General features: G+C 65.7%; 150 protein-coding genes, 2 tRNA genes and 4 pseudogenes (1 of these 156 cut by a window edge). 78 read left to right on the top strand and 78 right to left on the bottom strand.

Annotation, left to right across the window (positions count from 1 at the left end):
- Positions 1–1,068 carry the 3' portion of an LCP family protein gene (locus DBP14_RS35630; protein WP_129312380.1) on the top strand. 471 nt of this gene lie to the left of the window's left edge, so 1,068 of the gene's 1,539 nt are visible here — the last part of the coding sequence; the start codon falls outside the window, past its left edge; it ends in the stop codon at positions 1,066–1,068.
- A 9-nt stretch (positions 1,069–1,077) separates the two neighbouring features.
- On the opposite strand, the gene DBP14_RS36315 is transcribed toward DBP14_RS35630, so the two are convergent.
- Positions 1,078–2,271 carry a Dyp-type peroxidase gene (locus DBP14_RS36315; protein WP_277752760.1) on the bottom strand — a complete coding sequence of 398 codons (1,194 nt, stop codon included), beginning with the start codon at positions 2,269–2,271 and terminating at the stop codon, positions 1,078–1,080.
- A gap of 109 nt (positions 2,272–2,380) precedes the next feature.
- On the opposite strand from DBP14_RS36315, the gene DBP14_RS35620 reads away from it, so the two are divergent.
- Complete coding sequence (locus DBP14_RS35620) at positions 2,381–3,733, top strand: right-handed parallel beta-helix repeat-containing protein (protein ID WP_241741395.1); 1,353 nt, start codon at positions 2,381–2,383, stop codon at positions 3,731–3,733.
- A gap of 119 nt (positions 3,734–3,852) precedes the next feature.
- On the opposite strand, the gene DBP14_RS35615 is transcribed toward DBP14_RS35620, so the two are convergent.
- The 4 genes from DBP14_RS35615 to DBP14_RS35595 all read right to left on the bottom strand — a co-directional run bounded on the left by DBP14_RS35615 (position 3,853) and on the right by DBP14_RS35595 (position 9,397).
- Positions 3,853–4,644, bottom strand: coding sequence for a hypothetical protein (locus DBP14_RS35615; protein ID WP_129312377.1), 792 nt, complete (start codon positions 4,642–4,644; stop codon positions 3,853–3,855).
- A 303-nt stretch (positions 4,645–4,947) separates the two neighbouring features.
- Positions 4,948–5,361 (bottom strand): SsgA family sporulation/cell division regulator, encoded by a 414-nt coding sequence (locus tag DBP14_RS35610; protein WP_129312376.1) that lies wholly within the window; start codon positions 5,359–5,361, stop codon positions 4,948–4,950.
- Between the two features lie 2,023 nt (positions 5,362–7,384).
- Positions 7,385–8,608, bottom strand: coding sequence for a UDP-N-acetylglucosamine 2-epimerase (non-hydrolyzing) (wecB, locus tag DBP14_RS35600; RefSeq protein WP_129312374.1), 1,224 nt, complete (start codon positions 8,606–8,608; stop codon positions 7,385–7,387).
- Positions 8,609–8,677: 69 nt separating this feature from the next.
- Positions 8,678–9,397: a sigma-70 family RNA polymerase sigma factor gene (locus DBP14_RS35595; RefSeq protein WP_164992580.1), complete on the bottom strand. Its 720-nt coding sequence runs from the start codon at positions 9,395–9,397 to the stop codon at positions 8,678–8,680.
- 849 nt (positions 9,398–10,246) lie between these two features.
- Between DBP14_RS35595 and DBP14_RS35590 the strand changes: the two genes are divergently transcribed.
- Positions 10,247–11,230 (top strand): aldo/keto reductase, encoded by a 984-nt coding sequence (locus DBP14_RS35590; RefSeq protein WP_129312372.1) that lies wholly within the window; start codon positions 10,247–10,249, stop codon positions 11,228–11,230.
- A 166-nt stretch (positions 11,231–11,396) separates the two neighbouring features.
- Positions 11,397–11,855, top strand: coding sequence for an NUDIX hydrolase (locus DBP14_RS35585; RefSeq protein WP_241741393.1), 459 nt, complete (start codon positions 11,397–11,399; stop codon positions 11,853–11,855).
- 454 nt (positions 11,856–12,309) lie between these two features.
- Here DBP14_RS35585 and DBP14_RS35580 read toward each other — a convergent pair whose 3' ends face one another.
- Positions 12,310–12,873, bottom strand: a complete 564-nt coding sequence (locus DBP14_RS35580; protein WP_129312370.1) for a DUF11 domain-containing protein — start codon at positions 12,871–12,873, stop codon at positions 12,310–12,312.
- Positions 12,874–15,776: 2,903 nt separating this feature from the next.
- Between DBP14_RS35580 and DBP14_RS35565 the strand changes: the two genes are divergently transcribed.
- From DBP14_RS35565 to DBP14_RS35550, 4 genes are read left to right on the top strand one after another with little or no spacing between them, the layout of a single operon-like run.
- Positions 15,777–16,256 (top strand): archaeosortase/exosortase family protein, encoded by a 480-nt coding sequence (locus tag DBP14_RS35565; RefSeq protein ID WP_164992578.1) that lies wholly within the window; start codon positions 15,777–15,779, stop codon positions 16,254–16,256.
- A complete protein-coding gene (locus tag DBP14_RS35560) occupies positions 16,253–17,635 on the top strand; it encodes a glycosyltransferase family 2 protein (protein WP_241741392.1) in 1,383 nt (460 codons plus the stop codon). The genes DBP14_RS35565 and DBP14_RS35560 overlap by 4 nt, the downstream gene beginning before the upstream one ends.
- Before the next feature lie 35 nt (positions 17,636–17,670).
- Positions 17,671–18,513, top strand: a complete 843-nt coding sequence (locus DBP14_RS35555; protein WP_129312366.1) for a septum formation family protein — start codon at positions 17,671–17,673, stop codon at positions 18,511–18,513.
- Positions 18,510–20,099 (top strand): hypothetical protein, encoded by a 1,590-nt coding sequence (locus tag DBP14_RS35550; RefSeq protein WP_129312365.1) that lies wholly within the window; start codon positions 18,510–18,512, stop codon positions 20,097–20,099. Before DBP14_RS35555 ends, DBP14_RS35550 begins: the two co-directional genes overlap by 4 nt.
- A gap of 68 nt (positions 20,100–20,167) precedes the next feature.
- Here the strand turns inward: DBP14_RS35550 and DBP14_RS36310 are convergent, their stop codons facing one another.
- Positions 20,168–20,344, bottom strand: coding sequence for a hypothetical protein (locus DBP14_RS36310; RefSeq protein ID WP_164992577.1), 177 nt, complete (start codon positions 20,342–20,344; stop codon positions 20,168–20,170).
- Positions 20,345–20,669: 325 nt separating this feature from the next.
- Here DBP14_RS36310 and DBP14_RS35545 point away from each other — a divergent pair, with 325 nt between their 5' ends.
- A complete protein-coding gene (locus DBP14_RS35545) occupies positions 20,670–22,007 on the top strand; it encodes a hypothetical protein (protein ID WP_129312364.1) in 1,338 nt (445 codons plus the stop codon).
- A gap of 568 nt (positions 22,008–22,575) precedes the next feature.
- A complete protein-coding gene (locus DBP14_RS35540) occupies positions 22,576–22,899 on the top strand; it encodes a hypothetical protein (RefSeq protein WP_129312363.1) in 324 nt (107 codons plus the stop codon).
- Between the two features lie 45 nt (positions 22,900–22,944).
- Here DBP14_RS35540 and DBP14_RS35535 read toward each other — a convergent pair whose 3' ends face one another.
- Complete coding sequence (locus DBP14_RS35535) at positions 22,945–24,087, bottom strand: glycosyltransferase (RefSeq protein ID WP_129312362.1); 1,143 nt, start codon at positions 24,085–24,087, stop codon at positions 22,945–22,947.
- A gap of 94 nt (positions 24,088–24,181) precedes the next feature.
- Here DBP14_RS35535 and DBP14_RS35530 point away from each other — a divergent pair, with 94 nt between their 5' ends.
- Entirely contained in the window at positions 24,182–25,693 is a 1,512-nt protein-coding gene (locus tag DBP14_RS35530) for an O-antigen polysaccharide polymerase Wzy family protein (RefSeq protein WP_241741390.1), read from the top strand.
- Positions 25,694–26,475: 782 nt separating this feature from the next.
- Positions 26,476–27,495 carry a helix-turn-helix domain-containing protein gene (locus tag DBP14_RS35525; protein ID WP_129312361.1) on the top strand — a complete coding sequence of 340 codons (1,020 nt, stop codon included), beginning with the start codon at positions 26,476–26,478 and terminating at the stop codon, positions 27,493–27,495.
- A gap of 184 nt (positions 27,496–27,679) precedes the next feature.
- Here DBP14_RS35525 and DBP14_RS35520 read toward each other — a convergent pair whose 3' ends face one another.
- The 12 genes from DBP14_RS35520 to DBP14_RS35465 all read right to left on the bottom strand — a co-directional run bounded on the left by DBP14_RS35520 (position 27,680) and on the right by DBP14_RS35465 (position 49,254).
- Positions 27,680–30,703, bottom strand: a complete 3,024-nt coding sequence (locus DBP14_RS35520) for a hypothetical protein (RefSeq protein WP_129312360.1) — start codon at positions 30,701–30,703, stop codon at positions 27,680–27,682.
- 439 nt (positions 30,704–31,142) lie between these two features.
- Positions 31,143–32,027, bottom strand: a complete 885-nt coding sequence (locus DBP14_RS35515; RefSeq protein WP_129312359.1) for a TIGR03621 family F420-dependent LLM class oxidoreductase — start codon at positions 32,025–32,027, stop codon at positions 31,143–31,145.
- 2 nt (positions 32,028–32,029) lie between these two features.
- Positions 32,030–35,026: a condensation domain-containing protein gene (locus tag DBP14_RS35510; RefSeq protein ID WP_129312358.1), complete on the bottom strand. Its 2,997-nt coding sequence runs from the start codon at positions 35,024–35,026 to the stop codon at positions 32,030–32,032.
- 6 nt (positions 35,027–35,032) lie between these two features.
- Positions 35,033–36,658: an amino acid adenylation domain-containing protein gene (locus tag DBP14_RS35505; RefSeq protein ID WP_129312357.1), complete on the bottom strand. Its 1,626-nt coding sequence runs from the start codon at positions 36,656–36,658 to the stop codon at positions 35,033–35,035.
- The gene (locus DBP14_RS35500) at positions 36,658–36,849 is read right to left on the bottom strand and encodes an MbtH family protein (protein WP_129312356.1); all 192 of its coding nucleotides are present in this window, start codon (positions 36,847–36,849) and stop codon (positions 36,658–36,660) included. The genes DBP14_RS35505 and DBP14_RS35500 overlap by 1 nt, the downstream gene beginning before the upstream one ends.
- Before the next feature lie 50 nt (positions 36,850–36,899).
- Entirely contained in the window at positions 36,900–37,670 is a 771-nt protein-coding gene (locus DBP14_RS35495; protein WP_129312355.1) for an alpha/beta fold hydrolase, read from the bottom strand.
- Positions 37,667–40,822, bottom strand: coding sequence for a non-ribosomal peptide synthetase (locus DBP14_RS35490; RefSeq protein WP_129312354.1), 3,156 nt, complete (start codon positions 40,820–40,822; stop codon positions 37,667–37,669). The genes DBP14_RS35495 and DBP14_RS35490 overlap by 4 nt, the downstream gene beginning before the upstream one ends.
- Entirely contained in the window at positions 40,819–43,254 is a 2,436-nt protein-coding gene (locus DBP14_RS35485; RefSeq protein ID WP_129312353.1) for a beta-ketoacyl synthase N-terminal-like domain-containing protein, read from the bottom strand. The genes DBP14_RS35490 and DBP14_RS35485 overlap by 4 nt, the downstream gene beginning before the upstream one ends.
- Entirely contained in the window at positions 43,251–46,511 is a 3,261-nt protein-coding gene (locus DBP14_RS35480; RefSeq protein ID WP_129312352.1) for a non-ribosomal peptide synthetase, read from the bottom strand. Before DBP14_RS35480 ends, DBP14_RS35485 begins: the two co-directional genes overlap by 4 nt.
- Positions 46,508–46,801 carry a phosphopantetheine-binding protein gene (locus DBP14_RS35475; protein ID WP_129312351.1) on the bottom strand — a complete coding sequence of 98 codons (294 nt, stop codon included), beginning with the start codon at positions 46,799–46,801 and terminating at the stop codon, positions 46,508–46,510. The genes DBP14_RS35480 and DBP14_RS35475 overlap by 4 nt, the downstream gene beginning before the upstream one ends.
- 383 nt (positions 46,802–47,184) lie before the next feature.
- Entirely contained in the window at positions 47,185–48,267 is a 1,083-nt protein-coding gene (locus DBP14_RS35470) for a C40 family peptidase (RefSeq protein ID WP_129312350.1), read from the bottom strand.
- Between the two features lie 72 nt (positions 48,268–48,339).
- Positions 48,340–49,254, bottom strand: coding sequence for a SidA/IucD/PvdA family monooxygenase (locus DBP14_RS35465; protein WP_164992576.1), 915 nt, complete (start codon positions 49,252–49,254; stop codon positions 48,340–48,342).
- A gap of 301 nt (positions 49,255–49,555) precedes the next feature.
- On the opposite strand from DBP14_RS35465, the gene DBP14_RS35460 reads away from it, so the two are divergent.
- The 4 genes from DBP14_RS35460 to DBP14_RS35445 all read left to right on the top strand — a co-directional run bounded on the left by DBP14_RS35460 (position 49,556) and on the right by DBP14_RS35445 (position 61,789).
- A tRNA-Leu gene (locus tag DBP14_RS35460) sits at positions 49,556–49,633 on the top strand.
- 100 nt (positions 49,634–49,733) lie between these two features.
- Positions 49,734–52,598, top strand: coding sequence for an AAA family ATPase (locus DBP14_RS35455; protein WP_129312348.1), 2,865 nt, complete (start codon positions 49,734–49,736; stop codon positions 52,596–52,598).
- Between the two features lie 723 nt (positions 52,599–53,321).
- Positions 53,322–60,596, top strand: a complete 7,275-nt coding sequence (locus DBP14_RS35450) for a non-ribosomal peptide synthetase (protein WP_241741388.1) — start codon at positions 53,322–53,324, stop codon at positions 60,594–60,596.
- The gene (locus DBP14_RS35445; RefSeq protein WP_129312347.1) at positions 60,593–61,789 is read left to right on the top strand and encodes an FAD-dependent monooxygenase; all 1,197 of its coding nucleotides are present in this window, start codon (positions 60,593–60,595) and stop codon (positions 61,787–61,789) included. The genes DBP14_RS35450 and DBP14_RS35445 overlap by 4 nt, the downstream gene beginning before the upstream one ends.
- Positions 61,790–61,814: 25 nt before the next feature.
- Here DBP14_RS35445 and DBP14_RS35440 read toward each other — a convergent pair whose 3' ends face one another.
- The 6 genes from DBP14_RS35440 to DBP14_RS35415 all read right to left on the bottom strand — a co-directional run bounded on the left by DBP14_RS35440 (position 61,815) and on the right by DBP14_RS35415 (position 67,787).
- On the bottom strand, positions 61,815–62,510 hold the full coding sequence (locus tag DBP14_RS35440) for a L,D-transpeptidase family protein (protein ID WP_129312346.1): 696 nt from the start codon (positions 62,508–62,510) through the stop codon (positions 61,815–61,817).
- A 117-nt stretch (positions 62,511–62,627) separates the two neighbouring features.
- Entirely contained in the window at positions 62,628–64,019 is a 1,392-nt protein-coding gene (locus DBP14_RS35435; protein WP_129312345.1) for a hypothetical protein, read from the bottom strand.
- 506 nt (positions 64,020–64,525) lie between these two features.
- Entirely contained in the window at positions 64,526–64,855 is a 330-nt protein-coding gene (locus tag DBP14_RS35430) for a hypothetical protein (RefSeq protein ID WP_129312344.1), read from the bottom strand.
- A 241-nt stretch (positions 64,856–65,096) separates the two neighbouring features.
- Positions 65,097–65,498 carry a hypothetical protein gene (locus DBP14_RS35425; protein ID WP_129312343.1) on the bottom strand — a complete coding sequence of 134 codons (402 nt, stop codon included), beginning with the start codon at positions 65,496–65,498 and terminating at the stop codon, positions 65,097–65,099.
- Positions 65,499–65,530: 32 nt separating this feature from the next.
- Positions 65,531–66,448 carry a hypothetical protein gene (locus DBP14_RS35420; protein ID WP_129312342.1) on the bottom strand — a complete coding sequence of 306 codons (918 nt, stop codon included), beginning with the start codon at positions 66,446–66,448 and terminating at the stop codon, positions 65,531–65,533.
- A 121-nt stretch (positions 66,449–66,569) separates the two neighbouring features.
- A complete protein-coding gene (locus tag DBP14_RS35415) occupies positions 66,570–67,787 on the bottom strand; it encodes a hypothetical protein (protein WP_129312341.1) in 1,218 nt (405 codons plus the stop codon).
- A gap of 657 nt (positions 67,788–68,444) precedes the next feature.
- Between DBP14_RS35415 and DBP14_RS35410 the strand changes: the two genes are divergently transcribed.
- Positions 68,445–68,705: a hypothetical protein gene (locus DBP14_RS35410; protein ID WP_129312340.1), complete on the top strand. Its 261-nt coding sequence runs from the start codon at positions 68,445–68,447 to the stop codon at positions 68,703–68,705.
- Between the two features lie 370 nt (positions 68,706–69,075).
- Here the strand turns inward: DBP14_RS35410 and DBP14_RS35405 are convergent, their stop codons facing one another.
- From DBP14_RS35405 to DBP14_RS35385, 5 genes are all read right to left on the bottom strand, one after another.
- Positions 69,076–69,903, bottom strand: coding sequence for an SGNH hydrolase domain-containing protein (locus DBP14_RS35405; protein ID WP_164992575.1), 828 nt, complete (start codon positions 69,901–69,903; stop codon positions 69,076–69,078).
- Positions 69,904–69,932: 29 nt separating this feature from the next.
- Positions 69,933–70,238, bottom strand: a complete 306-nt coding sequence (locus DBP14_RS35400) for a hypothetical protein (RefSeq protein WP_129312338.1) — start codon at positions 70,236–70,238, stop codon at positions 69,933–69,935.
- Between the two features lie 455 nt (positions 70,239–70,693).
- Positions 70,694–71,077 (bottom strand): Asp23/Gls24 family envelope stress response protein, encoded by a 384-nt coding sequence (locus DBP14_RS35395; RefSeq protein WP_241741386.1) that lies wholly within the window; start codon positions 71,075–71,077, stop codon positions 70,694–70,696.
- The gene (locus DBP14_RS35390) at positions 71,074–71,709 is read right to left on the bottom strand and encodes an Asp23/Gls24 family envelope stress response protein (protein ID WP_129312336.1); all 636 of its coding nucleotides are present in this window, start codon (positions 71,707–71,709) and stop codon (positions 71,074–71,076) included. The genes DBP14_RS35395 and DBP14_RS35390 overlap by 4 nt, the downstream gene beginning before the upstream one ends.
- A complete protein-coding gene (locus DBP14_RS35385; protein WP_129312335.1) occupies positions 71,700–72,284 on the bottom strand; it encodes a sigma-70 family RNA polymerase sigma factor in 585 nt (194 codons plus the stop codon). The genes DBP14_RS35390 and DBP14_RS35385 overlap by 10 nt, the downstream gene beginning before the upstream one ends.
- Before the next feature lie 192 nt (positions 72,285–72,476).
- Between DBP14_RS35385 and DBP14_RS35380 the strand changes: the two genes are divergently transcribed.
- The 6 genes from DBP14_RS35380 (at position 72,477) to DBP14_RS35355 (ending at position 76,789) form a co-directional block, all read left to right on the top strand.
- A complete protein-coding gene (locus tag DBP14_RS35380) occupies positions 72,477–72,971 on the top strand; it encodes an Asp23/Gls24 family envelope stress response protein (RefSeq protein WP_129312334.1) in 495 nt (164 codons plus the stop codon).
- 98 nt (positions 72,972–73,069) lie between these two features.
- Complete coding sequence (locus DBP14_RS37185) at positions 73,070–73,291, top strand: hypothetical protein (protein WP_241741384.1); 222 nt, start codon at positions 73,070–73,072, stop codon at positions 73,289–73,291.
- Positions 73,288–74,271: a DUF6286 domain-containing protein gene (locus tag DBP14_RS35370; protein ID WP_129312333.1), complete on the top strand. Its 984-nt coding sequence runs from the start codon at positions 73,288–73,290 to the stop codon at positions 74,269–74,271. Before DBP14_RS37185 ends, DBP14_RS35370 begins: the two co-directional genes overlap by 4 nt.
- 41 nt (positions 74,272–74,312) lie before the next feature.
- Positions 74,313–74,849 carry a hypothetical protein gene (locus DBP14_RS35365; RefSeq protein WP_129312332.1) on the top strand — a complete coding sequence of 179 codons (537 nt, stop codon included), beginning with the start codon at positions 74,313–74,315 and terminating at the stop codon, positions 74,847–74,849.
- Positions 74,850–75,288: 439 nt separating this feature from the next.
- Positions 75,289–76,020, top strand: coding sequence for a DUF2637 domain-containing protein (locus DBP14_RS35360; RefSeq protein ID WP_129312331.1), 732 nt, complete (start codon positions 75,289–75,291; stop codon positions 76,018–76,020).
- A 256-nt stretch (positions 76,021–76,276) separates the two neighbouring features.
- Positions 76,277–76,789: an SsgA family sporulation/cell division regulator gene (locus DBP14_RS35355; protein WP_241741382.1), complete on the top strand. Its 513-nt coding sequence runs from the start codon at positions 76,277–76,279 to the stop codon at positions 76,787–76,789.
- A gap of 508 nt (positions 76,790–77,297) precedes the next feature.
- Here DBP14_RS35355 and DBP14_RS35350 read toward each other — a convergent pair.
- The gene (locus DBP14_RS35350) at positions 77,298–77,513 is read right to left on the bottom strand and encodes a hypothetical protein (RefSeq protein ID WP_129312330.1); all 216 of its coding nucleotides are present in this window, start codon (positions 77,511–77,513) and stop codon (positions 77,298–77,300) included.
- 659 nt (positions 77,514–78,172) lie between these two features.
- Here DBP14_RS35350 and DBP14_RS35345 point away from each other — a divergent pair.
- Positions 78,173–78,964 carry a sigma-70 family RNA polymerase sigma factor gene (locus tag DBP14_RS35345; protein WP_164992574.1) on the top strand — a complete coding sequence of 264 codons (792 nt, stop codon included), beginning with the start codon at positions 78,173–78,175 and terminating at the stop codon, positions 78,962–78,964.
- A 17-nt stretch (positions 78,965–78,981) separates the two neighbouring features.
- Positions 78,982–79,395: a hypothetical protein gene (locus DBP14_RS35340; protein ID WP_129312328.1), complete on the top strand. Its 414-nt coding sequence runs from the start codon at positions 78,982–78,984 to the stop codon at positions 79,393–79,395.
- 73 nt (positions 79,396–79,468) lie between these two features.
- Here DBP14_RS35340 and DBP14_RS35335 read toward each other — a convergent pair whose 3' ends face one another.
- The 3 genes from DBP14_RS35335 to DBP14_RS35325 form a co-directional block, all read right to left on the bottom strand.
- Complete coding sequence (locus tag DBP14_RS35335) at positions 79,469–79,870, bottom strand: DUF6009 family protein (protein WP_129312327.1); 402 nt, start codon at positions 79,868–79,870, stop codon at positions 79,469–79,471.
- Positions 79,867–81,207 carry a phage/plasmid primase, P4 family gene (locus tag DBP14_RS35330; RefSeq protein WP_164992590.1) on the bottom strand — a complete coding sequence of 447 codons (1,341 nt, stop codon included), beginning with the start codon at positions 81,205–81,207 and terminating at the stop codon, positions 79,867–79,869. Before DBP14_RS35330 ends, DBP14_RS35335 begins: the two co-directional genes overlap by 4 nt.
- A 179-nt stretch (positions 81,208–81,386) precedes the next feature.
- Positions 81,387–82,502: a bifunctional DNA primase/polymerase gene (locus DBP14_RS35325; protein ID WP_129312325.1), complete on the bottom strand. Its 1,116-nt coding sequence runs from the start codon at positions 82,500–82,502 to the stop codon at positions 81,387–81,389.
- A gap of 1,089 nt (positions 82,503–83,591) precedes the next feature.
- On the opposite strand from DBP14_RS35325, the gene DBP14_RS35320 reads away from it, so the two are divergent.
- The 4 genes from DBP14_RS35320 to DBP14_RS35305 all read left to right on the top strand — a co-directional run bounded on the left by DBP14_RS35320 (position 83,592) and on the right by DBP14_RS35305 (position 88,762).
- Positions 83,592–84,128 carry a hypothetical protein gene (locus tag DBP14_RS35320; RefSeq protein WP_129312324.1) on the top strand — a complete coding sequence of 179 codons (537 nt, stop codon included), beginning with the start codon at positions 83,592–83,594 and terminating at the stop codon, positions 84,126–84,128.
- 719 nt (positions 84,129–84,847) lie between these two features.
- Entirely contained in the window at positions 84,848–85,327 is a 480-nt protein-coding gene (locus DBP14_RS35315) for an ATP-binding protein (protein ID WP_129312323.1), read from the top strand.
- A 233-nt stretch (positions 85,328–85,560) separates the two neighbouring features.
- Positions 85,561–86,844, top strand: coding sequence for a DUF11 domain-containing protein (locus DBP14_RS35310; RefSeq protein WP_129312322.1), 1,284 nt, complete (start codon positions 85,561–85,563; stop codon positions 86,842–86,844).
- Between the two features lie 1,102 nt (positions 86,845–87,946).
- Complete coding sequence (locus tag DBP14_RS35305; protein ID WP_129312321.1) at positions 87,947–88,762, top strand: DUF6292 family protein; 816 nt, start codon at positions 87,947–87,949, stop codon at positions 88,760–88,762.
- Positions 88,763–89,173: 411 nt separating this feature from the next.
- Here DBP14_RS35305 and DBP14_RS35300 read toward each other — a convergent pair whose 3' ends face one another.
- The 10 genes from DBP14_RS35300 to DBP14_RS35255 form a co-directional block, all read right to left on the bottom strand.
- Positions 89,174–90,565 carry a hypothetical protein gene (locus DBP14_RS35300; protein ID WP_129312320.1) on the bottom strand — a complete coding sequence of 464 codons (1,392 nt, stop codon included), beginning with the start codon at positions 90,563–90,565 and terminating at the stop codon, positions 89,174–89,176.
- An 862-nt stretch (positions 90,566–91,427) separates the two neighbouring features.
- Positions 91,428–93,446, bottom strand: coding sequence for a hypothetical protein (locus DBP14_RS35295; RefSeq protein ID WP_129312319.1), 2,019 nt, complete (start codon positions 93,444–93,446; stop codon positions 91,428–91,430).
- Positions 93,443–93,853 (bottom strand): hypothetical protein, encoded by a 411-nt coding sequence (locus DBP14_RS35290; protein WP_129312318.1) that lies wholly within the window; start codon positions 93,851–93,853, stop codon positions 93,443–93,445. The genes DBP14_RS35295 and DBP14_RS35290 overlap by 4 nt, the downstream gene beginning before the upstream one ends.
- Positions 93,854–94,038: 185 nt before the next feature.
- Entirely contained in the window at positions 94,039–94,275 is a 237-nt protein-coding gene (locus DBP14_RS35285; protein ID WP_129312317.1) for a hypothetical protein, read from the bottom strand.
- A 709-nt stretch (positions 94,276–94,984) separates the two neighbouring features.
- Positions 94,985–95,066 (bottom strand) — tRNA-Leu (locus DBP14_RS35280).
- A gap of 421 nt (positions 95,067–95,487) precedes the next feature.
- On the bottom strand, positions 95,488–95,871 hold the full coding sequence (locus tag DBP14_RS35275; protein WP_129312316.1) for a DUF6009 family protein: 384 nt from the start codon (positions 95,869–95,871) through the stop codon (positions 95,488–95,490).
- Positions 95,872–96,067: 196 nt separating this feature from the next.
- Positions 96,068–97,597 carry a phage/plasmid primase, P4 family gene (locus DBP14_RS35270; RefSeq protein WP_129312315.1) on the bottom strand — a complete coding sequence of 510 codons (1,530 nt, stop codon included), beginning with the start codon at positions 97,595–97,597 and terminating at the stop codon, positions 96,068–96,070.
- Entirely contained in the window at positions 97,594–98,619 is a 1,026-nt protein-coding gene (locus DBP14_RS35265; RefSeq protein WP_129312314.1) for a bifunctional DNA primase/polymerase, read from the bottom strand. The genes DBP14_RS35270 and DBP14_RS35265 overlap by 4 nt, the downstream gene beginning before the upstream one ends.
- Before the next feature lie 731 nt (positions 98,620–99,350).
- On the bottom strand, positions 99,351–99,923 hold the full coding sequence (locus DBP14_RS35260) for a hypothetical protein (protein WP_129312313.1): 573 nt from the start codon (positions 99,921–99,923) through the stop codon (positions 99,351–99,353).
- A 335-nt stretch (positions 99,924–100,258) separates the two neighbouring features.
- Positions 100,259–101,344 carry a ParA family protein gene (locus DBP14_RS35255; protein ID WP_129312312.1) on the bottom strand — a complete coding sequence of 362 codons (1,086 nt, stop codon included), beginning with the start codon at positions 101,342–101,344 and terminating at the stop codon, positions 100,259–100,261.
- Between the two features lie 1,645 nt (positions 101,345–102,989).
- Here DBP14_RS35255 and DBP14_RS35245 point away from each other — a divergent pair.
- Both DBP14_RS35245 and DBP14_RS35240 read left to right on the top strand, forming a co-directional pair.
- The gene (locus DBP14_RS35245; RefSeq protein WP_129312310.1) at positions 102,990–103,856 is read left to right on the top strand and encodes a hypothetical protein; all 867 of its coding nucleotides are present in this window, start codon (positions 102,990–102,992) and stop codon (positions 103,854–103,856) included.
- 283 nt (positions 103,857–104,139) lie between these two features.
- The gene (locus DBP14_RS35240; RefSeq protein ID WP_129312309.1) at positions 104,140–104,856 is read left to right on the top strand and encodes a CDP-alcohol phosphatidyltransferase family protein; all 717 of its coding nucleotides are present in this window, start codon (positions 104,140–104,142) and stop codon (positions 104,854–104,856) included.
- On the opposite strand, the gene DBP14_RS35235 is transcribed toward DBP14_RS35240, so the two are convergent.
- Entirely contained in the window at positions 104,816–105,268 is a 453-nt protein-coding gene (locus DBP14_RS35235; RefSeq protein WP_129312308.1) for an adenylyltransferase/cytidyltransferase family protein, read from the bottom strand. The genes DBP14_RS35240 and DBP14_RS35235 overlap by 41 nt on opposite strands.
- 210 nt (positions 105,269–105,478) lie before the next feature.
- Here DBP14_RS35235 and DBP14_RS35230 point away from each other — a divergent pair, with 210 nt between their 5' ends.
- From DBP14_RS35230 to DBP14_RS35215, 4 genes are all read left to right on the top strand, one after another.
- On the top strand, positions 105,479–106,717 hold the full coding sequence (locus DBP14_RS35230) for a glycosyltransferase family 4 protein (RefSeq protein ID WP_241741381.1): 1,239 nt from the start codon (positions 105,479–105,481) through the stop codon (positions 106,715–106,717).
- The gene (locus DBP14_RS35225; RefSeq protein WP_129312306.1) at positions 106,714–108,495 is read left to right on the top strand and encodes a lipopolysaccharide biosynthesis protein; all 1,782 of its coding nucleotides are present in this window, start codon (positions 106,714–106,716) and stop codon (positions 108,493–108,495) included. Before DBP14_RS35230 ends, DBP14_RS35225 begins: the two co-directional genes overlap by 4 nt.
- 53 nt (positions 108,496–108,548) lie before the next feature.
- Positions 108,549–109,760, top strand: a complete 1,212-nt coding sequence (locus DBP14_RS35220) for a hypothetical protein (protein ID WP_129312430.1) — start codon at positions 108,549–108,551, stop codon at positions 109,758–109,760.
- A 319-nt stretch (positions 109,761–110,079) separates the two neighbouring features.
- Entirely contained in the window at positions 110,080–112,629 is a 2,550-nt protein-coding gene (locus tag DBP14_RS35215; protein WP_164992573.1) for an SdrD B-like domain-containing protein, read from the top strand.
- 126 nt (positions 112,630–112,755) lie between these two features.
- Here the strand turns inward: DBP14_RS35215 and DBP14_RS35210 are convergent, their stop codons facing one another.
- From DBP14_RS35210 to DBP14_RS35190, 5 genes are all read right to left on the bottom strand, one after another.
- A complete protein-coding gene (locus DBP14_RS35210) occupies positions 112,756–113,988 on the bottom strand; it encodes a ParB/RepB/Spo0J family partition protein (protein WP_129312304.1) in 1,233 nt (410 codons plus the stop codon).
- Positions 113,985–115,250 (bottom strand): ParA family protein, encoded by a 1,266-nt coding sequence (locus DBP14_RS35205; RefSeq protein WP_129312303.1) that lies wholly within the window; start codon positions 115,248–115,250, stop codon positions 113,985–113,987. Before DBP14_RS35205 ends, DBP14_RS35210 begins: the two co-directional genes overlap by 4 nt.
- 281 nt (positions 115,251–115,531) lie before the next feature.
- The gene (locus DBP14_RS35200) at positions 115,532–116,257 is read right to left on the bottom strand and encodes a hypothetical protein (RefSeq protein WP_241741410.1); all 726 of its coding nucleotides are present in this window, start codon (positions 116,255–116,257) and stop codon (positions 115,532–115,534) included.
- 327 nt (positions 116,258–116,584) lie between these two features.
- Positions 116,585–118,708 (bottom strand): LamG-like jellyroll fold domain-containing protein, encoded by a 2,124-nt coding sequence (locus DBP14_RS35195; RefSeq protein WP_347239687.1) that lies wholly within the window; start codon positions 118,706–118,708, stop codon positions 116,585–116,587.
- Positions 118,709–119,001: 293 nt separating this feature from the next.
- A complete protein-coding gene (locus DBP14_RS35190) occupies positions 119,002–119,913 on the bottom strand; it encodes a DivIVA domain-containing protein (RefSeq protein WP_129312302.1) in 912 nt (303 codons plus the stop codon).
- A 1,517-nt stretch (positions 119,914–121,430) separates the two neighbouring features.
- Here DBP14_RS35190 and DBP14_RS35180 point away from each other — a divergent pair.
- Both DBP14_RS35180 and DBP14_RS35175 read left to right on the top strand, forming a co-directional pair.
- Positions 121,431–121,757: an antibiotic biosynthesis monooxygenase gene (locus DBP14_RS35180; RefSeq protein WP_129312300.1), complete on the top strand. Its 327-nt coding sequence runs from the start codon at positions 121,431–121,433 to the stop codon at positions 121,755–121,757.
- Positions 121,754–123,016, top strand: a complete 1,263-nt coding sequence (locus DBP14_RS35175) for a helix-turn-helix transcriptional regulator (protein ID WP_129312299.1) — start codon at positions 121,754–121,756, stop codon at positions 123,014–123,016. The genes DBP14_RS35180 and DBP14_RS35175 overlap by 4 nt, the downstream gene beginning before the upstream one ends.
- Here the strand turns inward: DBP14_RS35175 and DBP14_RS35170 are convergent.
- Positions 123,013–123,504, bottom strand: a complete 492-nt coding sequence (locus DBP14_RS35170) for a hypothetical protein (protein WP_241741380.1) — start codon at positions 123,502–123,504, stop codon at positions 123,013–123,015. The two genes, DBP14_RS35175 and DBP14_RS35170, sit on opposite strands and share 4 nt — an antisense overlap.
- Positions 123,505–123,665: 161 nt before the next feature.
- Positions 123,666–124,118, bottom strand: coding sequence for a hypothetical protein (locus DBP14_RS35165; RefSeq protein ID WP_129312298.1), 453 nt, complete (start codon positions 124,116–124,118; stop codon positions 123,666–123,668).
- A 2,128-nt stretch (positions 124,119–126,246) separates the two neighbouring features.
- On the opposite strand from DBP14_RS35165, the gene DBP14_RS35160 reads away from it, so the two are divergent.
- Genes DBP14_RS35160 through DBP14_RS35145 form a run of 4 tightly spaced genes read left to right on the top strand, consistent with a single transcriptional unit; the run spans position 126,247 to position 129,919 of the window.
- Positions 126,247–127,017, top strand: coding sequence for an enoyl-CoA hydratase-related protein (locus DBP14_RS35160; RefSeq protein ID WP_241741379.1), 771 nt, complete (start codon positions 126,247–126,249; stop codon positions 127,015–127,017).
- On the top strand, positions 127,007–128,035 hold the full coding sequence (locus tag DBP14_RS36515; protein WP_206739501.1) for a carboxymuconolactone decarboxylase family protein: 1,029 nt from the start codon (positions 127,007–127,009) through the stop codon (positions 128,033–128,035). Before DBP14_RS35160 ends, DBP14_RS36515 begins: the two co-directional genes overlap by 11 nt.
- A gap of 44 nt (positions 128,036–128,079) precedes the next feature.
- Positions 128,080–128,742, top strand: coding sequence for a transferase hexapeptide repeat family protein (locus DBP14_RS35150; RefSeq protein ID WP_129312296.1), 663 nt, complete (start codon positions 128,080–128,082; stop codon positions 128,740–128,742).
- Positions 128,714–129,919: a chorismate mutase gene (locus DBP14_RS35145; RefSeq protein WP_129312295.1), complete on the top strand. Its 1,206-nt coding sequence runs from the start codon at positions 128,714–128,716 to the stop codon at positions 129,917–129,919. The genes DBP14_RS35150 and DBP14_RS35145 overlap by 29 nt, the downstream gene beginning before the upstream one ends.
- Before the next feature lie 557 nt (positions 129,920–130,476).
- Here the strand turns inward: DBP14_RS35145 and DBP14_RS35140 are convergent.
- Positions 130,477–131,550 carry a hypothetical protein gene (locus DBP14_RS35140; protein ID WP_241741378.1) on the bottom strand — a complete coding sequence of 358 codons (1,074 nt, stop codon included), beginning with the start codon at positions 131,548–131,550 and terminating at the stop codon, positions 130,477–130,479.
- Between the two features lie 1,249 nt (positions 131,551–132,799).
- Here DBP14_RS35140 and DBP14_RS35135 point away from each other — a divergent pair.
- From DBP14_RS35135 to DBP14_RS35120, 4 genes are all read left to right on the top strand, one after another.
- Entirely contained in the window at positions 132,800–135,352 is a 2,553-nt protein-coding gene (locus DBP14_RS35135) for an SdrD B-like domain-containing protein (protein WP_129312294.1), read from the top strand.
- Between the two features lie 211 nt (positions 135,353–135,563).
- Complete coding sequence (locus tag DBP14_RS35130; RefSeq protein WP_164992572.1) at positions 135,564–137,534, top strand: alginate lyase family protein; 1,971 nt, start codon at positions 135,564–135,566, stop codon at positions 137,532–137,534.
- Between the two features lie 381 nt (positions 137,535–137,915).
- Positions 137,916–140,648: an SdrD B-like domain-containing protein gene (locus DBP14_RS35125; RefSeq protein WP_129312292.1), complete on the top strand. Its 2,733-nt coding sequence runs from the start codon at positions 137,916–137,918 to the stop codon at positions 140,646–140,648.
- Between the two features lie 444 nt (positions 140,649–141,092).
- On the top strand, positions 141,093–142,400 hold the full coding sequence (locus tag DBP14_RS35120; RefSeq protein WP_129312291.1) for an SGNH/GDSL hydrolase family protein: 1,308 nt from the start codon (positions 141,093–141,095) through the stop codon (positions 142,398–142,400).
- A 184-nt stretch (positions 142,401–142,584) separates the two neighbouring features.
- Here DBP14_RS35120 and DBP14_RS35115 read toward each other — a convergent pair whose 3' ends face one another.
- On the bottom strand, positions 142,585–143,550 hold the full coding sequence (locus tag DBP14_RS35115) for a CAP domain-containing protein (RefSeq protein ID WP_164992571.1): 966 nt from the start codon (positions 143,548–143,550) through the stop codon (positions 142,585–142,587).
- Positions 143,551–144,054: 504 nt separating this feature from the next.
- On the opposite strand from DBP14_RS35115, the gene DBP14_RS35110 reads away from it, so the two are divergent.
- Positions 144,055–145,323, top strand: coding sequence for a hypothetical protein (locus DBP14_RS35110; RefSeq protein ID WP_129312289.1), 1,269 nt, complete (start codon positions 144,055–144,057; stop codon positions 145,321–145,323).
- A gap of 46 nt (positions 145,324–145,369) precedes the next feature.
- Here the strand turns inward: DBP14_RS35110 and DBP14_RS37180 are convergent.
- A pseudogene (locus DBP14_RS37180) lies at positions 145,370–145,703 on the bottom strand (toxin Doc).
- A gap of 333 nt (positions 145,704–146,036) precedes the next feature.
- Between DBP14_RS37180 and DBP14_RS35100 the strand changes: the two are divergent.
- On the top strand, positions 146,037–146,606 hold the full coding sequence (locus DBP14_RS35100; protein WP_241741409.1) for a hypothetical protein: 570 nt from the start codon (positions 146,037–146,039) through the stop codon (positions 146,604–146,606).
- A gap of 45 nt (positions 146,607–146,651) precedes the next feature.
- Here DBP14_RS35100 and DBP14_RS35095 read toward each other — a convergent pair whose 3' ends face one another.
- From DBP14_RS35095 to DBP14_RS35070, 6 genes are read right to left on the bottom strand one after another with little or no spacing between them, the layout of a single operon-like run.
- Complete coding sequence (locus DBP14_RS35095; RefSeq protein WP_129312288.1) at positions 146,652–147,365, bottom strand: formyltransferase family protein; 714 nt, start codon at positions 147,363–147,365, stop codon at positions 146,652–146,654.
- Between the two features lie 2 nt (positions 147,366–147,367).
- Positions 147,368–150,496, bottom strand: a complete 3,129-nt coding sequence (locus tag DBP14_RS35090; protein WP_129312287.1) for an amino acid adenylation domain-containing protein — start codon at positions 150,494–150,496, stop codon at positions 147,368–147,370.
- Positions 150,497–150,501: 5 nt separating this feature from the next.
- The gene (locus DBP14_RS35085; protein WP_129312286.1) at positions 150,502–151,545 is read right to left on the bottom strand and encodes an NAD-dependent epimerase/dehydratase family protein; all 1,044 of its coding nucleotides are present in this window, start codon (positions 151,543–151,545) and stop codon (positions 150,502–150,504) included.
- Positions 151,542–153,521, bottom strand: coding sequence for a fatty acid CoA ligase family protein (locus DBP14_RS35080; RefSeq protein WP_206739499.1), 1,980 nt, complete (start codon positions 153,519–153,521; stop codon positions 151,542–151,544). Before DBP14_RS35080 ends, DBP14_RS35085 begins: the two co-directional genes overlap by 4 nt.
- Positions 153,521–154,465, bottom strand: a complete 945-nt coding sequence (locus DBP14_RS35075) for a hypothetical protein (RefSeq protein WP_129312285.1) — start codon at positions 154,463–154,465, stop codon at positions 153,521–153,523. Before DBP14_RS35075 ends, DBP14_RS35080 begins: the two co-directional genes overlap by 1 nt.
- The gene (locus DBP14_RS35070; protein ID WP_164992570.1) at positions 154,462–155,526 is read right to left on the bottom strand and encodes a 3-oxoacyl-[acyl-carrier-protein] synthase III C-terminal domain-containing protein; all 1,065 of its coding nucleotides are present in this window, start codon (positions 155,524–155,526) and stop codon (positions 154,462–154,464) included. The genes DBP14_RS35075 and DBP14_RS35070 overlap by 4 nt, the downstream gene beginning before the upstream one ends.
- A gap of 892 nt (positions 155,527–156,418) precedes the next feature.
- On the opposite strand from DBP14_RS35070, the gene DBP14_RS35065 reads away from it, so the two are divergent.
- Together DBP14_RS35065 and DBP14_RS35060 are read left to right on the top strand one after the other, a co-directional pair.
- Positions 156,419–159,226: a sialate O-acetylesterase gene (locus tag DBP14_RS35065; RefSeq protein WP_164992569.1), complete on the top strand. Its 2,808-nt coding sequence runs from the start codon at positions 156,419–156,421 to the stop codon at positions 159,224–159,226.
- A 1,064-nt stretch (positions 159,227–160,290) separates the two neighbouring features.
- Positions 160,291–161,238, top strand: a complete 948-nt coding sequence (locus DBP14_RS35060; RefSeq protein ID WP_129312283.1) for a hypothetical protein — start codon at positions 160,291–160,293, stop codon at positions 161,236–161,238.
- 7 nt (positions 161,239–161,245) lie between these two features.
- Here DBP14_RS35060 and DBP14_RS35055 read toward each other — a convergent pair whose 3' ends face one another.
- From DBP14_RS35055 to DBP14_RS35030, 6 genes are all read right to left on the bottom strand, one after another.
- Positions 161,246–161,485 carry a hypothetical protein gene (locus DBP14_RS35055; protein WP_129312282.1) on the bottom strand — a complete coding sequence of 80 codons (240 nt, stop codon included), beginning with the start codon at positions 161,483–161,485 and terminating at the stop codon, positions 161,246–161,248.
- Between the two features lie 539 nt (positions 161,486–162,024).
- Positions 162,025–162,432: a hypothetical protein gene (locus tag DBP14_RS35050; protein ID WP_129312281.1), complete on the bottom strand. Its 408-nt coding sequence runs from the start codon at positions 162,430–162,432 to the stop codon at positions 162,025–162,027.
- A gap of 653 nt (positions 162,433–163,085) precedes the next feature.
- The gene (locus DBP14_RS35045; protein ID WP_129312280.1) at positions 163,086–163,298 is read right to left on the bottom strand and encodes a hypothetical protein; all 213 of its coding nucleotides are present in this window, start codon (positions 163,296–163,298) and stop codon (positions 163,086–163,088) included.
- 308 nt (positions 163,299–163,606) lie between these two features.
- Positions 163,607–164,182 (bottom strand): transcriptional regulator, encoded by a 576-nt coding sequence (locus DBP14_RS35040; protein WP_129312279.1) that lies wholly within the window; start codon positions 164,180–164,182, stop codon positions 163,607–163,609.
- Positions 164,183–164,244: 62 nt separating this feature from the next.
- A complete protein-coding gene (locus DBP14_RS35035; RefSeq protein ID WP_129312278.1) occupies positions 164,245–165,807 on the bottom strand; it encodes a helix-turn-helix transcriptional regulator in 1,563 nt (520 codons plus the stop codon).
- Positions 165,804–166,112, bottom strand: coding sequence for a helix-turn-helix transcriptional regulator (locus tag DBP14_RS35030; protein ID WP_164992568.1), 309 nt, complete (start codon positions 166,110–166,112; stop codon positions 165,804–165,806). Before DBP14_RS35030 ends, DBP14_RS35035 begins: the two co-directional genes overlap by 4 nt.
- Before the next feature lie 1,176 nt (positions 166,113–167,288).
- Here DBP14_RS35030 and DBP14_RS35025 point away from each other — a divergent pair.
- The gene (locus DBP14_RS35025; protein WP_129312423.1) at positions 167,289–167,495 is read left to right on the top strand and encodes a chaplin; all 207 of its coding nucleotides are present in this window, start codon (positions 167,289–167,291) and stop codon (positions 167,493–167,495) included.
- 295 nt (positions 167,496–167,790) lie between these two features.
- On the opposite strand, the gene DBP14_RS35020 is transcribed toward DBP14_RS35025, so the two are convergent.
- Positions 167,791–169,242 carry a DUF5722 domain-containing protein gene (locus DBP14_RS35020; RefSeq protein WP_206739498.1) on the bottom strand — a complete coding sequence of 484 codons (1,452 nt, stop codon included), beginning with the start codon at positions 169,240–169,242 and terminating at the stop codon, positions 167,791–167,793.
- A gap of 806 nt (positions 169,243–170,048) precedes the next feature.
- On the opposite strand from DBP14_RS35020, the gene DBP14_RS35015 reads away from it, so the two are divergent.
- Positions 170,049–171,119 (top strand): cytochrome P450, encoded by a 1,071-nt coding sequence (locus DBP14_RS35015; RefSeq protein WP_164992567.1) that lies wholly within the window; start codon positions 170,049–170,051, stop codon positions 171,117–171,119.
- Between the two features lie 662 nt (positions 171,120–171,781).
- Positions 171,782–175,078, top strand: coding sequence for a cell envelope integrity protein TolA (locus DBP14_RS36505; RefSeq protein ID WP_206739497.1), 3,297 nt, complete (start codon positions 171,782–171,784; stop codon positions 175,076–175,078).
- Positions 175,079–175,536: 458 nt separating this feature from the next.
- Here DBP14_RS36505 and DBP14_RS35005 read toward each other — a convergent pair whose 3' ends face one another.
- Both DBP14_RS35005 and DBP14_RS35000 read right to left on the bottom strand, forming a co-directional pair.
- On the bottom strand, positions 175,537–176,364 hold the full coding sequence (locus tag DBP14_RS35005; protein ID WP_164992566.1) for a reprolysin-like metallopeptidase: 828 nt from the start codon (positions 176,362–176,364) through the stop codon (positions 175,537–175,539).
- Positions 176,365–176,601: 237 nt separating this feature from the next.
- Positions 176,602–179,310: a SpoIIE family protein phosphatase/ATP-binding protein gene (locus tag DBP14_RS35000; RefSeq protein WP_241741377.1), complete on the bottom strand. Its 2,709-nt coding sequence runs from the start codon at positions 179,308–179,310 to the stop codon at positions 176,602–176,604.
- 410 nt (positions 179,311–179,720) lie between these two features.
- On the opposite strand from DBP14_RS35000, the gene DBP14_RS34995 reads away from it, so the two are divergent.
- Positions 179,721–180,314, top strand: coding sequence for a DUF11 domain-containing protein (locus tag DBP14_RS34995; protein ID WP_129312273.1), 594 nt, complete (start codon positions 179,721–179,723; stop codon positions 180,312–180,314).
- A 281-nt stretch (positions 180,315–180,595) separates the two neighbouring features.
- Here DBP14_RS34995 and DBP14_RS34990 read toward each other — a convergent pair whose 3' ends face one another.
- Positions 180,596–181,009 (bottom strand): hypothetical protein, encoded by a 414-nt coding sequence (locus DBP14_RS34990; RefSeq protein ID WP_129312272.1) that lies wholly within the window; start codon positions 181,007–181,009, stop codon positions 180,596–180,598.
- A gap of 823 nt (positions 181,010–181,832) precedes the next feature.
- On the opposite strand from DBP14_RS34990, the gene DBP14_RS34985 reads away from it, so the two are divergent.
- Positions 181,833–184,496, top strand: coding sequence for an SdrD B-like domain-containing protein (locus DBP14_RS34985; RefSeq protein WP_164992565.1), 2,664 nt, complete (start codon positions 181,833–181,835; stop codon positions 184,494–184,496).
- Between the two features lie 154 nt (positions 184,497–184,650).
- Here DBP14_RS34985 and DBP14_RS34980 read toward each other — a convergent pair whose 3' ends face one another.
- A complete protein-coding gene (locus tag DBP14_RS34980) occupies positions 184,651–186,438 on the bottom strand; it encodes a hypothetical protein (RefSeq protein ID WP_129312270.1) in 1,788 nt (595 codons plus the stop codon).
- Positions 186,439–187,358: 920 nt separating this feature from the next.
- On the opposite strand from DBP14_RS34980, the gene DBP14_RS34975 reads away from it, so the two are divergent.
- The 18 genes and pseudogenes from DBP14_RS34975 to DBP14_RS34885 all read left to right on the top strand — a co-directional run bounded on the left by DBP14_RS34975 (position 187,359) and on the right by DBP14_RS34885 (position 215,977).
- On the top strand, positions 187,359–189,950 hold the full coding sequence (locus DBP14_RS34975) for an SdrD B-like domain-containing protein (RefSeq protein WP_129312269.1): 2,592 nt from the start codon (positions 187,359–187,361) through the stop codon (positions 189,948–189,950).
- Between the two features lie 492 nt (positions 189,951–190,442).
- A pseudogene (locus DBP14_RS37175) lies at positions 190,443–190,648 on the top strand (IS5/IS1182 family transposase); the annotation flags it as partial.
- A gap of 766 nt (positions 190,649–191,414) precedes the next feature.
- Positions 191,415–192,200, top strand: a complete 786-nt coding sequence (locus tag DBP14_RS37170) for a hypothetical protein (RefSeq protein WP_241741376.1) — start codon at positions 191,415–191,417, stop codon at positions 192,198–192,200.
- An 861-nt stretch (positions 192,201–193,061) separates the two neighbouring features.
- Entirely contained in the window at positions 193,062–194,174 is a 1,113-nt protein-coding gene (locus DBP14_RS34960) for a beta-ketoacyl-ACP synthase III (protein WP_241741375.1), read from the top strand.
- Between the two features lie 119 nt (positions 194,175–194,293).
- Positions 194,294–195,364: a ketoacyl-ACP synthase III gene (locus tag DBP14_RS34955; protein WP_129312266.1), complete on the top strand. Its 1,071-nt coding sequence runs from the start codon at positions 194,294–194,296 to the stop codon at positions 195,362–195,364.
- A gap of 90 nt (positions 195,365–195,454) precedes the next feature.
- Complete coding sequence (locus DBP14_RS34950; RefSeq protein WP_241741374.1) at positions 195,455–195,721, top strand: acyl carrier protein; 267 nt, start codon at positions 195,455–195,457, stop codon at positions 195,719–195,721.
- Positions 195,718–196,701 carry an acyltransferase domain-containing protein gene (locus DBP14_RS34945; RefSeq protein ID WP_129312265.1) on the top strand — a complete coding sequence of 328 codons (984 nt, stop codon included), beginning with the start codon at positions 195,718–195,720 and terminating at the stop codon, positions 196,699–196,701. The genes DBP14_RS34950 and DBP14_RS34945 overlap by 4 nt, the downstream gene beginning before the upstream one ends.
- Entirely contained in the window at positions 196,698–197,768 is a 1,071-nt protein-coding gene (locus DBP14_RS34940; RefSeq protein WP_129312264.1) for a zinc-binding dehydrogenase, read from the top strand. Before DBP14_RS34945 ends, DBP14_RS34940 begins: the two co-directional genes overlap by 4 nt.
- Complete coding sequence (locus DBP14_RS34935; RefSeq protein WP_129312263.1) at positions 197,765–198,769, top strand: 3-oxoacyl-ACP synthase; 1,005 nt, start codon at positions 197,765–197,767, stop codon at positions 198,767–198,769. The genes DBP14_RS34940 and DBP14_RS34935 overlap by 4 nt, the downstream gene beginning before the upstream one ends.
- Before the next feature lie 279 nt (positions 198,770–199,048).
- Positions 199,049–200,383, top strand: a complete 1,335-nt coding sequence (gene ccrA / locus DBP14_RS34930; protein WP_129312419.1) for a crotonyl-CoA carboxylase/reductase — start codon at positions 199,049–199,051, stop codon at positions 200,381–200,383.
- 1,125 nt (positions 200,384–201,508) lie between these two features.
- Positions 201,509–203,800, top strand: coding sequence for a LuxR C-terminal-related transcriptional regulator (locus tag DBP14_RS34920; RefSeq protein ID WP_241741373.1), 2,292 nt, complete (start codon positions 201,509–201,511; stop codon positions 203,798–203,800).
- 461 nt (positions 203,801–204,261) lie between these two features.
- Positions 204,262–206,949, top strand: coding sequence for a hypothetical protein (locus DBP14_RS36305; protein WP_164992564.1), 2,688 nt, complete (start codon positions 204,262–204,264; stop codon positions 206,947–206,949).
- A 1,054-nt stretch (positions 206,950–208,003) separates the two neighbouring features.
- Entirely contained in the window at positions 208,004–209,209 is a 1,206-nt protein-coding gene (locus DBP14_RS34910) for a right-handed parallel beta-helix repeat-containing protein (RefSeq protein WP_206739496.1), read from the top strand.
- A 140-nt stretch (positions 209,210–209,349) separates the two neighbouring features.
- Entirely contained in the window at positions 209,350–210,666 is a 1,317-nt protein-coding gene (locus DBP14_RS34905; RefSeq protein ID WP_129312260.1) for a glycosyl hydrolase family 28-related protein, read from the top strand.
- Between the two features lie 81 nt (positions 210,667–210,747).
- On the top strand, positions 210,748–211,428 hold the full coding sequence (locus DBP14_RS34900; RefSeq protein ID WP_129312259.1) for a response regulator transcription factor: 681 nt from the start codon (positions 210,748–210,750) through the stop codon (positions 211,426–211,428).
- Entirely contained in the window at positions 211,425–212,786 is a 1,362-nt protein-coding gene (locus DBP14_RS34895; protein ID WP_129312258.1) for a histidine kinase, read from the top strand. Before DBP14_RS34900 ends, DBP14_RS34895 begins: the two co-directional genes overlap by 4 nt.
- 358 nt (positions 212,787–213,144) lie before the next feature.
- Positions 213,145–214,590 carry a cell envelope integrity protein TolA gene (locus DBP14_RS36500; protein ID WP_206739495.1) on the top strand — a complete coding sequence of 482 codons (1,446 nt, stop codon included), beginning with the start codon at positions 213,145–213,147 and terminating at the stop codon, positions 214,588–214,590.
- Positions 214,591–214,996: 406 nt separating this feature from the next.
- Complete coding sequence (locus tag DBP14_RS34885) at positions 214,997–215,977, top strand: cystatin domain-containing protein (RefSeq protein WP_164992563.1); 981 nt, start codon at positions 214,997–214,999, stop codon at positions 215,975–215,977.
- 43 nt (positions 215,978–216,020) lie between these two features.
- On the opposite strand, the gene DBP14_RS34880 is transcribed toward DBP14_RS34885, so the two are convergent.
- The 3 genes from DBP14_RS34880 to DBP14_RS34870 form a co-directional block, all read right to left on the bottom strand.
- On the bottom strand, positions 216,021–216,452 hold the full coding sequence (locus tag DBP14_RS34880) for a DUF4259 domain-containing protein (RefSeq protein WP_129312256.1): 432 nt from the start codon (positions 216,450–216,452) through the stop codon (positions 216,021–216,023).
- Between the two features lie 531 nt (positions 216,453–216,983).
- Positions 216,984–219,002, bottom strand: coding sequence for a DUF5722 domain-containing protein (locus DBP14_RS34875; protein ID WP_206739494.1), 2,019 nt, complete (start codon positions 219,000–219,002; stop codon positions 216,984–216,986).
- A 74-nt stretch (positions 219,003–219,076) separates the two neighbouring features.
- Positions 219,077–220,324, bottom strand: a complete 1,248-nt coding sequence (locus DBP14_RS34870) for a hypothetical protein (protein ID WP_129312255.1) — start codon at positions 220,322–220,324, stop codon at positions 219,077–219,079.
- 416 nt (positions 220,325–220,740) lie between these two features.
- Here DBP14_RS34870 and DBP14_RS34865 point away from each other — a divergent pair, with 416 nt between their 5' ends.
- On the top strand, positions 220,741–221,910 hold the full coding sequence (locus DBP14_RS34865; protein ID WP_129312254.1) for a hypothetical protein: 1,170 nt from the start codon (positions 220,741–220,743) through the stop codon (positions 221,908–221,910).
- A 301-nt stretch (positions 221,911–222,211) separates the two neighbouring features.
- On the opposite strand, the gene DBP14_RS34860 is transcribed toward DBP14_RS34865, so the two are convergent.
- Entirely contained in the window at positions 222,212–224,038 is a 1,827-nt protein-coding gene (locus DBP14_RS34860) for a DUF5722 domain-containing protein (RefSeq protein WP_129312253.1), read from the bottom strand.
- Positions 224,039–224,860: 822 nt separating this feature from the next.
- On the opposite strand from DBP14_RS34860, the gene DBP14_RS34855 reads away from it, so the two are divergent.
- Positions 224,861–225,484, top strand: a complete 624-nt coding sequence (locus DBP14_RS34855; protein WP_164992562.1) for a hypothetical protein — start codon at positions 224,861–224,863, stop codon at positions 225,482–225,484.
- A 40-nt stretch (positions 225,485–225,524) separates the two neighbouring features.
- Here the strand turns inward: DBP14_RS34855 and DBP14_RS37165 are convergent.
- Positions 225,525–225,686 (bottom strand): annotated as a pseudogene (locus DBP14_RS37165) (transcriptional regulator); the annotation flags it as partial.
- An 880-nt stretch (positions 225,687–226,566) separates the two neighbouring features.
- Between DBP14_RS37165 and DBP14_RS36300 the strand changes: the two are divergent.
- The 4 genes and pseudogenes from DBP14_RS36300 to DBP14_RS34835 form a co-directional block, all read left to right on the top strand.
- Positions 226,567–229,290: a cell envelope integrity protein TolA gene (locus DBP14_RS36300; protein ID WP_164992561.1), complete on the top strand. Its 2,724-nt coding sequence runs from the start codon at positions 226,567–226,569 to the stop codon at positions 229,288–229,290.
- 195 nt (positions 229,291–229,485) lie between these two features.
- Positions 229,486–229,797 carry a DUF1778 domain-containing protein gene (locus DBP14_RS34845; RefSeq protein WP_129312250.1) on the top strand — a complete coding sequence of 104 codons (312 nt, stop codon included), beginning with the start codon at positions 229,486–229,488 and terminating at the stop codon, positions 229,795–229,797.
- Positions 229,794–230,180, top strand: a complete 387-nt coding sequence (locus DBP14_RS34840) for a fic family toxin-antitoxin system, toxin component (RefSeq protein WP_129312249.1) — start codon at positions 229,794–229,796, stop codon at positions 230,178–230,180. The genes DBP14_RS34845 and DBP14_RS34840 overlap by 4 nt, the downstream gene beginning before the upstream one ends.
- A gap of 42 nt (positions 230,181–230,222) precedes the next feature.
- Positions 230,223–230,513, top strand: a pseudogene (locus tag DBP14_RS34835) (transposase); the annotation flags it as partial.
- Positions 230,514–230,686 lie beyond the last annotated feature (173 nt).

Below are 230,686 nucleotides of genomic sequence, written 5' to 3'. Positions count from 1 at the left end.
TCCCGCGCCAACGCCATGTTCAACTCGGCTTTCTCCGTCGGGCAGACGAGGGACGGCAACCCTGCCTGCACCCAGAACACGGTGGAGCAACTGACCGGACTCCGCGTCGACCACACCGTGGTCGTCGACTTCAAGGGCTTCGCGGCGCTGACGGACGCGGTGGGAGGCGTGCAGGTGTGTCTGCCGAAGAACATCTACGAGCGTGATCTCGACCCCAATCGGCCGGACCGGGGCACGTTGCTGTTCACCAAGGGCGAGCAGACCGTTTCCGGGGAGAAGGCGCTGAGTTACGTGCGGATCCGGCACGGCATCGGCGATGGCTCCGATCTTGGCCGCATCAAACGCCAGCAGGCGTTCGTCTCCAGCCTCATGCAAAAGATCGAGCAGCAGGGTCTGACCCCGGCCAGACTGCTGCCGCTCGCGGACGCTGCGGTGAAATCCATGACCGTCGACCCAGGGCTGGGAAGTGCGAACAAGCTCATCTCGTTCGTCATGTCGCTGAAGGACATTGGCCTGCACGACATCAAGTTCGTCACTCTGCCCTGGCGCTATGAGGGCGCGCGCGTGGCCATCGTCCAGCCGGACGCCGAACAGCTGTGGGCCGCGCTCAAGGCCGACCGCATCCTCGACGACTCGGATTCCGGCAACGGCACGAGCACGGCTCCAGGCCTCGCACGCGACTGGCCGAGCCCCGCGGACGCAGCCACCGGAGATGGCATCGAGGTCTCCGTCTACAACGGCACCACTGTCTCCGGACTGGCGCACCGCGCCGCCACGACCCTCACCGAACAGGGCTTCACCGTCACCGACATCACGAACGCGGGCAGCCAGGACCATGCCACCACCCTGATCCAGTACGGTCCGGGTCTGCGTGCTGAGGCGGGCACGGTGGCCAGGCTCTTCCCCGACGCCCAGCTCCGATCAGCCGACGCCCCAAGCATCAACGTGATTCTGGGTCGCTCCTACGGCGCATCCCCCTCGCCCACGGCGCTCTCACTGCCCACCTCGGTGGCCAACGACGCCCGGTCCGCGGATGACGACCTGTGCTCTCAGCTGTCATACGGCTGAGACACGGTGTCACCCGGCGTCATGGCTTCCAGGGCGCCCGGTCCTCCGGGCGGGCGACTGCCCGGAGGACCGGCCGGGTAGCACGTAGCCGACGGCAGAGGCCCGGTGCTCGATGAACCGGCTCAACGCGTCCGAGCGGTCAAGGCGTTCCTGCACGCGTGTGAAGAGTGCGGGGTCCTGCATGTAGGCGAGAAAGAGCAACCCCTGGTCACGGGGTCCGTCATAGTACGAATACCCGCGCCGCAGCATGCGGGCGCCGCCGTCGAGCCGGGGGTTGGCCACACGCACATGGGCGTCGGCAGGGATGATGTAGCGGCCCTCCGGGGTCTTCGCGTACAGATCCACCTGATCATGTTCACGATGCGCCCCGAGTGGTGCGCCGCTGCCGAGCCGGCGTCCCATGACCGCTTCCTGCTGGGCGGGCGGAAGGGCGGAAAAGGCGTGGAGATCCATGCTGATGCGCCGATACACCAGGTAGGTGCTGCCGTCGGAATTCCAGACCCAGCGCTCGGCCTCGGCTCCGGAAGGATTCTCCGTGCCGTCCTTGAAGCCGAAAAGGTTGCGAGGCGTCTGCCCTCGGACATGCGGGGGCAGGAACCCCCTCTCCGCCCACCGACGCGCGAGCGTACCGGCGGACAGCGCGGTGAGCCGCTGCGAGAGCTTCCGCAGGTCGTCCGGAACGTCGCCGCACAGCTGCACCAGGACATCGCCGCCCCCTCGGTCGGGGTCGAGCCGGTCGCCGGGGAACGACGGGATCTCCCGGAGCCCCGCAGGGGGTGTCAGGCCGAGCTTGCGGTAGAGGGCAGGGCCCAGTGCCACCGTGCGGGTGGTGGCGACGGGGCCGTGGAAGGCTGCCCATCGGTCCAGGACCCTGCGCACGGCGACGGCCCCGGCAGAGCCGCGCTGATGCGGTGCCAGGTCGTAGGCATGGAGGAGGACGTGCAAGGGCTGGGGATCACTGATACCCCGCTGCCGGGGCGGCGCTGTACGTCCGCTGGGGCTCTTGGCGGCATCGTCTCCCGTCGCGGCCGACCGTTCCCGGGGGTGTACTCCCGCGGCGCAGCCGGCTGTGAGAAAAGCGAACGCGGCGCTCGCCGTCAGCAGAGTACGACGGGCTGGGGGAGGAGAATCGGAGGGCGTGCTGATCACCGGCACTCCAGTATGTCGCGCGGTACATGCGAGGTCGCCGACAGCCCCTTCCATGGGCACATGAGCGCATGAGGCAGGCGCGCAAGGGGGCACGAGCCGGCAAGAGGGCAAAGGAAAGCGATCATGAGCTGCTGCGGCGGGCCTCACGCTACACCTGGGTGCCATGCGATTCCTCGACACGAAACACCGTGTGCCTCGCGCCGGCGCTGCTTCGCCGGGTCTCCTGATGCTCGTCCTCGGGTTTCTCATCACCCTGCTCGGCGTGACAGCGTGCGCCTCGCTCCTGTCGGAAGACCGAATGAAAGCCGACGGTCCGCCCGCGGTCCTGCGGGTCCCCAGCCAGTTCCGGTCCATTCAGAAGGCAGTGGATTCCGCTCGATCGGGCGACATGGTACTGGTCTCTCCGGGTGTCTATCGAGAAAGCGTCACCATCAGCAAACCCAGGATCGTGTTGAGGGGAACGGATCGTTCAAAGGTGGTGATCGACGGCGAGTTCAAGCGCACCAACGGAATCACCGTCACGGGAGCGGCCTCCGTCGTCGAGAACCTGACCGTCCGCAACCACCTCGCCAATGGGCTGCTGTTCACGGGCGTCACCGACAAGGCGCTGCAGGGCGCCGGTGCCGGCGGCGCGGACTACAACCCCCTGGACACCATCAAGTACCCCGCGCTGCGGGGCTTTCGCGCCTCGTACGTGACGGCGTACAACAACGCTCTCTACGGCATCTACGCCTTCGACGCCCGTGACGGAGTGATCGAGCGCTCCTACGGTTCGGGGCAGGCTGACTCGGGCATCTACGTCGGTCAATGCGATCCCTGCAACACGGTCGTGCGGCACAATCTGACCGAGCACAACGCGGTGGGTGTCGAGGTCACGAATGCCTCGAAGGGCCTGTACCTGCTCGGCAACACCATCCGCCGCAATCGGGTGGGGCTGACGGTGCTCTCCAACAACCTGGAGGCGCTGGGTCCTCAGCACAATGCCGTCTTCGTGGGCAATACGATCAGCGAGAACAACGACGATCAGAGTCCCGAGCAGGCTGACGGGGGTTTCGGCATCGGAGTGGGTATCGGCGGCGGTACGCACAACCGCTTCGAACGCAACCGGGTCGAGGGCAACGACGTGAGCGGATTCGTCCTGCAGGACGTCCAGGGATATCCGGCCGTCGGCAACCAGATCAAGGGCAATGCCTTGGACAAAAACCGTCTCGGCCTGGTCTCCATGACGAAGCGCACCGAATACAACTGCTATAGCGGCAACGGCCACGCGCCCACCAGCCCCGACCGGCTGCCCCACGTCCTGACAACCTGTCCAGGACGAGACATCGCCATGGCCACTCCCGGTCGTCTGCCCGCCATCGACCGGGTTCCGCCCGGTGTCTCCTTTCGCGACATTCCGGCGCCGCCCGCTCAGCCCGGCATGACCAACGCCATGCGTGCCCCCGCCCGTCCGGCGCTCCACTTGCCGGGCAAGGTGGACCTGACGGCGTACCGTTTGCCGAAGCCGCGCCGCTGAAGGACCTGGGGAGGGTGGTTTCCTGACTGCCATTCCTTCCCGTCCCCCTCATCGGCCATCAGCCGGCGGGGAGGAGTGGTTTCCTGGCTCCCATTCCTCCCCGCCCCCCTCATCGGCCATCAGCCGGCGGGGTGTGACCGTTCCTGCCAGGGCTTGGCCGGCACCTTCGCATGGGGCTCATGCCCGAGGAAGTCGACGGTGATCGGCCGTTGCATCCCCGCGTCCTTGATCTCCATGCGGCCCAGGTTGCCGTCCTCGTCAACCCAATACGTCAGCGGGGAAGTCGAAGGAAGGCGCCGCCGCGGCGCGCTGGTCTTGCCGGCGGGCTGCGGCCGTGGCCGCGGTCCCGAGAAACGCGTGTACGACTTGCCGCGCAACGTGCTCTCCCCCAGCCGCCGGGCGCCGAACTGGGCCAGCAGTTGGGCGTTGTCGGGCCGGTCCTGCCCCAGCGCCACCACCACATGCAGCGCGGTGTCCAGGGGGTACGCCGCATAGGCCCGTGGTGACCAGCCCCGGTTCCGGACCTTCTCGGCGGCTCGTACGATCTGTGAAGCCTTCGACGACGGGGATGTTCCACCCGACCCGAGGGCGATGGCCAGACCGCTGCTGTCCCAGGCGACCAGCCCCTTTTCCTGCTTCTGCGCCGTCACCCCGGCCACAAAGGTCCCGATGGCGCGGTGGGTTCGATAGTCGATCAGCCCGCGAACCGAGTAGGAGTCCGTACCATCGTCGATCTTCACGGTGACTGTCTCCGGACTGGCCTCAAAGGCGTTGAACCGCACCAGGGCCAGCCGCTGGGCCTCGGCGGCGGTGAGGGGCCGTGAAGGGACGTGGTCACCTTCACCGCCGGTGCCAGTACCGGTGCCGGCCAGCGCCAGTGCGGAGCAGGACAGCCCGACGCCGAGGGCCATGGCCGAGATTCTCAGGCGTGAACCTCGCGTCAGCCGCTGTAAGGGGCGGGCAGGGAACGGGAAGCGCATAGGTGACCTTTCGCGGGAGACAGGAACTGACAGAGGCGGCCACGGCTGTCCGGCCGTGAGCTGTCTATGACAGATACGCCGTCCCAAATCAACGATCCCGCGCCGATGGAGACGATGATGTTCGGCATCGGGCTGGGAAACGCTGGATCGGCGTCCCCACCGAATGCCACAAAGCCTCCGTCACCGGCCACCGCATTCATGACGATGCGGCCCCGCCTCACCGGCTCGCTCCGCTCACGCTCCTCCGACAAGCGTGGAGAGGCAATGGTCGATGGCCGGAGCGATCTCTTCCTGCCCGGCCGCGACGGCAGCGTACGTACGAAGCAGGAAACCGCGCAGAACTTGCGTGTCGAACTGGACCAACGCCATGCCACCCCGTCCGTAGAACTCAATCATCGTCCAGAGCCGACCACACGGCCAGACCCGGACGTCTCCCTCTCCGACCGGATGCGTCAGGCCCTCCCACAGCAGGCCCCGGGAGTATGTCCAGGTGATGTCCACCCCCTCAAGGCAGATCTCTGCGGAAAAGGCCATGTGGATGGCCAACGGGTCCCCGGAGGTGTAGCGCAGCACCGCGGGTGCGGGTAACTGCTGTTCCTCCGAGGTGATCAGACGGGCGTGAAGCGGCTGCTCGAGAGTGATGTCCATGGTCGTTCTCCGCTGTGTGGCCGGGCCGGCCCAATGGCCGACGTGCTCCAACGCCCACAAAAAAGCACTCCCCCCTTACCGGAGGCCCGAAACTGATTGACGTCACGGGTGACACCAGCTGCAACTCGCCCATGGGCCCTGGAAACAGGATGCCCTGCCGTCGACGCCGGCCCAAGCACTGACGCCCGAGGTATTTACCGACTTACCGAAGAAAGTCCCATCCGCCGGCGAACGTGGCGCCGGGGAAGTGCCGCGCAACTCCCATGAGCCCCGCCGCTCCCTGTCGTCCCATCTGCCCCTTGACCACGGTCTTTGAGCACCTGGCAGTCGTCACGGTGCGTCGAGGTGTTCATCTCCCACGCTCATCCGCGCCCGTGTCGGTAAACGTCAAGAGTGAATTCTGCGAACGCTGAGGATCCATCGGTTTCTTCAGCCCTTGTCTGTCGTTTACAGTCCGCAGGCCATCATGCGAGACCTCATACCCCCTCGCTCGTCCTTCTGCGCCTCCTTTGACGCCGGACCACACGCGTCGGGCACGGCCTGTCCATCGGTATGGGGTCCTGACTCATGTGCGGGACCGAGGCCGTTTCGCCTTCTTCGAGTAGGAAGACAACGAGAGTGAGACAAACACTGCGCAGGCGCGTGGTCATGGCCGCCGCCGCGACAAGCGTTCTGGTGTGCGGCTCCGAGGCGTACGCCGCCTCCGAAGTGCAAGGGATTACCCTGGACTTGCCCGATGTGCTGTCGGGCAACACGCTGGAGCTGCCGTCGGACCTGCCGGTGAACGTCTGCGACAACGCGGTCGCGGTCCACCAGGCTGCTTCCCCCAGGGGTTGCGCGCACAGGTCCACCAGTTCGGCCCCGGCCGGTGAGAAACCCAGTACTGACGGCGCCACCACACACCGGACCGAGGAGCACGTCCCGGTCGCCTCGCCGCATCGCACACCGGTCGCGTCCACGCCGGCGGAGCCGCCCAGTCAACGCCCCACGACCACGACGGGATCAGGCCCTGACACTCCGGCCGCGCCGACACCCACTGTGCCGTCGAGTCGCACTGCGGCCCCGGCGACGGCACCGCGACCCGCGCGGAGCGGCTCCTCCCTGCCGCCGTCGCCTCGCACGCCCGCCAGTTCCACCGCTCCCCTCGCCTCGTTGCCTTTGGCGCCCGCCCTTTCCGAGGTGAAGATCCCCTCTACACCTCTTGTGGCGGCAGACTCGCCGGCGGCGGGAACTCCCCAAGGACCGACATCCTCCGCCCTGCTCACGCACACACTGCCCGCGGTACAACTGCCGTCGGCGCCCCTGCCTCCGCCCCTCTCAGCGTCCACACCCGATGCCCGGGGCTCACAGGCCGCACCGCGGATGGCACCCCCCAAAAGGGCAACGCACCCACTATCCCCGGCGACCGTCCTTCCGTCGGCCGTGGACGTGGAGCCGGTGGGCCACATCGCCACCCCGATCACCCCGTCCTTCCCACCGCCGCCCGACCACAGCACCACGCCCGCGTCATCCCAGCCGACGTATCCCGGCCCCAAGACGCCAGCGGCCACCCCTCCCGCACCGATGTCCCCGCTCGCGTCGGTACAAGCCAGTGCACCCGAACCGGTGCGGCAGAGTCACTTCGCCTCACCGGTCGCGACGGTCTCAGTAACCGCGCCTCGCACCTACGCGAGGCAGACGTCGCATCAGGTCACCGCCGCGCCGACCGCGCCATTGACGCCAGGTCACGCCCCCGCCGCTCAGGCCGTCGTGGCTCCCATCCTCCCCGCGACACCGATCGCCCCCGTGGCGTCACACCGCAGGCCGTCGGCCCAGGCGCCGGCCACTCCCCCGACCCATACCGTCGGCATGGCAAGCACGGGGACGGAAATCCTGGTCTCTGGCTCCGCCATCACCGCCGCCCTGTTGACCGGCGGAGTCATTCTCTACCGACGCGGCAGATCTGCGGCCCGTAGGTGACGGAGTGAGGGCAGCGGCCACCGGAGTCAGCCGATCGGTATTCGGTGGCCGCCGCCAGCGGCTCCTACTGTGTGAGGGAGCCCCTCTGAACCGGGGACCGGTGCTGAGTCCTTGCTGCGGCGCCGGCATGAGCGACAAAGGGTTCAGGGGTGTACGAGAATTCACCGAATCGGCCGCCGAGCGGAAGAGCCTCACCCGCAGCCATTGCCAAGGCAATTTCCGTGATCCGTTCACTGGCTTTTCCATCGCCGAACGGACAGGGGCGGTTGAGCAGAACACGTGTCAGTTCAGTCTTCGCCAGAATCCTGGCGATCTCTTCCGAGATCTCATGCCGATAGCGCACCCGAACAGCAAATCCGGATGCAATCGCTTCGGGTCGCTCAGTATTCTTCCGTACGACGATCAATGGCTTCTTGATGATCGTGCACTCCTCCTGAATTCCACCCGAGTCGGAAATCAACAAGCGTGCATGGCTCGCCATTGCCAGAAACGTCGAGTAATCAAGCGGAGGGACGCATCGAACACGCGAGAGTCGATCGGTCATACCAAAGGCGCGGGCACTTCCAACGGTCCTGGGATGAATAGGGAACACGACCGGCAAGGGCGCGTCGGACAGCGCATCGAGGATTTCTGCGAGACGCTCCGGGTCATCGGTGTTCTCCGGCCGGTGGACCGTTGCCAAAATGTATTCATCCTCGCGAACCTCGTACCTGCCGAGAATTTCACGCGATTCCTCGGGACCGGGCAGAGACTCACACGTGGCTTCAACGATCGTATTTCCCGTGACACGAACCGTATACAACGGAATTCCCTCAGAAACCAGGTTCGCGGCGTTCCAGGACGTGGGCGCACAGTGCACATCTGCCAGAACTGAAACAAGTCGCCTGTTAATCTCCTCCGGCATGGTGCGGTCGTTGGAACGAAGCCCCGCCTCCACATGAAGAACCGGAATCCCGCAAAAATTGGCAGCTTGTGCGCCGGCCAGGGTTGAATTCGTGTCTCCTTGTACGATCACCACTCGAGGTCTGGTGCGCCGAAAATGATCTGCGAGCTGATAAGTGGCGCTCGAGACCTGGACGCTGCGGTGTGATCCGCTGATCCCACTGAGCAATAAATCCGGCGCCGGCAACTTGAACGTACGAAAGAAACTCTCGGAGAGCTCGTCGTCATAGTGCTGCCCCGTGTAAAGGATAGAGGCACGGGGCCCTAAGCTCCGGATCACTCCTGCCAGTTTGATGATTTCTGGACGCGTGCCCAGGACCACGGCGACATCGCTTTCTTCGTTCATCAATGATCAGCTCCACTATTGCTTGGGACAGTTGACGGTTGACGTGACCCACTACGCCTGCAGCACAGTTCAGGCACGGAACAGTTGGTTCAACTCGTTGATCTCCTTGTAGAGATTTCCACATGTATTGCAGTCCTTGACATGTTCCATCACCTCCTCCGTTGCGCATCCGCCGAGTCGCCCGCGCGAGAAAGCGGCAAGCCGGGTCACGTAATATGAACATTGAGTGGCATGGCGCTTCTGATCCAGATGAACGGTTAAATACGCCTGCCGTAACCCTTCTTTTGCCCGGTAGGCCAGGGCCGCGACACTGTTTGCACTGACGCCCATCATGTTCGCAATAGCAGCAGGCTGCTGTGATTGCACAATGGTGCACCACAAAACCGTTTTCCAACGCTCGGACAGCGACGAGAGTGCCTCTATCACCAGCCCGTGCTCATAATTCTTGAGGGCCTCAATGCCAGCGGAATCCGCACACTCCACTTCATAGAGGCTGACGTCGGGCACATATACCTGCCGGCCTGTGCTTCTCCCCCACTCCGCTACCACGTTGCGCAAAACTTTCAAAAGATAACTTCGAAAAGAACTGGACGGGCCTCCGCCTGCCCTCAGGGCTTGCAGTACACGCGAAAAAGCTTCGGCGACGAAATCCTGCACAGTGTGGGCATCATCCGCATACATCGATGCTAATCGGGTTGCAGCATTCCGGTGGCGCATGAAAAGTACACCAAAAGCTTCGGTGTCACCTTCACGCACTGATTGAGCCAATTCCTGATCGCTGGACTCCATGGTTTGCGGATCGGCAGCAGTACGGCCGGAACGTCCAACCTGCGTCGTACTGTGTCTAGCTGAATATGACATGACGGCTCCTGAATGAGAACTCGCCGCGAGCGAAACTGATGGCCGGCCTCGGCCGCATGGGATACAGGCGCGCAATACGCGATGAATCTCAAGATCTCAGACACCGCAGAGAGTAAGACGAGAGTCTGAGCCGCCAGAACCGCTGTCGCCGACTATCCTTCGTAGTCTTCTATGCGCAATATTCCAGCCGCTGTACCAGGCCACGTCTGGCGACCGAGGCTCGAAAGTGACTCTTAAAGGAGGTCTGGAGAGGCTGAACGAATCCGTCCCAGTCACGGGTCATATGGAAGGCGCGCCCATACTCCCGTTCCGGAGCAACGCACCAGCCACTGCTGGAAGAGCCATGAATTTTAAGCTCTCTCGGACGACGGCTACAAGCACCGCACAAACCGGTAAGGAAGGGGCCTCCGATCCAGGACATCAATGTATTGGCTCCCGTGATCTCAGCAGCGGATTGCCACCCCTTTATAGGTCCTCCACCTCTTCTTGACGTCACTCCACGCCGGGCGTACGGCGGAAGATGCCACCTCATGGAGCACCGATGACGGCCTCATGCTCCGACAACCCTCCTGTCGGATGAGGATGTGGCACTCGATCTGGAACCCGTGCTGCGCACTGTCGCTACGCCGCGGCGCCAACTCGTTTGGTTCGTGCAACGTCATGCATCGGCGCTGAGCCCCTCTCTTCGATATGAAAGGCATCCCATCGCGGGACTCGCCGCCTTCCATACCTTGGCCAGTGCCCGAAGCTCACCGGTGAAACGAACGGACTGCGCACATGCAGGGGGAACTCTTGGCTCATGAATCCACTGCGTCCAGTACGCCGCGCATGCTCTATCGCCGTTGCGGCTACAGCGGTCTTCATGTCTCGGCCATCTCTCTGTGCCTTGCTCTCAACGCCGGTCATAGGCGCCACCCCAGCCTCCGGAAGACCATGCGGCGCCGGGCTTTCGAGCGGGGCGTCACTCATTTCGACCTACCGGCGACCTGGGTCGGACGTGGAGCAGTGCCCAGCAGGCGAATGGGTGATGCGCTGGCCGGCTTGCGCCACCGTCGCGATGATGTCGTCCTGGCCGCGCATGCCGGATTCAGAAGTCGCCAGGGACAGTCGCTCGGTTTCGGGTCCCGCAAGCAACTGCTGTCAACGCTGGACTCTGTGCTGCGCGGACTCTCGCTGGAGTATGTCGACATCCTCTATTCGGATCGCTTCGACCCGGGAACCCCCCTCGAGGAAACCATGAGTGCCCTGGTTTCGGCAGTGCATCAAGGCAAGGCTTTCTACATCGGGCTGGCAGGGTACGCGCCGACTATGGCACGGCGAGCCGTCGAGATGCTGTATGAACTGGGCTGTCCTCCCGTCGTATGCCAGGGTTCGTTTTCATTACTCAATCCATGGGCAGAAGAAGCTCTCCTGGATGTGCTGGATTCCCATCAAGTCAGCTTTGTCGCCGACAACCCTCTGGCCAATGGTCTACTCAACACAGAAATGGTTCTGGACTTCGGCCGCAGCCGCGATTCGTTGGTGTGGCCCATGAGGGAGAACACGGATTTCGGCCTGTTGAAGGCAACTGCGGCGGGCCGGGGCCAGACTCTCTCCCAGTTGGCTCTCAGCTGGGTGCTGCGGGACCGCCGCGTCTCATCGGCCATCATCAATCCCGAATCCCCCGCCCAGCTGGATGAATTGTGTGCCGCGGTTGATCAAACATCCTTCACCGAGGCGGAACTCGAAGCGATCACTGCGGCCATCGGCTCCGCTCGGTAGGGAATTCTTCCGCTTGCCATTCAGTCGCGGACATCCAGTCACGCCGGTTTCCTATTATCCGAATTATCGTCAATTTTAGCTCAACTCGCTGCCGTACCGGGCGGTACAGCGTTGAAGGACTACGATGACCCACGCACGACCTGCCTACTCCGTGAGTGTCAGGGGGGTGACCCTGAGTCTTGATCTTCGCGTACTTCTTCTACTGAATGAACGCGACGAGTGGGAGCTTCCTGGAGGGCGCCTTGAACTGGGTGAAACGCCTGAGCAGTGTGTTGTGCGCGAAATCGCCGAAGAATCAGGATGGCAGACCATGGCCGGCCCCCTGCTGGACGTCTGGTCCTCTGAAGTGCGGCCTGGCCGGAGTGTTCTGACTGTCACGTATGGATGCCCCCTGCTGACACCACTTGCCGAACCCGTCCTGAGCGAGGAACACCAGCAGTTTGGGCTGTTCAGCCCGCATGAACTGCACCGACTACGATTGCCCGAGGGATATAAGAAATCGATCGCCGCATGGCTCAAGGCTCCGCCGGGAACTCGCTTCGGCGGCGGGCAGGTGATCTCTGTGTGGGGTCGTACCGCCTCTCAGTACGAAGGGAGGCAAATCTCCCCGGCAATACTACATTGATTCACGGATGAACCCGGATGCTTTTCTTTCTCCCAGGAAGAGACGGTCACCCACATGAAATATCTCCTTATGGCTATCCTGGTCTCCTGGTCTTTCTTCCTGGCTGTATTCTGCGCCTATTTCAGTCTCGTCTATGTCGTTGCCACGGCACGCGGTAAAGGGAGACTGGAAAAGCATCGGGGCATGCAGAATCCGCGGCCTTCGCCAAGGTCGCCCCGACAGACCGCATGCCCCTACACCGTGACTGTGCCCCGGCAACGGGACAGAACTTCGTGTGGTGGGCCGTGATTCGATGAACGTTCCTGCCGCTCCTCTCAGATGACCGCTCCAGGGCCGCTTCGCGGGGCACGCACCATGCGCACGTGTCGAACCGGGGAGCGGCCAGCAAGAGCCGCTGACCCCGTGACCCCGGATGTCCGGTGCCCCGCTGAAGCGCCTGACTGGGGCGTTGCTGTTACGCCGTCGTACGCCGGCGGCGACGGAGAGCCACACCACCGGCGCCGGCCATGGCAGCGGCTGCCGCTCCGATGGCCGGATCCATGACGGGTACCGCCAGGATGTTCGTGTTGAGCGAAGAAACGTTGTTGTCAGTGTTCGGGTCGGGTTCAACGCCGTCTACGGTGACGGTGTTCGTCATCCGGAAGCCCTGGGGGCCGGCGGTGCCCGTCACGTAGACAATGGCGCTGGAATTCGCTGCGAGGCTGCCGCCCTGGCACATGATGGTGCCGCCGTTCGATCCACAACTGGCATCGGAGCTGGAGACGCTCGCGTTCAGTAGCCCTGTCGGAATCTGGTCGGTGAGCGTCCAACCGGTGGACGCGTCGGGACCATAGTTGGTGACGACGATCTCGTATCTGACGGCATCTCCCGCGTTTTCCAACGCCGGGCCGGCTTTGGCGACGGACAGGTCGACACCTCCCGCGGCCGCGACGGCTTGCGGACCCAGCAGCCCCAACGCGCCCGCCGCACCGCCCACCGTGAGCATGATGCCAAGCATCCGCCTTGAGTGCTTCTTCATATGTCTTACTCACCTATCGGGTTGAAGGGGGCCCTTCCCTGCTTACGCGGAAGGGGTTTGCGTATAAGATCCCCGCGCTTCCGCGCCATGACGGCCGGCCATCCAGACAGGTGACCGCTCTTGGTGTGTGCTCGACACCAGGCGGCTCCGGCTCTTCCCGACCCCCTTGGCGTCTCGGGCGTCCTTCGCCTCCCTCGCCCTGAGCCGGCAACGGCCCGTGACCGTCGGCGAGCACCCACGAGAGTGCGCCGATCTGCTTACGTACACGGCGCCACGGCCGCGCATATCAGCGGGCGATCACCCAATGTGATATTCGTGAGGCGGTTGTCCCGGATTCCCTCTCTTGATCAAGTACAAGAGAGGCCGATGGCTGCCTTTCTCATCCGGTGAAAGGCAGTCCGGCTTCTCGGAGGTCAAATCGATGAGCAGCATGTCCTCGACTTGCGTCCGCCCGGAAACGCACAGAAGAATCCTTTCGCATACGGAAGAGCGGGCCCGAGTCCTTCACGTCGTCGACCCTCTCGACGACAACATCTCGTGTGCACTGAGCGAATACCTCGCGGCGACTCCGCAACTGGAGCACTGGCTACTGGTCGGATGGGAATCCTGTACTCCATTAAGGCTTTCGTCGGGCTCACACCCGGCTGAAATCATGTCCTTACCCAGCGGCCATCGGTCCCGCTTGCACGCCATTGTCGACTGTTACAACACCGTCAATCCCACATGGGTTCACGCGCACTCCTTCAGTGCCGGAGCATATGTCCGACTGGCGCTCAGTATTCCCACCGATCGCATCATTTACAGCCCACACTCCTATGCGTTCGAGCGTCGGGACCTCGCCAAGATGGCACGACTCCTCAATGTCGCGTGGGAATACGTCATGGCCCCGCGATCCAGCGCGGTCGCCGTATGCAATCCTCGTGAGGCGCACCTTGCGGCTCGCCTGCATCGCACGGGAAAGATTGTCCGGGTTCCGCACCTGCCCCGCAGTGACGCACGCAAGCCGCCGGAACTTCCATCTCATTCGTCCACAGGGCCCACAGCGGTAGCCATGGGTCCGTTGAACCCGCAGCGGGATCCGAGTTTCTTCGAGGCCGTGGTAACCGCGGCCGAGTCAGATATCTCGTGGATCTGGATCGGTGACGGCGAACCTCGTTACAAACGTCTCCTTGAAAAGGCGGGAGTTTGCGTGACGGGACGACTCCCCCGGAGCAACAGGCTCCGGCTACTGCGAACGGCTGATGTCTATGTGCATACCGCGGCATGGGAGGGCAGTTACGACACGCTGATGCAGGCTGCGGCGGCAGGCCTCCCTATCGCGGCACGTGCGATCCCCGCGCTCAAAGCCCTCCGGCTTCCCGGTCTGGCACCGACTCCACGGGCTCTGGCCGCTACGGTCCAGCGCATCCTCGCGTCTCCCGAAGACCGCCGCCTCCATTCCGAGAGCTCCAGTCGTGTGCTCCGTGCCTACACCTGCGAGACACAGGCGGCGAGGCTGCGTGAGCTCTATGCCTCGGGATGACGAAGAATTGAAAGGTGCCCCTCACCTGGAAGGGAAGGCGGGCAAGGGGCACCTGGCCAGTAGGCTGCATACGCATCAGAGACGATGTCGTTTCATCTGAGCCATGCATGCGAAAAACGGTGCCTTCGGCACGTTCTCAGGCCACGGTGAAATGGACGGTTCTCACCTGTGATCAATAGAGGAGTACCCTAGCAGATCTTCCCGGACGTCCACTCGGCGCAAAACCGTGATGGTCGCGCATGAAGAGCCGAGACACGACCGATCACCATCCAATATTACTGACGCTATTTCGTGGATTATTCCGAAGGGGCGATAGATGCTGTCCAAAGTAGGCTCATTCCTCGGAGCAGTAGGCCTCCTGAGCTCATCAATGATGCCTGCTTCCGGGAATCGGGAATTTCATGACGCGACGACCACTGCTTTTTTGAAGGAAACCCTGCATGCAGTGAACACGGTGCGGATCAGACATCACTCTGCTCCGGTGAGACTCGATGACGATCTCACCAGATATGCGAAGTCGAGGGTCCGGTCAGTCTCCAAGGGGCACCGGTTGAGCAAGGGACATCGGGGTTTGCGCACGCGGACGGGCGAAGTCCTCTACTGGGGCAGCGGTGCTAGCAAGCATTCCGGCGCTACTGATGCGCGGTATGCTGTCGCCCAGTGGTATTCCGAAGGCGCACACTACAATTTCGATTCACCTGGTTTCAGCCCCTGGACCGGTCACTTCACGCAATTGGTGTGGAAGAAGAGCAGACGCATCGGGGCCGCACGGGCAGTGGGCGGAAGACCCGGCCACTACGAGACATACATCGCGGTCGAATTCGAAAATCCAGGCAACATTGCAGGAAAGTTCAGACAGAACGTCTTTCCCCCTTCGGGTCACAGTCACTGGCCGTTCCACCACTGACGTCGGACTCGCTGTCCTGCGGCCGCTGCCCCGCATACCCCCTGCTGCCGACGACCGGGAACACCGGAACAACGGGAACACCGCAGATGAAACGGGCGGCCAGAGCGCGGCCACGCTCCCAGCCTGCGCCGATTGTCCAGGAACACGGCCTCTGGCCGGGCTGCGTCCAGTCCGGTCAGCGGCCGCCGTGGAGCCGCACATCGCATAACGGCACCGAATTCGTGCTCATGACGTCATCATTCGTCCCGGTGCACCTCCTTTCGTGCGAGAGGCGTCCGGGCAGCGGACGTCGCTGCGCAGAAAGGCCTGAGAGTGCACCCGAATCCGACATCTCGTCGCCCCGGGCCGCTGATGAGCGCGCACCCTGCAGACGGTCAGCCACCGGAGCCGACCCTCGGTCTCGGAATCCCAGGACCATCTCAGCCGCCCTACCTCCGGTTCGCGCTCGCGGCCGCTCTGTTCCTCACCGCCGGCTTGCTCTTCGGATTCAACGAGTGGTTCCGCTCGGCCGAAGCCGCAGCGGGCGTGCACGTCATCGGGTTGGTCACCACGGGAACCACCCTCCTGGACTGGGACGAGGCCGTGACCTTCTTCGGTCTCGGCACTCCGCACGCGATGGGACTACGGATCACGGCGGGATGCAGTTCGGCGATGCTGATCATTCCGCTTCTCCTGGTGGGCGCCGGCTTCATGCTCAGCCGCCGCTCCACCGTCCCGCGCATTCTCGCGGGGACAGGCATCGGGGCCATCCTGCTCGTCATCACGAACCAGGTGCGGATCGGTCTGATCGCATCGTTCTCCCAGAAGTGGGGATCGGAGGGCTTCGGCTGGGCGCACACCGTGGTCGGCTCCCTCCTCAGTCTGGTGGGTGTTGCCGCTTCCGTGACCGCCCTGCTCCTGGTCGCGATGCGACGGCGCAAGCCGAGTGGCCGGCTGGAGGGAGCGCCGCTGTGAACCAGTTCCAGGAGAGCGCCTTCGTCGGCCTGTCGATGGCACTCGCACTCGTCATCAGCGGGAGCTTCACCGTCTACGTGATCTTGCTGGTCATCTCATATCTGCGTGCCACACCGCAGCCATCGGGCGATGCGAGGGACTTCCTGTGGCACTTCTTCATCCCGTGCAGGGACGAGGAGAGCGTCATCGGTGAGACGCTCGACTATCTGCGGGAGCATTTCCCCGATGTGCACCTGTGGGTCATCGACGACGACTCCGAGGACGAGACCGCGGCCATCGTCCAGGAGCACGCCGCGCGTTCGCGCCACGTGCACCTGGTGCCACGCCGCCGGCCGTATGCCCGGACAGGCAAGAGCCATGCGCTGAACGCCGCCTACCAGAGGCTCGACGACTGGCTGCCTGAGGATGTGGACCGCACCACCGTCGTGGTGGCCATCTTTGACGCGGATGCGCGGCCGTCGACCAACGTGCTGGATGTGTGCGCGGGGCCGCGTCTGTTCGGTGACGCGAAGACGGGCGCGGTGCAGATCGAGGTCCGCATGGTCAACCGGAACATCCGCAAGCCGCTGCCGAACGGGACGCAGCTGCAGAACTGGTTCGGCCGCACCCTCGTCCGGCTGCAGGACATCGAGTTCCGGGCCGCGATCTCCGCGATCCAGATGTCCCGTCGGACCACCAAGAGCGTCTGCATGGGGGGCAACGGCCAGCTGAGCCGGATGAGTGCGCTGGACCAGCTGGCCCGGCAGGACCGTGAACCCTGGCGCGGCTCGCTGCTGGAGGACTTCGAGCTCGGCCTGCACATCATGCTGGCGGGCTACCGCACCGGATACGCCACCGAGGCCTGGGTGGACCAGGAGGCGTTGTACAGCCTCCCCCGCTTCATGACGCAGCGGACCCGCTGGTGCCAGGGAACTATGCAGTGCATGCGCTATCTGCCCAAGGCCTGGCGCTCGCCGCACCTGTCCAACGCGGGGGTCATCGAGATCTCGTACTACCTGATCCAGCCGTGGCTCTGGCTGGTGGGAACGGTGATCTATCCACTGCCCATCCTCATCTTCCTGAACAACCTGGTTCTGTATCCCGACCCGACGGTGACATTCCTGCAGACCGGCGGTGCCGTCGAGTTCTCGCTCTACCTTGTCTTCGGCATCGCCCAGTTCGCGGTCTGGGGCGTTCTCTACCACCAGCGCTGTGAACCCTCGCTGGCGCTGCACCGGTGCATCGGCTGGGGCGTCGCCTACGCCGTGATGATCTATCTCTTCTATGTCGTCGCCTGGCGTGCGTTCGGACGGTTGGTGATCGGGCGTGCCGGCTGGGCCAAGACCCGCCGCAACGACGAGGCTCTCGTCCTCGGTCAGCCGGTCGCCAGCGAAGCCTGACACGCCCTCGACCACATCCCCTTCCGAGACGGCACATGATGATGCATAAGCGCAAATACCCTGTTCTGCTGGGTGCTGCCGGGCTCACACTGCTGACCGGCTGCACGGCCCCCCACTCGGCGCCGGCCGCCGTGCCGACCGTCATGCAGGTCGTAGGGACCTGCCACACCTTTCGCACGCAGCAGGAGATGGTGCAGCCCAGCGATATCGCGCCACCGGTTCCGTGCGGCCGGCCGCACCGGACCGAGACCTACCGGGTGCTGTCCTTCGAGGGCGCGATCGCCGCGCACGGGAAGCGGCCCGACCCGGAACAGATGGCGGCATACGCGCAGGAACGCTGCGACGACGCCAAGGTGATCAAGCAGTATCTGGGAGCCGGGCCGCGCGACACCGTCGCGTTCACAGTCTGGCCGCGCGTCCCGACCCGGGCGGAATGGGCCATGGGCGTGCGCACCCTTCGCTGCGACCTGGTGCCCCCGGTCAGGGAAGCCAAGAACGGGCCCCTTGTGTCCTTTCCCGCGCGCGATGTGATGAAGAAGCCCCAGTCTTCGGCCGTCCGCCAATGCGAACGCGGCAGCACCGTCGTGACCTGCGATCACCCGCATGACCGCGAGGAGGTGGCCGTATGGCTCAACCTCGATGGCGCATTACGTTTCGAGGAAGCCGAGACAACGGCGACCAAGCAGTGCGGGCCCTTCGTGGAGGAGTTCCTCCGGACGAAGCTGAGCCGTGTACCGACTCTCACGGTCAAGGCCAGGACGCCGAGCAGTGACGAATGGGCGAAGGGTGTCAGGACGGTGAAGTGCGGTGTCGGTCCGGCCAATCCGGCAGCGACCATCGTCGGCACCCTCAGCGGGAGTGCGAAGGGACGGGTATGACCACCACGACGTACGACGCGCGCGCGGCCCTGGAAAGAGCCTCCGCACGCCTTCGATCATCAGTCCGTGAGCCCAGCCGTCGCGGGGTGAGAACAGCGGCCATCGTCGCCGGGTTCGTCTGGACGGTCGTGATGCTGCTGCGCTTGCTGCTGGGCGGGGTGGTCGGGATGGGGGACGACGGAGACGGCACCCGGCTGCTCTGCGAGTTCGGCGTGGTGAGCAACCATCCCTGGAGCGCTGAGCCTTCGGCCCACGTCTATCCGACCTATGTGTCCCATACCTGGTACGGGGAGACGTGCGGTGCGCTTTTCTCAGGCGAACCGTATTACTCCTCACAGCAACTCGTCGTGGGTCTCGCCAAGGCCCTGACACCCGTGCTGGGTCTGCCCGGCGCACTGGATCTGCGAGCGATCGGGCTGCTGCTCGCGCTGGCCTTCGGCGCCATCATCGCCCTGCTGGTCGTGCTCTTGCCGGGGCCCCTGTGGTTGCGGCTCGTGGTAACCGGCTGCTTCGGCCTGGTCATGTGCGATTCGGCCTTCGCGGACTTCTTCATCTCGCCCTACAGTGAGGCGGCCGGATTTATCGGCCTTCTGCTCCTGTGCCCGTCGCTCCTCCTGCTGTGGCGGCGCACGACCGCGTCGGTCGGCGGCATCGTTCTGACCACGGCCGCCGCGCTCTTCACCATGACGGCCAAGCCCCAGCTGCTGTCGCTGCTGCCCGTGACACTGCTGGCACTGCTGTGGCGTCCCAGTGTGCGGCAGAAGGGTGAGAGGCATTCCGTCTCCCCCGGCGCAAGCCGCCAGCAACGGTTCACGCGGTGGTTGGCCGTGCGCTGGCCCGCCCTGATCGCTTGTGTCCTGGTGTGCGGAGTCGCCGGTGGGTTCGCCGCGGCGCAGTCCAAACGTCTCAATCAACTCGTCTGGTACGACGCCGTGTTCACAGAGATGCTGCCGAACAGCATGGATCCGCTGGCGGACCTTCAGGCCCTGGGTGCCGACCAGCGGCTCATCTCCGCCATGAACACCACGATGATTTCGGGGCGGTCCGCGGCCAGGACTCCGTTCTGGGACGATTACAAGCAGCACGTCTCGCCTGCCAGAATCGAGCTGCACTACCTGGAGAACCCCAGCCGGGTGGTCGCCATGGGGTCGCGCGGTGTCCAGGGGATGAGCCGGCTGACTCTGCACCATCTCGGCTCGTATCCGGCGAACTCCGGGCATCCGCAGTACGCGAAAGAGCGGCGGATCGCGGTGGTCACCGACATCTTCGAATGGCTCCGGGATGTGCCGGCCCTCATTCCCCTGCTCTGGCTCGTCACGATCGCGCTGGGTGCCGTACTCGCCAGCCGGCCCTGGGCTCGGCAACCGGCACGGGCATTGGGACGGATGACGGTGTGCGTGGTCATCGCCTTGGTGCTGCAGTTCTGGACTGTGGTCATGACCGGGGGAGCGTCCGACCTCCACAAGCACCTGGTCTTCACGGACTTCCTCACGGCACTGTGTCTGCCGTTGGCGGCGCTCTGTTTCGTTCTGCTGTTCCGGAGGGCGTACGCGGCAGCGCCCGAGCAGGTACAGAACAACGGTTGAGACGAGTGGTGCCGGGCGACGGCTGAAAGCAGTCCCCGGCACCCTCGTTCAGTCCCCGGCACTCTCGTTCACCGGCGCCTGCTCCGGTGGTGCTTCAGCGACGAGGAGCGAAGCAGCAGGGCCCCGACCACGACCAGTCCCAGGGCCAGCAGGATGGCGATCCCCATCCGTCCCACGCCGGTCCCGGCAAGCGCGCCCCCTCCCCCCACGATGGGGCCGATGCCTCCGCCGATACCTCCGTACATGACTGACTCTCCCTCCTGACGCCACACGGTCCACGGTCCGCCCGTGACGAGCGGGAGCCCGTCGGCGCGATGCCGTTCACAAGACAGACGTTCAGCAGGTGCGGACATGACGCGCCTATGGGGCAGTTGTGCGACCAGGGGAAAACATTGAAATCGCGATGCCCCTGTGTGCATGGGCAGATGGACGGTCCGACAGAGTGACGTTCCCCCGCCACCGCATGGTCATCGAGTCATACCCGGCCGTCCCCGCCCTCTAGGCAGAACAGCTAGGAAAGCGCGCTATGAGCGGCTCGCTGCTAAACGCTGTCTGAGCGGAGGCATTGCCATGTCTGACATCAGTTCGTCCTCTGATGAGCGACAAGATTCGCAGAGTGCACGAGGCCGCGGCCGCCGGGTTCGGAAAGTCATCTTGATCGGCACAATTGTGGCCTGCACTGCTGGAGCCATCACCACCTCGGTATCGTCATTCTCTCCGCCCAAGACGAGTGCTGCTTACCCTCCCGGGTTCGGCACGCCGCACAGCACGCCATCCGCAGCCCCGCCGGAAATGGCAACGCCAGTTCCCCCTACGGTTCCTGGAAAGAAGCCCCACAACAAGGAAAAGAAACCCAAGAAGAAGCCCGATGATGCTGTTTTGGCCGCGTACTCCGCAAGCATCGCCGAGGGAGACATTCCCGCGCTGGCACTTGCGGCCTACCATCGTGCGGCTCAAGAGCAGGCGTTCCGGACGCCGGGCTGCCACCTTCCGTGGACACTGCTCGCTGCCATCGGGAAGGTGGAGTCCAATCACGCACGGGGCGGCGCCCTCACGGAGGATGGGTTCACGGCGTCACCCATCCTGGGGCCTGTGCTGAATGGAGGTTCTTTTGCCTCCCTGCACGATTCCGACCAGGGCAAGCTCGACGGCGACTCCACGTGGGACCGCGCGGTGGGACCCATGCAGTTCATTCCTCCCACCTGGAAACGCTGGGGCACCACCACCCGGTCGGCCCCCGCTGCCGATCCGAGCAACATCTTCGACGCCAGTACCTCGGCGGCCGCCTATCTGTGTGCCGGCAACCGTGACCTCAGCGACCCGCTCCAGTTGAAGCAGGCCATCCTCAGCTACAACCCCTCTCAGAAGTACCTTCAGGATGTCCTGGCGTGGGACTCGGCCTATGCCTCAGGTGATCCAGCGACGGGCGTCCTGTCCGCCGTGGACAACGGACCGCTCGTTCCGGCCGATTCACTAGGTGATCCGTCAACGCCACCTGCTTCACCGGCCGAAGCCGACAACTCCGATGCCCACAAGGGCGCGCACAAGCCGGGAGGCAAGACCTCGCACGCGGACGGCGACCAGCGCAAGACGCCGCGCAAGGCAACACCCCATGTCGCCGCGAGGATGGAGACCGCCTCTCCGCAGCGGCCGGACAAGGCCCACGATCTCTTCCCCTTGGTGCCGCCCGCCCACGACCCGACGCCGTCTCCCGAACCCAAGGTGCTGCGGCCTTCGCTGCTGGGGGGCGGCCTGCCCACGCCCTTTGCGCCGTCCGCCTCCCCTGAGGCCTCGCCACGTGGCGTCGTCGGGCAGACCACGGACCAACTCACCGGTCTGGTGCGCGGTGTGGGAAGCGCCCCCTCGGCGCTACTGCTCCCGGGCAGCACCCTCGCCGACGACGCCTGACGAATGGCCGTATGACCGCAATGGACGACTGACCCCCTGTGCTGCCGGCCGGGCCACATGCTGACTCGTGGACCGACCGGCAGGGGGTCAGGCCGTCAGCCTGAACTGATCACCGGATTCCGTATAATGGATGAGCCGTGAATGAGTGTCACCCACGCGTCCACGGCTGCCCCGTCTGCCTTCCGTAATCCCCCGTCGGGGCAGGCGGGGCTTTGCGCTGCGGCGAACCCCACTTAGCCCGCCACTGCCCATGGCCGTCGGCACCGGCCCCGTCCCCAGTGTGTCTGGCGTCGCGTCAACGAACACCGACTTGTCGACTACGGAAAGACGTCGGTCGAGATGTATTGAGCCGCAGGGCACCAGGCCGGCCCGTTGATACCGCCCAAAGGGTGGGACTCGAATGAGCGCAAAACTGAAGTGAATTCTGCTGGCCCTTCAGTCGTTTCCCGCTCCGATCGAGTGAGTCTTACGCCTGTCCGTTACTCACTCGCGGCGTATCAGTTAGCCGAGAAGGACAGCAAGGACGACCCGTACCCGGCACGCCAGCCGCCCGGCGGCCGGAGGACTCATGGGCGAGCACACCGGGACCGCGCCTTTTATCACCTTCAGAGGAGAAGATGTGGGATCCTCCGTCAGCTTTGAGGAGCTCGACCGGCTGTTCGGGGAGGAATTGCCTGCACGAACCGTGCTGTCCACCCTGATGTCACCGGGCGGTGATCACGGCGTATATCCGACGCTCATCAGGAGGGACACGAGTACCACGGTGGCGTTCGCGTGCCAGTACCACCAGGACCCGGTGAGCCCGTCCTTGCTGTCGATCCTGGGCCTCGCTTCGAGTTCGCCCGGATACACCATGATCTGCATGCCGGCCACGGTCGTGACACATTCATGAATCCGGAGGCATCCCCGGCTGTATCCGAACTGGATCCGCCCTGAGCTACCGGACGACCCCGTCGTAGACATCGAGCAAGGTGTCGACGACCGCCTCGATGGAGAACTTGTCGCGGACGAGCCGGAAGGCCGCTTCGGACGCCTCCGCGTTGGCTGAGGGATCCAGCAGTTCGAGGATGGCTTCACCGACGGCTTCGCCGTTGTCCGTGTCCGGGCGGCTGTCCGTCAGCCGTCCGGCACGGGCCGCCGCGACATCCGGAGACAGCCCGCCGGTCCGGGTCACGACGACTGGCAGGCCTACTGACATGGCTTCCAGGATCGACACGGCGAACGGTTCGACGACGGAGGGCAGGACGTAGACGTCCGACTGCCGCAACTGCTCCAGCACCTCGGTGTGACCCAGCGCCCCCACGTACTCCACCGAGTCCTGAACTCCCAGATCCCGCGCGAGGTCGAGCATCGGTCCCGCGAGTGCTCCCGTGTCGGGCCCGGCCAGCACGAAGCGTGCCTCGGGGTACTCCTTCAGCACGGTGGGGATGGCTCTGATGAAGTCTTGGGGGCGCTTGCGCTGCTGCACCCGGGCCAGATAAAGCACGGTTGGCGGACGCTCGCCGCGCGGGGGGCGCCGCTCGTTCAGCGTCACGCCGTTGACCAGGCGATGCGCGTTTTTCAGAGGGGTGCCCGGGATGACTGCTTGGACCCCGTCCCGCTCCGCATCGGTCAGATACAGCAGGCCGTCGGCCTCGCGCAGCACGCGTCGCAGCCCCAGCAAGTCGACCAGGCGGGCGACCCGCTGGTCGGTCGGGTCGATCATGCCGTGCGTCTGGAGCACGACCGGCCGACCACACCTGAGCGCCATGAGCGCGAACGGCAGTGTGATCAGGTCCCGCATGAGATGGACGTGGACGACGTCGGCCGCCTCCACCAGCCGTCGGGCGCGGGCGAGCAGCGCGAGCGATGTGATGCCGCTGACCTCGAACCGCGGCAGTACGTGCCGCGCCTGGAACATGAAGGACGGCACTCCCTCAATGGCCGAGGGGAGCGGTCCGGTGAATCCGTCGCCCAGCGTGGCGATCCGCGCGTCCACTCCGCGGGCTCTGAGGCCCTTCGAGAGATTGAGGGCCACACGGGTGGGCCCCCCGAAGTCATTGGTCGGCGTGTGTAACGTCACGACGTGCAGAACTCGCACAGTCAGTCTCCTCCCCCTGAGATGCTCCCCAGCACTCTCAGTGAATCCAGGCTCTCCCTACACTGCCCCAGGTTAGGGGAAGCGAGGGAGGACCATGACAGCCGACTTAGCGGGGGAGCCGCCGACTGGATCCGCGGCCGACGAGCCGACCGTCCCGGCGGTGGAGGCCGGGTCCGTTTCGCCACGGGCAGTGCTTTCGCGGGCCTTGGCGGTCCCGCTGGCACTGGGTCTGGTGTTCGTTCTGCCGGTGATGGTGGCCGTACAGCCGGGCCCCGGTGTGCATGACGTGGCGTACTGGCTGCAGCTCACGCTCACCTGCTATGCGGGGGCGCGACTGGTCGCGATGATCCTTACGGCGCGGCGCCGTCTGATCCAGGGGTCGTTCTGGCTGTTCGCCTATGTGGCTATGGGTGTCGCTCCGCTGGCACAGGCGGTTCTGGGCCAGACGCCTACGCCGGTGGTCGGGCCGCGTTCGGACCTGGTGCTCGCGGAGTCGCTGACGCTGTGTGGCTGTGTGGCTTTCGATGTGGGTGTTCAGCTGGCCCGCCACCGCCCGCCGGTATTCCGCAGTGCCCGCGGACCACGGCGTACCGCCTCAGTCAACCGTCGCCGGCTGTATGTGCTGGTGGCCTTCGCGTATCTCGCGAGCGCGCTGTTCGTCGTGAAGCTGGGCGGCCCCGCGGTCTTCTTCAGCAGCCGGCAGGAGATCAGCGAGGGGATCCAGGCAAGCACCGGGGGCGGTGGCCACTCCCAGATCGGCTCGGCGTTTCTCCGCGGCTTCGGGACCGTGCCCGCGCTGCTGGCGTTCCTGTTCCTGACCCGCTGGCTGGTCGCCTCCCGCCATGCACGGCGCCGCCTGCCGGTGATCGCCATGTGGGCCGGGCTGCTCGTGGTGAACGCGGTGGTCAACAACCCGGTTTCCAATCCGCGCTACTGGTTCCTGACCGTGATGTTCTCCGTCCTCTTCACCGCCTTTCCCAGAAGCCCGGTAACGTACCGGGCGGCGCTCGCCACCGGGGTCGTGGCCGCCCTTCTGCTGTTTCCGTTCATGGACCGCTTCCGCTATGACGAGGGGGGGCGGCGGCCAGTGGAGTCGGCTTCTGTCCTGGACCCGCTGGTGCGCAAGGACTATGACCAGGTCGGCATGTTCGCCAACACCATCACCTTCGCCGACTCGGGTGAGGGCCACACCTACGGCGGCCAGCTCATGGCGTCGGTGCTGTTCTTCGTCCCGCGCTCGATGTGGCAGGACAAGCCGCTCGATTCCGGCGTGCGGGTCGGTCAGTGGATGGGCATGAACAACACCAACCTGTCCTCGCCTCTGTGGGCCGAGCTCTGGCTGGACTTCGGGCCGGCGGGCATGACAGGGGGATTCTTCGCCCTGGGCTATGTCTGTGCCCGCGCCGACCGCCGCTACGGCCATCGCACGGTCGACCATCCCCAGCCGGGTCACACCCTGGCCATCGTCATCCCCCTGATCAGCGGCTACGCCTTCATCCTGCTGCGTGGCCCGCTGCTCCAGGCCTCGGGCCGCGTGGGCATCGCACTTGTGTGTCTCGCCCTGGTCACCACCTTCCGCCCGGACGAGCGAAAACTGCTCGGGTAGGCCAAGGGGAGGTCGGAAGGGGGTTCACGGACTTGATGAACCGAGGGCGGACGAGGTGACCAGAGGGGCACGCTCGCTGAGTTCCTGCCCAGTCGTAGCGTCCGCCGGCGGAGACCCGGCAACGGACGACGAACCGTACGGGAACCAATGCACCAGCCGCACCGCACGACGGACAGCGAGTACTCGTATCAGACGAAGGCGGCGGCCGGCCCGCGGTGCGGTACCCGCTGCACGCGGGCCACGGCGAGCGCGCAGGCTGGCGGGCATGATCACATCCTTTTTCTGGGCGCCGCGGGCCCCTTCCTGGCGCTATGTCACGTCCCGTACGTGCGCAGAGCAGGCGGGGCAGCTGGGGCCCGCCGGGCCGCGACCCCCTGTCCGTCCACGAGCGCCCTCGCGGGGGCGTTCTCATCGCGGACCGCGTGAACGACGGTGCCGGCGGGTTGGGAGCTGTGCCGGTCGGGTTGTCCTCGGGTAGTCCGGCCATTGGGGCGGTAGGACAGTGGCCTCCCGGCTCACCCAGGCTCCTCCTGGGTGGATCAGCTCTCTACAGACTTTGACACGACTCACGCCCTTTTGTTACGGCCAAATTGTCGGATCTTCAGTAAAAACGTCAGCCAGTCTCCACGGTCGAGATCCCCGCAGCCCTGCCGTTCGGCCACCATGTCCAGCGCCCGCCGCTCACACACGGGTGAACGCCTCCTCATATCTGGGCATCGAACCGACCGAGGCCCGTAGCCTCTGGGCGGAAACCGCTTCCCCGGCCGAGAGGACGGCCCGCGATGAGCACCCTGGTCTTCGAGAGCGACGATCTGAGTGAGACCGAGGAATTCCTCAGTCATGCCTACGGCAGGATGCGCATCAGCAGCTCCACGCCTGGGCCCAGCCACGCGACGATCCGCCGCGAAGCGACGCCCTGCGTGACGGTCGACGAGTGCGACCTGAGCTTCGACATGACCTACTCCACCAACCCGCTGCACAGGATCTGCCTGTGCCTGGTCCATGAGGGCACCGTCCGCAGCCATTCCATCGGGGACAGCATTGAGGCCTTGGGCCCCGGAGACGTGGCCTCACTGGCCTCGCCGGAGTTGCCTTCCTACGGACGGATCTGCTCCGCCCGCTACAACATCACCATGCTGGAGCCGGATCTGCTCTCCCAAGTGGCCACCAGAGCTAACAGTCGAGAGCCCCAGCCGGTCCGGCTGACCGGGCACCTGCCGCACTCCGCGGCGGCAGCCCGCCAGTTGCGGAGCACCATCCATTACCTGCGCGACCACGTTCTGGCCGAGCCCGCTGTCGCGAACCAGCCCCTGATCATCTCCACCGCGACCCAACTGCTGGCCGCGAGCGTCCTCTCCGCCTTCCCCAACACGGCGCGCACCGACCCCAGCGCATCCGATCGCAACGACGCGCACCCACGTACGCTGCGCCGGGCTCTCACCTATATGGACGACCATGTCGGCGAACCCATCACCCTTGCCGACATCGCCGGTGCCGCCCACGTCACCATCCGCTCTCTGCAATACGCCTTTCGCCGGCACCTCGACACGACTCCGCTCGCGCACCTCCGCCGGATGCGCCTCGCGTGCGCCCACCACGACCTATTGGCAGCCTCCCCTTCCAGCGGCACCACAGTCACCGACATCGCCATGCGATGGGGCTTTTTCCACGTCGGCCGCTTCGCCGCCTTGTACCGGGAAACGTACGGCTGCCCGCCGCGTCAGGACCTCCGGACATCCACGGCAGTCCGAACGTCACGCTCTCAGTCGGACGACGTACCGAAGCCAGTCGCGTTGATCTGACCGCCCCGCGCCGTGCAAGCGCCACAGCGCGGAGGCGGAGGTACACCGCAAGGTCCGTGGGGGCGCGCCCGGTTCGGTTCTCCTCCCACGGCCCCCTCGTGGACCGTGGTGACGGGGCGTTCTGTTCAGCACCCGGGAGACCGCCGCCAGCCCCGCGGTGGTCGGCGGTCTCCCAGACGAACGGCTACCGCCGCTCCTCCCGACCATGCTCCTCAGCCCGACGCTCGGCTTCCTCACGAGCCTTGCGGTCAGCCTCCTCGCGAGCCCGCCGGTCGGCTTCCTCCTTGGCCTTGCGGTCGGCTTCCTCACGAGCCTTACGGTCGGCTTCCTCCTTGGCCTTGCGGTCGGCTTCCTCACGAGCCTTACGGTCGGCTTCCTCCTTGGCCTTGCGGTCGGCTTCCTCACGAGCCTTACGGTCGGCTTCCTCCTTGGCCTTACGGTCGGCTTCCTCACGAGCCTTACGGTCCGCTTCCTCCTTGGCCTTACGGTCGGCTTCCTCACGAGCCTTACGGTCCGCTTCCTCCTTGGCCTTACGGTCGGCTTCCTCACGAGCCTTACGGTCCGCTTCCTCCTTGGCCTTACGGTCCGCCTCTTCCTTGGCCTTACGGTCCGCTTCCTCCTTGGCCTTACGGTCCGCTTCCTCCTTGGCCTTGCGGTCCGCTTCCTCCTTGGCCTTACGGTCAGCCTCTTCCTTGGCCTTGCGGTCAGCCTCTTCCTTGGCCTTACGGTCCGCTTCCTCCTTGGCCTTACGGTCCGCTTCCTCCTTGGCCTTGCGGTCAGCCTCTTCCTTGGCCTTGCGGTCAGCCTCTTCCTTGGCCTTGCGGTCAGCCTCTTCCTTGGCCTTGCGGTCCGCTTCCTCCTTGGCCTTACGGTCCGCTTCCTCCTTGGCCTTACGGTCCGCTTCCTCCTTGGCCTTACGGTCCGCTTCCTCCTTGGCCTTACGGTCCGCCTCCTCCTTCGCCTTGGCGTCAGCCTCCTCCTTCGCCTTGGCGTCAGCCTCCTCCTTCGCCTTGGCGTCAGCCTCCTCCTTCGCCTTGGCGTCAGCCTCCTCCTTCGCCTTGGCGTCAGCCTCCTCCTTCGCCTTGGCGTCAGCCTCCTCCTTCGCCTTGGCGTCAGCCTCCTCCTTCGCCTTGGCGTCAGCCTCCTCCTTCGCCTTGGCGTCAGCCTCCTCCTTCGCCTTGGCGTCAGCCTCCTCCTTCGCCTTGGCGTCAGCCTCCTCCTTCGCCTTGGCGTCAGCCTCCTCCTTCGCCTTGGCGTCAGCCTCCTCCTTCGCCTTGGCGTCAGCCTCCTCCTTCGCCTTGGCGTCAGCCTCCTCCTTGGCCTTGGCGTCAGCCTCAGACGCCTGCTTCTCCCCAGCCCCAGGCTTCGAATCGGTCAGCGGATCGTCCTTCGCAGGCTGCCCCTTGGAACCCAGCGCATCAAGCGCATCCTGCCGTGTCATACCCGGGTTGTTCTTCACAAGATCGGCAATCTTCTGCTCCAACGCAGGATCAATTCCCTCTTGGGCATTGCCGGCCGCCCCGTCGACATTATCGGTATTCTTCCGGTAGACCTCCAGGGCCTTGAAGGCAGTCTCCTTGCTTACCCCTGGGTTGTCCTTCATGATTTGGGCGACCTGCTCAGCATCGGCCGAGCTCATCTCTTTTTCGACTGCCGAGACGTCACCGGTCTCGTCCGGTACTGCCTCTCGCGCCGGCCTGTCCTTGCCCTTCAGGGAATCCACAGCCTCCTCTGTGGTCAGCTCTTGCTTTTCCCTCTTAAGGTCGGCGACAGCGCCCGTTTCCTGTACGCTCTTCATAAGCTGGATCGGCGTCTGATGCACGCTATTTGCCTGACCTCTGATCCATTGGAGCCCTTCCCCTCGCCCCATTCCCCATTTCTCAAGAACATTCAGCGTCTTGTTCATTTCGAAATTCAGCTGCTTTGGAGAAAGGCCAGCACTCTTCGCTTGGCTATTAATCCAGCCATAAGCTTCATTTTGCTCCATCCCGCCCTGTTTCGTAAGGAGCGTCATCAGCTCGTTCATCCCCTGCTGCGCTTGCAGCTTACGATCGACGTAGCTCGATAGATCGGGAATACCTTCCAGGTACTTGTTCGCGTCACCCTGGGAGATGCCACGCTCGCTCATCACGATTCTCGTCACCAGGTCAACCTTGGCAGGATCAACGTTGGCACCTCCAACGGCCTCGCCGTTCTCTTTGCCTGCGGCCGGTGAATCCTGAACGTGCCAAGTATGTTGGCCAGCCCACAGATTCGGTTCACGCAGGGTGCCGTAAACGGACCGGACAATGTCGTTAGGTCTGGCGATCCATGAGTTGTCGGGGGCCGTGGTGAACTCCGTCGCCTTCTTGCCGTCTGCTGTCATGGCAACAACATCGACGGTATCGAACCCGAGCAGGCCGGCCAGGGCGCTAGGCGGACTGCCAGGCAGGACGACGGGACCACCCCCCACCATGATGATCCGGAACGGCGGTATGCCCCAGGTATCTCCGAAGCTCTGTGACCGGATGTTCTTGACATCGCCGTTCTTCACAGGATCACCGGCAGCGGTTTTGAATTTTTCACGGAAAGCCGGGTCGGCCATCAGGTCGTTGACGTCAATCGAGCCGTTAATTGCACGATCGCCGAGATCCTTCAGCTTACTAATGAGACCGCCATCTTGAACCATAGACACTGCGGCCCCCACTCCCTCGGGGCCTTCCTGGGCGGAATCCTTCAGCAGCTTGCGCTGCTTAGGCGTGAGACTCGACCACGCGTTCTTCAGCTCCTCGAACGTCTTCGGGCTTTGTTGCCTGATCGAATCCAGGGCCTCATACGCCTTCTTTGCATTCATTCCAGTCTTAACGAGGCCCTTGAGCCCGACCGCAGTGTCGTAGGCATCGATCGCTGTGTCGGCAAGGAGATATCCCAGGCGTAGCTTCGACGTGACATATAGGCCCTGGCCCGTCTGGTTGGTAATATTTATATTCTGATTCGCCCCGAAATGAGAGTCATTGGTCCACTGATCCCAGACCTTGCCAAAGAATTCACTCAAGGGGTCGCTGTATGTCTTCTTAACGGTTACCGGCGGCACGGTTTCTGCTGCGATGGCCGGGCCTGCGGCAGTCGCGCCGATTCCTAATGCAACCCCTAGGGAAAGGGTGATGGCGGCGTACCGGTTCGCCACCGTGATCGCATTCTTACGCACCTTCTTGTGGCGTCCAGACAAGGCATCCTCCTGGGGTGATTAAAGAGAATTGGCGACCCGTCAGACACTGAGAAGTCACCTGAGTGATCAACGGGCGGACTCAGCGCCCGCTTGCCGGGAGCTGCCCGCCGTCCTTGAGACACGTCAGCCTTCGACTTGTTACGCAACACCTCGAAAAGGGCTTCTCGACGCCTTCGCGGTTCTGCGGAACGCCTGTCGCCGGACGGCGCCGCCGCGCTCCGCCGCGACGGTGCGAGCCGATGCCCTGTCATGCCGGTTCCATGCCGGTTTCAGGGCCCCGCCAGAAGGTGCGGGAGGCTCCGCTGCACCAGGGTGCGTAGCCAAAAAGGCTCCCACGCCGAAGAGTTGAGACACTGGGTGTCTCTCTCCACAGCGCGGGAGCCTTGTTCGTGCCGCCGCCGGGGTTACATCGAGGGGTAGGCGGCCGGGTGTGAGTTTCTCACTGTCCTGCGAGGAGCTTGATCACGGATGCGAAGCCGGCCATCGCCGGTTCGTGCACGCAGATCGAGGAGATGCCGTATCGCTCGCGGCGGGCGAGGAGCGTAGCCGCGATATCCTCCGCGGGTCCGAGGAGCACCGTGGGGAGTTCCTCGAAGCCCGGCATCCCGTCGAGGTGCGGGGCGCGTCGGCGCAGCATGTCGATCGCCCGGTCCCGGTCCGGCGCCACGATGACGACGTGGGCCATGATGTTGCGTTCCATGGACGCCGCCCGGTCTCCCGCGGCCGCCTCGAAGAAGGCGACCCGCTCGGCCATGATGTCCGCGCCGGCAAGATTGGCGGTGCCTCCGGTGGCTCCCGCGAATGCGACGACGTCAGCGTGGGCGGCGGCCAGCCGCAGCATCTTGTCACCGTGTCCGCCGATGATCAACGGGGGCGGTTCGATCGCCCGTGACCAGCCGATGAGGCGCGGATCGTCGAGGATCCGGCGAAGTTCGGTCACGGTCTCGCTCAGCCGGCGCACGCGTGCTCCCGCACCGGTCCACGGGATGCCGGCCGCCTCGAACTCGTCCTTCGCGTATCCGGCGCCGATGCCCAGTTCCAGTCGGCCACCGGTGACCAACTGCGTCGTGAGCGCGTCGCGTGCGAGGAGCACCGGATTGTGGAACGCGGCATTGAGGACGTACGTGGCCAGGCGCGGCCGCTCGGTGACGGCCGCGGCCGCGACCAGCGCCGGGAACGGGGCCAGCACACCGAGGTGATCGGGCACGGCGATCAGGTCGTATCCCAGTGCCTCGGCTCGCCGGCACTTGTCCAGCCAGGCCTGGCGTGTGGAGGCGGCGGTGAGGCTGACGCCGAAGCGGAACGGACGAGGGCTGGTGGCCATGGTCACGCGGTCACCTCGATCCGGGGTTCACGCAGGACACGTGACGACCCTTTGGGGTCGGCGGAGAATTGGTCGGACAGCAGCGAGGTCACCTGCATGGCCAGGCCGGCGGCCGCCGCTCGCTCGACCTGGTCTCCTCGGTAGGCCAGGCTCGCGCGCAGGGTCCCGTCGGCGCTGACGGTGGTTGTGACCGTCACGGGCACCTTGCTGTCGGCGTCGATACGGCCGCCGATCGTGAGCGGCGTCAGCCGCGCCTCGCCCAGGTCCAGTGACCAGCCGGACTGGTCGACGCTGTTGACGAGGACGTCCAGATAGGGCGTCCGGCCCGGCAGGCGGGGTGGCCGCATCTGGCGCACGACGTTCTCGAACGGCACGTCCTGGTGCGTCATCGCCGCGACGGTCTCGTCCCGCACCTGCCGCAGCAGTTCCGCGACCGTGGTCAGCGGGGTGCAGTGGGTCCGGAGCAGGACGGTGTTCATGCTCGGGCCGATCAGGTCGCGGAAGGCCGGCGGGCGGGTGATCGCGACGGGGAAGCCGAGGGTCACGTCCTGGAGGCCGGTCTGCCGGTGCAGGGCTCCCGCGACCGCGCAGGCGGTGATCATGAAATCGGAGACCTGGTGCTCCGCGCGGACCGGTGCCAGGCGCGTCGTCAGGTCGGCCGGCAGGGGCAGGGTGAACTGGCCGTGTGGCTCGGGCTGTTGGGGCGCGCGGAGCTTCAGCGTGCTGGGTGCCCCGTCGAGGCGCCGGCGCCAGAATTCCAGGCCTTCTGTCCGGTGCTCCGCCCAGCGGGCGATCAGGTCACCGTATTGGCGCCGCAGAGCGGGCAGGGCGGACGCGGTGCCGGTCACCGCCCGGTAGCACTTGCGCAGCTCGCGCAGAAGCACGGGGACGGAGCCGCCGTCGAGCACGAGGTGGTGGACGCAGAGGGAGAGTGTTGTCCTGCCGCCCCGGCCCTTGTGGAGGGCGGCCCGCAGCAATCGGCCGCGGGTGAGCGAGAAGGTGTGGGCGGCGGCCTCGCCCCACGCGGCGACGGCGCGGTCGGATTCGGTGTCGTCGGCGTCCTGGACGTCGATCTCGTCCAGGTCGGGCGTCCACGGCGGCATCACCACGAGGTGGGGTCTGCCGTCCTGCTCGACGAAGGCGGTGCGCAGCAGCTCGTGCCGGGCGACGAGGCGGGTGAGCGCGGCACGGAGCGCCGGAATGTCCACGGGGCCGTCCACCGCCCAGGACAGGGGGATGTGATAGCGGGCGTGGTCCGGATCCATACGCTGGGCCAGCCAGATGCCCTCTTGGAACGGAGACGCGGGGACCGGGCCGGTGCGGTGTGCGGGCGCGGCGGTCTTCTCGCCGCGCTCGGACAGGCGACGCTGGACGATGGCCGCGAGGTCGCCCAGTCGCGGGTGGCCGAACAGGTCGGCCAGTGCGAGATCGGCGTTCAGCCGGCGCGCGATCCGGTCGATGAGCGTCGCGGCCAGCAGGGAGTGGCCGCCCAGTTCGAAGAAGGAGTCGGCCGCGGCCACGGACGGCAGGCCCAGCACGTCCCGCCACACGTCCGCGACGGCGCTGAGGATTTCCGGGTCCACGTCGGGTTCGGCTTCTGGCGTCGCCTCGGACGGCATCGGGATCTCCGTGTGTGCCGACGGCGGCTCGCTGAGCGCCAAGGACGGGGACAGGCAGGCGGTGCCGTCCGCCACGGTGCCGTCGGGGCGCTCGACCATGTCGCGCAGCACGGTGAGGTAGTCCTCGGACAGACGTCGCAGCATCTCGTCGCCGAAGCGGTTGTTCGGGTCCTTCCAGACCATCGAGCTGCCGGTGGTGTCCTCGCGCAGCATGACGGTCAGCGCGTAGTCGGCGACGTCGAGTACGTCGATCAGCTCCAGCCGGCAGGTGCCGTCCGGACCGGGGAGTTCGATGTCACGCACGTCAAGGCGGTCGTCGATGGTCGGGTTCCAGTACTGGAACACCGTCTCGTGGGTGCGCTTGTGTGCTTCGGGACCCGTCAGCGACGCGGCGCGGAGCAGCGCTGGCAGCGGAAGCGCATGGTGCGCCAGCACCTGACGTGCATGGTCGCGGAAGTGACCCAGGTACGCGCGGTAGGTATGCGATCCCTTCGGCCGTGGCCTGAACGGCAGCACGTTCACGAAGTATCCGACGCGGTCTTTCAGCGCCGGGTCCGTGCGTCCGTGGTGCGGCGCGGCGACGACGGGATCGTCGTGGCCCATGTGGTGACGCAGCATCAGGAAGAACGCGGCGAACATCACGGTGAAGTACGACGTCCCGGTCTCGCGAGCCAAGTCGCGGACGCGTGCCTCCGTCTCCGGGTCGATGCCGAATTTCCATAACCGGAATTCATCGGGGGCCGTCTGGCGGCACGGCAAGGTCTGGTGGCCGATCGGTTCCGCGAGCAGGCCCTGCCAGAAGGCGCGGTGGTCGGCACCCTCAGGTCCGTCGGACAGTTCGCGGCCCCGGCGTGCCATGGTCCGCAGAGGCGTCAGACTGTCCGCGGCGTCGAGTTCCTCGCCCGCGTAGGCTCGTCGCAGGTCGAGCAGGAAGGGCACTACGGAGGTGCCGTCGAAGACGATGTGGTGCACGGCGATCAGGAGCACCGTGTAGTCCGGGCCGCGCAGTACCTCGACGCGGGCGAGCGGCCCGTGGTCCAGGTCGAACGGCACGCTATGGGCGGTGTCGAGCACGGCCTGCTCCACACGACCGGTCACGGCACGCTCGGTGACCGGAATCGGTGGCGCGTCACGCCAGGTCAGCCGGGCGCCCGCGGTACTGGCGACCACGCGGCCACGGAGCGTCGGATGCCGGGTGCCGAGCGCGGCGACGGTCTGCCGCAGGCGCGCTGTGGCCAGTTCCCCGGTCACCCTGAACGCGAACGGCAGGACATGCGTCGGCGCGGTCGGGGCGACCTGCCAGCCGACCCACATGGCCTCCTGGTTGACCGTCAGCGGAACGCTGTCCGGCGTCGGCTCGTTCAGCGGTGTTTCAGCCATCGCCGCTCACGCTCCGCTCAGTTGCTCGGCGACCGCGCGCCGGTCGGTCTTCCCGGAGGCGTTCAGCGGGAGCGTCGGCAGGTGGACGAAGCGCGCGGGCACCATGAACGAGGGCAGCCGCGTCCTGGCCCGGGCGGCGAGGCGCCTGGTGACTTCCGCCGGCTGGATGCCCTGGGCCGCCGTATAGCAGGCCACGAGGATGCGCTCGCCGATGCGGCTGTCAGCCGGTACGACCACGAGTTCGCCGACGCCCTCGGTCGCCCGGAGCACAGTCTCGACCTCGCCCGCCTCGATCCGGTAGCCGTTGATCTTGACTTGGTCGTCGGCTCGGCCGGCGAATTCCAGGGTGCCGTCGGGATGGCGTATCGCCAGGTCGCCGCTGCGGTAGTAGCGGCGTGTCAGGCCGTCCTGGTCGTCCATGTCCGGGTAGCGCCGTGCGGTCAGTTCGGGCTGTCCGAGATACCCGATCGCCAGTTGGTCGCCCGCGAGGCACAGCTCGCCGGTCTCACCGGGTGCGGCGCGCCTGCCGTCCTCCGTCACGAGGAGGGCCGTGGTGCCGGGGAGCGGACGGCCGATCGTCCGGGAGGGGTCCGGCGTGCCGTGTTCGCGGGTGAGGTCGTCCTCCGTCAGGTGGTGGAACGTCGAGAACACCGTGGCCTCGGTGACGCCGTACATGTTGACGAAGGCTGTGGTCCGTCCGTTCACGGCTCGCCAGTCACGTACCGCCTGGAGGTCCAGCGTCTCGCCGCCGAAGATCACGTAGCGGAGTTCCGGGGCCGCTTCGGGGTCCGCGAGGGCCGCCCGGGACAAGTAGCGGAAGACGGAGGGCACTTGGTTGAGTACCGTCACGCCCTGGTCGGCGATCAGCCTGAGGGTGGCTTCCGGCGACCGGGCCACGTCCGCCGGCACGACGATCAGCGCGGCGCCATGACTGAGCGCGCCCCAGATCTCCCAGACCGAGAAGTCGAAGCAATGCGAATGGAACATCGTCCAGACGTCGTCGGACGTCAGGTCGAAGACCTCGTCGCAGGCCGCGAGCAGTGCGGTCACCGCGCGGTGCGGCACTTCGACGCCCTTGGGGCGGCCGCTGGAGCCGGAGGTGTAGATGACGTATGCGGCATCCTCAGGTGTGACTGGCACGGGAGGCTGCGACTGCGGGCCGGGCGCGGTTGCCGGGCCCTCTTCGAGGAGGGCGTCGGTCACTTCGAGTGCCGCCACCCCGGGCGCGATGGCGCCGGTGTCGGCACCGGGCTCCGTCAGCACCAGGCCGAGCCCGCTGTCCTCGGCCATGAACCGCACGCGGTCCGCGGGATATCCCGGGTCCAGTGGTACGTAGGAGCAGCCCGCCTTGAAGACGGCGAGGATCGCTGCCACGACGTGGGGCCCGCGTCGCAGGTACAGGCCCACGCGGCCGCCCCTCTCGGGCATGCGTGCGCGGATCGCCGTCGCCAGCCGGTCCGACATCATGGCCAGTTCCCGATAGGACACGACCCGGCCGGCGCCCTCGACGTCGATGAGGGCCGGTGCCTGAGGGTCACGGGCGGCCTGGGCGGTGAACAGGTCGTGCAGGCACATATCGGGCCGCGGCGCGGAGGGCTCGCCGTGATGCTGGGTGAGGGTGGCCATTCCCATCAGGCGCGCTCCTTCGGTGCGGGACGCAGGTCGGTCCAGACCTGGGCGATATGGGTGAGGCAGTCGGAGCGTGAGCCGGTGAAGCCGGTCTCCAGCCAGCCGGCCGGGGCCGTGCGGTCGGCCGGCCAGATCGAGTGCTGGGCGCGGTCGTTGCGCACCACGGCGAAGCGACGCTCGTCGTCGTCGAACATGGATGTTGGTTCTCTCGTTCAGAAGTTCAGCTGCTTGAGGGCTCGGACGGTTAGTGCGGAGCCCGGAGCAGGCCGGCCAGATCGGCCACGAGGGCGGCCGCGTCGGTGCCGGTCAGGAAGAAGTGGTCGCCCGGAAACCAGCGCAGCCGGAACGTGTCCCCGGCGGCCTGTTCGCACCACGCCTCGATGTCCGCTTCGGACACCAGCGGGTCGGTGCGGCCGCCGTACACGTGCAGGGGCAGCGGGAGCCTCGGGCCCGGGACGTAGCGGTAGGTGTGGTCCAGTTGCAAGTCCGCGCGCAGGACGGGCAGGAGCATGCGCTGGATTTCCGGATCTCGCAGTGCGGAGTCGGGAGTCCCGCCGATCGACTCGATGAACGCCAGCAGCCGCTCCGGCGTGGCTTCCTCGGGCTCGATGCCCGCCGTTCCCAGCTGCGGCGCCTTGTGCGCGGCCACGCCGAGAGCGATCAGGTTGCTGTCTCCGGGATCGGCCGCCAGGCGCCGGGCCACCTCGAAGGCGATCAGCGCGCCGAGGCTGTGCCCGAACAGGACGGTCGGCGGACCGGGCTCCTGGCGCAGGGCCGCGGCGACGGCGTCGGCCAGCGGTGCCATCCGCTCGACCGGTGTCTCCCTCAACCGTGCCCCACGGCCGGGCAACTGCACGACCGAGACGGCCACGTCGTCCGGGAGCAGCGAGGTCCACGGATGGAACATCGCGGCGGTGCATCCTGCCCCGGGCACGCACACCAGGCGGGCCGTGGGTGTGGCCCGGGGCGGGAAGCGCAGCAGCCACCGGCCGGCCGGTGCGGCGGTAGCGGTCATCGCCGGGCCTCGCTTCGCAGTCGCCCGGCCAGCTCACGCACACTCGGATGGCGGAACACGTCGCCGATGCCGATCGGCATGCCCGCGTCGCAGACGCGCTGGGCGATCCGGGCGCATTGCAGGGAGTCGCCGCCGAGTTCGAAGAAGTCGTCGGTGACGCCGACCTCCGCGAGGCCGAGCACATCTGCCCAGATGTCCGCGAGGAGCCGCTCGGTGTCGTCGGCCGGTGCGGTCCGGCCGACGGGGCCGGTGGCGGGCGCCGGCGTCGGCAGGGCCGCCCGGTCCACCTTGCCGCTCGTGGTCACCGGCAGTTCCGGCAGCATCATGATGTGCCGCGGCACCATGTAGTCAGGCAGCCTGTCGCGCAGCAGGCCCCGGATGTCCTCCGTCAGGTCTTCCGCGTTCATGGGGTCACCGGCCGGCACGAGATACAGCGCCAGCTGGGGTTCGGCCCCGTCCACGCCGGTCGCGTGCACCGCTGCCGCGGCGACGGCCGGATGGGCCCGGGCCAGGTTCTCGATCTCGCCCGGCTCGATCCGGAATCCGCGGATCTTGAGCTGCTGGTCGGTGCGGCCCAGGTAGTCCAGGGCCGCGTCCGCGCGCCAGGCGACCAGGTCACCCGTGCGATACAGGCGTGCCCCAGGAGTGTCGGCGTACGGGTGCGGGACGAATCGATCCGCTGTCAGGTCCGGCCGGCCCAGGTAGCCCCTGGCCAGGGCGACACCACCGAGGTAGAGCTCGCCGGGGACACCGATGGGGCAGGGGTTGAGGTGCCGGTCCAGGACGTAGGCCTCCACGCCGGGCAGCGGCCGGCCGATCGGCACGCAGGTCTCGTCCGTTCCCTCCGCCGCGGTACCGCAGTCCCACTCGGTGACCTCGATGGAGGCCTCCGTCGGGCCGTACATGTTGACCAGGCGCGCGGTCGGCAGGCGTTCGGCACACCGGTCGCGCACCGCCGGAGTGAGTGCCTGCCCGCTGCACAGGACACGCCGGAGCGAGACGCAGCGGTGCAGATCGGGACGGTCGAGGAAGACGTCGAGCATGGGGGGTACGAAGTGCACCGAGGTGACCGACTCCCGCTCGATGACGTCGACCAGGTAGGCCGGGTCGCGGTGACCGCCCGGCGCGGCGATGACGAGGCGGGCTCCGACCGCGAGCGGCCACAGGAGTTCGCACACCGAGACGTCGAACGTGTGCGGGGTCTTGTACAGGACCCGGTCCCGCGGGGTCAGCCGCTGCGTGCGCTGCATGCACTCGATCCGGTTGTCGAGACCGTGGTGGGCGACGGCGACGGGCTTGGGCCGGCCGGTCGAGCCCGACGTGCAGATGACGTAGGCCAGGTCTTCGGGACCTGCCGTCCACGGCTGATCGGGTTCGGCGCCGGGAATGTCGTCGTCGATCAGGAGGGTGGTCAGTGCCGGGTCCTCCTGGCCGGGCAGGTGTTCGGCGGCGGTGAGGAGGTGGGTGGCACCGGCGTCGCGCAGCATGCCGGCGCGGCGCGTGGCCGGATCGTCCGGTGACAGCGGAAGGAAGGCTGAGCCGGTGGCGAGTACGGCGAGGATGGACACTACGAGGGACTGGCCACGAGGCAGGCAGATCCCGACGACCGTGTCGGGGCCGGTGTCACCGCTCGCGCGCAACCGCCGGGCCACGCCTTCGGCGCGCCGGACGAGTTCGGCGTACGTCAGACGGTTGTCGCCGAACGTGACAGCGGTGGCGTGCGGGGTTCGCTCGGCCTGCCTGCGGATGCGCTCCTGGACGGGGACGTCCCACGGGTGTGCCGGTGCGGTGCGCGACCATGTGCCGAGCAGGAGGGCTCGCTGCCGTTCGTCCAGGAGCGGCAGTGCCGTGACGCGCGTGTCCGGTGCGTCGACGGCGGCCCGCAGCAGCGTATCGAACTCATCGGCCATGCGTTCGATGCTCGGGGCGTCGAACAGCTCGGTGCGATAGCGGAACGTCGCACTGACGCTGCCCGCGTCGGCGGGGCGCACGTCGAGCCACAGATCGGTGAACGTCGTCGTCGTGGGCACCGGGACCAGCTCGGCGGACAGCCCGGGCAGTTCGGGCAGGTCGAGCGACTGCTGGAGTGAGAACATCACCTGGAACAGCGGGTCGTGTCCGGCCGCGCGGTCGTGCCCGGCTCCGGACACGATCAGCTCCAGCGGAACGTCCTGGTCGCGGAAGGCGTCCAGGGCGGTACGGCGCACCCTGCCCAGTACGGTCTCGAACGCCGGGTCCTCCGACAGGTCCACGCGCAGCGGAAGCGTGTTGACGAACATGCCGATCAAAGGCCTGAGGTCGGGGCGCGTGCGTCCGGCGCTGGGGGTTCCGATCACCACGTCGTCCGTTGCCGCCAGCCTGGACATCAGCACGGAGAATCCGGCCAGGAGCACCATGAAGGGCGTCGCCCGGTGCTGCCTGGCGAGCCGCGTGACCCGGTTCCACAGGTCAGGATCCAGCGCCCGGTCGACCGCGGCTCCCTCGAACCCCTGCGTCGCCGGCCGGGGGAAGGCGGTCGGCAGGGTGAGCAGGCCGGGCGCACCGGCCAGCCGCTCGGTCCACCGCTGAAGGCCCGCCTGGTGCGCCGAGTCGTCCGCCTCCCGCCGCTGGCGTTCGGCGTGCTCGCCGAGCGTCAGCGGCAGCGGCTCCAGCTCGACCGGCCGGCCCTCACGATGTGCGGCGTACCGCTGTGCGAGTTCCCGCAGGAACTCCCCTGCCGACCAGCCGTCCCACACGCTGTGGTGCGCCACGACGGTGAAGATGTGCTCGTCAGGGGCGCGGCGGAGCAGGCCGAAGCGGACGAGCGGGCCGCTCGCCAGGTCGAAGCCCTGCTCGCTCGTGTCGCGGAGGAACTCCTCGGTGCGCGCCTCACGGTCACCGGCGGGGAGGGCGGACAGGTCGTGGAACCGGAGGTCGGCGGTGAGCGCGTCGTCGACCACTTGGAAGGGCTCACCGTCCACGGCGAGGAACCTCGTGCGCAGGGCGTCGTGGCGTGCTCCGATGCCGTGCAGTGCTGTCTCGAGGGCGGCCCGGTGCAGCTCCCCGCGCAGCCGCAGGGCGGCGTAGAGGTTGTAGGCCCCGTTGCCGTTGTTGAGCTGGTCGAGCAGCCACAGCCTGCGCTGGGCGAACGACGTGGGCCATCGCGTGGTCACGACGCCTCCGCGGCGGCCTCGGCGAGCAGGCCCTCGATGACCGCGGCCAGATCCGGTACGGCCGGCGCGTCGAACACCACGTCGACGGGGGGCGTCACCCCGAAGGTCTCCTCGATCAGCGCGACGAGCTGCACCGCGGCGAGTGAGTCGCCGCCGAGTTCGAAGAAGTCCGCGGTGTCGTCTCCGGCCCCGAGCACCTGCTGGAACAGGGCGCTCAATCGCTCGGCGACGGATTTCGGCTGCTCGGCGGGCGCCGCGGTCTCGGCCGGCGCGGTCCGCTCGTCGCCGGCGATGGCCGTGGTCTCGGCCAGGACCGGAGCCGCCGGCCGGATCGCGACGTGCCGGCGCTCGAACGGATACGTCGGCAGCGGCACCCGGTGACGACGCGTGCCGCATGCCATCGCCCGCCAGTCCACCGGGGTCCCGGCCTGCCACAGCCGTCCGGCCGCCGTCAGGAGAGCCGCCACGGCACCGTCGGTGCCGGTCTCGGGCAGGCGCACCACCACCGAGCCGGCCGTCTCCGTGTGCCCCTGGGCGTCGATCGCGTGCTTCTGGCCGTCCTGCCCGGGGAGCAGACGTGCCGCGGTCGCCAGGTCGATCGCGCCGGACAGGCAGGCGACGACCAGCTCACCGGCACCTTCGGCACGCCACGCATCGGGCCGCACCCCCCAGTCCCGCCACAGTCGGCCCAGGGCGTACTGCAGCGTGAACAGCGCGCCGGCGTCGGTGTCCTGACCGCTCAGGGCGGCGGCGCACTCGTCCGCCGCCGCCCGGACGGCGGGGAACACGGCCGCCAGTTCGTCGGTCAGCTCACGAGCCGGTACGTCCGAGCCGGGCAGGCTGAAGACCACCGGCGGGTGGGCCGCCGCGACCGTGCCCTGGCCGGCCGACGGAGGAGTCGTCAGCGCCGCCACGGCGGACGCGTGGTCGGCGCACACGACGAAGTGCCGGTAGGGGAAGGCCTGACGGCCTGTCTGCAAGGTATGGGCGACGTCGGCCAGCGGCTGCTCGGGGTGGCCGGCGAGGTGAGCGGCGAGCCGTTCGGCCATCGCGTCCAGCGCCGTCGGGGTACGCGCCGCCAGCGGAAGGATGTGTACCGGCCAGGTGTCGGACATCGCGGGGCGGCGGGGGGCCTCCTGCAGCACCGCGTGGGCGTTGGTGCCGCCGATGCCGAACGAGCTCACTCCGGCGCGGCGCGGCTGGTCCTCGGCCGCGGTCCAGTCGGCTCCCGCGGTCGGCACCGTGAACGGCCCGGACGCGAAGTCGATGCGGGGGTTGGGCTCCTTGAAGTTCAGGTTGCCCGGCACGAACTGGTTCTCCAGCGCCAGCGTCGCCTTGATCAGGCCGGCGACGCCGGCGGCGGTGTCCGTGTGGCCGATGTTGGTCTTCGCCGCGCCGAGCCGGATGCTGCCCGGGCGGGTGGCGGGAGAGGCGAAGGCCTTGGTCAGTGCGGCCACCTCGATCGGGTCGCCGACCGGGGTGCCGGTGCCGTGCGCCTCGACGTAGCCGATGCTCTCCGGTGCGACGCCCGCGGCCATGTGCGCCAGTCGGATCACTTCCGTCTGGCCGCGCATCCCCGGCGCGGTGTACCCGGCCCGCTCGCGGCCGTCGTTGTTCACGGCGGAGCCGAGCAGCACCGCGTGGACGGTGTCGCCGTCGTCGAGGGCGTCCTGCAGGCGGCGCAGCACCACGATGCCGGCGCCGTCGCCCGCGACGATGCCCTTGGCGTCGGAGGAGAAGGTGCGGCAGCGGCCGTCCGGCGACATGGTGCCGCCCTCCTGGTGGCGGTAGCCGACCCGGGGCAGCCGGATGGTGATGCCGCCGGCCAGCGCCATGTCGCAGTCCCCGGCGAGCAGGGCCCGGCCCGCCTCGTGGATCGCGACCAGCGACGACGAGCAGGCCGTCTGCACGGTGACGCTGGGGCCGGTCAGCCCGAGCCGGTAGGAGACCTGGGTGCACAGGTGCTCGGGCTCGTTGGCGATCGTCGCGGCCATGACGTCCACACCGGGCAGGAGGTCCGGGCGTTCGAGCACGATCCTGCCGTAGCCGTTGCGTCCGGCACCCGCGTACATGCCTACCGGGCCGGGAACGTCCGCGGGGTGGTACCCGGCGTGTTCCATGGCCTCCCAGGCGCACTCCAGGAAGATCTGGTGCTGCGGGTTGAGCACGGCCGCGTCCCTGGGCGTGTAGCCGAAGAAGTCGGCGTCGAAGTCGCCCACACCGTCGACCAGGCCGTGCGCCGGTACGTAACGGGGGTCCGCCGCGGTGGTCTCGTCCTCGCCCCAGGACCGGCGCTCCTCGACCGGGATGGGACGGACCGAGTCGACGCCGGCGACCAGGTTGGCCCAGAACTCGTCGGGTGTGTTGGCGTCCGGTAACCGGCACGCCATGCCGATCACGGCGATGTCGGTGTCTGCGTGGAAGTCGTTCATCGTGTTTTCGTCTCCGCCTGACGGTTCCTGGCGCGCAGCGCCCGGAGCCGTGTGGTGCCTTGTATTCGCTGCTGGCCCGCCGCTTGGGGCCCTGATGTCTGAGCCGAGGCCGCACTGTCGCCGGCGGCCGTGCCGTCGAGGTACCGGGCGAGTGACGCCACGGTCGGGTGTTCGTAGAGGTCGACGATCCGCACGGCGTGCTCCAGTCGTGCGGCGAGCCGCCGTTGCACGACGACGAGCCGCATGGAGTGTCCGCCGACGTCGAAGAAGTTGTCGTCGACACCGATCGCGGTGTGCCCGAGCACGTCGGCCCATACCTCGGCGACCGTGCGTTCCATGGGGGTCCGGGGCGGTCGCCCCACTGGTGACGGCGCCACTGCCGGCAGGGCCGCTCGGTCGATCTTGCCGTTCACGGTGCGTGCGAAGGACTCCACCACGACGAACTGTCGCGGCACCATGTAGGCCGGCAGCCGCCGGCCGAGCAGCTCACGCATCGCCGCCGTGTCGAGGGGGCCGGCCGGGTGCCCGGACGCTTCCGGCCCGGCCGGCACGACATAGGCGACCAGTTCCTGTTCGCCCGCGGCTACGACCGCTTCGACCAGGGCCTCGCCGATGCCCGGGAGATCGAGCACGGCCTGCTCGATCTCTCCCGGCTCGATCCTGAATCCCCGGATCTTCACCTGCCGGTCGGTGCGGCCGAGGAAGTCCAGTGTGCCGTCCGAACGCCAGCGGACGCGGTCGCCGGTGCGGTACAGGCGTGCCCCCGGCTCGGGGCCGTAGGGATCGGGCACGAATCGCTCGGCGGTCAGGTCCGGCCGGCCGAGGTAGCCTCGGGCCACACACGGGCCGCCCAGGTACAGCTCCCCCGGCACGCCCGCCGGGCTCAACCTCATGTCGGGGTCGAGGACGTAGGCCGTGACGCCGTTCACCGGCCGTCCGATCGGCGGCAGCTCCGTGGCGTGCGGCCCGGTGGGCACCGTGCCCGCGGTCGCGCAGACGGTGCATTCGGTGGGGCCGTACCCGTTCACCAGGCGGAACGGAAGGGGTGCGGTGATCGGTGGGAGCCGGTCGCCACCGGCCATCACATACCGCAGCGGCGTGTCGGCCGGCCAGTCGAGCCGGGCGAGTTCGGTGACCAGGGGGGTGGGCAGGACGGCGCCGGTGATCCGGCGTTCGAGCAGCCAGTCCCGCAGTTCCACCGGGTCCGTCGGGGCCGACGCCGGCGGGATCTCCAGGGTGGCGCCGGCGGTGAGAGCGGCCCAGGTGTCGAGCACCGCGGCGTCGAAGCCGGGCGCGGCCACCAAGGCCGTGCGGTCGCCCGGGGCGAGAGCGAACTCGGTGCGATACCAGTCGAGTTCTCCGTACAGCGAGCCGTGCTCGACCATTACGCCCTTTGGGCGCCCCGTGGAACCTGATGTGTAAATCACGTAGGCCAGGTCGGTCGGGTCGTTTGCCGGCTCCGGCGGTTCGCCGGCGCAGTCCTCCGCCAGGAGCTCGTCGAGCGTGCGTACTGTGACACCGCTGTCGGCGAACACCGCGGTGTGCTCCCGGTCGGTGATCACCAGTGCGGGACGGGCCTCGTTCACGATGGCGGCCAGCCGGCCCGCGGGGTGTGCGGGATCGAGCGGCAGATAGGCGTCCCGGGCCTTGAGGATCCCCAACTGCGCGGTGATCAGCTCCACTCCGCGGGGCAGGCATGTGGCCACGACGGCCTGTCGCGGAGTCCCCAGCGATCGCAACGCGCCGGCGACCAGACGCGCGTCCCGGTCGAGTTCGCCGTAACTCAGCGCCCTCGTGGAGTCGCGCACGGCCGGCGCGTCGGGGCGTGTGAGGACCTGGCGTTCGACGGCACGGTCCACCCGCCCCGTCGTTCCGGGCCCGCCCGCGGGCCAGTCCGCCAGCAGGGCGCGTTCCTCGTCCGGGCCGAGGAGGCGCAACCGCGAGACGGGGGTCTCCGGCGCCGCGACGGCATCGGTCAGCAACGTGCGGTAGCGCTCGGCGAGCCGCAAGGCTGTCGCGTCGTCGAACACCGCCTTCTGGTAGCCGAACGCGGCGCGCGCGTGCTCGCCGAACCACTCCACGTGCAGGGTGAGTTCGAACTTCGCCGTGTCCATGGGCAGGCTGACGTTCGACGCGGTGAGCCCGGAGAGGCCGGAGCCGAGCGGGGCCGGCTCCTCGTAGGCGAAGACGTTCTGGAAGACGGGGTGCCGCCCTTGCGCACGCTGAGGCCGCAGCACCTCCACCACCTGCTGGAACGGCAGGTCCTGGTAGGCGTGCGCGGCGACGAAGGCTTCCCGCACCCGGCCGAGCAGGTCGGCGAAGGTGGTGGCCGCGTCGACGCGCACCCGTATCGGCAGCATGTTGACGAAGAGCCCGACGACCCGCTCGACCTGCAGCGAGGTGCGGCCGCTGACGGGGACGCCGATGACGATGTCGGTGTCACCGGTGATCCTGTGCAGCAGCGCCGCGTACGCGGCCAGAAGAGTGAGGAACCGTGTCACCCGGTGGCTGCGGCCGAGGGCCTGGACACCTGAGCACAGCGGCGCCGGGAGGTCCGCGCCGCGTATCCCGCCCGCGTAGTCGGCCGCCCGGTACGGCCGGTCTCCGGCGAGTGAGGAGTGAGCCGGGGCACCGTCCAGCTGACCGCGCCAGAACTCCAGGGCGTCGCGGCCCCTGGTTCCCTCAAGCATCTCACGCTCGGCCCGTATGTGCTCCTGGTACTGCACGGCCGGCGCGACCGGCGGTTCGGCCTCGCCCTTGAGAGCGGCGTTGTACAAGGCCGCCAGCTCCTGGTCGATGACGCCCAACGACCAGCCGTCGACGATGATGTGATGGAGCGCCAGCACGAGGACGTGGTCGTCGGGAGCGACGCGGATCACCGTGGACCGGAAGACGGGTCCGTTCACCAGGTCGAACGGGGCGAGGGCGGCAGCGGACACCAGCGCGCGCAGTTCCGCTTCCCGCTCAGCCTGCGGCGTTGTGCTCAGATCGACCATGACGGTCTCGACCGCGCGGTCGGTGACGCACATCCCGGGAGCACCGTCCACCATGGGAAACACCGCGCGCAGCACCTGGTGCCGTTCGGCGAGGCGCCCTATGGCGTGACGCAGCGCGGCCATGTTCAGAGGGCCCTGTAAGCGTGTGATCGCCGGCACGTTGTATTCGTCGCCGTCCGGCCGTAACTGCCAGAGGAACCACAGGCGTTCCTGTGCGGAGGAGAGCGGTGACGGGGCGCTGGTCCCGGTCGCCGCCGTCACGCCGCCGGCCCTGGTGCGGTGCTGCCGTCGGTCATGACGTAGGTGGTGAGCCCGAGGACGGTGGGTTGCTCGAAGAAGACGGACAGGGGCACTTCGACGCCCAGGGACCGCTGGATCCGAGAGCTGACTTGCGACGCTGTCAGGGAGTGCCCGCCCAGGGCGAAGAAATCGTCATCGGGTGCGACGTCGTCGAGCCGGAGGACTTCCCCGATGATCCGGGCTATCTCCTCCCGCACGGACGGCTCGGACGGCACGGCGCCGTCCGCGACTAAGGAGCCGCTCTCAGCCATCAGGTGGATTCCTCTTTCGCGTGTCGATGGGTACCGCCGTCACCCGGCGGACGAACAGAGATAACCATTCAGTCACACCAATTGCCAAATCATGATCGTTGAGGTACAAGTGCCGGTCGGTGGGGCTCTGTTGACGACCCCTGGACACCTGCCGACGGTCATCTGGTGGGCGCAGCACGAGCCGGAGGCCAGGGTCGGTGCCGCTCTACCGCTGCTACAACCCGGAAAACGGTGACCACTCCGTATCCGGCCGCGCCGACTGCGGGCGATACACCACAGAGTCCTTGCTCGGCTACGCGATCAGATGACATCAACGGCGCCCCGGTCGTGGCACCGATCGCCACGTGGGCCCGCGGCCTCGCCCCAACGCCACCAAAACGGTCTCAGGCGTCCGGTCGGACGACCCCCAGGATCGGCATGGAGCCCGCCCCCGCGACCGTCACCGTCCGGCCGGGACGCGGGGCGTGGATGATCGCGCCGTCGCCGACGTACATCGCGACGTGACTGGCGTCGCCGAAGTAGATGATGAGGTCGCCGGGGCGCATGTCCTTCACGTCGACGTGCTTGAGCTGCTTCCACTGCTCCTGCGAGGTGCGCGGAATGGGATGGCCGGCCGCCGACCACGCCTGGGAGGTCAGGCCCGAGCAGTCGAAGGAGGCCGGCCCCTCCGCGCCCCACACGTACGGCTTGCCGAGCTGCGCCGTGGCGTACTGCACCGCCTCCTCGCCCTGCGCGGACGCCTTGCCGCGGACCTTCTTGAGGATGCCGGTGCCCAGCCAGATCGTCTGCGCGCGCAGGGCGGCCTCCTGCTCCAGCTTGGCGAGCCTCTCCTTCTCCCTCTTCTCCAGCCGGGACTCGAGCCTTTTCGCCTCGTCGATCTGCCGCTGGACTGCCTTCTTGGCGGCAGCCTTGGCCACGCGGTCGGCCTCCAGCCGCTTCCACTGTGCGGAGGCAGCTGCGGCGTATCGCCGTAAGTCCTTCTCTGTGCGGGTCATTTCGCCGAGCAGGTTCTGCGTCGCCCGCTGGCCCTGCAGCACCCGGCCGGCCCCGTCCAGAAACTGCTGCGGGTCGTCGCTGAGCAGCAGCTCGGCCGTGGGCGGCAGACCACCGGTGCGGTACTGGGACCGGGCCGCCGCACCGGCCCGGTCCTTCAGGATGGCCAGCTTCCGCTGCGCCGTGGCGATCCTCCCGGACAGCTCGGCGATTCGCGCTCCCTGCGTCTTGGACGCCTCCTCAGCGGCGTCGTAGGCGTCCGTGGCGACAGCGGCGTCGTGGTAGAGCTTGTCGAGCCGCTTACGGACGTCCTCCAGATTCGCTTGCGGGACGATCGAGGACGTGGGGGCGGCGGGGGGCGGTGCCGGTACGGGGCCGGGAGTCGTGAAGGCTGTGCCCGATGCCGCTACCACGGTGACCGCGCTCACCATGGCGACGGCCACCGCGAAGATGCCACGCTTGCCCGGTCTCATGCCACCTCTGCCCTACCGCTGATTGACCGTCAGTGGACATAAAGAGGCCTGGCGAATCGGAGTATGACGGGATTAGTCGACCACAGCGGCCGGTCTCCTTCCCCTATCGCCTCCGAGCTCCTGAGGAAAGGCCGTCGTCACAGGCACGGGCGCCCCGGGGCCGGGCATGTCGTAGTGCTCGCGACCGAGCAACGTGTTGATGATGGTCGCGCCGCCCCGGGCCGCCTGGCCAAGGTCGGGACGGCCAGAACCGTCGAGGTGCAGCGCTGCGGTATGTACGAACAACGATCCGCGGATCCAGGGTGCGAGGGCGGCACGGAGGGTGGAGTCGACTCGGAAACGGCCCAGGTCGTCCCATTCGATGAAGGGCACCATGGGGTCGAGGAAATCGGGACGCGAGAGCGGCAGGCATCGGTCCGTCACGCTTGCGTGAAACGGGTCACTGACATCACCGGCCACCGCATCGGCACAGTGCGGAAGGATGCACTCCGGCCCGTGCTTCGGGAGCCCGCCCCCTGTACCGAGCACAACGTTGACGGCTCGGCGTACGGCACTTCGGCCGTCTGGATCCGTGTGCTCGACGTGAAAGAGCCCATCCTCCTCGCTCCAGTGGATCGACCGGACCGACTGGCCAAAAGCGCAGGCGGGCAGGGATCTGACGACCCATCGGCAATAGTGGTCGTATTCCATACGGGAGATATGGAAACGCCGCAGCGACAGAAAAGGGTACAAGCGCTCGCGTGTGTGCAGGTACGCGAGGAACGACCATCTGCTGGTGGGGTCTGCAAGGGTTACCAGGTCCGCCAGCATAGAAATGCAGGGGTGCCCAGAGTCCAGGCGCACCCCTGGCCCCCACTGGAAGCGCGGCTGCCTCTCAAGGAAAAGAACACGGAGGTCGGGCGCAGGTTCGGCCAGAGCGGCAAGGCTCGCGCCGAACGCATCGATCCCCACGCCGATCAGGTCATAGGGCTCAGTTTCTTCACTCATTGTATCCATGATCTATTTGCTATCTTCCGCTGGTGCTAACAGCCGGTCATAGGAAGGCATGACAGAAGCAGGACATGACAGAACACGAAGGGCGCGGATATCTCCCTTCGCAGCACGGGATTCGTTGATCAGCGGCTTCGTTCATACAACGACGTGAAGTGATTCTGGTTGCCGCACCGCGCGGCCTCTGTACAGCGCGTCGTGTGACCGGCCTCACGCGTCACAGCCATTCGCGTGCCGTGTCCAACCCCATGAAGCGGTCCATCACCGGCTGTCGTCATGCGACGCCGCGTGGGCCGCTGCCCGGGTCGCGCAATTGGCAGACGCAGCCGCCTTAAAAACGGCACAAGTGCGGGTTCGAGTCCCGCCCCGGGCACCACCCTTGGCGAACCGCGCCCCATCGTGGGCGAACCAGCCCCGGAGTCCGCACGTCTCCCAGGAGGAACTCATCGCAGGCCCTCGGGGAAGGAACTTCGTTCGTGGAACTGGTCGACCGCGCCGATCAGCTCGCTGAGCTGGAACGTCTGGCCCGCCACGCGCAGGGGGGAACAAGTGGCGTGGTGGTCATCGAGGATTCTTGCGGCTCAGGGAAGACGGCCCTGCTCAGCGCATGGACCAGTCAGGAACGCCTGCGCGGCACGCGGGTTCTGGCTGCCCGCTGTTCCGCCGCCGAGCGAGACTCACCATTCGGCGCGATACGCCAGCTCTTCCAGGGAACTCCGGCGGCCCTCCATGTTCCCGCGCCAAGCCGCGCCGCGGCTCCGCCCTCCACCCTGTTCGAGCCCTTCGAAGCTCTCTGCCAGATGATCCGGGCACTGGGAGAGGACCAAGCGGTGGTCCTCGCCGTAGACGACCTGGATCTGTGCGACGAACAGTCCGCCCAGTGGTTGGGCTATGCCACACGGCGGCTTGACGGCTTGCCCACTCTCCTCGTAGCCACCTCAACCGCGGCCGGGACCGGCACGCCCACTCCTGGCGGCCGATTAGGCAGCGGCCTGGTACTGGACCACCCCCGATCCCACCGCATGGTGCTGCCTGCCCTCACCGCGGACGGCATAGACCGGCTGCTCAGGCGCACTTTCGGGGCACTGCCTCACCCAGGGCCCCCCGGTGCTTGCCTGACCGACGCAGGCTTCTCCGACACCTTGCGGACGGTCACTGGCGGCAACCCGCGGCTGGTGCGCGACCTGCTGAATGCGCTGCGCGGCTCTCAGGCCACTGCCGGAGCCTGGTCGCGGGATGGACTCGCCGCACTGGCGCGGCACTCACGTCTGCGAATGACACATACCCTGGTTCACCGGGAGCCGACGGAGACGGTCCTGTTCGCCCGGGTGGCAGCGGTCCTCGGCGAAGGCGCCGATCCGAACCTGGTGGCCTCCCTGACCGGCTTCGACGAGCGAGCCGCCGCCGTGGCTCTCCAGGACCTCAAGCGCATCGGAGCGGTATCGGCCGACGCTCCCGGCATCGTCTTCAGCGACGCGGCACTGCGGGAAGCGCTGGAGAACGAGGTCAAGCCGGCCGAGCGGTCCGCGCTCCGGATCCGTGCCGCCCGGTCGAGCCATGCCGCGGGCGCCACGAACGAGCAGGTGGCCGGGCATCTGCTGCTCGTCTCGGAGCCGATGGCCGAGTCGTGGGTGATTCCCGCCCTACGCGCCGCCGCGGCAGACGCGCTCCGCCGCTCCGCCCCAGAGGATGCCGTGGCCTACCTGCGTCGCGGGCTGCGCCAACCTGTGTGCGAGGAGGAGCGCGAGCGGCTGCTTTCGGAACTCGGCCGCGGGCTGCTCTACCGCGATCCGGCCGTCGCCTGCCGGTACCTCAGTGAGGCGCTGGCCACCGCCGCGAACCCCGCCCGGCGGGCCCGGCAAGCGGCGTTACTCTCCACCGCTCACCTGCTTTGCGGGAGACTCGGCGCGGCCGTCGACGTGCTGCTGGACACCGGAGCCGGCCTGCGGTCGACGGTCACGGCCGCCGAGGAGACAGGCACCGGTCCGCTCGCGGGCCAGGAGATCGACGCACTGCTCCATGTCCAGTGGACGCTGGCCCGGGCCGCTGGAGCACAGCACCGGCTGCCCGATGCGGGAGATTCCTCGATACAGCCCCTCGTGCGGGCCGCGCCGCAGAGCACGGCGGGCGACGAGGCCCAGCGGCTGGGCGTTCAGGCGCTGCAGGCGACGCTGGCCGGGCAATCCGCCTCGCGTACCCGGACGTTGGCCATCCAGGCCTTCCGCAGCGGCCTGCTGGTTCGCGAAGGCTGTGCCGAGCTCGCGTTCTTCGTGGCACTCGGCTTGGTCTGCACCGATGATCTGGCCGAGGCGGAGCGGATCTTCAACGAGATCGCGAGTGACGCCGGCAGAACCGGTGCGCGCGTCCTGCTGGCTGCGGCCGCGCTCGGACGTTCGATGGTGCACCACCGCCGTGGGCAGATACCGGAGGCGTTGGCAGCCGTGGCTCCGGCGGTGGACGAACTCTTCGAACTGCCGGCCGGCTGTTTCCGCGCGAGTGCCGCCGCGCACATGATCACCGTTTTACTGGACTGCGGCCGGCGTGAGGAAGCGGCTGCCCTCGCAGGTGCCACGGCCGGGATCACTGGTGCCGGCGACATGGACGGCTGGGAAAGTGCCGTACTGAGCCTGGCCGAAGGGCGGCTGAGGGCGGCGTCCGGGGACCCGCAGGGTGCGCTGACACACGTTCTGGAGTGCGGACGCCGGCTGGAGTCGCAGTCGCTGGCGAATCCGGCATTGCTGACGTGGCGGTCCGACGCCGCGCTCCTTCATGCCGCACTCGGCGAGCCGGGGCCGGCCCACCGCCTGGCTGATGAAGAAGTGCGGCTCGCCGAACGCTGGGGCACGCCGCGGGCTGTGGGCCAGGCGTTGTGGGCGCTGGGCGTCGTCACCGGTGGCGAGGCAGGCCGGCGCGCGCTGGCAGCCGCGGTCGCACATCAGGAAGCAGCCGGCGCCCGGCTCGAACTGGCCCGTACTCTGATCGATTACGGGGCGGCGCAGATAGCCGCAGGGGACCTGAGCCAGGGACGGGCCCATTTGCGTCGCGCGGTGGACGTGGCGCATCAGTGCGGAGCGGTGACGTTGGCCGAGCGCGGCTTGGCCGAACTGACCAACTCGGGTGCCCGGCCCCGCGCCATGGGGAGCGACCGCTGGTCCGCTCTCACCTCGGGCGAGCTCCGGGTCGCTCGGCTGGCCGCCTCAGGCGCCCGGAACCGGGAGATCGCGGCACGGCTGCACGTCACCTCGCGTGCCGTGGAGCGCCATCTGACAAGTGCGTACCGCAAACTCGGAGTCTCCGGCCGGGCAGGACTCAAGGACGCCCTCGGTCGCGTTCACGGCTGACGGCCTTGCCCATCGGGTCGGGGACGTCGCGGTCGCCCAGGTACAGGGCGAGCTTCGGCGCTCGCCGCTCTTCCTGCTCCAGGCCGGCCTTATCGCATGCGGGACTCTAATATGTGGCGGTCTCACTGGCCCAGTTGCGCCACTCGCCCCAGTCTGTGTGCGTCTTCGAACGATTCAGGGTGAGGTCTTTTCTTTGCGCCTATTGACGCGTCTATACGTAAACACACCCCCCTTGCCCGTTTAACACCTTCAGCATCCTGATGATGTCATTGTCACGTTCGGCTTTTTGGAGTTCCGGGAGGCAGGACGTCGATGTTCGGAACTCTGAGGATCACGTTCTGAATCCGTTGTTGAGAAGCGCTGCGGCACCTTCGAGCGTCAATATGGTGGCGATTAAGAGTGCGATCCGCATTTTGTGTCGCATTGTTCTCGCTACCGAGCCGCCTTCGCACTGCTCTCCGCGCCGAACCACCACGCTCAGCCGCCGGCTGCCGCCGCGCGCATCGAACGGCTCCCGTCTAGGCCGGGTAGTACGAGAACGCCTGGTCACCTGCACCGGCGGCGGCTGCTCGCCGTTGCGCGCCGAGGTGCTGCCGTCCACACTGTGACGTCCGTCTCCGCGGCGAACGACGTGCCCGCCACCGGTCATTGTTCGGTGACCGAACCAGACCCGACGGGTCAACCACACCATTGTCGCGGCAGCTTGCCCCTGGCATTATCCGCATGGTTTCGTTTCCCTTCACGACACATTACTCCGATTCACTGATTGCTTTTGAAGGGACGCTCATGAGTTCGGCATCGCCGGTTTCACTGACGGCGTACCAGCGGGACATATGGGCTGCAAGCTGGCGCCACCCCGGTACACCCGCATTCAATATCGGCGGCGCTTTACGACTTTCCGGCGAGATCGATTTTCACGCCCTGGAGCAGTCTTGCCGGCGAGCCGTTCGACGTAATGATGCGTTCCTACTCCGCTTCGCAGAGCATGACGGAATTCCCGTCCAGTGGGCCGGAGACGACGTCCCCGAGATACAGGTCATCGATTTTTCCCTGGCAGACGATGCACGAGCCGCCTGTCTGGACTGGATGAAGCGTGCGGCTGTCCGCCCCCTCCCTTTGGACGGCGGACAGCCGTTCGACATCGCACTGCTTCGTGAGAGCGAGTCAGTCGGTTACCTCTTCCTGATGGCGCATCACATCATCGCCGATGGCTGGGGTCTGGATCAGTTCGCGCGGCAGATCATCTCGGACTACGCGCCCGCCGTGCCGACGGAAACCGCCCTGAAAACCGCCCCGCCCTCGTACCTCACGTTCGCCGAAGAGGAAGCGCGGTACCGGGGTTCGCCGCAGTGGTGCCGAGACCGGGACTTCTGCCGGGACATCTTCGCGGACTTCAGTCCCCCGCTCTTTCCCGTGAGGTCGCCGGGCAGCACTTCGAATGGTCACCGACGCAGTGCACGCCACACGTTCACCCTTGAGCGGAAACTCATCGACCGAATCCGCGAACGGAAGCGTTCATCCGTCTTCGCCTTCCTCACGGCCGCAGTCGCGACGTATCTGTCCCGGGTGCACCGATGTGAGGAGGTGGGGCTCGGGGTTCCTTTTCTCAACCGCCACGGCAGAGCGGAGAAGCGAACCGTCGGGAATTTCGCCAGCATGCTTCCGCTCCGTCTGGCCGCACACGGCGAGAGATCCATGCAGGACATGGCCGATCAGGTGGAGGCGGCCGCCTTCATGATGAAGCGCCGTGAGCGGCTGGCTCTCGGCGATCTGCTGCGCACCCTGCCGTCGCACGGCACCGGTCCCAGGCGCCTCTACGACGTCACCCTCTCCTATCTGCGCCTGCCCGCCCCCCAGAGCGCCACCGGGCTTTCGACCGAGACGCTGCCCCTGCCGAACGGCCACGGCCAGGACGCCCTGGCCGTCCATGTCCGCGAGTTCGAAGACGCCGGGGACATACGGATCGACCTCGACTACGCGCTTGATGTCTTCGACGAGGACTTCCCCGTCGAGGCGGCGGCACGGCACATCGAAACGCTGCTCAGGTACGCGGTGGACCAGCCCGAGGAGCCGGTGGCGAACCTGCCGATGATCAGCCCCGAGGAGCACGACGACCTCGTCCGGGCCCGGAACGCGACCGATGCCCCGTACCCGAGTGACACGACGCTGCACAGCCTGTTCGAGGAACAGGCCGGCCGTACACCCGACCGCATCGCCGTCGCCGCCGGCGACTCACACCCGGCGGTGACATACGCCGGCCTCGACGCCCGCGCCAACCACGTCGCCCGGCGGCTGCGGGCCGAAGGAGTACGCCCCGATGACCGGGTGGCCGTGCTGGTGGAACGCGGCCCTGAGCTGCTGGCGGCACTTCTCGGCGTGCTGAAGGCCGGTGGCGCCTATGTACCGGTAGACCCGTCCTATCCCGCGGACCGCATCCGATTCCTGCTGGACGACAGCGGTGCCCGGGCTGTCCTGACCAGCGGCCGGGACGCTCGTGGTGGGGCCGGACCCGCAATGCCGTCCGCGGCTGCCGGGGCGTGCGAGATCATTCTGGACGCGCTCCCGCAGGACCCGGTCGGCCCTCCCGCACAGACAGCGGGACCCCGCAGCCTCGCCTACGTCATCTACACCTCCGGTTCCACCGGACGGCCCAAGGGCGTGATGGTTGAGCACCACTCGGTGCTCAACCGTCTGGCCTGGATGCAGAAACGCTTTCCGCTGGGCGCGGACGACGTGGTGCTGCACAAGACCCCCAGTTCCTTCGACGTCTCCGTATGGGAGCTGTTCTGGTGGGGCATCGCAGGCGCACGCGTGGCTCTGCTCCCCGTGGGCGCGGAGAAGGAGCCACCGGAGATCCTGCGCGCCGTCGCCGAACAGCGCGTCACGGTGGTGCACTTCGTGCCGTCGATGTTCGGCCCCTTCCTCGAACTGCTGGAAAGCGACCGCGCTTTGCCAGCGCGTATCGGGCATCTGCGCACCGTCTTCTGCAGCGGCGAAGCCCTCGGAGCCGATCTCGTCGCACGCTTTCACCGGGTGTTCGCCCGGTCCGGGACATCCGCGCCACGTCTGGTCAATCTCTACGGCCCGACCGAGGCCACGGTCGACGTGTCGTACGCCGACCTCTCACCCCACGCCGGAAATCCCTGCTTCGCTGAACCGGCCGAGGCCCCGCGGAGAGTGCCCATCGGCCGTCCGATCGACAACACGCGGCTGTATGTGCTGGGCCGGCACAACGCTCCCCAGCCCGTCGGCGCACCCGGCGAACTGTGCGTGGCCGGTGCCGGTCTCGCCCGCGGCTACCTGGGACGTCCCGAACTGACCCGCGAGGCATTCGTGGCGGACCCCTTCTTTCCCGGGGAGCGCATGTACCGCACGGGCGACCTCGCGCGGTGGCTGGCCGACGGCACACTGGAGTACCTCGGCCGGATCGACGAGCAGGTGAAGATCCGCGGCAACCGCGTGGAACTCGGTGAGGTGCAGAGCCGGCTGGCCGCCTTCCCCGGAGTGCGCGGCGCGGCGGTCAGCGCTCACACGTCACCCTCACGCGGCGCGTATCTCGTCGGCTACTACGTCGCCGGCGAGGACATCGACCCCGCGTCACTGCGCTCCCATCTCGGCATGATGCTGCCGGAGTTCATGATCCCGGCGCGCTTCGTGCGTATCGACCGGATTCCGCTGACCCCGAACGGCAAGGCCGACCTGCGGGCTCTTCCCGCCCCCTCGCGCGCCAGTTCTCCGCCGGGTCGCGCCAGTTCTCCGGGTGACGAGCCGCGGAACGCGGCCGAGGCGACGCTCGCCGCTGTCTGGCGCGAGGTGCTGGACGTGGACTTTGTGGGAATCCACGACAATTACCATGCGCTCGGCGGGGATTCGATTCTGATGCTCAGGGTCCGCGCGGAGGCGGAAAAACGCGGACTCCGCTTCACGTTGAGCGACATGTTCCGTCGTCCGACCGTCGCCGGGCTGGCCGCACACGCGTCCACGGCCGCCGCCGAGGCGAGCGCGGACGCCGTGCTGAAGCCCTTCGACCTTGTGCACAGGGCGGATCGGGCCGGGCTCGCGGACGCCGAGGACGCGTACCCGGCCACCCGGCTGCAGCTCGGGATGCTGTATCACAGCCGTGCCTTCGAGGGATCGTCCGTCTACCACGACGTGTTCCGCTACGTCCTCCGGCTGCCCTGGGACGAAGCCGCGTTCCGGCGATGCCACGAGCGGCTGCTCGTCCGCCATCCGGTCCTGCGCTCCTCATTCCGCCTGTCCGGGTTCTCCCAGGCACTGCAGGTCGTACACCCACCGGCTCAGGCCGGCGACAGCCTGGAGATCACCGATCTGCGCTCGGCGTCCGCCGAGAAGGCCGAGGCCGACGTCCGGGCACACATCGAACACCGGCGCTACCACCCATACGTGTTCGACCGGCCACCCCTGTGCCTGTTCCGCGTGCACCTCGTGCCATCCGGTGCCGTGGACCTGGTCTTCAGCTTCCATCACGCGCTGCTGGACGGGTGGAGCGTGGCGAATCTGATCGGCGAGCTGCTCCAGGACTATCTGCATGCCATCGGTAAGGACATCGCCCCTGTGCCCGACATGCCCCTCCCTTCGTTCGCGGCCCATGTGCGCGACGAGCGACGCGCTCTTGCTTCCGAGGACAACCGGCGGTTCTGGGACGAGGCGCTTCGTGAGTCGTCGTCCGCGTGCCCGGACGGCTTCCGGCCGCACGAGGCCGCGGGTGACTCCGGTCTTGTCGTACGGCACGTCGCGCTGCCCGAACGGCTCACGGCGGCGGTGCGCAGCTTCGCGCGCGTCCACGAAATGCCGGTGAAGTCCGTGCTGTTGGCGGCCCACTGTCTCACCCTGAGGCTGCTTCAGGGGCCGGGCGAGGTCACCACCGGACTGGTCACTCATGGCCGCCCGGACGAGGCCGGCTCGGAGCGGACCGCAGGACTGTTCCTGAACACGATTCCGGTGCGGCTGGGCGGCAGCGCGCGCAGCTGGCTCGAAACCGTACGTGAGGTGGAGCGCGGCGAGCGCGAGAGCCACCCCTACCGGCGCTATCCGCTCAGTGCGATCCAGCGGGACGGTGATGCCGTACTGCGGACCGCGTTCAACTATGTCAACTTTCATGTCCTCGGAGCGCTCCTGCGTACCGCTTGCCTGCGTGTGGACGGGGTCGAGATCTGGGAGCAGACGAACTTCCCGCTCCTGGTGAACGCCATCACCGATCCCCGCGACGGCCACCTGGAGCTGCGCATCGACGGCGATGGCCGCGTATTCACCTCGTCCCAGGCCGATCTGTTCGGACGCCGCTACGCCGAGATCCTGCGGCGGATCGTGGACCACCCGCACGAGAAGCCGGGCTTCGGCTTCCTCGCGGAGGAAGCCGATGACGTCGTACGCCGGTTCGAGCGCCAGGTCCTGTATACGCCCCGCGCGATCGCCGCCTCCATGGCCGAAGACCGCTGGACGTACGAGGAGCTGGACCGGGCCGCCGACCGGGTGGCACGGCGGCTGCTCTCCATGGGCGCGCCCCCCGGGGCCCGCATCGGGATCGCCATGGACAGATCGCCCGGGATGCTCGCCGTGGTCCTGGGCATCGCCAAGGCGGGCGCCGCCTGCGTTCCCCTGGACGTCAGCTACCCGGAGGACCGGATCGCCGGCATCCTCGCCCGGACCAGGCCGTTCCGTGTCGTCGCGGACGCGGAGCACGCCCACCTGGTGCCCGAGGGCTCGGACGTGGTGTCCACCGAGTCGCTCCTCGCTCCCACGAAGTGCGGCACGAACGCGAGTGAACCCCCGCTGCCGCCCATCCCGCCGGAGAGCATCGCCTACGTGCTCTTCACCTCCGGCTCCACGGGCCGGCCGAAGGGCGTGGCCATGCCGCACCGCGCACTGGCCAACCTCGTCGCATGGCAGAACCGGACACCGAGCGGCGCCGTTGGCGGCACCACGCTTCAGTTCGCACCACTCGGTTTCGACGTCTCGTTCCAGGAGATCTTCTCCACCCTCTGCGGCGGCGGCACCCTCCTCCTGGTCTCCGAGGAACAGCGCCGCACCATGCCCGAGCTGCTGCGCCTACTCGACAGGGAGGGCGTGGACCGGGTCTTCCTCCCCGCTGTCGCCCTGCAGCAATTCGCCGAGGCCGCCACGGCGCTGGGCCTGCGTCCGCGCCGGCTGCGCGTACTGATCTCCTCGGGCGAGCAACTGCGGGTGACGCACGAGATTCGCCGGCTGTGCGCCGCGCTGCCCGGCTGCCTGCTGGAAAACCAGTACGGGCCGACGGAGACCCATGTGGTGACCAGTTTCCCGCTGACGGGGGACCCGGCCGGATTCCCGGACCTCCCGCCGATCGGACGCCCCATCGACGGCGTCGAGGTGCGGGTACTGGACGAGTGGCTGCGTCCGGTTCCCGAGGGCTCGAAGGGCGAGATCTACCTCGGTGGCGCCTGCCTCGCCGAGGGCTACGAAGGAGAACCCGGGCTGACCCGGGAGCGCTTCGTCACTCACCCCAGCGGCACCCGGCTCTACCGGACCGGCGACCTGGCCCGGGTGCTGCCCGGCGGCGCCGTCGTGTGCCTGGAACGGACGGACACCCAGGTGAAGATCCGCGGCTTCCGCGTCGAACCCGGCGAGGTGGAGCTGGCCATCAGGAAGGCGGCCGCGCACCAGTCCGCCCTGCGCGAGGTCGCGGTCACAGCCCGCCGGCCGGAAGGCGCCCCGGCCTTTCTCGCCGCGTTCCTGGTGGGTGGCGAAGCCTCGGTCGATCTCGGCGACATCGTACGGCGGCTGCGGGCCACGCTGCCCGAGTACATGATCCCATCCCGGTTCGCCTGGGTGCCGAGTCTGCCGCTGACCCCGAGTGGCAAGCGGGACGATGCCGCACTGCGCGCTCTGCCGCTGGCGCCGGCCGCGCCGGCCGCCGCGCATGTGCCACCGCGTGACGAGTACGAGAGCGGACTGGCCGAGATGCTGTCCGACCTGCTCCAGATCCCGGCGCCCGGGGTGCACGAGAACTTCTTCCAGCTCGGCGGGACATCGCTGACAGCCATGCGTCTTGTCACGATGATCGAGAAGCGGTACCGGGTCGGTGTCCCGCTGTCCGCCTTCATCGAGACACCCACGGTCGCGGCACTCGCCGGCCGGCTGCGCGAGAAGAAGGCGGTGACGACCTTCGACCCCCTGGTGCCGATGCGGACATCCGGCTCCCGGCCGCCCCTGTTCCTGGTCCATCCCATCGGCGGCAACGTGCTGTGCTACGAGCGGCTGGCGCGCCTGCTTCCGGGGGAACAGCCGGTCTACGCGCTGCAGGCGGCAGGGGCCGAACCGGGAACTCGGCCGCTGAGCGACGTCCCCGCCCTCGCGCGCAGCTATGTGGAAGCCATCCGTGACGTGCGGGCCTCCGGCCCGTACCGGCTGGGTGGATGGTCGTTCGGCGGTTTCGTGGCCTTCGAGATGGCCCGGCAGCTGAAGGCCTCCGGCGAGGTCGTCGATCGCCTCGTGCTACTGGATTCGATCACCCCGGGCACGTACCACGACGTGGCCGAGGAGCAACTGGCCGAGTGGTTCCTGTGGGAACTGCTGTCACTGGACGGCGGCGCCAACACCCCGGCACAGGCGCTGCCGCCGGGGCTGAGCGAGCAGGAACGTTTCGACCACATTCTGCGGCGCGCGCTGGAAGCGGGCGTCCTGCCTCGCGGTGCCTCACCCGGTCGCGTACGTCGTCTCTTCCAGGTGTTCCGGGCCAACTGGCAGGCGTTGATCGACTACCGCCCGGACGTGTGCGATCAGGACCTCACACTGCTGCGCGCGACCGGGCCGCTGCCCAAGGCCCTGGAGCCGGCTCACCAAGCCGTCGGCAGCGCGCACCGCGACCCGGCCAACGGCTGGACGGCGTGGACTCGGGGCCGCGTCGACGTGATCGACGTACCCGGCGACCACCTCCGGCTCATGACGGAACCGTACGTCTCGGTCGTGGCGCGACGCATCGACGAGGTGACCGCGTGAACAGGGCGCAGACTGGCGGGAAGAGAACAACGGCGTCGGGACGCGCGCCCAAGGCGATCATCATCGGTGCGGGCATCGGCGGCCTCACCGCCGCCGTCGCCCTGCGCCGGGCCGGAATCGATGCCGAGGTGTACGAGCGCGCCGGTGACCTTTGGCCGGCCGGGACAGGGCTGTCGCTCATGAGCAACGCGCTCACCGCGCTGCGCTCCATCGGCATCGACCTCGGACTGGAACGGCGCGGTCGATCCATCGAGACCTTCCACTTCCTCGATGCCGGCGGACGCCCGGTCAGGAAGCTGCCTCTGAAGGAGATCGGTGAACGGCTCGGAGCCCCGAGCGTCAACATCCACCGGGCCGACCTGCAGCAGGCGCTCCTTGAGAAACTCGGCGACAGATCCGTACGGCTCGGTGCCTCCGCGGTCGACTTCAGACCCACCGCTGACGGCGTCCGCGTGCGGTTCACGGACGGCTACGAGGCACACGGCGACGTGCTGATCGGCGCCGATGGCTTGCGCTCCGTGGTGCGCCGGCAACTGACCGGCCCCGAGGAGCCACGCGAACACGGGTATGTCTGCTGGCTGGCGACGACACCCTTCTCGCATCCCCGGTTCACCGCGGGCTGCGTACGCCACTACTGGGGTTCCGGCCGACGCTTCGGACTCGTCGACATCGGGCATGGCAGAGCCTATTGGTGGGGCACGAAGAACATGCCTCCCTCGGCCGCGCGCGGGTGGAACGGCGGGAAGGACGAGGTCGCCCGGGCCTTCACCGGCTGGGCGGACGAGGTGCAGGAGGCGATCCGGATCACGCCGGAGGAGGCGATCGTCAGCGTGCCGGCTCAGGACCGGCCCTTTCTCGAACGCTGGGGCGAAGGTCCCGTCACGCTCCTCGGAGACGCGGCTCACCCCATGCTGACCAGCCTCGGTCAAGGGGCGGGCACCGCGGTGGAGGACGCGGTCGTCCTGGCTCGCAGCCTCGCCGGATCGGCCTGCCCCCGACAGGGCCTGCGTACCTACGAGTCCCTGCGCCGGGACCGGGCACGGCGCATGGTGCGCCTCTCTCACAGGCTGAGCGTGATCGAGCAGTACGAACGTCCGCTGCCGTGCATGCTGCGCGGGGCGTATCTGCGCTGGACTCCGGCGCCTGTCCTCTACCGTCAGAACCTGTCCTTGCTGACCTTCGCTCCCACGTGATGAAAGCCCGATCCGGGGCCGCGTGTCAGGTGCCGGGCTTGCGGCCGTACACGTAGACGTCGTCGCCGTTGTGCAGCAGCGACCAGTACTTCTTGGCCGTGGTCCGGGTCATGTTGACGCAGCCGCGGGAGCCCGGCGGGCTCCACATGCTGAGGCCGACCGAGTGGAACGCCTCACCGCCGTCGAAGAACTGGCTGTAGGGCATGGGCACGTTGTAGAGGGTCGAGACGTGGTCGATGTGGCGCCAGTAGATCTTCTTCAGGCCGGTCCGGGTCTCGTAGCCGTTGCGGCCGGTGCGCACCGGCACCGGGCCGTAGACGAGCTTCTTGCCGTCCTGGATCCAGCTGAGCTGGAGCGTGAGGTTCACGCAGGCGATCCGGCCCTTGTTCACCGGGCACTTGCCGGCCTTGTTGGGGTTCTTCCCGACCGCCTTCTGCTTGTTCATGAGGTCCATCACACCCCAGGTGACCGGACCCGCGTAGCCGATGTTCGGGGTGATGCCGTGCTTGGTCTGAAAGGCGCGGATGGCCTTGCAGTCGGTGCTGGACTGCCGGCCGTCGACCGGGCGGCCGAGGAACTTCTCCACCTTCTTCTGGTACGGCCCCGCCTTCGTCGTGCAGCTCGCGGCCTGCGCGGGCGCGGCGCCCAGTGCGAGTGTGAGCGGCGCCAGTAACCCTGCCACTCCAAGCATGACAGCACTTCTCTTAAGCGTGTCCCCCATGGCTCAGTTCGCCTTTCGCCTGCGCCGGTCGCACCAACTGCGACCTCTGCCTACGGGGCCCGGTGCCCCTGTATTCCCGTTGTCACAACAGTCCATATCATGACATAACACGAATATTCAGGATTCCGCCGGGACAACCTTGCCGGCCATCGCCTCACTGGAACCCAGCCGCCGGCGGGCGAAGCGGAAGACACCCCTGAGCAACTGCATCACCACGACCGTGAGCCCGGCGACCGGCAGAATCAGCAACAGGATCTGGACTGCGGAGGCCCCTGCCATCACATAGTCACCGGAAGCCGCGGCATTCACGACGAGGACCTGGATCTGCTGCCAGTCGACCTGAATGAGCCGAGGCAGTTGCATGACCACGTAGCCCAGTTGCAGGGCGAGCGCCGGAACGACGCACACCACCCACACCGTCACGACCGCCTGGGGCCAGCGCTTGAGGGCCTGCAGACGTTCGTCCCGGGGCTTGCGGAAGAGCACGCTCCGGATGATGGGACCGATGTACTTGAAGAGGTCCGGGATACCCACCAGATCAGCGATGATGTAGTAGCCGTCGAACCGGAGCGTGGGCAAAAGCTGCTGGAAGATCTCGAGATTGACCGAGAGGATCGCCACCAGCAACGGTGAGAAGCCAGTCGTCAGATACGCCAGGACCAGAAGGTTGGCAAAGACCGCGTTGAAGTAGACACCGCCCAGGTCGGCGCGCAGACGACCGCCGCGTCCCAGCCGGTAGGAGTTGGTGATGTCGGTGTAGAAGGCCGGCCACACCAGGTAAACGCCGCACCCCATGCTTCCCGGTCGGACCCCGCCGTACCGGCACGCCGAGGCGTGCCCCATCTCATGGAAGACACAGGAGACAACGGCGAGGAAGACGACCAGCAGAAAGCTGGTCGGAGCGAAGAGGACAGCCTGCAGCGCACCCGCTGTGTCCTGCATCCAGAACCAGACTTCGCCGGCGAAGAACGCCGGGACGGCCAGGAGAGCCACTACCGGCCGATGCAGCCACGCGAACAGGCCGGCCAGGAACCACGTCACTTCCTCCGAGAGAACCGCCATGCGGAACCGGAAGGCGAGGAACGGGTCGGCCTTGGCGACGGGCGGGGGCGGTGAGCCGTCGCAATAGGTGGTGATCCCGAGGGGTGCCAGTTTCTGGTCAACGAGAAAGGTCACATGGTCGGCGGTGTACAGCCGTCCGGTTTCCTCGCTGAGCGCGGCGGCGATATGAGCCACGGTGGGACCGCCGCCTCCGGGCCGTTCGCCGTCAGGGGCGGAGTGACGGTCAAGCAACTTGGCGACGGTGTACAACAGCCCGGGAAGCCGTACGAGTTGCCCATCAGAACGGGCGACCAACTGGGGCGGCTCCCGGTAGCCGGAGCCCTCGAACTCGCCTACCAGTTCGGTGCCCTCGGCCAAAGTGGGGCGCGCATCGCCGCTGCTCCCGGACGGCCGCGCTGATACGGAGGGGGCGCCCGTGCCGGTGGGTGTCACTGACGGTTGGCCCATGGAGCTCTCCAGAGTGAGGGGGAGACGAGGCGTCATCCGGCCTGCCGTAGACGAGTGCTCCAGCCCTCTCTCACAGCTTGTGCCGCTTCGAGCGCCGGGTGCGGCGGCGTACTGGCCGGGAAGGCGCGCCACGTGAAGGACGGTGTGACGCACGCGACCGCATCGTCGGCAGCGCCGCAAAGGCAGGGCTTCACGGTCGTAGAGGGTGCTGGGCGGTCAAGGTGCCCAGTCGCTGCGGGCTTCTCCGGGCACGGACGGCTGACCCGACACGCGGTCCGATGCGCATCACACGCCCGAGAGGGGTATCCCATCTGCTGCGGTGTCTGCCACGCGGCGCGCTTTCCACCGTCACGCCCCAGCGGCTGTGCCGCTGGGGCGATCGGCGGCCCGCATCCGGGACCCGCAGACCCGGAACGGGCTTTCAAGCGGCCGCGGAGAGCCGGGAGAGACGAACATGCAGGTCTCCCCCGGCTGTTCTCCGACGCGAAGGAATCAAGAGCTCAGCGTCAGTAGCTGCGGATCGTGGCCGGCATGCAGGTGAGGCTGGGCACAGTGCTCTGGCCCTGGCCGATGGACTGACAGGTCGACTGAACCGTGTCGCTGTGGCTGCCGCCGCCGAACATGCCACCGAAGATGCCACCGCCGAACGGACCACCGCCACCGCCACCAGCGGCAGAAGCGCTGGCACTGCTCGCGCCGCCGTCGGCGGCAACGGCGTGGCCGTCGTGGGCGCCGCCGAAGCCTAACGGAACGACCACGTTGCCCATGACCGTGCGTTCGGGCAGCACCTCACCCATGAGCAGGTCCAGCTCTTCAAAACGGATTTCAGTTCCCATGGTTTCCTCTGATCTCGTTGTTACGCTTGCCCCCCGGTCTTACGATACATATGCGACCGGGGGGCGCTGTATTTGAAGCGAGAGTCGAAATGAATCATCCGGTTGGACGGTCCGGCTACTCCGTTCGAGTCGCCATTTCCTCCTGCGGATAACGCATGTGACGCTCTGTCCAGCCGTGCGATGTGGAGCTATAAGCAGGGCCAGTGTCCTGCTTATGGGCCCATCTTCCCTGCCTCTTTAATCAGCAATACCACCAACTCGGCGGGAAGGTGTGCTCTCCCGGCTTGCTCTGAGAGGTGATCGAAGTTGCGATGCTGCACAGGTCGCCGGCTGCTGTGTTGGGGTCGATCTCGCGTGTCTTGTTCTCAAAGTTCGTGAGGTCCGTACCCGTTCGGGCGATGAGCTGCAACGGTTCCTCACCCGTACCTGCCAAGCTCTGCATACACTTCGCAGACGTGGGCGGGCAGTTCGTGATGGCCTGCTGCCCCTTCGCGGCCGCGGCGCACGCCGGAGGGGCGGACTGGCCCTTGGCCGGATTACAAGGGTCATCAGCGGCGTACGCGGTCGCCGTGACAGGAACGGTGAAGGCGGCCAGCCCGACGGCAGTGGCCAGCAGGCCGCGGGCGAGCGCAGCGAAATTCATGAAGACTCCCGACATGTTCCAGAGGGACGTGGTCAACTTGCGGTAGGCGTGCTGATGGTGGGCTTCACAGGCCGTGGACGGGGACGCCCTGGCTTGGAACGGGAGTCACTGCGCATCTCTGGCTTCACCCCGCGCAGGGGGGCCGCGAATTCGTCAGGCTCCGGCTGATTGGTGGGGCGGTTGTCCAGGCAGGCGCCCTTCGGAGCGGTGTAGGTCTGTGCCACGAAGGAGCTTGATTCCAGGATCGACGGCTCGTCCAGCACCACGTTCTTCACGTACTTACTCGTGCCCATGGCCTTGAGGGTGCCTTTGACCCGGTGGCCCATGTCCACGTATCCCCAGGTGAGGACATCGCCCGCAGGAGCGGTCGCCTCAATCGTCGTGCTGCTCTCGACGCTGTTGTCCCAGGTCCGGCTGTAGTCGCGCCCGCCTGACTTCTCATACGTCTGATCAGTCGACTGAGTCCCCGTGTTTGAGCCGGAGATGTCGCCGCTGAGCCTGCCCTGGGTCTGACTCTCGTCCGTGATGTTGCTGGTCGCCTTCATCATGTCGGGAATATATGCCTCATGGGTTTTCGTGAGCGTCTCGGTGCCTTCCGCGGTACCGGAAAGTTCAATCTGTGACGATCCTTGGACCCTGCCCGTACTGGTCGACCTACCGGAGATTTCCCCGCCGATGTTGTCCGTGACCCTCGGCCGAAGGCTGACGTACCGTGAAACATAAATATCGTGATCAGTGCAGTTCAGGAAGGCATTGCCCACAGAAATAACACCGCCCCGGTATTCCTGCACGCCATCCACCACGAACTTACAGCCCTTGCCTTGGTGGCAAAGGTCCGTCACCTGTTCAACCGACGACAGCGGCTTGTCTCCATCAAAGGCTTTCGCCTTGGGCATGGAACGGTCGCCCTGATCCGCAGCAGTGGAAGGAGCCGCAGCGACAGAAAGCATGCTTACGGAGACCAACGGGACCAGGAGCGCGTATAGAGCACGGACCCGAGTCGGTGAAGCGGCCCGCGACCGAAGTGTGCCTTTCAAACCCATTCTCCTTGCCTTCACCATCAATTGATTCTTACGCCGCCGGTGACCCGTTGCCCTTCGGCTTCAGCAGGACACTTCGGGTCGCCTTCATTCCCGACTGAGGCGGCGCGGTCACCAGAGCACTCCGGGTTTCTGGCGTGATGGCCGTCTTCCGGTCTGAACTACACTTGGCAAATTCAGCATCCGTCATGGGACCCGTACGCTGATACCAGCGGTCGGGCAGCGTGGCGGAGGGAGCGTCGAACGTCGCGAACAACCTGTAGGCGTTGCGAGGGCTGGTGAAGAATCCCACGACTCGCTGCCGGGCAGGTTCGAGTTCGATCCAGCTGGCTTCGCCGGGCTGAATGGTGGGCGCTACGTACCTCTTCACGTCCCTGGTCCAGGTCCACGGCGAATCCGTGGCAGTCTCGAATCCCCGTCCGACCTGGCCGGCCAGCCTCGGCTTTCCTTGCGAAATGTCATCCGGAGGAATCATCGCCAGATTGTTCTTCGCGTAGTACTGCGAGATGCTGTCGAACGGCTTCTCTGTGTAATCGACGTCGCGTTCGTCCTCGAATGCGTTCCGCCCGCAGTTGAGGTGCACTTCCCCGACCATGCGAGCCTTGTCGTAGTAGGGGTACGAGGCATCCTGATCCATGGCGAAAGAACACTGTGTGTCGCCGCCATTGCAATAATCGACGGCCGATTGAACCGAGAGCGGTTCATTCTCGTTGTATGCCTCGGGAGCTGGGAGCGCGACCTTGGAAATCTTCACGTCCGGGGGAAGAGGGTTCCTGGTCACACGCACGTTCGTCAGCAGCGGTCCGCACATTCCGCTCCCCTGCGGCATCTGGGAAGAGAAGGTTACCTGCGTGTTGTCCTTGGGAGCGGTGAAGGTGTATGTCTTACCCAATTCCCAGTTCGGGGTACCCACAGCAGTGGCACCCTTCGTGGAAAATTCCTGGCTCTTCTTGCCATCGTCGATGGCAAACTTCTGGCCGTTCTGCACCTGCGAGAGCGCACAACCCGTGTATGTGCTCGGACTGTCGTCGAATGCAATGGTCACCTGGTCACCCGCATGAACTCCCCAGAAGTTCACATACAACTTGGCAGGTCCGCCGCCATAATTGAGGTTCGCAGCCTGGAGCTTTTGGGGGTGCTTCGCCGCGTCGGCCGAGACAGTGGCACCATTCCCACCCCAATGGCTCGGAGTGACGAAGTTCCAGTTAGTTCCGATGACATGGGGGGAGGAAAAATCACCATTGGGCACGGGCACAGGCACCGATGACTGGGCCGAGGCAGGAAGCGTTGCGCATGGGAGCGCGAGAGCCAGCGCCGCACCCATACAGGTCCCGCCCCGCAACCAAGACGAAAATTTCATGATTGTCTTCCTATAAATATTTAATCCGCACGGGCACACCCGTCCGATGACGGAAAATAACCGTAAAGCCACGGAAAGCCTGCTGGTGAGAATTCCCCGCCGGTTCGAACGATCCTCTCTCGTAGGCATGGCACCGCCAAGTCAGACAGCAAGACGGAGACCTCGACAAGGCCATTTAGTGCCTTGAACCGGCATATAGATGAGAGCGCGTCCGACAGGAGACTGACGTACTACTCATCCGATTGGACGCGTCACTCATCCAGTTGGCGGACCCAGCCTGCACGTCATCGCAACGCCGCCCACATGAAAAGCCGTAATTCCAGTGGACATCGCAGGGATAGCCCTCGCGGAATACGGATCAGCCCAGCCGGTCCGGGTTGCACGGTACTTGCTGCTCAGTCCCGTCAACCACGCCTGGTGCACCTGTGCTTGCCGGTGCCGGGGCCACAAGGAATCGAACTCGGTCAGCAGGGCGCCCTGGAAACCACCCGGACGGCAGGCATCGCCATCGTGCCCTCCTCCGTTGACTCAACCATGAGCAATCCCATGCCGGATGCAGCCACTCCCATCTACGACGCCCTGTACGCGCATTGGCGTGCGAACTTCCGTACCGTCCCGGGCGAGCGAGGGCCGGACGACCACTGGAACATCCCCACCTTCCGGGACAGCACGACGGCTGAACTCCCGCCGCAGAATGCGGGGTGGGGCCTCCTGCCGGCGATGCCCCGGCAGCTGTTCGGCTACGGGACACGCGTCGGTGCGCCCGTGCCGGCCTCGCCGCTGGCCCTGCAGCCCAGCGGCTGGTGAGGCGCAGGCGCTTCCCGAGGTAGGTCAAACCGCACGGTCAGCCGCGGGTATTCGGCACGCCCTCATCAGCTCCCGGGCCGGGTCGCGAGCCGTCGGCGGACCGGCGGCGCTTGGCTGCTCCACTGCGCGATCGGGCGACTCGGAGAATTTTGCAGCAAGCGGAATTCCAACATATGCACGAAGAACTCACACGCCGGTACCAACGAATTGGACTCCGGGGGTTGTGAGTACGTACAAAGGATCCTTGCAGGGCCTCCTGGGCGGCTGTCCGGCTCCGACACCCCGGGGCGCCAGGAGGCCCTGTCCTGCTCTGTTCCTCGCGTTTTCTGCTTACTCCCTCAGGTTCGAGGAAAAACTCGCGTCGCCCCGCTCAGTCCTCATCCCGGCCGAAGACCGCATTGAGTGACCAGGTTGCGATCCGATCACGCGCTTTGGGGGTCAGCTGCCCCTTCCGGTCATACACCGAGATGCCGTCGATACGCTTGGGGCACGTGTTGTGATGGCACAGCTGCCCCGCGACGTCGAGGAGACCGACCTTCGACCGTTTCCGGTCGATGTCTCGCAGCACCTGGTTCATGGCGAGCGCGGAGTTCCGCAGCGAAGGCTTGGAGACCCTGGGCGAGGTCATCAGATACACCGGCTTGCCGGTACTGGTGAGGAGGTCGACCGCGTGCTTGAGGTGGGCGGCGAAAGCTGCGCGATGCGTCCCCGAGGCGAGGCTACCGGGCTCTTCCCGCTTCTTCATCCGCTGGGGCTCGACGTCCCGGTAGCCCACCATGAGGATGGTCGCGTCGGGTCGGAAAGCCGCCAGATACGACGGCCACTTCTCCGGCCACGCGAGACATTCGGCGTGCACCTTGCGTCCCGCGGGGAGGCGGATGCCACACCCGGCCAGTCCCGCGTTGACCACCGTGGTGTGCCGTGCCACGACGACGCTCATGCCCTGGGCGAGATGTTCGGCCCAGGAGTCGCCGACGACCATGATGCTCTTGCCGCGTGTCGCACGGCTCAACTGGGCGGGATCGATGCCGAGCTGAGGGGTTCCTTTGCGGGCATGGGGGCCGGAGCCGGCCTTCTCTCCGGACGCGGGAGCGCCGGCCCGGTTTTCGGCTCCTGCCGCGGTGTGCTGGCGTGCTTGCTGCTGGGCGGAACAGCCCGCGGCCGCGACCCCAGCCAGGCAGAGTGTCGCGGCGAGCATGCCGAAGGGACGGTGAAGGGCTGGGGTCATCACTTGAACTTCACATATCGGGTGACGTCGCCGGACATGTTCGGGGTCAGCGATCCGGAATACCCGTTGCAGTTCGGTGAACGGTAGTAATCCATCGTGCTGTTGGTGACGTTGATCGCGGAGAAGGGGGGCTCCTTGCCGTCCAGGGTGTAGCAGTGGCCGGACTGCGGGTTCTCCAGCGAGGCTGACTGGACGCCATTGCCGTCCGGGCTCCAGTAGAAGCCGCCCGTGGTGGCCGCCGCGGTACTGGGCAACAGGGCGGCGGCAGCCATCGCGGCCGCCGCGCCAAGGGATTTGATTTTCACGTCGGGTACCTTTCGGCAAAGGGAAAGCTGCCTGGCGGATCCGGAGCCTTTCAGCCCTCTGGCTCGGCTGAAGTGCCTGGCGCGACCATGAAGGTGCTGAGTGTTCATCGCCCTACCGACGGGCGACGTGTCCGGCGGTCATACCAGGGCACATTGTCCCCGGCACATCAACGCCGCATCGCCATTCATTCTCGCGGTCAGGAATAGCCCACGTACTTGCTCCGTGATAATCCACCACCCGCAGCAGAAGGTTGCGCCGCCCGACAAGTGTCTGGATACACGATTCGAGGCAGGCGGATATCCACGCTACAGACTGTCCGGATGACCTCATCCGGACACACCAGGGCTTGTGGCGGCCGGTCCTCCTAACGGCCGAACCGGTTGAAGTCGGGGCTTGACGTTCCTGCCACCGGGCATGCCCTGGAGACGGACGCCGACCCTGGACCGAACGGCCGTCAGACCAGACCTGTGACGGTGACGGTGACCGTGACGCCGAGGTCCGCACCATCGCTTCCGGACGGACCGGCCGCAGCCCGCTCGACAGCGGCGTGTACCGCTCGTGCCACGTCCAGGGCGCGGTGACCACGCGAGAGGACGATGCTCACCTCAACCGCCGTGGTCCTTTGGCCCGCGCCGCGCCGGACGCGCACGGCGGATCTCGTGCGTTCCCTCTCCCACTGTTCGCCTGCGTTCGACCGGTCGCCCACCCGGGCCATGACCGAGGCAGAGGCACGCAGCAGCCCGGCAAGGCCGGGCCGCAGGAACGCGACACCGGGGACGCCGAGGACGGCTTGCGCGATCCGTTCCGTCAGCTCCGTCGGATTCCGCTGCGCCGTCACCTCGATCCTCCAACCGCGTCGTCGTAGACGTCCGCGACCGCGACATCCACCGAACCGACTTCCATGCCCAGCGCTCTTTCCGCGGCGTTGAGCACCGTCTCCCGCACTTGGTCCGCGGCCCGCTGGAGATCTGCGGTCACTCCGACCACGATCTCGATGTTCACGGTCACGGGCCCGCGCGTGCGCTGGGAGGCCGCGCCCTGACCAGCCGGGACGACGCGGCAGCTGCCCGCGCGAACGCCCGGCAGGGCGTCGACCGCGCCGCGGAACACCTTGGCCGCTGCGGCTTCTACGATCCAGTGGTCCTCCGCTGGGGTACCCAGCGGAAGCGTTCTCCCGGGGCGCAGTTCGAGGCGTACGACCTCCATCACCCGCTCGACGAGCGGTCCCGCGTCAGCTTCCGGTTCCTCCAGTCGCGTCTGGCGCACGGCATCCTTCAGCTGGTCGAGTTCGTGCAGCGCGGCCAAGCAGTGCGGGCACGTCCGGGCGTGCGGGTCGTCGTCCGGCCCCTCTTCCCACTGGCGCCATACGTCGGCCAGCTCCCGGCCGCAGGCCAGGCGCTCGTCGTCGGAGCGCTCACTGTCATCCGTCCCCTCGGCCGAACCATGGTTCGGCTCCACGTTCATCGCCATGCGACCATCGCCTCCGTCAGTTGGCGTCGTGCACGGAAGACGCGTCCACGGACCGCCTCCTGACTGATTCCAACGATCTCCGCGATCGCCTCGTACGACAACCCGTTCAGCTCTCTGTGCACCCAGCACACCCGCTGCTCGGGCGAGAGCACGCTCATGGCCTGCGACAGGGCCTCGACGGCCGCCTGGGCCTCCACCGCACGGGTCGGGGAGACCTGGTGGTCTGGAGCCGGCGGTTCGGGTACCGCGTCCAGCGTCGTGACCGCGCGTCGCGCGCGCAATACGTTCATGCACCTGTTGGTGACGATCCGGTACATCCAGGTGCCGAATGATGATTCTCCGCGAAACTCCGGTAATTTCCGCCATGCGCTGACGAACGCCTCCTGGACGGCGTCCTCCGCCTCAGTCCTGTCACCGAGTAATCGTGTGGCCATCTGTAACAACATGGGTCCGTGGCGGCGTACCAGCGCTTCGAACGCGTCCTCGTCCCCCTCTCCCGCCCTGACCGCCAGCAGGGAGTCCTCGCGCCATTCGTCCTCTGCGGTGTCCGGGGATCTGTCCCGCTGCTCTGGCATCGACGGTTTCCTCTCCTTCACCCCCGGCCCAGCCACCGGTCTTTCGTCCGGCGCGGCGGAGGTCCGCGTGTGCACGCCAGCGGAACGCTATCGACGAAGAGGGAAAAATCTTGGTATCACGTAATAAATCATCTGAAAACGTGTCGAAATAAGTGGCTACGCATGACACCTGTTGATCTAGGAGGACCGCAGATGACGACACAGGAGCCGAACCCGGGTACGGCAACCGGCGGCGACCGGGTAGCGGCCCCTGACGTCACCACCGTGGCCGGGGAATCTCGCGTCGCGGTGGAGACCGGCGAAGCGCGGGGCAGGACAACCATCGCCGATGTCGTCGTGGTCAAGATCGCCGGCATGGCGGCGAGGGAGATCACCGGTGTCCACGACATGGGCGGCAGCCTCTCCCGCACCATCGGGGCGGTGCGCGACCGGGTCCCCGGGGGGCGGCCCAATGTGGGACGCGGGGTAAAGGTCGAGGTGGGTGAGCGGCAGGCAGCGGTCGACCTCGATCTGGTCGTCGAGTACGGGCTGCCCATTCCCGAGATCGCCCGCGCGGTGCGGGAGAACGTCATTTCCGCCGTGGAGCGGATCACCGGACTCGAAGTCGTCGAGGTGAACGTGAACATCGACGACGTACGCCTGCCGGATGACGACGCGGGCGCCTCCTCGGACTCGCGGGTTGAGTAGGTGTACCGCCGTCGCGGCACCCCGATCAAGGCAGACCGGGCGGGTGGCGCGGCGGATCCAGCCGTTGAGCGCAGAGACCGAAAGAAGTGGGGAAAGTGGTGAGCAGAGCCGAAACGGGTGTGCTGGTGGGCATGTCCCTGGGTTATGCGGGCTGGTTCGGCGGCTTCACGGCATTCCTGCTGGTGGGCGCCCTGGGGGCAGTTGGCTGGACCGCGGGCCGTATGGCCGACAGTGGAGCGGGCCTGCCCGAGTTCCTCCCACCCCGCGGCAGTCGGCGCGATGAGCCCCGGGACGACTCGTCTTCCGAAAGACTGCCGTGAACACGGCGGCGTCCGCAGGGCGCATGGTCGGGCCGGCCGAGCGCGGCCGGCTCGTGATCGCCGATCGGGTGGTGCGCCGCATCGCCGCCCGCGCGGCGGCAGACGCTCTTGCTCCGGGGGACGTCACGGACCTCAGCGTGAAGGTCGCGACGGACAACGGCCGGGCCACACTGGCAGTCGCGCTCTCCCTGCCCTACCGAGCCGGGCTTCAGGAGTCCGGTGAGCGGCTGTGCCGGGACACGGCGGAACGTACGGCCATGCTCACCGGTCTTACAGTCTCCCGTGTGCGCATCCGGGTGCGCGGCCTGGTGGCGTATCCCGAGCCCGGTCCGGACGCACTGACCACACCGGCTCTCGCGGCCCTCCAGCACACGACCGACTGGGAGGCGAAACGCTTGTGGTCGGAGCGCCGCCTGCCTTCCGTGCTCACGGCGCTCGTCAGCACCGCAATCTGCGCGGCGGCGCTGTACGAGACGGTGTGCGTGCGCCTTGTGGGGTGCGCACACACCTCCTTGTGGTCACGACCGCTCACGTGGTTATCCGCCCACCGCTCCGGCGACTGCGCGCTGGCATTGGGTTCGCTCGCAGCGCTGCTGGGTCTGGGGCTGCTGGCACTCGCGGTTCTGCCCGGCCGGCGCCGTTCGCTCACGCTGAGGACTCCCGACCGGGGAATGCGCGCGATTCTCAGCCGGGCGACGGCCGAATCACTGGTGAGGGACGCCGTGTCGGACGTATCCGGTGTCTCCCAGGTGCGCGTGCGCATCAGACGCCGCCGGGCGCGAATTCGGGCAACGCTGCAGTTCGGTAACCGCGATGCGGTGCGTGAGACGGTGACGACGGCGATTCACCGGGCTCTCGCCGACTGCGCGCTGGGGCGTGCGCTCCGTGTCCGGGTCCACCTGCGTCCCGCACCGGGATGGGCCACCGAACGCCAGGACCTCGCGCCGCATGGCGACACGACGGGGGACGAATCACCATGAACCGGCTACGTGGCAGCGTCAACAGATTTGCCCTCGCCTGCGTGGGACTGCTGTTGGCGGTCACGGGCACCGTCTTCACGGCCGCCGGCATCCTCGGCAGGAACCCGGTTCCGTTCCGGTGGCCGACGTTCGCCGACGCGTCCGCATGGGTGAACCACGCCGGACCGGCTCCGTGGCACCACGCCGACTGGTCGACGCCGGCGGCGGTCACCGCCCTGGGTGCCGCCCTCCTTCTGTGCCTGGGATGGTCTGCGTACCAGCTCCGCGGGAACCGGGTGAATGTCCTGCCCCTCGTCCGCGACGGTGTCACCCTTTCCGGCTCCGCTCTGGCCGAAACCGTGGAGCGGCGGACCCGGAGCCTGCCAGGGGTCGTGCAGGCACAGGTGCATCTGCTGGGCACCCCGGACCGGCTACGGCTCCGGGTGCATGTGATCCTTGCGCCGGGAGCCTCACCGGCAGAAGTGCTGGCACACTTCAGCACCCGTACTCTCCAGGAGGCCCGGAGCGCGACCGCCCGGCGCATTGACGCGGAAGTGCGCCTACGGGTACGCCGGCACCGGCCGCGCCGGGTTCTCTGACTGATCGCCACGATCGGCCTGACCACAGCGAATACCGCAGGTCTGTGGCGGCCTCGGCCGAATTGACCAAGGACGCACCGTGCCGATGCTTCGACCCGGTAATAACACCGCAGCATTCCCTCGAAAGCTGGATGTCTTACTGTGCGTGACGCTCGTTAGGTGACCGTGGCTTCGAATAAATCGGTTACGACCGAGAAACATGCGTTCGCCTCGGATGGGAACGAATCCGCTGCGCAAGAATGGTGGCGACTCACACAGGACGCGGCGAATGTTTCTGGGAAGGGGGTGACCTGGTTGAACCTCGCCGGGGACCGAGCGCGGATTCAGTATTGCGCCGAGCTTCTCGAGGACGTACTCGATGAGCTCCGCCAAGCCGAGGCCGAGGCCGACAGCGCACATGCGACGCTCCGATCCCCCGACCAAACGGGAGACACCGCGCATGGATGAGATGCAGAGCAGGCTCAATCCATATGACACGCAATTCACTCAAAGCATCAGATACGACGGGCCGCGAAGCCATCACTGCGCCGAATGCAACGCACACCAGCCGCATCACTGCTGGCAGGGCATCGAAACGCCAATGACCGGAGGCGTCTGGGACCCCGATGTGGAATTGGCTCAGATTCTGAACATGGAATCCGGCATGCATTCCGCCTACCCTCCTCCGGCCGGCCGGGGAGCCCCCGTGCCTCCTGCCGATCAACGGCAGCCCATGCCGCGGTACCGGGGCCATGCGAGCAAACGGCGCGTCAGGCCGACGGCCCTCCTGATCGCCGTCATCATCGCGTGCACCGCGAGCATGCTGGGCTGGTCCATCTCCTACTCATACGAACAACTTCGCACCGTCGCCTCCTTGTTCATGCCGGCGACGGTGGCCCGATGGTGGCCCTGGATGCTGTACGGGCCGTGGCTCGCGGCAGGCATGTCCATCATGCGTGCTTCTCTCCAGCATCGAACCGCCCGATGGTCCTGGACCGTTCTTGTGACCGCGTCCGTCGGCGCCGTCGCACTGTGCGTCGGCAACTCGTCAAAATCCCTCCTGATGATGGCCGTGTCCGGGATTCCCCCCATCACCGCTCTGGCCTGCTTTCAGGAACTCGTCACCCAGTTCTCATATCGCTACCGGCCTCAGCACGCCATGCACAGCGCGAAACGGTCGAGACAGGCATAGAAGAGGTCACCGACGCCGCACCGTGCGCAGGATCCCCGGCCGAGGAAGGGGAACAGCGGAACAACGGGAACAGGCGAGGTCAGGCCACCCACGTTTCTGACCACCCCGCCCATCCACGCGTGGCGCCGAAGGGGAACGGCACCCGACAGAGGCCCTGAGGCCTCGGGACGCCAGACCGCGGCGGCGGCGCCTCGCCGGCCGCGGCGGTGACTCCACGGGTAACGGAACACGCCCAGTACGAAGCCCAGATTCATACATGTTCAGATTCATGCGCAAGGAATGGCTGCCTCGCCGAGCCACGAAGGAGACCCGTCTCGGCCTCGGCTCGGGCCCGGAGGTGCGCGGTCGGCCGGCTACGGGCGTCACGATCAGCCTGGCCGCCCGTGCGCGGCTGGCAGCTACAGTCAACCAGCAGATCTCGATCCCAGTGACCCTGCGCTACAGTCGCACCGACCCGCTGGCGGTGCACATCGACTTCCCCGCAGTGGTCTCCCTCGACGGCCAGGACATGACCTGGTCCTTCGCCCGTGAACTGCTGGCCAGCGGTCTTCGTCGGCCCAGCGGCATCGGAGACGTCCGCATCTGGCCTAGTGGACACGCCTATACGGTGATCGAATTCCGCACCCCGGAGGGCAAGGCGGCGGCCAAGTTCGACACTCCCGTGCTCGATCGCTTCCTCTCCCGCTCGTGCGCACTGGTCGACCGCGGCAGAGAGAACCTGGGCCCGGCCCTCGAGGCGAGTCTCGCCGCCCTACTGGACGGCGTCTGAGACGTTCAAGGGAGTCGCCCACGTCGGCGGCATCCCGGCTCCGCGACCAGCTCCTGGGCCGCCGTTCCCCTTGCGCGGCGGCTGACGGAGTAGAAGACGGCATTCTCTCTTATGGCCTGAGCTTGGCTGTTCCCGTTGTTCCGCTGTTCCCATTGCTTGAGCGAGGCGCTTCATGTCATACGACACGGACCATCGGTGCAGGTGAGAGAAAGCGCGGCGCCGGCAGGCGCATGCCATAGTCGCCATAAAGTTGGTGGCCCGGAGACTATAAGTCTCCGGGCCACCAACTTTGGAACACCGCCCTGCCGAGCTTACAAGGCGTCGCTCCGATTTCCTGACACAGCTCCTCTCCATGTGCCGGGTCAGGAAAACCTGTTACAGCAGTTCAAACACGGCAAAACACGATCCGCGAACGTTCTCGAGACCCCAAGACCCGAATGACTGAACGCCGCAGCGATGCGACATACACCGGTGAAGTTCCGGTTTTCTGCGTCCTTTGCATCATAACTCAAGGAGGCGAACCAGATCCACCGGATTGAAGAAGCGTGTCGCTACTCGACGCCGCCTCGTCATCGAGCTGGACAGCCCGCAAGTATTCACGTTCCACACGATCGAGCACTTCGAACAGATCCGCAAGCAGATCCGAACAGTACTTGAAATCTTGTTTCCCTATGATCGGCTCAGACTGGATTGCATCATCTTCGGGCGGATCACCATGGTCCACGACGAGAGTGGACCGATCCTGTTCTTTGGACCCTTCACACTGCGGGTCCACATGACTGGTTAGACGCCTCCTCAGAGCCACAATCTCCTAACGAGCACGACTGAGCACAGGATATCCGGCCATTCGATGGATGTCCAGTGGCATGAAAACCGTCTCAAATGAATGCTGGAAAGCGTGCCGCTTTCATGCCCGGACGACGTCCGGGCACTGACCGGGTTACCTGTATCCACCGTGTTCATCGTCTGATGCGATCTTCCATCCCCCCGAAAGATCAAGCTTCCACCGAATGCGGGGTGTGGATTAGCTCCAGGAAGAGCTGGAGGCTTTATAAATGGGTCGCAGTCCTTCGCACGTTCATTGGAGCCCTACGCTGATGCCCTGGATCGACGTGTCCCCCACTTCCAGGTCTGCACGGAGCTTCTGCAGGCAATGGAGCTGCCCATCTCCTTGCCCACCCCTCTATGGGTCCTTTTCGGGAGCCAGTCTGCTCGCGTCCGCCCCCGGTGCCTCAACGATGCGCTGAAAGAAGATGAACGCGGTGATTCCCGCAGGCATCCAGTGTCTCTGGGACAGGCCCGGCGCCTCCTGCCGGTATTGCCGCTGCTTGCATCACGCAAGTGCCTGAGGCGCACGCGATCAACCCTCATCCAGGAGCCGTCTTGTCTTCATCGACCGGACATCACCCAACACTCGTCGGCCGGCCAGATCGGCAAAATACCGATCACGCGACGACAGAGCTCAGCGATCAGGAATTGACTCAATTAGTGAGAAACGGCGACACCGAAGCTTTCGCGGAACTCTTCAATCGCCATCGTGGAGCCGCCGTCCGACTGGCCTCCATGCACGCGAACGACACCTACACCGCCCAGGACTTCGTCGCTGAGGCTTTCGTCCGTGTACTGCAGGCACTCAAATCAGGAGGCGGGCCTTCTTCCTCCTTTCGCAGCTATCTGCTCAGGGTCCTGCGCAACCTCGTGACAGAATCAGCGAGGAACACGGGACGCCAGGTCCCGGTACCGGATGTGAGCGTCTACGAAGCGGAATACGCGGCTCCTGCGGGAACCGAAGCGCTCAGGAACTACGAGTATGGATTGGCATGGGAAGCACTGGCTTCCTTGTCCGACAGATGGCGAACGATCTTGTCATGTACGATCGTTCATTCGCAGCAACCGGCCACCATCGCCGATGAGATGGGCATCAGCCCGAACAGTGTGGCGGCGTTGTCATACCGGGCCAAAGAGGGCCTGCGACAGGCATATCTGGCCGTACATCTGAACCGGAAGAGCCACTCCGCTCACTGTTCGTACTATGTGAACCGCCTCGCCGCCTACTCTCGTGGGCGCCTGGGAACATGCGGCTCAGAAGAGATGAGGCTGCATCTCAGGGACTGTGACATCTGCACGGTTCTCCATCGGGAGATCGGCGAGCTCAATCAACTCCTTCCAGCCTGACTTCATGCGATGGAGAGGTGTCGTTTGTCTCAGTTGCCCATCCGGCCGCAAGAGCAGAAATGAATTTGATCCATTTGGCGATCCGGCAGGCTACGAAGTCGCAATGCCGTCACAAGATGGGGGCCGTGCTGGCCGCAGGCAGCCGTGTCGTCGCCGCGAGTCCCAACAAATACCGCAATTCACCTCTCATCGACCACCGGAACAGCACCTTCCATGCGGAGGATGCCGCGCTCCGCCGCGCCCGCGGTGCTCCCGTGAGCATGGTGTTCGTGGCGCGGGTCAACGCGGCGTTTGTGCCCATGCTCGCGCGGCCCTGCCCCGGCTGTGTCGTCAAACTCGCCCGCGCCGGCGTCATGAGGGCTTACTACACCGCCGGCCCCACCAGCGTGGGAATGCTCGAGATTCCCCCGATATGCCAGATGGCCGGTTGACCCGCCGTGATCTTCCGGGGAAGAAGGCGGGGGGCCGTCTCTCTGGCCAGGGCATTCTCTGTTGCGTGCGAGGTCACCAGGAGAGTTCTATGCCCAGTTCCTGCACTGCGGGCGAGGGCGGGCCCCCTTCGGAGCGCTCCGTCTTGCGGCCCTTGTCCCCGGGAGCGAGGGTCCGCGGATCAATGGCTTCGGCAGGAGCGCCACTGGCGTACAGACCGTCGGGAACGCTGTCGCGGTCATGGGGAAGCAACCAGAACACGCGACGGCGGAACGTCCCGGAGGAACGTGAGGGTCTCGCCCTCGGCCCGAGTTGGGCATAGCCCACCATGCGGCCGTCCCGGTAATAGGCAGGCTTGCCCCGGCGGCTGGGTAGTCTGTCGAGACTTTGCCGGACGTAGTCGAGGCAGTTGACGTCTTCGAGCCAGACGAGCTCCGTCTCGTAGCTGATCTCGTCCTCGGTGATCAGTGAACTCATGCCTTCACCTCATCGGCGAGTAATCCGATGCCCGGGTAGTACTTGCGCGAGTTGGACAGGATCATCTCCTTGGGTGAGGCAAGTCCCGCCAGTTCACGGGCTCGTTGAGCGAAAGCCCGCGATGAAATGGCTGTGGCTCCTTCATGGTCGCACCACGTCCGGTAAGCCGCATACAGACTGGCTTGTTCGGCCCGATGGTCGGACCCCAGGGCACAGCACTCGTCGAAGAACCTGCCTGTGTGGTCTTCGGTCTCGGCGTACGCCGTGGTCGCGATGCGGACTCGTTCGGGTCCGGTCAGGTCTCTGTCGCCGCCAAGGTAACGGCGCGCACCCTCGATAAGCCAGCCGAGGATGCCCGGTCCTTCCTCAGTGACCAAGATGTCGGCCAGATTATCGATTTTCCGGTCATCGGAGACAACACGCTCGAAAGGGATCAGTCGCATGCGGCGCCAGAACGCGAAGCCGCCCGTGCCGACTTCAGGTCTATGGTTGCCCAACAGCCAGAGTTTGTGGGTCGGTTCGAAGCTGAAGAAGTCCTGGCGCATACGGCGGGCCTTGATCCGGTCTCCGCCGGTAAGGAGTTTGACGCGTGCTTCGTCGAACTTGTCGCCGGGCTTCACCTCGGAGCAGACAATGACGCGTCGCCCGTGCAGCTCCGCGAGGTCGGTGGGGTGCCCTTCGTACGGGCGGGCCATGAGAAACCCGGGAGGAGCCGCGTCCGCGTAGTCCCCGAGCAGTTTCATCAGTACGTCGAGCAGGACAGACTTGCCATTCTTGCCCGCGCCGAACAGGAAGGGCATGACCTGACCGCCGACATCGCCGGTGACGGAATAGCCGAGGAGCAGCTGGAGGAATCGAACCATCTCCTGGCCCTCACTGTCGTCGCCGAACGTGTCGGCGAGGAAGCGCTGCCAGCGTGGGGTGGGCGCCTGCTGGGGGCCTACGGCCGTGGACCGGGAGTGAAAGTCCTTGTTCGGATCAGGTCTCTTCAGGCCGCCGGTTCGCAGATCGACAATTCCGTCGGGCGTGCACAGGGCGTAGGGGTCGGCGTCCAGAAGGGCGGCGTTCAGCACCATGCCCGGGGCGGATTTCGCCTGGGTGAGCATCGCGTTGATGCCAGAGGTGGACAGTGCGCGGCGACGATGCTGTTGCAGCGCCTGCGTAGTGTGCAGACCCCGGGGATCGGTGACAGCGATGTTCTCCGCGAGGTCTCCGGCGGCCCACAGGACGGTGTCGTCCTCGTCCGTCTGCCAGCGGGTCCCGTCCCACCGGTACCAGCCCAGTCCTGGCACGTGCTGGTAGTCGCTGGCATAGAGTTTGACGAACAGCTTGGCCATGCCGCGATCGGTGAGGGTGTCGGGCAGCAGGCCATTGCCTGTCCCGTTGGCCTTGTCGTCGGCAGGGTCGTGCTCAACGACCGGCAAGGTGGCGAGAGAGCCGGGTTTTTGAGCGAGGATCTGAGCAGCGACCGCCTGCGGATCAAATCCGAACAGGGCGTTGTCTTTGCCAGGGACCGTCACGAACGCCTCCCGAGGTAGAGAGGGCGCCGGGCTCCGGCGGACAGGCCGTGACGGATGATTCCTTCCACGCGCCGTTCCTGGCCGGGGCGGGCAGCGGCCGCCACGTCACGCAGGACTTGTTCCGCCTCGTTCCAGGACAGGCTCCCGCCGGCTACCAATCCGCCGATGGTGTAGGCGGCGCGGTTGAGTCTGCTGGAGAAGCCCGCGCCCTCGCTGACCCGGCCGCAGACGGCGACATCGTCGAGTACCGACCCCAGAAGTCCCCGGAGGTGCCGGTGCCCTCCGCCGGCCGCGAGCACCGCCTGCCGGGCACGTGGTGGCACCTGCCGGGAAGTAGGCTGGCGGACGGCACCCACATGGCCGGTGCGCTCAAGTTCCTGCGAGAGCCAGGCCGGCAGAGGAGCTGGCTCGGCGGCGCCGTCCAGGGGGGTGTAGACGCCTGTGCGCGTGCTGGTGCCGGGAGCGATGATGTAGCCCCCGTGGGCGCGGACGTCGACCTGCCAGGCGAGGGCACGCCCGGTGCTAGATCCCACGGAGCACAGCCAGCGGCGTGTGTCGGTGACGCGATACCAGATGTGGAGACCGCCGGAAGGGGTGCGCACGCGCAGCGTCCCGACGTCATCGGCCGGACTGGGCTGGTTCCGCAGGGCGGCGAGGACGGCCAGCGTGTGGAAGCCGTCGCGCAGGCCGGTGAGGTTGACGTGGCCGCCGATGCGGATTCCGGGGAGCAGCCTGTCGCGCGCGGGCGGTTGCGCGCGATGGGCGTCCACGTCGATGACCACGAGGCGGGCCGGTCCGCAGGCCACTCCGACACCAAACTCGGGATGGGTGCCCCACCAGTTGTCGATGCGCCTGAGATCGAGGGTGGCGGCGTGGAAACCGTGACACCAAAGGCCTGCGGCCAGGCAGGCGCACTCGGCCGCCGTGTGGCCCGACCGGCGGCAGGCAACGCAGTTGGCGGCCGGTGTCTTGCGACCGGATGCAAGGGGGTGAACGGGCCAGCCTTGATGGGCACACCATCGAGCGATCGTCAGCGGATGTCGGGCGGCGCCTATCGGCCGGGCCGGCTCCTGACTTGAGTCGCTCGGAGGAAAAGGCAGCTCAGCAGGCATGTAATCCCTCTATCAGCGACCGAAGCGACTCAACGACGGACGCAGATTAGCGAAACCGGGGTGAAGTGGCGCGGGACAGACACAAGGGCCGCATCCCCACTGATAATCTGATCAACAGTCAACTCTCAGCTACTGAAAGCGACGACAGCGACCAAGAGCCCTTCGGCAACTACCTCCGGCGTCACAAGGAATGCCGAGGTCAGAGCACGTACCGCAGGCCAAACAGCGACTGAAGCGACTGAAGCTCCCTATATATGAACACGCGCGCACAGCAGGAATGTCTTCATATACTGAAACTCCAGTCGCTTCAGTCGCTGACAGAAGACCCCCTCCCCCGATGACCTGCGGTTTCTCCCTCGCAGGACCAGTGACCGAACACATCGCCCGGTCCCCGGTCTTCGGTCGCTGCCGGGTGCCGTGCCTCGCTACGACAGCGACCGAAGACTTCCGGCCCATGAATCACGTAACTACGCGGAGGACGAAGACCACCCTCTAGGGCGAAGGGCGAACACCCGTACCTGCCCTGGCGGATGGCACCCGTCTCCGGCGGGGCAGGAGGAGCACCTCGGGGCTCTGCGAAGACGACTGCGGGCGACCTCTGCTCAGGACACTGCTCCACTGGTCAGGGCCTCCGACACAATCTCAACGATCACGACCTGGGGCAAGGATCGACTCCCCCGAACGCCGTCGGCCGCACGCCTGCTGTCTCGCGCGCGTACCCCAACATCAGCCCGAGTACGCGCAGTTGACTCAAGCCTCTGTGACGACACGCGCGCTACCGGTCAGCTTTTCGGCCTACGCCATTCGCACCCTTCCACGCCGTTTCCGTGAAGGGCGCGGGACAACGGAGGCGGCCGATATCGATGGACCCGGAGGCAAGGTCTACCCGTTCGCGTGGTGTCCCAGGCCGCAGGAATCGTCTGCCCTCCGCCGCACCAGGGCAATGCGACACTTGGCAAGGAACACCAGGCGGGCCGAGGTCCGCGATCCGCCCCGGAGCAGAAGGACAGCCCGTGCCGGCCGGGCTTGCGTCCGCCCCGGCTCCAGACCGGGCATAAAGCCATGTCCATCACAGAAGGAGATATGTGCGTGACTTCCTTGGAGCTGAGCGAGCCTGAGCAATGGCTCGTTGAATTTCTCCATCGCGAGACCCAGGCGCATGCGCAGCTCCCCCGCCCATCGGATTCCCGGTATTCATGCACGGCGGAGTTATTCCTGGACCGCGGACGATTCTTCACCCCTGCTTCGGCACGGACAGGAACGGATGATCGCCATGACTGCGCTGGGATCGACTCGACGTCGGCCAGAGCCCTGCCTGCCGGGCTCTTCTACGCTGAGGGATGGGTCTGGGGCATCCGGCGCCCCACGATCCGCTCATGGAGGGCGACGGCAGGCGGCATGGCCCAGGAGGTCACCTGCCGTCGGCAGGCCCGTGCCTATCTTGGCCTGCCCCTCAAGACCGAAGCCATGGTGACCCTGATGCTGCAACAGAACGTTCCCCTGCTGCACGCCGATGGAATGCTTACTCCTACCACCCTGCAGTGGCTGCGCAATGGCGTACCGGACGGCGTACTCGCGGATGCGGGCCGCCCGGTACCCGGCGGCGTCAACGGACTCTGCTCCTGACTCTCGCTGATACGCATGCTCCGCCGGGACGATGTCCATCGGACAGTCAGTGGGGCGGGGTACGAGATGAGGTCGGCGGTGCCCCCTTCAGGCCACACCTGCCGGGAAAGGCTCCGCCGACTGACATCGCAGGAATTGCAGTGGATCCGCATCTCCCGTCGGCGGCTCGCCTGTCAGCATTGAGCAGGGCCGTGTCACCGGGATCCTTCACGCTTTCCGGATCATAGGAGCGTACGGCCGCTTCTCCTATTCAAGATCGGTTCGCAAAGCCCACCTCACCTGACGTCGCATTTTCTCGGCTCTCGCCCAGCCACCCAATGAGACGCCACCACGAATGACACGTCAGCTCCTTTGGCCCATTGCTGAAGAACATGAGTTCGGGGGAACTGGCGGAGTGACGCCTGACACGTTGAAGTTGTTTGCACATTGCCCCTGTTCTCCTATAGGGGCCACGTATGTTGGGTAATCCTCTTCGTCCTGTTCGTGGGAGCTCTCATGTTCGGCATCCACCTTCAACTGCGGCGCGCTGAGCAGTGCTCATCACGTGGGCGCCCCATCGGAGCGCTTCATCGTGAAGCGCGGATCGCTCTCCGTCCGCCGTCCATGGGCATCCGTTACTGGACCTGTGCCTCCTGGCAGAAAGCACCGTTCCGCCGAACGCCCGTCTCGCCGACCTGGGTCCCGCGGTGGATCCCTGATGCCGACACAGGAGGCCACAAATGACGCCGTCCCTGTCGACTGGAGAAACCCAACAGGTATCCCTTCCCGCAACGGACCAGACGGTGGCCTCGCGTGTCGCCTTCAGCTTTCCGCGCACCCCGGTGGCGCCGGGGGCGACTCCTGCGGCCAGGGATCTCGTCCAGGTCAGTGAGGTGCGGCGTATCTGCGATGTGAAACTCCGCGCGTGGGGGCTCCACCGATATGTTGATCCCGCCCTTTTACTCCTCAGTGAACTCGTCACCAACGCCATCTGGCATGGCTCTGGTCAAAGGATCGGCGTTTGCTTGTCCCGTGCCTCCGGGATGGTGGAGATCCAGGCGTGGGGCGGGCCGGTGAGCGCGCTGACGCCGCGCTCACCAGGCCTTCTCGATGAGAACGGACGCGGCCTCCTGCTCGTCGACATGGTCGCGGATGCCTGGGGGGTGAACGACGCCGGCTGGGTGTGGTGCACCATCACCACCCATGCCGAGTCTGGTTGACGTGCCATCAGACTCTGCTGGCGGCAGACCAGAAGAGCCCTCTGCCCAGCACCGAATGGTCACTCTGGTGGACCGCCGACCACGCTCACCAGTCACTGGGCAGCGTCGGCAGCGTAATTGAGTGCCCATCCTCACTAGAGGTCACCTGTTCAGATCACCCGCTCGTCACGCTAAAGGGCCACGGTGCTCATTACTGCACGTATCCCTACCGAACGGACAGGTGAGCAAGACAGATGAACAGGAATCTCTCCAGGCGGCTGCTGACAATCGCGCTCACGGTCGGCGGCGTAGTCGAAGGCGCGCTGGGCCTGGCGGTCGCCCCCCACGCCATGGCGGCTGCTCCGGACGGTTTCGCGTGCAAGGGGCAGATCTTTCAGCCGGCAGGATCCACCACAGCGGTCAGGCTCTACCAGGGGACGGAGGGGCAGGGCGTCATCACCTTCTCCAAGCTGGGGCCCACCGGCCCCGGCTACAACGCGAGCGGTGTAGATCCCAAGACTCGGTATGTCTTCGTGATGAACCGCGACACCGACCACCTATTGCGGATCAACGAGACTGGTTCAGTCACGGACCTCGGCGCGGTCGCAGGCCTCCCCCACAAGCCCAACTACTACATCGGTGGGTTCGATTCCAAGGGCTACTACTACGTCGCCGGGAACGACACTCCGTTATACAAGATCGATGTGAGCAAGCGGAAGGTCGTCTCGAAGATTCCGCTGAGTTCCCCGTTGGGCAAGGGTGCCGGCGACATCACCTATTCCTCAGGATACTTCTGGACCGCGACGGCGAAGGGCAAAATTCAGCGCATCAACGCTGCCACGGGCAAGGTAGCTGACTTCTTCAGCCCGGTGCCGATGTCCGCAGGCAAAGGCGTCGGCGGCGCCTTCACCTACGGAAACAACGATCTGGGATTCTTCGACAACGGTGGCAAGCTGTATCGAATCGCCGTGAAGAGCCCGGGAAGTTCCGCCCCGACCTTCACTCTGCTGTCGTCCCAGAATGCGGCTGCCGGCAGCGCCGTTGACGCGACCGCGTGCTTCCTGGCCCATGCGGACTTGAAGGTGACCAAGACCCACCAGACTGAGGTAAACGCTGGCGGGGCAGTCACCTACACCATCACCGTGACGAACAACGGCCCATCCACGTCGTCAGGTTGGACCGTCAGGGACACGCTTCCCAGGGGACTGCAAAACCCCGTCACCTCAAGTCCGGGATGCCAGATCCTCAACAGACAACTCTCCTGCACCGGCGGGAAGCTGGCTGTTGGTGACAGCACCACCATCACGGTGACCGGCACCGCCCCCAGGCCCGGTGGAGTCAGGCTCGACAACATCGTGACCGTCTGGGGCAACGATCCCGACCCGCTGCCCCAGAACAACACCACGGCGGCGTCCACCAGGGTGATTCCCATCCCGTTGATCGACCCGTCCGTCGGCGCGGTCACAGCTGGGGCGGTGAGTGCTGTCGGTATGGGCTTCGTTCGCCGTCGCCGCAACGCGGTCAAGACGGCCGGGTGACCTTGTCCCGGTCAGAAGTCCACCCACGATGAGAGTGGAGGGAAGAGACGCGTGTCGCGGTCGGCCAGCAGCACCTGCTGCTCGTCCTGGCCGCGACGGCAGGGCACTTCCCCTATCTCGCAGAGCGACGTCATTCGACTGCGACGACCGGATACGGCCCGGAACACGGACATGAGCCGAAGGCATGGTCGTGCAGATAACCCTTCGATCACATCAGAGATGTGGAATCGTAGGCCGAATTGACGAAGAGTCAAAAATATGGGCTCGTAACCGTGGCGCCGGTCACGCGTTGCTCTGTTCATGAGGGACTTGAGGCGATCCCCCCGAAGCGAGCCCGGCTGTGTGCATTATACAACAGACTTGGTATGCGCGATCTTGTTTCACACTGGCACGGTTATCCCAGTGGTGTCTCGTCGCGCCGGCTGTGGGAAGAACCGCATCTGATGGCAGTCGCTTGCCCCGGCCGCGGCAGCGCCGTCTGCACCACGGCCGCCCATACTGTTGAGCCTCTCCTGGTGACTTGGGCGCGCGGCCCCTCGATGTGCTCCGCGAAGCCGGCTCACGCAGCGGAAGGCGACTCAGCGACCGAAGTACGCCGGGCCCCGGGAGTAGACCCGGCGCGTCTCACGCCGCGGCTGACGCGAGCGGTGCGGGAGCGCCGGCTGTTACCCGAGTCCGGAATCTGCGCAGTCTTCCAAGGTCAAACAGGCCGGCCCACCGCCGGCCGCTCGACTGGCGAAGACCTCGCTGCCAAGGTGAGTCCGGCCAAGGTGAGCGACCCGAGAGCCAACAGGCATGCTCAGATCCCGTCACCTGCTGACCTCGGCCGCTCTCCCGGAGTCCATGCAGCCATAGCCGACCGGTGCTGGCACTCCACCCGGGCGGCAACCCGCTCCGGCCATCCGCTCGATTTCGCGCAGCCTGCGGCAGTCGTCCCCACTGCTGTGCTGTGCGCCCCTGCCCGATCTGCGGCCGGCTCCCTCACAGACGCCAGAGCACGGCCCCAGCCACCAGCCCCTCGAAAGACCGACTACCCGCAGAGGCAACGCCTCGCTCGGACTACCTGTTCATCGATCGACCGGATGCATCACAGGAGGGCTCCGTGATTGAGGCCGCTAAGAACTCGGGACCGAGAGACCTCAAGAACAAGCTGGAGACAAGGGTTGGCCACTACATGGCTGCCGTAGCGGAACGGCTTCTCGCTGACGGGCTGCCCGTCAGTTCCCTCTACGCCTATGCCGCTTATGACGAGGACGAGATCAACGACGTCGACGTCGAGGGAAGCATTCACTTCAACAGGGCATTCCCGCTGAGTCTCGACGAGTCTGCGGAATCTTTCCTTCACTGGCTCGGGACGTCAGGGTGGTGTTGCCGGACCATCCGGGACGCCGCCAGTACCACGCCCCCCGTCGAGCAGACGCGCTGGCTGCGCGCCGGCCTGCTGCCCTCACCCGAGCGCGTAGCCGCCTTCGTCTCCGAGCTTCGCGTCGACCCTGACACCGCAGGCAGCGACGAACGCCCCTTCTACCGTGCCGCGTGCGATCAGCTGCAGGAACTGACGGCCGACTTCGGCAAATACGCGCCGGGACCCAGCCATAGCCCGCTTGCCCACGTCAGCTACGAATACCGCTTCGTGGAGGCGCAGGGCACTGCCTACCGCGAGCGTGTCACAAAGGCGTTGCGTTCCGGAGATGACCGAATCCTCTTCCTTCCCATCAGGAACAGCGAATTGCATGCCCTCCAGCACCTGCTGGCCTACACCGAGGCAGTCGGGCCACTGACTGGCCCCGACGATCTCGCGCACAGCCTTGCGCAGGATCTGGCCAGCCGGACCCCCGGCGACTATCAGAGCGTGCACCGCTACGGGCAAACGCACTCCCTGGCCAATCTGCAGGATGACCACGACTGGCACGCATAGGAAGTGAACCCGCGGCCGAACCCTCTTTCACAGTCCCTCCTTACATCCGACCGGGAAAGCAGCCTCGGCGCTCCGGTTGTCTCAGCGCGGCCATGGGGTGGGGCGCGTCTCCCCCATCGCCTTCCGTCCTCGCCTCATGCGCTGTCGTTGGGTATGACGGCGTCAGTGTGGTGAATCGTGGAGAAGGGTCGTGGGAGGCGCGCCGACCCAGCCGCGCCGAACAGACAAGCGCATGCGGAGAGGAACTGAACACTGGCCGTGCGCGGTGATCCTCATGAACCCATACTTAACTCTGACGGAGCAAGGAGGAGAAGCCGTGATCCGTGGATGTTCACCGCTTGCAATTGATGCTGCTGGCCGTCTCTCCACCTGGGAACGCCGTCACCTGAAGAATAGATACTTGGGCATGGATCACTGATATCTCACGACGAGCTTGATGAGTTCGTAGCTGCTCCCCCGTCCAACCGTTCCGGGGTTCGCAGTAACAGTGACCGTTTCGTTCAGCGCACCGACACGCAGTGGAGCGATATGCGCCGCTTGACCAATGGCGTCGGGATCCGCCATCCACATGGCTTGCGCCGAAACAACGCCGGTAATTTTCGTTCGCACAAAATGGACAACGATTTTTCGGTTGAACAACTGCTTCGACGGGATCAGCACGGTCATGGTCTTGCCGGCGACATTGTTCGACGCCGTCGTTTCCAGGCCATCTGTCGCTGTGGTCGCGATCGCGTAACCCCGCATTTCGCGAGCCATCCATCGGAATGCCTGGCCATGGGGCAGATCCGCGTACACTCCACCCTTCTTCTCGAAGAGGCCGATGCCCGGCGCAACATCCGTGGGCGGCCAATACGCCATCGATGTCACCCCGGCACGGATCATCCTGTGCATAAGGATGACCATGTTGTTCACCGAACGTAAAGCCCTCTTGCGACCCACAGAATACGCTTTTGACGCGGCCCACTCGGAGGCGAAGATCTTCGACTTACCAGTTCGCGACTTGATTGCCCCCAGATTTCTTTGGATGTTCCGGTAGTCATGGATGGAGCCATCGTCTCCCGCATAGATGTGCAGGTCCACCCCATCCACGTAGCGCCATGCTCCTGCGGATTCGAATTCTCTTCTGATCCAGGTGAACTCCCAAGGCCGCGTCCAGTCACCGGTCACATACACATTGATACGCGGGTTGGCTTGTTTCATTCCCTGTGCAATAGCTCGCGCCACAGTCGCATACCTGCGGAGCTTTTTGGGCCGCCCAACTCCGCCACCTGACTGCAGCCACCACTCGTTGCCGATCAGCCAATGCTGTACCGCATTTCCATGCTTCCGCACCAATTCGACAGCTTCGCTCTTCAGGCTGCTGAGATGAGCCGGACTCGGGTCGCTGATGTAAGGTTCGGTTTTGACCACAAATGCCTTGGCGGCCACGGCCCCCTTCGCCTGCGCTGTAGTCGCGCAAGAGAGATTGCTGTATCCGGGGGCTGTATCGTTTGCCCAGTTAAAGTTCTCTGATTCCCAGCCGCCAGGGAATCGCAGCAAACGATATCCGAGGCCGTGCAGCTTGGCATTGAATGCCGGAAAATCAGCTCTCGAAATTTGCCGACAATCGTTATTCACTCCGTAGATTGTCGACGAAATGGGAACCTTATTGTTGGGGTAGATCCACGTGTGAGCGGCGGCACTCGGCGCATGGCGTCGTGGTTCAGCGGCAGCCCCAGTCCCAGTACCGGAGAAGAAGAGGGAACTCCCCAGACTGGCGATGACGGAAATCAATATCAAGATGATGTCGCGTCTTCTTCTCACGACGTACCTCCCACGCGGCGCACCCTTCGCAGTGCTCTCACCCGTACAGAGGCACGAATTCGTCTTGTATGACGAATCGGGTGGTCCAAATGGGTGACGTCCTGGACTGCAGGTCGACATGCCGCGCGCAGCGGTCATAGCACGTCAGCCTAAAAGGGAAGTCGTAATATCAGATCCCATATCGCTTCGACCGGGAGCGGTGAAAAGCTTGCACGTCAGTGACCAGGTCGCCTGCTCAAAGGGTTGACGGGTCTCTCCACGGGCTCGACGGTTGCCCTGCTGGGATCCCCCTGGAGAGCAAGACCAACATGGGCCGGCCAGTTCACGAATGTTGACCAGCTCGGGAAACAGACAAGGGAGTTTGAGTGAATACCCAGGGCCGACATCGGCGGGACTCCAACGATGCCCCGCCACCTTCCGCACCTGACCAAAACGTCCGGGGCCGGTCCAAGTGGCCCCGCCGTTGGTTCAAGTTGTCTTTTGTGACCTTACAGGTGGTCTTCTTGGTATGGGTGGTTGGAGGCGCTCGCTCAGGTGCGCGAACCCCCTTGAAGTGCGGCGTACTCAACCCGCACGACTGCAATGCGGCGCAAAACTTGGGCACGGCGATCGGCGTGGGCGTGATCATCGTGATCTGGGTACTCGTGGACATCGTCCTCGGTGTCTCGTACGCCATGGCCCGGCTGAGGCGCTTGTGACCTCCCGGAACGCGAACGAGGTCCCCCTTCCCTGAATGCGGGGAAGGAGGACCTCGTCTATCCCTTACGGCGGTAGGAGCTTTTACATGCTACCGGCGTCCGGCTGCCGGGGCATCTCCAGACGTGCATCGTGACCACCGGTGCGTGGGACGGGCTGCAGCCTTTCAGAAGTCCCAAATCAGGTCTGGTCTCAGCAGGAGGAGGCGCAGGTTCTCCGCACCCACACGCACCCGGTGCGAGGCGACCCGATCTTTCTGACTGCTGTTTCGCAGAATCGCGTCAGCTTGGAGGAGGGCATCGGGCAGGGCACGGTCGACGTAGCAGTTCACCCGGGAGTCTCCGCTTGCCTTGAGCAGCATGTTGAGATTCTTGGTGGTGATCCCCAGCGCCGGGCCACGGTGGGGCAGCCAGTATGCCGCGGGCCCCTTGCCTTCCCATCCGCTGCCGTTCCGCCTCTGCGTCAGACCCTGGTCCTGCTCCACCTGTCCGTCGACGGCGGGACGCACGACGCCCTTGTCATCGCGGATGTGCAGGCGTCCACGAGCGAAGGCTTTGCGCAGGACTTCTCCCACGGCGGTGGCTACACCGTCCTGAGCAGTACTCTGCGCTTCCATGCAGGCGGCCTGCCGTGCGAGGGAGCCGGCGAGCGGGGCCGCCACGACATCCAGCAGATCGGACATTTCCATGCCCGTGACAGCCGCGACGAGGCCGAGGCCCGAGAGCATGGCGGCAGCGGCGGTGATGACACCGTCCATCGTGTCACCCGGCTCCGGCAGCACTGCCTCCACATGAGCGCTGAGCTGTTCGAAGGCTCTCTTCTCAAGATCTCCGAGATGGACATCAGCATCGGGCAGGCCGTGCAGATATGCGATGATCTTGTCACCGAGGGTGCGAAGAGGAACCGTGAGGCTCTCCCCTCCCCCGGCTTTGTACCAGCGCCAGTCGACCTCGCCGCCGTCCCGCGAGAGGTAGATGACAACCGAACGCCGATACAGGGATTCCTGCATGGTGGCCGGCAGCATCTGGGCCGCGATGACGGGGATGGACCGGACGCGGTTCGCGGGCTTGGCCGTCAAGTCGCGGTTCCGCCGCCCCTTGATTTCCGTCGCGTTCCCCGCTGCGCGGATGACGAGTTCTAGCTTCTTCTCCATCTCCCGCACCTGCGAAGCAGATGAGGCCCTGGTCAGGGGGATGTCGTCGAGCAGCGTCGGCATGTCGCCCTCGAAGTCGAGCGCGCATTCGATGTCCGTGGCGGTGCTGCTCATGCCCTTGGTCGGAACAGGCGGCCAGGCGTGGGGCCGGGCCGTGAGAAGAAGACTGCGAGCGGTGTTGGCGGCCGAGGTCTTGCCCGAGTTGGGGGCCGCGTCGAGAACGAACGCCGCCGAAACAGGGCGCAGCGAGTAGGCCAGGGACCGCGCGCCGACTGCCAGTGTCATCAGGGAAGCCCAGCCATGAGCGGCGATGTCGGCGACCGCCCGTCGGCATTCTGTCTCCGTGGCGGCACGCTCAAGCGGGGCGGCCGCGTGCCGCACTGTTTCGGGCGCTCCGATGACGCGAACCGAGCGACCACTCGGGTAGCTACGGCCGTCCGCGTGCACGTACGTCAGACCTACGTCGGGCAGGCGATGCCAGCCGGTGTGAGCCACCACGGGTGTACGGGGCAGGCGCTTGCCCTGATCGGTGATGATGTTGATGAGGACTTCGCGGATCGCTCGCGATGCGGCGCCGCTGTCATCGCTGAAATCGTTCCAGCCGTCGGCGGTTCGCAGATCCGACAGGCTTTTGGTAAGGGTGTCCGCGCCGATGGTGATCGTGTAGTACCGGCCCGCGGACTTCCCGTCCTCGCCGATGAGGACCAGACGCTCGGAGACATAGGGAGCCCAGTCCAGGACGACGTCCCAGCCGCCTTCCTTGCCACGGTTGGTCTTCCAGACCGTGCCGCCGTCTTCACCCGCTTCGTAGTACCAGCCCGCGGAGCCGATGACTGGCCGGCCTGGTGGGGCGGCCACGTCCTCCATCGGTACTTGTGGCACGGAGCGGCCGCCCCGGTTACGGGATTCGCAGGGCTGCTTGTGGAGGTATCCCAGATTCCGGGATGCGTGATCTCCTTCCGCGATGTCCGGCACATGTCCGGCATACGGCGCTACGGACACGTTGCCGCCGAGATGAAGTCCGGTTGTCACTGCCCTCCCTCCCTGAAAACGATCCGGGGGAGCTGCTGCGCCTGGACATGGACGATCTCAGCCAGAAGATCCTTGAACGCGAGGGACTCCCAGAGATCAATCGCTGTGAATTGTTCCCAACCTTTGCCCTCCGGAAGATCTCTGTCGGAGAGCAGTGCCAACTGCTGGTTCACGCGCACCACGTAGTGCTGCTCGTGGCACACGCCGTCGGCACTGAGTTCCGAGAGCCGGGCGAGTACCTCTGGGCACCAGGCCAGGACTTGTCCTGCCTGATCTTCGCGTCCATTCCAGATGCCACCGTCCTGACGGTCCGTCGACAGGGCATACCACCAGCCATACGTACCGGGAACTGCCATCAGGCCAGGTGGGGTCGTGTTGTCGTCGGGCGGAGATGCGGTGGAGAGCACCCTAAGGAGACCTGGGTGTCGGCTCCCCCGAGTTGCCGCAGACATGGGTATTCTCTTTCTCCTAGCAGTGCGTTCGTCTCCTTTGCGACCAATGTTCGAACATGGGCGCGATGGACGAACTATCTGTTGACACCGGCCCGGCTGCTTCTTTTGGCGGAGGTGCGGCGGGCCGGTGTACTCCTCAACTACGCAATGGCTGTTCTATCGTGAATCCCTTCCTCAAGCCTGGCGCGCATGATTTCCCATACCAGACTCTGAAGTTCCTGTGCCGCCCTGATGACCGCTTGCGGATCGTCCGCGATGAACCGCGCGGACCGTTCGGTCAACAGTCCGACAGACATGGCGGCCGCCATCCGTCGACCGTTCTCCTGGGAGATCCCCCTGCGGATTGCGTGCCCCGGCACTCCGGCGGTCGCTGCCACCGAAGCGACAGTAGGTCGCGTGACCGCACCTGACATCTGGGCGATTTCCCCTGCTGTGAGACCTGGCCGCCGGTCGGGCCCCCGATGCAATCTGCTATCCAAGGCATCCCCCTCAAGTCGGCATGGAAAATTGGGCAGACATCAACTTACCGCCCGGCTGCCTGCTTAAGGGGCATGACCCACGAGGTTACGCGTCAAGTTCACCGTATCGGGTACATCTCATCCGCGGGGCGATTCGTGCGTTGATGCTGTCTGGCACAACCGATCCCCTTCCATCAAAATCAGACAAGCCGACCGCGACGGTCGGCGACCCTAGGGAGACCTTCATTCTTGAACAATTCTTACCCCCGGCGCTGGGGGCTGTGGTGAGCGTGCCCAGTACTGGCTGAACTATGTCCCTCAAAAAAGAGTTGGCCCTCTATCGGGGAGGCACGCACAGAGCGCTGACAGGATGTTCACAGCGTCGGGCCGCGCCTGTTCGCGGGGGCGGAATGGCGCAGCTCGCACGGGACCGCACGGCCCACGAGCCACTCTGAGCGGGGCTCATCGGCGCCGTGATCGCAGGAGGCGCGGCCGGCACCGCCGTCGTCGTCCCGTACCCCTGCTGAATATATCCCCGGAAACCCTTGGCGGTGGGCGTGGCAGACAGACAGGGGTTCAGCCGTGTATGAGAAACCTCGCTAGCAGTTGCTCAGCGATTCCCCTGGAGTAGGAGTGGAGGGACTCGAACCCTCACGTCATAAGACACCGGAGTTTGAATCCGGCGCGTCTGCCAGTTCCGCCACACTCCCAAGGATACGGTCGGCAGACTCTCTAGAAGTCGTCCGCCACCATGTATCCAAGCTGCGTCACTTTATCACGCGCCACCCCGGGGAAAGGCACCGAGGCCTGACCTGGATTTCTGGAATGCGCATTCCTTCTCCGCGCCTGGCTCAGGGCCTGGAACATCAAGAGATGGTCCCGCAGACAACACGGCGCACAGCAGAGCGCAGTGAAGCACGATCAGAAATACGAGGTACGCTCCGCGTGCATGGGGGGCGCATTGAGTTCCTCGCTCACGGCGATCGAGAGCTTGTCGACCTGCGGACCCGGCCGGTTCGCAGCCAGAGGGTCACGGCCGGAGGTCACAACCAGTACGGCTGTGCCCCCTAGCCTGCGGATCGGGCTGGTGGGCAACGGTCGGCAATCGAGCCCCGGGCCGACGCCGCCATGTCAGGACGTGGCCGACGCTATGGCCGCGGGTCCGCTCTGAGATCGAGGCGTCTTCGCTCCCGGTTTCCCCGGCACAATGGTTCGCGGGTCGACGGCCTCTCCTGGTGCGCCTTCCCGGTACAGGCCGTCGGGCAGGCTGTCACGGTCGTGCGGCAGGAGGAAGAAGACGCGGCGCTTGTACAAGCCGCTGTCGGGGTCGGGTTCGGCCTGATCGTCGAGTTGGACATAGCCGACCATGCGCCCATCGCGCTCGTAGGGCGGTCTCGTATTGCGCCGCTTGGTCTTGTCGAGAGCCTGCCGGACGTAGTCCAGGTGCTCGGGGTTCTCCAGCCAGACCACGTGTGCCTCGTGGGTGAGATCGCCCTCCGTCAACAGCGAGCTCATGGCTGCAGCCCCTCCTTGGTTGGTTTATAGCAGTGCCGGACGGGGCGTGTGCACACGGTGGCGCCAGCACACCAGCTGATGTCCGACGGCGATGTCAGGGCCGCCGCAAGCGGGGGCCGGGTATTCATCCTAGAGGTGCCTTCGGCGCAGGTGCAGGTCGTGTGGTGCGGTGTCCGCCATACTGGGTGGTATGTAGTCATTCGTTCACGACCAGCCCGATGTTGGGGTAGTACTTTCGGCCGTTGGACTTGATCATGTCTGTGGGTGAGGTGAGACCGACTTCCTGCCGGACGCGCGTGGCGAAGGCACGCGGGCTGGCAGGGCGGATGCCTTCGCCGGCACTGCACCAGGAGCTGTAGGCCGTGTAGAGGAGACCTTGTTCGACACGAAGGTCGGGCTGGGTCTCGGCATCGCGGGTACAGCATTCGGCGAGGAACCGGCCGATGTGGTCCTCAGTGTTGGCATAGGCGGTGGTGGCGATGCGGACCCTGTCGGGGCCTTCCAAGGGGTCACGCGTGGTGAGGTAGCGACGGGCGCCTTCGATCAGCCACTGCAAGATGCCCGGGCCCTCGTCTCGGACGAGTTCGAAGGCAAGGTTGTCGATCTTGCGCTCGTCCGGAACGACACGCTCGAAAGGCAGGAGCCGGATACGGCGCCAGAATGCGAAGCCTCCCGTGGACACCTCGGGCCGGTGGTTGCCCAGCAGCCAGAGGTGATGGGTGGGGGTGAAGGAGAAGTAGTCCTGCCGCATGCGGCGGGCCTTGATCTTGTCTCCGCCGGTCAGGAGGCGGACTCGAGCCTCGTCGAACTTGTCGTTGGGCTTGAGTTCACTGCATACGATCAGTCGGCGGCCGTGCAGTTCGGTGAGTTCAGTGGAGTGTTCGGAGAAGGCACCCCGGTCCATGAGGAATCCCGGTGGAGCGGCGTCCGCGTAGTCCCCAAGGATCTGGATCATCGTGTCGAGCAGGACGGATTTGCCGTTCTTGCCCTGGCCATGGAGAAACGGAAGGACTTGGGCTCCCACGTCGCCCGTGACGGAGTACCCCAGGAGCAGGTGCAGGAAGTCGATCATCTCCTGCCCCTCCGCTTCCTGGCCGAACGTGTCGGCCAGGAAGCGGTGCCAGCGGGGAGTCTCCATCTTCTCGGGAGCGACACTGGTGGCACGCGAGTGGAAATCGCACGTAGGGTCGGGCTTGCGCAGCAGGCCCGTATGGAGATTGACGACGCCGGCGGGGGTGCAGAGGGCATAGGGGTCGCCGTCGAGCGTGTCGGGGTCCACTGAGAGGTCCGGAGACGCCTTGGCCTGCACCAGCAGCGCCTTCATCCCGGTGGTGGACAGGGTGCGCTTCTTGTGGTGCAACAGCTCTCGATCGGTGAACAGCCCCTGCGGGTCGCTCTCCGGCATGCCTTCAGCCATCTCGCCGGCTGCCCAGAGCGCCGCCTTCTCCCCTCCCGCGCGTTTCCAGCGGTAGCCGTCCCAGGCGAACCAGCCGAGACCTTCAACGTGGCGGAACTGGTCTCGGTACAGCCTGATGAACAGTCGGGCATTTCCTCGGTCGGTCAGGGACGGTGGCAGTTGGCCGTCCGGCTGCCAGCTGGCGTGAGGCGCACTCGATGAGCTCTGGGCGGGCAACAAGGCGGCGGATCGCTCGGCAGCCTGGAAGTCGAGCATCTGCTGAGCGGCAGCATGTGCGTCGAAGCGCGGTGTGCTCTCGGCGCTGCTCATGAACGTCCTTCGAGGTGGAACGGGCGGGCGGCCCCGGCGGCAAGGCCGTCTTCCATGATCTTCTCGTTGCGGGCCGTCTGCCAGGGGCGTGCTCGGTTGGCGGACTCGAGCAGGAGGTCGCGCACCACGGCCTCGTCGAGGTGGCCAGCAGCCACAAGTCCTCCTGCGGTATATGCGGCTCGGTTCAGCTTCTCTGTGAAACCAGCGCCTTCAGGGACCCTCTCACACTGGGTCACCTCGGCCACCAGCGCTGCGAGGGCCCGCTGAGCGGCGTCAGGCTTGCGGCGGGAGCGCCGAGGGACACAACCGGACGCGCCGGTCTGCGGGCGCGGCTTGGGAGTTATGACGTGACCGGTGCGGATGAGTTCTGTCCGCAGCCAGTCGGGGAGCGGAGCAGGTGCCCGACTGGGGCCTTCGGCCTGATATGTACCGTGGGCCGTGCGCGTAGTCGGCGCGATGATGTAACCGCCCGTGGCTCGCACGTCGACCTGCCAGGCCAGGGCGACCTTCGGGCTGGAACCAGTGGAACAGCGGAACCGGACAGCCTGGTCGGGGTTCCGGTACCAGATGTGCAGCCCTCCCGAAGGCGTGCGCACGCGCAAGGTGCTGTTGTCGCTCGCGGGGTCGGGCTGGCCTCGCAGAGCCGCAAGCAGAGCAAGTGTGTCGAAACCTGAAGCCAGGCCGGTCAGGTTGACAGCGTCAGGAATGGGAATGCCCGGGAGCAACCTGCCGCGGTCCGGGACGGGCGCCGCATGGGCATCGATGTCGATGACGACAAGACCAGCCGGACCGCAAGCCACTCCTACGCCCGACGCTGGGGTCTGCGTCCACCAGCGGTCGATGTACCGCGGATCGGTCGTAGCGGCGTGGAAACCGTGGCACGGTCGCCCCTCCTGCGGACACGGACACGTCTTCGGGTCGTGTTGCCTTCCTTTACAGGCCGCGCAGTTGGCCGCCGGCGTTTTGCGGCCCGGCGCCAAAGGATGGACCGGCCAGCCCTGGGCCGCACACCAGTGGGCCACGGCGTGCGGTGTCGTAGGCCTGGCCCGGCGGGCAGGCGAACGTGTCTCACCGAGACGCGCCACTGGGTCGTCCTTGTCTGGTCGTCGGTTCGGTCCCTGGGGAAAGCACCAGGCCACAAGGATGAATGATGCTATCTCAGGGACCGAAGGGACTGTATTTTCGAAGAGAGTGTAGGGCCGCGTGAGGCAGGAGTGTGGTAGCTCGTCCGCGTGTCCGTTTCTATCAGCTTCGCTAGTCCCTTGAGTCCCTTCGATCCCTCAAGCGCAGCGCCTGTCTTCCGGATGACCACTATTTGTACCAATTTGGGAGCGACTCAAGGGACTCAACTCTCCAACCCTGCGGCTGTCCGGAGGATCCTCGTCGGTCCCTTCCGACAGGGACGGAGAGGGACTCAGGGACGGGAAGCCTGTCGGCCTGGAGCCTGCGGAGGGCGCGCGCGGCCACGTCTCGCGCTGAGGGGCGGCCCCCCCGCAGGCACGAGGGACTTATCGAGGCGTCGGTCCCTGCACTTCAGTCCCTGAGGATCGTTGCAGGTCAGAGCGGTCAGCGCTGCTCTGAGAGGGACTGTAGGGACTCACATCGCTAATTATGAGCTGTACTTCAGGTCAGATGTACGCGCCCGCGTATACGTACCCATGCTGTATCTACGTCATAATTGGCAAGAAGAGTCCCTTCGGTCCCTGACGGGGGGGGGGCGTCGCCCCGCTCAGCTTCTTGCCCACACGACCGCTTACTGGTAGCTGGTCTCCAAGTTGCGGTTCCACAGCTCCTCGAACGTCGGCTGTTCGTTCCTGAGTGCTTCCAGGTACTTCGCCATGCACGCGCTGATGATTTCGAAGGGCTGGGTCTTCAAGTCGGGCATCGTCTTAAGGATGTCCATCATGCGGCTGACTCGCTGATTGACCCTGACTCGCAGGGGGGACTGAGACCGTGGCTTCTTCAGCCCGGCGACGGTGGGCTCTGTCGAGATGTAGTCGCGGTAGCACAGGCCGTCTTGCGCGAGATCCCAGACGGTGTCTCTGTCCGCCTCCAGGGCTTGGGAGTCGGCTCCTTGAGGATCGAGGGAGCCCAGAGCCCGCTCAAGCACAGCGTCGATGTAGTGCGCTGGAGTGAAACGAGGCGTCGGCAGATTCATCCCGGTCATGACGGCCTTGTCGATGGTGATCCGGTCGGCGAGCTCCTGGGCGGTGAGTCCGTAGAGCTGGATGTTGCGGTTCTGGTACGCCTCCTTGCCCGATTGGGCTACGGCGTACGACTCGAGAAGCGCGGCGTAGCACGGTGTCTTGATGAGGAGTTCTTTCAAGCGTTCTTGCCGACGAGAGCTGCTGTGGCTCGGAGCGAACGCATGGAGAGAGTGCCGTCTGGGCCGGCGTGCGGGGACAGCAGCAGGGGCCGAGGATTCTCTCCAGGGCTGGGTCTCCTGAGTGTTTTCGGTGCCGGTCCCCAGAGCTGGGACCTTCCCGGGCCCTGGAGAGGTGAATCGGGCAAGGTCCAGCGGGGGAAGTTCATCACAGTTGCCGGCACCGCCGAGCCCTTCGAGGTCGACCGTCGGCATCAGCAAGCGTTGGGTGGAAGCCCGGGGAACGGCCTTCGCCTTCGGAGGGGTCTTCCGCTGTGGGCCTTCTGCGTGAGCAGGAGTCATGCTGCGTCGTCTCCCTGCAGCTCGTGGTTGCGTTGCCGGATGAGCTGGATCACTTGGGCGGTGACATCGACGTAGTCGCGTGCGAGGTCGAGTGCACGTTGTGGATCGGCGAGGCGGCCGTTCTCGTCGCGCGGGCGATCCACAGGCTCCCCGCTGTCGGAATCGATGAGCCGTCCCGTCGCGGCGAGGGCGAACTCCCCCGCTGGCATGCCGTAGTTCCGGGACAGATTCGCTGTTGTCGCGCCATCACGGACGAAGGCGTCCACTACAACTTCTGGCCTGATGTGCGCGCGGTCGAGCAGAATGCCCAGCTTCTTGCGTAGGTTGGTCAGCTGGCGTGTGGGTTCGTCGTTGACCCTTCGGTAGCCGAGGAAGACCAGGGACGCGATCGCCACCTCATGGTTGAGGCGCCGAATCTGGCGGACAAGGGTGGCCAGGGTGCCAAGGCCCTCGATCACGGCGTTGTCAGATCCCTTCATCGGTGCGACCAGGTGTGTACAGGCCGCCAGCCCGAGCCGTTGGATCATCTTGTCGCCTGGAGAGAAGTCGAGCAGGATCCAGCGGTACTGATGGGAGATCTGAGCCAGCAGGACTGCGAGCAAGAGGTAGGACGCGATTCCGTGCTTGTCGGAGAGCTTGGTCAGGGAGGAGGGGATGTCGCCGTTGTGCCTCCCGGAGACGACCATGTCGAGGCAAGGACGGGCACCTTGGATGATCTTGAGCGCCTTGTCCTCTGTCAGAGCTTCAAAGAACCCCAGTCCCTCGTCGTCGAATTCGCCCCCTCTGATACCGAGGTTCAGCCTGCCGTTGCCATTGCTGTCGAGCTCGATGTACAGGATCGGCTTACTTGGCTTCCCTTGGCTGGCTCTTTCCCTTTCTGCCGCGGCCAGAACGTAGGCCATATTGGCGGTGAGGGTCGTCTTGCCCTCACCGCCCTTGCCGATGGTCGTCCCGATGACGTTCCGAAGCCGGGGGCGCAGTTGGCTGACGAGCGCGTCGATATCCTCTGGGTCAGACATGTCTGAAAAAGATTTGATGACGTTGAGGCGACTCGACAGTCCATCAATTTCGATGACGTCCATGCATTGTCCTCTCTAACAGGGGGCTTTTGGTGTCAGGCATCGCCTGGAAACTTGGGCACTCGAAGCGCCTTGCGCTCAAGAAAATGCCGGTCTGCGGGGGAGACTACACGTCAGGCGAAACATGTTCCATATGCAGCAGAAGATGTCGCCGTTATTGAAGTAAACGCTGACCTTGAAGAGTGGGCTGCGGTGCGAGTGAGCAGGTGAGCAGAGTATGTGAAATTGTGAACCCGCAGGTCATGGGCCCCGAGCAGGTATTCGACAGCGTGTGATGGTGGGTCTCCTGCCGCGCCATGGCAGGAGACCCACCATTCAGCGCTCCATATCTGTTGTGAAGACCGAAGGGACTCTCTGGGCAGGACAACTACGGGGCCTGCCCAGGGGATACCGAGTTTGCGCCAAACGGGTGGTCGGCCCCTCCGTGGCTCGGTTCTGCTTCATCCGATGCGGCGTTCCCACTGTGAAAGAGCGTCAATGAAGATTATCGCCGACGTCATAATCAGACTGCGGGCGACTCTTTCACTGCAGGCTGCCGAGATCCCGACCGTGCACAAGACGGTTGCTCTGACTTGAGCGGTGCTGACACGCAGCCTGCAACGAAGCGTCCAACCAGATCTGGGAGATGTAAACGTGCGCAAGATGATGAAGGCGGCTGTGTTAGGGGCTGCCACTACTTCGCTGGTCCTGAGCGGTGCACTGGGAGCTGCGACAGCCCAAGCCGCCGACACGCCGGGCGGGAACGCCTCGATCCTGTCGAACAACCTGATTCATGTGCCGGTGAGCATTCCGATCAATGTATGCGGCAACACCCTCAACATCCTTGGCCTGGCGTCCAGTGGCGTGAGCGCCTGTGCGTCCGTGCCGTCCCTGCCTCCGGCCCCCATGCCGGCGGCACCGGCGGCTCCTGAAGTTCCTCCGGCGGTTCCTCCGGTCGTTCCTCCGGTCGTTCCGCCGGTTGCTCCGCCGGTTGTTCCCCCGCTGCTCCCGGAGGTCCCCGGAGTTCCCGGGCTTTAGGATTCTTGTAAGCGGCGGCTGACAGGTCAGCCGGGTTGTGAAAGGTGTGGTGGTGGAAGACGGAAGTATCAGATAACCGCAGGGCCACTGCACCAAACCCTTCTCCGCCGCAGCCAGTTGACCAGCAACTGGCTGCGGCGGAGACGTTTGTTCCCATGCCGGGGCGGTCACGATCGCATGTCGGCACCGGTTGGCGTGATGCTCCGCCAACCGGATGAGTAACGCGTCCAATCGGATGAGTAGTACGTCAGCCTCGTATTGGCCTCACCCTCATCTATATGCCGGTTCAAGGCGTTATAAATGGTATTGGGCACTCCTTGCCCGGCGGTGAGCTGCGCACGAGAGGAACTCTTCGAATGGCTCAGTTGCTGACAGCGGCATATTTCTTTTGGTAACACTTTTGGTCCCCGGTGCCGGCGCGCTGACTACGGTGCGCCTCGACCTATTCATGTGTGCTTCCCGTTGGAAGGAAATGACTTCGTGCTTGCGTTGAACGTGAGCCAGTCATGAGGACAAAGAGATCAATCAATGGCGAATGGCAAGGAGAACGGCTTTGAACGGCACACTACGGTCGCGGTGCGTTTCTTCAGGGGCTCATGCTTTCTACGCGCTTCTGGTTCCGCTGGTTTCCATGACCGTCGTTTCCCTGGCTGCGGTTCCTGCCAGTGCTGCGGACGGCCACGGCGCTCCCATGCCGAAGGCACAAGCTTTTGACGGCAACAAGCCTCTTCCGTCGGTCAAAGAGGTGACGAACCTCTGCAGCCAAGGAAAGGGGTGCAGGTTCGTTGTGGATGGTGTGCAGGAATATCGAGGTGGCTTTGTATCGGTAGGCGACTCTTATCTGAACTGCACAGACCACGACATCAGCGTGTCTCGGACCATCACCTACCAGCCGACAATCACCGACAATATCGGGGGGAATATCGCCGGTCGGGCATCCAGGACGGGGTCGGTTGAGGGATCCTCGGAGGTCTCGCTTGCCGGAACTGCCGAAGGTACGGAGACCGTTACAAAGACTAACGAAACATATACCCCGAACTTCAATGATGCTACCTCGAGCGATAGGGATCAGAGCGCAACCGCGGTCAGGCTCAGCGGTAAGATTTCCGGCAATAGCTCTGGTAGTCAGACCTCGGAGCAAGCGTTCGAGGATTCGGCGAGCCGCACCTATAGCAGGACATGGGATGACAGCGTTGAAAGCAGCACCACTATTGATGCGAACGCGCCCGCAGGTGACGTCCTTACTTTGGGGTATGTGGGTATGGGGCATCGGGTCAAGGGGACGTTGAAAGCTGTTGGCACCAGTAAATACGTGAAAAATGTTGTGGTGGACGAGCCGTCATTCACCGAGGCAAGTGCCTTTGTCGCGCAGACCTACACTGCTCCAAAGGGTTCCTGTGTCGACAACCGTCCCACTGGTCGGGCTGCCCAACTCTTCAAACTGCTCAGCGGAATGCAGGCAAAGCCCCAGGACGCTGTCCCCGCCAAGCGAGACTGAGCGACTGATGGCCGGCCAGGGGTAACGGGGCCGGCGCGGACTGCGGGGCCGGGGACGTACGCCGGCGGACGTTCATGATCTGGGAGACCGCAAACGAGCTGTGCGACGGTTGCGGTCTCCCGGTCTGCTGAGCAGACCGGGAGACCGCAACCACGCCGCTCGGGGGGTGCCGGATGCCAGCCCAGCGCATTGCCCGATGAGCGGGGGATGCCATCATGACCGACGTACGGATTCTGGCGTTCCGGTGAGTCCGGATATCTGGGGGCGGGCAATGGCTCAAGACATGGCATTAGGTACGGCGCTTCGCACGTTACGCAATGCGCAGAAGACAGCGAAGGGCGTCTCGTTTTACTCACGTTGCATCAACCGCCCGCTGGGCAGGGTTCTGGCAGCAGTCGCTTACCGGATGGGGCTGACACCCAACCAAGTCACAGGAATAAGTGGCCTATTCACCTTCTCGGCCGTAGCCTCGATCGCGTGTGCGCGGCCGTCGTGGCGCCTGGCATGCGCCGTGTACGCGGCGCTCGCGATCGGCTTCGCCTTCGACTCGGCGGATGGCCAGCTCGCGCGGCTGCGCGGCGAGAGCAGTGCGGCTGGGGAGTGGCTGGACCATGTTGTGGACTGCGCGAAGATCACCGGTCTGCACGCCGCGGTGCTCGTGTCGTTCTACCGGTTCTTCGATCTGCCCGGCCGCGGCTGGCTGCTGCTGCCTCTGGCCTTCCAGTCCGTGGCCATGCTGATCTTTTTCGGCGGGCTGCTCACCGACCACCTCAAGCCGAAGGCCGCCGCGGGGAACACTGACGCTCCGCTTGCCGGGCCCTCCCCTCTGCGCGCACTGGCGCTCCTGCCAGTGGACTACGGGGTGTTCTGCACCGTCTTCATGCTCCTGGGCAACCAGCGAGCCTTCCTCGCCGGGTACGCCGCGCTGTTCGCCGTCCACACGGTCTTTCTGGCCGCCTTCATGGTGAAGTGGTACCGGGAACTGGCCGCTGTGCGGTGAGCGCGTCGAGCGCCCGGCGTAACTGGGTGCTGGACGTGTGAACGGTGTAGGGGAAATAGACGACCTCGACGCCGACGGTCGCGAAGTCATGTTCAAGCCGGTCGCCCTTGGGCGTGCCGCGCCAGTCGTCGCCCTTGAAGATCACGTCGAAACGGACCTGCTTCCACGTCTGGAGCTTGTCCGGCACGGTCTCCACGAACGCCGCATTGACGAAGCGGACGCTGCGTACGATCTCCAGACGTTCTACCAGCGGGACCAGCGGTGTACGGCCCTTGGCCAGTTCCGCCATCTCGTCGGAGACGACGCCGGCCACCAGGTAGTCGCACTGGCTGCGGGCGTGTCTGAGGATGTTGAGGTGACCGACGTGGAAGAGGTCGTAGACCCCCGGCGCGTAGCCCACGATCTGCGGCATAGGTAACAAAAACCCTTGTTCGACATGCTGTTTTCAGCGCATCGGACCATGTGGGACCCAGTCTGTCCAGGGCAGTGTGACGTTGCTCCCACGCAGATTGATGGCCAGGGGAGGCACGGAGGCGCACATAGGATCCATGCCTGGGGGAGATGGGAAAGTGTCATGTCGGAGCACTCTGACTTATCGAACAAGCCAGGACCGCCCAAGGGGTTGAGGCAGCCGCCGCGGGTGCTGCTGGTGTCCACGAACTACGCGCCCGAGCGTGCCGGGATCGGCCCGTATGCGACCCAGGCCGCCGAGCACTTCGCTGGGGCCGACGGCGCCGAAGTCCATGTATGGGCGGGGATGCCGCACTACCCGGCCTGGCGGACGGAGCCGGCGTACCGAGGGAAGTGGCGGACCGTTGAGGAGCACAACGGCACCCTGGTGCATCGTCGCCGGCACACCGTCCCGTCACGGCAGACCGCCGCGCGCCGCGTCTTGTACGAGGCGTCGATCCTCGCGCACGGGCTGGCGGCACCGCCTCGTATGCCCCGGCCCGATGTGGTTCTCGCCCAGATGCCAAGCCTCGCGGGTGGGATCCTCGGGGCTCGTGCCGCCCGCCGATGGAGCCGGCCGTTCGTGCCCGTGGTGCAGGACCTGATGGGGGCGGCGGCCGCGCAGAGCGGCATCCGCGGGGGCGGCCGGGTGTCGAGAACGGCCCGGGCCGTCGAGGCACAGGTGCTGGGACGGGCCGCGCTCGTGGGTGTCATCCACGAGTCCTTCATCGCTCCGGTGACGGCGATGGGTGTGCCACGTCACACCATCCGGCTGGTCCCCAATTGGTCGCACATCCCCCGGCCCACCAGGCCACGCTCCGAGACGCGTGCCCGGCTCGGCTGGCGGAAGGACCGTACGATCCTCCTGCACGCGGGGAACATGGGCCTCAAGCAGGGCCTGGACGTACTGGTGGAGGCGGCCCGGCAGGCACCCGAGGTACAGGTGGTGCTGATGGGAGAGGGCAGCCAGCGAAGCGCCCTGCAGGCACTGGGCGCGGGATTGCCCAATCTGCAGTTCCTCCCGCCGGCCGCAGACGCCGAGTTTCCCGAAGTGCTCGCCGCGGCGGATGTACTGGCTGTGACGCAGCGGGCCTCGGTACTCGACATGAGTGTGCCGTCCAAGCTCACCTCGTACTTCGCCGCAGGACGGCCCGTCGTGGCGTCGGTGTCGGTGGGCGGCGGAGCGGCGCGGGAGGTCAGCCGGTCGGCAGCGGGAATCGTGGTCCCGCCGGAGAGCGCGGCAGCCCTGCTGAACGCGGTCCGTGAGCTGTCCCACGACCCCGCCGCCGCTGATCGGCTGGGAGCGCGCGGCCTGGCGTACATCGATGCCCATCTCAGCCGGGAGGCCGGCCTCGCGAGGATGAGCGCCTTGCTGGACGAGGCGCTGGCGATGAAGGAGGCCCGCGCATGACGGCCGCCGCTGACCACACCTCACGCGCGAGCGGACCAGACGAACCCGATCTGCTGAGGGACCAGTTCAAGCAGTTGCTGCGCTACCGGCTGCTGATCGTCCTGGGCCTGGTCGCAGGACTGGCCGGGGGTGCCTGGATCGGACTCGCGGGCGGCGACTCGTACGTGGCGACCAGCGAGGTGACGGTCCGCTCCCCCACCGCCGACCCGTTCGGGCCCGGCTCCACCACTCAGGAGAAGCAGGTCAGTATCGGATCGGAGCGGCAGACGGCGGTGAGCAACGCTGTCGCCTCACGCGCGGCGAAGACACTGGGCATGCCGGACGCCGCCCAGCGGCTCCAATCCGGGCTTCAGGTCACCAACCCGCCTAACACGCTGGTATTGCGCTTCGACTACACCGCTGGCTCTCCGGGCACCGCCGCTCGGCGCGCCAACGCCTTCGCCCAGGCGTATCTGGACAACCGGCAAGAACAGACGCAATCCCTGATCGGCCACATGGTCGCGGGCTACGAGAAGCAACTCAAGCCGCTGGAGAAGCAGCGTGACAGGCTGACCAAGCAGATCGCGGTCGAGGGCCGGAGCGAGAGCAGCACACAGTCCGCACAGACCTCGGTCCTGAGTCAGATCTCCCAGCTCGACAACAGCATCACTCAGCTGAAGGCGCTCGACACCACACCCGGCTTCGTCGTCCGCACCGCTACCCCACCCAGAGCCCCCTCCGGGCCGGGACTGCTCTTGCTCCTCGGGCTCGGAGCCGCCGTCGGCATCGGTGTCGGACTGCTCGCCGCCTGGGTGCGGCTGGTCTTCGACCCGACCGCGCGCTCCGAGGGCGATGTCGTCCGGGCACTGCGTGCCCCCGTCCTCGGAACGTTGCCGCACGCCCGGCGAAGCAGCGGTGACGCGAACGGTCTGCTCGCCCGTGGCCGGATGGCCGAGGCATATCGCTCGGTGGCCTTCCGGCTCGCCTACGACCAGCGTTTCGCCGACCGGCGCCGACTGCTGGTCGTAGCTCCCCGCGGAGCTATCACGACAGCGGCCGCCGCATCGGTCAACCTCGCGGCTTCGTTCGCGGAGATGGGCCACGAAGTCCTGTTGGTGGAGGCTGACTTACGGTCCCCTGGACTGGCCGCACGGCTCCGCAAAGCCGACGGGATACAGCCGGGCTGGGCCGCGCGCATACCCGCGCGCGGAGACCGCGGCTGGCCGACCGGCGAGCGCATCCCCATGGAAGCGGAAGAGTCCGGCACCTTCGGCTTCATTCCCGGTGCCCGGGTGCGCAACGTGGCCCGCGCACTGACCTCAGCGCCCGCCACCCAACTGATCGCCACGGCGGACGGACCGGACGCGGTGGTCGTGGTCCTCGCCCCCGCGGTGCTGTCGTACGCCGACGCCATAGCCCTCGCCGACCGGGTGGATGGCGTCCTCGTCGTGTGCGACCCCCGCAAGGTCCGCCGCGATGAGCTGACCCGCATCCACGAACTGGTCACCGGAGCGGGCGGCAGGGTCCTGGGCGCGCTCCTGCACGCGGAGGGCACGGCGCGATCCAGCTCCTCCCGAGGTACGAGGGCCAAGCGCATGAGCCGGCTCGCCCCGTGGAAAGGCGACGACGGCACAGCGGCTCCTGGGATGCGAAGCGGTGCGCCGGAGGCCTCCATGCCACGGGAGAATACGACGCCTGCCGTCCAGGCCACGGACGACAGCCCGACGATGACCCTCGCCCTGCGCCGGGTGGACCGCCCCGACCTGCCGGTGCGGCCCGCCCGCTCCCTCCACCCGTGAGGCGTTGGCGAAACCAGCGGAGGGCCGGGAACGACCACGCCGAAGACACCGGCATCGGGGACCGGAACGGCAGTCTCGGAACGGGGGCCGCCGTGGCCTGTTCCGTGGCGGATCAGGGAGTCGCCGCACTCACCAACATCCTGGTCCTGGTAGTCGCGGCGCGGCTGTCCACGGCCGAGGGATTCTCCGTCTTCTCCCTCGTCTACACCGTGTTCACCGTGCTGCTCGGGTTCTCCGTGTCCTACGTCGGACAGGCGCTCGTGCTCGAGCGCGGAGCGCGCGCCGAGGTGCGCTGCGCGTGCAGGTCGGCACTGCTCTTCACGGCCGCCGCTTCCATCGCCGTAGGTCTGCCCATGGCGGCCGGGCTCGCCGTGGTGCCCGGCGGGACCGCTCGCGGGCTCGCCGTCCTCGGGCTCGTTCTGCCCGTTGTCCTCACCCACGACGGCATGCGCTACTGCTTCGCGGCGCTGCGGCTGCCCCATCAGGCCCTGGCCATCGACGTCCTGCGTCTCGCGGGCGTCTTCCCCGCCCTTGCTCTTCAGCCGTACGGCGCGACTCCCGCGCGCCTGATCGCGGTGTGGGGGTTCTCCGCGCTTCCCGCGTTGCTGGCCGGAGCCGGGCTGCTCGCTCCCCGGCTCCGCGGGCTGCCCGCCGACCCGCGGCGTTTGCTGCGGCGTGACCACCTCGGGCGCCGGTTCGTCATCGAGTTCGCCGTCGGCAACGCCTCCAGCCAACTCGCCGTCGTCGCGCTCGGGTTGTTCGCCAGTCCCCTGGCGGTCGGCGCGCTGCGCGGCGCCACAACCCTCTTCGGCCCGCTGAACGTCCTCTTCAACGCAGCCACCGCTCTTGGGCCGCCGATCCTGCGCCGGTGCCGGACCCTCCCCGGTCAGATCCGGGCTACGGCGACGCTCGCCGCACTGCTCGCGGGAGTGGCCGCGCTCTGGACCGCGGTGCTGGCGGAGCTGCCCGAGGGGGCCGGCCGAAGAATCCTCGGTGGAACCTGGGCGTCGACTGCGGCGCTTCTTCCCGCTACCGGCAGTCAGTACGCGGCGATGGCAGTCGGCACCTGCGCCCTGCTCACCCTTCGCGTCGTCCGCCCTCGGGCCACACTCCCCCTGCAGTTGGTGTTCTCCCCGCTCGCGGTGGCCTTCCTGCTCGCGGGCTACCAATGTGGTGGTGTGCCGGGTGCGGCCTGGGGCCTGTGCCTGGGCTCCGGCCTCAAGGCGGGCGCGGGCTGGATGCGTGTCGCCCGGGTACGGGGCTAGCCGCAGATCCCGCCGAGCACCGCTTCCATAAATCCCATCATGACTATGTCACTCATTCGGTTCATCTGTTCGTCACACAAAGCGATGGCGCTGATCTCTAGGGGTGTGTCTGGTCCGCGTTTAGGGGCTGTCTTGCCTCTAGTCGGGTGAAAGGTTTGGTATGGAGCTGCGGCAGCGCCGGCGTTGGGTCGGTGGGATGTCTTTGGGGTTATCGGCGGCGTTATCGGTGTCGATGGGGGCGGTGGGGTTCTTCGCTGCGGTGTCGCCTGCGTCGGCTGATGCGGGGGATGGTTCGGCGACGGTTCGTGTGGTGAGGGAGGTGAATGCGAACGGGAAGTGGGATCAGGCGCTGGAGCCGGGCTGGGCTGGTGTGACGGTGACGCTGACCGATGATGAGGGCCGGTCGGTCACCGGCGTGACGCAGGCGGACGGCACGGTGAAGCTGTCGCCGGGCACGGCGTTGAGTGGTGGTAAGTACCGTATTGAGGTGAAGAACCCGGATGCGAAGGTGTATTTTCCGGGTGCTGCTTCGGCGCGGACGGATCTGACGGATCCGCGGGTGCTGTCGTCGAATGTGGAGTTCGTGGACCTGTCCGCGGGCAAGAACGTGGAGGTCACCACCTCGTTCTGGAGCCCTGAGGACTACTGCCAGAAGAACGCCACCCTCGTCACCGCCTGCCAGAACGCCTCCATTCCGGCGCCCGCGCCGGGTACCAAGCGCACGCTGACGTCGTTCCCATTCAACGCCCGTGGAACGTATAGCCAGTTGACCGACCTCGCGGACAACGCCCAGACGGGTACGGTGTGGGGCATCGGCTACAACAAGGTGACGAAGCAGATCTTCTCCGCCGCGTACGCCAAGCGGGGAACCAGTTACGGCCCCGGTGGGCCTGGGGCGATTTACCGGACTGACCCCGCCACCAAGGCGACCACTCTCTTCACCACCGTCCCCAACGCGGGCACGACCGCGCACCACTTTGACGTGAACATGGACGAGGCGTTCATTCCTGCTGTGGGCAGGGAGTCGCTGGGTGACTTGGATGTGACGTCGGACGGCAAGGACCTGTACGTGGTCAACCTGCACGACCGCAGGCTCTACCGCTACGACGCCACGCACGCCACCGCGGCAGCGCCCAAGGCGTCGTACGCCATCCAGGACCCCGGCTGTGCCTCGAACAGCGACTGGCACCCCTACGGCGTAGGTATCCAGGACGGGAAGGTCTACGTCGGCGGCGTCTGCTCCGGCGAGTCCACCCACAACAAGGCCGACATGCGGGCGATCGTCCAGGTCCTCGACCCGGTCACCGGCCAGTTCACCGCCACCGTCATGGACCAGCCGCTGGTCTACCCCCGAGGCGGTTTCAACACCCCCGGATACATTACGTGTGACGGATTCGGCTGGTACCCCTGGACAGAGAACAAACCTCTGACATCGGACGGTGAGGCCTGCACCAACAGGACCATCCAGCACCCGGAGCCCGAACTCTCGGACATCAATTTCGAAACCAATGGGGACATGGTCGTCGGCTTCTCCGACCGTCTCGCCGACATCGGCGGGGCGAACCTGCCCGCCACCCCCAACAACCCGGAGTGGAACGTATTCCAGGGTGGTGACATCAACCGGGCCTGCCGTGGCGGAAACCACATGTTTGTCTTGGACGGCAACGGCGGCTGCGTCAACCATGCCAACGCTGCGACGAACGGCGGGGTGCAGCCTTTGAACGTCAGGGAGTTCTACCCGGGCGACTACGCCTGGGCCGCTCCTCCACATCAGGAGACCGCCGAAGGCGGTATGACCGTCGACAAGGCGGAGACGTCCATCCCGTTCGTCGCGGAGGACCCGATCACGGACCCAGTCACCGGTCACGGCGTGGCGTGGATTGACCGTGCTTCCGGCACGCGCACCCCCGAAGGCAACTACCTGAATGCCGACTTCGGCAAAGCACGCGGTATGGGTGACTTGGAAGTCCTGTGTGATCAGGCGCCGTTGCAGTTGGGTAACCGGGTGTGGCAGGACACCAATGAGAACGGGATCCAGGATCCTGGTGAGGCGCCGGTGGCGGGTGCCACGGTGAACCTGTACGACGCGAATGGGAACAAGATCGGTACGGCGGTCACGAACAGCCGTGGTGAGTACTACTTCGATTCCACGGTGACGAAGAACGTCAGTGCTGCGGATCTGGTCTACGGCCGCACGTACACGATCAAGATGGACAACCCGGACGACTACGCGGCCGGTGGTGTGCTGCAGGGCTGGGTGCCCACCCGCCCGAACCAGGGCGACGACGACCAGATCGACTCCAGTGGTGAACCGGACGGCAACCCCTTCCCCGCCGTCGTGGTCAACCCCGCCGGCGCCGGGCAGAACGACCACGGCGCCGACTTCGGATTCAAGAAGCCCAGTGTGGACCTGTCGATCATCAAGGTCGGCCCGGCCAAGGTGGATCCTGCCGGTGAGGTCGTCTACAACCTGATCGTCACCAACAACGGACCCAACGACTCCTCCGGCTGGACCGTGACCGACCCGCTGCCCGCCGGCATGCTCAACCCGCACACCTCCGACGCCGGCTGCGGCATCGGCGCCGGCACCCTCACCTGCACCGGCGGCCCCCTCAAGGTCGGCGAGAGCCACACCATCACCGTCCGCGGCCTCGCCCCCGCCACCGGCCCCGCCAAACTCGACAACTGCGCCACCGTGAAGGGCAACGAGCAGGACCCGAACATGCAGAACAACAACTCCTGCGTCACCACCGACATCCCCGGCATCCCCCTGACCGACCCCGGCATCGCAGCAGCCTTCGCCGTCCTCACCGGCCTCGGCACCGCCTACTACCGCCGCCGACGCCACACCACCGGAGCCGCCCACTAACCCACCCACAACCCCAACCCACCCACCGTCCCTCCCCCCACCAACCACCCGGGGGGAGGGACACCCACATCAGGCACCGGTGACTTACCGGCCGGCCAATATCAGCAGGCTGTGGTCTGCCTAGCTTCAGACACTGCGAGCCGAAGCCTGCTCCACTACCGCGCGAGCGAGTTGCCCGAGCCGAGCAGGGTCCCGGTCCATGGCCTTCGCAGCCAGGAACCTGAGGAGATCGAAGAAGATGTCATCGGATTCGATCTTGACGTCGAGGAGCATCGCCAGAGTGCCGGGCTCCTCATAGGGCACCTTGCGGACGCGGAGGCCGGCTGCTTCATCCTCGTCTTCGTGAGGTGTGGGTGGCTCCGTCCGAGGCTCAGGTACCGGCTGCTGCGTCGAGGGACCCGCAGCTCGCGCCGATTGATCGCGCTTGGGGGCTACATCTGCTTTGCCAGTCTCCATTACGCCGTAATAGCCGTCTGGCCCTGGCGTCTGTCCGCGTCCTCCCGCGGTGGTGGCCTCACCTGCTTGCCTGCTCGTCGGCTCGACGCTCGACTCGCGGTCTCCTATTACGCCGTAATAGCCCGTGGGCTCCTCCGACTGCGCCTGGGCCGGGACCTCGCTTTGAGGCGCCGCCTTCCGACTGCGCTTCTCTTCTTCCTTCCTGGCCCGCTCCCCCTTCAACTGATCGAGGGCCGCCTCTTGCTCTGCGGCGGGCTTGTTGGCGACAGCACGCAACAGATCGATGGGCTCTTCACCGATCAGGGCTTGCAGTTGGGGCGTGAGATTCAGCAGGGCGAGGCGCTGTGATACCCAACCCTGTGATCGGTGAAGTCGCTTGGCCAGCGCGCTCTGACTGCCATGGATGGCAACGAGACGCTGCAGGGCCCTGGCTTCGTCGAGTTCCGGAAGGTCCTGGCGATGGATGTTGGCGACGAGGGCGGACTCCAGGAGTTCCTCGGAGTTGGCGCCCTGATCGTCACTCACCATGACCTTGACCGTGTCGATGTGCGCTTCCCGGGCAGCGGCGAGACGGCTGCTGCCGTCGATCACGACGTGGGTGGTGTCGGGTTCGAGATCTGCTTCGCGGTCAGGGTTGGCCTTGGCGTAGGCGTCGCGATTCATCACCGTGATCGCTTGCTTCTGCCCGTGAGTCTTCAGGCTGCCCGCGAGGTCGGTGAGGTCGCCGAGCGTGGAGCGAGGGTTGTCCGGGTTCAGGCTGATGCGGTGGGCGGGCAGTTCGGTTGGCGGAGACACGCCATCGGTGGGTACTCCGGTGGCGGCGGCCACGGCCTGGCGACGCGCGCTGACCGGACGCACTCCCCCGCCGAAGCGGCCGGCTCCCAGCTGGTCGGCCTTGCTCATGCGATCTCCCTGGCCATTGCGCGCATACCGATCGCCTGCTGCGATTTGGGTGCGTAGGACAGCAGCGGCCGCTTCATGCGGACGGCTTCCTTCTGTTCTTTGAGGTCACCGATGAGCCCGACGACCCGAGGATCCTTTATATCGACCCATCCCTGAAGTGAGGAGGTAGCGATGAAGCCGCGGCGGGAGTCGTAGAGGTTGACGACAATGCCGAGGTACTCGATGTCCACCCCGAGGTCGCTGCGCAGGTCATCGATCTGCGTGGTGAGCAGCTCGTACGCGTCGGCGGAGCTGTCCTCGGCCTGCACCACGATCAGAGCACCGGATTGGCCGGGCTGTTCACTTTCCCGGCGCCGACCGTAGTACGCGGCGGCATCCATGCTGAGGCCGAGACTGGGGGGGCAGTCGACCACGATGACGTCATAGTCGGGCTCGAGTGGAGCGAGCGCACGCTCCAGTGCCGCTTCCCTGGCTCGCACGGCGGACAGTCGGACGTCGAGGAGAAAGGCGTCGTTGCAGGCGGGCAGGAGATGCAGGCGGCCGTCGAAGGGCTCCTCGTCGATGGACACGATGAGGTCGCGAAGATCCCCCTTGGGATCACCAGCCATGTGGTTGGTGAGACTGTCACCGTTCATCGGCAACGGCGCGGCGCCGAGCTGGTTGGTGAGGTGGCACTGAGGGTCGAAGTCGACGAGCAGAACTCGGAGCCCCAGACCAGGCAGGTTCTCGATGTCGAGCGGGTTGTCCTGGGCGGGTTCGACATCTGAGTGGACGTCGCTTGCGCGGACGGCCTCGGTGAGTGCTCTGGCTACCCGAACCGCGTATAGGGAGTTGGTGTCCTCAGCGAGTGCTTCACCCAGTCCTGCTGTGATCGCGGTCTTGCCCACACCGCCCTTCTGATTGCAGACGATGATGCGGCGGGTGATCTCTGGCCGTGCGACGTCCGGAGCAGGGTTCGAGTCGAGCCACAGTTGGACAGATTGGGCCAGGCCCTGCGTCAGCGAGACCCGGCGGTCGGTGGCGACTTCGCGGAACTGGTCCCACTGACCGGGCGGCAGGAAGGTCGCGAAGGAATCGGCCCCTGAGGTTTCCACCGTCGTGGGGGCTGAGGCGAGGCCGCACCAGGCCTTGATGCCCTGCTCGACGGCGGTCTGGATCTCGACGCCGCGCTGTGCGGCTCTGATCTTGAGGTCTTGCCGGAGCCATCCCGGCAGCTTGGAGACGACCTTTTCGCGGTCGTTGGAGGTGGCTGGCGAACTCATGGGAGACACCTTACTAACGTTCACTCTCCTTGGAAGCACCGACACGTTAGCTAGTTCAGGTGAGCATCGCGTCGTGAGTCGGCGTCAGGAGCCTATTACGCCGTAATAGCCCACCGTGGGTCGTTGAGGCGATCGCCGCTATTACGCCGTAATAGAGCACGACGGCCATGGGGTGCTTGAGGCGTTGCCACTGAGGGCGGGGGAGTGAAGCGAACACCGCCCGGTCCTGTGAGGACATCCCGCTTGCGTGGTGTCGAGCCGGGACAAGTCACCCCGGCCGCTCAGAGCGCCGGCCGTACCCGTGAGGCACTGATCAGTGTGGCCGCGGCGGCGTAAGCGAGGCGGGCCTCGTTGGTCTGTGCCACAGGCCGTCCACTCGCTCGTTCAATCCTCGCCAGGACGCGGACCAGGGCTTCCACGTACCTTTCCAGGCTGACGATCTGGGTGGGGGTCTGGCAGTCAGGAAGAACGGCCGCAATCTGATCGAGCCAGAAGGTGACGTCCTCGTCGTCATCCAGGTCAGCCCGCTGGTCGAGGAGGCGTTGTGCGACCGGCGCCAGCAGCGCATGGTGGCGCGCGGCTTCCTGTTGCGCTCGCTGCTCCGCGGCGGCCTTGGCGGCCGCTCGCCGCTCGGCTTCGAGAACGGCCTCCGGCGTGCGGCGTACCGGCCGATCACCACGCTCTGGATCCGTGAGCGTGGTGGCTTGCAGGCGCTTCGCCTTGTTGTAGGCCGCACTGGGTGTATTGACGGCAAGGGCATCAGCAAGGGCAGACCACTCCACGTGCGCTGCCCGGGCGTCCTCGATGGCCCGGACCTGATGGATGTCCGCCTGCTCGCGGAGGTACTCCCACAACTTCACCCGCGTCAGCGCGGCCTCACGGCGTGCCGCACCGCTCTTCAGGGCACCGGCGTGGGCTTCCAGAAACAGCAGAGCCTGGAAGAGTTCTTCATCTGCCGGCATCCGGCTGACGTTCTCGTCCTCCGTGTCTTCGTGGAGTTGACGCACGGTGCCCAAGAGCGCTGCCGTATCCAGTCTGCCGATCCGGACAGGGGGCTTGAGTAGCGGCCTCGCGGGCTTGGCCGGTTTCCTGGTCGATCGTGGCATGCCTCTGAGTCTGCCGGTCGATTCACATTCTGTGAATCGGTGGCGTGGTGAGCCCCTGTCGCTCTGTCACATTCCACCCACTCACCACGATTCGCCTGGTGAAGGGGAGGGGCGGGTGGGTCCTCACACCTCAGGTGGAGAGGGCAGAGCGCTCCGCGACGGTGGTACGTGGGTCGGCGTGCGGCCGTCAAGGGGTCACGGCCGCACGCCTCGCGGTCGTCACTGTGACTAGCGCGTGCCGAGGGTGTAGTGCCGTGCGACCTGAGCAGGTGCCAGGGCACGCGGGTATACGGCCACTTCGTCGATCTTGCCCTTGAAGTACCAGCTCTCGGGGCGCCTGGGCCAGGCCGGTACGTGCTCGGGCCCGTTCCCGCCCTTCGGCTGGTCGCCGCCGACCTGCCAGTAGCCGCGGTACTTCTGGCTGGTGGTCAGGGACTGGTTGTGCGCCCGAAGCTTTCCGTCCACGTACAGGCGCATGCCGTCCGGCCCTTGCGTGGCGACGACATGGTGCCACGCCCCGTTGTTGAAGCCCGGGCCGGTGGCGATGACGTGCTGGGAGCCGCTGATGACCCCGAAGACCAGTCGGCCGTCATTGGTCATGTAGATGTGTTTGTCGCGGCGGCTGCCGGGCCGCTCGTTTCCATTGCCGAAGCCGACAAGCTTGCCCCCCGCCTTCGTGGTCGTGTTGAACCAGGCTTCCAGTGTGTACGAGGCCGGCGCATACGCGGCGCGGTCGCTGTAGGTGTATTCGTCCGCACCGCCGTACCCGACGGCAGCGTGTGAGCCCGCTACGGCACCAGGGGCTACCCCGCGGGCGGGGCCGCCGCGGTGATTGCCGCCGTTGTTGGTTCCGGAGGTGTCCGCGGCGAAGGTCCCTCCGGTTTCCTCGAACCGCCAGTACAGGAGGGGCCGGTCGGCCACGACTTGTTGTGCGTACCGGTTGGATGCCGTGGCAGCGGTCACCTTGACAGGGGTGGAGGAGGCGCTGGTGTTGGTGCCGTCGCTGGCGGTGACCCGGTAGGTGTAGGTCGATCCAGGGGAGACGTGGGTGTCAGTGAAGGTCAGCTGGGGACGTCTCCAGAAGATGGAGGAGCCGGTGACCGTGTGGATCGGCTTGTCCGATCCGTCGCGGTACACACGGTAGGTCAACCGCCTGTCGTCCGGGTCGAGACTGGCCTGCCAGCGCACATCGATCCGGCCGCGCGTGGTGCTGGATCCGTTGACCTGCGGCACTGACGGTGCCCCCGTGTCGGGGCCGCTCGCAAACCGGGTCAGCCCCTGCTGCGGCAGGCCGTTGACCTTGGTGAACTCTCCCCCTGCCCACAGGTAGTCTCTGCCGTTCGCCGTCGCGGTGGTCAGTACCCGGGGCCCGATGTGCTCACCGAGCCCATCGTTGGTGTCGGGGTACCAGCCCAGCAGAGCGGGTCCGTTCACTGACTGCGCGAGCAGATGCTGGCGCGTCCTGTTCGGAAAGGCTCCTGCGCAACTGTGCGTGTGCGACCCGGAGTAGAGCACTCCCTTGAAGACGGTGACCGCCTGAGTCGCGCCCAGGCAGGTGTCACGCCAGCGCTGGTTGAAGTCGGACAGACGGAAGGCGATCCGCCCCTCCAGTGGATTGCCTTCCTGCGCCGTGTAGAAGCCGGTGCTGTCGGTCGCGATGTCCTTGACCACCGTCGGAGCGGGAAAGAAGCCGAGGGGATACCGTTTGGTGAGGCTGCCGGTCGCACTGCTGACGACGGCGAGGGCATGCGAGTCGGCCCCGTTCAGGTGGAAGAAGTCACCACCAAGGAGAACGTCCCTGCCGTTCGGGGTTACCTCGACGGCGCGGCCCACCTCATCGGCGTTCGCCTTCCATGAACGAAGAGCCCCAGCCTCGGTCACCGAGGCGAAGTAGCGGCGGGGCCGACCCGCGACGGAAGTGAAGTCGCCGCCGAGATAGACGTTGCCACCAGCCGTGGCCAGAGCCCGCACGGTGGCGTTGACGGCGACCTTGAAGTTGTTCCTCGGGGCGCAGGTGGCGAGGTCGATGGCCGCCACATTGCTTACCTTGACACCGTTGACCGCCCCGAAGCGGCCGCCCGCGTACAGCGTCTTGTGGTCCGGTGACACCGCCAGGGCCCGCACCGTCGCCAGGCCGGATCCCACCGTGAACGACAGGGTGCAGGAGGTTGGCTCACCTGTCGCCGCGTTCAGTGCGACAAAGTTCATCGCGGGCCGCTCATCGCTGCCAGCCGGTGCGTCCGGCGGCCTTATCGCGGAGAACGTACCGCCTGCGAAGATCACCCCGCCCGCCTCGGCCATCGACCACACAATGCCGTTGGTCTGCCAGGTCGGCAGCGCATCCGCCGTCACGGCGAGTCCTGGGGTGAGCGCCGTGGCCGGCGGCGCCATTCCTACGGCCACCAAGGAGGCGGTCATCGCCGTCAGTGCTGTCGTACGGAGCCCTATCGAGGGTAATCGCATGCAGGTCAGCTCCCTTTGTCTTCCTGCCGGTTGATCCAGGAGATGGTAGGACAGCGCACCTACCCGATCACTGCCAGGTGCCTCCGCGGCAACGAACTCGCGCACAGTTCGGTGGGCCCCCGGCGCAATGCCGGGGGCCCACCGAACTGTGCGCTGCCAACGCCCGCAGACGTGGGAGACGGTCAGTTGTCGTCGTCGTCGAGAAGGAACCCTCGTCTCCCCGGGGACGCATGCCCCATCGCCGAGGGCCCCTGCACCACGGCCTGGTGCATTGAAGGGGGCATCTGTTGGCCGCCGTAGGATGAAGGGCTCGTTCCGGCCGGTGGCATGGGCGGAGCCGGGGCCGCCGGGGGAAGGGGCATTGGGGGAGAGGTGGTCACAGCGTCGTCGGCCTGCGACGTTTCCAGGTGGCGCAGCTGGGATTCCAGGTACGACTTCAGACGTGAGCGGTACTCGCGCTCGAAGCCGCGCAGGTCCTCGACCTTGCGCTCCAGCGTGGCGCGGGCGGACTCGAGGGAGCCGATCGCGGCACGGTGCTTCTCCCGCGCGTCCCGTTCGAGCGCATCCGCCCTGGCACGAGCGTCACGCTCCAGACCCTCGGCGCGGCCGCGGGCCTCGCCAACGATCCTGTTGGCCTCGGAGCGGGCCTCGGCGATCGCCTGGTCGGCCGTCTGCTGGGCCAGTGAGAGGACACGGGCGGCGCTGTCGCCGCCGGGGCCCTGGCCTGGGCCGCCCATCGGACCGCCAAAGGGCCCTTGGCCGTGCGGGCCGCCCTGACCACCGGGGACAACGGCTGCCGACGGGATGCCGCTCGGCAACTCGGACGCCAGCCCGACAGGACCCAGCGCGCTGGGTCCGTGGGGGTCGGGCTGCTGCTTCGGCTCGGGAGGCTTGGCCTCGTCCGGCTGTTTCTGCGCGGCGGGAGGGGTGGCAGCAGCCAGCTTGGCACGCAGTTCCTTGTTCTCGCGTACAAGGCGGGTCAGTTCGGCTTCGACCTTGTCGAGGAAGGCGTCGACCTCGTCCTCGTCATAGCCTTCTCGGAGACGGACGGTCGTGAACTGCTTGTTCCGTACGTCCTCGGGGGATAACGGCATCTCCTCACCCCAACGTTGTCATCGGCGGTCGGCAAGACCACACCGCGGCCGTCATCTCACCGAGCCCAGCGGGAGAGGAGATGAGGGACGGGCGGTGATCATCAGAACGAAGAAGCAGGTCCTGCGCCACGCCCCCGAGACGCAGCGGCGGGACTTACCCGCCATAGAAGCTTCAGAGGTAGATCGCTGACGGTGCCCGAGGTGGTTGAGTCCCGCTTTCGGACTCTCTAATCCGGCGACGTTCTTGGCATCTGAGTCACTTCCCGGATGTGGGTGGGCGTGGTTGCGCAGCGATCTGGCACACGATAGATCGCTACAAAAGTAATATAAATCCCTTTAGGTCCGATCTGTCCAGCGAGAGGCTCTTCGAGCTGCCGTCAGGCGTCTCGCGGGCCCGGCCGGGCGCCTCTTCCCCGGGCCCGGCCCTTCTCCCGGCAGCAGGTCACTGACCAGAGGGCGGAAGTGTGGGGCGCCGGTCGGAGGGGGACGCGCTCTGACGTCGGTGGTCTGCCCGGAGCCTGTTGAGGTAGGCCTCTTGGAGGCGTACGAACGAGTCGTACGCGCGGTGCCCGATCGGGCACAGTCCATGGGGCGAGCAGGACGGGCAGGTGTCGCCGTGCATACCGTGGACAGCCGCGGCCCTGAGATAGCGTCTGTAGAGGCTGTCAGCCATGGAACCGCCGGTTGTCGTCAGACAATTTGTTTATACGGCGGAGCTCCTCCTCCAGACGTCGCTTGTCGGCGTTCGCCATGCCGTCCCCCTTCTCTCCCCCTCGCGACGATGGCGGGCGGAGCGGTACTTCGAGGCCCCCCGCCCCCTCTTGGTCACCCGTGGCAGCCGACTCCGCGTGTTCGGTCCCCGTTCTCCCTGACACGTCCTCAGCGCTCACCGCCGACAGCATCGTGCCTTCTCTGCCGCCCCCCTCAGGCAAGCAGGTCTCGCTGCCCGCGCAGGTCAGCTGTCTTGAGTTCTCCCCGCGGCACATCGCGTTGTCGCGCCCATCCATCAGCGCCCCTCCCCTCGGCGATACCTTCGCGAACCAGGCGCCCGAAGCCCCCCAAGACTTCGAACGCCCCGTCTCTCCCTTCAGAGGGCTGAGCCCAGGGGATCCCCACCGCGTTGCGATTCAGCGCCGGATACCTCGGCGAGTGTGCGTGGAGGAGGAGAGCCGTAGGAGCGCTTCCGAAACATCCGAACCTCCTTGCGAGTGGAGCAGTGAGAAGCCGATGCGGCCTTTCTGCTCGCCAGGCTGTGCCGGTTGCATCCGGCAGGGCCGCGTTGGGAAGACGCAACACGGCTCTTCGAACTGGTGGCAACGCGCGAATTCATACAGGCGCGTAAGAGTTCGCCGGCCCCCAGACGGCGAAGAGATGCAGCGCTCTTCAGTGAAGCGCGATGACAGCAGAAGCTAACTCGCACTTCCAGTGCTAGTCAACGGGTATGAAAATTTCTCTTGCAATCTGGCATGATCACTTCAGATATGAGAGTGTGCGCGTGACGACTTTCAGGAGGACCAGTGACAGGCGGATACGCGCTGATCGTGCGTTTCACCACCCGCGACGCCGACGCTGCCGCCCGCTTCGACGCCCTCGTGGAGCACGCACTGGAGGACATCCGCAAGGAGCAGGGAACCCTTGTCTACGTCAGCCACGTGCCTGAAGACGACCCCTTGGTGCGCGTCTTCTATGAGCTGTACGCGGACGAAGCCGCGTTCCAGGCGCACGAGTCCCAGCCTCATATCCGCGAGATGTTGAGGGAACGAGAACAGTACCTGCTGTCCACGGAGGTGACGTTCCTGGGAGAGCGGGCTGGCAAGCGCCCGGCCGCACAGGAGGCACCATGAAGCCCACCGGCAAGGAAGTCGATCCAAAGGATCGCGCCTTCGGCCGGCATGTGAAGCGGCTGAGGAAGGAACGTGGTCTGACGCAGCAGCGGCTTGCGGCAGCACTCCACCGGACTTCGAGCTGGATGTCCCAGGTCGAGCGAGGGGTGCAGCCCATCGAGCGGATTGATGTGCTGCAGCAGCTCGCGGCGGCGCTCGGCGTGTCCGTGCGTCAACTCCGGCCAGGAGCGCCGCTGCCGGCTTCCGTCACCCGGGCCGAGACGGACCGGGAAGCGTCCGACGACCTCGAAGGGCTGCGGCGGCTCCTCTCCGGGCACCCAGCGGCAAGCACGGTCTTCGAAGTCACCACGTCCGGGCACAGCCGGTCCTTGTCACAGCTGGCCACCGAGGTGGACAACGTCGAGACGCTGACCCTCGGGGGCCAACTAGCCCCCGTGAGCGGGTTGTTGACGCGTCTCTTGCCCGACCTGGAGCAGCTGGTACGGGTGGTGGAAGCGGACGATCGCGACTCCGCGTACCTGCTGCTCGCCCGGGCCTATCAGGCACTCGCCGCAACTTTGGTCCGGCAGGATGAGGCGGACGCCGCCTGGGTGGCCGCCGATCGAGCTGTCTGGGCCGCTGAGAAATCGAGCGACCCGTTGCACGTCTGCGTCGGCGTCCTGCGAATGGTGGAGGCATTCGTGCGCGTAGAGCGTCTGGGTCAGGCGGAGCATGCCGCGCAGACGGCGATCGACGCGCTCATCGTGCTCGACCAGAAGAACGAACTACCGCTGCGGGGCATCTCCGTACTCGGGTCCCTGCATCTGGCACTCGCTCGGGCGTACGCCCGGTGTCCACAACGGTCGAAAGCCCACGAGCACATCACGAGAGCCCGAACGCTCGCGGACCGGGTCGGCTGGGAGCGGAACGACTTCAACCTCGCGTTCGGACCGGCCAGCGTCACGATCCAGGCGGTCTCCGTCGCCCTTGACCTCGGCGACGCCGGTGAAGCCCTCGATCTGGGAGGCAAGGTGGACGTGACCTCCTTGCCTCCCGAGCAGCAGGGAAGACTGCTGATGTATCTGGGGCGAGCCCACGCCCAGCGCCGCCACACCGAGGAAGCGTTGAGCTGCATGCTCCGCGCCGACGAACTGGTGCCGGAAATGATGCGCAGGGATGTGGGGGCCCGGGAAGCGATCCGGGAACTCGTCCTCATCAACGGGCCCGGTGCGCCGCCGGACCTCATGGCACTCGCGACAAGGGTGGACGCGCTCCCTTAGATGGGTGAGGACAGGACTGGACCGGCGGCGGTGCTGTGCGGACACACGTGTTCTGAGGCAGCCCGGTACATCGCGAGCTTCATGGCTTTGGGGGTGGTCAGGGTGCCTTTTTCGTCAGGCGGGACGAGCCAGCGCAGGTTTCCCCAGCGGCAGTGCGGCGGCGGGACGGTGATCCATCCTCCGCGGGTGACATGGCGGGCGCCATAGCCGACCGATGTGGTGTCGGGGACGGGAGGCAGGAAGAACCCGGTTTCGCCCCTCCTGCTGTCCAGCAGGACAGGGCCGGAGCCGACTTCGGGCATCTCATGGAGCATGTCGGCCGCACGCAGGCCCAGGCACGCGGGGACGACCACAACGTGCCAGAAGCGGCCGGCCGTCAGGAGATGGACATCCAGGCGGCCACGCTGCCAGTCGCGCTCGCAGACTCGGGGATTCTCCGCTGCGGCAGCAAGCCATCGGATCGCCTTCGACCTGGAGGACAGTGTCATCGAGAACCTCCCGTGACGCGGGCCGCGTTGGCCCGTCAGACCATCGGTTACGCAACCACCCTGGCCAGACGGCTTGATGCAGGGAAGGGAAGCGGAACACGCTGCTTGATGTCTCAGCGCATTCAAGGGGCGGAAGTCGCCGGACGCGCGCCCCTCGCCGGTCAGAGGTGCCCGCGCTCGTTTGTGGTCGCCGTACATCCCAGCGCGGATGGAGAATGGCGCGCGCCGCGGCGAGCCTGCGGGCACTCAGGCGTACAGGCCTCCATGGAGCAGCCCACCGAGCAGAGGTTGTTGTCCGGGCCATCGTCCACATCACCAGCGTGGTTGATGGTTCGGCAAGACACGATCACCAGGTCGGGCTCGGGCGGTTCGATGATGTCGTGGATGGTGGGGGCCTGCCTCGCCAAACCAGCTGCGAGGCCTATGGCCAGGCCGATGCAGACCACGACGAACAGTGACCCGGACGAGACAACGCGAACCAGGATGGCATCAGTGGCGCATAAGAGGAAACAAGCCAAGACCAGTGGCACGCGGTACCACCACGGGTTTCTTAAGCGTTCTCTTCGCTCACGACGGTTGGCCATCGCGGAGTATCGCAGGTGAACTTTGCCCATGGCCGCCAAGGTCAGGCCCTCTCCGCCGTCTGAGAACGGGCGTTGTGGGACGGCTCGCCGGTCACTTCGCGTTGCTGGATTCACGTCACGGGGTGATCATGCTCCCGGCCCAGTCAAGATCATAGTCGAAGATCAATAGAGAACTGTTGGACGATCACCCTTTCGGATGGTCTTCGTACAAGTCGTGATGGTGTCGTGGAAGGACACTTCCCAGGTCAGACGCTCGTGCCTCGGTCCTGGACGCATTCCCCGGGTGATCCGTACGAGTGAGCGCCAGGAATCATTTGGGGCATGGCTTCGGTGGAACGTCCCGTACACCCTTCTTTCAGCGCAGGACCACTTCGCGTGTGCCGCACGGTCGTCGTCGCGACGTGGCATGGGCACGGGGCGCATACCCGTGCTCAAAGGCCTGCGCATCCCAGGGGCCACTGGAGCGAGGCCAGGTGATCCGCGTCTAGGCGGCCACCCAGCTCTTCGAGGAGATCCAGTGCCTGACCGATCCACACGCGGTCCAGGTGCGAGGTGGTTCGGAGTGGTCACTGTTCAAGCAGCCGCTCGGCAAGATCAGAGCAGTCTGCTCAGGCTGGTCGGTGCGGGCAACACCACGAGCGGTACAGCGGGCGATCTCTGCCCACCTCCTCCACGTCAGCCATGGAGTCCCGCCTTCGGAACATGCTGCGGGCAAAGGCTGGTTGCCTTGGCCTGGAGCATGTGCTGCGCCGAATCCGAGAGAAGGCCACCGAGAGAACAGCCGTCGGTCCTTCATGAAGAACACCGGCCCGCCGCACCTCCGCCAAGAAGCTGCCGGGCCGGTGTCAACAGATAGTCCGCCACTCCATTTAACAAAAATTTACTCTAGGGATCCACGTTCTTTACGGGGTCCTCAAAGCAAACGATGACGAACACCCTGCTAGACAAGAGAGAGTACCCATGTGTGCGGCATTTCAGGGGGCCCAGCACCCAATTCGTAACCTCACCCGTCTGGTGTCTACACCTGAAGGGGAAAGGTGCCCTTCCGCTTTGACGCCATCTTTGACGGCGGTGCCGGGATGCCATGGATGGTGGTATGCGGTGCCGGCTGTACGGCGGAGCGGTGGCGTATGGAACGGCTGCGGAGTCCAGAAGAGCAGAGCTCTGCCGTGGTGTCCCGAAGTCATTGCCAGGGCCGCGGAAGTGGATGCCGTTGGCATTTGCGTCAGGCATTACTATGTCGTCCGAGTCGATCGGCAGGTGGGGCTCCTCTGTGACGGTGACCTTTCAGAGGGCCGGAGCTGGGAACAATTCACGACCGTCGACCTCTGGCAGACACTCGCACTCAAGAAGCTATTGGCCCGTATTGTTCGTGACCAAGCCCAGCGGCTGCCCCGTGTCGTTTTCCCGGAGGTGACCGAGTGAGGTCGCCGAGACAATCTATTTGACGGCGAGCGGAAATCTTGCAGGGAATCAGGTGCTCTTCGAACCGGTCGCCGCGGCAGCGTGGCCCGGCAAGAACTTCCTCGCGAACGGCACCGCCGTGCGGGCAGGGCCACCGGTGACCTCGTCGGCGGATTGGCGGTGGCGCTCGGCGAGGGCTGCCGCCCGTACAGGTCGAGCGGCAGCCCCTCCCGGTGATTCCTTGATCACGCCCTCTGGCTCACCGTCTGGTGAGCAGCGCGTGACCCACACCTAGGATTCACAACCTCACAAAGTCGCCTCAGGTGCCCGCCCTTGCCGCTGCGTGATGATTGCCGCGGCCCGGGCAGTAGCTGTTCATTACAGCATGGCCGCATATTCCAGCGCCCTCGTCCGGCGACGGAACCAAGGCCATGCAATGCCATGAGGCGCGGTAAGGCCCTACGCCGTCCATCTCCAGGCAGCCGGCCGCGCTGTGCTGCCCCGGCGGTTACAGCGACAGGGGCAGGAGGTGGGGGACGGCCCGATGGTTGTTACCCGACGCGGTCCACGCTTCGCATGTGCCGCGCGATTATGCAGCAGAGTCTGGACCAGGGGGGCGAGTGAGTTGAGCAAGTGCACGACTGCTTCAGGAGCGACTTCGGGGGACGCCGAGAATCCTGTGAAGGACGGCCCGGCCCTTGTCCCGGCTCGGGAGCTGGGAGACGTGAGGGTGCTCCGCGCGGACGCCGTAGCCGTGATCGAGATCAATCGCCCCGAGCGTCTGAACGCGTTCACCAGCACAACGGTGGACCACCTGCTCGATGCCGTCCGGCAAGCTCGTGCGGAGCGTGACACAGGGGCCATCGTGCTGACCGGGGCCGGGCGCAAGGCGTTCTGTGCGGGAGGCGATCAGAAGCAGCGGGCCGAGGTGGGGGACTACGGCAAGGGCTCCTCGGGCCAGTTGGCGACGGAGGAGCTGTACCGGACCATCCGCGAGTGCCCCAAGCCGGTGATCGCGGCGGTGAACGGCTACGCCTTCGGTGGCGGCCATGTCATGCAGCTCGTCTGCGACATGACGGTCGCCTCGACCACAGCGGTGTTCGCCCAGCCCGGCCCCCATGTCGGATCGTTCGACGCAGGCTATGGATCGGCCTACCTCGCCAGGGTGGTCGGTGAGAAGCGTGCCCGTCAGATGCTGTTGCTCGGCGAGCGCATCGACGCTGTGACGGCACTGTCCTGGGGACTGGTCAACGCAGTGGTTGAACCGGAGTCGGTACTGCAGACAGCACTTGATCTGGCCCGCCGCTGCTGCGTGCTCTCCCCGACCTCGCTGGCCGTCTTGAAGCACTCACTGAACGCTGACACCGAGCACATCGCCGGACTGGGCCGGGTGTGCTTCGACGCCCTGACCCTGTTCGGACACACCGACGAAGCCCGCGAGGGATACACGGCGTTCACCGAGAAGCGGCCGCCTGACTTCGAGCCGTACCGGTCCGGAGTGGAGATGGACGACGATGGCCGCTGAATCCATGCCGAACACCGGAGAAGTAGCGGACTTCGAGCACCTGTACGCCCGGGGCAGGGAAGTCTTCGCCGAGCTAATACCGGGTGGCCGAGAACGCCTGGACAAGATTTTCGCGCTCGCACCGGACCTGGCCCGAACGGCGGTGGGGACCGTCTACGGACACCTGCATGATCGTCAGGCCTTGGACGCGCGGACACGTGAGATCGCGGCCCTGGCGGCGATCGTGGCCTCGGGCATGTGCGGCACCCCGCTCGCGGTGCACGTGCGTACCGCCCTGGCGGCCGGCGTCGCCCCTGCCGAAATCGTGGAAGTGGTGCTGGAATGCGCCGCGTTCGGCGGCTTCCCCCGGGCGGTCAGTGCTCTGCCCGTCATCGAGGAGGCATTCGGCCAGGCCGGGATCCCGGTCCCGCCACGGCCCTCCGCTCGTGACACGGTCCTGAGGGCGATCGACACGGCGCGAAACCGGGCGGCGACCGACCTGCCGGAGACAGCCGACGAGTCCTGGGCGGCGCCGCTCTGCGAACCTGGAACTGACACGGCCGTCCACGCTGTCGCACCGGACCAAGTGCTCGTCGTGGCGGTCCCGAAGGACTCTCACCGACCCGAGGCCGTGCTGCACATACGCGCTGTGGAAGACCGCATCGTCGAGGTGACCACTCTGTCCCGAGCCGGAGACCTGGCAGGAGTCGACAGAGCCGCTCCAGTCCCGGGACCGTCCGCACGGCAGGCTCTCGGCCGGCTTCTGGAAGACCTGCGTACCGTGGGCCACGGTCCAGCCGCCGAGTTGGTCATCACCGATCCGGATCTGCTGGATGAGACAGCACCCTTGCGGGATGTCTTGGCCGCGGGGATCCGGCCCGAGGTGGCGGCCATCGACGCCCACACCGCCATCGCTGTCTTCCGTGACCCCCGGAATCCGCACCCCGTGGTGGCCCTCGCCTTCGCTGACGACGACCGCATCCGCCATGTGCGCGTGATCCAGGCCGAAGACGCCTCTCCGGTATCCCCTGGTTCCTGAACTTCCCACGCTCCGAGCAGGACTGGACAGCCAGGAGAAGTCCCATGGCACCCGCCTACGCTTTCGAAGAACGCATCCCTGTGGTGCATCCCGATGCCTTCCTCCACCCCGACAGCGTGCTGATCGGCGATGTCCGCATCGGGGCCGGATGCTACATCGGCCCGTGCGCCAGCCTGCGCGGCGACTTCGGCCGCATCATCGTCCATGAAGGCGCCAATATCCAGGATTCCTGCGTCCTGCACTGCTTTCCCGACAGCGAAACGGTCGTCGGCCCCGGTGGCCATATCGGGCACGGCGCCGTTCTCCACGGCTGCCGCATCGAGGAGGACGCCCTCATCGGCATGAACGCGGTCATCATGGACGGTGCCGTGATCGGTGCCCAGTGCTTCGTCGGCGCCAACAGCTTCGTCAAGAGCGGCCAGAACGTCCCTGAACGGCACCTTGCCGCAGGGTCGCCGGCCAGGGTGCTGCGCGAACTCACGGCAGACGAGATCGCCTGGAAGCAGCAGGGCACTCGCACCTACCAGGAACTCGCCCGCCGCTGCCTCCGCGATCTGCGGCCTGTCACTCCTCTCTCCACCGTACGTGCCGCCGAAGCCCGGCGAACCGATATCGGCCAGCGGCACGTAACCCTCCACGAACACCGCGCCCGACTCGCGGGCGACCCTGCCGACAAGAATGCACGAGACCCTGACCATGCCCCATGAAGCTCTCCGCGATCCGCTGGAGGCCGAGCGTCTGCGCATCGACGAGGTGGACGAGCGACTGATCACCCTGATCGCCGAACGCAAGAGGATTTCCGAGCAGATCCAGGCCACGCGCCTGTGCGCGGGCGGCAGCCGCACCGACACCAAGCGAGAGATGCATGTCATCACCCGCTACGCCGAGGTCTTGGGACCGGCGGGCCGTGACATCGCCTTGAGCCTGCTGGCATTGGCCCGAGGCCGACTGCCTCAGCGAAACCCTGACCTGCCCGCCGTCTATCTCGGCCCGGCAGGCAGCTTCAGTGACCTGGCCCGGCAACAACTCTGCGGCCCCGACGCACCCAGCCTGGCGCTGGACAGCCTCACAGCAGTGTGGGAAGCGGTCTGCCAGGGCCGCGCAGGACTGGGCGTCGTACCCGTGGAGAACACGACCGCCGGGCCGGTCACCGAGATCATGGACGCTCTGGCCCTCGGGCCGGAGATGTCGATCGTGGGCGAGATCCGCCTGCCGATCGACCTCGTCCTGGCCTCCGCACACCGCGTCCAGACGGACAAGATCAGGACGATCCACACCCACCCGCACGCATACGCCCAGTGCGCCTCCTGGCTCGCGCAACACGTGCCTCACGCCCGTTTCGTGCCGGCTGCCTCCACCGCAGCCGGCGCGCGACACGTCGCCGACGGCGCCGACGACACTGAAGCCGCCATCTGCTCACCCGTGGCGGCCACGCGCGTGGGCCTGTACCCGCTGGCACACGGTCTGACTGGCACGCCCGCTCCGGTCACCCGATTTCTCCAGATCACCCGCGCCGCGCTCCCGCAGCCGCCGACGGGTCAAGACCTGACGACCTTCGTCATCCCCGCCCGCCGCTTCTCCCTGCTCACAGCCTTGCGCGCCTTCGCTGAGTTCGGGATCCACCTCCACAACCTGCATGCCCGCCGCGTCGACCCGAGCGGCTATCTATGGATCGACTGCACCGGACATCAGCATCAGCCGCCGCTGCGCGATGCCCTCGACCGGCTTGGCGGCGGGCACATTCGCGTGCTCGGCTCCTACCCGCGCATCACGCCGGCTCCGGCCGCTCATCACATGCGCCCCCAGACCTCCTCCCGGTCGGCCTTGAGCGTCTCCCATGCCGCGAGCACATCAGAGGGGTGGAGCTCGGTCCAGAAGGGATGAGCCGTGATCTGCCCGACGAGATCGGACGCCCGTGCCCGAAGCCGAGAGACATCGGTCATGGCCGGGGCGGTGCGGTGAGACAAGGGACGCGGGGAGGGCTGCCCTGCCTGCCCTGGGCGTTTCCCGTCCGCGTTCTCTGCTTCCACCGGAGCCGAAGGGCGGCCGAAGAGGTTCCGCAGAGCTTCGTGGACCTGGTTCAGTTCGGCCATCGCGTCGATGAGCTCTTGAGGAAATGGGTATGAGGTATGCCCGCTGGCTGTTGTGGGTGATTGAAGATCAGTGGCCTTTCCGCTCGGACGATGCCCCGGCGAGGGGCCGGACAGCTTCTCGTAAGCCATATCGACTCCCGCTATTGACCCGTACACAACCACCATAGGGCGGAGGCAGCACTCGTGACATGGGGGGCACCTCCCGGGAGTGCTGGCATTTATGCCCTCCAAATGTGGTGTCGCGGTGCGGAATGTGGATTTAACGTAGATCATGTGGATATGCAAGATCCATTTGACGTTGCAGAGTCATTACATCGCTGGACGACAGAGCGGGAAAGCAACCCCATGTCAGGTAAGGAGTTCGGATTCGGTCAGGAACTCAGCGGCTCTGGGGTGGCGTTGATGGGGCCGCAGCTGCTTGCGGAGGGTGTGGAGATGGCGAGTGGCGCGGGTGGAGTGGAGGGCGGGGTAACCGGTGAGGAATGCCTGCCCGTGGACGAGCGCTTCGTCGAGGTGGCCGAGACGAAGGTGAACGTCGGCGAGAAGGGCCCGGGTCAGGACACTGGCGCGTTGTTCGGCTCGGGTGCGCAAGCGGACAGAGGCGGACAGGGCGCGGACGGCGCCTACCAGGTCGCCGAGGGCGATGAGAGTTCGGGCACGCTGGTAGTGCAAGGCGCCCGGCGGGTACATGGTGAACGGACCAGGACTGGCTTCGGCCCGGGAGTATAGGGATTCCGCGCGGTTCAGGGCGGCCATGGCGGCGAAGCGATCGTAATGGGCCAGCAGCACCGCGAGTTGAGCTTCGGTGTATGCCTGGACCGCGGGTGCGGTGCTGCGAGCATAGACAGAAGCCTGGTCGGCGAGGTTGAGAACGGCGGGACTGTGGTGACCCAGGTCGTATGAGTGGGTGGCCATGGCGCGCAGGGCGATGGCAAGCGCTGAGGCATCGTCAGCCTCGACGGCGAGCCGGACCGCAACCTGGTGATAGTGCTGAGCCGTGCGGTCCTGGCCGCTGTCCATACACATGCCGGCCAGGAGCAACGTCAGCTGCGCGGTGGCGGAGAGCAGATCCCGGTGAACCGGTTCTCCCGTACGCGCGGCCACCAGAGGCAAAGCATGGTGGGACAGGTAGGCGGCCAGCGAGGTCCGCACGTGCTGCCCTCCGTATTCCTCGGCCGCTGTGTGGAACAGACGGGTCATGCCTCTCACACAGGCGGCGTCAGTCGGCCCGGAAGACGGCTTTTCCGGCTCGCCGTCCGGCCAGTGCCGGGTACGGAGTGCCGCTGCGATCTCGTCAGGCAAGGTCAGAGCGGCCAGGCTGAATCCATGCCCATCCCACGACGGCGGATGGCTGCGGTCGAGTTCGGCATGGGTGAGCTGGGTGAGTTTGCGGACCGGGTCAGCCTGCCAGGAAGGGTCCACGACGGGAGCGCGGACCTCGGTGAAACCCGCCTCGTACGCCGTAACGGGCCTGCCCAATCGGCGAGAGAGACATTCGAGCACGAGGGTGGGTGCGGGGGAGCGGGGCCGCGTACCCGTGAGCCAGCGCCGCACGGAGGTGTGATCGTACGATACGGCGAGCCCTCGCTCGGCGGCCAACGCACGCAGCGCACGGGCGAGTCGTGCGGGGCTCCACTCAGCCGACTCCAGCAGACTCTGCAAGCGAGTGTTGGGCGTTCGTGGCATACGGACCACCTCCATCGCGGCCACGCCGCGCCGAGTCAGGAGTTGCATACCCCGACCCACGGAGGGCTAAGAGTCGGCATCCCATGGCTGGGCGGTAAATCGGCCAGCGGCAATCGCGACCGGCCACCCCACCGCAAACTCAGTACCGGCTGACTGGGCGCGACTACGGCTCCGGTGTGTGCGGGGCTCGCTTCGTACGACGTGGACGTGACGGCCCGAGATCCATGGGCCCAAGATTCCGTCCCCGACGACGTCCTGCCCGGGGTCAGGCCGACTGCCCGGGGGAGTGGAAGGCGCGCGCCCCACGGACCCCGGCCCGGCGCGGACTTGCGGGTACGGCCCCTCAAGGTTTCCTTCACCGCCCCGATGCCGACTTTCGGCAGAGCAACGAGTGAAGTCAAAGAGAACACCTTGCCGCCGAACTGCGCGATGCCGCAAACTCGTCCCCGAACGGCGGTCTCGAAATAGGTGAACCTCGCGTTCTGGTCAGCACGAATCACTACGAGACCGCCGTTCACCCATACTGAACACCCTGGTGCGGGCCCCACAGACTGTCCGGTATCGGTCCATCAGGCACAGTGGAGCAGGGCAGGCGGAATGCTGCCGACATGCGGCGCCCCTCCCGTCCGCCGACATCTCGCTCAACGGCAGCCTCGCCTGTTGCGTCTTACCCTGCCGTCCCCTCTTTCTCGAATCATCACACGAGGAGGGGATCACTCATTCGGTTCATCTGTTCGTCACACAAAGCGATGGCGCTGATCTTTAGGGGTGTGTCTGGTCCGCGTTTAGGGGCTGTCTTGCCTCTAGTCGGGTGAAAGGTTTTGGTATGGAGCTGCGGCAGCGCCGGCGTTGGGTCGGTGGGATGTCTTTGGGGTTATCGGCGGCGTTATCGGTGTCGATGGGGGCGGTGGGGTTCTTGGCCGCGGTGTCGCCTGCGTCGGCTGATGCGGGGGATGGTTCGGCGACGGTTCGTGTGGTGAGGGAGGTGAATGCGAACGGGAAGTGGGATCAGGCGCTGGAGCCGGGCTGGGCTGGTGTGACGGTGACGCTGACCGATGATGAGGGCCGGTCGGTCACCGGCGTGACGCAGGCGGACGGCACGGTGAAGTTGTCGCCGGGGACGGCGTTGAGTGGTGGTAAGTACCGTATTGAGGTGATGAACCCGGATGCGAAGGTGTATTTTCCGGGTGCTGCTTCGGCGCGGACGGATCTGACGGATCCGCGGGTGCTGTCGTCGAATGTGGAGTTCGTGGACCTGTCCGCGGGCAAGAACGTGGAGGTCACCACCTCGTTCTGGAGCCCTGAGGACTACTGCCAGAAGAACGCCACCCTCGTCACCGCCTGCCAGAACCCCACGATCCCGAACCCGGCCCCGGATTCCAACAAGACCCTGACATCGTTCCCGTTCAACACTCGTGGCGACGCGACAGTGAACCCTGGCCTTGTCACCACCCTGGCGAACAACGCCCAGACAGGCACGTTGTGGGGTATTGGCTACAACAAGGTGACCAAGCAGATCTTCTCCGCTGCCTATGCGAAGCGGGGAACGAAGTACGGTCCTGGTGGTTCGGGTGGGATCTACCGGACGGATCCGGCTACGCACCAGACGGTGGTGTGGGCCATGGTTCCCAACCCGGGTACCACCGTGCACAATCCGGGTGTCCAGATGGATGAGGCGTTCGGGCCGGTGGTGGGCAAGGAGTCGCTGGGTGACCTGGATGTGAGCCCGGACGGCAAGGACCTGTATGTGGTCAACATGCATGACCGCAGGCTCTACCGCTACGACGCCACGCAGGCCACCGCGGCCGCACCGAAGGCCTCCTACTCCATCCCGGACCCGGGCTGCGCCGCCCACAGCGACTGGCGTCCCTACGGTCTGGGCATCCAAGGCGGCAAGGTCTATGTCGGCGGCGTCTGCTCCGGCGAGTCCACCCACAACAAGGCCGACATGCGCGGGGTCGTCCAGGTCCTCGACCCGGTCACCGGCCAGTTCACCGCCACCGTCATGGACCAGCCGCTCGACTTCCCCCGCGGCGGACTTCAGGACTCCGATCCGAACCGGTGCAGCGGCCATGGCTGGTACCCGTGGCAGGAAGTCCGGCCGGCAACTCAGGACGGCAGAGCGTGCAACGCCGACTACATCGAGAACCCCGAGCCGGAGATCTCCGACATCAACTTCGAGACCGACGGCGACATGGTCGTCGGCTTCGGCGACCGGTTCTCCGACCGCAGCGGCTGGTTGCTGCCCGCCACGTCTGCCGCCTGGCCCGCGACAACCGCCTTCCAGGGTGGTGACATCGCGCTGGCGTGCCGTGGCGGGAACCACATGTACGTCCTGGACGGCAACGGCGGCTGCGTCAACCATGCGACACCCGCCAACGATGGCGACGAGCTGCCCAACGTCAAGGAGTACTACCCCGGCGACAACATCGGGGGCCACCAGGAGATCAGCTCAGGTGGCATCGCCGTCGACAAGGTGGAGTCGACCATCCCGTTCAGCGCGATGGACCCCATTGCCAAGACGGGTAGCGGCGTGGCCTGGGTCGACCGGACGACCGGCACGAGGGATGCGTCGTCGGACGGCCTTTACCTGAGTGATGTGTTCGGTAAGACCCGTGGTATCGGTGACTTGGAAGTCCTGTGTGATCAGGCGCCGTTGCAGTTGGGTAACCGGGTGTGGCAGGACACCAATGAGAACGGGATCCAGGATCCTGGTGAGGCGCCGGTGGCGGGTGCCACGGTGAACCTGTACGACGCGAACGGGAACAAGATCGGTACGGCGGTCACGAACAGCCGTGGTGAGTACTACTTCGATTCCACGGTGACGAAGAACGTCAGTGCTGCGGATCTGGTCTACGGCCGTACGTACACGATCAAGATGGACAACCCGGACGACTACGCGGCCGGTGGTGTGCTGCAGGGCTGGGTGCCCACCCGCCCGAACCAGGGCGACGACGACCAGATCGACTCCAGTGGTGAACCGGACGGCAACCCCTTCCCCGCCGTCGTGGTCAACCCCGCCGGCGCCGGGCAGAACGACCACGGCGCCGACTTCGGGTTCAAGAAGCCGAGTGTGGACCTGTCGATCATCAAGGTCGGCCCGGCCAAGGTGGATCCTGCCGGTGAGGTCGTCTACAACCTGATCGTCACCAACAACGGACCCAACGACTCCTCCGGCTGGACCGTGACCGACCCGCTGCCCGCCGGCATGCTCAACCCGCACACCTCCGACGCCGGCTGCGGCATCGGCGCCGGCACCCTCACCTGCACCGGCGGCCCCCTCAAGGTCGGCGAGAGCCACACCATCACCGTCCGCGGCCTCGCCCCCGCCACCGGCCCCGCCAAACTCGACAACTGCGCCACCGTCCGGGGTAACGAGCAGGACCCGAACATGCAGAACAACAACTCCTGCGTCACCACCGACATCCCCGGCATCCCCCTGACCGACCCCGGCATCGCAGCAGCCTTCGCCGTCCTCACCGGCCTCGGCACCGCCTACTACCGCCGCCGACGCCACACCACCGGAGCCGCCCACTAACCCACCCACAACCCCAACCCACCCACCGTCCCTCCCCCCACCAACCACCCGGGGGGAGGGACACCCACATCAGGGACAAACGGGGCCGGCTATCGGTAGCCACGGAGGAGACAGTATGAGGATCAGGTCCGTTGTCACGTGTGCGGTCACCGCATTCATCCTGACCGTTGGACAGGCGGCCGCGAGCCCTGCAACACAACACGCTCGGCCGGTGGACACGAACGCGAGACCGGTCCTGCTCACCACGGAGGCGGAGATTCAGCGTGCCAAACAGCGTGCTGCGGACACCTCTTCTCCCTTTCATGCTTCGTGGCTCAGAGTGCGGTCACAGGCGAACGCCTACCTCAACTTCTCCTTCACGCCCCAGGAGCTGGACGACACCGAGCAGTACTATCGGGATGCCAATCCCGAAGCGAGACGAGTGCATGCACTCGCTGTCGCCTATCGCGTCAGCGGAAACGTTGCCTACCTGAACAAGGCGCGCAGCGGTTTGACGAAGTGGGCGCGGTACAGCAACGCTGACCTGCCCGCAGGTGACCCCGCGCCAAGCTGGCGTCAGTTTCATTATCCCGGTAAGGCCATGCCGCATGCTGCGGGCCTGGTGATCAGCCGAGTGCTGGTGATCTTTGCCGATGCCTACGCGATGTTGTATCCATACCTGCCGACCAGTGAACACGCGGAAATCGAGCGCTGGTTCAGAAGTATGCGGTCGCCGATCCAGCACAGTGCCGCGTTATGGGAGTCGGCAGACTGGTTCAATACCGCGCCTGGAAAGATGGTGAAGGTGGAGCCGCCATGGCTGAACCGGCAGTACTACAACAACCACCTCACTGCCCAGATGATGGGTCTCTTGACCATTGGTTACGTGACAGGCGATAACTCACTCATCTCCTATGCGCTGAATGATTCGGACAATCCGCGTGATCTTCAGGAGGATTTTCTCGGCGAGTTGGTCACACCAGGTCAGGCCCTGCAGGAACGGGATCCCAGCCTGGGCAATGACAACGACCGGTGGCCGGACCCACTGCGCGGCGAGCTTTACGACCGCTATCGGGTAACGAAGCGGGTCGACGAAAATGACAGCAGAGACAAGGGCCTCATCTACGCTTCGGCGGGGCAGAGGTTCTTGTCCTTGGCTGCTGAACTTGCCCGCAATAACAACGCGCCCATCGACTACTGGCAGTATGTTCCTGAAACTGGCGAGAGCCTGCGAGACAGCTACGCCACTTACGCTCCGTGGATGTCCGCCACGACACCTCGGGCAAAGGCCGACGCCCTCGCGTGTCGTGGCCGGTACTACGAGAACAGTGCATATACGAGGAAAATGGAGCAGACCTGGCGGTCATTGACAGAGTTGGCATTTCGCGAGTATCCGTACGATCCCGATATCCGCGCGGTCGTTAGGTCCGCGCCGGCGCGCGACTACAACGATGGTGAGACGTTCGGTCCTAGTGCGGCGCTCCTGAAGGGCGAACTGCTCGATCCGCCCGGGGGTCCGGCGTGGACCTACCAATCCACCGACGGCGGCGCACCCACCACTCCGTTCCGAACCGGCGGTGGCGCTGATTCCCACTTCCTTGGGGACTGGGACGGCGACGGTGTTGACACCCCAGGCTGGCGTACCGGCAACACGTTCTACTTGAGCAATCTGCCGTCGGGGAAGGACCCTGTCGCGTATCCCTATGGCAGGACGTGTGACCAGCCTTTGATTGGTGACTGGGACGGCGACGGGACCGACAGCATCGGAGTCCGGCGAGGCAAGTCATTCCTGCTGTCCGACGACAATAAGACGACGGATGTCTCCTATGCGGCTGGCCGGGGGAGTGACCGGGCAATTGTCGGCGACTGGGATGGTGATGGAGTCGACACGCCGGGCCTGATTCGCGGGAAAACGGTGTTCCTGCGGACCGGCAACACGAACGTAGATCACTACCTCCCGGAATTCCAGTTTGCCCGGGTGGGTGATCGCTTCGTTGCAGGCGACTGGGACGGCGACGGCATTGACACACTGGCGGCCGTCCGTCAAAACGGCTCTCGACTTACCTGGTATCTCAGGGCGGGGAACGCTGTGAACAGCCCGGTGATGGCCACCCTCACGCATGGCGCGGCCCTCGACGGCGCCACGGCCGGCAACACGACCGGAGGTGCAGCTGATGAGTTGGTCGCCATTACCTATCGCTAAACAGCAGGTTCGCGAGTCGGCCACCTGACCGCACTGTACCTCCAGTTGTCGGGAGCACTCCTGGTCGCCACAGAAGTGTTGGGCCAGTGCCACCGTCAATGGCGCTGTCTGGGGCCTTGTCCACGGTGCTCTCGGAGGGATCCCACGGTGCGCCCGCCACGCCCGTCGTATCCGACTTGCGTGGAGTTCAGTCGCAGCATCTGACTCATCATGTGGCCCCGTGCGTCGCTACTGATGACGTCTAGTCCAATTGTCGTATGAGGTGCGAATTAGCCCCATGGTCTGTTGGTCCGTCATATCGAGAAATCTTAGAAATCTTATGAGTGTGTAAGGTCCGCGTTTAGGGGCTGTCTTGCCTCTAGTCGGGTGAAAGGTTTTGGTATGGAGCTGCGGCAGCGCCGGCGTTGGGTCGGTGGGATGTCTTTGGGGTTATCGGCGGCGTTATCGGTGTCGATGGGGGCGGTGGGGTTCTTCGCTGCGGTGTCGCCTGCGTCGGCTGATGCGGGGGATGGTTCGGCGACGGTTCGTGTGGTGAGGGAGGTGAATGCGAACGGGAAGTGGGATCAGGCGCTGGAGCCGGGCTGGGCTGGTGTGACGGTGACGCTGACCGATGATGAGGGCCGGTCGGTGACGGGTGTGACGCAGGCGGACGGCACGGTGAAGTTGTCGCCGGGGACGGCGTTGAGTGGTGGTAAGTACCGTATTGAGGTGAAGAACCCGGATGCGAAGGTGTATTTTCCGGGTGCTGCTTCGGCGCGGACGGATCTGACGGATCCGCGGGTGCTGTCGTCGAATGTGGAGTTCGTGGACCTGTCCGCGGGCAAGAACGTGGAGGTCACCACCTCGTTCTGGAGCCCTGAGGACTACTGCCAGAAGAACGCCACCCTCGTCACCGCCTGCATGAATCCCACGATCCCGACCGCTGCCCCGGATTCCAACAAGACCCTGACGTCATTCCCGTTCAACGCGCGGGGTGAGTACAACCAGCTCACCACCCTGGCGAACAACGCCCAGACAGGAACGGTCTGGGGTATTGGCTACAACAAGGTGACCAAGCAGATCTTCTCCGCTGCCTATGCGAAGCGGGGAACGAAGTACGGTCCTGGTGGTTCCGGCGGTATCTACCGGACGGATCCGGCTACGCACCAGACGGTGGTGTGGGCCATGGTTCCCAACCCGGGTACCACCGTGCACAATCCGGGTGTCCAGATGGATGAGGCGTTCGGGCCGGTGGTGGGCAAGGAGTCGCTGGGTGACCTGGATGTGAGCCCGGACGGCAAGGACCTGTATGTGGTCAACATGCATGACCGCAGGCTCTACCGCTACGACGCCACGCAGGCCACCGCGGCCGCACCGAAGGCCTCGTACTCCATCCCGGACCCGGGCTGCGCCGCCCACAGCGACTGGCGTCCCTACGGTCTGGGCATGCAGGACGGCAAGGTCTATGTCGGCGGTGTCTGCTCCGGCGAGTCCACCCACAACAAGGCCGACATGCGGGCAGTCGTTCAGACCCTTGACCCTGTGACGGGCCAGTTCACCGCCACCGTCATGGACCAGCCGCTGAACTATCCCCGCATGGAGACGATTTACACCAACGGCAACTGCTTCGGGGGGGCCTGGTACCCGTGGAGCGAAACCCGTCCCACTACTCAGGACGGCCACGCTTGCACCAGCCCTGCCATTGAGAATCCGGAGCCGGTGCTCTCCGACATCGCCTTCGAGACGAACGGCGACATGGTCCTGGGCTTTGGTGACCGCTTCTCCGACCGCAGTGGCTGGGCGCTGCCTCCCACGTCCGGGACGTGGCCCGCTACGACCACGTTCGAGGGTGGTGACATCAACCGGGCGTGCCGAGGCGGAAACCACATGTTCGTCCTGGACGCCCTCGGAGGCTGCAAGAACAACGCCACGTCAACCAACAACGGCGGCCATGACGAGCCGAACGTCAAGGAGTTCTACCCGGGTGACTGGTCAGCCGGTATGCACCGGGAGGTCAGCGAGGGTGGTTTGGCCCTGTCCAAGGTGGAGACCACTATCCCCTTCACGGCCATGGACCCCATCGACACGACAGGTGCGGGTGTGCGCTGGGTCGACCGCAACACGGGCACCCGGTCAGGACCGGGCGTGTTCACGGGTACCAACCAGGACAGCAGCAGCGGCAATTACCTGAGTGACGTGTTCGGTAAGACCCGTGGTATCGGTGACTTGGAAGTCCTGTGTGATCAGGCGCCGTTGCAGTTGGGTAACCGGGTGTGGCAGGACACCAATGAGAACGGGATCCAGGATCCTGGTGAGGCGCCGGTGGCGGGTGCCACGGTGAACCTGTACGACGCGAACGGGAACAAGATCGGTACGGCGGTCACGAACAGCCGTGGTGAGTACTACTTCGATTCCACGGTGACGAAGAACGTCAGTGCTGCGGATCTGGTCTACGGCCGTACGTACACGATCAAGATGGACAACCCGGACGACTACGCGGCCGGTGGTGTGCTGCAGGGCTGGGTGCCCACCCGCCCGAACCAGGGCGACGACGACCAGATCGACTCCAGTGGTGAACCGGACGGCAACCCCTTCCCCGCCGTCGTGGTCAACCCCGCCGGCGCCGGGCAGAACGACCACGGCGCCGACTTCGGGTTCAAGAAGCCCAGTGTGGACCTGTCGATCATCAAGGTCGGCCCGGCCAAGGTGGATCCTGCCGGTGAGGTCGTCTACAACCTGATCGTCACCAACAACGGACCCAACGACTCCTCCGGCTGGACCGTGACCGACCCGCTGCCCGCCGGCATGCTCAACCCGCACACCTCCGACGCCGGCTGCGGCATCGGCGCCGGCACCCTCACCTGCACCGGCGGCCCCCTCAAGGTCGGCGAGAGCCACACCATCACCGTCCGCGGCCTCGCCCCCGCCACCGGCCCCGCCAAACTCGACAACTGCGCCACCGTCCGGGGTAACGAGCAGGACCCGAACATGCAGAACAACAACTCCTGCGTCACCACCGACATCCCCGGCATCCCCCTGACCGACCCCGGCATCGCGGCAGCCTTCGCCGTCCTCACCGGCCTCGGCACCGCCTACTACCGCCGCCGACGCCACACCACCGGAGCCGCCCTGTAACCCACCCACAACCCCAACCCACCCACCGTCCCTCCCCCCACCAACCACCCGGGGGGAGGGACACCCACATCAGCAGGAAACGCCTGACGGACAGGCTCCATATTTTTCGGCGCCCTGGTCAGCTCTGCCTTCCTCCGTCAGGCCGTCGTACGCCGCTGGTCACCGGGACTTCTGGCCTCCGATCAGAATCCGCCGTGAAAGCGGGTGGAAGGGCAGGGCCATCACTTCCCTGGGTTACAAAACCGTCATATTTAATGATATGACGGTTTTGCTCTATGTCCGTTTGTTTGACGTCTCCGAGCGTCTGCGAAGGCCATCGCAGCGGATCGCTGTGGCAGTCCTCGGGCAACACCGCTGCGCACACTTCTCCAGCCGCTCAATCCGATGCCATACCCCACCAGGGAGACGGACTTCCATCGAGATGATCGAATGTGAGGCAGACGCATGACTTCCATACATCTGAGGAAAACGCTGGGAACACTCCTGGCGGGCCTGGTGATGAGCGGGATGGCTGTCGGACCGGGGCCCTCGGCAGCGGCGGCGGTGCGAGACAACTCAGCGTCCGCCGACCATGGCGGCGCATCACGCGAGCCGGTGTACTGGGTGGGGGCTTGGGCCGCCGCTCAGGAACAGGCGACCACAACGTCACCCGCGCAAGCACGAAGTGGATTCGCCAAGCACTCGTCGTTGCGGCAGATCGTCCGGGTCAGCACCGGTGGCGACTTCGTGCGCATCCACCTGTCGAACCTGTACGGAAGAGTGCCCTTACAGCTCGCGGGCGCGACGATCGCGCGTGCCGGATCCGGGGCCGCCTTGCAACGCGGATCGCAGCGCAACCTCACCTTCGGCCACCGCCAAGCGGTATCGATCGCCAGCGGAGCTGAGCGAAGCAGTGACCCTCTGACGATGCGCACGACACCATTCGAGAAGCTCACCGTCACGCTGTACTTCGCAGCCCGGACCGGGCCGGCGACGTACCACAAACGAGCGATGGCAACCAGCTACGTGGCGGCCGACGACCACCGGGTCGATCCGACAGCCAAGGCGTTCACCCAGACCTCGCAGTCTTGGTACTACCTCACCGGTGTGGACGTGCGCGGCCGTCAGGCCCGCCAGCGAGACGGGGTGGTGACCCTGGGCGACTCGATCACTGACGGCTACGGCTCGACTGTGGACGCGAACAACCGCTACCCGGACGAGCTGGCGGAACGCCTCGCACGTCAAGGGCGGCCGCGCCCCGTGATCAACGCCGGACAAAGCGGCAATGAACTTCTCCACGACACCTGGTGCTACGGCGAGAGCGGCATCAACAGATTCCGGCGCGATGTGGCGACCCGGCCCGGTGTGCGGACAGTGCTCCTCCTTGAAGGCATCAACGACATCCACCGCAGCGGCAAGACGAACATTTGCTGGCCCGGTGCCCCGAGCATCACGGCGGCAGACCTGATCCGCGGCGAGCGGTATCTGATCTGGTGGGCACACACCCGAGGCCTTCGGGTGATCGGTGGGACACTGCTGCCGTGCTCCAACACGGGACAGCCTGAGGCCGTGCGCGAAGCGGTGAACAGCTGGATCCGGAGCACCGCCGGCACCAGCGGCGGATACGACGCGATCGTCGACTTCGACCGGGCGCTCGCCGATCCCGGTAACCCGCACGCACTGCGCCCCGCCTACGACAGCGGTGACCACCTCCACCCGAATGACGCCGGTTACCGCGCGATGGCCCAAGCGGTCGACATCTCGCAGTTGTGATGAAACCCCTTGCCTAGGTGACCCGCCAGCCATCGCTGTGATCCGCTGCGTTGCTGGCGGTTCCTGGACCCGAGCGGCCGCGTCCGTTCGAAGAACGGACGCGGCCGCCTGTACTGCGTCTGACTGCAAGACGCTAGACGTCACCCACGAGGTGGCGCAGATGCGGAGTCGGAGTTCAAGGGGCTCAACTGCTGGCGCCGAAGTCCTGCGTCCAGTAGGAACCGTTGGCGTCCACGCCGATGCCTATTTCCTTGAGCCTGGGATTGAGGATGTTGGCACGGTGGCCCGGGCTCTTCATCCAGTCGGCCATGATGGCCTCGGGGCTGCCCTGCCTGTGGTGAATGTTCTCGGCCCACATGGACCAGCGGTAACCGGCCCTCTGGATTCGGTCGCCGGGCGAGGAGCCGTTGGGGCCCGTGTGGGAGTAGAGGCCGGTACGCGCCATCTCGTCCGAGTGGGCCTGAGCGGCCTTGCTCAACGTCGCATTGAGGGTCAGCGGATGCAGCCCGGCCGCCGCACGCTCCTTGTTGACGAGCTGGAGGATCTGCCGCACGGTGGCATTGGAGGGAGCCGCGTGGCGCTCATCACCGTGCCGGGTGGGCTGTTCGCGGTGATTGCCCGGCTGCGAGGGCTGTTCGCGGTGATTGTCCGGCTGCGAGGGCTGTCCGCGGTGATCATCCGGCTGCGAAGGCTTCTCCTTCGTCACCGGGGTCCACTGTCCGTGCCATTGCCCGTGGTCGTCGAGCTTCCAGTCGCCCTGCCAGTTGCCCTGACGGCCGTGCCACTCGCGCTGGCCAGATGTGTCGGTGGCCTGGGTGTCAGGAGTGGTCTGGCCGTCCTGTACCGGCGTCCACTGTCCGTGCCATTGGCCCTGGTCGTCCAGTTTCCAGTCGCCCTGCCAGTTGCCCTGACGGCCGTGCCACTCCCGCTGGCTCGACACGTTGTCGGAGCCGGTATCGACCTGCGTACTCCGCTCCTCCTGCTGAGTCGGCCGCGTCACCTGCTGCGTGCGTAACGGGCAATCCGCGGCGAACGAACCCGTAGCGGCGGCTAATACGAAGCCGGCGGAGACGGGGGCCATTGCACCGACCTTCAGTGCCCGCTTCTGCATCGGCGTCAGCTCTTTGGGCTTCTTATGACGTGCCGTCATGTCTTCCTCCTGGGGTGGAATGAGTAGCTGCCGAAGACCCGCTGGACGCGGCTTGAGCGATGCCTGAGGTGCTTGGGCACGCGGGAGTTCCGCTCCCTGTGAATGCGGCAACGGGCATGAAGGTGCTCGTGTCCAGATCACGGGAGCGGTAGGGCTCGGCAGGTAACGGCAGGTTATACGACCACCGTCCATTACGAAAAAGTAACGGGCAGTCATGTTGTCTCTCAACTGGTCGGTAATTCAGCGCAGATGACGCTGATGATCAGTCAAATAGCGAGAACTCTCGGGTAGTTGACGGTCGGTTGTCTGGCGGCCGGCTCGGGGCGTCTTGAGGTGACCGGGTGCTCGCGCGTCATCAGTCGGCGTCTCGCCAGGCGGGGGGAACACCGGCCTTGAACGTGATGCACCGCGATATGGGTGCATTTATGAGGACTATGCGTCACATCCATACCCGTACCGAGCTCTGAGTCGGTGACCTGGTAACGATGCGGCGGACGAGAGCACATGCGAGAGATGACCCGGAGAAGACTGTTCGGCCTAGGCGTAGGCGCCACGGCGGGGTGGGGACTGGCAGGTTGCGACGGATCTCACCCGTCGGGCCGTTCGAAGCACGCGGGAGGCTCCGGGGATGGCCGTTCAGCGAGTACGGCCCCGCCCGCGCGCCCCATCGGTGACGGCTCGACCTCCTTCACCGGCAAGCAGCCGCACCAGCCGGCCAAGCCCGAGCCGCTGGAGCCGGGGCAGACCCCGCCGCAGTTCGTGATCTTCTCCTGGGACGGGGCCGGCGAGGTCGGCAACGGCCTCTTCCCGCGCTTTTTGGACCTGGCCAAGCAGCACGGCGCGAGCATGACCTTCTTCCTCTCGGGGCTGTATCTGCTGCCCGAGTCGAAGAAGCGGCTCTACAACCCGCCGAACAACCCGCGCGGTGCCTCCGACATCGGCTACCTCACCGACGCGCACATCAAGGCCACGCTGGCCAACGTGCACCGGGCCTGGCTGGAGGGGCACGAGATCGGCACCCACTTCAACGGGCACTTCTGCTCCGGCCAGGGCACCGTCGGCAACTGGACCCCGCAGCAGTGGAAGAGCGAGATCGAGCAGGCCAAGGGCTTCGTCAAGCAGTGGCGGACCAACACCGGCTGGACCGATCTGCCGTCCCTGCCGTTCGACTACGACAAGGAGCTGGTCGGCGGCCGTACGCCCTGTCTGCTCGGCCAGGACAATCTGCTGCCCACCGCGCGTGAGCTGGGCTGGCGCTACGACGCCTCCTCGCCGGGCGGCCTCCAGGTGTGGCCGGCGAGGAAGACGGGGCTCTGGAACCTGCCGTTGCAGCAGATTCCTTTCCCCGGGCACTCCTTCGAGGTGCTGTCCATGGACTACAACATGCTCGCCAACCAGTCGGTCAACTCGACGAAGGCCCCGCCCGCCAACTACCCGGCCTGGCGCAAGCAGTCGGCGCAGTCGTACATCGCGGGCTTCGAGCGTGCATATACGACGAACCGGGCACCCTTCTTCATTGGCAACCACTTCGAGCAGTGGAACGGCGGGATCTACATGGACTCCGTCGAGGAGGCCTTCAAGCACATCGCGCGCGAGAAGGAGAAGGGCGCGGACGTACGGCTGGTCTCCTTCCGGCAGTTCGTGGACTGGATGGACGTGCAGAAGCCGGAGATCCTCGCCAAGCTGCGCACGCTGGACGTGGGTCAGGCGCCGGCCGGGGGCTGGAAGGAGTTCATGAGCGGTGCGCCCGCGAGTGCGTCGGTCGGCACCTGAGGCAGGCCGTCGCTGCCGGGTGTGTCACCGCCGGTGGACCACCTCGTCACCGGTCTCTCAAAATGCGCCAGGAGCGGATCCTGTCGGGCCGCATCGAACACGGTGGCCTTGCCGGCGATGAGTTCCTTGCACAGCTCGACGAGTTCACCGTACGGAGCGTCCAACCCTTCACCGCTGGCATGCATGTAGGCGATGGTGACGGCGCACGCGAAGCGCACATTGAGTGCGGGCAGCGGCCGCAGCAGGAGCAGAGTGTGGAGCAATGCGGCCGCGCGCCAGGACGCGTCCGTGTCCGCGCCGAGGCGGGGCGGCTCGACCCGGTGTCTGGCCACGGCCGCGACGAGGGCAGAGAAGTCGCTGATGTGGGGCTGGTCGGGCAGCGCGGCCCGGCGGCGACGATGGCGTCGGCCAGCGCGGGATCGGCGAAGACCCGCTGGAATTCCGCCGCGTCCTTCAGGGCGCGGCGGTGGGCGATCGTGTCGGCGGTCGAAGCCAGAGGATGTACTCCGGGTACCTGCGAGGTACCCGGAGCAGGGGTAGGCGCCCAGAGTGAGGGCCTGGTCGCGCACTGACAGCGAATGTCTCGCCCTTCCGCCGAGCCGCGCTCCTCCGTCCCTTCCCCGCCCATTGCACCCGGCGTGCGTCCGTGTCGTCATGGTGATGACGACACCAGACATCAACAGGGAGACAAGGGAGACAAGGGCATGGATCTGATGAGCCGCACCGTGAAGGATCGGGCAGCGATGCTCGCCCTGACAGGTTTCACCTTAGGAACGTTGACCTTGCCCGCCGCGGCGGTGCCGACGGCCCTCACCACGGCCTGTCCGACCGGGTGGGGCAGCATGGCCGAGACCCGGCCTGCAGCCACAACGATGCCGGTGGCGAACGTCCGGACGGGCCGGCACACCTGCTACGACCGCATCGTCATCGATGTAGCCGGCGCCAAGAGCGGAAGCCTTGGTTACTCGGTTCGATATGTCAGCCGACTCGTCCAGGACGGTTCGGGCCGCACCATACCCATCCGGGCCGGGGCTGTCCTGGAGATCGTGATCAACGCCCCCGCCTACGACCTCCGCACCGGGAAACCCACATATCCCGCGAAGCCGGGTCACAGCCTGCCACGAGTGAACCTCGCCGGGTATCGCACCTTCCGGGCCGTGAAGTACGGGGTGTCCTTCGAAGGCCAGACCCAATTCGGCCTGGGCGTCCGGGCGAGGCTGCCGTTCCGGGTGACGGTGCTCGACGGCCGGGCCGTGGTGGACGTCGAGCACGCATGGAGGTGAACGGACGACGGCCCCGGTGTCCTGGAGACCCCGCCATGCTCCACATCACTGGCCTGACGGGGCAGCGGACGGCTGACACCGCTCCTTCTCCCCTCGCAAGCGGGAGGCCACCTCGGGGACGTAGGGAGCGGTGACGCCCAGGTCGGTGGCACGAGCGAAGGCGGGGTGGTCGGCGTACTCGTGCAGGGTGCTCAGCGAGCGAAGACCGTAGTAGGCGGGCGGAACCGCGGGACGAGGCATGAGGGGAGCGAGGGGCGAGCCGGCGGCGACGGCGGGGAGACTGCGCTGGAAGAGAACGTGGCAGGCCTGGACACCCCGCAGGAAGAGTTGCTGGTAGCCGTCGTCGGGAGCGATGGGGAAGCGTTCTTCCGCGAGGACGGTTCCGGTGTCGATGCCGCGGTCCACCTCGTGAAGTGTGGCGCCGTACTCGCTGTGACCGTGCAGAAGGGCGAAGACGACGGCGGCGGACGCCAGGCCGCGGTGCTGGGGGAGCAGGCCGTTGTGGATGTTGTAGATGCGCATGCCGGAATCCAGCAGAGGAGCCCGGAAGATCATGCGGTTGTCGATCGACCAGACGATGCCGTCCGTGCAATCGCCGGTCAGGCGGTCCGCCACGGCATTGACGTCGGTGACATGGAGGAACGGCGCATTGCCGGGGTCCGCTGGCTCGTCCGAACAGACCAGGTCCACCTGGTGGCCGGAGGCCAGCGCGGAGGCGACGGCCCGGTGGAGGAGGGCGCCTCGGCCTACGAAGATCATGTTCAGGCTCCCGAGTTCGCGGTATGGACGGCGGCGCAGACCCGATCCACGGTGACGTCGCGGAGCAGGTCGCGCAGTTCTGCGTGGAACGTCTGCCGGCGATCGGGGCGGACCAGCTCGCTGGCGACGTCGCTGAGCATGAGGAGCAGGCTCAGCGAGTCGCCGCCCAGGTGATGGAAGCGATCATCAGAGCCGATGCCGCCCGAGACGCCGGTGCCGCCCAGGATCCGGCGCCAGATCTCTGTCACGGCGGCGGCCAGCGGGTCGCCCGCCGTTCGCGAGTCCTCCTCATCCAGGGCAACGTGTTCCGCTGACGGGTGATCCGTTCCCGACCCGTTCTCCTGATCCCGCGGCTGTTGCGGCCCGAAGGGCGATGGCAGCGCGCGCTGGTCCACTTTGCCGTGCGGTGTCAGGGGCAGGCCGTCCAGTACGCGTACGGCGGCCGGGACAAGGTACGGGGGAAGGAGTCCGGCCGCGTGCGCGCGGATCCGCTCGGAGTCCAGAGATCCAAGGCCGGTCCCGGTGACGTACGCGCACAGCATCGGTTCGCCCGTCGGCCCCGGACGGGCGACGACGACGGCACGGTCCACCTCGGGATGGCACTCCAGCACGGCTTCCACTTCACCCGGTTCGATACGGAAGCCGCGGATGGAGAGCTGGTCGTCGGCGCGGCCCAGGAATTCCAGAGCGCGGCCGTCGGCGGTGAGACGGGCCAGATCCCCGGTCCGGTAGGCGCGGGTGCCGTCAGCCAGGCGGACGAAGCGTTCCCGGTCGAGGTCCGGACGGTTGAGGTAGCCGCGGGCGAGCTGGGCTCCGGCGAGGTGGAGCTCGCCGTCGGTGGCGGGGCGGCCGTCGGCGTCGAGAAGGATGACGTCGGTGCCGGGGACGGGGAGGCCGATGGGAACGGCGGGGCGATCGCCGTCCTGGGCGGTGTCGAAGGTATGGACGACGCAGCCGATGGCGGCCTCGGTGGGACCGTACTCGTTGAATATCCGGCAGTCGGGGCCGAACAGCCGCTGGGCCCGCGCCGCCGCCGGGCCGCGGAGCTGCTCACCGCCCACCACGACGGACCGGATCCGACCGTCCGGCACCGAAATGTTCAGCGAGGTCATCAACTCCAGGTGCGCTGGAGTGAGTTTGAGGGCGGTGACACCACAGTCGCTCAGCAGCCGGGTGAGGGTGTGCCGGTCCGGCTCCCCCGGTTCCAGGGCGACACTGCCGCCGGTCAGCAGCGGAAGCAGGAGCGCCGTACCGGTGAGGTCGAAGGCGAGGGACGTGAACAGTCCGAACCGGGTCGCCGCGTCGACGCCGTACCGTTCCCGCGCCCACCCGGCGTACGCCGTGAGCGCGCGGTGCTCGACCTGCACGCCCTTGGGCGTACCCGTGGAACCGGACGTGTAGATGACGTAGGCGACGGAATCCGGCGACACCGCATCGCCCGCGGCACCCACCGGTTCCGCGTCGTCCCAGGGCAGGGATTCCAGCGTCACGACCGGGCACATGCCGTCCGGAAGGGCTGCGCGGTATGCCTCGCCCGCCAGGCAGAGGACGGCATCGGAGTCGGCGAGTACGGCGCCGACGCGTGCGGGCGGGTGCGAGGGGTCGAGCGGCAGATACGCGGCGCCGGACTTCATGATGCCCCAGAGTGCGGCGACGGCAGCCGGGGTACGGCCGTCCAGCAGACCGACAACCGTCCCCGGGCCGACGCCGCGGGCCCGTAGCTGTGCGGCCACGGCATCGGACCGGCGGTCGAGTTCGGCGTAGGTCACCGCACTGGCCGGATCCGTCTCGACGGCCGGTCCGGTCAGGGCGATGGCGTCCGGCGTGCGGTGCGCCTGCTCACGAAAGAGCGCGGTCAGGGTCGCGGCTCCAGCGGTACGCGACGGTGGTCCGCCGCTCAGGCGCCCCGTTCCCGCCGTCGGCGAAAGCCTCTCGCAGACGGCGTCCAGCAGTGACGCGGCGGCCGCGACCCTCTGGCCGGGGCCCGCGGACACCACCAGTTGCGTGTGACGTCCGAATTCGAGCGTCGTGAAGGAGACCGGTACCAGGGGAACCCGGACGGGGAGGGAGTAGGCGGTGCCGGCCTCGAAGCCCGGCGCGCACACGTCGTCCGGCTCGATACGGCCGAGGTGGCTGATCAGCGCGGTGCAGGGGTGGCGGTCCAGGGCGCTGACGGCGGCCGAGGCCGCCCGGCCCAGCAGGCGCAGCGCGCCCTGCGGCAACCGGGCCGCGCCCCGCTCCTCCCCGGCTGCGAGTTCGGCGCCTTCGGCCAGCGCCCGCAGTAGGTCCTCCTGCCACTCCTCCCACGGCCGGCCGGGAGCGCCCTCCAGGAAGACCGGCAGGCTGAGATTGGCACTCGCACGCAGGCCGGAGCGGTGGCGGCGCAGGTCCACGGGGACCATCACCCGGGCCGCGGTGCCCAGGTGATCGGTGACGGCGGCGGCGATCCGCGCGACGAGTGCCGGGTGGGTGCCGTCCAGGCCGCGCCGCGCCCAGTGCACAGCACCGGACCCAGGCTCTTGCGGGCGGCGCCGGCCGTCCAGGGGAGAGCGCCAGCCGGGCCGCTGGCGGGCCCGGTGCGGGACGGGAGCACCGGTGCCGCCGGTGAGCTCGTCGAGCAGAGCCATGTCACCGACGGCGGACGGTGCGCCGGCCAGCTCCTCGCCGCGCAGAGCACGGAAGACGTCGAGCGTCCAGCCGAGCAGGCCGCGGCCGTCCATCACCGCGTGATGGGCCCGGAACACCAATGCCGCCGGCGCGTCGGGGTCCGCCGAAGCGGCGGGGACGACGACGACCTCGCAGCTTCGTCCCGCGCCCGGGTTCAACGGGGCGCACAACGCCCGGTCCAGATCCGCCGCCTGCCGAACCCCCGGGGCCCGGCCGCTGTCCGTCCAGAGCCGTCCCCGTAGAGCCAGCCGGGCACCCGGGGCGGCCTTGGACGCGCGGGCGACGGCGTCGCGCAGATCGGCGGGCGCTATCGCGCCCCGTCCTTCGATGACGAGCTGGATGACGAACGGCGCTCCCGTCGCCCGCTCCAACGCGAGATAGAGCCACTCGTTGGGGGACACAGGACGCTGGAAGCGCTCGCCGGTCCCGGTGCTCTTCGTCTGGGTTCCCATTGCCTTTCGCATGTCCTTCACCTCACGGCACGGACGAACGCCCGTACCCCGCCCGTCGACTCCACCCAGTCCGCCAGGTCCCGGAGCCCCGTTTCCTGGCTCACCACGGGTGCGTATCCGAAGTCCCGTGCCGCCGCGGTGGTGTCGTACGTTCCGGAGCGGGTGAGCAGGGCAAGCGAGTACCTGCTGAGCGGGGGTTCGCGCCGGGCGGCGAGCGGCGGCAGCCGCCACAGCAGTTCCGCCGCCCGGACGGCGGCGTCAAGGGCCGGTGCCGGGACACGGCGGGTGGGCGGCCGGCCCCCGAACAGCTCGGCGACGCGGGCGAGAAACGCCCACAGGTCGGTCCGCTCGGCGTCGGCGATGAAGTAGGCGTTACCTCCGACTCGCCCGGCCGGGGCCTCGGCGGCCCGCAGGCAGGCGGTGGCGGCGTTGTCGCAGTGGCACAGTGAGACCAGCACCCGCCTGCCGCCGGACAGGTCGGGCAGCCGCCCGTCCAGCATCTTCGCCAGCAGCTTGGGCAGGAACCCGGAGTGGTCCCGCGGCCCCCAGATGCCGCGCGGCCGCAGTGCGCAGGTGGTGAACCCAGGACGGTTCGCGGCCCGCACGAGCTGTTCGGCGACGGCCTTCGTCTCGGAATACAGGTTGAGCCAGCGGTCGGGATACGGGACGGACTCGTCGACGTCATGGCGGTCGCCCTCGTCCGGCCGCATCAAGGCGCTGGGACTGCTGACGAACACGAACCGCCGTACGCCGGCCGTGCCGGCGGCGTCCAGCAGCCGCCGTGTGCCCTCGACGTTGGTGTCCCAGAACTGTGCCCGCCTGCCGTAGTCCACGACCCGCGCGGCGCTGTGCAGAACGACGTCCACACCCTCCACGGCCTGACGCAGCGACCGCGGATCGCGCAGATCGCCGTACGCCGGTTCCACCCCGGGCGTGCCGTGCCACGGCGCTTTGGCACTTGAGGGCCGCACGAGGGCGCGTACGTGGTGGCCCTCGCGGACGCAGTGGTCCACGAGGTGGCCGCCGAGAAAACCGGAGGCGCCGGTCACCAGGACCTTCATGACGGCCTCATCCCCGCATCCGGGCGGGCGGCGGGGCGAGCCGCCGGCAGGGTCCGCCACCAGGTGGCTCCGTACAGCATGGTGAGAGCGGCGGTCGCGGCGCCGGAACGGCCGGCCGCCCGGCCTCTCGGCAGCGCGGCCGGGATCTGGGCGGCGTGCACCACCACACTCAGGAACAGATCGATCCACCACAGCACCGCCAAGGGCAGCGCGCCGAACGGGCGGATGACCCCGCAGAGCAGGTACGCCCAGCCGGCCAGCGGTATCGCGCGCGGTAACCAGGTCCGTAATCGGCCCCGGCCCGCGGCGAGCCTGCGGGCCGCCCATGCGGCCAGTTCCTCCCGCCCGATCTTGGCGTTGTGGCGGATGTCGACCGGGAAGGCGGGGTGGCGCAGGAAGTCGCGCAGCCCGGCGGTCACCGGTTGCGCGTCGGCGAGAGCGTGCAGTTCGGGCAGCATGGTCCGCCACCGGGCTTCGTCCACACCGGCCTCGGTCTCCACACAGACAACGGGGCGCTTGGCCGCACGGCCGCCCTGGTCCACGCCGACGAGCGCACTGCGCCGCACCAGGGGATGAGCGTTGAACACGCCCTCACACACGACGGTGTTCAGGTCTCCGCGCTCAGTGGGGACCCGCTGGCTCTTGCGCCCGCAGAACCACAGCCGTCCGTGCCCGTCCAGATAGCCGAGGTCGCCGGTACGGTGCCAGTCGCGACCACCCTCGCGGATCTTGTGCAGGGCGTCCGCTCGGGCGTCGCGGTGGTAACCGGTACTCACCGCGTCACCGGCCACGACGATCTCACCGGCCAGGCCGGCGGATTGCCCGTCGTCGGTCCCGAGCCGTGACATCGGCCCGTCGCTGACCGGGATGACCCGCACGTCGAGGCCGGCCATCGGGCGTCCCACGCACGTACCGGCGCCGAGCGCGCTCAGGGACGCCGTCTCCCGGAGGATCTCCGCGGATTCGACGGAGGCGATCGGCAATACCTCGGTGGCTCCGTAGGTCACATGGAATGCGGCCTTCTCATCCAGAACGGCGCGGAGTTCCGCGACCAGCTCGGCCGGCACCGGAGCGCCGCCCGACACCACACAACGCAGGGTGGCCGGGAGGGCCGAGCCGCTCGCGTGCCGGGCGAGGGTGCGCAGCAGCGCGGGTGAGGCGAACATGGTGGTCACGCCGAACCGGGAGAGCGCGTCCACGAGCAGCCCGGGGTCGGCGTCCGCGACCCTGGACGGAGCGAGGGGCGCCAGCACCAGTGTGGAACCGAGCACCAGGTCGAACATGCCGTACAAAGGCAGCGTGACGAGCGAGACGTCGTCCCGGGAACGGCCGTGCGCGGCCCGCAGCTCGCGCGCCATCGCGGCGCCCATCCGGTGGGTGAACTCCACGCCCTTGGCGGGGCCGGTGGAGCCCGTCGTGAACCCGATCATCATCAGGTCCTCGCCGCCCACCCTGCCGGGCCCGCACCAGCCGTGTGATCGCGGGGCATCGGCCAGCAGCCCCTGGAGCGTGTGCCCGCCCCAGAACAGGCGACGGCCCAGGGTCACCTTGACACCGACAGCGGCGAACGTGCGGAGGCCAAGCACGCGCACCAGGTGGGCGGCGGGCGGGCCGATGAACGCCTCGGCGCCCACCGCGCGGTAGCAGTGGAGCATGCGCCGCAATCCCATGCCTGGGTCGACCACCACAGGAACCGCCCCGAGCCGGAACAGCGCGAACGCGATGGCGAACAGATCGGGTCCGGGCGCGGTCATCAGGATCGTGCGGGTTCCCTTGCCGATTCCGGCACCGGCGAAGCCGGCCGCCAGCCGTTCGACCCGTTCCTGCAGGGTGGCGTAGTCCATTTCCCGGTAGCGGACGCGGCCGTCGGGCTCCCGCCCCTCCGGGTGGATGATCGCTGTCTTGTGCGGGGCGACCCGTGCGTGATGCTCCAGGTAGGCGGCGAGCGATCGCGCCGTTTCCGTTCTCGCGGCCATCAGCAGCCCTGCGGCGGCCGGTAGCTGACGCAGGCCACGCTCGGCCCCGCTCCGGCGGTGACCAGCAGCACCTGGTCCTTGCCGGGCGGCATTCCGTGCTCCAGGGCGCTCAGGTACCCGATGACCGGGGCGGCCGTCAGTGGTTCGCCGCCGGCCTCGCCGGGGGCGCCCGGCGCCCATACGGACCGCGGGTCCACGTCCAGCCGGCCGGCGAGCCGCTCGGCGAAGTCGGGCACCGCCGGGGTACACACCAGCAAGGTGCGGTCCAGATCGAGACCCTCGTCCCGTACGTAGTCGCTGACGCTCTCCGCGCCGAGAGCGACCAGTCGCTCACCCCGTACGGATTCCGGCTCGCGCTCCACAGTGATCCGGTCGCGCCCTCCGGCGCTCATGCCCGCTGTCTCGAGGTAACCGCGGGTACCCGCCGAGCCGGCCCGGCCATCCGCGCCGCGCGAGGACACACGGCCGAAGCCGATGCCCGGATCGGTGCCGCGCTCCAGCAGCATCGCCGCGCCCAGGTCGGCGTAGGGGTAGGCGTCGTCGTCCGCGGCGCGGCCACCCGGATGCACGTCGGCCCCGGTGACCAGCACCCGATCGGTGGACCCGGTCGCCAGCAGCGCCTGCGCGATCTGTACGGCGTTGAGGATGCCGCACGCGCCGTTCATCAGGTCGAAGGAGAAGCCGGCGGCGGGCGCCGCGGAGGCCAGGTAGTCAAGGTTGATACCCACCTCCTTCTGGATCAGCGCGGCGAGGGACGGCTCGAAGGTGTTGGACTCGCGGTAGACCCCGGTGTTGATCAGTACACCGATCGCGTCGGGCGCCAGCCCGGCGTCCGCCAGGCAGGATTGAGCGGCCCGGGCGGCGAGCCGGACAGACGAGGCGGAGGTCTCCTCCGGGAGCGGAAGGGCGGTCCTGGCCGCTGTGACAACCACGTTCATCGTCATACTCCCAGGTTGGAGATCGTCATCGACACGGCCCCGGTCACCACACCGGAAGCGGCAGGCACCAGCAGGTACTTGGCCCCCTGGCGGGCCGTTCCGGCACGCAGATGCTGGCGCAGCACCAGCAAGTGGGAGGTGGAGGAGGTGTTGCCGAACTCCTCGACCAAGGACAGTGACTCGGGCATCGGTGTACCGAACTCGGCCGCTCCGACCGCGTTGACGTACTCCACGAACCGCGTCCCGACCTGGTGCTGGATGACGTAGTCGAAACCTTCGTCTTCGAACGTGCGGCCTTGCTTGGCCAGCAAGTCCCCGTGGAAGGTGGGCCACAGCCGCAGCCGGTCCTGCTTGTGCATCTTCTTGTTGTCCGTGTAGAGGGCGATGCCCTCCGTCCGGTCACTCGGCATGCCCAGGCACAAGTGGGAGTACTCGGAGCACGTCATCAGATCGACGTAGTGGATCCTGTCTGCTTCGTCGCGCGACTCGTCCAGAATGACGGCAACGGCCGCGTCGCCGACCGAGAGTGAGGCGAATTGCGGGTCGTAGGAGTCGGTGATCTCCGCCGCCGCCGTCTCCGCGACGCGGGTGTTCTGCTCGCCGCTCACCACCATGCCGTTGCGGACGATGCCCGCCCTGATCAGCCGGTCCAGGAGGTAGACACCGGTCAGCATCCCGGCGCAGGCGTTGGAGACGTCGAAGGTCACCGCGGTCGCGCGGAGCCCGAGCTCACCGGCCAACTGCCGGGCGAAGGAAGGCTCGAAGTAGAAGCGTGACCCGTCCTTGAACCGCGTGATCGACGCGTTGATGATGACGTCGAGATCCGACGCCTGGTAGCGGGACTTCTCCAGGCAGTCACGGGCGGCTTTCAGCGCGAGTCCGTAACTGTCCTCCCCGGCTTCGGGCCGGGGGTCGTAAACCCGGCGTTCCGCCACACCCGTGATGCGGTGCAGGTCGAACTCGGGAGCCCCGGCTACCTGGGCAACCAGCTCCGTGGTGGACTGGACGGTGGGCGGCAGAAATGCCCCCAGCGCCTCTAACCGGCTGTGACGCGCGGCTATGGACATGGATAGTGCTCTTCCCTGCAAATGTGCCTCGAGGGTTATGACGGCCCGATGTTAACAACGCACTTGATGTACCTGCCAATTGAAGACGTACTGGAGCGGGTGACGAAGATCACGGACGGAATGTGCTCGCCAACGGAACGACCGCACAACGGTTTTCGGCAATGGCTGAAAAGAGCTTTTGAATGTGCTTCGGGGCCTGTGTGCTAGTGGATCTGCAGAGGCGGTGCCGCCGGATCGCTGAGATGCCGCCGCCGCCCCAAGAGCGAGCCGTATTCGGGTATCTAGTTCCCCCGACAGGGGTGACCATTCCGGCCGGTTGTCGTTCTTTGTGTGGGGCCCGCACGCCTCGGAAGAACCACTCTGATGCGGGACTCCGGCTAAATCGGCACGATCTGCCCACGCGCAACCCTGCCCGCGTGTGGGCGTGCCATGCCGCGGCCCGCACTCCTCGCCTGGGGATGGGAGTGCGGGCCGCTGGTTCCCGGCACCGAGGCCATCAACCCGCCGGCGGATTCTCACCCGGTCCAAGGTGACGTACTCGCGGCGCGGCCGCACCGGTGGCTTCCCACCGGCACTCTTTCAGGGCAACGGGCCGTCATAAGGCCTCCGGCGTCGACTCCTTCTTATCGATCAGTCAATAGGAAAAGACTAGGGAACAGGCCCGGGATATGCGGTCGCTGCCGTCCCGTATTCACTGGCTCGGACTCGCTGAAAATCCACTGTCTGTCAGCCGAGGTCCTTCCCGAGTGGGCGCTGGGTGACCGCCTGAAACGCTCACTCAAGTCATGCGGCGATTGAAGTGACATTCGCTCAGGGAACGTCGCTCGCCGGAAGCCTTACCGATGCTGTGGCACACCGCAAAGAAGAAGTGCTTATGACAGGAGAGAGATCCATGCGTGATGCGTTGGCCCGTCTCACGCGGGCGCTGATCGCGATCGTACTCATGACGATCAGCGCGGTCCTCATGCCCCAGGTGAGGGCGGCGGCATCGGCGAATGCCGCACCTGCGAGCAGCTGTGCGGCGGTCGACGAACTCAAGCACTACATCCCGCTATATGCACTGAACGTGCCCAAGGCGGGCTACTGGCCGGGCGGGAAGAACGTCCCCTACACGGTCAACAGGTCGCTCACCATGAACGGGCAGCTCGGCACGCCCTACCTGGAACGAGTCGCCTACTGCCTGGACACAGAAACGGTGGGCGGCAGGCACGAGTGGGCGTACGCGTCGTTCGACGCCTTCACCAACGACCCGAGTCTGCTCGGGGTGCCGCACACCACCATCGCACGGCGGGTCACCGGCCTCACGACATGGGGAAGCAACGTGACGCATGTCGAGCGGGCAGACAGCGGCTACCTCGAGTTCTGGCCCGGCCACTACCGGCCCGCCACCGCACCGTTGGAGCCCACCGGCGACGGCAGCAAGTTCGATTTCTCTGACACACCGGTCCGCGACTCCTCCGGATACGGGTCGATGCAGGTGCACAACACCGCCAACAAGGAAACGGTGCTGGCACTCAACGGCTGGAGCAATAGCCGCGGGCGATACCTGGACATCGGCACCGGAAACCAGAGGACCGGCCAACCTGACTGGACTTTCTCCCAGTCGGGACGCACCCTCGCCAGCGCCAGGCTGACCGTGTATGTCAAGCCCGCCACGTCCCACGCCACAACCTGCGAGCAGACGGTGGGTGAACTGGCCGACTACCGACTGCTGTACGACGTGGAAGTCCCCAAGACCGCGGAAGCGTGGGCCAAAGGCGTCACGTACGCGACCGACAATTCGGTATCGCTTCGAGCGACCCGTGTTTCCCGCGTCGCCTACTGCCTGGACGGAATGTACGGGACCGTGCCGGCCTGGGGTTACGCCTCCATGAACGCATGGACGCAAAACCTGAAGGCACTGGGCGTACCCATGTCCGGGATCATCCAGCGGCGAGTCACCGGCCTGACCGTTCGGGGATCGGACGTGCGCCCGTCCGACAACAGCACCGGATACCTGGAGATCTGGCCGAACAGATACTCGGCGGCCCTGCCACCCCACGCACCCCCCGGAAGCAGTGCCCGCACCTGGGACATCGCGGACACCCCGCTGCCGGCGTCGGGGCCGATCCCCGGCACGGGCGGCTACGGCTCCTTCCAGGTCCATGACCTCACTCACCACCAGACCGTCCTTGCGGTCAACGGCTGGGCGGGTGTGCCGCGGGCCCCGGTTTCCGCCGGCATCGGCAGCGCACGCCGCGGCCAGCCGGACTGGACATTCGCAGCCAACGCGGGCAACTGGATCACACCGCACCTGAAGGTCTACGTGAAGCCCGCCGGCGTGGACATCACCACCGGCCCGACCCACGCGCAGCTGTATCCGCGGGACCACAACACGAACACCGGGACCGTCGTGGCACGAGGACGAGTCACCGACCCGGCCGTGACCGCTGTAGAGATGAGGATCTACCGCGAGGGCTCGCTCGTCGCCACGCGGCAGGCGTCGGCGGCTGGACAGTGGGAGCTGAAGGCCCCGATCGCCGCGGAGCGCGCCTCCTACACGGTCGAGGTGTGGGCGCAGCGGCTCACGGGCAAGACGCTCATCCGGCGTGCGACGGATGTCGTCGCCGGTGATGCGTACGTCATCGAGGGGCAGTCCAACGCGGTGGCCGCGGGAGGAGCGGTTTTCTTCGGCCCGGCCAGCTCCGCGGACCTGCTGCCCTGGGTACGCACGTTCGGCTTCAGCACCGCCGATCCTGCTCAGTCTGGCTACGACCGCAGCTGGTACCGGGCCACCGGCGAAGGGGCGGAGGACGGCACCTCGGAGCGCGGCGCGATCGGCCAGCTCGGCGTGCGGCTGGGGAGGGATCTGGCCGATCACACCGGCATCCCCATCGCGATCCTCAACGGCGCGCACGGCGGCCAACCGTCGACCTTCTTCCAGCGCAACGACAACAGTCCCACCGACCTGGCCACGAACTACGGCAGACTGCTGCGCCGGGTCCAGACCGCCGGCCTGGCCGATGCCGTCAGAGGTGTCATCTGGTACCAGGGTGAGTCGGACGAACGCCTGCCCGGCAGTCCGACTGCGGCTCAGCACGATGCCAACGTCCGGAAGCTCCTGGCCGACTGGCGAGCCGACTTCGCCCACCTTGAGCATGTCTACGTGGTACAGATCCGAAGCCATTGCGGGGTCAAGGGCACTGCCGCCGTCCAGGAAGTGCAGCGTCGTCTTGCGGCGGTTCCCGGCACGTCGGTCATGACCACCATGGGCCTGGAGCGCCACGACGGGTGCCACTACGGCTACCAGCAGGGGTACCGCCGACTCGCTGACTGGCTGAGCCTGGGCCTCCTCCGCGATCTCTACCGCGTCGTGCCCGCCACACCCGCGGACCCTCCGAACCCCCTGCGCGCCAGCTGGGCGGACACGGCGCACACCAGCATCCGGATCGACCTCACGGACGCGACGCAGGCGTTGCGCTGTGACCAGGGGAGCAGGGCCGACTTCATTCTCTCCGGTACGGCAGCGAAGGTTGCGGCCGTCACGTGCGGGACCGGCTACTTCAACCTGGCCTTGTCGCGGCCGGGTACCGGACTGACCGCCATCACCTATACCGGCCATCCAGGCACCGCCACCATGCAAGCGATGCCGACCACGCCATGGATCGTCAACGCTTCTGGGATGGGTCTGCTGGCCTTTTACCAACTTCCGATCAGCTGAGCCGCGGCGCCACGTGGACCGCGCTGATCCTGCGGGAGGTCGCACCTCAGGCATGGTCCGCGGGTCCGCGTCGTGACATCTGGCCGCCCGACTCGCCGCTATGCTCTACTGAAAAGGTGAGAAATCATCACATACGGGATTTATGTTGCAGGGGCTATGCCCTTCTGGGGGCGGCGGCTCTGAGCCACGCCGGTGACCGGGCCATCCCCGGCGGATTCCCCGTCCGTGTCACGCTGGATCCCGGTGGCTCTGGTGACGACACCGCACGCGTCCAAGCGGCCGTTGAACGCGCGGCCCGGGACGGCGGGGGTGCGGTGGTGCTGCGGCCGGGGATCTACCGGCTCGCGGGAACGGTGCGCCTGAACCGGTCGGGAGTCGTGCTGCACGGATCGGGATCCAAGACAGTGCTGTCCGGCACGGGCAAGCCGCACACGCTCGTCGCGATCGGCGGTTCTGGTTTGAACGGACTGTCCTGCGGGTCAGCGGCAATGCCATCTCGCTCGACGTACCACTCCCACAGGCGCTGGAAAGTCCATACACGAACGCTTCGGTGTGGGCGTATCAATTCCCGGGCCGCATCAGAGAATCGGGGCTGGAAGCCCTGGCCGCCACCGGCAGTGCGATCGTCCATGGCAGTGATTACATCAACCAGCCGCTGGTCTCTGGAGCAGCTGAAGGAACGGCATGCCACTGGTCACTCGGCCTGAAATCGTCAGGCCCTAGGGGCTCGTGTGCGAAGCCTCGCCGGTCGAAAACTCCTTTGTGCGAGGAAGACAGGAATGAGAACGCGACGGCAAGTGCTGAAGGCAGGGATCTCGGCAGCGGCTGCGGCGGCCGTGGGAGACACACTCACCCCTGAGCTGGCCAGGGCCGCCGTTTTATCCGGTCAAAATCCAGACTCTATTAGAGGCGTTAAATGGCGAACAGAGCCGCGCCGGCCACAGCCCGGTGACGCGTTCGATACCTTCGGAGTCAGGTTCGACACACAAGGCCTTCCCTACAGAACTGCCATCGGAGCGCTTTACAACAACGGTTTCCGAACCGTCGTCCTCAGGGTCGCTGACATGGCAGATCTGCCACATGGCACGACCAAGGGCCAACGGGACAATGAGGTCATCAAACTGCTGAGAGAGCTGAACCGCAGAGGAATCAACGTCTACTTGTGGAAGCGTCAGTGGTTCCAGAGAAGTGGTAGATATATTCATCAGGCAGGCGCGGACGAATTCATCGCAGACATGAGTGAGCTGATCAACCGTGCCAGACGAGAAGGGCTGGCGGGGCTCCGAGGGATCAGCGTCATCGAAACGAATCTCAACAATTGCTGGGAATTACGAGAACGTGCCCTCTACGTCGCCACGCGGATCAACATCAACACCAACGGATGGCTCAAGGCGCATACTCTGATGATGCCCGGGGCCGGGATGGGGCCATATTTCAAGGGCATTCACAATGGCGGCCGCGCATGGCTGGCTGCCCTGGAGGCCGAGACCAGACACTTCGCCCTCGTGTACAAGCACATGAAGAGCCAGGAGGGAGGTGTGTGCCAACTCGAAAGATTCAACAAGCGGTGGGATTATTACGTCGGCTACCGAGCCGAGACGTCAGTGGAACGCCAGATTGAATTCCTGCGCACCGATATGGGGCTGGCGGATCTTGAGCGCTACTTCCGTTCCCATAGGAGCGGATTTCCCAGGCACACCCATGTGGTATTTTGGGGCGATATCGGCGATGGCGTCTTCAGTTTGTCTGCCCTCGACGGCGAACCGCAGTTCAATCACAACACTCTGGAAGCTTTGCACAGGCTGCTTGTCAGGGAGAACCACTGGCACGGCTATTTCTTCGACTTCCCCTTCGGGAGCAGATCTGCCACAGGGACGGATCTTTGGCCCTACCAGATCCTCGTCAATCGGCGGAGCGGCCTTCGGACCAGGAATACCGCCTTGAATCGTTCGAAGACGCATACGGTCTGGGGGGAGTGGCACAACTGGGCCGGAGAAGGCTTCGTATATTGAGCGGCCGTCACCCTGCGGGGGGCACGGGCACGACGACGGCGAACAGGTCACCCCGGGGCACGAAGTGGACGTGGGCGCCGTTGCCGTGAGCGGCGGCGGCCTGGTCTGCCAAGAGGTTGCCACGCGTATGGCCGGCGGGAAACGCGGCGATGCGCTCGCTGAGACGGCCGTCGCAGTCGGGGCACCAGGAACTGGTGCCCGTCTGGGCGATCGGGGTCATCGGCTGCGGCGCCTTGAGCGTGATCATTCGTTCTGCTCCTCCAACGAGAAACCCTTACGCCCCTTTGGACCCCACAGCGGCTCATTCCGCATGCGTGATTCCGCAGGTGTGACGTGGATCACTCTGGCGTGCGGTGGCGACCGCCCGCTGAAGCCGAGCTACGGGTTGCCGTCCGGCCCGTCATAGTGGAGAAGGTTCCTCCTCTATATATGCGGGTTGCGGTTCAGGGATCGCGGCAAAGACGTCCGGTGGATCGCTGTCTCTGAACCTGACCCCTTGGCGGTGGGTGTCCACCAGTGCCGCCGGAGTTGTTGGGCCCGTCGCCTCTCCCCCCGTGGGCGACGGGCCCAACGGCATGGGGATACGGCACGAACGGCCTGGAAGGCTCGTTCGCCGGCTCGGTGTCGCGCGGATCCCGACGCCCGCTTCCCGGGACTCCTGACCTCCCCTGGCACGTCCGTCCGTTCGAGGCATCGAGGGACCACGAGGCCGCGCAAGCATGGCCTTGCCCGCAGCCCAGTGCGGAGGGTCGCGGGCCAAGGCCTCCATGTGCTCTGGCGGGCAGATCAGAGGCAGATACGGCCGATGCAGACCATCACGTTGGCAGGGGACAGCTTGATCTTGAAGTCGTTGACATACGTGTTCACCACGGCGAGCTGCAGGTCAGCGAGTTGAATGGTGGAGGGCAATAAGATGTCGTTGCCGGCCACCTTGGTCAGAGCGGTCTCAAGAGTGGCCAGTTGGGCGTCGTTGAGTACATCGATGTCTTTGACGGAGATGTTGACTTTGTTGTCGCTGAGGACGTCGGCGATCGTGATCAGTCCGGAGCAGTTGACGGTGTGATCCGCCGCGCCACCCTGGTTGGAACAGGAGTAGTCGTGCGCTGGGGCGGCGGAAGCCGGGCTGACGAGCACGCCGCCTGTCATGAGTGCGGCGACGGAAGCGGCTGCGGCCAGGCGTACCAGCTTGGGCATGAGGTGTCCCTTCGTCGGAAGGCCGGCCTGCCGGCGGGCGACAGACCGCGGGGAGGGCTCGGCGCCGCACGGGACGCGTGAGCAAATCGCCCTACAGAACCGTCCGCGTGTTCCCCTGACGGAAAACTAATGGAAGCTGGGCGTCTGCGCTCATCGGGCGCAGCTCCGCGCTGCTTCGGGCGTTGCCGCTCGTGGAGACCGGGCCACCTCCGATGCTCTGCCTCTCACTCCGGTTTGAGCGCGGTTCACCGGCGCACTGTTCAGGGGCCGTTCCGCTGGTCCGCTGGCCACAGCGATGATTGGCTTGGCCCAAAGATTCAGTGAGGTGAGCTTGCTCCTCGGAGGAGGTGACACCGATGGGGATAGGTTTCGGCAATTTAGGGAACTTGGTCTTTGTAGCCATAATGATCGTAGCCGTTGCTTGGATCATCGCTCGGATAAGGGAGTGACGGGGGTATAGGGCACGGCGGGCCGGGCGGTCTGCGCGCCCCAGGCGAGTGTCGGCTTCAAGCGCCAGTAGGGCGGTGTCAGCCCGTGGTCGCTGAAAGCTTGCTCCCTACGGCCCGTCACCGCCCGGCACGTGCAGGGCAGGTGCGTCTCTGACACGCCCACCATGCGCGACGTCTCAGAGAAGTACCCTCTCGAATCCGTCTTCAGCTACGCCGCCTGAGCGCCTCCGCGATCATGGCCCAGTTGGCGGCATCCTGGAGCAATCGGCGATCCATGTCGTCCTGTTCCTGAAGCGTCTGAAGACACTTCTGAACCATACGCAGGGCGTATTGGCGTTGCTCGGCCTTGATTTCAGTGGTCCATACGGTGATCATCGCGCACGCTGCTCCTGCCCCGGTCATTTCCTGTGCGGCCATGGCACAGAGGTTCTCAGGCTGCCGTCCCCCGTCATGCCACAGCCGCAAGTTCGGCATGCGTGCATGCGGCCCGTTCGAACACCGGGCAGGTGATCAGCGCGACTGTGTGTGCCGCTGCTCTACGTGACGCAGCCGAAACGACATGAACTGTGATGGGTGTCCACGGCATCCATCCTTGTCTATACTCATCCTTTTCTTCGAAATTAGCCTTGTCAAGCTACGCGTGAGATAAGCGAGTTAAGGCGTTTTGGCGTTGCTCGTGTGCCCTGCGAGACCTTTTCCGGGAGCTGGTGCAGGCCGGTTCCCGGTCAGGCAGCGAAGCCGATGTTGGTGACGTACTCGTACTGGCCCCACTCGGAGCCGAGGTCTACCACGGCGTCGTTGATCCAGGCATCGTCCAGTGCCTGGTCATCGCCTGCCGCCCATGCCTCGATGATGCGGTCCCAGTGACGGACGTTGAGTGCGCGGAAGGACAGGACGCGCTGGCGGGGGCCGGGCACCTGGGACTGGTTCAAGGGGTGGAATTCCACACGGGTACCGCGGCCTTCGCGGTTGAGGCGGGCCAGGAGGTAGCGGGCGACGTTGTGGCGGCGCACCGTGCGATAGGCGCTCTCGATCCGTTCGAGGTTCTTCCTTGAGGGGGTGCGCTTGCCGTCCAGCCAGGCTTTGAAGGTGCGGTCGGTGACAGTCAGACCGGCCTCACGGGCAGCGTCGCGAGCGTGACTGGTGCGGGTGAGGTAGTGCAGTCGCGCGAGCAGGCCCCGTCGCTGGGTGATGGGCGTGGCGATGAAATTCGCCAGAGTGTCGAGCTGGCGGGCCACAGCCTCATAGCCCTTGATGCCGCGCGCACCATATCTACCGAATTCGATATTTCTCTCCGGCACCGAACTCTCCCCAAGTTGCCCGCACGCGACGGAGCTTCGAGAATACTGGACTCAGCGGTGGTCTAGTCGGCGCTGGGCGCGCCGACGGAGTACGCGTCCTTGATCTTGACTTCGGCGACGCCGCGGCCTTCCTGGAACACCATGCGCCAGTCACCGATGAGGTGGAGTTCATCGGTGCCCATGGCCCGGACGACCAGGAGGCCTTCGTCGTATGCGCGGTGGGCCTTCCACCACAGGTTGGCGAATGCCTGGCTGCGGATGAGGTGCATCCAGTCGGTGCGGTACAGCTCGCGGTTGTAGTTCGACTCACCCAGGGTGGAGACGAACTTGGAGTACATCGCCTTGACGTACGCCAGCGTCACCTCGTCGTCGTCGGTGATCGCCCGGTCCCGGGCGTCTTTGAGGGCGACGCGGAACTTCTCCAGCAGACCCTCGGTGGCGCCCGACGTCCAGGACTCGTGGATACGCGGGGGATCGCACAGGCCGTATTTCGGGCCCGAGACGCGCAGCAGCAGGCGCAGGGTGGGCTCGGTGACCCACAGCGGGCCAGGCTCGTCCCGGCTGCCGATCGGATTGGGGAGGTAGGCGTCGTGTTCCCAGTCGGGCGGAGTGATCAGGTGGACGCCGGCGCGGCGGCGGTCGTGCTGGTCGCCGGTGGAGTGCTCCAGCTGGCCGAGGGGGAGGTGGGTTTTCAGCGCGGACAGGTAGGCGCCGTTGATGTCGAGCGCCGTGACCTGATGCTCGCCCGTGGGAAGCTCGGGCCTGGTCCACTTGGGGCGGGCCTCCCAGATCTGATCGGCACCGCGGGAAGACTGCTTGTGCAGAACGTCGGGCAGCCAGGGATGGGCGATCACGTCGTAGCGGCCGCCTTTTCGGGTGTGGTCCAGCAGCGCCATGGCGTCCGGGATCGCCCGCTTGATGAGAGCCTCGGTCGCCGCCTCCACATCACCGGAGTGCTCGGCGAGCGCCGCCTCGACGGCGGTGTGGATCGGGTTCGGGCTGTCGGCGGTCTTCAGACGGCGCCCGACGGGAACGACCTTGACTCCTGAGCCTTCATCCCCCGGCTGCCCCTGCCGGGCGGCGGGCGCAAGGCGCCGGCGTTCCTTGGACGGTGGTGTCTGCGTCGGTGCGCGCTGGGGCTCGTCCGCGGGGCGTGCCGCATGCGAATGTGCGCTGCGGCCGCATTCGGTGGGGTCCAGATGCTGGGGAAAGCCGGCTACCTGGTAGGGGGCGGGCTGCCCGCACAGGACGCAGGGCTGGGGCGTGGCGAGTACGTCTACGTCCTCGTTGTGATCCTGCCTTTTGATGTGTTGTTCGTCAGCGTCAGCGTCTGCGGAAACGGATGGCACCGTGGCAGCGGCCAGAGTGGTGTCGGCTGTCTGGGCCGCCAGCTTGGCCCTCGCTCCGTCGAGGAAGTAGGCGTACTTCTCCCGTACTTCGCCACTCGGATCACGTCCGGACTCCCACCCGCCCACCGTGGACGGGCTGACACCCAGGGCCCGCGCGAGCTGCGCGCGTGAGATGTTCACTTCCTCGCGCAGGCGGCGCCGCTCGTCGACGGGCGGCAGCGGGACTTCCTTCTTGGCCCGGGCGAGCAGTCCGTCGATCGCCTCGAAGTCCGTCATCGCCTGCCTCCATCGGCGGTCGCCGGTCGTGAGCCGGGCTGGCGGGCGGGAGCGCGTCGGCGTGCGGGGGGCAGCGCCTCCGTTGCGCGAGTGGGGCCGGCCAGCAGGTCGAGGACATCGATGCCGTAGTGCGCCGCGACCTCTTCGCAATCGGCCAGGCTCCAGGTGGCCGTTCCGGACTGCCGTCGGCTGACCTGGGTCTGGCTGACGCCCAAAGTAGCGGCGAGCGCGGTTTGCGACTCGCCGGTCGCGTGCAGCAGCGCCGCCACTGCTGACCGGACTCGCTCCTCCAAATTCATGGGCATACAGCAGAACCTAGCACGAATGGCTCACGAACCATGCGTAAGCCGCATGCAACATGTGAGTGTGGTGACTCGGCCGGTCCTTGGAGAACGCGAAGTCCCTGATGCCCCGGTGTGTGTCAACGGCACCCCCTCTCGGCCGACGTACTCGTGGGCGGGCACGGATACCGAGGACGATCCCATCCCCGCCCACGGCATCCGACAGGTCGCAGAGATCTCCCGCGTCATGTTCGCCGGCGTAGCGCCTCTACATAGGTGTGGCGCCGCGTTACGGACGCCCCTTCACCCTGAACGGCCGCTGCCGGCTGTGTGCATGAATGAGACCGGCGCGGAAGGCGGAACAGGTCGTTCTCCGCGACTGACGAGACCGCCTGGACGGCCCGGCCCACTGCGGCCGGGCCGTTCTTCCCCTTCGCGGCTTCGTCCCTTACCCCCGTAGTTGGCGAACGACCGGTCACGCTCGTCGGAGCCGGACTTCGCATTCCGCAGGCAACTGAAGCCGGGAGAATAGGAAATCGCCCTCGGCGAGTCAGGGGTTCCATGCGTAAGAAGGCCAACCTGCCGAGGGCGATGAAGGAATCTTCTCCTAGTGAGCATGCCGCTGTCGAGCGCCATGTGACCGGTCCTGGGGCCATCACCGGGGCCACTTGAAGAAAATTCGCTTTCATCTGCACGGGCAGCGGAACGACGGGATCGCGGTGCACGGACTCGCGGTTCCCGGCTTGATTTCCAGCGGGATTTTCAACACGGGTGACAGCCACGACGTGCCCACCTGCCAGAGCCGCCTCCAGGCGCGGGCAAATCGATCAGCCGTCAGTACGCGTCCCAGACCGGGCCATGCGCTCAAGAAGATCGCCCTGAAGAGTGACATCGCCCCCTGTGTCACTGACGAGTCTGTCGTGGCGGAGGACGGTTGCGGGGGTACGCGGACTGGAACTCAGCGCTGCTGTCCGCCCGTTATGGACGGGTGCCGCGTCGCCGTCCCCAGGAGTCGCCAACTGGTTTTCGTGCCAAGGGTCGTGAATGGCGATTTCTCCACACGAATGGGTGGTCCTCAGCCGGTAGCGGCATTGTGGTGAGGCGGCGAGGCAGTTATCCCCGCAGCGCCGTGGCCGTCCGCTGCGGCGGCGTATGAGGGGAGTTCGCGTGAACAAGTTGAAGACGGCGGTTGTTTTGGTCATGCTCGCCGGGAGCATCCTCACTGCTGGCGGAGTCGCATCCGCCCATGCTGGACACGGTTGGGCGTCGGCCTGGCATTCACCGGGGATCCTGTCCGGAAATGTCATCCAAGTCCCGGTGGACGTAGACGCGAACGTATGCGGAAACACCATCAGTGTTGTCGGGCTGCTCAATCCTGCTTTCGGGAATTTCTGCGTCAACGAGTGAGGCGCTCCACTCTCGAACGGGCGGTCTGCTGCGGTGGCGGACCGCCCGTTCTGCATCCATGGAGATTGACTTGTCGCGCATCGCTGAGCAGCGACCGAAGCGACTCTCAACGGACAACGACAGACGGAAAGAAGAGGTGGGCTTCGTCCGAGAGCAGAGCTTCACCACAACAGGCCGAGCGCTGGGGCCGAGCGGTGTGGTGCCGAGGACTTCCGCAGGGATCGGTCTGCATCGGTGTTCTTGGAACCAATTCCGGCTGCTCGCAGACGGTTCCTGGGCCGCCGCGCTCCGGCTGTCAGCGTGGGGCAGGAAGCGCGTACCCAAGGCGGGACTCTCTGCGTGGGTAGCCTTCGCAGTTGGGGGCGCTGGTGACGAGATGGTCACCGTTCGCCGGGTTGTAGCAGCGATAGAGAGGGACGGTTCCGGGCACCTTGGCTGTGTGGATATAGCCGACGGGGCCCAGCGGGAACTGTCCCTCGCACGACGGGTTCCGGCTCAGCATCGAGTGGCGGCCGACTTTGCACTCATAGAGCAACGCGGTCCCCGGGCGTTGATCGCGGAACAGCTGCCAGGCTTGTTCCGGCCTGAACCCGGGTGGCAGGAGACGTGAGGAGGCGACGTGCCCGCGGCCTGGACGGAAGCCCCGGCGCAGCACGGTATAGGGGAGTTGCTCGAACCCGCAGGACAGCTTGGCAGGGGAGATGTCGTTCCGGTTGGCGTTCACCCAGGTGCTCCAGGCCGGCTTGGGGGTCCCGTTGACGCGGTGCAGGCCTGGGCCGAAACCGGTGCGCGCCTCGGACGGCACGTCGACTCCTCTGTAGTACACGTAGGCGGTGATACCAGGCGTGCCGAGGATGTTGCGGAACGAATTGCACAGCTGTCGGGCCTGGGCGGTCTCGTTGGACTGCGGTCCCAGGGAGTTGATGCCGCTCTCGGTGAGCTCGACCTCCCAGGCGGAGGGAGTTCGCGGAAACTGCTGTCGCAGCCAGCCGAGCAGGACGCCGATGTTCCCGTAGGTGACCATCGGGTAGTCGTCGGCGGAGAAGCCGGGACGGAGCAGGTACGGAGGGTAGGGGTGGTAGGCGACGCGCCACTGCCGCTTGCCGGCGCGGGCAGCCAGCCCTTGGAGCACGGTCATTCCGGACAGCGTCGGTAACGGATCGGCCGGACGGTCGTACGTCCTTCCGAAGTGGTGCTCCAGCGAGGTCATGACCTTCGCGGTGGGCTGGCGGGTCGTGATGGCGTCGTAAGCGGCGTTGTAGTTCGCGGCGATCGTGTCCAGCCAAGCCTTCTGGTTGCACGGGGTGCCCCCTCCGCAACCGATGTCGAACCAGGTGTTGCTGTTGACCTCGTTGTCGATCACGAAGTCCGTGATCCGGCCGTGGCCGTGCCGACCGTCGTACCTCTGGGCGAGCATTCCGGCGAAGCGCCCGAAGTCGGCTGCGTGGTTGGGCACGCAGAAGATCTCGAACCCGGGCTGTGCGGCGGAGCAAGGACGCCCCTTCCGGGCCCATGCCGGCGTTCCATACACCACGGCCAGGACATTGAGCTTGAGTCTGGTCCACGTCGCGATGTCTGCGTCGAGCTGAGCGTCGACCCGGAAGCAGTGACCGCTGAACTCCTGCTCCCCGGTCCCACAGGGCGAACTCTTCGCCCGGGGCTCCCAGTTGGCCCAGACAAGGTTCAGATGCACGATGCCGGCATTGCTGTCGGCTATCTCGGCCTTGGGAATGCTGTCGGGGACCACACCTTTGATGCGGTAGTCGGAAAGCTTCGGGTAAGGCAGAGCGGGGGCAGCCCCTGCACGTGCGCTTACCTCAGAGTAAGCGGTCGGTGACTGGACATCAGACAGACCGGGGTCCGATCTGAGGCTCCCAAAGATCATAGCGGCGCAACATAACACGGAGAATCCCGCTAATAAGCGCCAATGTTCTCGCCACTCACGACTCCGCATCATCACTTCGCTTCCTCTTACGGTCGAGACCGTGATGTGAGAATCGAATACATACGTGCCGAGAGCGTTTGGTCATGCGGTAACGCATGCACATCTCACCAAGCCTCTTCGACCCGACCGCAGGTTGTCAACGGGCCTTGCCTCGTCAGGGGCCGGGCCCGTGTCGAAGATCAAGTCTTTCTGGATCAGGTATCCGTTCCCCGGACTCATCGGCAGAAGGATCAGGCATTCGGCCCAGGCGGCGAAGCCGAAGGACAACCCCCGGGGCGAGCGGCCGATGCCCTGCGTCCGCACGTCCGCGACACGGGTCCCCGTCCGCTGAGTGAGGGCTCGATGCGCCGCACCACCCGCTGCGAGCGCTTTGCTGAGCATTCAGAATGAAGTGCGCAGGCTGCGGAGGCAGCTGACGGTCGTGGTCGGCCACACGAGCAGCTTTCAGGAAAGAGGAAATGAGGATGTCGGATTTAGACCAGTCAGGTTTCCCGTCCCCATCGGATTGGCCTTTTCTGGATGTGGCGGCCGCTGACTTCAGCTGGACGGATCCTGCGGTCGCGCGGGCCAGGGATCAGTACGGGGCGGCCAGCACCCCGCTGGGGCCGATGCTGTTGCGCTACGGGCCGTGCGCGGAGCTGCTCCGCGATCCCCGGCTCACCACGAACTACCGGTATTCGTTGGAGCATGCCGGGATCACCAGCGGGCCGGCCTACGACTTCCTCGGGGCCTCCCTCCTGTGCAAGACCGGCAGGGAGCGTCGACGTCTGCACCGGGAGGCCCTGCGAGCGAGCACCCAGCAGGTGATCGCCGGGCTCCGTCCCTTCATCCGGTCCACCGCGCAGCACCTGGCCGGCCGACTGGTGGTCGCCGTGGAGGACTGCGACTTCATGACGGAGTTCGCCGATCCGCTGCTGAAGGCCGTTACCTGCCGGCTCTTTGATGTCCCCGCCGAGGACACCGACCGCCTCCACCGCCTGTTCCGCAGCGACGACGCCGGCCTGCTCTTCATGCACAACCGTGACCAGACACCCCGCATCGAGGGCTTCCTCGCGGAATTGACCGGCTGTACCGAGAGGCTCCTCAGCCACCACCGGGCACACCCGGGGGACGACCTGGTCTGCGACCTCGTGCACGCCCAGCAGGACGGGCTGCTCAGCGAGGAGGACCTGCGGAGGGTGGTCCATGCACTACTGCTTGCCACCTGGGACAACCCGTTCAACCAGCTCCGTCTGGCCCTGACCGCCTTCGCCCAGCACCCGCAGCAGTGGCGGCTGCTGCGGCAGCACCCCGAGCTGGCCGCACAAGCCGTGGAGGAAGTCCTGCGCTGGTGCCCCCCTGCCGCGCTGATCATCCGACTCGCCACCGAGGAGTTCACCTACCGGGGCCTGCACATCCCCGCCGGAAGTCATGTATTCCTGGGTGTGCACGCTGCTCAGCGAGACCCACGCGTCTTCGCCCAGGCAGACACGTTCGACATCACAGCCGAACGGCCGGCACCGCTGCTGCTTTTCGGCGGGGGGATTACCGGCTGCACCGGTACCGCGCTCACCCGCGCCACACTCACCGAAGCCCTCACAGCGCTCACCAGCTACCTGGGCGCACCCCAGATCACCCGCCCCACCGTGCGGCAGCCCACCCCACACTCCGCACCACCCCTGCCAGTGCGCTTCGGCTGATCCGGGAGAGGCATCCGGTCAGGCTGGTGTCCGGATCCTGAGGGGCGCGGGGAGGCGCCGCCGAGGTCGTGCAAGGGGCCTCGCTGACAAGGATGTGCCAGCCAGCGGTCAAAAGTGGGTGTTCGAGCGCGACCAGGCCTTCTTCTTACCCAGCCTGGACATCAGGCGCATGTACCGGGCGCCGAAACAGCTTCGCTCGCGGCTGCGGGAGGCCGCCACGTCCGCGTGCCCGCGCGAGCCCCTGTCCCCGTGACGTCTGCCCCAGACTCGCACTTGAGTGCGGATGCGTGGTGGCCAAGACAGACGCCCCCCAGGACGCGGGGCGGCCGGGTGGGGAAGCGGGCAATGCCAGTGCCGGGTCGGCTACCGCGGCCCGAATGACGCCTTCTACAGATCGCACTCACGCAGCCTGTTGTGTTCCTCAGCTGAGGTGTGGCGCAGGTCACGTAAGGGACTTGCGGATCTTGCATAACGGGGTGGCGTCGGTGCGGGTCTTAACTGGCATACAGCGAAAACCCCGGCGGGCAGGGAAAGCAACCTTGGAAATTCCGGCCGGTTGAGCAGGCAGAAGAAGTACTGGTGCCTGTCGTTGGCAAAGAATCCCGGTGCCCGTATTCCTGCGGCGAACACCTCACTTCCTCTCAGAGTTCAAGGAGCATGAAATGTCTGCACGTCACAAGAAGGTCCGCAAGAGCTCGATCGCGGTGGCGAACCGGTTTGCTGTGGCGAGTCTTTCCCTGGGGGTTGTGCTGGGGATCGGCGCGGCCGGCGCAGCCCCGGCCTTTGCAGGCGTCACTGGTTCCAAGGGCGGCTCCACCGGACACGGCACTGGGCGCGGTGGGGACAGCTCCCTGGGCGATACTCACGGAACCAGCGATGCCGAGGCCGTTTCGACGGCTCCGGTCGCCGGTGAGTCCGTGGTCACCAACAATGGCGACAAGCCCATGGTCGTTTACTCGGGCCCTAACAAGGGTAACGACGCTCTTACGTTCGTTGGAAACTTTGCCAAAATCGTGGCGAGTATGGCCTTGGACAAGGCTGGGGTTAAAGGGGCTGCGGTGCTGGGCGGGCACAACGATGTGCTGAGTACTTACGCCGGTTTCCAAGGACTGTCCGCCACCGCCGGGGTTACTGTGATCCCCGCGCATAGTAGTCGGGTCGTCTACAACTCCGACTATGCCGCTTACGCAGCGAATATGGGAAACCTGGCTCCCGGCAGCAACATGGAGCTCAAGTTCTTCACGCTGAACGCTCAGAACAAAGTAGAGAAGACTACTATCCAAAGCACGGCGAGCGACTCATGGGTTTTCGACGGCAGCAAGAACTTCGATAAGGCGGGCTCAAAGGACCGCACGGCGAAGGCGCCGTCCAACGGGCAGAGCTACAAGGTAGGAGATGAGAACGACAGCTGGTTCGACAAGGTCGTGAATACTGTCGCCAAGCCCTTCGACTGGGCGAACACGGCCGCCGGATCCGCGAATGACGTTACCAGCAAAATCGACGATATTGTACTCGTCAGTGGTCAGGCCTCCGATTCTGCCAATACTGTGAATTTTGTGCACGACCTCGCGAAAGCTGTAGTCGCTTACGGGGTGAATCCATACGTTGGTATGGCGATGACCACGCAGGACATCGTGACTCAGTTGGGCGACCTTATTCACAACTCTGACATGCTCGTGCTTGGCAAGAACCAAAGCGGCACTGCCTATAGCGTTCCTTTCACTTCACGTTTATCCCACCAGTGGTCGACGGTAGGAGACGCCCTGCATCTGATGAAGGGTTCGAACTTAACCTTCATCAAGATTGACAAAAATGGGAACATGCAGGACTCCAAGTTTGATGCTCACAACTGGAACGACTTCGAGATCAAGAGTGATGGAATTTATCACACGGACGGGACGCGTGCGTCCTATTGGGCGAACCCCAAGGCGGTTGATCGGGCTGCTGACCTCACGTTCTCCGCTCTTGGCAGCCACCTCCTCGACCCCGATAAGTACAGTGACTCAAGTTTTCTCGGGAATGTCTGGAAGGGCATCAAGGAGCACTTCGCCGGCAAGCTGGATTCCGCAGCAGCTCTTAAGGAAGTGAGTGATCACATTTCAGAGGAGGCGTACCTGAAGGGCACCTCCATGGACAAATACCTCAACGGCATGTACAAGGACATGCTCGGTGAGCTGAATAAGCAAGCCGGGAAGTCCCAGAGTGATGCCGCCAAGGAGAATGACGCCGCATACCAGCTCCTGCACACCGCGCGCCCGTTATCGATGATGACACTTGGCACCATCCAGGACATACAGAACATCATCACGCGGAACGCTGGTGACGCGAAGCTGGTCGCGGACGCGCGGCAGAACTTGAAGGACTTGAAGGCGCTCCTGGACACCGGGGTTGTCAAGGAGCGGTTGGACGCGGGTGTTTCGGCGTCCCTCCGCGACGCGGTCACGCGCCTGGAACAGCGTGGGAATCCGACAGACAAGACTGCCACGAAGTCGACGCAGGATTCCATTGACCACGCACAGCAGGCGATTGATAAGACGACTCCGAAGGTGGACAGGGAGCTGCCGAAGGAGATTGCCGACCAGCAGAAGGGGATGGGTCAGCTGGATGGGAAGATCACCATCCAGAACGAGAATGACTTTTCCATTCACGTGAGCACCGATCAAGGAGGGGCTTTCGATATCCCCAAGGGAGGAAAAGAAACTCTCTATGATGGTGGATTTTGGGGTAGGTGGGGTGCCCCCGTGTTTGGGACTCACCCCCTCACGGTCACGGTAACGACACCGGATGGCGCAAAGGCAGAATTCCTCAGCGCCGGGAACCACCACTGGATGGTGGACAAGGACAGCGTTACCGCACTCGAAGCCGATGGCCGTCCGGCCCCATATTACGGACAGCACCCGTTTGACAAGCAGGTATGGCCCGAGAAGCAGCAGCCTGCCACGTTCGCTGGTTTGAGGAGCTGGTCCCTGGAGTCGGATCCTAAGACGGGTGATTCGTGGTTGGCGACGAAGAATGGTGAGGGGGATCCGGTGCAGTTTTACGGGCACGGTAAAGATGGCGACTGGCACCAGATGACACCTGAATCCTCTCTCAAGGACTACGACAACGTCACGGGCTATGTGCAGGAGAACGGAGCTTGGCAGCCGCTCAAGGACCCCGAGGGCTACTTACGCGGTAACAAGGAGCCGGCACCTGGGACTGACGCCAAGGCCAAGCAGGAGGCTGACGCCAAGGCGAAGGAGGAGGCTGACGCCAAGGCTAAGGCTGACGCCAAGGCCAAGGAGGAGGCTGACGCCAAGGCTAAGGCTGACGCCAAGGCCAAGGAGGAGGCTGACGCCAAGGCCAAGGCTGACGCCAAGGCCAAGGAGGAGGCTGACGCCAAGGCTAAGGAAGAGGCTGACGCCAAGGCCAAGGAGGAAGCGGACCGTAAGGCCAAGGAAGAGGCGGACCGTAAGGCCAAGGAAGAGGCGGACCGTAAGGCCAAGGAAGAGGCGGACCGTAAGGCCAAGGAAGAGGCGGACCGTAAGGCCAAGGAAGAGGCCGACCGTAAGGCCAAGGAGGAAGCCGACCGTAAGGCCAAGGAAGAGGCCGACCGTAAGGCCAAGGAGGAAGCCGACCGTAAGGCCAAGGAAGAGGCGGACCGTAAGGCCAAGGAGGAAGCCGACCGTAAGGCCAAGGAAGAGGCGGACCGTAAGGCCAAGGAAGAGGCGGACCGTAAGGCCAAGGAAGAGGCGGACCGTAAGGCCAAGGAAGAGGCGGACCGTAAGGCCAAGGAAGAGGCGGACCGTAAGGCCAAGGAAGAGGCGGACCGTAAGGCCAAGGAAGAGGCGGACCGTAAGGCCAAGGAAGAAGCCGACCGCAAGGCCCGCGAAGAAGCCGACCGCAAGGCCCGCGAGGAGGCGGACCGTCGGGCTCGCGAGGAGGCGGACCGTCGGGCCCGTGAGGATCACCGCCGGTAACCGTTAGTCGCCTGGGAGACCACGCCAACCGCTTCAGGGCTGGTGGTGGTCTCCTAGCCGCTGAACTGTGCGCGATGGGGAGCCTGCCTCGTCGCGCACGCTCGGTTGCTTCCTGCCTGGCACGTGAATCACGCAAAAGGGGACCAGATCCATGCTGGCCCCCTTTCAGGCTTGGCGCGCAAGCAGGTTCGCCAGACGCCGACCCGATCGCCGTGTCAGGTGCCATCTCGGCCGGCCCGGGCCACGTGTACGAGCGCGGCCCGCAGTGAAGTTGGCACCCAAACGGACATGCTCGGCCAGCAGCAGCGCCTGCCCTGAACGGTCCGCCGGGCACTACGGCGGGACGCGAAGACCTCCCGACCAGGTGCGGTGCGTTCCCAGACAGCCCCACCACACTGGAGGTCTTCGCTCTGATCGAGCCCGACCGGCGTTGAGCCGCTGGTCACCGTCGGCACAACTCATCTGAACCAGTCCCATGGGGCTAACCGCGCCTGCCGCTCTTGATCGGCCGCCCAGTCTTCTTCCTCGGCGATGCGCTGCTTTTCCCCAGCCAACTCCCGGCCGTCAACCACCTGCTCGACGGGCGTTTGCGCGGTCTCTGCCGTGCGGTAACGGTTGGCTACCGCGGCTGCCTCCGCTGCGGTGGGTTTGACAACGCCCTCTGAATCTGCGCGCATGAGTTCCCCGGAAGCCCCCTGTTTGCCCCTGGCTGTACCGCCCGTGGAGTGATCCAGCCCGAGCACATGGCCAATTTCATGCGCGGCCACATCGACTTGCTGTCTAAACATGTACGAGTTTTTGGCGCGCGGCCTGTCCTGATAAAGAGTGTGACTGAGCTCAACTTCGGCAAGATGGCATGGGCCGCTGTCGCAGCTCAGGATAGTATCGCCATCCACGCCACTAGGTTGCGTCCCCATGTACGTCGTGCGGAACGTCAGCGTGGCGGCATGCTCTGGAGCGCCGTCGCTGGGTAAGAGCATGACTCCGGATGCACCCCAGGCCTGAATAGCCCGCTTGACGGCTTCTTTTGCAGCAGGATCGGTTCCCCTTCCGAACGCATAGTAAATCACTGGTTGTCCGTCAGAGGTCACAGAGGCCTTAAGGTACTCTGGCTGGAACTGGACCGCACCGAAACTTGCGGTTGCGGCGAATAATTGGAAGCCACCGGTGATGGCCAGAGCGGCTGCCGCGGAAGACAGAAGGCGCTTATATCTCGCCTTCCCGTTTGCGTTGACCCTCTTTTTTGTGCGGTGCCGACCGTGTTCCTGATTCTTCGAAGTCGTCATGTTCCTTTCCCGCCTTTGTTCTGCTCGGTGAGGCGGATATTCTAGGGCCATCTTCCTTGGCCAGCTGCGCTTGCGGCACGACCAGAGAGCCGACCGGGTTATTTGTAGGATCCGTCGTCCCCTCTTTTGTTAGGCGAGATTCGGCCGCGAAGGACCTGGGCATGGCTGTGCTCGCAGGCCAGGCCTGGAACGGGGGCCAGAATCCAGGACCGTCGGCAATCTGGCGGATCGTGCCGCTTACAGAGTCGTGTCATCCCACTGGGCAAGCAATTCCTCACCGGATGCTTCTGGCTCCAGTGTGATGCCGTCGCTGAGAGACTGTTCCGTCCAGATGACTTTGCCGGTGGAGGTGTAGCGGGTACCCCAGCGTTCGGCGAACTGGGCGACCAGGAAGAGCCCGCGGCCGCCCTCGTCGGTGTCTTTCGCCCGGCGCAGTCGGGGCGAAGTGCTGCTGTCGTCGGAGACTTCCAAGATCAGGGTGCCCGGGGTCGAGGCGCTGTTCGGCATGGTGCGGAGCATCCGCACGCCAATGGGCTCGGTGCCGTAGCGGATGGCGTTGGTGATCAGCTCGCTGAGGATGAGCTCGGCGGCGAAGGTCACCTGCTCCAAGCCCCATTCGGTCAGTTGGCGAGCGCAGGCCGTGCGTACCGGTGCCACCGCCGCGGGGTCGCAGGGAACAGGCCACTCGGCGACCTGCTCGGGGCCGAGCTGGCGGGTGCGGGCCACCAGCAGTGCGATGTCATCCCTGGGGCGCTCCGGCATCATGGCCTCCATCACCGCCGCGCAGGTCGCCTCGGGGGTGCGATCGGGTCCCGTCAGGGCAGCGCGCAGAGCCTGAAGTCCGGTGTCCAGGTCGCGGTCACGGTATTCGATCAGCCCATCGGTGTAGAACACCAGCCGGGAACCTTCAGGCACCGTCAGCTCGGTGCTCTCGACAGGCAGGCCGGCGCCCGCTCCCAGGGGCGGGGAGACGGGCACCTGAGGGAAGTCCACGGTTCCGTCGGGACGGATCACCACCGGTCCCGGATGGCCTGCGGTAGCGAGGGCCAGCTGCCCGGAGACGGGGTCGTAGACGGCGTACAGGCAGGTTGCCCCGGTGATCATCTGCCCCTTGTCCGCTACGGCGGTCTCCTCGGCATCGATCTGGGCCACCAGTTCGTCCAGCCGCCCCAGTAGCTCCTCCACGGGCATGTCCAGGCTGGCGAAGTTGAGCACGGCGGTGCGCAGCCGGCCCATCGTCGCTGCGGCGTGCAGGCCGTGACCGACGACATCACCGACCACCAGCGCCACCCGATTGCCGGACAACGGAATGACGTCGAACCAGTCCCCGCCCACCCCTGCCTGGGCCGGCAGGTATCGGTAGGCGGCTTCGAGGGCCGAGTGCTCCGGGATGCTGCGGGGCAAAAGACTGTTCTGCAGGGTGACGGCCATGGTGTGTTCGTGGGTATAGCGGCGGGCGTTGTCGATGCACACCGCTGCCCGGGCGGCCAACTCCTCGGCGATGGAGACGTCTTCGTCCTGGAACACTGGGGAGTCGTTCGCCCGCCAGAAGGCCACCATTCCCAGAATTACGCCGCGGGCCCGCAACGGAACCGCGAGCAGGGAGTGGACGCCCTGGTCGAGGATCCGCTGGGCACGGTCGGGATGCTCGGCGCGCCAGCCGTCGGAGGTACTCAGGTCCACCAGGACCGATCGCCGGCCCGTCATCGCCACCGCGACGGGATTGTCTGGCGCGAACCGGATCAGCTCGCCGACAGGGTGGAGGAGACCCTCCGCGTCCAGTCCAGCGATCGCTGTACGACGCATCTCGGTGGTGCCGGGGGCCGCGGCGGAGGCCTCCTCACCCCGCAGAACCACATCCAGCAACTCCACAGTGACGATGTCGGCGAACCAGGGCGCCGCTACCTCCGCCAGTTCCTCCGCGGTCCGCTTCATGTCCAGTGTGGTGCCGATCCGTACGCCTGCGTCATAGACCAGCTTCAAACGCTCGCGTGCCGCCTCGGCCCTACTGGACAGAGACCACAACTCGGTGGTGTCCCGAAGTGTCACCGCGCTGCCGACCGGGCCGTGAGGTGCCGTGGGTCGCTTGCTGACCGCGAGCAGCCGGCCGGAAGCGAAGTACACCTCATCAGTGGTGGGGCGGTCGGAAGCCAGCAGTTCGGTCAGATCTTCCCCCAGGCCCAGCTCGGTGACGTGGCGCTGCTCCGCGTCCGCGGACAAATCCAGCAGCCGCCGCGCCTCGTCGTTGGCCAGCAGCAGCCTCGCGTCGCCGCTGAGGATCAACACTCCTTCCCGTACGGCGTGCAGCACTGCCTCGTGGTGGTCGTACATCCGGGTCATCTCGGCCGGACCAAGGCCGTGGGTCTGCCGCCGTAACCGGCGATTCACCAGGATCGATCCGCCCGCGGCGATGAGGAGGGCCGCGGCAGCACCGGCGAACAGGACCGGCAGCTGCCGGCTCACTCGGTGCTGCGCCCTCTCAAACGTGACAGGAGCGGAGACGATGGCGGCGACGGATCCATCGCGAGCCCGGACAGGGGCCGCGGAAAACACGGAAAGCCCCCTAGGCCCTTGGAAGGTCCGGGTGAACGGCTTGCCCACTGCCTGCTTCACGTGGGGCCGGACGATGTGTCTCCCAGCCTGAAGCGGGTCGCTGCGAGTGAGGGTGCCCCCGTCGGGCCTGGACACGAGGACGGCATCGATGCCGGCGGCCCTGCGGACGGCCTCGGCGCGCTGCTGACGCAGCGCGGCCGCGTTGGGGTTGTTCAATGACGGTACGGCACCTAGTGAGTTCGCGAATGCCTGCGCTGCTGTAAGCGTCCGGTTCCGGGCGTCCGCCATGCTGTCGCGCTGAGCCTGCGCCACGAAGGCCGCCAGCGCAGACGCGAGGAGCAATACCGCTACCGCCGATTGCAGAAGGAAGACCTGCCCGGAGAGGCTGCGCACGCTCAGCAGCGAGCGCGGTCGCCGCTGCCACGCCTCTGGTCGATGACGAGACCCGCCCTGCTTCGGTCGCCCTTCGTGCCTATGCCCCGGACGAGGGTTCCGGCCGGGGTCATGGGCTCTGCCAGCCGCATCGGGCAGTCTGCGTTCAGGTTGACCGGAAACTCCGTCCATATCATCTTTCTACCGTTTCCGGTTCCCGGTCGCTGGCCATGAGGCGTCCGGGGGTGGGGTGATATGAACGGCGACAACCGCGAGCGCCCCGAGAGGCCGTGCACTCAAGAGGGACTGACGAGCAGATGTCAGTAACTCAATCCTACTAACCGATCGTCATGAAAATTGCTTCCAGTCATCTAGGTCTATGAACCAGCCGAGAGGCGGGTCATCAGCCCCGACGACTGTAGGTAAGGCGCATGAGGAAGCAACTCCCGAGTCATCTGCTGCGCATCGCGCTCATGATCGGCGGCACCGCAGGAGGTGTGTTAGGTCTCCTGCAAGCCCCGGAAGCTGCCGCTGCGGACGTGAACGCTGACCTGTCCCTCACGAAAGCCGGCCCGTTTACGAGTGACGGTCAGTCGCACTGGACGATTACCGTTAAGAACAACGGCCCCGACGCGTCTGCTGGATGGACCGTCCGGGATCCGATGAACGGCGTCGCAGACACTCAGGCACCGGGCAATCTCAACTCTACCGACCCGCGCTGCAAAATCGAGGCCACCCTTAGTCACGGCGGTCAATACCAGAAGGCATTGACCTGCACCGGTGGGCCTCTTGCAGCGGGCGCCAGCACCACCATCGATGTCACCGGCGATCCGTTTTCCGGTACGCTGAACTGGGCCATCGTGGCTGGAAATGACCCGGACGGCAACACGTCGAACAACTCCGCCTACGCCGTCCCTGTCGAAGCCGTTCCGGTGGTCAACTCCGGTGTGGCCATGGGAGCGGCATCGTTCGCTCTGACGGTAGTTGCCGCAGCTTCCCTCATCCGTCGCCGTACCGCAGCCTGACCCTTCGGTTCCGCCCGCGCCCAGTCATCTCGCCCGCGTCCCGGTCATCTCGGCTCTCGGCGTCGGTCCGCTTGCCGCGTGGCCAGGCGCGGTCACTGCCGGCCTCGATGCCGAGGGCGACCTCACGCGGATCGAGGGCCACCTCACGCGGAACGTGGCGTCGGCGTCGGCCGGCCCGCGGCGGCTGACCACACGCCGCGCCAGGACTGGCTGATCGCATCACCCTGCCGCAGTCCGCGGACCGACCGCCGTACGGCATCCCGGGTCCATCCGCGGCCCAGTCAGCGCCCCAACCGCTCAACCGGCTGCCAGACAATTTCCCGAGGCGTCATGTTCGCCGCGGGCGAGAAGACACCGGCATTTGGCTGGGCTGCCGCGCGACCCGTGGGCCGGTTGTCGATGCAGGCTCCCCTGGGGGCGGTATAGGTCTGCACCACGAAGGAGCTTGCCTCCATGATCGAGGGCTCGTCGACCACCACGTTCTTCACATATTTGCTGGTGCCAGGAACAGTCAAGGTGCCTCGGACCCGTTCCCCGGTTTCCTGGTAGCCCATGGTGAGTACGTCACCCGCGGGGGCGCTTACTTGAACCGTAAAACCACTGTCAATGGTAGTTTGCCACGTCCTGCCGGTGTCCGTCTCATCAATAGTCGATGAAGTTGCTGCATTACTGGCCGGGGCCCATGTCTGTTCCACCCTTTTGATGGTCCCAGTTGTTTCGGCGGTGCCAGTGAGGCCGATCTGCGCGGAGTTTCCAATGATGCCTGTTGCGGTTGAGGTGCCTTGAACTGAACCTCCGATGTTATATGTTATCGGTGATCGCCGGATGAAGTGTAATTAACAGAAGGCAGAGGCTCAGCTCCGTCAAAGGCCTGCGCCTGTGGCATGCAGGCTGACGCCGCTGTTGGGGTTGGCACTGTGCCGCATCCCCCAACAGATCCCCCAGCGAATGACAGCCGGCCAGTCAAAGGCGTCGGGGCTGGCGCGGAATTGGCGAGGGGTGAATCCGTGCCTTGCTCTACCGATGCCGCCCACGACGCCCCCGGCGACACCAGCACGCTTGCTCCAGCGGCACCCAGGCGCTGGTGGACGGCACGGCCGGCGGGGTGACCGTGACCACCCGGCGAGGCGAGCCGTGGATCAAGGTCCCGCCGCCGCCACGTATGCACCGGGGCCCACGACGAAACGGGCCCGCGCGCGGCGCACACCTGGCAAGCCGAGGCGGCCCGCCCCGTCGCCCTTGTCATCGACGCCCGCCTCTTCGCCCCGGAGCGCGTTGGTGCGGCCCTCGCACCTACGGCCCTCGCACCTACGGGCCTCGCATCTACTGCATTCGGGTGCCATGCAGAGGTAGCTGATCATCCGTCCGTCATATTACATCGCTGAACTTATCTACCTCTTATGGGTGCTTCGCGAACGCGCGCCCGAACGGTGACCCAACGAGAGGGATTTCATGGGCAGGCAGGATTGCCGGCGGCGAACTGACAGGTTGTCATTAGCAGTATCTTCAGCATTATCGGTGACGCTCGGGATGACAGGTCTGGCTGCGGTGGTGGCGCCGGCTGTGGCCGACACGGGAGACGGAACCGCGCTCGTCCGAGTGGTGCAGGAGGTCAACGCCAACGGCACGTGGGACCAGGCACTGGAGCCGGGCATCGCCGGAGTGACGGTGACACTGACCGACACCGCCGGGCACTCGGTCACCGGGACCACGCAGGCGGACGGCACGGTGCGGCTGTCGCCGGGCACCAGCCTGACTGGGGGCAAGTACCGGATCGAGGTGAAGAATCCCCAACCGGGCGCGCTTTTCCCCGGGTTCGCTTCGCCCAAGGACGATCTGAGCAGCCCCACCACTCTTTCGTCCAATGTCGAGTTCGTCAATCTTTCGGGCGGCAGCAATGTCGAGATGACGACTTCGTTCTGGAGGCCGGAAGACTACTGCCAAAAGAACGTCGCGCTCGTCACGGCCTGTGAGAACCCCACCATTCCCACTCCTGTTCCGGACACCAGCCGGACACTGACGTCGTTACCGTTCAACGCGCGTGGCGAGTACAACCAGCTCACCACCCTGGCGACCAATGCCGACACCGGGACAGTGTGGGGCATCGGCTACAACAAGGTGACGAGGCAGCTCTTCTCCGGTGAGTATGCCAAGCGCGGGACCAAATACGGCCCCGACGGCCCCGGCGCGGTCTACCAGACCGACCCGGCAACCAAGCAGACGCACCTGTTCACCACTGTCCCGAATCCAGGCACCACCCCACACAACCCCGGCGCTCTGATGGACGAGGCGTTCGGTCCGGCGGTGGGCAAGGAGTCCTTGGGTGACGTCGATGTCTCCGAGGACGGCAAGGACCTGTACGTCGTCAACCTGCACGACCGCAAGCTCTACCGTTACGACGCCACTCAATCCACCGCGGCCGCCCCGAAGGCGTCGTATCCCATCCCGGATCCGGGATGCGCATCCGTGGATGACTGGCGCCCCTTCGGCCTGGGCCACAAGGACGGGACAGAGTACGTCGGCGGCGTCTGCTCGGCGGAGTCAACCGGCAGCAAGACCGACATGCGTGCGGTCGTGCAGACCTTCAACCCGGCCACGGGCACCTTCACCGGCAAAGTCATGGACCAGCCGCTGAACTTCCCTCGCGGCGGCGTCAACCCTGCCGTCAACGGGTCCATCTGCGATGGCAATGGCTGGTATCCATGGACCGAGGTGAGGCCCCGGACCCAGGACGGCAAGGACTGCACCGCCGGATCCCCGCCGGATCAAATCCAGAACCCGGAGGCGGAGCTCACCAACATCAAGTTTGAGACCAACGGCGACATGGTCGTTGGCTTTGCCGACCGCTTCCCCGACCTTCTTGGCCAAGGCCTGCCCGCAACCCCCACCAACCCCGCGACAAACGTGTTCCCGGGTGGTGACATCAACCGGGCTTGCCCCGGAGCCGGCGGCTTGTTCGTCCTGGACGGCAACGGCGGCTGCAAGAACAACGCCACCCCGGCCAACAACGGCGGGGAAAGCCCGGACGTCAAGGAGTTCTACCCCGGCGACTACGCCTTTACGGACATCCACCAGGAGATCAGCGCGGGCGGCGTGGTCGTCGACAAGGTAGAGGGGACCATCCCCTTCACCGCGGTTGACCCCATCCACGCGACGGGCAACGGCGTGGCGTGGGTCGACCGCACCGCAGGCACCCGGAACGACGCGACGGACGGCGATTACCTCAGCGGTGCCTTCGGCAAGGCGCGTGGTATCGGGGACCTTGAGGCGCTGTGTGACCGGGCGCCGACGCAGATCGGCAACCGCGTCTGGTACGACAAGAACAACAATGGCATCCAGGACCCGGACGAAGAGGGCGTGCCGGGCGCCACGGTGAACCTGTACGACGCCGGCGGCAAGAAGATCGGCACGACCATCACCAACGCGCGCGGTGAGTACTACTTCGACGCCAGCCTGGTGAAGAACGTCAACCCGGCCGACTGGGTGCCCGGACGCACGTACACCGTCAAGATGGACAACCCCGTCGACTACGCCAGTGGCCCGCTCGCCGGATGGAACCCGACCAACGCCAACCAGGGCGGCGACCCACGGGCCGACTCCGACGGAGTCACGTCATCAGGCAGCACGTACCCCAGCACTACGGTGACCTTGGGCGGTCCCGGCCAGGACGATCACAGCAAGGACTTCGGCTTCCGCCAAGCGTCCGACCTCTACGTGATCAAGGTCGCCGGCCCCTCCTCCGAAGTCGCCGAAGGCGGCCAGGTCGACTACGACCTCATCGTCACCAACAACGGCCCCTCACCGTCGACGGGTTGGACGCTCACCGACCCACTGCCGACCGGTCTCATGAACCCCACGACCACCAGTGACGGCTGCACCATCGCAGGCGGCACCCTCACCTGCCACGGCGGTCCGCTTGCCGTCGGCGCCAGCCACGTCGTCAAGGTCCGGGGCATCGCGGGTCGCACCAACGGCAACTGCGTCAAGCTGGACAACACCGTCACCGTCAAGGGCAACGAACCCGACCCCGACATGAACAACAACACCGACACCGCCATCACCACCGTCAACTGCATCCCCATGATCGACCCGGCGATCGGCAGCGCGGCCGCCGCAGCCGCCCTCGGTCTCGCCGGCCTCCTCTTCCGACGCCGCCGCACCGCTGGGAGGACGACGCTGTAAGGCAATCTCTCTCCCAAAACCTCCCTTGAAGGCGAAAACGCTGGTCAGTAGGGGGTTCGTAACGAGGCGAGGATCCTGGTCGTGGCGCCGGTGCTCTCACGCACCGAGCTTCGCCCGAGGAGCCTCGCCTCGTTCTGGAACCGCGAACGGGGGGCTATCTGTGGATCCGTAGTGCATCGAGTTGGAAGTAGGTTCCGCTTCGCATGACTGCCCTGATGGCGTAGTTACCGTACGTCAGCCCGGTCTCCCTGAAGAGGGTTTGCTGGGCTTGGTAGTTGGGTGCCACGGCGCTGACTCTCTGCTGTCTGACGATGTTGCCGTTGGTGTCAGTGACGGTGATGTCGATGTCACCGTAGACGGGGGCCTTGGGAGCGATGTATTCGACGCCGGTACCGGTGAACTTGGCGGTGAACGAGTTTCCGACGGTACGGGTGAAGTGAACGTCGTCGTTGTAGTCGCCTGCTCCACGACCGGTGGAGACCTGCCAGGAGCCTTGGTAGAGAATGCTGTTGTGGCTGTCGTTGAGTTTCATGTCCTGGTACTTGACGTAGCAGGCTTTGGCCACGCCGGGGAGGGGGTCACCGAAAATGGCATTGTTGCAGTCGGTGCCGTTGGCAGTGGTTTTGATGGCGTACTGGCCGTCGGCCCCGTAGGCGACAGTGGCGGAGCCGGTGAAGGAACAGCCACCGTTTTCGGGGGCGCACCAGGCGTAGCTGCTGGGGCCAGCCGCGGGGTTGTCGATGGTCAGGGATTGCAGGGGGAAGGAGGAACCGCTCGCTGCGACAGCCTTCAAGGTGTGCTGTCCCATGGGCAGGTCCGTGATGGCGAAGATGGTGTGTGTTGGCGTACGCGTGGTGCTGTGAGTGGGAGCCTGGCCTCGCAGGATGCCGTCGATGTAGATGTCGAAAGTGCCGCCGCTTGGCTGAGTGGGGGCGTTGTAGTGGATGCCGGTGCCGTTGAAGGTGTATTCGAAGCTGTCTCCGGGATTGACGCTCGACGTCACGACGTCCCAGTGACTGCCCGCGTTCTGGTCCGCTGTGGTGGCCCAGGCACCGTTGTAGGTGATCGTGCGGTCTGTGCTGGTGACAGTCCGGGTGGTCGGTGCGGGTGCGGAAGGCGGTGAGGTGTATGAGCCGGCGTAGTAGACGCGGAGGGCGTCCAGATTCATCTCCGAACCGTCGGTCAGTACGACTTTGAGTGTGTGCCGCCCGTTGTGTAGTCCCTTCATGCGGAACAGCACCTGCTGACGCTGGTAGCCGCCTACGCTGTGAGCGTCGACAGTTCCCTGCTTCACCCCGTCGAGGTAGACGGTGGCGGTACCGGCGCTCGGTGTTTTGGGAGCGATGTAGTCGATCCCGGTGCCATTGAAGGCGAAGGTGAAGCTGTTGCCGACTCTGCTCGCGGTATGCACGTCGTCCTCAATGTCACCTTCTTGGCGCCAATCCGACAATGACCAGTCTCCGAGTGAGTAGCACAAGACTCCCCCCGAGCACGCCTTTCCGACTCCGGAGTACTGCCAGGCTCCGCTGTATCCGATGGCCTTGCTGACGTCGTCGATGTAGGTGGACTTTTCAGCTGGCTGATGCTGGGCTGCGACGGTCAGTTTGATGACTGTGTCGTTGGCATCCCATGATCCCGGGATGGTCAGCCGCACCCCCTTCGTGTCCTGGCTGAGGGCTACGGGGGTACCGTCCTTGAGCAGAGTGGCGCGTCCGAAGACTGTGCCGTCCTCAGGCACTGGAAGACTAAGTGTCGTGTGGGATGGCGGCTTTAGAACATGTAGATATTCGAAGCGGTCATCGCTGGACTTGGTTGCCACGCCCCAGACGAGGTCGTGGATGGTGTTGCCGGAGACGGTCGGATACGAGGTACTCGGCCTCGTTCCGAAAAGCGATTCCTTGATCGGGCTCACCCAGCTACCGACCTGACGCAGCGTTTGCATGACGCCAGGCTCCCAGCCGCCACCCGCATATGGGCCGGCAGCCCAGGAGACACCAGCTCCCTCAGTATTAGTTGCGGCCTGCAGCACGGTGTACCGGAAGACACCCTGCGCTGAGTACTTCACGGTGTCACTGGTTTGGGACGCGGTCCAGCGGCACGTTCAGCCGGTGTCGGCAGGGCGTGCGAGAGTCGTCGGCCCGCCCGTCGCCGACCCGGTCTCACTCGGCGGGTGCCGCCCCGCGGGAAATAGTCGGGGTCGTCTTCGCGCCAGGACCGCAGAAGGCGGGCACGCGGTCAACGAGCAGATGGATGACGGCCATCGTGCAGGCGGGGGGGGCGGTGCTGACGGAGATGCGGCAGCCGGCCGCGCAAGCCTGCGCGCGGATGTGGAGTCGGTGCACGCGCGCGAGAGGCTGGCAAGTCCAGGGCGATCCGGCGGGAGCTTGCCTGAACACGGCCGACCAACTCATCGATGAGCCGTTTGTCAATGGACTCGGCCGGCACCGGCCCAGCCGCCACCTCGGTGCCTTGGCTCGTTCGTGCTGTCACTGGCCATCGGCGCATCTTCCGTGATCGGGAATGAGCCCGAACCATTTGCCGTCGCCACGAAGGCGCGCGAAGCGACGCTGTGCACGAGCCCGATAGGGGAGGAAATCATCCATTCGGTTCACCGTAACGTCACGTGATCAGCCTTTATGGATCTTCACGGATGCATCTGGTTCGTAGAGGGCCTGTTTGGAACGGTTGGCTGAGAGGGTTGGTATGGAGCTGCGGCAGCGCCGGCGTTGGGTCGGTGGGATGTCTTTGGGGTTATCGGCGGCGTTATCGGTGTCGATGGGGGCGGTGGGGTTCTTGGCCGCGGTGTCGCCTGCGTCGGCTGATGCGGGGGATGGTTCGGCGACGGTTCGTGTGGTGAGGGAGGTGAATGCGAACGGGAAGTGGGATCAGGCGCTGGAGCCGGGCTGGGCTGGTGTGACGGTGACGCTGACCGATGATGAGGGCCGGTCGGTCACCGGCGTGACGCAGGCGGACGGCACGGTGAAGTTGTCGCCGGGGACGGCGTTGAGTGGTGGTAAGTACCGTATTGAGGTGAAGAACCCGGATGCGAAGGTGTATTTTCCGGGTGCTGCTTCGGCGCGGACGGATCTGACGGATCCGCGGGTGCTGTCGTCGAATGTGGAGTTCGTGGACCTGTCCGCGGGCAAGAACGTGGAGGTCACCACCTCGTTCTGGAGCCCTGAGGACTACTGCCAGAAGAACGCCACCCTGGCTGCTGTCTGCCAGAACGCCGACATTCCGACTGCGGCGCCGCCGACCAAGCGCACGCTGTCGACGTTCACGTTCAACACACGCGGAGACGCTGTCGCGAACCCGGCCCTGGTCACGGATCAGGCGACCGAAGCCGATACCGGCACCATGTGGGGCCTGGGTTACAACAAGGTGACCAAGCAGCTCTTCACGTCCGCGTATGCCAAGCGCGGTACCAAATACGGTCCTGGTGGCCCCGGCGCGATCTACCGGACCAACCCGGCCACCGGAGGCACCACGCTGTTCACCCAGGTCCCCAACCCCGGCACCACCGCCCACACCCCGGGCACCGACATGGACCTGGCGTTCAACCCGGTGGTGGGCAAGGAGTCGCTGGGTGACCTGGATGTGAGCCCGGACGGCAAGGACCTGTACGTGGTCAACCTGCACGACCGCAGGCTGTACCGCTACGACGCCACGCAGGCCACCGCGGCCGCACCGAAGGCCTCCTACTCCATCCCCGACCCGGGCTGCGCCGCGAACAGCGACTGGCGTCCCTTCGGCCTGGGCATCCAGGACGGCAAGGTCTATGTGGGCGGCGTCTGCTCGGCGCAGTCCACCGGCAACAAGGCCGATCTGCGGGCCGTCGTCCGGCAATTCGATCCGGTCACGGGCCAGTTCACCAACACCGTCATGGACCAGCCAATGACGTACCCCCACTACGGTTGGGTGCCGCCCAGGACGGACTTCTGTGCCGCCCACACCTGGTACCCGTGGAGCAACATCCGGCCCGCGACCCAGGACGGCCTCACCTGTCCACCCGGCTCGATCCTGAACCCGGAGCCGGAGCTGTCCGACATCGACTTCGAGACCAACGGCGATATGGTCGTCAGCTTCGCCGACCGATTCGTCGACCGAGCCGGCTGGAACCTGCCCGGCTTCCCCGGCTTCCCGGCAACGACCGCGTTGAACGCCGGTGACATCAACCGGGCCTGCCGCGGCGGGAACCACATGTTCATCCTCGACGCCAACGGCGGCTGCAAGAACAACGCCACCTTGGCCACCAACGGCGGCCTCCAGCCCCTGGACGTCCGCGAGTATTACCCGGGCGACCACTACCCCACTGCCGCGACGGGCGGGGTGTCCTGGCATGACGAGACGGCCGAAGGTTCAGTGGCCCTCGACAAGGTAGAGACCTCTTTGCCCATGGTCGCGGAAGACCCCATCGCGGACCCGGTCACCGGGCACGGTGTGCAGTGGCTCGACCGCACCACCGGCGCCCGTGTCAACGAGACCGACAACAGCGGCGGTCTCTACCTGAACCAGGGCTTCGGTAAGGCTCGCGGCATCGGTGACATGGAAGTCCTGTGTGATCAGGCGCCGTTGCAGTTGGGTAACCGGGTGTGGCAGGACACCAATGAGAACGGGATCCAGGATCCTGGTGAGGCGCCGGTGGCGGGTGCCACGGTGAACCTGTACGACGCGAACGGGAACAAGATCGGTACGGCGGTCACGAACAGCCGTGGTGAGTACTACTTCGATTCCACGGTGACGAAGAACGTCAGTGCTGCGGATCTGGTCTACGGCCGCACGTACACGATCAAGATGGACAACCCGGACGACTACGCGGCCGGTGGTGTGCTGCAGGGCTGGGTGCCCACCCGCCCGAACCAGGGCGACGACGACCAGATCGACTCCAGCGGTGAACCGGACGGCAACCCCTTCCCCGCCGTCGTGGTCAACCCCGCCGGCGCCGGGCAGAACGACCACGGCGCCGACTTCGGATTCAAGAAGCCCAGTGTGGACCTGTCGATCATCAAGGTCGGCCCCGCCAAGGTCGATCCTGCCGGTGAGGTCGTCTACAACCTGATCGTCACCAACAACGGACCCAACGACTCCTCCGGCTGGACCGTGACCGACCCGCTGCCCGCCGGCATGCTCAACCCGCACACCTCCGACGCCGGCTGCGGCATCGGCGCCGGCACCCTCACCTGCACCGGCGGCCCCCTCAAGGTCGGCGAGAGCCACACCATCACCGTCCGCGGCCTCGCCCCCGCCACCGGCCCCGCCAAACTCGACAACTGCGCCACCGTGAAGGGCAACGAGCAGGACCCGAACATGCAGAACAACAACTCCTGCGTCACCACCGACATCCCCGGCATCCCCCTGACCGACCCCGGCATCGCGGCAGCCTTCGCTGTCCTCACCGGCCTCGGCACCGCCTACTACCGCCGCCGACGCCACACCACCGGAGCCGCCCTGTAACGTAACGAACTTCAGGCTGATCCATTCACCCAGACACTGATCGGTCCCTCCCCAGTTCTATGGGGAGGGACCGATCGATCCAACCAGGGTGGGTTTGCAGATACGGTCGCTCGACAAGGTCCGGATGCCAGGTGAAGGCGGCTGTGCGGCCAGGGCATTCCTGCCCTCAGGCTCTCTGCATAGCGGTCCCGTGTGGCTTTGAGACGCCTCTCGACGGGACACTGCTGGCCTTTGCCAACTCACTTTTTGCCACCGACTGCGGTCCAGGCCAACGACCGGAACCGCCACCGTTCCGCAGCGCTCCTTGCACCAACCGCAGCGTCTCCGGCTGGCTCAGTCGACTCCGCCCTCGTCCAGGCCCACCAGCACGCCGTCGGCGCCCGTTAAAGGAGGCCGAAGACCGAGACAGCCCGCATGCGCGTGCCCAGGAGCGGCTTTGGACGGCCCCAGGCCCGCCCCCGCCATGGTCCGGGTCGACCGTGCCTACTGCCTTACTCATCGGGTGCGATCTGCAACCACCTCGACGCCGCCAGATACACCCGGTCATCCCGCAGCCGTCCGACCAGACACGCCTCTGTCTGCGGCGGGGCGGCCAAGGCTGGCGCCCGCCCGCCTTTGATGCGGATACCTACAAGCAGTACAACACCGTCGGGCGGTGCATCAACGGCGGCAAACGGTGGCGCGGCCTGGCCCACAAACCGACAAACTCGCGATCGCTTGCAGTTGGGAGCAGCTTCGCGAACAGGCCTTCCGAAAAGGATAGATGGCCGATTCCCTTCCGTAGCTGCGGTGGCGTTCAGGGTACACGTATCACTGATGCGCCGTCGTGCCGTGGCTGGTGTCTGCACGCAGCGAGGATCCGTGCAACCTCACACGGCTGGTAACCAGGAGTGGAGTCGTGAGATGAACGGGACCCGCCGTACCCCCAATCTCCGTCTGAAGGCGCTCCTTGACGCAGCCAGGATGAGTCAAGCTCAGCTGGCCTATGAATTACGGTCCTTGGGGGGCGAGCAGGGCCTGTCCTTGTCCTGCGACCATACTGCGGTGCGGCGATGGCTGGCCGGCGCCCAACCCCGCCCGCCCATACCAGCGCTGCTTCTGGAGTGCTTTTCCCGCCGCCTCGGTCGTCCTGTATCGGCCCGAGACGCTGGCCTCACGCATACTCCGATAGCGGTTCTGGACCCAGCGTGGGAGGCGGATCCTGTACGCAGGTTGGTACAACTCACCGGAGCTGAGATCGACCACGCGCAACTGCTGGAGGGCGCAAGCAGTTTCAGTCTCGCAGCTCTGTACGTGCCTGATGAGATCGGGCCCTCTCGTGCCATGTGCGAGGCCGCTTCGGCCAGGCCTCGTACCATGCCGCAGCGAGTTCCGCCCATTGCCAATCGATGGCATGGGATGTCACATCTTTTCTATACGGGAGCCGAGACATATGGCGGGCAGTCGATCAGGTCAGCGCTGTCGATGTTCGTCGCAGATCGTGTCATCCCCGTTCTGTACTTCCCGTCGCACGGTCAGGACCGCCGCAACTTGCTTTCGGCAGCTGCACGACTGGTCCTGCTCTTGGGCAATATGACTGCGGACAGCGGTCGCAGCGGCAGAGCCCAGCAGTTTCATCGCGTAGCTGCCAGGTTCGCGGCTGACGCCGGTGACTCCGTCACGCTCGCCATAGCTCTGCGCACCATGGCTGCTCATGCCTATGAGCTGGGCCATCGCTCACCGGCCGTGCTGCGTCTCAGTGAACAGGCAGTGTTTCACGCCAATGACGCTCCTCCGGCCGTCCAGGCATACGCTCAAGCTCATTACGCTGTGCTCTTGGCTCACTATGACCGGCAGGCTGCCATGGAGGCGCTCACGCGAGCCGAACACCTTCACGGGCGCGCTGACGCACCGATTGGACCGTTCACTGCCTACCCGATCAGTGCCATGTACTACCAACGAGCTCAGGCGCTTAGTGTCCTCGGTGACCACTCCGCCTCTGTGAATGCCCTAACCACGTCCCTGCGTCTGCGCGCAGCGACGGAATACCGGGCTGCTTGCCTGACCCGAGCGTGTCTCGCCGAAGCCTACCTACGTAGCGGACATCTCGAAAAGGCCCTGACTCACTGGCAAGCCTTCCTCACCGCCTATCCCACCCTGAGCTCCACTCGGGCCACGCGTTACCTGTCCACGATGAGCATGCGTCTCCGGCCCTACCAACGCCACCGTATTGCCCGACAACTCCTCGACCAGGCGTACCTCCTTCGCTGAACTCGCTGGATTTGCGGTTCCAGGAGCGAATCCGCGCATGAGAACGCTACCCAGCCGCAGTTCTTGATCCCGTGAAATGGACGTCGGCCCTTGGTGATAGCGACCAGGCCATACAGCTGCGACGCAGGGGCTGGTCCATCGACGCCGCGCGGACAGGAGGCGTTCGGTGATCTCAGCCCGGGTGTGCCGTCAGCGGACGAGTCTGCCGGGGGCGAAGCACCGCCTGGGCGGGAGTTGGCGGCGCACGACTCGCAGGCTGCGGATGAAGGAGTCCTGGTCGGGGTCCACACCGTGGTCAGGAGACGGTAGACGGTGGCTTCTGCGCCTGCGGCCAGGGCCTATGCGATGACCCGAACGGAAGGGGATTGCGGCGTCGTTTGCCGTCGGGCTCGGCATCGACCGAGCTGAGGCAGGAGCCGTCGGGGAGGTCTTGAGCACCGGCAGGGCCGTGCTGGTGCTCACCCGCCACAGCAGGTCGGCGCTGGTGGCGCAGCGGGCTGCCACACCTCAAAACCGTAAAAATCCGGTCGGCGAGCAGGAGCATCCTCTCCTGGAGCTGGCTGAACATCTGCCGCGACAGGCTCTGCACCCTCGCCAACCGCGGGCCGATGACGGCCCCGAACACCGCGTGGATGCCGCATTCCGTCAGGGCGACACGCGTGCTTCTTTCACAATCGCACGAACACTCAGGTCAGTGCCCGTCATTGCTGGCTTCGGCAGCTTGCTGGGTCTGTCGCGGGGAGGCTGTACTCGTCGGGCACCTCGCGTCCGCGGGCGAAGTAACGGAGGCCGTCAGTGGCTCTGTTGCGCTGATCGGATGCTGCGCACAGGTCGAGGACGTACGTCTGGAAGGACGGGACTGTGAAGGGTCTGACTGCGGCAATCTGTGGTGCCGGCATGTGCCTGCCGGCGCATGTGGTCGACAACGAGGAATTGGTCGGCCATCTGGACACGTCGGACGAGTGGATCCGTTCGCGCACCGGTATCGAGCAGCGTAGGAAGGTTCAGGCGGGGACTAGCACAGGAGACCTGGCGGTTGCCGCGGGGGCAGCCGCGCTCGCATCCGCAGGGCAGACCGCGGACTTCGTTCTGCTGGCAACCACTACTCCCGACCGTCCCTGTCCGGCCACTGCACCAGAAGTGGCCCACCGTCTGGGACTTCCGAACGTGCCGGCACTCGATGTCTCGGCAGTCTGCTCAGGTTTCGTATACGGCGTGGCAGCGGCTTGTGCTTTGGTAGCGGCCGGCATATGCGCTCGGCCGCTGGTGATTGGGGCCGAGGTTTACTCCTCGATCATCGATCCGCTGGATCGTGATTCCGCAGTGATCTTCGGCGACGGGGCGGGGGCTGTTCTACTGCGCAGCGCCAGCCTAGGGGAGCCGGGGGCGGTCCACGCTGTCGATCTGGGCAGTGACGGCGCCGGCAGCGATCTGATCGCGATTGCTGCGGGAGGATCTCGTCTCCCAGCGTCTGACGGTGAAACTCCGCGTGATCAGCGGTACTTTCGAATGCGAGGCCGAGAGGTGTTTCGGCACGCGGTGCAGCGGATGACATCGTCATCACAGACCGTACTCGATGGCGCCGGTTGGCCTTCGGCCTCAGTACGGGCCTTCATCGGCCACCAGGCCAACCAACGCATCCTTGACGCTGTCGGCGACCGTCTCGGCATCAAGCGGCAGTACAGGTTCGGCAACATCGCAAAGGTCGGCAACACCGCCGCTGCCTCCATCCCCCTTGCCCTGGCCGACACTTTGGCAAGAGGGGCCGTCCGCCCGGGGGAGCGCAGCTTGCTCACCGCCTTCGGCGGTGGCCTCACATGGGGATCCATCGCCCTCACGTGGCCAGACGTCGTACCCCTGCACCTTCCTGCGGAGGGTCAGGCTGGCTGCCAGGGCCGCCCGGTCCTACTCGACGGACTGGTGCCGCAGCCGAAGCAACTTCAGCCATGGCGAGTTCCTTCGAGCATGGCTTAGTCCTCTGCACCGGCGCAGCAAAGATCCGCCGGCCAATCGAAAGCACCGGCGAAACATTCGGCATCGCCTGACGTGCGCCCCGCTGTATTCACAGCTCTTCCAGAATCGAGGTATGCCTCATGGCCCGTACTACCGCTGCGGGGGCTAGTGTCCCTGCCCACATCGGCGTCACTGGAATCGGTGCGTACCTTCCACCGCTGATTCGCACGCATAGGGACACAGCGGCGGCCGTCGGAATGCCGGAACAATGGGTGCTGGAACGCACCGGAATCAAGACGAGGTACGTTGCCGAGGCGGAGCAGGCGACGTCTGACCTGGCCGCCCAGGCCGTACAGGCCGCCCTGACCTCAGGGGGTCTCAGCGCTGAGCAACTGGGCCTCATCATTGTCGGGACGACCACGCCCGACGAGATCTGCCCCTCAACCGCTTGCCGCGTGCAAGCGATGGTGGGTGCCCGGCGTGCCGTAGCTCTGGATGTCTCGGCCGCATGCTCCAGCTGGCTCTTCGGAATCAAGGTAGCCCAGCAGTGGCTGGCGGCCAACGATGACATCGAGCATGCGGTTGTCGTAGGCAGCGAGGTTTACTCGCGCTTTCTGGACTTCTCAGACCGAGCCACAGCATCACTGTTCGGTGACGGCGCGGCGGCCACCCTGTTGAGCAGGGTTCCTGAAGCGGAGGGCTTCAGTCACATCACTCTCGCGTCCGACGGCACGCAAGCCGAACATGCCTTCATCCCGGGAGGCGGAAGCCGCAGGCCCGCGTCCGAGACAACATTGCGCGAGCGATCCCACACTGTGCGGATGGACGGACGCGCCGCTCGAATGTTCGTCTACGAGGTCTTCCCGCAAATGATCGACCAAGCACTTTCCTCCGCCGATCTCAAACCGGATGACATCAAGGTGGTCATCTCCCACCAGCCCAATCCTGTGCTGCTGCGCAAGGCCTACGCGAAGACCGGACTGCCCGAAGACCGTCTGATCGTGATCGGTGAGCGGGTGGGCAATCTGGGCGCTGGATCACTGCCCTATGCCCTCGCCCAGGCGGCTGCCGAAGGCCGGCTCGAACCCGGGGACAAGGCCCTCATCGTCGCCTTCGGTGCGGGCTTGACGTGGGGGAGCACAGTTCTGACCTGGAGCGGAGCAGCCGTCCCCGACCCAGCCCTCTTCGGGTACGCGACGCAAGAGGCGTAAGTCCCCGGCAATTCGTGACGCCGGCTCATGACCGTCGTTCGCCGGGGCCTGAGCACGCGGGTAGTCCCCCTCGACAAAGGAGCAATTCCCATGCTTGAGATGTCCGAGTGTCATGTCGCGTTCACCGCGGCGCTCACCACGCTGTTCAAGGTCCCGGCCGAATCGATTGAGCCTGCCGCGACCCTCGACGACCTAGGCCTGGACTCCCTCGCCGTGGTGGAGATCTTCCTGGCTTTACAGGAACAGTGGAACGTACCCCTCGATGAGAGCGATGCCAGGCCGGATCTCACCGTCCACCAGACCGTTCAGATGCTGGAGGAGCAGCTCAGGGCGGGAAGGGCTGAGGGCAGGTCATGACTGGCGGGATCGGACGGGTGTTTCTCTTCCCCGGCCAAGGCAGCCTGGTGGGGACACCGCTGAGCCGGGCCATCGCACGCGCGGACGGGCTGGCCGTGGCAAAAGAGATCTTCGACGAAGTCGATCACTACGCCGACGAGTTCGCCATGTCCACAGCCGGTTGGTGGGATCACGGCCCTCTGGTACCGAGCAGCGCCCTGCCTGAAGGCACTCCTCAGCTGGTCATGTTCGCGACTTCGGTAGCCCTTCACGACGTGCTCTCATCCCAACAGGTTCAACCTGATGCCCTTGCAGGCTGCAGCTTCGGGGAGATCGCCGCGTGCGTTGTCGCCGGAGCGCTGTCGCTGGCGGACGGAGTGCGGGCGGTCTGTGAGCTGGTGGGGGTCCTTCGGCACTACGACGGAACGGGCGGCATGCTCTTGCTGCACGAGGGAGTCGACGCCACCCAGCGCATACTCGATACGTTGGGGACAACACGAGTGGTGGTGTCCTGCCGCAATGGCCCCTGGCAGACGTTGGTCAGTGGTCCGCCAAGCGAGCTCCGTACTGTGACGGCGGCTGCGGAGGCACTCAACATACGTGTCGTTCGGCTTCCCATGGTGCGATGCCTGTCCCACCATCCCGAAGCCGCCACGACGGCAGCCCGCTACAGAGAACGGCTTCAGCCGCTCAAGCAGTCTCCTTTCCGCACACCGGTCTTCAGCCCCTGCGCGGGTCGCTGGTATGGCGATGAGGACGACCTGCGGCAGCACATCGCCGGCAATCTGTGCCGGCCAGTCAACCTCACCGCCGCACTTCACGAGCTCGCGCAGCTCGGCGCGAGCTGCTTTGTCGAGTGCGGTCCTCCCGGTGGCCTGGCCCAAGCCGCCGCGGTCACTGTGCCATTGGCCTGCGTGCACAGTCCCTTGCGCGCATCTGACCGACGGCAAGCCGGGAGCGGCATCCTGGCCAGCGCCGGCGGAAGGGGGTGCGGCTCGTGAAAGCGCTGGCGTTTCTCGACACCAATCAGGTGGGCTTGGTCGACAAACCGGTCCCGGAGCCAGGGCCCTGGGACGTAGTAGTGCGCACCACGGCCTCAAGTATCTGCACCAGCGATATGCACACCATCGCCGGCGGACTTGCCATCCCTCTGGGACGGACTCTGGGGCACGAGAGTGTCGGCCTCGTGCACCGTGTCGGCGAGAGGATTACCGGATTCAACGAAGGCGACCGGGTTGTTGTGGGGGCCCTGACACCATGCGGGCACTGTGACTACTGCCAGCGCGGCCACGGCACCCAATGTGGCGGCGCGCTCGGCGGCTTCAAGTGGACCACGCAGCGGGAAGGCAACTTGTCGGAGTATTTCGTCGTCAACGACGCCTCCTACAACCTTGCGCACATTCCTGACGACGTCACCGACGAACAAGCCCTGTACGCCACAGATGTGTTGAGCACAGGGATAGCCGCTGCGGAGGTCGCCAACATCCCCGTAGGCGGGACGGTAGCGATCATTGCTCAGGGCCCGGTGGGCTTGTGCGCGACGATCGGCGCGCGCCTGCTGGGAGCAGGCTTGGTCATCACTACGGCCACGCGACCTGAGAGGGCCAGGCTCTCCGAGCGCTTCGGCGCCGACGTGGTGCTCAACCCCCGCCGGTGTGATGTGGTGGAAGAGATCCGTGGCCTGGTCGGGGCGGAAGGAGTCGACTCCGCGATCGAGGCGTTGGGCACTCATGAGACGTTCGAGCAATGCGTGCGACTCATCAAACCAGGCGGAACCGTAGCCAATGCCGGCTACCACGGATGGGAGTCGCAGGCTCCGCTGCCGATTCCCATCGTCTCCTTCGGGATGGGCATGAACGCCAAGACCATCCGTGGACTGCTGGCGCCAGGAGGGCGGGAACACCTGACCCGCATGCTGCGACTGTTGCAGACCGGCAAGGTTGACCCCACTGCCTTGACGACCCACCGCTTCCATTTCAGAGAAGCCGAGCGTGCGTTTGAACTGATGCGTGGCAAGAGCGAGAACATCATCAAACCGGTGATCACCTACGACGGAGGGGACCAGTGAGCGAGCGTAACGCAGGCCTGCTCGGCTGTGGCTATCAGCTACCCCGACGGGTACGACGCAACAACGACCCTGTCTTCCAGTGCCTGGACACATCGCGTAACGCACAGGGGATCTATCAGTCCGTCCTCTTCCGCGACCTGGACCGTCGCCACTGCCTCGGGCCGGACGAATCCATCACGGACCTTGTGACCGGCTCCTGCCGGCGCACGCTCGACTCGGCTGGTGTGGCGGCGGAAGACGTTGACCGGCTCTACGGCTACGTGAGCGTTCCCGAATACCACGCACCGAATGCGCTGTACCAGGTCCACCACGACCTCGGTCTCGGCCCGGAGGCCATGGTTGTTCCGATCAACACCGAACAGGCCAATTTCCTTTCAGGGATGGTCCATGCAGCTGAGGCCGTACGCTCAGGAAGCGCTACGTACTGCCTTGTGGCTTGTGGGAGCAACTGGAGCCAGCACATCGACTACAGCCAGGGGCACTCCACCTGCATCGGCGATGGAGCCGGCGCCACACTCATCGGCCCCTCCGATCGCTTCGTGGTGATCGACCATGGCACGAGGGCTAACACGTCCTACTACAGGGCCGCCACCATGGCCACACGACCGCTGACTGTCCACTCCCGTCGACAACTGCCTGTTGATGGAACAGGGATGCCTGTCCCGACCCTCGAGCTCAACCAGTCCGGTGTTGAAGTGGTGTCCTCGTGGATCAAGGACGGAATCCCCGAACTCGTCAATAGAATTCTCGCCAGGCATGACATCAGGGGAGATCAGATCACCCTGATCACATACCAGAGCGTGCGGATCCTCCTCGACCATTGGGCCGAGCGCATTGGTCCGAAGACATACGTTGACACGCTCGCAGAGTTCGGGCACATGATTTCTGCGACCTACCCTGTCAACCTAGCCCACGTCTTCGACTGCGTCGCTACCGAGTACCTGGTAATCGCGGGAGTAAGCCTGGGTATGCAGTTGGAGGCAGTGCTCCTGCAAGTGTGACCCGTTGCTGTCGGGAAAAGGTGGAGCGGGTTCATACATATTGCCCTTGTGGGTAATCTTCCACACATTCGGGATCTGAAAGTCCCGCGTTTGCGGCAGGCGCTGCAACAAGTATTCGGTGGTGGGTACCGATGTTCCTGAAAGCGATTACCGAAATGTGATCGAGGCAGAAGTGCTTGCGAGTTGCGTGACCAAGGTGACGCTGCCAGCAGCTTCTGGGACAAGGATCATTTCGCCCCGCCGCAGCCCTGATGACGGCCTGGAGGCAACACCGTGACCGTGAAGGACATCCTCGACGCGATCCAGTCGCAGGACGCCACGTCCGCCGACTTCGCCGCCATGCCGCTCCCCGAGTCCTACCGCGCGATCACCGTGCACAAGGACGAGACGGAGATGTTCGCGGGCCTGCAGACCCGCGACAAGGACCCGCGCAAGTCCCTCCACCTCGACGAGGTGCCGCTGCCCGAACTGGGTCCGGGCGAGGCGCTGGTGGCCGTGATGGCCTCCTCCGTGAACTACAACTCCGTGTGGACCTCGATCTTCGAGCCGCTCTCGACGTTCGGGTTCCTGGAGCGCTACGGCAGGGTCAGCGAGCTGACCAAGCGGCACGACCTGCCGTACCACATCATCGGTTCCGACCTCGCCGGCGTGGTCCTGCGCACCGGCCCGGGCGTCAACGCCTGGAAGCCCGGTGACGAGGTCGTCGCCCACTGCCTGTCGGTGGAGCTGGAGTCCTCCGACGGCCACAACGACACCATGCTCGACCCCGAGCAGCGCATCTGGGGCTTCGAGACCAACTTCGGCGGCCTGGCCGAGGTCGCGCTGGTGAAGTCCAACCAGCTGATGCCGAAGCCGGACCACCTCAGCTGGGAGGAGGCCGCCGCCCCCGGCCTGGTCAACTCCACCGCCTACCGCCAGCTGGTCTCCCGCAACGGCGCCGCCATGAAGCAGGGCGACAACGTCCTGATCTGGGGCGCGAGCGGCGGCCTCGGCTCCTACGCCACCCAGTTCGCCCTGGCCGGCGGCGCCAACCCGATCTGCGTCGTCTCCTCGCCGCAGAAGGCGGAGATCTGCCGCTCGATGGGCGCCGAGTCGATCATCGACCGCAACGCCGAGGGCTACCGGTTCTGGAAGGACGAGCAGACCCAGGACCCCAAGGAGTGGAAGCGCTTCGGCAAGCGCATCCGCGAGCTGACCGGCGGCGAGGACATCGACATCGTCTTCGAGCACCCCGGCCGCGAGACGTTCGGCGCCTCGGTGTTCGTCACCCGCAAGGGCGGCACCATCACCACCTGCGCCTCCACCTCGGGCTACATGCACGAGTACGACAACCGCTACCTGTGGATGTCGCTGAAGCGGATCATCGGCTCGCACTTCGCCAACTACCGCGAGGCGTGGGAGGCCAACCGCCTCATCGCCAAGGGCAAGATCCACCCCACCCTGTCGAAGGTGTACTCCCTGGAGGACACCGGCCAGGCCGCCTACGACGTCCACCGCAACCTGCACCAGGGCAAGGTCGGCGTGCTGTGCATGGCCCCCGAGGAAGGCCTCGGCGTGCGCGACCCCGAGATGCGGGCCAAGCACATCGACGCCATCAACCGCTTCCGGAGCTGACACCATGGATATACGGATTCACAGAGACAGTGGCGAGAGCCAGGCGAAAACGGATAATGCTCTCACCAATGATCCATCTGCCGCGAACGAGGCGTATGGTACGCGGCCGGAGTCTCCGCCAGTGATCCTCCTCGCTGGCTGCGAAGAGGATCCGGTCGAATCTCATATTGTTCGCGGCATCGATTAAGTAACGGCAGGGAAGCTGCCCTTCCGAGTGCCGCAGGTCATGACGCTGGTGTGGCCGCTGGGGCAGAACCGTCAGCAGCGGCTGAGTCTCACCAAAGCACATGGTCGCGGTTCCATACCAGGACCCGAGGGCGGCTCATTGCGCACGCGGGATTCGCGGATTTCTCCTGTGGCGCAGCCCACCTTCAACGCCTGCCCATAGGGGCGCGGGAAGGGGGCGGCCTGGGACGTCACATCACCTTTGTGCTGCCGGTCGGCACACCTCAGAGTCCAGGCAGGCACACGAGGCGCTCTCGATCCGACGTTTCACGTTGGCGGCCTCCTGGAGGGGCAGGCACGGCAGTTGCGGCCGAGTGGCTGTCCGGCGACGACCGGCACGAGGTAGGCGCCTGTCGTTCACTGCCGGACGCCCGCACAGACCTCAGATATCCGCCGGGGGCGTTCTGGGCCCCGCTTATCAGTGGTTGTCCGCGCGAGGAAGCGAAGGGCCACTGCGGGGCCACGCGTCGAACTCGGTGGGCTTCTGACGGGTCGGCCGGGGCCCAAACTGTATATAACAGGCATAACATCGCGAAATAGGGGTTACGGGTGGTGTGGGAGAGGGGTGGGTGGTGTGCCATGTCGGACCGGTGTGCGGTGTGTGGCGCACCTTTGGGCCAGGGGGCGGGAGAGTCGGAAGGTGGCCGGCGTTCCAAGGCTGCTGGGCGTGCGGCGATGTATTGCTCCAGTGCGTGTCGTCAGCGTGCTTTTCGTCGGCGCCGGGCGGCGGAGCGCGCGAATCCGCAGGCCGGTGTGCCGGCACCCGGGGGTGAGGACGCCCCGCCAGTGGATCCTGAGCCGCTGAAGGTGCCGGAGCTTCCTCTCGCGCTGGACTCATTCGTGGGGCGCCAGGGGGAGTTGAGCGAGTTACGGGCCTTGTTACGCGTTCGCAGGACGCGATTGCTGACGCTGATGGGTCCTGGCGGTATCGGTAAGACCCGGCTGGCGCTGGAGTACGCCCGTGAGCAGCGCTCGTCGGGCGGCACGCCGTTGCTGGTGGAGCTGGCAGGGCTTGCGGAGGGCTCCGATCCCGTGCAGGCGGTGGCCGCCGTCTTGGGTGTGGGCGAGCACGGTGGCCGTTCGGGGGTTGAGGCCCTCGCGCACGCGGTGGGTGGGCGTGAGCTGCTGTTGTTGCTGGACAACTGTGAGCATGTGGTGCGCGGGGTGGCCCGTCTGGTCGCGGATCTGCTGGGGCGCTGTTCTGGGCTGCGGGTGCTGGCCACGTCCCGGGAGGCGTTGCGGGTGCCGGGCGAGGTGGTGTTGCGGATCGGCGAGCTCGATATGGGTACGAGAGAGGGCGGGGTGGTGGCCCCTGGGCCATTGCCGACCGGGCGACCCAAGCCGGATGCGGTTCAGCTGTTCGCTGAGCGGGCCACGGCGAGCGCGCCGGGTTTCCGGCCGAGTGGGGACGACATCGCCACGATCGTTAAGATCTGCCGGCGTCTGGAGGGAATGCCGCTGGCCATCGAGCTGGCAGCCCGCCGCACGGCGAGCCTGCCGCTGGGCGCGATCCTGGCCGGGCTGGACGACCAGCTCGCCCTGCTCGCCGACGGCAGCCGCACCGGCCCAGCCCGCCATCTTGATCTCACCGCCGCGATCGACTGGAGCCACCGCCTGCTCACCGGGCCCGAGCAGGTCCTCTTTCGCCGCCTGTCCGTTCTGCGGGGCGGCTTCACCGCGGAATCGGCTGCCGCGGTTGCCGCCGACGGTTCCCACGGCCCCCTCCAAAACCGCCGCATCCTGCCCTTGCTCCTGGCGCTGGAGGCCAAATCCCTCATCGTCCGCACCCCGGACCCGGGCCGGCGCGAGGGTTTCTTCCCTGGCCCGGGCCGGGCTGGGAAGCAGGGGCACAACGCGGGCCAGCAGGCCCGCCCGGTACGTTTCCGCCAGCTAGAAACCATCCGGGCCTACGCTCTGGAGCGGCTGGAGGAATCCGGGGAGCTTGAGGAGACACGGGAGCGAGCTGCTCAGTGGCTGGCAGGGCTCGTCGCTCCGTCCCTGGACGCCGTCTACACCGAAGACACGGCAGCACGAGCTCTGGCCGAGCGGGAGAACCTTGCCGCCCTCGTGACCTCGCCGGAGATGCCCAGCGAGCCACCGCCTGTGCTCGTCCTGGCGCTGGCCCGCGTCCGGTTCCGCGAGGGGCAGCTGACCGCTGCCCGCGCTTTGCTGGAGGCAGGGCCGGAGTGGTCCGACACCTGTCTCCAGGTCGTACGGCTGGCCAGCGCATCCCGTGTCACCTGCCACCAAGGTGACGGGGAGACAGCCCTCTCCTTCGGTGAAAAGGCCGTCGCGCTGGCCCGTTGCCTGGATCACCGGGGGCTGCTCGCCAACGCCCTTGATGCGCGCGCCTGTGCACGGCTGGTGACGCGGGAATTTCCGCTGGCCGCAGAGGACTTTCGTACCTGCGCCAATGTCCTTGACACTCTGGACCGTCAGGTAGATGTGGCCGCGGCCCACGACAACCTGGCATGGGCACTGCTTCTGGCCCGCCGCCCGGCCGAGGCAAACACCCTCGTGACCGGCTGCCTGCCCGTGCTGCGCGAACACGCGCCCTCGTATGTGCTCGCCGTTGCTCTGCACACGGCGGGCGCCATCCGGCTGGCGCTCGAAGACTGGCCGGGGGCCGAGGGACTGTTCGCCGAGTCCCTGGGCGCGCTGTCCATCGAGGGCTACCAAGGGCCCACCGTGGTCGAGGGGCTGGCTGCAGTCGCCACAGCACGGGGTCAGTACCGGCGCGCGGTGCGCCTGTTCACGGCCGCCGCCCGCAGCAGGCTGGAGAGCGAGATCGCACCCGGCTGGCGGGACCAGATCGCTCCGTTCAAGGCCCGCGCCACGGCCGCTCTTCCCCCCGCTGCTCGCAGGGCCGCAGAGACTGCTGGGCAGGGGATGGACTGGCCGGATCTGGCGGCGTACGCGCTCGGCGAAACGGAAGAAGCCTCCGCGCCGGCCAGCCGGCCCGGGACGGCCGGGCTGGCTGGGCTGGCCGGGCCGCTGACGGCGCGGGAAACGGCAGTTGCTGAACTCGTGGCGCGGGGGCTGACCAACCGCGAGATCGGTACGAGGCTGAATGTGTCGCCGCGTACCGTCGACGCCCGCCTGAACCGGGTCCGTGACAAGCTCGGCGTCCGCTCCCGGACCGAGATCGCGCACTGGCTCGCGCGTCACCACACCACCGCCAGCAATTCGTAACGCTTCGCCCCATTTCGTTTTGGGTCGCTGGATGACGCTGTGCGCCTCTCTGTGCAGCCGTCAGCCTGGCCGCAGGCCAGAAACACGAACTTCCGAGGAAGTGCTTTCCCGGCTTGAGGGCAACGCGAGCGTGTGCGGAACCGGCGTCTACGGCCGGTGACCCCGTGACCGGGACTACCCGTCCCGTCCTGAGGGCAGCGGAGCCAGGACCCGAAAGTGGCGCGAGGCGATGGTGGCCCACGTCACAGCAGAAACTCTGGCCCCATGCGTAACAAGCCAAGGGCTCGCTGGTCTCAAGGACATACAGCAAGATGTTCGGCTGATCTGACTGATGACGCGAGTTTCTCTAGCGGAAAGTCCAACTGACCGCAAAACATGTGCCATCGTCGTCGGCTGACCCTAGTGATCCCCTCAACCTGTGTGATCACTCAACTCTCTGCAAACATCCCAGGAGGATAAAAATGTCTGCTCGTCACAAGAAGGTTCGACAGAATTCGATTGCTGTAGCAAATCGATACGTAACCGTGGCTCTTGCTGCTGCAGCTGTGGTCGGAGTTGGTGCGGCCGGCGCAGGTCCGGCCATGGCTTCTTCCCTTAGTGCTTCCGATCACCATGACGACCACCATGCCGTCACGATTGATACGCCGAGGGCTCAAGAGTCGTATGTTACGAACAATTCCGCCAGGACCATTTACGTTGTTCCGTCGGATAGTAAGGATGCTCAGAAGTCTATCTTCTGGACATCGCTTGCAAAGGCCTTCGCTCCTGCGCCTGAGAAGGTGAAAAAGGTGCAGGAGTTGGGTGAGATAACCGTGTCGCAGGGTGAGGAATTTTTCACCCACAATGGACTGGTCGCGATTCCTCCGGGAAAAAGTGCGAGAGTCTACTCTGCGGGTTATGCGGATACGGCTGGGCAAATTAATTCAGGTAAGTCCTTCGTGCCGAGGAGTGTGCATCTCGATATCATTGGCACGGACAGCAATGGACAGATTCAGAGTTCCGGGTTTGACTCCAGCGGGAATGACTCCTGGGTCGTCAAGAACGACAGTGTTGCCCTCGCTGATCCTAAGAATCATGAAAAAGAAGCACCAGCATCGGGAAATGGCGTCCCCAATACCAGCTACGGGTTTGAGGCTCCCAAGCCGACTTCAAATAAAGATGGCCTGCTCTCTAATATCGCGAACCAGAACAGCTGGGTTGTAAACACTACAAGCCGCCCCATCTTTGTTAATACGCAGGAAAGTAAATCCTCGGAATTGGCATCTTGGGTAGGAAACGTCGCAAAATATGTTATCACTGAGGGCGGTGGTAAATATGGAGAGGTCGCCGGTACATTCTTCACGGTAACCGATCTAGGGGCCAAGGCCATTAACGCCTACCTCAAGGAAACGGGAGTGACCCTGATCGCCCCCGGAGAAAAGAGGCTTGTCAGCTCGCTGAACGTGGGCGACGAAATTTCAAAGCCGGGCAATTTATTGGGACGCTACGGCTTAGTCAATAATCTCCACGTCGACGTCATGGGGACGTCTCCGGACGGGAAACTTCGGAGTCAAAGCTTTGACACCAATGGTAATACATCCTTCAGGGTCAGCGAGGAGGGCATTCAAGATTTCAAAGCGCCTGACACGTACGGGTCGGCGACTATGAAGTTCGGCCCTATTATTGGTGGCGCTATCACGATCATAGATAGTTCGCGTGGCAATGAAGACAAGGGTGATATTCGTGTCTGGCCTGACGTTGTAGAGAGCCGCAAGGCTACGCAAGCAGCCAATGAAAAGACGGTAGTCAATGCGGAGGTCCAGGCGAAGGCACTTATGACGGCTCTGGGAATAAGGGAAGATGAGGCGTATGAGATTTTGAAGAAATTTGCAATGCCAAATTCTCCTACCTTCGCGAGCGACTTCGCAAACGCGTACACAGAACTCAAGAAGAAGGACAAGGAATTAGACGCCACTTCTGCCGCCGACGTTCTGTTCGACAGGCCGAATTTGTGGAGGTCTGATAAGGGGGCGAAATTGAATGATCCATCTGCCCCGCCTACCACGTTCGCCGGGTTGAGGGGCTGGTCTCTGGTGTCGGATCCGAAGACGGGTGAGTCGTGGAAGGTGACGAACGATGGCCAGGGCACCCCGGTGCAGTTCTACGGGCATGGCAAGGATGGCTCCTGGCACCAGTTGATGCCTGATTCCTCCGTCAAGAACTACGACGACGTCGTGGGCTATGTGGAGAAGGACGGGGCCTGGCAGAAGGTCGAGGACCCTCGGGCCTTCTTACGCGGCGACACCAACGGTGACGGCAAGGTCGACGTGAAGGACGAACTGCCCGGCGATAAGAAGCGGCAGGACGACGCGCAGAAGGCGAAGGAGGAGGCAGACGCCAAGGCGAAGGAGGAGGCGGACCGCAAGGCCAAGGAGGAGGCTGACGCCAAGGCGAAGGAGGAGGCTGACCGCAAGGCGAAGGAGGAGGCTGACCGCAAGGCGAAGGAGGAGGCTGACCGCAAGGCGAAGGAGGAGGCTGACCGCAAGGCGAAGGAGGAGGCTGACCGCAAGGCCAAGGAGGAGGCTGACCGCAAGGCCAAGGAGGAGGCTGACCGCAAGGCCAAGGAGGAGGCTGACCGCAAGGCCAAGGAGGAGGCTGACCGTAAGGCCAAGGAGGAGGCTGACCGTAAGGCCAAGGAAGAGGCCGACCGTAAGGCTAAGGAGGAAGCCGACCGTCGGGCCAAGGAAGAGGCCGACCGTCGGGCCAAGGAAGAGGCCGACCGTCGGGCCAAGGAGGAAGCCGACCGTCGGGCTAAGGAAGAGGCCGACCGTCGGGCTAAGGAAGAGGCCGACCGTCGGGCTAAGGAGGAAGCCGACCGTCGGGCTAAGGAAGAGGCCGACCGTCGGGCCAAGGAAGAGGCCGACCGTCGGGCCAAGGAGGAAGCCGACCGCAAGGCCAAGGAAGAAGCGGACCGTCGGGCCAAGGAGGAGGCCGACCGTCGGGCCAAGGAGGAGGCCGACCGTCGCGCCAAGGAGGAGGCCGACCGTCGCGCCAAGGAGGAGGCCGACCGTCGAGCTCGCGAGGAAGCGGACCGCAGGGCCCGTGAAGAGGCCGACCGCCGGGCTGAGGAGCACCGCCGGGAGGACCAACGCCGGGAGGAGCGCCGATAACTGCCAGTTGCCGGGGAGACCACACCAGCCGCCCGGCTGGTGTGGTCTCCCCGGCGCTGAGTTGTGTGGGAGGGGGGACTCTGCCACCCTGCCTCGTCGCGCACGCTCGTCTCGCCGGACACCGACACGGGCGCGGCGCCCCGAAACACTGCCGCCGGAGACGCCTGCTCGGGGACGCGCGCTTGCCTGCCGGGTGCTGGCCTGGCGGCAGGTGCCCAGTCTGGAGGGGGCCGAGTTCCAACGATGCTCTGCTGGGAGGATGACGCTGCAAGGCAATCTCCCTCCCATAACCTTTCCTGAAGGCGAAAACGCTGGTCAGGGGAGTTCGTAACGAGGCGAGGCTCCTGGTCGTGGCGCCGGTGTTCTCACGCACCGCGCTTCGCCCGAGGAGCCTCGCCTCGTTGTGTGTCTGCCGTGCTCGTCGTGCCGTACGAGGTGGTGAGCAGGTCATCCTCACTGGCGCCGGCCGTGGCCCTGCAGGGTCGAGCCGCGCAGGATCTCGTGACGCACGCCGAATTCCTTGGTCCTACGGGGACTTCACGGGCTCAGGCCCGGCGGCACGATCCATCCGGACCGCACGCTCACGCAACTTGAGCGGTGACTCCGCGGGCATCGTCTGGGCGCCTCGCATGAACCGGGAAGGGCCCGGTCATACCGCCACGTTCCGTTCAGGCGAAGTGATCGTCATATAAAAGCTCTGCGAGCCTCTTAATGGTGCGGGTTCCGTATCTCTACAGGGCCTTGCAGGGCCGCGGCAGCAGCCGATTTCGCCAGGCAGCATCGGGTGCCGCTGGATCGTTCCTGCCGTCGTGGTCCCGGATTAGGACCTGCCTCCGCACCCGGCACCACCCTTTTCCCCGCGGACTCCAGCCAACTGGAAGACCTCGCCGGCACTGCTCCTCCCGATGATGCCGACTCGGACAACACGGCATCCCACGGACGGCGGCGCCTATGGAGAGTGCTGCCGATTCTCTACAAGAAAGGGAGATCAATGACGTTGCGTCACCGTTGCCTCAGATATACCACTCGTCATTTCAAAGTACTCGCTGTGTCCGTGGCCGCCGCACTGGTGGGAGTCCTGCCCTCTGCGGGCACCGCGTTCGCGTCCGCACCATCTGCCGCTCCCAAGAAGGTCGCCGATGTCCGGGACTGTGGTGCCGTAGGCGATGGCACGACAGACGACACCGGCGCCTTCAAGTGCGCCATCGCACAGGCCACTGCCTGGAAGGTCCCGGTCTACGTCCCCTGGGGAAGGTACAGGATCACCGATACCCTCACGCTGACTCAGCAGCTGATGGTCGGTCACCTGGGCGGCACCTACACGTCCGACTATGCGACGCTCCCCACCATTGTGGCGACGGACCCCTCTCACAGCGCGATCCGTCTCAAGGACGGCGGTGCGGTGGCCGGCCTGAACTTCGACTACCCGCAGGACGAGTCTTCCGCCACTCCCACGCAGTACGCCACGACCATCCTCCTGGACGGAGTCGGGACCCGCGTGAGCAACGTGAGAATCGCACACGCCTGGAAGGGGATCGAATCGGTCGGGCAGAACACGGGCCGCGCAGTGATCCAGGACGTGTTCATCTCGTCCGTCGCCAAACTCGGCATGCGTCTCGATACCGGGTACGACACTACGACGATCTCCAATGTGGAAGTGTGGACCCCTCCCGGTGTTTACAAAGGTGCCTTCCTCAACAGCGGCGTCGGTATCGAACTCGACCATCTCGATGCCTACCACATGAGCGGTGGCCTGGTCTTCGGCGCGCAGACCGGCGTTCTCCTGCAAGGGAGCGCCGGTGGCTTGGCCTGGGGGACGATCGACGGTCTCACCACCGATTACTGTGTGACAGGCGTGAAGGTCGCAGACAACGCCCACCTCACCCTCACGAACACGACGCACCGAAGCCATGTCCACGCGCTCGAGATCGACGGAACAACGAGCACGGTAAATGTGTCGGGCGGCCAATTCCGCTCCAACGCCGCAGCGGCGGTCTACGTGCACGGCGGCTACATCGTGACGGTCTCCAGCTCCGAAATCAACGCGCCCAACCCCGCGCTCGAGATCGACGGCGGCGCCAAGGTGAACATCTCGGGGAACGACATCTCGGGGGTCACAGCCGCTGCGAAAATCGATCCGTACAACGGCGTAATCCTCTTCTCGAACAATGTGGTCGTGGCCAACACCCACGAAGGTGCCCTCATCAACCACGCGAGCAACCCGTTCACCCGCGTCGAGGGCAACATCATCTACCCCTGACCAGAACCGGAGAGTGAATTCCCGATGCCACGTCTGGGTGAGCGGAAATTCGTTCACCCAGACCATTTTCAAAAGGACCCGTGTGCGGATCCCTTCATCGCCGGGTCTGCCCAGCTGATAAACATGTGAGGCCGAAGACCATGACCGAAGTGGACAAGAACGAGAACGCGTTGCCGGGGCGTGGTGCGCACGGCTCCGGACAGAACCCCTTATCAGCGGCGACTCCTCGGCGATCTGCGTTACGCATGCTGGGAGCCGCCGGTGCGGGCGCAGGCGTATTCACTGCCGCGGCCACCGGTGGGACGGCGCACGCCGCGAGCGGCCCTCTCCCAGGAATGAGCTCGGTGTTCGACGTGACAGCCTACGGTGCGGTGGGGGACGGCGCGGCTGACGACAGCACACCCATCCAAAAGGCCATCAACGTGGCCAGTGCCAAGGGCGGTGTCGTCTGGATCCCGCCCGGCGCCTACCGGCTGGGCACAGGACTCACCGTCAACGCGCCGATCGTCATCGCCGGCGCCGGCTGGGGACCGGCCCAGAACACCCATGGTTCGTGGCTGTATGTCGACTCGACGAACGTCAGCGCGATCACCATCACATGGAACGGAGCTGGAACCACAGTGGCTGATCTGGCAATCGGCCACAAACAGCCCTCCCCCGGCCCCGGCTGGGCTCCCCTTGACTATCCGCCGGCCATCCAGGTCAGCAGCACCGACGTCCACATTCACGACGTCATGCTGAACAACCCGACACGAGGCATCAGCATCACCTACCCAGACGGAGTTGTCGGCCGTGTCTGCCTGGAGCGGATCTGGGGCCAACCACTGCGGCAGGGCATTGAAATCGACAACGCACTTGACGTCATCAAGATCGACAATATTCACTTCTGGCCGTTCTGGAGCGTCGACCCGAATGTCGGCGCTTACGTTGCCGGCAACGCGACAGCGATCCGCTCAGCCCGGAACGACAACCCCCACTTCACCAGGATCTTTGCCCTCGGGTACGCCGTCGGAATGCACTTCGACGCAAGCAGCGGAATCACGAGCAAGTTCCGGCTGTCCGATGCGGACTTCGACATCTGCGGCTACGGAGTAAGGATCACCGGTAACGGTACGACAGGTCAGATCACCAATCTCACCTCTCAGGGCGCGCAGGACGCGAAGGGCAACATCACTGGCGTTGCTTGCCTCGATATCGAAGCGGACGGCGTAACGGTGCAAGCGACAAACGTGCGTGCCTCATATTTCACCACCAACGGTGTGCGAGTTCACGGCGCCGGTACCAATCTCTTCCTGGAAAACTGCTGGGTGGAGAACTGGAATATTTCCGGCCGCGGTTTTCCCGGTATCGAGGCGGTCGCTCCGGCATCCGTCTATGTCGGACGCGGACGGTTCTTCAAGAACGGCAACTCGGCACCGGAAGTCGGCGGCACCGGTGGGATGATCCTCGACGCGTGACACCTGCCGCATGCGCGCACCGGGTCTCCGGCGCATGGCTGGCCGACGCCAAAGGCAGGCAATGGCGGGAGAGGAAGGCACATGAACCAGCACTCCGGCAACGAGGTACGTGTCCTGCTCGTGGACGACGATCCGCTGGTACGTGCCGCGTTACGGCTCATGCTCGAGGCCACATCCGACATCCACGTCGTGGCCGAGGCCGGGGACGGGGCAGAGGTGACCGCGATGGCCGATCGGCATGCGCCGGACGTGGTTCTCATGGACATCCGGATGCCCACGACAGACGGGCTGACCGCGACAAGGGAACTACGCCAGCGCAAGCCGGCACCCGAAGTGATCGTACTGACCACCTTCCACGCGGATGAGTACGTACTGCGCGCTCTGCGGGCCGGAGCCGCGGGGTTCCTCCTCAAGGACACCGAGCCGGACGATCTCGTGTCGGCCGTACGCAACGTGATGAAGGGCCGCCCTGTGCTGTCTCCCGAGGTCACTCAGCAACTCATCGCCCATGTGTCACAGGGTGACAGGGATGGCCGGCAGGATCGGGCCCGCAGTCTGTTGCTCCAGTTGAGCGAGCGTGAGCACGAGATCGCTCTCACCTTGGCCGAGGGCAAGACGAACGCTGAGATCGCGGCCGCGCTGTACTTGAGCATCCCGGCGGTCAAGACGCATATCTCGCGCATCTTGACCAAGCTCGACCTCAACAACCGGGTACAGATCGCACTGCTCGTGCACGATGCCGGATCACCGGACGCGACATGAGCCGGCTGCGCTTCCGCACCCCCTGTGCCCGCGCGTTGCTGGGCCGGGTGCGCAAGTCGGCTCAGTCTGGGTCGCCATGCCGCTGCGAACCGTCATCGAGCTCCGCGCAAGACGTCGACGACTCGTCCGCTGCCATCCGCTCTGATGCCGCGCGCCCGGGTGTGTCACAGCATCAGGGCCGGACCGCGGCCCAATGGTGGGTCGACGTCGCCTGCTTCGCCTTCGCCGTCCTGAACGCCCTGATCACTCTGCGGGCGCTGGCGGCCGATCCCCGGGTCTCGCACCCGCTGTTGCTGGCCGACCTCGCGATGACCGCGGCCGCGTGCGCCGTGGTGTGGTTACGCAGGCGCTGGCCCGTCGCGGTCACCATCGTGCTGTGCGCCCTGCTCTGCGTGGAGCCCAGCGCCGCCGGCGCGGGGCTCGTGGCCCTGTTCACCCTCGCCGCCCACCGCCCGGCGCGCGTCGTGGTCATCCTCCTGGTTCCCGGGCTGGCGTGCTGGACCTTCGGGGTTTACCTGCGCCCCCCGGCCCCCGGCCAGCCCCCCGCCGTATCGGTCATCACCGGGACACTGGCGATGTTCGCCGCCACCGGCTGGGGCATGTTCGCCCGCTCGCGGCACCAGCTCATGCAAGTCACGCGGGAACGCGCTCAGCAGGCCGCCGCCCAGGCGAAGCTGCGCGAGGAACGCGCCCAGCAGCTGACGCGTGAGGAAGTCGCCCGGGAGATGCACGACGTACTGGGCCACCGCCTGTCACTGCTCAGCATGCACTCCGGCGCACTGGAGTTCCGCCCGGACGCCCCAGCGGCAGAGATCAAACGGGCCTCAGGAGTGATCCGGGAAAGCGCTCGCCAGGCACTGCAGGACTTACGCGACGTCATCGGCGTGTTACGCGCACCAGACACAGCCGACACCCGTCGCCCGTCGCCGACGTTGGCGCAATTGCCGCGCCTCGTCGAAGAGTCACAACAGCCGGGCCCAGGAGTGACACTGATCGACAGAGCCGGAGCCGCGGGAACGCAGGGGAAGACCTTAACGGACCTTGTAGGACGTACCTCCTACCGAATCATCCAGGAAGGCCTGACCAACGCTCGCAAGCACGCACCCCATGCACGAACGACGGTGACCTTGACGGGCAAACCGGGGGAAGGGCTCGCCATCGAAGTACGCAACCCGATGCCCGAAAGGGGCGCGCAACAGCCGGCCCCACCTGGCTCGGGCCAAGGCCTGATCGGCCTCACCGAGCGTGCCAATCTCGCTGGCGGGCGTCTCGAACACGGCACCACACCCTCCGGTGACTTCCGCCTCTACGCATGGTTGCCGTGGCCGGAACACTCCACGCGTAAGCGGACGCCCTGAGAGCTAGGCCACGCCATGGGCCCTGCGCGCCGACGCTCGGGGCCAGCACCAGGGCCATGAATCAGACTCAGCAATCGCCCTGAGCCCTCCGCCGCCTCACAACACAAATGACTGGATGAGGGCGGCCTGACCAAAGTTTCAGTGCTGGATTCTTCCTGCTCATGGGGTCCCGTGAGCAGATACTTTCGACGCATAACAGGGCGAGCTGTGGGCGGGTCTTAACAGGCATACAGCAACCGGTTTTCCGGCTTGGTGAACTCAAGGAGCAGACCTTCCCAAGTTCATCGGGAAGGGATTCCGGATTCCAATCTGGGGGTCCTAGGGGCTACCTATCTCGATTCACGCAAGGAGAGTAAACATGTCTGCACGTCACAAGAAGGCGCGTCAGAATTCAGTGCTGGTGGCGAACCGCTACGCGGCGATGGTTCTTTCTCTCGGGGTCATGGGAGGGATTGGGGCGGCCAGTGCGGCCCCGGCCTTCGCTGATTCCACCGGCATAGCCTCGCCTGATACCCACTCGGTAAACAAGCGGAGCGTGCAATTAGGAAACCAGCAGGTTCTATTCACCAATAATCAGCATGAAGATGTGTACGTCACCACTAATAAGGCTCTTTGGGCCAGTATGGTAAATGGGGCTTTTGATGTGGCCAGCATTTTCTCCGGTGGAGTGGCGGCGAAGGGCGCGATCAAGGCGGTCCAGGCTGGAAAATACGTATTAGGTGGCGTCGAAGGTATATGGGCCGCCAAAAATGTCGTTGGACCCTACGGCATTTATGAAGAGGTTACAGTGCAAGTTGGCGGCCACGAATATAAGGCGTACAAAATCGCTCCAGGGCAGACCGCCCCGGTCTGGGAGGGGGGATTCTTTGACACCTACCTTACGCCCGCTGGCTGGGCGGGTCAGTTTGGAGCCCACAGTGTCGATGTCATGGCTGTTACCTCTTCAGGTAGGCAGGCAGATTTTCACAGCTCACCGCATGAAAGACTGGAAGCCACCGAGATGGGCATCCATGATCTGAATAGAACCCCCGAAGCCCAGGATTCTCACACTGACGTGGAAACGTATGAGGCCTTTTGGGGGCAGGGTTCACCTCCCCAGGGCGCGCTGGCCAATGGCCAAAGCGCACCGCCGCCCTCGGGGGTAGCGCAGTGGGACTGGAACAACGTGCTGGCCAGATACAGGTCCGACCACGGCGGCATGTTGGACAAGAGTGACAGCGAAGTAGCTGCAGATATGCAGCAGCACGTGCCGAACGGATGGACGATGCCCGGGTGGGTGCAGTACCGCGTGGAGCACGGAGATCGCGGTTTTGCTGGGTACGCCGACCCGAACGCAAAGACACGGGTGAGGCGCGACCTGACTAATCAGGAGGACTCCAACGCCAATACGCAGGAGGAGGCCGACCGCAAGGCGAAGGAGGAGGCGGACCGCAAGGCGAAGGAGGAGGCGGACCGCAAGGCGCAGGAGGAGGCGGACCGCAAGGCGCAGGAAGAGGCCGACCGTAAGGCCAAGGAAGAGGCCGACCGTAAGGCCAAGGAAGAGGCCGACCGTAAGGCCAAGGAGGAAGCGGACCGCAAGGCCAAGGAGGAAGCGGACCGCAAGGCCAAGGAAGAGGCCGACCGCAAGGCCAAGGAGGAAGCCGACCGCAAGGCCAAGGAAGAGGCCGACCGCAAGGCCAAGGAGGAAGCCGACCGTCGAGCGCAGGAGGAGGCGGACCGTCGAGCCCGCGAGGAGGCGGACCGTCGAGCCCGCGAGGAGGCGGATCGCCGGGCTGAGGACCACCGCCGGGAGGAACGCCGATAGCCGCCAGTTGCCCGGGAGACCACACCCATCCGCCGCGCGGCTGGTGTGGTCTCCCGGGGCACCGAACCGTGTAGGACGCGAACCCCTTACCACCCCGTCTCGTCACACACGCTCGTGCCGGCGGACACACCCACGGCCGCCACACCCACGGTCACCCCTCAACCTCAACCAAGCCGCCGCAGACTCGGGTTCCGATCGGGTGACCCACCTCATAGAAGACCGGCCAGGATCCGCATAACGCGGTGAGTGGTGACTGGGTCATAAAGACAGCACAGGCATCCTGCCTGTGCTGAGCCAGAAAACCGGGAGCCGAAAACCATGCCGGCCTCCCTCGCAGATCCAGATACCCAGGGAACGTCTCATCGGCCCGCAGCGGTCGCTCAGTTCCCACGTTATGGAGGACGACATGTCGGGACAGCATAAGAAGGCTCGCCGCACGCCGAGTGCGGTGACGGGCCGGTACGCGGCGATCGCGCTCTCTGTGGGTGCCGTGGTCGGCGTCGGCGTTGCCGGCGCGGCGCCCGCTCTGGCAGCCGAGACGCAGGCCACGGCCACGGCCACGGCCGCGGCCGCTCCCACGGATGCATCGCATCCGGACAAGCAGCAGTCTGCGCACACTGGGCGGCATAACGACCACGACGACATGCGTGGCTGGGACCGGCCGCATCGTGTCTGGCCTGGGCGAGGTCATGACGGTGCGGGCAAGCCGAAGCCGGGTGGCACGGTGTCTGTGGGTGGCTGGCATCCGGTGAAGGACGTGACCGCTCGCCGCATTCAGCGCCTTGCTGCGTGGGCGGTGGCGCAGGCCAACCGTCAGCAGCATCTGACCGGTGACGCCGCCTATCACCTGGTCTCGGTGAAGAGCGCTGACACGCAGGTCGTGGCGGGCACGAACTATCGTCTGCAGATCCAGGTCGACCACCCCTCCGCAGAGACAGTGACCGCGGTTGTTCACGTGATGCCCTGGGAGAACGTCCGCACTCTGACGTCCTTCGAACCGCAGTCGACCGGTACTGGCACGGACCCCGGCACGCCGCACCCGGGGTCTGTGGGCGGCTGGCATCCGGTCAAGGACGTCTCTGACCCCGGTGTGCAGGCTGCCGCGGCGTGGGCGGTGGCGCAGGCCAACCGTCAGCAGCATCTGACCGGTGACGCCGCCTATCACCTGGTGTCGGTGAAGAGTGCTGACACGCAGGTCGTGGCGGGCATGAACTATCGTCTGCAGATCCAGGTCGACCACCCGTCCGCGGAGTTGGTCCTGGCCGTCGTCAACGACCGCCCGTGGGAGCACGTGCGCACGTTGATGTCGTTCGCTCCGCAACCGGGGATTGACCCGGGGGCCGGGACGGTCACTGTCTCACCGAAGCCGGTTGCCTGGCTTCGGTGACGTGAAGGTGCTGGCTCAGTGTTCCGTGCCGAGTGACGCTTTGTTATGGCTGGACATCGAATAGAGCGATTGAAGGGGGTGGCGGGGCGAGCACGGCGCGAAGCCGCGTGAGTACGGCTCGCCACTGCTTCCAGTCCTCCGGGTCGACCCAGTTCGAGGCCGGCCCGTCCTCGTCGCTGGCGATGCGGGCGAGGACTTCGTCGGCGAGTGTCCGAAGGTCGGAAGGAAACACGGGCATAGGTGTTTCCGGACCGTAGGACTTGTCGACGGGTTCGCCTCCCGGACATTGCGCCGCGATGAGCGCAGCGGCGGCCACCGCCTCTTCTGCTTCCGTGAGATATCCGGTCGCGTCGATCGTCCGGATGAGAACGCCTCGGATCAGGGCTTCGCGCGCCTCGGGCTCGGCGTCGTCGAGAGCGTTGGCGAAGTCTGCGGCTGTGTCGTTGTCGAAGGGACCGGTGTCCCAGGTGCCCATGTTGCTCTCCCTTGCGTAAGGCTGGCCGAATCCTCGCATCAGGGACTGACAACATGACTACGGGGCGAGCAGGACCCGCATCGACAGCACCACGATGTCCGCGATCGCCGGGAACAGCAGCGTCTTCAGTGCCGGAGTGCAACGTCTTCCAGGGCCGGACTGTCAGGGCAGCGGCACTGACCACCATCCATTTTCGGGCGACTTCGTGTGCTGTCCGGAGACGCTCAGCCGTCACTCCCCGTGGCCACTGCACGGAAGCTGAGCCAGAGCCGCAACTCGTGACTAAAGCCGGTTGTCAGTGCTCCGGTGGCTGGGCACCCTGTGAAGGCGTGAACTGCCCCGCCGGACAGCCATCCGGACGGCTTGTAGCCGTATGGCGCGGCACGTGCCGGCGGGGGCATGAGGCATCGGCAGACGCAGCAGGCGTTACCGCTGTGCTCCCCGCCGTCTTCGCCTCAGGGCGGCGGCTCGGGCCGCGCGTACGAGCGCGGCCCACGCTGAAGTCGGCCCAAGGGAGAGCCCCGCGATCCGTTACGAGGTCGTGTCGACGTCGATGTCGAGTTGGCCGAGTTGCCCCGGGATGGCGTAGCCGAGAAGGCCGTCTCTGTGGGGGTAGCCCTCGCAGTTGGGATCTGCGGTGGTGAGGTGGTCGCCGCTGCTGGGGTTGTAGCACCGGTAGAGCGGGACGGATTCAGGGACTTGGGCGGTATGGATGAAGCCCAGGATGCCGTCCTTGTGGGGATACCCTTCGCAGTCGGAATGCGTGGTGTCCAGATGGTTGTTGTTGGGAGGGTTGAAGCACCGGTAGACAGGAACAGTTCCAGGCTCCTGGTAGCCCGAGAGGCGGGCGATGAGGTCGTCCATAGTGGGGTAGCCCTCGCAGTTGCCGTCAAGGCTGGTGATGTGGCGCCCGGATCCGGGACTGTAACAGCGGTACAGCGCCACGGGCTGGGGCGGGTGGTGGTCGGGCAAGGCGTAGCCGAGGAGACCTTCTTTGTCGGAGTACCCCTCGCAGTTGGGATCCGTAGCGATGAGGTGGTCGCGGCTGCTGGGGCTGTGGCAGCGGTACAGGGGGACAGAGCCTGCGACGGGGGTGGCGTAGGCGTAGCCGACAGGCCCCATGGGGAACTGGCCTTCACAGCCAGGGTCGCGGGTCAAGAATGTATGCTCGGCAGCTTTGCACTCAAACAGCGCCAGGGTGTTCGGCTCCGGATCGCGCAGCAGGTCCCAGGCCTGTTCGGGCACCACCCAGTGAGGTAACAGCCGAGTGGAGGCGAAGTGGCCGCGGCTGAGGGAGAACCCGCGGCGTAACTGTGTGTAGGGCAGGTGCTCGAAACCGCAGTGCATCGGAAGAGGGGGTGAGAAGTCACTGCGGTTGGACAGAGCCCACGTGAACCAAGCCGGCTTGGGTGACCCATCAGCACGGTCTAACCCAGGGGCAAACCCGCTCGCGACGTCGTTCGGACCATCCATCCCCCAGGTGAGGTAGACGCTGATGCCAGGCGTGCCCAAGACGTTGCGGAAGGAGTTGCACAGTTGTTCGTCCTGGGCTCGTTCACTGGAATGCGGATGCACGGAATTAATGCCGCCCTCCGTGAGCTCGACATCCCAGGCCGAGGGTGTGTGGGGAAAACGTTGACGCAGCCAGCCCAGCAGCACACCGATGTTGCCGTAGGTGACATAGGGATAATCGTCAGCAGAGAACCCCGGACGCAGCAGGTCCTGCGGGTAAGGGTGGAAGGCCACCCTCCATTCCCGTGTCCCGGCCCTGGCAGCCAGCCCCTCCAGCACCGTCATCCCCGACAGCATCGCATCACGATCGTGCGGACGGTCGAATTCCCTGCCGAAGTGGTTCTCGAGCGAGGTCATCACCCTGGCCGTGGGCTGCTGAGCCATGACGGCGTCGTAGGCGGCGTTGTAGTTCGCCGCGATAGCATCCAGCCAGGCATTCTGGTCGCACGGGGCGCCCTGACCGCAGCCAATATCGAACCATGTATTGGTGTTGACCTCGTTGTCGACCACGAAGTCGGCGATCCGGCCCTGGCCATGAAGCCCGTCGTAACGCCGGGCCAGCATGCCGGCGAAACGCCCATAATCAGCTGGATTGCTAGGCGTACAGAAGATTTCATAACCCGGCGCGTTGGGTGAGCAAGGCCGCCCCGCACGGGCCCAGGCCGGCGTCCCATACACGATCGCGATGACCTTGACTCCGAGACGTCCCCACTCCTTGATGCCCGCATCGATCTGGGCATTGATATGGAAACAATGTCCGTCAAATTCCCCCTCCCCGCTACCGCACGGCAAACCCTTGACACTGGGCTCCCAATCCGCCCAAATAAGATTCAGCCCAACCGCACCACCATTATTCCTAGCTGCCTCAACCGGCGGCATAGCATTTGGCTGTACCCCTTTGATCCGGTCATCAGAAAGCGACGGATAAGGCAACGCCGCCATGGTGCCCGCTGTGCCTGCACCACGGTTGGTTCGCGAGCTTCCCGCGGATGCCCGGTGGACAGGCTGCTCGGCTGCCGAAACGAATCCGGTGGACATCAACAACAGACAACACCATACGGCGACAATGGACAGTAATCGCTGTCGAAATTTCGACCTTTCATGCCTCATCATCAATGTATGCCTTTCGCAGGACGGTGGGGATATATGACCCCCCATGCGTCCCCGGTGGTGCCGTGGATGGTTTGGTTGATGATGGGGGGCGCGCCGGAATGGTCGGTGATCGTGATTTTGTCGACGTTCTTGTACTGGTGGGTGTCGATGCGCTGGGTGGAGGCGTTGACTGCCTGCCGGTGTGTATGGGCGACCGTGCCAGAGAAGAGAGTCACCGCGGCCTGGGGCAGGGCGACGCCGAGTTTGTGCGTGGTGTAGTGGCAGCTGTTCGTGCCGCCGTACATCAGGGAGGTGATGACGCCCTTTTCGTTGATGGCCCAGCCGGGGTTGGTGACTCCGCAGTCGTCGTAGCCCGCCAGCGGGTCAGGGGCCAGCAGCTGGCCGTGGTCGGTGAAGTGGATACCGTCCTGGCTGGTGGCGTAGTTGATGCGCCAGTCCTTCGGACCACCAAGTCTTCGGTACGCGGCGATGTACTGTCCGGTGGGCAGCAGCCTGACATCGGCGTCGACGAAGCGGCCGACGGGCCGCACGTAGGAGAAGTGCCGTGGAACAGCCTCGGTGGAGACCGCCAGATGCTGCTGCCGGCGGCCGTTGGCGATGCCGTCGAAATACAGCTCCCACCGGCCGGTGCGGCTGGTGCCCTGGTAGCGGCTGTTCCATATCAGGGACGGGCGGCCGCAGAGGGACACGTGCGCGCCGCGGAAGATGATCTCATGTGTGCGGTTGATGGGCTGTGGCCAGTGGACGCCGTCGGGGGAGGTCATGACGGAGCAGTGATCATTGCCCCCAGCCACTGCGGTGGTCATCGCCATGAACCAGCGGTTGTTCCGCCTCACCGCCGAGGGGTCGTTCACGGCCCGGTAGACGCCGTGGCCGATGACCGTCCTGACGCCGGAGAACCCATGGGTCAGTGTGTCGTCCCGGGTGGTGCTCAGATAGATCTCGTCGTGCTGCTGGCCGGCGGCACGCCAGCCGCCGAAGTAGACGTTCCAGGCGCTGCCTGCTGTGACGGGATTGGGCGCATACAGGTTGGGACCGCTGATCACCGGGTTACCGCGGTAGTGCACAAAAAAGGCCTGCCGCGGGTCCCTGACTAATCGGTGCACGTTGTGAACGGTGAACGGGTCACCCCTCTTTCCGAGGTAGACCAGCGTCGCCGCCGACGCCATGGCCTGCGTCACCAGGCAGCAGAATGCCATCGCCCAAAGGGCGGTTATGGATAATCGCCTGTGCTTCAGTACCTTCATAAGATCTCCTGGGCATAGCTCCGCAACGGTTCAGGCGACTGCTCCCGATTCTGTGCCCCCGCACCGTCCGGCGTCGACTTGACGCTGCACGGTGCGGGCCAGAGTCTGCACGGGGGCGGGCCAGAGGCTGCCATGTCCGGGAGTTCTCAGTCGCGCATCGCCGACCATCGGATGCGGGGGTCGTAGCCGGATGCGACAATGGGCTCCATCACTTGTCCTAAGACGCGGTGCTGAAGCACCGTCAGTATGGGATGGAGGTGCGCCTCACCCTCGGGACACCAAGCAGAGCAGTAGCAGCATTTCACCTGCTCACGCCTATAGGGTGTCGCATTTCCGATTGACTGTTTGGGGAGCGCGAAATGATATGGGGGCGTAAATTACGTCTCACCGTTCTCTCGGTAGCTGTCTTAACAGTGATGGGAAGCCTGGTGAGCGGAATTTCTCCAGCAAAAGCAGCGGCTGCGAATTGCCCGCAGCATCCGAGTGACGTAAGAGGACTAAAGTTGCTCGGAACATATGTGGGCCCCCAGCCGGACGATCTCGGATTAAGGTTCGAAACGCAAAAATTACCCTATTCTACTGCTGCCGGGGTGCTCGCAAACAACGGTTTCAGGACGGTGGCTCTCAGGGTGGCCGCCAAGGAAGATCTGCATTCCGGTCAGACAATCGCCCAGCGTGACGCCGAGGTTATAAAGCTGCTGAGAGAGTTGAATCGGCAGCACACGAATGTCTACCTGTATGAGCGCGAGTGGTTTCAAAGAAAAGACGGACCAGCCGCGAAGTACCCGGGAGCCGACGCCTTCATTCGCGATATGAGCAATATCGTCTCGCGAGCAAAGAAAGAGAACCTCAGGTGGCTTCGAGGGGTGATGCCGATCGAGACGAACCTCAATAATACCTGGGAGGTGCGAGAGCGTGCCCTATACGTTGCCAGGGGAATCAACGCCAGAACAGGAAACTGGCTGAAAACGCATACGTTTATGATGCCGGGCGCAGGTATGGGGAATTATTTTAAGGATATTCAAAAGGGTGGCGTCGCCTGGTTGAACTTGATGAGAGGCCAGACCGGCTGCTTTTCCTTCATCTACAAACACATGAGGAGTCAGCCCGCTGCCGTAAATGACCTTGCGAAATACAATGACCGATGGAAATATTACGTCGGCCTGCGCTCGGAGACCACAGTAGATCGGCAAGTCAAATTCCTGCAGAGTGATTCAGTCTTCGGTCTGGGTGATCTCGCATGGTACATGCAGCACTACAAGTCAAAGTTTCCCAACCATGCGAACGTCGTATTTTGGGGCGATGCCGCAGACGGTGTATCCTTCCTCAGTCAACTCGATTCACGCTACAACTACAACACTCTGCGAGCCCTGCATCAAGTACTCGTAAAGAGCAATCGCTGGCTCGGATACTTCTTTGACATGCCATTCGGTAAAAAGGGTGCCCAAGGGCATGACCTCTGGAAGTATCAGATCCTTGTCGGGCCGCTCGGCGGCCGGGACAGAAATATGGCCATGAATCGTTCCGGGACTCACACAGTCTGGGATGAGTGGCACGCTTGGGCCAATCCAAGCTTTCAATATTGAGGCGCTCCACGGCTGGACCTGGATGTGGCATTGGGGAGCAGCTCTGGCGCGGGGCTTCCAAGGCCGCGAGCGTCGACCACCTTGCCGGCTAAGAAGGCACGGCCCCTCTGCCCATGCCTCCGCCCGCATCAGCGGCAATCACCACCGCCCGCGACGCTCCTACCGCGGCCTGTTGAGGGCGCCCTGTGCAGCTGGATTCGCCAGGCCCAGGCCGATGCCAGGCGAGCGGGGCGACGTCTTGACCATCGCCACGTGTGAGGCCTTCGACTGTTTCCGTCGGATCTTGGAGTCCGGTGGCCCGTCAGGGGCCGGGTGTTGTGTAGCCGTCGGGGTCGAGCTGGTCAAGTTGACCTGGAAACGCGTAGCCGAGGCGTCCGTCGTTCTTGGGGTAGCCCTCGCAGTGGGGGTCGCTGGTGGTGAGGTGGTCGCCGCTGTCGGGGTCGTAGCAGCGGTAGAGGGGTACGGAGTGCGCGACATGGGTGGTGTAGAGGAAGCCCAGGACGCTGTCCTTTTGAGAAGACCCTTCGCAGCGGGGATTTGTGGTGTCCATGTAGTCACCGTTATCGGCGTTGTAGCAGCGGTAGAGGGCGACGGTGCCGGGTGCTTGGTGAGCGGGGATGCGTGCGAGGAGGTCGTCCATGTTGGGGTAGTCCTCGCAGTTGCCGTCGAGGGTGGTGACGTGGTCGTTCAGGTCTGGGCGGTAGCAGCGGTAAAGGGCCACGGGTTGAGGGGGCTGGGTGTCGGGCAGCGCGTAGCCGAGGCGTCCGTCGTTGTGGGGGAAGCCCTCGCAGTGAGGGTCGGCGGTGATGAGGTGGTCGCCGTTGCTGGGGTTGGAGCAGCGGTAGAGGGGGTCGGAGCCTGCGACGGGGGTGGTGTAGGCGTATCCGACGGGCCCCATGGGGAACTGGCCTTCGCAGCCAGGGTCGCTGGTGAGGAACGTGTGTTGGGAGGATTTGCACTCGAAGAGCGGCATGGTGCCCGGTCGAGGGTCGCGTAGCAGGCGCCAGGCCATTTCGGGCATGACGCCGTGGGGGAGAAGTCGGGTGGAGGCGAAGTGGCCGCGTGTGGGGGAGTAGCCGCGGCGGAGCTGGGTGTAGGGCAGGTACTCGAAGCCGCAGTGCGGTGGAACAGGCCAGGAGTAGTCGTTCCGGTTGGTCAGGGCCCAGGTGAGCCAGGCCTGCTTGGGCACGCCGTTGGCGTGCGTGAGACCGGGGGTGAATCCGCTGGTGTCGTTCGGGGTGTCGGTTCCGTTGAAGTAGAGGTAGGCGCTGATGCCGGGTGTGCCCAGGATATTGCGGAACGAGTTGCACAGCTGCTCGGCCTGGGCTCGTTCGGTGGAGTATGGGCCCAGGGAGTTGATGCCGCTCTCGGTGAGTTCGACGTCCCACGCGGACGGCGTGTGGGGAAAGTGCTGGTGCAGCCAGCCCAGCAAGACGCCGATGTTGCCGTAGGTGACATAGGGGTAGTCGTCGGCGGAGAACCCCGGGCGGAGCAGGTCCGACGGGTAAGGGTGGTAAGCCACCCGCCATTGCCGGGTCCCTGCCCGGGCGGCCAGACCCTCCAGCACCGTCATACCCGACAGCATCGGATCAAAGTCGTCCGGGCTGTCGAATTCCCTGCCGAAGTGGTTGTCCAGTGAGGTCATCACCTTGGCGGTGGGCTGCTGGACCATGACGGCGTCGTAGGCGGCGTTGTAGTTCGCCGCAATCGCGTCCAGCCAGGCATTCCGGTCGCAGGGGGTGCCATGGCCGCAGCCGATGTCGAACCGGGCGTTGGTGTTGACCTCGTTGTCGATCACAAAGTCGGCGATCCGGCCGTTCCCGTGCAGTCCGTCGTAGCGCTGAGCCAGCAGACCGGCGAAACGTCCATAGTCAGCCGGGTTGTTCGGCGTACAGAAAGTCTCGTGCCCCTGCTGCGCCGGTGAGCACGGGCGTCCCTGGCGCGCCCACGCCGGCGTCCCGTACACGGTGGCGATGACTTTGACCCCGAGGCGGGTCCACTCCTTGACATCCGCATCCAGCTCGGACGGGATGCGGAAGCAGTGTCCGCCGAACTCCTGCTCCCCGTTGTCGCACGGTGCACCCTTGACGCCAGGCTCCCAGTCCGCCCAGACAAAACTAAGTCCCACCGCACCAGCGTTGTTCCCCGCCACCTCTGCTGGCCACATCGAATCCGGATGGATTCCCTTGATCCGGTAGTCGGACAGAGACGGGTACGGCAACACCGCGGCGGCACTCGCACTCGTCGCGGCCGCATCCTGGGCGGAGCCGTCCGGCACTCGGGGAACGGGCTGCTCGGCCGCGCTGGCGAATCCGCTGAATGCCGACAGCACGCAGCACCACATGGCGGCTCCGGCTGATAATCGCCGCCACCAGAATCTGGACCTTGCATGCCTCATCACTCATGTCCACCTTTCGCAGCAGCAGCTGCGCATCCTGGGCAGGGCTTGAAATTCACTTCCACGAACGGCCGAGCCCCTCACGTCCAGTCACATGATTGGTCCCAATGGATGAGAGCCGTCATGAGCACGAGGGCATGTCCCAGGTCCCGTCCGGTGCCGCCTGGCTCGCCGCTGCCAGACCCCGTCCGGCCCGCCACGCCGCCGACGCGGCCGTGGCCCACGAGACCACGGTCATCCATGCCATCTCCCGCCACACCTACGGGGTCCCACGCATCCATGCCGAGTTGCGGCGGCTGGGGCAACAGTTGCCGGGCTGGGGGTTGCCTGCTTGTGCCTGTAGCGCCAGGCAGAAGCGGGTGACTCACGTCACGGAGAAGGGACGGAACTCCTCATAACGGGGCGAGCTGCGCAGAGTCCTATAGGTGTACAGGCCTCTCGCTGACCGAGAGAACGGAGGCTCCAGTCGATGCTGGGCCTCTAAAGAAACCTGGGTACCTCCATGGGACATGGCGGGGCACTGAATTCGTTTCCACACTAATGGAGGATGACATGTCCGAAGACCGTAAGAAAGTTACCCGGATGTCGATCGTTCTGACGAGCCGTTGTGCCGCCGTCGCTCTTTCTGTGGGTGCCCTGGCCGGCATCGGTGCGGCTGGTGCGGCGCCCGCCATGGCTGCGTCGCACTCCCCCGTGGCAACGGCGTCCGAGCAACGTTTGAGTTCGCATCGAAACCCTGGCGGCTTTACCGGTGGCTGGCATCCGGTGACTGTGACTGATTCTTACATTCAGCAGATTGCGGCATGGGCGGTGGCCGAGGCTAATCGAGAGCAGCACCTGACAGGCGATGCCGCATACCATGTCGCGGCTGTTCAGAGCGGCGAGAAGCAGCTTGTGGCAGGGGCGAATTTTCGGCTTCAGATTCGGGTAGACCACCCGAGTGCCCAGGTTGTTGAAGTGGTTGTCTACGACAAATCCTGGGAGAACACCCGCGCCTTGACCTCCTTCACACCATTGACAACATCCGAGCAACGTTTGAAGGCGGACTCAAATCCGCGCGATCTTGTAGGCGGTTGGACATGGGAGCAACGTTTAGCGATGCATGATCATCTCGGGCGTGCCACTCACGACCATCCGTCGCGGCAGCCGCAGGCAGCTCCTACCGAATCTTCCTGATCACGGTGTGGTGCCGGCGCACTTGTGCCAGTTCCGTGAGCCGGACGTTGCGTCGCCACTCCGACTCCGCACTGTGGGACTGGGCGACGATGTCGGCGGCCTGGTCGGCGACGCCGCACGCCTCGCACCACCGGCGGATGTTGTCGGCGGACGGAGGGGTGAGGGCGCCTCTGATCCGGTACGTCTCGGGATGGCTCCAGCCGTGTACGCCACCGCCACCACGACCTGACCGCAGCTCGCGCCCACGGCATTGTCCAAGCCTGTCTGTCTGACCCGCCAGATCCTCCTCCTTGCCGACCGCACCTATCAGGGCGTCGGCGTCATCTTCCCCACCATGCTTCAACACCGTCATCACGGTCGCGCGTTCAACATTGAACAAGCAGCATTGCATCACCCGCTGACACCCCGCCGCCCCACACAGAACGCAAGTTCGGCACTTCGAAAGCGTGGGCTGTTCCACAGCATTGCGGGTGTCTCACCCGTCGAGGCGTGTTTCTGACGTGCGGGCGACCCACGCGAGAGGCACCGGCACCCACCGGCCGAAGAAGCATCTGTGTCACATGCTCTCTCCACCGTTCTGGACTTCGAGCCTATGGGGACGGCTGTCCGAGAACTTCGGGGCGCCTCAGATCCGCTCGCCGTCGTCGCGGAGGACAGCGGCGAGCCTTGGAACGCCCCATACGTGCCTCTCGCCGCACCGGCAGGCTGGTCGCACAGGTCAGGAAACCGGCGGCCGACAGGCCACTCTCCCAGCCTGAGAACAGCGCACTATCTCTGGCGTCCATAGCCGGTGATACGCCACGTCCCAAACCGCCCCGTCGCCCGCGACGAGGGCAATGGGCCGGTGCTCGAAGGCGCAGGGCAATGGTGATCCGCGTCACATCGCGAAGTGCGTAACAGGGCCGGTACCGCACGGGTCATACCCGCTGCCGGCATCAGTGATTCACCACATAGTCCGGACAGGGCCACCCGGTCCCTCGGCGGGATCGACCCACGACGCGGCAGGTCCAACGCCGCCGCTGGCAAGGACTCCGACTCTGCCCGGCGCCTGTCCGGATTCACCTGGCTCTCTTTCTGTATCCATGGAGGATGAAATGTCTGCTCGTCACAAGAAGGTCCGCAAGAGCTCAATTACGGTGGCAAACAGATATGTCGTCATGGGCCTTTCCCTAGGAGCGGTTCTGGGCGTGGGTGCGGCTGTAGCTGCGCCGTCCGCCATGGCGGCTACGGGGGCCCCAACCGGGGGAGGGTCGGGCACGGGCGGTAGTTCGCTGGCCAAGAATCTTCAGATTTCCCCGAATGGCCAGATCAAGTCCAGTTTCAGCCCGAATCTGAATCTGAAGGGTCCAGGTGGTACTCAACTCGAACTTAAGACCGTGGATGTCGGGGGCAATGTATTTGCGGGCTCGGGCTTTGTAAAGATCGATCCGAAGCTAAAGGTGACCATTGGTGGTAAGCCATTCGAGATCAGCGGGCTGGGAGCTGAGGTCACCACGTCTTACACAGAGAAGGAAGGGCGCAAGATTGAGGGCACGCTCAAGTTCGCGCCTAATGTGCCGTTGCCCGTCGAGGGGGGAATTCTCCAGCTGCAGGGAGGATACGCGGAAGGAAAATTCGCGTTCTCGGAAAAGGGGGGATGGAGTATCGAGATGGGCGGCGGTCTCAATGTGAAGGCCAAGTTCACCGCCACTAATGGATCGAGCATCGGGGTCGAAGGCCTGGATGCTGGAACCGGCCTGAAGATATCGAACGGCGACGTCGCCTTCGTGGGCCATGCAAACATCCAGCCTAAGATTACGCTGGGTAGTCGTGATGGTTCGAGTGTCGCGTTTGAGGCTGGGCACGCCAATATGAACTTCGAGATCGGCACAAAGGGGGTCACCTTCAAGGCAAACGAGGGTTTCACGCCGAAGGCAACTTATACCGATCCTACCGGTCGTAGTTATACGGTGGAAGGCCTGAACGCAGAAGCGGGCATAGAGGCAGGGGCAGAGGGATTCAAATTCCACGCAAAGGCCGGGGTTAACCCGAAATTCACTCTGGGGGACTCCAGTGGCAATAAGACCGAGATTAGCTTGGGTGGCGTCAACGGGGTTCTCGATATTTCAAAGGGCACCTTTTCCGCTGTAAGCAGCGTCAATGTAGCACCCACGTTGACGTTGATCGACGGTAAGGGTAATCGTACGCCTCTACAGCTTTTCGATGCCGGCGCCCATGCAGGACTCACTCCCGATGAGATCTCCGCCGGTTACCATGTCAAGGTCGACCTGCTTGGCGTCGACGCGCATGGCCAATTATCTATTCCGTTGAGACCTCCCGGCGTCCCTGACCGGCAGCTTGTTCCCGGTGGAAAGATCTGGGATATTGCGGGCCATGCAGTTCCCGACCCCATTAATGCAGACTTTACTGATAAGGCTGCACAGACATATGGATTTGACAACCTGGCGGACGCCCGAAAGCAAGCACAGACCGACGTCCCAAACCTTCTCTCCGGGGATGGTCACGCACCCCTGACTGCGCCTGCATTCTACATGGTGCGCCTCCTGGAGCACGACAAGTGGACGGCTGCCGGCGGGGATGACGGAAAAGAGGCCATGAGCTGGGGATATAAAAGCCTGCAGGACGCCCTGAACGATGCGGTGAAGCAGAACCATCATTACATCAACAACATGGCCGGCCTCTACAATGATTACGGCCCGAAGCAAGATTTCTTGCGTCAGATTTACTTCAAATATCAGCCGGGCGTTGACTACGGCAAAATGGAATTGGTTGGAAATCAGGTACGGGAGGGTAGCACTTACACGCCCATTAAGGTGTGGGAAGGGATACACGGGACCTTCCGTGGTGGTGGCGCTGCGTCTGAGTCGGCCGGAAGCGGGGGCAAGCCGGGAGCCGGGAACGGCCAGTTCTCAGAGGAACAGATTACCAACGTCATGAAGGATTTCAGCGTGCCCAGAGAGGAGGCTATTGCCTATTTGAAGCAACCCGAAATTGATGCGAGCCAATTTGGTGCGCCGCAACCTGGGACGTTCGGTGGGTTGAGGAGTTGGTCTCTGGAGTCGGATCCGAAGACGGGTGAGTCGTGGAAGGTGACGAAGGATGGCGAGGGCACGCCAGTGCAGTTCTACGGGCATGGTAAGGATGGCTCGTGGCACCAGTTGATGCCTGACTCATCCCTCAAGAACTACGACGACGTTCAGGGATATGTGGAGAAGGACGGGGCCTGGCAGAAGGTCGAGGATCCTCGGGCCTTCTTGCGTGGCGACACGAACGGTGACGGCAAGGTCGACGTGAAGGACGAACTGGCCGGCGACAAGAAGGGTCAGGACACCGCGCAGAAGGCGAAGGAGGAGGCGGACGCCAAGGCGAAGGCGGAGGCTGACGCCAAGGCCAAGGAGGAGGCGGACGCCAAGGCGAAGGCGGAGGCGGACGCCAAGGCGAAGGCGGAGGCGGACGCCAAGGCCAAGGAGGAGGCGGACCGTAAGGCCAAGGAGGAAGCGGACCGTAAGGCCAAGGAGGAAGCGGACCGTAAGGCCAAGGAAGAGGCCGACCGTAAGGCCAAGGAAGAGGCCGACCGTAAGGCCAAGGAAGAGGCCGACCGTAAGGCCAAGGAAGAGGCCGACCGCAAGGCCAAGGAGGAAGCCGACCGCAAGGCCAAGGAGGAAGCCGACCGCAAGGCCAAGGAGGAAGCCGACCGCAAGGCCAAGGAGGAAGCCGACCGCAAGGCTCGCGAGGAGGCGGACCGTCGAGCCCGCGAGGAGGCGGACCGGCGGGCTGAGGACCACCGCCGGGAGGAGCGTCGATAGCCGTCCGTCGTCAGTTGCCCGGGAGACCACACCAACCGCTGAAGGGCCGGTGTGGTCTCCCGGGCGCTGAGCCTGCTGCGGAACTCCTTCCGCTATGCCGCCCGCCGTGACTGGGGACAAGCGTGTCCTCGCCGACGGCCCGGGGCCGGCTAGTCCTGGCCGGTGCCGAGACACGCCTGTGGTACCGCTGGTACCATGGATGCCATGTCGGATGTCAAAACGGCGATGAATCTTCGCTTCCCCGACCCTGCGCAGCGGGCCGTTATCGCGGCAGCGGCGAAGCAGGAGGGTGTCAGCATGCAGGAGTACATCCTCTCCGCCGCCTACGACCGTGCGACCGCCGTGGAGCGGCAGTTCCTGGACGGCTTCCAGGCTTCCATGGCCCGCAGCGGCGCGGCTTTCGCTGCTGAGTCCAGCAGTCTGGACCCCAATGCCGAGTACCGGGCGGCCGAGGAGGAAGCGCAGCGGGAACTCGGACAGCACCAGGAGCGAGGCCACGCCGCGTGACCCAGCCGGAACCGTTCCACCCGCTCGACGTCACGTTCCTGCTGCACGCCGCCGAGCTGCTCGACGGTGATCCACAGGTCGACGACCTCGGACCGCTGTACGCCGCCGTCGCCCGGGTCAATGCCCGGGCAATGGAGCGCGACATCTACGGATCTCTGTATCTCAAAGCCGGCGCGCTGCTGCAGACCCTGGCGAAGCTGCCGTGCCTGGAACATTCCAACGAGCGCTTCGCCTGGCATGCGACCGAGGCTTACCTGATCCTCAACGCGAGCGAACTCGACTATCCGCCCAAGGCAGCCGTTGCGCTGGTACGGGACGCGGCCTCCGGGGCGCTCGGCGTCGCCCGGATCGCCCGCCAGCTGCGCGACTGGACCGTCGTCTGAGTCCACCGTCCAGGTGTAGGGACGCGGGCTGTGTGCGGCGCCATTCGCAAGGTCTGGGAGGAGGGCGGCTACTGCCAGTACCTCGTCGAGCCTGCTGCCACCCTCGGCACCGGCATGGAAATCGTCCAACGTACCTCCGAAGCCAGAGGATTCACCCCGCTACCCAAGCGCTGGACTGCGGAGCGGACCTACGGATGGCTGATGCTCCACCGTCGCTTGGCGCGCGACTACGAGACCCTGCCCGCCCGCTCTGAAGCCATGATCCACCTCGCCATGACTGACCTCATGGCCCGCCGCCTCACCGGCGAAGCCCCCCTCTCCTGGCGCGACCCGACACTCCGGGATCAAACACTATTCCGGGATGAAAGATCGGGAGAAACGTGCCGTGAGCAGGGCAGCACCATACGCCCAGACCCGGTGCCGTTATGTCGAGTATGCCCAGGGCCGTGTCCGGCTGGCAGTAGGGCAAGCCGAGGTCTGCCGACGCAGGGCGTCGAGGGCCTGTT

It is taken from the genome of Streptomyces sp. L2 (assembly GCF_004124325.1).
Taxonomy (GTDB): Bacteria; Actinomycetota; Actinomycetes; order Streptomycetales; family Streptomycetaceae; genus Streptomyces.
The sequence above is the reverse complement of the archived record's forward strand: the minus strand, read 5'-3'. Positions and strand labels throughout refer to the sequence as shown.

Coding starts and splice junctions, on each gene's coding strand:
- DBP14_RS35410 (WP_129312340.1), top strand. CDS start 68,445: ATGCCGGATGCAGCCACTCCCATCTACGACGCCCTGTACGCGCATTGG.
- DBP14_RS34885 (WP_164992563.1), top strand. CDS start 214,997: ATGTCGGGACAGCATAAGAAGGCTCGCCGCACGCCGAGTGCGGTGACG.
- DBP14_RS35015 (WP_164992567.1), top strand. CDS start 170,049: ATGCTGTTGCGCTACGGGCCGTGCGCGGAGCTGCTCCGCGATCCCCGG.
- DBP14_RS35435 (WP_129312345.1), bottom strand. CDS start 64,019: ATGGGCCAACCGTCAGTGACACCCACCGGCACGGGCGCCCCCTCCGTA.
- DBP14_RS35485 (WP_129312353.1), bottom strand. CDS start 43,254: ATGAACGACTTCCACGCAGACACCGACATCGCCGTGATCGGCATGGCG.
- DBP14_RS36505 (WP_206739497.1), top strand. CDS start 171,782: ATGTCTGCACGTCACAAGAAGGTCCGCAAGAGCTCGATCGCGGTGGCG.
- DBP14_RS35510 (WP_129312358.1), bottom strand. CDS start 35,026: ATGGCTGAAACACCGCTGAACGAGCCGACGCCGGACAGCGTTCCGCTG.
- DBP14_RS35065 (WP_164992569.1), top strand. CDS start 156,419: ATGCGTGATGCGTTGGCCCGTCTCACGCGGGCGCTGATCGCGATCGTA.
- DBP14_RS35620 (WP_241741395.1), top strand. CDS start 2,381: ATGCGATTCCTCGACACGAAACACCGTGTGCCTCGCGCCGGCGCTGCT.
- DBP14_RS35495 (WP_129312355.1), bottom strand. CDS start 37,670: ATGACCGCTACCGCCGCACCGGCCGGCCGGTGGCTGCTGCGCTTCCCG.
- DBP14_RS35525 (WP_129312361.1), top strand. CDS start 26,476: ATGAGCACCCTGGTCTTCGAGAGCGACGATCTGAGTGAGACCGAGGAA.
- DBP14_RS35580 (WP_129312370.1), bottom strand. CDS start 12,873: ATGAAGAAGCACTCAAGGCGGATGCTTGGCATCATGCTCACGGTGGGC.
- DBP14_RS35245 (WP_129312310.1), top strand. CDS start 102,990: ATGACCGTCGTTTCCCTGGCTGCGGTTCCTGCCAGTGCTGCGGACGGC.
- DBP14_RS34955 (WP_129312266.1), top strand. CDS start 194,294: ATGGCCCGTACTACCGCTGCGGGGGCTAGTGTCCCTGCCCACATCGGC.
- DBP14_RS35610 (WP_129312376.1), bottom strand. CDS start 5,361: ATGGACATCACTCTCGAGCAGCCGCTTCACGCCCGTCTGATCACCTCG.
- DBP14_RS35385 (WP_129312335.1), bottom strand. CDS start 72,284: ATGCCAGAGCAGCGGGACAGATCCCCGGACACCGCAGAGGACGAATGG.
- DBP14_RS35615 (WP_129312377.1), bottom strand. CDS start 4,644: ATGGCCCTCGGCGTCGGGCTGTCCTGCTCCGCACTGGCGCTGGCCGGC.
- DBP14_RS35125 (WP_129312292.1), top strand. CDS start 137,916: ATGGAGCTGCGGCAGCGCCGGCGTTGGGTCGGTGGGATGTCTTTGGGG.
- DBP14_RS35085 (WP_129312286.1), bottom strand. CDS start 151,545: ATGAAGGTCCTGGTGACCGGCGCCTCCGGTTTTCTCGGCGGCCACCTC.
- DBP14_RS35060 (WP_129312283.1), top strand. CDS start 160,291: ATGGCAGATCTGCCACATGGCACGACCAAGGGCCAACGGGACAATGAG.
- DBP14_RS35055 (WP_129312282.1), bottom strand. CDS start 161,485: ATGATCACGCTCAAGGCGCCGCAGCCGATGACCCCGATCGCCCAGACG.
- DBP14_RS35335 (WP_129312327.1), bottom strand. CDS start 79,870: ATGAGTTCACTGATCACCGAGGACGAGATCAGCTACGAGACGGAGCTC.
- DBP14_RS35255 (WP_129312312.1), bottom strand. CDS start 101,344: ATGGACGTCATCGAAATTGATGGACTGTCGAGTCGCCTCAACGTCATC.
- DBP14_RS35225 (WP_129312306.1), top strand. CDS start 106,714: ATGACGGCCGCCGCTGACCACACCTCACGCGCGAGCGGACCAGACGAA.
- DBP14_RS34980 (WP_129312270.1), bottom strand. CDS start 186,438: ATGCAAACGCTGCGTCAGGTCGGTAGCTGGGTGAGCCCGATCAAGGAA.
- DBP14_RS35500 (WP_129312356.1), bottom strand. CDS start 36,849: ATGTTCGACGACGACGAGCGTCGCTTCGCCGTGGTGCGCAACGACCGC.
- DBP14_RS34995 (WP_129312273.1), top strand. CDS start 179,721: ATGAGGAAGCAACTCCCGAGTCATCTGCTGCGCATCGCGCTCATGATC.
- DBP14_RS35165 (WP_129312298.1), bottom strand. CDS start 124,118: ATGGGCAAAGTTCACCTGCGATACTCCGCGATGGCCAACCGTCGTGAG.
- DBP14_RS35005 (WP_164992566.1), bottom strand. CDS start 176,364: ATGACGACTTCGAAGAATCAGGAACACGGTCGGCACCGCACAAAAAAG.
- DBP14_RS35330 (WP_164992590.1), bottom strand. CDS start 81,207: ATGGCCAAGCTGTTCGTCAAACTCTATGCCAGCGACTACCAGCACGTG.
- DBP14_RS36515 (WP_206739501.1), top strand. CDS start 127,007: ATGGCCGCTGAATCCATGCCGAACACCGGAGAAGTAGCGGACTTCGAG.
- DBP14_RS36305 (WP_164992564.1), top strand. CDS start 204,262: ATGTCTGCTCGTCACAAGAAGGTTCGACAGAATTCGATTGCTGTAGCA.
- DBP14_RS35075 (WP_129312285.1), bottom strand. CDS start 154,465: ATGACGATGAACGTGGTTGTCACAGCGGCCAGGACCGCCCTTCCGCTC.
- DBP14_RS35080 (WP_206739499.1), bottom strand. CDS start 153,521: ATGGCCGCGAGAACGGAAACGGCGCGATCGCTCGCCGCCTACCTGGAG.
- DBP14_RS35240 (WP_129312309.1), top strand. CDS start 104,140: ATGGCATTAGGTACGGCGCTTCGCACGTTACGCAATGCGCAGAAGACA.
- DBP14_RS35450 (WP_241741388.1), top strand. CDS start 53,322: ATGGTTTCGTTTCCCTTCACGACACATTACTCCGATTCACTGATTGCT.
- DBP14_RS35275 (WP_129312316.1), bottom strand. CDS start 95,871: ATGAGCTCGCTGTTGACGGAGGGCGATCTCACCCACGAGGCACACGTG.
- DBP14_RS35355 (WP_241741382.1), top strand. CDS start 76,277: ATGTTCAGATTCATGCGCAAGGAATGGCTGCCTCGCCGAGCCACGAAG.
- DBP14_RS35115 (WP_164992571.1), bottom strand. CDS start 143,550: ATGACGGCACGTCATAAGAAGCCCAAAGAGCTGACGCCGATGCAGAAG.
- DBP14_RS35475 (WP_129312351.1), bottom strand. CDS start 46,801: ATGGCTGAGAGCGGCTCCTTAGTCGCGGACGGCGCCGTGCCGTCCGAG.
- DBP14_RS34855 (WP_164992562.1), top strand. CDS start 224,861: ATGTCCGAAGACCGTAAGAAAGTTACCCGGATGTCGATCGTTCTGACG.
- DBP14_RS35325 (WP_129312325.1), bottom strand. CDS start 82,502: ATGCCTGCTGAGCTGCCTTTTCCTCCGAGCGACTCAAGTCAGGAGCCG.
- wecB (WP_129312374.1), bottom strand. CDS start 8,608: ATGAACGAAGAAAGCGATGTCGCCGTGGTCCTGGGCACGCGTCCAGAA.
- DBP14_RS35170 (WP_241741380.1), bottom strand. CDS start 123,504: ATGACACTGTCCTCCAGGTCGAAGGCGATCCGATGGCTTGCTGCCGCA.
- DBP14_RS34845 (WP_129312250.1), top strand. CDS start 229,486: ATGGATGCCATGTCGGATGTCAAAACGGCGATGAATCTTCGCTTCCCC.
- DBP14_RS35530 (WP_241741390.1), top strand. CDS start 24,182: ATGACAGCCGACTTAGCGGGGGAGCCGCCGACTGGATCCGCGGCCGAC.
- DBP14_RS35555 (WP_129312366.1), top strand. CDS start 17,671: ATGATGATGCATAAGCGCAAATACCCTGTTCTGCTGGGTGCTGCCGGG.
- DBP14_RS34950 (WP_241741374.1), top strand. CDS start 195,455: ATGCTTGAGATGTCCGAGTGTCATGTCGCGTTCACCGCGGCGCTCACC.
- DBP14_RS35440 (WP_129312346.1), bottom strand. CDS start 62,510: ATGGGGGACACGCTTAAGAGAAGTGCTGTCATGCTTGGAGTGGCAGGG.
- DBP14_RS35360 (WP_129312331.1), top strand. CDS start 75,289: ATGGATGAGATGCAGAGCAGGCTCAATCCATATGACACGCAATTCACT.
- DBP14_RS36300 (WP_164992561.1), top strand. CDS start 226,567: ATGGAGGATGAAATGTCTGCTCGTCACAAGAAGGTCCGCAAGAGCTCA.
- DBP14_RS34880 (WP_129312256.1), bottom strand. CDS start 216,452: ATGGGCACCTGGGACACCGGTCCCTTCGACAACGACACAGCCGCAGAC.
- DBP14_RS35470 (WP_129312350.1), bottom strand. CDS start 48,267: ATGAGACCGGGCAAGCGTGGCATCTTCGCGGTGGCCGTCGCCATGGTG.
- DBP14_RS35465 (WP_164992576.1), bottom strand. CDS start 49,254: ATGAGTGAAGAAACTGAGCCCTATGACCTGATCGGCGTGGGGATCGAT.
- DBP14_RS35175 (WP_129312299.1), top strand. CDS start 121,754: ATGAAGCCCACCGGCAAGGAAGTCGATCCAAAGGATCGCGCCTTCGGC.
- DBP14_RS34905 (WP_129312260.1), top strand. CDS start 209,350: ATGACCGAAGTGGACAAGAACGAGAACGCGTTGCCGGGGCGTGGTGCG.
- DBP14_RS35380 (WP_129312334.1), top strand. CDS start 72,477: ATGACGACACAGGAGCCGAACCCGGGTACGGCAACCGGCGGCGACCGG.
- DBP14_RS35025 (WP_129312423.1), top strand. CDS start 167,289: ATGCTCGCCGGGAGCATCCTCACTGCTGGCGGAGTCGCATCCGCCCAT.
- DBP14_RS35545 (WP_129312364.1), top strand. CDS start 20,670: ATGTCTGACATCAGTTCGTCCTCTGATGAGCGACAAGATTCGCAGAGT.
- DBP14_RS35235 (WP_129312308.1), bottom strand. CDS start 105,268: ATGCCGCAGATCGTGGGCTACGCGCCGGGGGTCTACGACCTCTTCCAC.
- DBP14_RS35270 (WP_129312315.1), bottom strand. CDS start 97,597: ATGAGCAGCGCCGAGAGCACACCGCGCTTCGACGCACATGCTGCCGCT.
- DBP14_RS35430 (WP_129312344.1), bottom strand. CDS start 64,855: ATGGGAACTGAAATCCGTTTTGAAGAGCTGGACCTGCTCATGGGTGAG.
- DBP14_RS35505 (WP_129312357.1), bottom strand. CDS start 36,658: ATGGGAATGGCCACCCTCACCCAGCATCACGGCGAGCCCTCCGCGCCG.
- DBP14_RS35425 (WP_129312343.1), bottom strand. CDS start 65,498: ATGAATTTCGCTGCGCTCGCCCGCGGCCTGCTGGCCACTGCCGTCGGG.
- DBP14_RS35095 (WP_129312288.1), bottom strand. CDS start 147,365: ATGATCTTCGTAGGCCGAGGCGCCCTCCTCCACCGGGCCGTCGCCTCC.
- DBP14_RS34945 (WP_129312265.1), top strand. CDS start 195,718: ATGACTGGCGGGATCGGACGGGTGTTTCTCTTCCCCGGCCAAGGCAGC.
- DBP14_RS34870 (WP_129312255.1), bottom strand. CDS start 220,324: ATGAAGGTACTGAAGCACAGGCGATTATCCATAACCGCCCTTTGGGCG.
- DBP14_RS35050 (WP_129312281.1), bottom strand. CDS start 162,432: ATGCCCAAGCTGGTACGCCTGGCCGCAGCCGCTTCCGTCGCCGCACTC.
- DBP14_RS34875 (WP_206739494.1), bottom strand. CDS start 219,002: ATGTCCACCGGATTCGTTTCGGCAGCCGAGCAGCCTGTCCACCGGGCA.
- DBP14_RS35210 (WP_129312304.1), bottom strand. CDS start 113,988: ATGAGCAAGGCCGACCAGCTGGGAGCCGGCCGCTTCGGCGGGGGAGTG.
- DBP14_RS35035 (WP_129312278.1), bottom strand. CDS start 165,807: ATGACGGACTTCGAGGCGATCGACGGACTGCTCGCCCGGGCCAAGAAG.
- DBP14_RS36315 (WP_277752760.1), bottom strand. CDS start 2,271: ATGGAAGGGGCTGTCGGCGACCTCGCATGTACCGCGCGACATACTGGA.
- DBP14_RS35550 (WP_129312365.1), top strand. CDS start 18,510: ATGACCACCACGACGTACGACGCGCGCGCGGCCCTGGAAAGAGCCTCC.
- DBP14_RS35045 (WP_129312280.1), bottom strand. CDS start 163,298: ATGGCCGCACAGGAAATGACCGGGGCAGGAGCAGCGTGCGCGATGATC.
- DBP14_RS35070 (WP_164992570.1), bottom strand. CDS start 155,526: ATGTCCATAGCCGCGCGTCACAGCCGGTTAGAGGCGCTGGGGGCATTT.
- DBP14_RS36500 (WP_206739495.1), top strand. CDS start 213,145: ATGTCTGCACGTCACAAGAAGGCGCGTCAGAATTCAGTGCTGGTGGCG.
- DBP14_RS34900 (WP_129312259.1), top strand. CDS start 210,748: ATGAACCAGCACTCCGGCAACGAGGTACGTGTCCTGCTCGTGGACGAC.
- DBP14_RS35145 (WP_129312295.1), top strand. CDS start 128,714: ATGCACGAGACCCTGACCATGCCCCATGAAGCTCTCCGCGATCCGCTG.
- DBP14_RS35030 (WP_164992568.1), bottom strand. CDS start 166,112: ATGCCCATGAATTTGGAGGAGCGAGTCCGGTCAGCAGTGGCGGCGCTG.
- DBP14_RS35205 (WP_129312303.1), bottom strand. CDS start 115,250: ATGAGTTCGCCAGCCACCTCCAACGACCGCGAAAAGGTCGTCTCCAAG.
- DBP14_RS35540 (WP_129312363.1), top strand. CDS start 22,576: ATGGGCGAGCACACCGGGACCGCGCCTTTTATCACCTTCAGAGGAGAA.
- DBP14_RS35310 (WP_129312322.1), top strand. CDS start 85,561: ATGAACAGGAATCTCTCCAGGCGGCTGCTGACAATCGCGCTCACGGTC.
- DBP14_RS34895 (WP_129312258.1), top strand. CDS start 211,425: ATGAGCCGGCTGCGCTTCCGCACCCCCTGTGCCCGCGCGTTGCTGGGC.
- DBP14_RS36310 (WP_164992577.1), bottom strand. CDS start 20,344: ATGTACGGAGGTATCGGCGGAGGCATCGGCCCCATCGTGGGGGGAGGG.
- DBP14_RS35190 (WP_129312302.1), bottom strand. CDS start 119,913: ATGCCGTTATCCCCCGAGGACGTACGGAACAAGCAGTTCACGACCGTC.
- DBP14_RS35110 (WP_129312289.1), top strand. CDS start 144,055: ATGCGAGAGATGACCCGGAGAAGACTGTTCGGCCTAGGCGTAGGCGCC.
- DBP14_RS35595 (WP_164992580.1), bottom strand. CDS start 9,397: ATGGAGTCCAGCGATCAGGAATTGGCTCAATCAGTGCGTGAAGGTGAC.
- DBP14_RS35120 (WP_129312291.1), top strand. CDS start 141,093: ATGACTTCCATACATCTGAGGAAAACGCTGGGAACACTCCTGGCGGGC.
- DBP14_RS35420 (WP_129312342.1), bottom strand. CDS start 66,448: ATGCTTTCTGTCGCTGCGGCTCCTTCCACTGCTGCGGATCAGGGCGAC.
- DBP14_RS35590 (WP_129312372.1), top strand. CDS start 10,247: ATGCAGGGGGAACTCTTGGCTCATGAATCCACTGCGTCCAGTACGCCG.
- DBP14_RS35405 (WP_164992575.1), bottom strand. CDS start 69,903: ATGCTCGCCGCGACACTCTGCCTGGCTGGGGTCGCGGCCGCGGGCTGT.
- DBP14_RS35515 (WP_129312359.1), bottom strand. CDS start 32,027: ATGGCCACCAGCCCTCGTCCGTTCCGCTTCGGCGTCAGCCTCACCGCC.
- DBP14_RS37170 (WP_241741376.1), top strand. CDS start 191,415: ATGTTCGTCGCAGATCGTGTCATCCCCGTTCTGTACTTCCCGTCGCAC.
- DBP14_RS35150 (WP_129312296.1), top strand. CDS start 128,080: ATGGCACCCGCCTACGCTTTCGAAGAACGCATCCCTGTGGTGCATCCC.
- DBP14_RS35100 (WP_241741409.1), top strand. CDS start 146,037: ATGAGCCGCACCGTGAAGGATCGGGCAGCGATGCTCGCCCTGACAGGT.
- DBP14_RS35315 (WP_129312323.1), top strand. CDS start 84,848: ATGACGCCGTCCCTGTCGACTGGAGAAACCCAACAGGTATCCCTTCCC.
- DBP14_RS35090 (WP_129312287.1), bottom strand. CDS start 150,496: ATGCGAAAGGCAATGGGAACCCAGACGAAGAGCACCGGGACCGGCGAG.
- DBP14_RS35390 (WP_129312336.1), bottom strand. CDS start 71,709: ATGGCGATGAACGTGGAGCCGAACCATGGTTCGGCCGAGGGGACGGAT.
- DBP14_RS34865 (WP_129312254.1), top strand. CDS start 220,741: ATGGGAAGCCTGGTGAGCGGAATTTCTCCAGCAAAAGCAGCGGCTGCG.